This is a genomic window from Trabulsiella odontotermitis (assembly GCF_030053895.1).
GTDB lineage: Bacteria > Pseudomonadota > Gammaproteobacteria > Enterobacterales > Enterobacteriaceae > Trabulsiella > Trabulsiella odontotermitis_C.
Map to the genome: position 1 here is coordinate 2406942 of NZ_CP125781.1, position 230686 is coordinate 2637627.

Here is a 230686-nt window from a genome sequence, read left to right on the forward strand (position 1 = left end):
GGCGTGGTGAATTTGTCAAATGTCGACCGGCAGCGAAAGTTGCTGGCCAGTATTCCTGCGGATGAAGTCTGGGGCGTGGGGCGTCGGATCACGAAAAAGCTGAATCTGATGGGCATTCAGACTGCGCTGGATCTGGCAAACTGTTCGACCTGGGTGATTCGTAAGCACTTTAATGTGGTTCTGGAACGCACTGTTCGCGAACTCCGTGGCGAGCCTTGTCTGGCGCTGGAGGAGTTTGCTCCCTCAAAACAGCAGATCATCAACAGCCGCTCCTTCAGCCACCGCATTACGCAATATGAAGAGATGCATCAGGCCGTGTGCGCTTATGCAGAGCGCGCGGCGGAAAAGCTACGCGAAGAAAAACAGTATTGCTGCATCATCAGCCTGTTCATGCGTACCAGCCCTCATGCAGAGAACGAGGTGTATTACGCCAACCAGGCCTCTGGTCGTTTAAACACCCCTACCAATGACACGCGGGATATCATCCGCATCACTACGGAAAACCTGAATCGCATCTGGCGCAACGGCTGTCGCTATATGAAAGCCGGCGTGATGCTCAGCGATTTTTACAGTCAGGGTGTGGCGCAACTGAACCTGTTTGATGTGATTCAACCGCAGGCGAATAGTGCAGCGTTGATGGGAGTGATTGATTCACTGAATAAATCAGGCCGGGGCACGATCTGGTTTGCCGGTCAGGGCATCCAGCAGCCCTGGGCCATGAAGCGGGAGATGCTCTCTCCCGCCTGGACCACGCGCTATGAAAGTTTTCCGGTCGCGAAATAATCTAACGGCTACGCTTGGCGTGGCGTTCCCAGTTTTCCTGACGGGCTTCGGCTGATTTGCGCAACGCCACATAGCAGGCGCCGTTTCCGCCGTGGTGCGGCAACGCACAACAGAACGCCTGAACATCGTCGAACTCTGCCAGCCAGCGCGCGAGATAGCTGCGGACGATATTGGCATGAGAATTATCTTCGCGCCCTTTTCCATGAATAATCAGCACATTGCGCAAGCCTTTTTCACAGGACTGACGAATAAAGGCAAACAACTGCTGACGGCACTGCTCCACCGGCTGGCGCAACAGATTCAGGCTGGCCTGCTGGGGGTATTTTCCCTGCCGCAGTTTATCCAGCACGCCGGTCTGGAGCCCTTCGCGTTTAAATTCCAGCGGCGTACCTAACGGGATCACATCCAGAAAACCGGTGGTCAGAAAATTGTCGAGTTGCAGGGTATCGAGGGTTTGCGGCTTGCGCGTGTTTCGGCTCGGCTGCCAGTGCACATCGTTACATCGCTTCAGGGGCTGGACATCCTCCATGGCGTCAAGAAACAGCGATTTGTCGTCAAGGTTCATCATCAATCCTCCAGCAACGTCTGAAGAAGTACTATAGCCGCGCCACCGCGTTGCCACAATATGGCATTCATTAACAATTAAACCGCACTTAACACAATGGTATTCAGATTAATATTTATCAGTTTTGTTAATTGCGTGTGAAATAAGATAAGGAGAGGTATGGAAATATTTCCTGAAAACGCTATAACTCTTATTAGCCCGCACAGGGAAAACGCGCGGGGATAAATAAAGGAAGAATTGCTGTGTGTACTTCGGGGTCTGGCGGATGTCGGCAGGCCCTGATTTTTTATACCTGCCCGTCTCTCCGGCTATATATCCGCGGCGCTGTGTCGTTTGCTTCTCTTTTCGGGGTATGTTGTTGATGTAAAGGGCATGATATCGTGTCGGCAGCTCCTTTCTCCCTCTCGTCGATATACAGGAATGCCCATGTTGAAAATACTTGAAGATAAGATCGCAACCCCGCTGGGGCCATTGTGGATCCTGTGCGATGAGCTATTTTACCTGCGCGCCGTTGAGTGGGAAGAACACAGCGATCGCATGGAACAACTGCTCGATGTTCATTATCGCGCAGAAGGTTATCAACGCGTCGCAGCCAGTAATCCCGGCGGTCTGAGCCAGAAACTGCGCGACTATTTTGACGGCGATCTGGCAATTATTGACACACTACCCTCCGCCACTGCGGGGACGCCGTTTCAGCGTGAAGTCTGGCAAGCGTTACGCACTATTCCCTGCGGTCAGGTGATGCATTACGGCCAACTGGCCGATGTGCTGGGTCGCCCCGGCGCTGCGCGCGCCGTCGGGGCAGCGAACGGTTCTAACCCGGTAAGCGTGGTGGTTCCCTGCCATCGCGTCATTGGGCGCAACGGAACAATGACCGGCTATGCGGGCGGTGTTCAGCGCAAAGAGTGGTTGTTGCGCCACGAAGGTTACCTGCTGCTTTAGCGTTCTGTGCTTTCTGGAACTGTTTGGTAAGTTCAGGGCTCAGCGACGTTAAAATAAGTGCCAGTTTTTCAAAAAGTTGCGGTTTTGAGACTTTTTCACTTTCTAATATTGCGTGAAACGGGATCTACAGACTTACCTGGCCCATAAAAAGATGTTAAAATTGACCAATATCAATTACGGCTTGAGCAGACTTATGATCCCGGAAAAGCGAATTATACGACGCATTCAGTCTGGCGGTTGCGCAATCCACTGTCAGGATTGCAGCATTAGCCAGCTCTGTATCCCGTTCACGCTGAATGAGCACGAGCTTGATCAGCTGGATAATATCATCGAGCGTAAAAAGCCGATCCAGAAAGGACAGACCCTGTTCAAAGCGGGTGATGAGCTGAAATCGCTGTATGCCATTCGTTCAGGCACCATCAAAAGCTATACCATTACCGAGCAAGGCGACGAGCAAATCACCGGTTTCCATCTGGCGGGTGACTTAGTCGGTTTTGACGCCATTGGCACCGGGCATCACCCCAGTTTCGCGCAGGCGCTGGAAACCTCTATGGTCTGCGAAATTCCGTTTGAAACGCTGGATGACCTGTCAGGCAAAATGCCTAACCTGCGCCAGCAAATGATGCGTCTGATGAGCGGAGAGATTAAAGGCGATCAGGACATGATCCTGCTGCTCTCCAAGAAAAATGCCGAAGAGCGTCTGGCTGCTTTTATCTATAACCTGTCCCGTCGTTTTGCACAGCGCGGCTTCTCCCCTCGTGAGTTCCGCCTGACGATGACCCGTGGCGATATCGGTAACTACCTCGGCCTGACGGTCGAAACGATCAGCCGCCTGTTAGGTCGCTTCCAGAAAAGCGGCATGCTGGCGGTGAAAGGCAAGTACATCACCATTGAAAACAGTGATGCGCTGGCCTTGCTGGCAGGCCAGGCACGTAACGTCGCCTGACAGTACACCTTTCTGATGCAAAAGCCGGAACCCTCGTTCCGGCTTTTTTATTTCCACGCTACAAGATAGTAGAAGTACGTAATTAATATTATCTCTCCATTTCCTGTCGAAAAAATAACCCTGCTGTTTTATATCATTAATCAATCCTTGCGCGTAATGTCTTATGGCTCGTATATGTCAGGGATGTTAATCTCATTACGACTTGTCGATTTCCGAAGAGATGTTCTATCGTTATAAATACAGGCAGGAGGTTTATTTGAATAAAGGAGGTGAGATGCATTGGGAGATAAAAAAAATGATCGTGTGCCCGGAAAGCGGCACGGCATATGCCGTCGCCACAACGCCAGGGGATCTGGATATCATCGTCTGGTATAAAGGTTCCTACTTTTTGCGTCCCGGTAATACGTTGACCACCAGTGACTTAGGCTTATTTGTGAACGGTCGACCACGCGATATTAAACTCATCAGTTGTTTTCCCTACAGCCGCTCTTTATGGTTATATTACAAAGTCAGGTCCGCCTGCCCCGGTAATAATAACGAACTCCTTAGTCACTGCAACGATACAGATCATTGCCAGTTTGAATACTGTCCGTATGGCGTGCCTTTATGCCATCAACGTCGCGAGCTGGAATAACGTCTTCTTTCACAGACAGAGACGTGAACATCAACATTTCATCCTTTTTTCTGATTTGTTGATCTGACAGCGTCTCTTTGCTGTTTCATTTTACGCGTATGGGTTATCTTTTAGTTAAAGAATGTAGTTACAGCTGTAAGGAGACCCTGTATGGCAATGTATCAAAACATGCTGGTGGCGATTGATCCGAACCAGGACGACCAACCGGCGTTACGGCGTGCTGTTTATCTGCATCAGCGGATTGGAGGCCGTATCAAGGCCTTCTTACCGATCTACGACTTTTCGTATGAAATGACGACCCTGCTTTCCCCCGACGAACGCACCGCTATGCGTCAGGGGGTTATCAGCCAGCGCACCGCATGGATCCGCGAGCAGGCGAAGTATTACCTTGAAGCCGGTATTCCTATTGATATCAAAGTGGTTTGGCACAACCGTCCATTTGAAGCCATCATCCAGGAAGTCATCAGCGGCGGTCACGATTTGTTGCTGAAAATGACGCACCAGCATGACCGTCTGGAAGCCGTTATTTTTACCCCTACCGACTGGCACCTGCTGCGCAAGTGCCCTTGCCCGGTGTGGATGGTGAAAGATCAGCCCTGGCCGGAAGGCGGCAAAGCGCTGGTCGCGGTTAACCTTGCCAGCGAAGAAGCGTATCACGATTCGCTGAACATCAAGCTTATCAAAGAGACGCTGCAACTGGCCGAGCAGATCAACCATACCGAAGTGCATCTGGTCGGCGCCTACCCGGTTACGCCAATCAACATCGCTATCGAACTGCCGGACTTTGACCCCAGCGTTTATAACGATGCCATTCGCGGGCAACATCTGCTGGCAATGAAAGCGCTACGGCAGAAGTTTTCGATTGCTGAAGAGCAGACGCACGTGGAAAAAGGTTTGCCGGAAGAGGTGATCCCGGATCTCGCCGAGCATCTGCAGGCGGGGATTGTGGTGCTGGGCACTGTAGGGCGCACAGGACTCTCTGCGGCGTTCCTCGGTAATACTGCGGAACAGGTGATAGACCATCTGCGCTGTGACCTGCTGGCGCTCAAGCCTGAGCAGTATCAGACACCGGTCGAACTTGATGACGAAGAAGACGACTAACCACAAAAAAAGCCGCTCTCTGAGCGGCTTTCTCATCGTAAATCACATCAATGGATACCCAAACGCCAGGCAAAATAAATCTCTTCTTTCAGCTCGCTGGAAGATAACGCCATCAAATCGGCGAATTCCAGTTCCAGCTGTTTCAGCTTTTTCAGGTACTGCGCAGGCGTCAACAGGCTGGTATCGCGGCGAAGGTATTCAATGGCCAACTGCGCCGGGGTTATTTCGGTATCCATAACATCCTCATTCGTGTCTAAATCCTGACCAGTATAACACATCAGGCTGGATGTTTTTTGACCATTTGCAATTATTATGTGAATAAAAAAGCCGCCTCCTGAGAAGCGGCCTTAACAACAGGAACGGGTGATCAGAGTTCTTTCAGAATTGCATCCACGCTGGCTTTTGCATCGCCAAAGAGCATCGACGTGTTCTCTTTAAAGAACAGCGGGTTCTGCACCCCGGCATAGCCAGTGTTCATTGAGCGCTTAAAGACGATAACATTTTGCGCTTTCCACACTTCCAGTACCGGCATGCCGGCAATCGGACTCTTCGGATCATCCTGCGCCGCCGGGTTAACGGTGTCGTTAGCGCCAATCACCAGCACGGTGTCAGTATCAGCAAAGTCATCGTTGATTTCGTCCATTTCCAGTACGATGTCATACGGCACTTTCGCTTCCGCCAGCAGTACGTTCATGTGCCCTGGCAGACGTCCTGCCACCGGGTGGATACCGAAACGCACTTTAATTCCACGCGCACGCAGTTTCTCGGTGATTTCCGCCACCGGATATTGCGCCTGCGCCACCGCCATGCCGTAGCCCGGGGTGATAATGACGGAATGCGAGTTTTTCAGTAAATCCGCGGTCTCTTCGGCGCTGATTTCGCGGTGCTCGCCCGCTTCTTCATCACTACCGGTAGAAGAACCATCGGTACCAAAGCCACCGGCAATCACGCTGATAAACGAGCGGTTCATCGCCTTACACATAATGTAGGAGAGGATCGCACCTGACGAACCCACCAGTGCACCGGTCACGATCAGCAGGTCGTTGCTTAGCATAAAGCCTGCCGCCGCCGCCGCCCAACCGGAGTAGGAGTTCAGCATCGATACCACCACCGGCATATCCGCCCCGCCGATGGATGCCACCAGATGCCAGCCAAACGCCAGCGCAATAATGGTCATCACCAGCACCGCCAGCACCTGCAGCCCGACGCTTTCGGTACGGACGAACACAATCAGCAGCAGGAACGAAACGACCAGCGCCGCCAGGTTCATTTTGTGACGGTTTGGCAGCATCAGCGGTTTAGAAGAAATCTTGCCACGCAGTTTACCAAACGCCACGATGGAGCCGGTGAAGGTCACCGCACCGATGAAGATGCCGAGGAACACTTCGGTGAGATGAATGTTCACCAGAATCGGCTCGAGGCCCGGTTCGTGGTAAAGATAGCTGTTGAAGCCAACCAGCACCGCCGCCAGACCCACGAAGCTGTGCAGAATTGCCACCAGTTCCGGCATTTCCGTCATTTCGACTTTCTTCGCCAGACGAATACCGATAGCACCACCGATGATCATCGCGACGAGGATCCATGCTACGTTGCCGGTATCCGGCCCGAAAATGGTTGCGACCAGCGCAATCGCCATCCCGGCGATACCGTAGTAGTTGCCCTGCTGGGACGTCTCATGCTTAGAAAGCCCCGCCAGACTGAAAATAAACAGGATCGCGGCAACAATGTATGCAGCTGTAACTAATCCACCAGACATTTGTTACCCCTTACCCTTTGCGGAACATTTTCAGCATGCGCTGAGTGACGGTGAAACCACCAAAAATGTTAATACTGGCGATCAGTACCGCGATAAAACTGAGGAAGCTGACCCAGCCACCCTGCCCGATCTGCAACAGCGCGCCTACCACAATAATCCCCGAAATAGCGTTGGTGACGGACATCAACGGCGTATGCAGCGCATGTGACACGTTCCACACCACGTAATAACCCACCACGCAGGAAAGCGCGAAAACGGTGAAGTGACCGAGGAACTCTTTCGGCGCCACATCGGCCAGCCAGCCGAACAGGATAATCACCAGCGCCATCAGCGCGTATTTGCGCCACGGCGAAGCCGGTTTTTCCGGCGCTTTCGGCGCGGTATCGACTTTTGCCGCCTGCGGCTGAGCAGAAACCTGAATCGGCGGCGCGGGCCAGGTAATTTCGCCTTCACGCACCACGGTCACGCCGCGCACCACGACATCATCAAAATCAATGGTGACTGTGCCGTCTTTTTCTTTGCACAGCAATTTCATCAGGTTAACCAGGTTGGTGCCGTACAGCTGAGAAGACTGCGTCGGCAGGCGCCCCGGTAAATCGGTATAGCCAATCACCTTCACGCCGCCCGGCGTGGTCACCACTTCGTTGGCGACGGTGTATTCACAGTTACCGCCGTTTTGCGCCGCCAGGTCAACAATCACGCTGCCCGGCGTCATGGAATCAACCATTTCGCGGGTAATGAGCGTTGGTGCAGGTTTGCCGGGAATCAGCGCTGTGGTGACGATGATGTCCACCTCTTTCGCCTGGGCGGCGAAAAGCGCCATTTCTGCCTTAATAAAGGCTTCTGACATCACTTTGGCATAGCCGTCGCCGCTGCCCGCTTCCTCTTCGAAATCCAGCTCGAGGAATTCTGCGCCCATGCTCTGTACCTGCTCTTTAACTTCAGGGCGGGTATCGAAAGCGCGGACAATCGCGCCGAGGCTGTTTGCCGCGCCGATGGCCGCAAGCCCTGCCACCCCGGCGCCGATCACCATCACTTTGGCAGGCGGCACTTTCCCGGCAGCGGTGATCTGCCCGGTAAAGAAGCGGCCGAATTCATGGGCGGCTTCGACGATCGCACGGTAGCCCGCGATATTCGCCATCGAGCTCAGGGCATCCAGCGACTGCGCACGTGAAATACGCGGTACGGAATCCATCGCCATCACGTTAATGTTGCGCGCTGCCAGCTTTTCCATCAGTTCAGGGTTCTGCGCAGGCCAGATAAAGCTGATTAAGGTCGTGCCCGGATTGAGCAACGCGATTTCTTTGTCCGTCGGCGCATTAACCTTGAGAATGACATCCGAATGCCATACGGCATTGCCGGTCACGATCTCTGCGCCCACTGCCGCGAAGGCGCTGTCGTCGAAACTGGCCAGATGCCCCGCGCTGTTTTCAACGGCGACCTCGAAACCGAGTTTGAGTAACTGTTCCACCGTTTTTGGCGTCGCAGCAACCCGGGTTTCCTGGGCCCACCTCTCTTTTGGTACACCAATACGCATAATTTTCCCTTCCATCGGTATGTAATGATGGTTTGTTGAGTCGTCGGCTAAAGCGGGTTGCGCCGCGACGCAAGCCCTTTCTCCGCCTGAAAATAAAACAGTAACAAACTTTCTATAACCTACTGAAAATAACGGCTGCGATCTACATCCTGAAAAAAGTATTTGTGAATTTATTGCGGAAAAAGCATCGCTGCACTGCGCAGCAGCAATATTTACCTTTATTTTAAGACGAGGCCTGATAATTCGCTCTAACGAAGCGGTAAAACGTGATCAATCGCCTGCGGGGAAATGCGTTTTTAACAATACATTAACTTATAAAAGTGGTAACAATAACCTGTTTGACTGTTCAAGCGCCTGTTTTTTCAACATATCGCCAAAAGTTATCTTACTCTGCAATCGACTTCGCACTGGAAATGAAAAATGCCGCAGACAGCAAGCAGAATTAAATGCAATAATCAGCCACGTTTCTATTCAACAACACTACCAGTATCTGGTTTGCGCAAGGCGAAGGATTATTTTTATGAAGCTTAAGTATACACTCCTGGCGTCAGCACTCCTGTCTGCAACTGCCCTGTCAGCCAATGCAGCCACCGAGTTAACCCCGGAGCAAGCGGCAGCACTGAAGCCCTACGACCGCATCGTGATCACCGGCCGCTTTAACGCTATTGGCGAAGCGGTACAGGCAGTTTCCCGCAAAGCGGATAAAGAAGGCGCAGCGTCTTTTTATGTTGTAGATACCTCAGATTTTGGCAACAGCGGTAACTGGCGCGTCACTGCCGACCTTTATAAGAGCGATGCAGGCAAAGCTGACGAACCCGTAAACCGCGTCATTAACGGCGTGACTGAATTACCAAAAGACCAGGCCGTTGAGCTTGAGCCTTTTGACACCGTCACTGTTCAGGGTTTTTTCCGCAGCCAACCGGACGTGAACGATGCCATCACCAAAGCCGCGAAAGCGAAAGGTGCGGCGTCCTTCTTTATTGTTCGCCAGGTTGATGCGAACGATGGCGGCAACCAGCGCGTAACGGCGTTTATCTATAAAGCCGATGCGAAGAAACGCGTTCTGCAGAGCCCGGATGCGATCCCGGCGGATTCCGAAGCGGGCCGCGCAGCACTGGCGAAAGGCGGTGAAGAAGCGAAGAAAGTGGAAATCCCGGGCGTGGCGAGCACCGCTTCCGTCGGCATGGGAACCGGCGTAGGTCGTTTCTTCGAAACGCAATCCTCTAAAGGTGGACGTTACACTGTCACTCTGCCGGACGGCACCAAAATCGAAGAAGTGAATAAAATTACTGCGGCACAGATGGTTCCGTTCGACAGCGTTAAGTTTACCGGCAACTATGGCAACATGACCGAAATCTCCTACCAGGTCGCCAAACGGGCGGCAAAAAAAGGCGCGAAGTATTATCACATCACGCGTCAATGGCAGGAGCGCGGCGGTAACATGACTATCAGCGCCGATCTGTATAAATAAGCGAATACCCTTCACAAAAAGGCGGTTTTTACCGCCTTTTTTCATTTTTTTATGCATACGTCATTGCATGCAGCCTGGACACTTCGTAAAATCCCGCGCCTTAGCGTAATCCACCATGTTTATGCGATTACACACAATAAATATTCTTTCATCCCGATTTTCTGCCACAGGATGCCCATGGAAAAGAAACTAGGTCTAAGCGCGCTAACTGCTCTGGTATTAAGCTCAATGCTGGGCGCTGGCGTGTTCAGTCTGCCGCAAAACATGGCCGCAGTGGCCAGCCCGGCAGCGCTGCTCATCGGCTGGGTGATTACCGGCATCGGGATCCTGTTTCTCGCTTTTGCCATGCTGGTGCTGACGCGAATTCGCCCTGATCTCGATGGCGGTATTTTTACCTATGCCCGTGAAGGATTTGGTGAACTGATCGGTTTTTGCTCAGCCTGGGGGTACTGGCTGTGCGCGGTGATCGCCAATGTGTCTTATCTGGTTATCGTCTTTTCCGCACTGAGTTTCTTTACTGACACGCCGGAACTACGGCTGTTTGGCGACGGTAATACCTGGCAGTCGATCATCGGCGCGTCAGTGCTACTGTGGTTCGTGCATTTCCTTGTCTTGCGCGGCGTGCAGACGGCGGCGAGCATCAACCTGGTCGCGACGCTGGCGAAATTGCTGCCGCTCGGACTGTTTGTGGTGCTGGCGGCGATGGCGTTTCGCCTTGATGTGTTTAGTCTGGATTTCAGCGGTATTGCACTTGGCGTGCCGGTCTGGGAACAGGTGAAAAACACCATGTTGATTACGCTGTGGGTGTTCATCGGCGTGGAAGGCGCCGTAGTGGTCTCTGCCCGCGCACGTAATAAGAATGATGTCGGGCGCGCGACGCTGCTGGCAGTACTTTCTGCGCTGGCGGTTTATCTGCTGGTGACATTGCTGTCGTTGGGCGTAGTCGCCCGCCCGGAACTGGCTGGCATGCGCAATCCGTCAATGGCCGGTCTGATGGTAAACATGATGGGTTCCTGGGGTGAGGTGATTATCGCCGCCGGGCTTATCGTCTCGGTGTGCGGCGCTTATCTGAGTTGGACGATTATGGCGGCCGAAGTGCCTTATCTGGCGGCGACGCACAAAGCGTTTCCGCGCGTCTTTGCCCGTCAGAATAAAAATAGCGCGCCGTCCGCCTCGCTGTGGTTGACCAACATCAGCGTGCAGGTTTGCCTGGTGCTGATCTGGCTGACCGGTTCCGACTACAACACGCTGCTGACCATCGCCTCCGAGATGATCCTCGTGCCCTATTTCCTCGTTGGCGCATTCCTGCTGAAAATCGCCACCCGTCCGCTGCATAAAGCAGTAGGTATCGGCGCCTGCATTTATGGCTTATGGTTATTATATGCTTCCGGCCCGATGCATCTGCTGCTGTCCGTGGTGTTGTATGCGCCGGGGTTACTGGTCTTTCTTTACGCGCGCCGTACGCATCGGCACGATGGCGTGTTGAGACGCCGCGAAATGGCATTAATTGGTTTTATACTGGTTGCCGCCTTCCCGGCAACGTGGATGCTGATGGGGTAACGGTGTTTCCCCGTCGCTGAACGCTAAGGAGACACTGATGGGTACCACCCGACAGCGCCCGGTCCTTATTACTGGTGGAGGTCGACGTATCGGCCTCGCCCTTGCCCACCATTTTATCAATCAGAAACAGTCCGTTATCGTCAGCTATCGCAGCGAATACCCGGCCATTGACGGGTTACGTGAAGCCGGAGCCATCTGCATTCAGGCTGATTTTTCCACGGATGACGGCATTCTGGCGTTTGCGGATGAAGTGAAAAACCACGCGGCGCAGGGTTTACGCGCGATCCTGCACAATGCCAGCGGTTGGGCCGCTGAAAAGAGCGGCATTCCGCTGAGCGACGTGTTGAGCACAATGCTGCAAATTCACGTTCATGCCCCTTATCTGCTCAACCATGCGCTGGAAGGATTACTGCGTGGCCACGGCCACGCCGCCAGCGATATCATTCATTTCACGGATTATGTCGTGGAACGCGGCAGCGACAAGCATATCGCTTACGCCGCCAGCAAAGCGGCGCTGGATAACATGACCCGCTCGTTTGCGCGGAAAATGGCGCCGGAAGTGAAAGTGAACGCCATTGCCCCTTCGCTTATCCTGTTTAACGAAGGCGACGATGCCGACTACCGGCAGCAGGCGCTGAATAAATCGTTGATGAAAACCGCGCCGGGCGAGAAAGAGATCATCGAGCTGGTCGATTATCTGCTGGTCAGTTGCTTCGTGACCGGGCGTTCTTTCGCCGTGGATGGCGGTCGCCATCTGCGTTAGTGGAAGCGACTCCACAGAGCAATTAACACCCAGGCGCTGAGCCCCCAACAGACGACAGCGCCCGTCAGCGCCCATGGAAGCCGCCAGAAGCCAGTGAAATACCACAGCGACAACAGGTAGAGAAAGTACGGAATGATTGACCACATGCCAAAGACGATGGTCGCGCGCAGCGCTTCAATGCCCCGCTCGCTGGCGACAATGTAATGCGCGATCAATGCAAAGGTCGGGAACAGCGGGATTAGCCCGGCAATGTAATAATTTTTGGTTTTCGCCAGAATGCCAATTAGCACCACCACCAGCGCACCCAACGCTGCTTTGATCACCAGCCCCATCGTTTTGCCTTAACATTCAAATAACAAGAATCGGCAGCATAACGGAATTCACTGTGTTTATAAAAGATTAATGGAAGCCGGTTGTCAGCGGGTGTATGTTACTTTTTTTAGTTGCGCATGTAGATTATGAACAAGATTGTTTATGTCGAAGATGATCCCGACGTTGGCGCGCTGATTGCCGCCTATCTGGGCAAGCATGATATGGATGTTGTCGTTGAGCCGCGCGGGGATCGCGCAGAAGAGATTATCGCCAGCGAGAAACCCGATCTCGTGTTGCTGGACATCATGTTGCCGGGCAAAGATGGCATGACGCTATGCCGTGATCTGCGCAACCAGTGGCAAGGACCGATCGTCCTGCTGACCTCCCTCGACAGCGACATGAACCATATTCTGTCACTGGAAATGGGCGCCAGTGATTACATCCTGAAAACCACGCCACCCGCCGTTCTGCTGGCACGCCTGCGGTTGCATTTACGTCAACGCGTCACCCCTGCCGCTGTCACGACGGCATCGTCGTTAACACCGCATAAAGCCCTGCGCTTTGGTTCACTGTCGATTGACCCGGTGAACCGGCAGGTGATCCTCAGCGGAGAAAACGTCGCACTCTCGACCGCTGATTTCGATCTGCTCTGGGAACTGGCAACCCATGCCGGGCAAATTATGGATCGTGACGCATTGCTGAAAAACCTGCGCGGCGTGACCTATGACGGCATGGACCGCAGCGTTGATGTGGCGATTTCCCGTTTACGCAAGAAACTGCTCGACAGCGCGACGGAGCCGTACCGGATCAAAACCGTTCGCAACAAAGGCTATCTTTTCGCGCCCCACGCCTGGGATAACTGACCCAATGACTTTACAGGTCGCACTATGAAAAAGCTGTTTGTGCAGTTTTACCTTCTGCTGTTTGTCTGCTTTCTGGTGATGACCATGCTGGTCGGGCTGGTCTACAAATTTACCGCCGAACGGGCCGGACGCCAGTCGCTGGACGACCTGATGAAAAGCTCGCTGTACCTGATGCGCAGCGAGCTGCGTGAAATCCCGCCGCACGAGTGGAGCAAAACCCTGAAGGAGATGGATTTCAATCTCTCTTTTGATTTGCGCGTGGAGCCGCTCAATAAATTCCAGTTGAACGATGTCGCCATGAAACATCTGCGCGGCGGCGATATCGTGGCGCTGGACGATCAGTACACCTTTATTCAGCGCATCCCGCGCAGCCATTACGTGCTGGCGGTCGGCCCGGTGCCCTACCTCTATTTTCTGCATGAAATGCGTCTGCTCGACATGGCGTTAATGGCGTTGATTGCCGTTTCGCTGGCCTTCCCGGTCTTCGTCTGGATGCGTCCGCACTGGCAGGACATGCTGCGACTGGAAGCCGCCGCCCAGCGTTTCGGCGAGGGGCATCTCGCCGAACGTATTCATTTCGACAATATGTCCAGCTTTCAACGGCTCGGCGTGACCTTTAACCAGATGGCCGACAACATCAACACGCTGATCGCCAGTAAAAAACAGCTTATTGATGGCATTGCCCATGAGCTGCGCACGCCGCTGGTTCGTCTGCGCTATCGCCTTGAAATGAGTGAAAATCTCGATGAAGCCGAATCCATGGCGCTCAACCGCGATATCAGTCAGCTTGAAGGGCTGATTGAAGAGCTGCTGACCTACGCCCGCCTCGACCGCCCGCAGAATGAGCTAACACTGACTACCCCTGATTTACCACAGTGGATCAGCGCACATATCGAAGATATTCAGTCGGTGAATCCGCAGCGCGCCATCGCGCTGTCGCAACTGACTCGCGGCGATTATGGCGCGCTGGATATGCGCCTGATGGAACGCGTACTCGATAACCTGGTGAACAACGCGCTGCGCTACAGTAATCAACGCATTGAAGTGAGTCTGACGTTACAAGGTTCCCGCGCCACGCTGTACGTTGAGGATGATGGTCCTGGCATTGCGCAAAGCGAGCGCGAGCGCGTGTTCGAACCGTTTGTCCGTCTCGATCCGAGTCGTGACCGGGCGACAGGCGGCTGTGGCCTTGGACTGGCAATTGTACATTCCATCGCCCAGGCGATGTCCGGCGATGTGGCCTGCGACCCGAGCCATCTTGGTGGCGCACGATTTAGTTTCAGCTGGCCGGTTTACCATCACATCCCCCTTTCCGCCCTTGCCTGACGCAGGTTTGCACAAATGCTGACCTGTGCGTATACTCAGTGAATAATTAGTATGTTGTAACTAATGAAGGGCATGACGATGCAATACGATCTTGTTGAACGGCTGACCGACACCTTCCGCCAGTTGGAACGCGAACTGACCGCCTTCCGTGACGATCTCGTCAACTGTCGGCTGCTGGCGGCGAGGGTGTTTGTACTGCCGGAAATCAGCAAAGAGGATGAGCATGCCCCACTGTCACAGATTCAGGTGACACAACTGATTGGCCAGGAAGCGCGCGATGTGGCGCTCACCCATTTCAGCCACTTGTTCATTCAGCAACAGTCGGAGAGGCGCAGCAGCAAAGCCGCGGTTCGCCTGCCGGGTGTGCTCTGCTTTCAGACGACCGAAGAGCAGCGGGCACAACTGACGGCACGTATCACGCATATCAATACCCTGAAAGCAGCTTTTGAAAAGATCGTGACCGTGGAATCCGGTCTGCCCTCTGCCGCCCGCTTTGAGTGGGTGCACCGCTATTTGCCCGGTCTGCTTACTCTCAGCGCCTATCGCTCGCTCACGCTATTGAACGACCCGAGCACGCTGCGTTTCGGTTGGGCAAACAAGCATTTCATCAAAAATCTGACCCGTGACGAGGTGCTGAAACAGCTGGAGAAAAGCCTGAGCGCACCGCGTGCCGTGGCGCCGTGGACGCGGGAGCAATGGCAGGCGAAGCTGGAGAAAGAATATAAGGACATCGCCGCGTTGCCGCAGCGCGCGAAACTGAAAATCAAGCGCCCGGTGAAAGTGCAGCCCGTCGCCCGAGTCTGGTATGCGGGCGAGCAAAAACAGGTGCAGTACGCCTGCCCGAGTCCGATGATCGCCCTGATGACCGGCACGCGCGGTGTCAGCGTGCCGGATATTGGTGAACTGCTGAATTATGATGCGGAGAATATTCAGTACCGCTATAAACCACAGGCACAACCACTGACGCTGATGATCCCGCGGCTGCACCTGTATCTGGCTAGTGATTAATATCCATGCTGCCGACCATCTCTTCCGGGCGCACCCAACTGTCGAATTCGTCGGCGCTGAGGTAACCAAGCGCCAGCGCAGACGCTTTCAGGGTCAGCCCCTCTTTATGCGCTTTCTTGGCGATCTCCGCCGCTTTGTCGTAGCCAATGTGAGTGTTGAGCGCCGTCACCAGCATCAGTGATTCATTCAGCAACTGATTGATTCGCTCGCGGTTCGGCTCGATGCCCACCGCGCAATGCTCGTTGAAGCTCTTCATGCCGTCGGCCAGCAAACGGACAGATTGCAGGAAGTTATGGATCACCATCGGGCGGTAAACGTTAAGTTCGAAGTTACCGGACGCGCCGCCCATATTCACTGCCACGTCGTTACCCATCACCTGGCAGCACAGCATCGTCATCGCTTCACACTGCGTCGGGTTGACTTTGCCGGGCATGATCGACGAACCAGGCTCATTTTCCGGGATAGCAATTTCGCCGATGCCGCAGCGCGGGCCAGAAGCCAGCCAGCGCACGTCGTTGGCGATTTTCATCAGCGACGCCGCCAGCCCTTTCAGCGCGCCGTGGGCATGAACCAGCGCGTCGCAGGTCGCCAGCGCTTCAAACTTATTCGGCGCGGTAATGAATGGCTGCCCGCTGAGGGACGCCAGCTCTGCTGCCACACGCACCGCATATTCCGGGTGGGTGTTCAGCCCGGTGCCGACCGCTGTGCCGCCCAGCGCCAGTTCGCTCAGATGCGGCAGGCTTAATTCGATATGTTTCAGGTTGTGCTCAAGCATCGCCACCCAGCCGGAAAACTCCTGCCCGAGGGTCAGCGGCGTGGCGTCCTGCAGATGAGTACGGCCAATTTTGACGATGTCGGCAAATGCAGAGGATTTGTCGCTCAGCGTTTTTTTCAGCACTTTCAGTTGCGGCAGCAACTGCTCGTTGAGCGCAATCACCGCGGCCACGTGCATGGCCGTCGGGAAAACATCGTTAGAGCTCTGGCTTTTGTTCACGTCGTCGTTGGGGTGGATTTTCCGCTCCATACCACGAATGCCGCCGAGCAGTTCACTGGCGCGGTTCGCCAGCACCTCATTCATGTTCATGTTGCTCTGGGTGCCGGAGCCGGTCTGCCAGATAGCCAGCGGAAATTCGTCTGCATGTTTGCCTGCCAGCACTTCATCAGCGGCAGCGATAATCGCTCCGGCTTTTTCATCGGCCAGCAGGTGCAAATCCTGATTTACTTTTGCCGCCGCCCGTTTGGTCAGCGCCAACGCGTGGATCAATGCGGTCGGCATCTTCTCCGTTGAGATACGAAAATGCTCCAGCGAACGCTGAGTTTGCGCGCCCCACAGCTTATCGGCCGGGACGTCAATCGCGCCCATAGAATCTTTTTCGCGGCGTAACGTTGTCATTACTTTCTCCTTGATAACAATAAAGTCAGGGGCATTGCTCACATGCCAGCCAGGATAAAGTATTGCTTGCTTCAGAAGGACTGCATGGCGCTTTGTGCGCTCTTAAATATGCCGGGTGGCGACTATCGCCTTACCCGGCCTACCGATCACTTCACGCATCGCGTGCATTGCGATGACTGGATCTGCTGGAAGAAGTCGTTGCCTTTATCATCCACCAGAATAAACGCCGGGAAATCTTCCACTTCGATTTTCCAGATGGCTTCCATTCCCAGTTCCGGGTATTCCACACACTCCAGACTTTTGATGCTGCCCTGTGCCAGTACCGCCGCCGGGCCACCGATGCTGCCGAGGTAGAAACCGCCGTGCTTATGACACGCGTCCGTCACCTGCTGGCTGCGGTTGCCTTTGGCGAGCATGATCATGCTGCCACCTTCCGACTGGAGCTGATCAACGTAGGAGTCCATACGCCCGGCGGTGGTTGGCCCCAGCGAACCGGAGGCATACCCTTCCGGCGTTTTGGCCGGGCCGGCGTAGTAGATCGGGTGATCCTTGATATACTGCGGCAGCCCTTCGCCTTTATCCATCCGCTCTTTCAGCTTCGCGTGGGCGATATCGCGCCCGACGATGATGGTGCCGGTCAGCGACAGGCGCGTGGATACCGGGTACTGCGACAGCTGTTTGAGGATTTCGCTCATCGGGCGGTTCAGATCCACACGCACCGCTTCACCCTCGCCCGCTTTACGCAGCGCTTCCGGGATGTATTTGCCCGGGTTATCTTCCAGTTTTTCCAGCCAGATGCCGTGACGGTTGATCTTCGCCTTGATGTTGCGGTCTGCCGAGCAGGAAACGCCCATACCGACCGGGCAGGAGGCACCGTGGCGCGGCAGACGGATCACGCGGATATCATGCGCGAAATACTTACCGCCAAACTGTGCGCCGAGACCGAGGTTCTGCGCCTCTTCCAGCAACGCTTTTTCCAGCTGCACGTCACGGAACGCCTGGCCGTGCTCGTTACCTTCCGTCGGCAGCCCGTCATAGTATTTGGTTGAGGCCAGTTTGACGGTTTTCAGCGTGGATTCCGCCGAGGTGCCGCCAATGACAAACGCAATATGGTACGGCGGGCAGGCCGCGGTTCCCAGCGTGCGCATCTTTTCGACCAGATAGTCTTTCAGTTTCCCCGGCGTCAGCAGCGCCTTGGTTTCCTGATACAGATAGGTTTTGTTGGCCGAACCACCACCCTTGGCGATGCAGAGGAATTTGTACTCGTCGCCGTCAACGCTGTAGAGGTCAATCTGCGCCGGCAGGTTGGTGCCGGTGTTGACTTCTTTATACATGTCCAGCGCCGCGTTCTGCGAGTAACGCAGGTTGTCTTCGATGTAAGTGTTGTACACCCCGCGGGCAAGCGCCGCTTCATCGCCGCCGCCGGTCCAGACGCGCTGGCCTTTTTTGCCGGTGATGATGGCGGTGCCGGTGTCCTGACAGGTCGGCAGAATGCCCTTCGCGGCGATTTCAGAGTTACGCAGGAACTGCAGCGCGACATATTTGTCGTTCTCGCTGGCTTCGGGATCACTCAGGATATCAGCGACCTGCTGCTGATGCGCCGGACGCAGCATAAACGAGGCATCGTGGAAGGCGTGTTGCGCGAGCAGGGTCAGCGCCTGTGGGTCTACATTGAGGATCTCCTGCCCTTCAAATTCGGAGACGGACACATAATCGGAACTGAGGAGATAGTATTCGGTGTCATCCTTTGAAAGGGGGAAAGGTTCCTGATAATGAAAGGGTTTGTTCGACATTGTTCTCTCACTGACTACCGTGGCTATTTATGATTCAGGCAAATCGTCCATTTGCCCTGTAAAAAAGCGAGCCCCAATACTTTACACAATTTTTTAACAAAAACTGAGACTAATACGACTTTTTGTCGACGCTGGTTACTTCTGTCAGGTTTATTGCTTTAATAGAAGCAGTTTAACTCTATGAATACAGGGCTTGATAATGCAAAAACTCGTCAACTCAGTGCAGAACTATGCCTGGGGAAGTAAAACTGCGTTAACGGAACTCTACGGCATTGCCAATCCAGATCATCTGCCTATGGCAGAGCTATGGATGGGCGCACATCCGAAGAGCAGCTCGCAGGTGGAAGGCGTGGACGGTAAACTGCATTCACTGCGTGAGATTATTGATGGCGATAAAGCCGGACTGCTCGGCGAAAAAGTCGCCGCCCGCTTTGGTGAACTGCCCTTCCTGTTTAAAGTGCTGTGCGCAGCGCAGCCCCTCTCGATTCAGGTTCATCCGAACAAAAAAGCCTCTGAACTGGGTTTCGCAAAAGAGAACGCTGCCGGGATCCCCCTCGATGCCGCCGAGCGTAATTACAAAGATCCCAATCATAAGCCGGAACTGGTGTTCGCGCTGACGCCGTTCCTCGCCATGAACGCGTTTCGCGAGTTTTCTGAGATAGTCTCTCTGCTACAGCCGGTTTCCGGTGCCCATCCGGCGATCGCCCATTTCCTGCAATCCCCGAACGCTGACGGGTTGCGCCAGCTGTTCGCCAGCCTGCTGGAGATGCAAGGCGACGAAAAAGCGCGCGCGCTGGCGGTGCTGAAAGCGGCAGTGAACAGCCAGCAGGGTGAACCCTGGCAGACCATTCGTCTGATCGCTGAGTTTTACCCTGACGACAGCGGCCTCTTCTCGCCGCTGCTGCTGAACGTGGTGAAACTGAATCCTGGTGAAGCCATGTTCCTGTTTGCTGAAACACCGCATGCTTATCTGCAGGGTGTGGCGCTGGAAGTGATGGCAAATTCAGATAACGTTCTGCGCGCCGGATTAACACCGAAATACATTGATATTCCGGAGCTGGTGGCGAACGTGAAGTTCGTGGCCAAGCCCGCGGCGGAACTGCTGACGCAGCCGCAGAAAAACGGTCCGGAGCTGGACTTCCCGATCCCGGTCGACGATTTCGCTTTCTCGCTGCATGACCTGTCCGCGCAGGAAACCTCGCTGGCGCAGTCAAGTGCCGCGATTCTTTTCTGCGTTGAAGGCGAAGCCGTACTGAGCAAGGGCCTGCAGCGTCTGGTGTTAAAACCGGGAGAGTCTGCATTTGTCAGCGCCGCCGAATCGCCGGTCGCTATCAGCGGCATCGGGCGTCTGGCACGCGTATTTAACAAGCAAAACTAAATACTGAAATTTAGTGGCAGTATTGCTAAGCTGCTGACGATAGCTCATTCATACAGGCGGACGGTTCCGCCTGTTTTCATATCTTATGGACATTCATTATGAAAAAAAGTCTGATTGCGGCAGGCATCATTGTCGCTCTGGGAGTGGTATGGACAGGCGGCGCCTGGTATACCGGTAAGCAGCTCGAAACCCATATGACTGAGATGCTGGCGCAAGCAAACGCGCAAATTAAACGCACTTCGTCTGCGGCGGGTCTGGAACTGGTTCATCAGAATTACCAGCGTGGCCTGTTCTCAAGCCAGCTTGACCTGGTGATCAAACCGGTCGATGGCGCAACGCAAAGCTGGCTGAAGCCCGGCCAGACTATCGTCATGAAAGAAAGCATCGATCATGGCCCCTTCCCGCTGGCGGCGCTGAAATCCTTTAATCTGATGCCGATGATGGCCTCCGTGAAAACCGTGCTGGTGAATAACGCGGTGACCAAACCGTTGTTCGATCTGGCTAACGGCCAGTCTTTCGTTGAGTCGGATACCCGCATCAGCTACAACGGCGACACCCGTTCTCTGATCACCCTGAAGCCGCTGAAACGTGAAGCAGGTCAGGAAAAACTGTCGCTGAGCGGCGGTGAGTTTACCTTTGATGCGGACCGTGACGGCACCGCGTTTTCGCTGTCCGGCTCCGTGCCGAGCGCGTTAATCGAGACCGTCAACGAAAACGGTATGCGGGTTAAGCTGACGCTTGATAACCTCACCACCGACGGCGCCAGCAAGCGTGCCAGTTTCGACGAGTACGTGGGTAACCAGAAAATCGCCCTTGATAAGCTGGCGATCTCAATGGAAGGCGTTGACCTTGGGCAACTGGAAGGCCTGACTGTCGAAGGCCGGGCCGATCTGGCCGCTGACGGTAAAACCGTGAACAGCCAGATTGATTACACGCTCAACAGCCTGAAACTTAAAAATCAGGATATGGGCAGCGGTAAGCTGACGCTGAAAGTGGGCAACATCGACGGGGCTATCTGGCACGAGTTTAACCAGACCTATAACGCGCAAGCCCAGAAGGTGTTGCAGGAAGCTGATCTTGCGAACGATCCGGAAGCGTATCAGCAACAGGCGGCAGAAGCCCTGCTCAGCTCGTTGCCGATCCTGCTGAAAGCCGAGCCGGTGATCACCGTCGCCCCGCTGAGCTGGAAAAACAGCAAGGGTGAAGCCACCTTTAATCTGTCGCTGTTCCTGAAGGATCCGGCGAAAAACACTCAGCCACCGCAAACGCTGGCCGGTCAGGTGGATATGTTCGTCAAAAACCTCGACACCAAACTGGTGATCCCGATGGATATGGCGACCGAGTTCATGACGCAGTCTGCAAGCCTTGAAGGCTATAAGCCGGACGATGCAGCAAAGCTGGCGCAGCAACAGGTGAAAGGCCTGTCGGCGATGGGCCAGATGTTCCATCTGACTACCGAAGAAAACAACAGCATCACCTCCAGCCTGCAATACACGGCGGGACAGGTGACGCTGAACGGTCAGAAAATGTCGCTGGAAGAGTTTGTCGGCATGTTTGGCGGAGTGCTGAATTTGCAGGCACCGGATGCGCCGCAAGAGTAATCGCGTACTGCACAAGCCCCTCACTTGAGGGGCTTTTTATTTGCGGGTCACCAGTCGCGGCGGCATGATGTGATTACGCAGCGTAACCTGTCCGGTGTCGAGGCGTTGCAGAATGCGTTCCGCCAGGCTCTGCCCCATTTCTCTCGCCGGAATGGTCACCCAGGTCAACGGCAGATCGTCCAGCGCCGCTTCCGGCACTTCGGCAAATGCCGCCAGCGTGACGCGCTGCTCAAAGTAGCTTTCCACGCTGTCTTCACCGCTCTGTTTCCCTGCCCGCATTAAGCCAAACCACGCGCCCATCGCAATCACGCTGTTGTAGCACAGCACGGCGGTGATCGTCGGATACTGGCGCAGCAACCCGGTCATCACCTCGGACGCCTGTTTCTGGCTCGACTCACACTCCAGCACCCAGTCGCTGTGAAACGGTAAACCGTATTTCAGCAACGTGGCACAATAGCCCCCGACGCGTTCGGCGCGGGTCAGAGAAGAACTCTGCCCGCCAAGCCAGGCGATACGCTGGTGACCACGGCGAATCAGATGTTCAGTGATTAATTGCGCGGCCTGCATGTTGTCCGGGCGAATAAGATCGACTTCGTCGAGATAGCTGGCGCGGGAGGCAAACACCAGTGGTACGCCCGCCTCCTCGGCGCGATTGCGCAGTTCCGCGCCACGATCGACGGAACCGGCGATGATCACCCCGTCAACGCCCTGTGACACCAGCGTTTCAAAGCGATGCAGCATGTTTTCACCATCCGGGCCGCTCTGGGTAAGAAAAACCATTTTTCCCTGCGCTTCCAGCGCTTCGGTTAGCCCCGCCGTCAGTTCCGCATAAAACGGCGCCGAGAGATCGCCAACAATCAGGCCTATCACCCCCGTCTGCCCGCCGCGCAGTGACGCTGCCTGGCGGTTACGCACAAATCCCAGCTGTTCGATAGCCTGGTTAACGCGTTCCCCGGTCGCCGACGAAATTCGCCCTTTTCCGCTCAACACCAGCGATACCGTACTGACAGACACCCCTGCCGCCAGCGCAACATCGTTGATCGTGATCTTTTTTGCGATAGCCATGTCTTGCGTCTGACTCCCTTTGCCACAGCGATAAAACGTTTTATCTATGGATGGTCTTTATAAACGTTATTATCCACTGATTATGTGATTTCTCTCGCACTAAAATTTGATAAAACGTTTTATCTTGCCGCTTCGTTACACCACACAGCTTATTTTTATAACAAGGAGTCGTTTTATGACGGCAAAAGCAGCACCAAAAATCACTCTGTGGGAGTTTTTTCAGCAGCTTGGCAAAACGTTCATGTTGCCTGTGGCGCTGCTCTCCTTCTGCGGCATCATGTTAGGGATCGGTAGCTCATTAAGCAGCCACGACGTCACCACCCTGTTACCGTGGCTGGACACGCCGCTGTTACAGGCTATTTTCATCTGGATGAGCAAAGTCGGCTCTTTCGCTTTCAGCTTCCTGCCGGTGATGTTCTGTATCGCTATCCCGCTTGGGCTGGCGCGTGAAAACAAAGGCGTTGCCGCGTTTGCCGGGTTCGTCGGTTACGCGGTGATGAACCTGGCGGTTAACTTCTGGCTGACGGCGAAAGGCATTCTGCCGACCACCGACGCCGCCATTCTGAAAGCCAACAATATTCAGAACGTCCTCGGGATCCAGTCCATCGACACCGGGATCCTCGGCGCGGTGATTGCCGGGATCGTGGTCTGGATGCTGCACGAGCGTTTCCATACCATTCGCCTGCCGGATGCGCTGGCCTTCTTTGGTGGCACCCGCTTTGTGCCGATTGTCACCACGGTGGTGATGGGCCTCGTCGGTCTGGTGATCCCGCTGGTCTGGCCGGTCTTCGCCATGGGCATCAACGCCCTCGGTCATGTGATCAACAGTGCCGGTGATTTTGGCCCGATGATCTTCGGTACCGGCGAACGTCTGCTGCTGCCGTTTGGTCTGCACCATATTCTGGTGGCGTTGATCCGCTTTACCGAAGCGGGCGGCACCATGGACGTGTGCGGACATACCGTTAACGGCGCGTTGACGATTTTCCAGGCGCAACTGAGCTGCCCGGAAACCCACGGTTTTGCGGAAAGCGCCACCCGCTTCCTCTCTCAGGGGAAAATGCCGGCGTTCCTCGGCGGCCTGCCCGGTGCTGCGCTGGCGATGTACCACTGCGCCCGTCCTGAAAACCGTCATAAAATTAAAGGACTGCTGATTTCTGGCGTGATTGCCTGCGTCGTCGGCGGCACCACTGAACCGCTGGAATTCCTGTTCCTGTTCGTGGCGCCGGTGCTGTATATCATCCACGCGCTGCTGACTGGTCTGGGCTTCACCATGATGGCGATCCTCGGCGTGACCATCGGTAACACTAAAGTAAAATACACCTCATTAAGAATTGAGGCGTAAAAACAGCTATACCTGTCGCCCCAATGGATTACCAAGGAGGTGATGACCAATGTCTGCACATGTTACAATCTTAAGAAATACAGTACTTCCAGTGAAATTCAATACCATGAATCGTCCACGCTTATATTCATATATCCGTTACTCCAGCGAACGACAAGGTAAAGGTAGTTCGATTGAGCGTCAGAAGAGCTACATTGCTGAAATGGCAAAACAGATTGCTACTGAGTACGATCTGGAGATTTTCGAGGAATACCAAGATTTAGGGGTATCCGCGTACAAGGGTAAAAACGTTCAGGAAGGAGCTTTATCGGATTTCATAGACCAAGTTGAATCCGGTTTGATCCCAAAGGGGTCTTTCCTCTTGATTGAATCCCTTGATCGCTTCTCACGCCAGAACGCCATGCAAGCGGTTAACCTTTTCACCAGCTTATTACTTAATGGCATCACGGTAATTACCGGGATTGATAAACAGGTTTACAGACAGACTGAAGTAAACACCGAGACATTGCAGCAACTGATGTTTAGCGTGATGTTGTTCAGCCGTGCAAACGAAGAAAGTTCAACCAAATCACACCGCACCATTGCAAGTGCTCTGTCCAAGATCAGACGTCACCAGGAACGGAAACCAGGTGATCCTGTAGTCGCAATTAAAGAGTTAGGGTCGGATAAATGGTGGACAGATTCAAGTACTGGATATGTCAATCCGCATCCAGTCCTGTTCCCCATAGCAAAAAAAATTATCCAGTTAAAACAAGACGGTTGGTCAAATCGGATGATCCTTCAACATCTGAAAAACAACTACGATGGACCGGTTATTGGCAACAAAAAATCAAAAGGTATATGGAATATGCAGCATTGTTCCAGAATCCTTGAACCTGCCATTTATGGACGAAAAGTAATCACTGTAAACAATGCAGAATACGTTCTGGATGATTATTACCCTGCGATCATCAGCAAAGATGAATATGAAGCGTTAAAGCTCCAAGTTGGAAACAAAGGATTTGCCCCGAATCGCGAGAGTAATCCAGAAATACCATTACTTTCCGGTATTGGTATTTTGCACTGTGCGCACTGCTCATGTTACATGGTTAAGGCTAAATCAACCCTTAAAAACCATCCACATGCTTACCGTTACCAATGTGCATCCAGAGATTTACATCAAGATTGTAATAAGTGGGGATTCAGGGCAAGCACCCTTGAAAGGACGATTTTACAACTAATAGCCGATAGAATATTCTTACAGACGAAATATCAACCATCTGGTTTAGAAGGGAAAATAGCGGACATACAATCGCAAATTGAGAACTATGTATTGGCTATAGGTTCAGCTAAAAGCCCTGAGATCATTAATAGCCTCACTTCGCAAATTGATCAACTAGAACAAGAAAAACAAAGTCTGATAGTGGAAAAAAGACTATACGATGAATCAATCGTGCAAATGAACACTGAAGGTTGGGACAAGTTCAGGAAGTTTGACATTGATGACGCACTTAACCCTTTACGCACAAAAATAAGAGCAAACATTAAGACCGTTATTATGCGCGTAGATTGCTCCAGAATAGATAAGAAACACAACTTGTTTACCATCACATACCGCGATCAGCATAAACAGCGTATCGTTATCGAAAACAACTCAGGCTGGAAGAAGGGTAAGATTTATGTTGAAGCGCAGACTATCAACGATATTCAAATTCTTGAATCTGAAGGTTTGATACTGCATGACCATATTGACATATTGATCAACCGAGACAAGTTCATGACGGAAGCGAAAAAACGACTAGATCATCCCCGAACACTGATCGATGAACTGACGGAATAAAGGTAAGTGTTAGTGCCATTGTAAAATTGCCCCACAGAAATGTTAGCGTAATCCATCGCTATATAGCCATGAATCGCTCTGTATCTTGTCAGAGCGATTAAAGCAGACTTCAGGCATCGTTCAATATAAAACCCCCGTAAAACTTGATACAGAGCGTTGTAGAGCAAGGGTTCAAAATTACATCGTATTCATTCTGTCAACGAACTGTACTTATTGCACCGCTCCTTATCGAAACACCTCTATGGTTGCCGGAAACCCCGCACAAAGTAGATTGTTATGTCTTTCAATCGCAGTATTCAAGACTAACCGCTGCCCGCCGCCCGATGTTAACACCAAGCATATGAACCATTTTAAAACCCTTTAAAAACAATACCCTTCGCATCTTCCCCCTCTTCTCCCCATGTTAATCGATCGTTTTTACAGATCAATTATACGATATTGATAGATTTCATAGATCAATGTAAGATCATGATTCTTCGGTTAGTGTTTCTCGTAAACAAGACTCACGGAATGAATACTCTGTCCACGATGGAGTGCGAAAGAAAGAAGGTATCCAGAATGACAATTCTTATTAAAACGCTAAAAATCATGGCGTCAGGTGTTGTTTTCGTTTCAGGTTTAACCACCGCCTCCAGTACCGTGTATTTCTTGCCAGAGGCAAAATCAATGGGTGTCGCCAGCAGCGACAAAAACGCACTGATGTTTCTCGGGATGGACAGGGATGTAAATCTGAAGGGGATATGCTTCGCGATGACAAAGCAATCCTCATCAATCATTCCGCTGGTAGATATCACTGCTACAACTGATAACGGCAGATTCACGATGCACGGGTTACGCCCTAATGTCAGTGATACTAAAGAAGTCGCTTGTTCCTTCGGGTCCGAAGCTGGTGATTTCTTGACTGGCATTTCGAAGTCAACAGCCGTTAACGTGAAGCTGGATTTCAATGGCGAGATCCGCAATTACAGTTTCGACACCACTGAGTTCGGAAAAATGTTGACTGCCAATGGGAAAAGCGTGTGGGAAAAAGCAGCTAAAGACTACGCTCAGGGAGTACGTGCCCCCGTTTTCTATAGCAGCGGCAGCGAGGCCCCCAAAAACAATAAAGTAACCTCAAATGTCGATACACCCAGTTATGAAGCAAGCGATGAGAAACTTAATGCTGTCTGGAAAAGACTTAGTCCTGAAACACGAAAACGTTTACTCCCTTCTCAAAGAGAATGGATAAAGCAAAAATCCGCCTGCAATAATGAGCAGAAATGTCTTATCGACATGACGAACAATCGCATTCGTGAACTGGAATCTGAACATGGAAAATAATGCGCTGGCTTTGGTTTTAAAAAACGATTGGGTAGCTTTATCTTCTTCTAATGCCTATACAGGAAAATACACGGTCGGACGATTTCACCTGACAGATACGTTTATCATTGAGTATATGAAGTTGATACATGAAATCGAAATACCTGATTCATGGGTCAGTAGCAGTTTCACTAACATACCAGATACCGATACCCGTAGGGTTATGTATATGGAAGGCTGCGATATGTTATCGAAAGAAACAATGAACGAAATTCGTAATACGGTGAAGTCCCCAACAGACAATATGAAAATACACCGCAATGGCAATCATGTTACCAAAATAGAATTCATGGAAGAACGAAATGAAATCACCCTATGAACGTTATATTAAAATAGCAGTCATAACCGTCGCAATAGCCTACGGCATCAATCTCCTTTACGGGCTGACGCCCCCCCCATATCAGCCTAAAACCCCCGAAGTGAAGGCCAAGGTAAATGCTGATACCGTAACTCAGCAACAACCTGAGCAACCATCCAAACCATCGATAATCGATATACTTCCGCGAATGTATACAACAGGGGAAGTTTATGCGCGGTTTGAACAACATGAATTCAGGGCAACAAATGACTTCAAAAAATGTCAGTTAATGGTAACAGGAAAAATAACTGGTATCGGTACTGTTACTTTCAGAAAAAATCCTGTAGTAACATTGGGTATTCCCGGTTCAGATGAAGGCCTGAAGTTCATATTTGAAGATACGAATTACAATAACGATAAAGTTGCTGCATTGAATATTGGGGATCTGATTATAATCGCCGGGAAGAATGCACGACCAGGAACCTTTGGTGGTATCTTTCTTGATGACTCGAAGATAATGACTGATATGATTTCAAAGAAGAAACGACAAATTTTGGTTGTCAATGGTGGCGTTTACGACCGGGAAATTTGCCAGAAGTAGCGTTGTCCTTGCCCTTGAAATGGAGGGGGAGAATCCCCTCCATCACCCCTTCAACAGGTATTGGCGCAAGCAGGAATCGAGTTTGAAGGGAGCTGCATTGCAAATTGTTTTGCGAAGCATCGCCAGTAAGATGGTACTCGAATTGTGCTTCATAACATTAAAGCAGGGCCTGCCCTGCAAAATGACCAATCCCCATAGACAAAAGCATAGCCATGGTACTCCAGAACGTAATTCTTATGATCGCCCTGACAGGAGAGGCTTTACTCAAAACCGAAGATATATAGCCAAGGACTGCCAGTGAAAAAAGGGTGGAAAGGATTATCAACAAAAAAGCCAGTTTCAGAGGGGAGAGCCATGCCACGATTAAGGGTAACACCGCACCAGCGGAAAAACTCAGGGCAGAAAAGACAGCTGCCTGTAGGGGCTGTGCAGAATTTATATCCGTCAACCCCAGTTCTTCACGGGCATGAGCATCCAGGGCATCTTTGACCATAAGTTGCTCCGCAACCTGCCGGGCAAGCTCTGGCTCCAGTCCACGTTGCATATAAAGTGAAGTCAGTTCCCGCACCTCTCCCTGATAATCAGTTTCCAGCTCCCTTTTTTCCTGGGCAAGTGCTGCGTTTTCGGTATCCGCCTGAGATGAGACGGAAACATATTCCCCTGTAGCCATTGACATAGCTCCGGCAACCAGTCCTGCAACACCTGCAAGTAAAACACCGGAAGGACTGCTATTTGCAGATGCAACCCCAAGAACAAGGCTCGCTGTCGAAACAATTCCGTCATTTGCCCCCAGTACAGCTGCCCTCAGCCATCCCACTTTTTCGATACTATGTCGTTCAAGATGCATATATTTTTTCCTTCAAATACGCATACTCATCGGAATTACGGATAAATAGAAAATGCATTGACGGATAAATGCGCGGTTATAGTCTGTTTTAGCCAACCATTACAGGGCATCTTATCCATCATAAACCTACAGCACTATTCGGTAACGGGATTTTTCCTTTGGCTACGAACGGTGAGGAAGATATGCAGCAACCCCATCGCACCATGTGCCCAGAAATAGGTTTCAATAAATACAGTCAGAAACTTATGCACATGCAGGACGGTTTCTGTCAGCACAGGTGACGTGCCAAGAGCAGTATTGAGAGCAAACCAGAATCCACCACATAATGCAACGCCCAATAGTGCAAGTACACCAAGCCCCTGAACCAGAGCAGCAATCCCACCAGCATGAGCTTCAGGAAGACGGAATGATATCAGCATTTTGATATCTTCAACCACACCTCGAAAATCAAGGACCACCCAGGCAAAATAGTAACGAAATCCTCGTTGTGTCAGCATCCATGCAAGCATGACAAACCCAAGGACAATCAGTGATAATCCAGTGATAACATGGAACCATGTTACGAACCCAGTGAGAGTATAGTCACTAAGCGCATCGCTTTCGGTAAGGTTTGAATTAATAATCTGCAATAAAATCAATACAGCTACGATGATATGCAGCACACGTAGAAATGGTGTGTTTTTGTGAGGAAGAGCATTACGTAAATTTTCGTTCATAATTTAGCCACTTTTTTTAAGGTTGGTTGACCACTCAATATTATGCCTTTTTATTAATGATAACCTTAACTTCTCAAAACCAAGATGCACTCAGTAATATCCAAACCATGTTCAAAGGCCCAGTACTCGACAGGTAAATTCAGGTTCCTGAGTGGTTCTTATCGTCGCCAGATAGCCACGAAACAACGCAATGCTGTACAGAATGCTTATATCTGAACGCTTGAAATTCCAAAAGCGACGTGGATCGTACGGCACTTAATCCGACGACCGATGAAGAGTGCAGCCATGACAAAATCCATTCACCAAGCCACATTAGGTGACGTCGGAAATGATCTTCTTACGGCAAAGCACATGGCTTAGAATCCCTGTTCCAGCCTCGAAGAGGATACTGATGATTTATTTGCCGGAAAAAAGCATCTTCATGAGGGTCTCATACCGATGATGAAGACATTACGGGCATCAGTGTGTTAATCAACGGGGAGCAGGTCAATAACTTTTGGTATACTAACTGACTCCAAATATCAAAATTGATGATACAGGTTTTCATGAGAAAGCAACTGGCACACTTATTATGATTCCTTTATCATCATTTCAACGATAACTGCCCCACGGTTCCCATGCTTTTCTGAACGCGAAAAAAACGGAACACTATTTATGAAATATAACCACCTGTTGTCAGATATCGCGCTGTTGTGTTTCCCCCTGTTGGCATTAATGTTGAGCTTTTTCAACCAGAACGCTCAATGGGGGATCAATTCAACAATTGTGTTGATCTTATCCACTCTTCCTTCGTTATTGTTAACAAGTTATGAGATGGTTAAATCTTTGCTCAAACACCAGGTTGGGGTTGATGTCCTTGCGATTATTTCAATGTCTGGTGCACTTTGGATGGGAGAGTCGGCAACGGCAGCAGTGATTGCCGCTATGACCGCCACAGGCAGATTGCTTGAAAGCTATGCTCAGGGCCGTGCCGAACGAGAAATGACCTCTCTGCTTTCTAAAGCACCTCGTTCAGCGAATAGACTTCTTAAAAACGATATTCAGGTTATCCCCGTAGAATCTATTCAGCCCGGTGATTTGCTCTTAGTTAAGCCGGGAGAAACTATTCCTGTAGACGGTCCACTGGTGAGTGCGAGCGCTGTCTTGAACGAATCCTCAATTACCGGAGAATCATTACCCGCCCCCCGGAAGGCTGGTGCACTGATGCTTAGTGGTGCAATTAATGCGGGAGATGCCCTGAAAATGTATGCAGCCCGTTCAGCAAAAGACAGCACGCTTCAGGGTATTATCCGTGTGGTAGAGCAGGCCAGTCAGTCACGTGCGTCAACAGTACGACTGGCAGACCGTTATGCCGTCTGGTTTATCCCCTTTGCCCTTGGCATTGCTCTACTGGCATGGGCCGTGAGTAACGAACCCGTTCGCGCATTGGCTGTGCTGGTTGTCGCAACCCCCTGTCCACTTTTACTGGCTGTACCGGTGGCGTTGGTCTCCGGCATTTCCCGCTCTGCACAGAGAGGGGTACTAATTAAAGGAAGTGCCGCACTGGAGCAACTGGCTCGGGCAGATCACCTATTTTTTGACAAAACAGGGACCCTGACAGGGGGGACTGCAAAACTGACGTCGATTCAGAGCCTTAATCCACATTATACGCAGCAGGATTTACTCAGGCTGGCAGCAAGTCTGGATCAGTTTTCCTGTCACATTATCGCCAGCGCTATTTTACAGGAGGCACATGAACAAGGCTTAGGCTCTTTACCAATACCGGAATCAGTGCAGGAAGTGGCCGGAGCGGGTCTGACAGGAAAAATCAACGATCAGCAAGTATGTATTGGTACATTGGATTTTGTTCTGAGCCACGCCAGAAGTGGTAGCTGGTTTGAGTCCGCACGTCAGCGCTTGTTCATTGAAAATGTGACGGTAGTTGCGATCGCAATTGATGCGGAGTTGGTCGGCTGGCTATTGCTCTCTGATCAGTTACGGCTGGAAACACCAAGAGCTTTGCGCATGTTGCGAAAAGCCGGTGTGCGCGAGATAGTTATGCTGACAGGGGACAGGCAGGAAGTGGCGGACAGTATTGGTACAGGCCTTGGTGTCGATCGTGTTCTGGCTGAACTGACCCCGGAGATGAAACTGGCGCATATATTAGATGCCTCAGACTCTTTTTGCACGATGATGGTTGGTGACGGGGTAAATGATGCCCCGGCACTTGCAGCAGCTGGGGTCGGAGTCGCAATGGGGGCAAGGGGAACCGCTGCGGCAGCAGAAAGTGCTGATATCGTACTGCTGACAGATCAGTTAGACCGATTGGTTGATGCCAGACAAATAGCCAGACTTTCCATGCGTATCGCCACACAAAGTGTCTTGCTCGGAATGGGGTTATGTTGCATAGCTATGGTTATTGCAGCCCTTGGTATGTTACCACCGTTTGAAGGTGCACTTTTACAGGAATTCATTGATCTCCTGGCTATTCTCTCAGCTTTACGGGTGCTGACCTGTCGGGTTACACGCCCACTAGACAAGGCTATAAGTAACCAACAGCTTGAAACATTGAGAAACGAGCACAAGCATTTACAACCTGTTCTTCAATGTTTGGCTGAAGTTGCTGCACGTTTCCCCCTAGCAGATCAGGAAGAGCAACGTATGCTCCTTAAGGAGCTGCATGAACAACTGGTCCAGAAGATCCTGTCTCATGAGCAACAGGATGAACAAGATCTGTACCCTTCATTATCGACAATGCTGGTCGGCGATGACCCCCTTGCTGCTTTGTATCGTAGCCACAAGGAAATATATCAGGAAGTAAGGAAGTTAGGTCGACTCAGTGAACTCCTGCAGAACACAGATGTTTCAGCTGATATTATTCGTGATGTACAACGTTCCTTGTATGGGCTTGAGGCTATTCTGCAGCTACATTTTGCTCAGGAAGAAGAGTTATACAACAGTCTTCAGGCTTAAATCTTATCCACATATCCATGGTGATCCTGCAGATCTCACTATAGGTGTCTTTAACTCCTATTGAAGTGGCATACCGATGAAATGCCAGAATTTATATACAATAAGTAGTTTTATTACCGTTAGGTTTGTTCAACTTTTCCAGGATTCCAAACATACAGCCTAGTGTGTATAAAACGAAATAAGTACCTATGTACTTCATGACCAACAAACAAAACACAGACTGACGCGTGACCACCAAATATAATTTGGCCCCCTGAATCCACCCCGCGCAACACCAATAGGTACTTAACTTATGTTGAGGCAACAAACTAAAATATGTAGCATTGATAATGCATGTTTGTTACCCCAACATTTTTATATGTATTTTGCAGATAAGATAACGTTGTGAAATTTCCTCACCAGTGCATAGCTATCTGCTTGATTACAGGCACGTGTATCATGTCAGTTCAGGGATATCTTTCCAGCATATCTACCTTCACCGAATAATTCCCGGTCTCAGTCAACACCTAGTTTATTGTGGTATTTTCTCATCAGACTGCCTAGTTTCTGTGCTGCAATTTTCCCGGCGTCAAGACCTTCCTTCTCAGCGGTACTTTCAACGGCAGTTACCTCATCAATTAGAAGTGACATGCCTGCAACATACGTTTCCCTGTCATACCCTTCTACAGGGCTGTTCAGGATGGACTCTGCTGTTGCTTTCAGTTCCCGCATATCTTTCCTGAAGGATGTAACGTCCTCCTCCTTAAGTGCTGCGCGGTAGCTTTTATTCATCATCTTCATGGCATGTTCAACACCGTCAGAACCAGCCATTACACAGGGGGATAAAAGAAGAGTGGCTCCTATCACAACAGTACGCATAATTTTTCTCATAATAGCCTCCATATTGTTTACTCTCGTTTTCACAGTCAGAAGGGGTAATATTGCGCAAAAAAATAATCCCTTCCCAATCTTCTCAAAAAACAGCAGCATTCATATTATTTTTCAGGATTATTTGCCCCCGCAACCAGGACTATTATCACCTTTAAAATAAGGGTCAACATGTGTCATAACATTTAAAACATGATGATTATCTAAAACTGATTTCCTGGCCAAAACAGCAATGTCATGTCCTACTTTCACTGATAAATCACCATCAATTTCCAGATGAACATCAACAACAACAAGGTCCCCCATTTTTCTGGTCTTGAGGTCATGGATGCCTTCGACCCCAGGCGTGGACAATAATGTTGTTTTTATACTATTTTCAGTTTCAATATCCACGGCCCTGTCCATCAAGTCATGAAGCGAATCTGACATAAATGAATATCCCATTCTGGTCACAATCAGTCCCACAACCAGTGCAGCTACCGGATCAAGCAATTTAAACCCTGATAAACTACCAATAATACCAATAGCCACCACCAAAGATGAGGCGGCATCAGAGCGGGCATGCCAGGCATTGGCAACCAGCATAGTGGATTTTACTCGGGTTGCTACTGCCAGCATATAGCGAAAAAGAAGCTCTTTGATAACCAGTGCGGCTAAGGCCACCCACAGAGCAACAATATGTACCTGAGGAATATCATCTGGTTGTTGCATTTTATTTGCTGCTGACCATAACATCCCGATGCCAACAATGAATAAAATTGTCCCCAGAATTAATGATGCACCATTTTCATAACGATGATGCCCGTAGTGATGGTCATCATCGGGATTTTTTTTACTTTTATGATTAGCAATAAGCACCACAAAGTCTGAAACTAAATCAGACAGAGAATGGATACCATCCGCAATAAGCCCCTGAGATCCGGAAAATACGCCAGTAATCACTTGCCCGGATGTCAGAAAACAATTAACAAGCACACTAACCCATGTGCTTTTACGGGCCGCGAGGAAACGCTCATGAGAACTAATATCAATATCATCCGTAAGTTTGTTTACCTGCACCTGAAACTCCTAATAACAGCATCTACAGTTAATACTAAGCAGCCAATACTACCCGGCCAAGTTCAGTTTTGGTATATGAAATTTTGAGGTACTGTGGTGAAAATATAAAAATGGTGAGATTTATTCCTGTAAAGACCGCGCCATGGTGGCGATAACATTTATTTATCATAACGCCTGAACATTAATTTATTCTGAACAGAAGAGAGAAGAAAAGTTGACAGTTATCACAACTATACACTTACGCCCAGTGTGGATGGGTTCAACAAACTAAAATTGCAAACCCGATTAACTGAGGAATTGAGCGCTCTCGAAGAGGAGTTGCTTTCGGGTAGCTGTCAACCATTGCAAAATGGTAAACAACATCCTTTGGGTCCCCAACTGTGTGGCCACTGTAGTGACTGTGGTGGGTGATAGAACTGGTCACATTGATGCCAGACTTTTTCGTGCCGCATGTATGGCACACTGAATTTGATTAAGACCTGCTGAAATGAAACCGGAGTGCTTCAGCTACAGAAACTGACCAAATCGTATACCCCAAGCAAGATCTGAATACCATCCGAACAATATCTCTTTTAGGTATACCTGATAAAGACCATGACACACAGTATCAATAGGGTTAAATTTGACTCTATTGACAATAAAAACACGCACTGTATCATATGGGTATCAATTTAATACTCAAAAGAGAATGCATAATGAATGTCCGTATCTATTGCCGTGCATCTACCGAAGGCCAACATGCTGATCGTGCATTAGTTAGCCTGCGCGAATTTGCGCAAAGCAAAAACTGGCAAGTAGCCGGAGAATACATTGAGAATGCCAGCGGTGCGAAGCTGGAACGTGTGGAACTGATGCACCTACTTGCCGAAGCACGGCCTGGCGATTTGCTTCTAATTGAAGCGATTGACCGTCTCAGTCGTCTTCAACATGAAGAATGGGCTGAACTCAAAGCTACGCTGAACAGTAAAGGACTGGTTATTGTTTCGATGGATTTGCCAACAAGCTGGCAGATGGTTGAAATGTCTGGTAACGACCTTACTAGCGGCATTCTTCGGGCAGTCAATGCTATGCTGATCGATATCCTTGCGACAATGGCACGACAAGATTATGAAACCCGCCGTAAACGCCAGGCACAGGGGATCGAGAGAGCAAAACTGGCAGGTTTGTATACGGGGAAAGAAAAAGATATGGAAGCCCGTGAAACTGTTCGCGAAATGCTGGCGCAGAATGTTAAACCAGCCCACATCATGAAAGCGGCAGGTATCAGCCGCGCCACCTTTTACCGAATCAAGAAAGAGCTTTTGTGTTAAAAACGGACTTGATAACAGTATTTGCTGCCCATATGTCCTGACTTTGAAACGCTCATATTATAATTAAGGATATCCCATGGTAGGTAACTCATTCTTCAAAGGTGTTGATGAAAAAATAGGCAGACAAAAACAAGAGCAGATTGAAGAAAAAGAAACGTTAGCCCAGGAACGAGAACGCTTATCGGAAATTATTGAATCTCTCGTACCAGAAGTTGAAACGTACAAAAATGGTTTACTTGAAAGAGGAATCCACGCTGAAATTTCTACATCTGCACGGCATATAAGCTTCAATATGAAGTATAAAGACGGCGGGAAGCATGAACTTTTATTATCAGAAACTGAGCGATTTGATGGCCGCTATTCGATAACGACATTTTCTACAAACGATAATGGTCGTACTTTTAGTTCTACAAACGGTGCATCTTATAGTTCAACTACTTGGTCGAATGATGATTTCTTTAAAGCTTTAGAACGGCATATCAATGATTTCTTGTTCTATGCGAATCGTCATGGTGGTCTTTAAACAACGACCGTTGTATAACAAGCCTCGCTGAAGTGCGAGGCTTTATTTTATCCATACCGATGCTCGATTTCGATAACACCAACACATTCATCAAACCAGCAACAGTCAAATACTTTCATATATTCAGTCTAAACTGTTGTAAAATTTATCAATAGTCTGACTTTGACAAATTCATTTAATCTAATTCGTAATTTTACTTTTCAAATTAGGTTATGAATGCATCAAATCCAATTCAACCTGTGGCAGATCAAAAAAACAACCATACCTAAAATTATAATCAAAAATATTTTTAATGTATTTGGAAATTTATCTTTCCAAAAAGTTAAGGATAACTGTTCCTCAATCCATCGCTTCTCCAATTCACTGTAAAATTTATAGTGAGCATACCAATTACTACCACAAATTTGTTTAGTAATTGTGCTATTATCAAAATCTTGCATCAGAACTTCAAGTTCCTGAATATACTTAGCTGAATCTGGCTGGCTCTCTGATTTTGCATCGTAATACAGTCGTTCAATCTTTCTGAAGATGTCAGTTTGCCTTTTCCCCGCCTCTTCATATTTACTTTTATCACCATCATAGAAATTAATGTATAGGCTACCAATGCTCAGAATAATAAAAATTGCAGAAATATTCTTAGAACTCATTTCATCCATATAAAGACCAAGAACAGATACTGCGAGTGATATTATGCCAATCCAGCCAGGAAGCTTACTTACAATGTCAAATGTTGCAAAGGTTTTCTTTGCTCCGAACCCAACGTTGTATCCAGCAGAAGCAATATGATTCAGCAAGTCATTTTTTAGCATGTTTTTCACTCAATTGGAATGTCGATAGTAGCCTGGGCAATTACTATATGATTCTTAACGATATAACACCACACCTTATGACTACCTCTGAACTTTGTATGTTCAGTATGGGTAGTTTGACCTAAAATTATTTGACCTCGAATTTCATCACGTTCTTCAGCCTCTTTACCTCTATTCAATACTTTCCAGTATATGTCATAAGGTTCAGGAATCAGATCTAAACTTGCTTGATTGATCGAGAATGATAAAGTCTTATTAGGAGGTAACCAAGGTCGAGCTATATCCGAAAGGTAAGCTCTAATCGAGCGTTCCCTATACCCACTTTCTTTGACAATACAGTTGACTTCAAGTGGATATCTAATATCGACATCATCAAATTTTTCATCCGTAAATTCTTCCGTATTACGCCATGTGCGGGCAAAATATGATTCATTAACGAAATTATCTGACCCCAGCCCCAGAGAGTCTTGCATTTCCGTTGCTGCTTTAGGAAAAGTAAGTCCGAAAACTTCCCGCCAAAGTTCATGACATTTCTTTGTATAGCCATTCTCGTACGCGTCAATCGCTTGCGTGCATAGTTTGAAGGCACGTTTTGATTGTCGCTGGAAATTTTTGTAGACCTTAACCCTTTGTCCACTGCCTATTGCAGCATAGTGTTCATGAACGTCTTCTTTTTGCAAAAAATCAAAAAAGTCACGGCACATGAAACCATAACTAACCATTCCAGTTTCATCATAATCATCGGTTTGTTTAAGGAACCTCCATGCTAACGTGTCAATAAGAAGTCCTCCCATGTCTACTGTATTTCTGTTTTTCCAAGCTCGCAACATGCGACAAAGATTATGGAGATTACGACTTTTGTTATTTCGGAAATTCCTCATTTCGGTAATTTCCATACGAGGTTTAGTTACCCGCCACCCACCATTACCATTGTCAGCTTTCGTATCAGGGTATTTAAAATGATCTCCGTCAGCAAAGACTGGTTGCACCTCTGACCTGCCCCCACGATTAGATACAACACTCAGTTAGTAACGCCGGAATCTTCATTCTCAGAATGACCCTTTCTCCAGCCCGCTGCAAATTCAGACGGTGTCTGATAATTCAGCGTGGAGTGCGGGCGGCATTCGTTATAATCCTGCCGCCAGTCATTAATAATTTTCCTGGCATGAACGATATCGCTGAACCAGTGCTCATTCAAACATTCATCGCGAAATCGTCCGTTAAAGCTCTCAATAAATCCGTTCTGCGTTGGCTTGCCCGGCTGGATTAAGCGCAACTCAACACCATGCTCAAAGGCCCATTGATCCCAGTGCACGGCAAGTGAACTCCGGCCCCTGGTCAGTTCTTATCGTCGCCGGATAGCCTCGAAACAGTGCAATGCTGTCCAGAATACGCGTGACCTGAACGCCTGAAATCCCAAAGGCAACAGTGACCGTCAGGCATTCCTTTGTGAAATCATCGACGCAGGTAAGACACTTGATCCTGCGACCGGTGGAAAGTGCGTCCATGACGAAATCCATCGACCAGGTCAGATTGGGCGCCGCCGGACGGAGCAGCGGCAGACGTTCTGTTGCCAGCCCTTTACGACGTCTTCTGCGTTTTACGCCCAGGCCACTGAGGTGATAAAGCCGGTACACGCGCTTATGATTAACATGAAGCCCTTCACGGCGCAGCAACTGCCAAATACGACGGTAGCCAAAACGCCTGCGCTCCAGTGCCAGCTCAGTGATGCGCCCTGATAAATGCGCATCAGCAGCCGGACGGTGAGCCTCATAGCGGCAGGTCGACAGGGATAAACCTGTAAGCCTGCAGGCACGACGTTGCGACAGACCGGTCGCATCACACATCAACATCACGGCTTCCCGCTTCTGGTCTGTCGTCAGTACTTTCGCCCAAGAGCCACCTGAAGCGCCTCTTTATCCAGCATGGCTTCGGCAAGCAGCTTCTTGAGTCTGGCGTTCTCTTCCTCAAGCGACTTCAGGCGCTTAACTTCAGGCACCTCCATACCGCCATACTTCTTACGCCAGGTGTAAAACGTGGCATCGGAAATGGCATGCTTGCGGCAGAGTTCACGGGCGGGTACCCCAGCTTCGGCTTCGCGGAGAATACTGATGATCTGTTCGTCGGAAAAACGCTTCTTCATGGGGATGTCCTCATGTGGCTTATGAAGACATTACTAACATCGGGGTGTACTAATCAACGGGGAGCAGGTCACCTCTATATGGAAAGAGTCAAAAACAATCTGCACTACTAATCGATCAACCTTGACTTCTTGCTGCGAAAAGGTTTGTTTTAAAGCATCTTTTACATCACGAAGTAAACGTCGTTGAGGATTCAAACCTACTTGATAAGCCTCCCACAACCCTGAAGGCATAATGTACAGCATATCTAAATCTGACGTTTTGCTGACCGCCGTACGACGACCTGCTGAACCAACCTTCAGTCGATTATTGAAACCGTTTTCAGTTTCCCGAAACCTTATGTTAAGCCTTCTTGTGGCATTTTTATAATGTGTTGCAATTGCCGTCATTCGTTCATTAGGTATTTTCAAATTGTCCAGGAAAATACGAAACATCTCTGCTGTTTGCATCTAATTATCCTTAACTGTCCAGAGGTTACACAATGTGCTGGTACTAACGCTAGTAATCACACCTTTTCATTACTTTCGTAAAATCAAGCACTTTTGAAGCCTGCATTTTAGAAAGCTTTAGAAGGCATACGGAGGCTAATGCTAATACAAAAAGTGTGTTTTTCATCCTTTTTCACACAATTACATAATCTCGAATAAAATACTAATTATATCAATAGACTACACATTGCATAGAGAACTAAAGAAGGTCTTGACCGAGCAAGGAAGGTAGGTAAAAGTTAGGCGGTTGCAACAGATATTCGTAAGCGACTTCTGGAAGCCAATATGAAGAGGTCTCAGCCAAGCAAAAAGTGGGATTAAGTCTTCCTACGATCAAAGGGAACTGGAACATGCATCAAGAATGACGGGCACGTTCCAACAACCCAAAAACAAGACCGCGAGCGAAGCGAGTTCCGTCAAGCGAAGCGAAGACGGATAGTTAGCGTTGATTAAAAAACATACGGAAATGTACTGTTTTTTCTATATATAAAATATAAATATTATAAACAGTACATAGTACACAGACACTCACTACGTTCGTGTCCCTCGCTTCGCTCGGAATTTTGAAGGAATGTATTATTCTATAAGCAAAGCAACTATAGTTGAACTATCATGCATCTGACCGAAGCATAAAGTTAACCAGCTACAAATTATGCCTTAAAACGCTATGAGCGAGGCTGTAAGCGATTTTCATGATATGGGTAATGCGATTGCATACCTTGGAAAGAAAAACGCGCTACGGGCTTCCTGTGCGATATTTACGAATTTAGTGCTTTACAACTCAATTTTGATGTTGAGTACATGCGTGTTCCCTTCCCTGTTTGCGCTTTACCACGTTCTTTTGCCAGGTAAGAAAGCCAGAATACCGGACCTTCGAGTGATGAAGGATGTTCACGATGAATGACGTAGTGATCGGGATAGTCTTTAGTGGCTTTAGACAAGTTTACCAGCGTTGCTTTACCACCTGTCAGTTTCATCCAGATTTCCGTAATAATACCAGCGATCCCTCTTTCTGGCGTTCCAAACCATCTTACCGAACGATGTGGAAGTGCAATCCAGCAATGGTAATGGGGTTGTGAAGCCTTTTCCTGTTCGCAAACCCAACCGTAAGCAAAATCGATGATAGGTTCTGATAAACCGTTGTTTCCAGACTCCAGGCGGTCACGTAATCGTTTGAACAGGTTGCGTATGTATTTGTTACCTGCTTCAACAGAAGTGAACTCAGGGAGGTGGAGATCAAAACGGGTCAGGAACACTCGACTGTAGAGCTTCAGGATTGCGTTCAGTTCGTTGATTGTTGAAATAAGTATGTCATGACGAACACCAGAGCCGATTCTTGTGTTAATCCGGTATGCATGACCATCATGAACAAAGGAGTTGCCATTAATTGTTTTGTAACGTCCGTGTTCATGGTAGACGGTACGAAAACTTGTTGCCGATAAAACCGACGATTCGAATAGGGTTTGTGATTGTTGCATCATTGTTAAATTAACCTTTTTGTACTCAGAAAGAGATCACACCTCCTACATAGTTACTACCTAAAACCACGGTAAAACGATGGCATTTGCGATAGCGCAAAGCCGCCTTGCATCTGACGTTGGGGATGTTTTCGAGGAGAGAAATACTACGGAACAAAGTTTACGGAAATATTTATAATAACTCATTATCATATCAGAAGGAGTGAAAGGGGGCAACGGAAATCATGCCTTGATAAAAGAGGGATGATGATTGTGTGGGGTGTTGGTAACAACGGAGAAATTCAAAGGGATTTACAATCTTGTCTTTGGCTTCCTTCCGGCATACACAGTTGAGTGGGAGCTGTAATTTTCAACATTGCAGTAACCTGATTGTTCACAGTGTACATCGGCAAATATCAATTATACCTATTACACTTCAGTGAACACCGACGGCAACGTCATTGATTTCGTGGTCTTTGGTATCCTGCACGGTTTGTCGACCAAGTGGTATCTGGTGCCGGTGGTGGCCGCTATCTGGTTTGCGGTGTACTACGGTATCTTCCGTTTTGCCATCACCCGCTTTAATCTGAAAACGCCGGGTCGCGATATCGACACCAGCACGGTGGAAAAAGCCGTTGCGGGCGTGACGGGCAAATCAGGCTACAATGTGCCGGCTATCCTTGCGGCGCTGGGCGGCGCGGAAAACATCGTCACCCTGGATAACTGCATTACCCGCCTGCGTCTGTCAGTCAACGACATGTCAAAAGTGGATGCGGCGGCGTTGAAAGCCAACCGCGCAATTGGTGTGGTTCAGCTTAACCAGCACAATCTGCAGGTGGTGATTGGCCCGCAGGTCCAGTCGGTGAAAGATGAAATGACCACGCTGATGAATACGGTGCAGGCATAAAACGCCCTTTCCCCCTTCGTAAAGGAGGGGGAAACTGACGCTTGCGCACAACGATTAAGGACGCTCTGATGTTTGATTTCTCCACTCCCATCGACCGACACGGCACCTGGTGCACGCAATGGGATTACGTCGCCGACCGTTTCGGTGCCGCCGACCTGCTTCCCTTCACCATCTCCGACATGGATTTTGCCACCGCGCCGTGCATTATTGACGCCGTCAGCCAGCGTCTCGCTCACGGCGTTTTCGGCTACAGTCGCTGGAAGAACGACGAGTTTCTCGGCGCTATCGCTCACTGGTACGCCAGCCGTTTTAACAGCCAGATTGACTGTGGATCCATCGTTTACGGGCCGTCGGTGATCTACATGGTGTCGGAGATGATCCGCCAGTGGTCCGCACCGGGCGATGGCGTGGTGGTCCACACCCCGGCATACGATGCGTTCTATAAAGCGATTGAGGGAAATCAGCGCCACGTGGCCGGTGTGTCGTTAATCAAACGCGGCAACGACTGGCATTGCGACATGGATCAGCTGGAACAGACGCTGTCACAGCCGCAGAACACGCTGCTGTTATTGTGCAGCCCGCACAACCCGACCGGCAAAGTGTGGACCCGCGAGGAACTCGACGTCATCGCCGCGCTGTGTGAAAAACATCATGTGCGGGTCATCAGCGATGAGATCCATATGGATATGGTGTGGAGCGACCATCCGCATATTCCCTGGAGCGAGGTTGCCCGCGGCCCGTGGGCGCTGTTTACCTCGGGCTCAAAAAGTTTCAATATTCCGGCATTTACTGGCGCATACGGGCTGATTGGCGATGCCAACGCGCGCGAAGCGTACCTGAATGCGCTGAAGGGTCGCGACGGGCTCTCTTCCCCCTCCGTCCCGGCGATTGTCGCGCACATTGCCGCCTACTGTGATGGCGCCCCCTGGCTCGACGCCCTGCGTGCGTATCTGCAGGACAACATGCGTTACATCGCGCGTGAGCTGAATCAGGCATTCCCGGAACTTTGCTGGCAACCGCCGGAATCGACTTATCTGGCGTGGATCGACCTGCGTCCGCTGAATATTGATGACCGGGCATTACAGAAGCAGCTTATCGAAACGCAAAAAGTGGCGATCATGCCGGGCTATACCTACGGTGACGACGGCATCGGGTTTGTCCGTCTCAACGCCGGATGCCCGCGGGTGAAGCTGGAACAAGGCGTGCAACGACTCATCGCCGCCCTGCAATCCTTCCGCTGACAATTTGCGCAACAAAACTTTTTGTTGCGCAAAATAGCTTTCTCGCCGCATTTATTTTTATAATGGTCCGCACTTTAACTAAAACGGTGCGACCATGATTGATACTAACCTTCCCCTGACCGACATTCATCGCCACCTTGATGGCAACATCCGTGCGCAAACCATTCTTGATCTTGGTCGCCAGCATAATATTGCCCTGCCTGCCGATACGCTGGAAGCGCTGCGTCCGCACGTTCAGGTCACCAGCAACGAGCCCGATCTGGTGAGCTTCCTGTCCAAACTTGACTGGGGCGTAAAAGTCCTCGCCTCGCTGGAAGCCTGTCGCCGCGTCGCGTATGAAAACGTGGAAGACGCCGCGCACAATGGGCTGCATTACGTCGAGCTGCGTTTTTCGCCAGGCTATATGGCGATGACCCACCAGTTGCCGATCACCGGGGTTGTTGAAGCAGTGATTGCCGGAGTGCGTGAAGGCAGCCGTGATTTCGGCGTCGACGCGCGCCTGATTGGCATCATGAGCCGGACATTCGGCGAAACCGCCTGTCTGCAGGAACTGGACGCCCTTTTGGCGCACCGTGACGGCATTACGGCGCTGGATCTGGCAGGTGATGAGCTAGGTTTTCCGGGCAGCCTGTTCCTCAATCACTTTAACCGTGCCCGCGATGCTGGCTGGCGGATCACCGTGCATGCCGGTGAAGCAGCGGGCCCGGAAAGTATCTGGCAGGCGATCCGCGAACTGGGTGCCGAGCGTATTGGTCACGGCGTGAAAGCGGTTGAAGATCCGGCGCTGATGGATTTCCTCGCCGAACAGCGTATTGGCATTGAATCCTGTCTGACTTCGAACATTCAGACCAGCACGGTGCCGTCACTGGCCCGGCATCCGCTGAAAACATTCCTTGAACACGGCATTCTGGCGAGCATTAATACCGACGATCCGGCGGTTCAGGGTATCGATATTGTTCATGAATACAACGTTGCCGCCCCGGCAGCCGGACTGAGCCAGGCACAGATCCGTCAGGCGCAGATTAACGGGCTCGAGAGCGCGTTTCTGTCAGCGCAGGAAAAACAGGCGCTGCGGGATCGGGTGAAAAACGGCTAAGACAAAAAAGCCGCTCGGCTGAGCGGCTTTTACATTATCAGGTCAGACACAGCGTGGAGCGATGCTTCGCGGACTCAATGCCCAGTTCGATGAGCTCCATAATCTGGATCGCCTGGCTCGCCGGAACCGGATTCTCCCCGGTACCGTTCAGCGCATCGCGGATCGCCGCATAATATGCCGGATAGTTCCCCGGCTGCGTTAACCACGTTGTTTCGACGCGCTCCTCACCATCCACGCGGGTCAGCACGCCATCGCGCGTATCATGACCCCAGTCTTCCTGCGGCGGACGTTCGCCGTTTTTCAGCCGATCCTCCTGGGGATCAAGGCCGTATTTCACATAGCTTGCCCGTGAGCCATGGATGATATAACGCGCAGTTTCGGCAGCCGCCAGCAGCGTGCCGTGCAGCACGATACGGCGCTGTGGATAGGTCAGAATGGCGTGGAAATAGTCAGTAGACTGCGCGCCCGGACGCAACTGTGCCAGATCAACCGTCAGGCTGACCGGCAGGCCAAACAAGTTAACCGCCTGGTCAAGCAGATGGGGACCTAAATCATACCAGATGCCGCTGCCCGGGCCGCCCATCTCGCGCCAGCGATTACGCACCTGCGGACGATAGCGGTCAAAGTGCGATTCAAAGTACGCCACTTCCCCCAGGGAGCCGTCAGCAATCAACGCTTTCACGGTGAGAAAATCGCTGTCCCAACGGCGGTTATGAAACACCGACAACAGTCGTCCGACGCTGCGGGCCAGCGCATCCAGCTCACGCGCCTGTGACAGTGTCACGGTGAAGGGTTTGTCGACCACCACATGCTTACCCGCTTCCAGCGCGGCTTTCGCCAGCGGGAAATGGGTGTCGTTCGGGGTGGGAATGACGATCAAATCAATGCTGGGGTCGTTAAATAAATGCTTCGGCTCAGCAACCACCTGCACGTCAGGCCAGTCGGCTTTCACTTTGGCTTCATCACTGCTGGAGACGACCGCCAGCGTCATTCCCGGTGTTCCACTGATCAGCGGCGCATGGAATGTCTTACTGGCGTAGCCATAACCTATTAATCCGACACGGATGTTGTCACTCATGTTGCAGCCTCTCATTGATAGCGTCGGTCTATTTCACAACATCTGCCTGAGCCTCACAACCGAATAATTCGCATAGAAATATTTTCAGGGCTTGCATCCTTATCGCGGGTGAGTAAGATTTGCCGCCTGTATTCACTTTTTCCTTAGAAATCATGTCGTCAGTATTATCTCGTATTGTAGAACTCATGGGCTGGATCACTGTGGGTGTTTGCGTTTTATTGCTTATTATTGCTCACCATATCGATAACTATCAGGCACCGGAACCCACTGTCGCCCTGCAAAATAAATGATTGCCGTTTCAGACCGTGAGCGCGATCGCAAGGATGTAACCGGTTTCTGAAACCGGTTGCACTTATCTCATCATCCTTCCTACACTGCCCTTATCTCATCGATAAGGAGTGAATCATGTCTGCATTTCCCAAACATTTTCTATGGGGCGCCGCCACCGCCGCTTACCAGGTGGAAGGCGCGCACGACGCCGACGGCAAAGGCCCTTCCATCTGGGACCGCTTTTCGCATATTCCGGGAATGACTTACCAGAACACCAATGGCGACGTGGCGGTCGATCACTATCATCGTTTTCGCGAGGACGTCGCGCTGATGGCGGAAATGGGACTGCAAAGCTACCGCTTTTCGATCTCCTGGCCGCGCTTGCTGCCCGGCGGGCGTGGTGAAATCAATGAAGCAGGTGTTAAATTTTACAGCGACCTGATTGACGCCCTGCTGGCTCACAACATTGTACCGATGATCACGCTGTACCACTGGGATCTCCCGCAGGCGTTGCAGGACGAAGGCGGCTGGGAGGCCCGTTCCACCGCAGAAGCGTTTGAGGAGTATGCCCGGCTGTGCTACGCCCGGTTTGGCTCGCGAGTGAAGCTGTGGGCCACCTTTAATGAAACGATTGTTTTTATTGGTCACGGCTATATCACCGGCAGTCATCCGCCGTCAGTGAAAGACCCTGTCCGCGCCATTCAGGCCTGTCACCACGTCTTTATCGCTCATGCGCTGGCGGTAAAAGCATTTCGTGAGATGGCGATTGATGGCGAGATTGGTTTTGTCAACGTGCTGCAGCCGCATACGCCGTTGACCGATAAACAAGCTGATCGCGACGCGTCCGCGCTCGCTGACGCCATTCATACGCACTGGCTGTACGATCCGGTGTTGCTGGGCACTTATCCTGCCGGACTGCTGGCGCAAACGCAGGCGCTGTGGGGCGTTCCCCGCTTTGCCCCCGGCGACGATGCCCTGTTGCGTGACAATCGCTGCGATTTTATCGGGCTCAACTATTATCGCCGGGAAACGGTCGTCGCCAGTGAAGAGGAAACGCGGCAACAAAGTAATAACAGCGGCGAGCCTGGCAGCGGCGGCGAGTTTGGTTTCAAAGGGTTGTTTAAGTTTGTACGTAACCCGGACGGCGTGTATACCGACTGGGACTGGGAAATCTGGCCGCAGGGATTAACCGACGGCATAATGATGATCAAAGAAAGATACGGTGATATTCCCGTCTATATCACCGAAAATGGGTTAGGCGCAAAAGACCCAATTATTAATGGCGATATTGTCGATGATCCACGAATAGACTATCTACGAATGCATATTAACGCGCTGGAAAAAGCGATTGATCTTGGCGCCGATGTGCGGGGATATTATCCATGGTCATTTATTGATTTACTAAGTTGGTTAAACGGCTATAAGAAACAATATGGCTTCGTTTATGTCGATCATAATCAAGACCTGGTGAGAAAACGTAAAAAGAGCTTCTTCTGGTATCAGAACGTTATTGCCAGCCGTGGTGAAGAGCGTTAGTCTTCCTGAACGGGCGCCGTCCGGCGTCCGATCATCACTCAAGAAAAATCTTAAAAAACCAATAATGACAGGTCTGTCTGTTAATCCGCTTGTCTTTGGGTTATGTACCCTAAATAATAATTGAACATCGCCAGTACATCGCACCCCTGTCAGGGATGCCGCTGATATAGTTTGTTATGTCGAGACTTATTAGCGGCAAATAAACGCATTATAAAAGGGATACTTTTAATTATGACCGTCCAGGATTATTTGCTCAAATTTCGTAAAATCAACTCACTTGAAAGTCTGGAAAAGCTTTTTGATCATCTGAATTATTCTCTGGATGACAACAGCGAGATCATCAGCATGTATCGCGCTGCCGACCATCGTCGCGCTGAACTGGTCTCCGGTGGTCGCCTGTATAATATTGGCGAAGTGCCGAAATCCGTGTGGCGATACGTGCAATAAATTCTGTCCTCCCGGGTGCCAGTTGCTTTATACTTCTGCCCCTGCTTTGAAGCAGGCAACTGGCGCTGATTTTCAGGAGAGGTCATGTCCGAAAAAAATGCTCAACGTATTGGTGGATGGCTACTGGCCCCACTGGCCTGGCTATTGCTGGCGCTGCTGAGCGCATCGCTGGCAGTGGTGCTGTATGCCAATGCGCTGCTGTCTCCGCAGACGTTTACGGTGTTGCGGCAGCAAAGCACGCTCAATCTGGGGCTGTGGATCCTGTCTTGCGCCTTTGCGGCAGGAATGTGGTATTACACCCTCTGGCTGGCGATTGCGTTTTTTAAGCGTCGTCGGATTGTGCCGAAACATTATATTATCTGGTTATTGATTTCGGTCCTGCTGGCCGTTAAAGCATTTGCGTTTTCCCCTGTTTCAGACACACTGGCGCTGCGCCAGTTGCTGTTCCCGCTACTGGCGGCTGCCCTGATGGTGCCCTACTTTAAGCGCTCCATGCGGGTAAAACGCACCTTTGTTAATCCGTAATAACCGTACAGTTTCCCTGTTGTCGCCTGTTGCCGTTTAGCGGATAATAGGCGGCTTTGTATTTTTCAGGTGAATAATGGCTGACTATCTGCTGCTTTTTATTGGCACAGTCCTCGTCAATAACTTCGTACTGGTGAAGTTTCTCGGGCTGTGTCCATTCATGGGCGTTTCTAAAAAACTGGAAACGGCTATGGGGATGGGACTGGCGACCACCTTTGTGATGACGCTGGCGTCCGTGTGCGCCTGGCTTATCGATACCTGGATCCTGATCCCACTGAATCTTGTCTATTTAAGAACGCTGGCCTTTATTCTGGTCATCGCCGTGGTGGTACAATTCACGGAAATGGTGGTGCGCAAGACCAGCCCGGCGCTGTACCGTCTGCTGGGGATTTTCCTGCCGCTGATTACCACCAACTGCGCCGTGCTGGGTGTGGCGCTGCTGAATATTAACCTTGGGCATAATTTCCTGCAGTCCGCACTGTACGGATTTTCCGCCGCCGTCGGCTTCTCGCTGGTGATGGTGCTGTTTGCTGCAATCCGCGAACGCCTTGTCGCTGCGGATGTGCCCGCCCCGTTTCGCGGTAATGCCATTGCGCTGATTACCGCAGGATTAATGTCTCTGGCCTTTATGGGCTTTAGTGGTCTGGTGAAGTTGTAATGAATGCTGTCTGGATAGCCGTCGCTGCGATTAGCCTGTTAGGGCTGATTTTCGGCGTCATTCTGGGATATGCCTCGCGTCGCTTTGCGGTAGAGGACGATCCTGTTGTGGAAAAAATTGAAGAGATTTTGCCACAAAGTCAGTGTGGCCAGTGCGGATACCCGGGATGCCGCCCCTACGCCGAAGCCGTAGGGATTCAGGGAGAGAAAATCAATCGCTGTGCGCCTGGTGGCGAAGCGGTGATGCTGAAAATCGCTACCCTGCTGAACGTTGACCCCCAGCCCATTGACGGCGATGAACAGGCCCTTGAGCCTGTCCGCATGCTGGCGGTAATTGATGAAAACAATTGTATCGGGTGCACCAAGTGCATTCAGGCTTGCCCGGTTGACGCCATTATTGGCGCGACGCGAGCCATGCATACCGTGGTGAGCTCCCTTTGTACTGGCTGCAATCTCTGTGTCGATCCCTGCCCGACGCGCTGCATTGAGCTGCGTCCGGTCGAGACCACCACGGAGAGCTGGAAATGGAACCTGCAGACCATTCCGGTACAGATTATTCCAGTGGAACAACATGCTTAAGTTATTTTCCGCTTTCCGCAAAGAGCGAATCTGGGATTTCAACGGCGGTATTCATCCCCCGGAAATGAAAACCCAGTCCAACGGGACGCCACTGCGACAGGTTCCACTGGCGCAGCGTTTTGTCATTCCCCTGAAACAACATATCGGCGCTGAAGGCGAACTGTGCGTCAGCGTTGGCGATCGCGTTTTGCGCGGTCAGCCTCTGACCCGCGGCCGGGGCCGCATGTTGCCGGTGCATGCGCCGACGTCCGGTACTGTCACGGCGATTGCCCCGCACTCCACTGCACACCCGTCGGCGCTGGCCGAACTGAGCGTGATCATTGATGCCGACGGCGAAGACCGCTGGATTGAGCGCGACGGCTGGAACGACTATCAGAACCGATCCCGCAGCGAATTGATCGCACGTATTCATCAGTTTGGCGTCGCCGGATTAGGCGGCGCAGGTTTCCCGACCGGCAATAAACTGCAGGGTGGCGGCGATAAAATCGAAACGCTGATCATTAACGCGGCGGAATGCGAACCGTACATCACCGCCGATGACCGCCTGATGCAGGATTGCGCGGCGCAAATCATCGACGGCGTGCGCATTCTTGCGCATATTCTGCAACCACGCGAAATCCTGATTGGCATTGAGGACAACAAACCACAAGCCATTTCGATGATGCGGGCAGTGCTGGCGGGTTCGCACGACATTAGCCTGCGCGTGGTTCCGACCAAATACCCGTCCGGTGGCGCAAAACAGCTGACGCAGATCCTGACGGGTAAACAGGTTCCGCATGGCGGGCGTTCCTCTGACATTGGCGTACTGATGCAAAACGTCGGTACCGCCTATGCCGTGAAACGGGCCATTATTGACGGCGAACCGCTGACGGAGCGCGTGGTCACCCTCACCGGTGAAGCGGTCTCCCGACCAGGTAACGTCTGGGCGCGCCTCGGTACGCCGGTTCGTCATCTGCTGGATGACGCGGGTTTCTGCGCCGGTAGCGACCAACTGGTGATCATGGGTGGCCCGCTGATGGGCTTTACCCTGCCGTGGCTCGACGTGCCGGTGGTGAAAATCACCAACTGTCTGCTGGCCCCGTCAACAGCAGAAATGGGCGAGCCGCAGGAAGAAAAAAGCTGCATCCGTTGCAGCGCCTGTGCCGATGCCTGTCCGGCAGATTTGCTGCCGCAACAGCTGTACTGGTTCAGTAAAGGCCAGCAGCACGATAAAGCCACTGCGCATCATCTTTCTGACTGTATCGAATGTGGCGCCTGTGCGTGGGTATGCCCGAGCAACATTCCGCTGGTGCAGTACTTCCGTCAGGAAAAAGCGGAAATTCGCGCCATTGCTGATGAAGAAAAACGCGCGGCAGAAGCCAAAGCGCGCTTTGAAGCCCGCCAGGCACGCCTCGAGCGCGAAAAACTGGCACGTCAGGCACGGCATAAAGAATCTGCCGCACAGCCAGGCAAAACCGATCAGGCTGCTATTTCTGCGGCATTAGCGCGGGTGCGCGAGAAAAAGCAACAGGCGACAGAAACGCTGGTGATCAAAGCCGGAACACAGCCGGATAACAGCGACGTTATTGCCGCCCGCGAAGCACGTAAAGCGCAGGCTCGTGCACGTCAGGCGGAAAAATTGCAGGACGACAACAGCGCCACGACGCCTGCGGTTGATCCGCGCAAAGCTGCCGTTGAAGCCGCCATCGCCCGCGCCAAAGCGCGTAAAGCGGAACAGCAACAAGCGCCTGCCGCTCCGGCGGAAAGCGAAGATCCACGAAAAGCCGCTATCGCCGCCGCCATTGCGCGAGCGCAGGCAAAGAAAGCTGCTCAGAAAGTCGCGACAGAGGAATAAATGGTATTCAGAATCGCAAGCTCCCCTTATACCCATAACCAGCGTCAGACCTCACGCATCATGATGCTGGTTCTGCTGGCGACGGTTCCTGGTATTGCTGTACAGAGCTGGTTTTTCGGTTGGGGAACGCTGATACAACTCCTTATCGCCGTGGTAACGGCGCTGGTTGCCGAAGCGGCGGTACTGCGTTTACGTAAACAACCTGTTGGCGCGACGCTCTCCGATAACGCCGCGCTGTTGACTGGCGTGCTGCTGGCGATCAGTATTCCGCCTTTCGCCCCGTGGTGGATGGTGGTGCTGGGTACCGCGTTTGCCATTATTATCGCCAAGCAGTTATACGGCGGACTGGGTCATAACCCATTTAACCCGGCGATGATTGGCTACGTGGTGTTGCTGATTTCATTCCCGGTGCAAATGACCTCGTGGCTGCCGCCGCACAGTATTGCCGCCACGACGCCGGACCTGCTGGACGCCGTGCAGATTATTTTCAGCGGCGACGCATCGTCCGGGCATGATATGAACAGCCTGCGGATGGGCATTGACGGGATCAGTCAGGCCACACCGCTCGACACCTTTAAAACGTCTCTGCGTGCCGGACACAGCGTTGAGCAGGTTCTGCAAATGCCGATTTACGGCGGCGCACTGGCGGGGATTGGCTGGCAGTGGGTGAACCTCGCGTATCTGGCGGGGGGACTGCTGTTATTGTGGAAGAAAACTATTCGCTGGCACATTCCGGTCAGTTTTCTGCTGAGCCTCGCCGTCTGCTCGACGCTGGGCTGGCTGTTCTCGCCGGAGACGCTGGCTTCGCCGCAGATGCATTTGCTGTCCGGTGCCACTATGCTCGGCGCGTTCTTTATTCTGACCGATCCGGTTACCGCCTCCACCACCGATCGCGGCCGTCTGATTTTCGGCGCGCTGGCTGGTCTGCTGGTGTGGCTGATCCGCAGTTTTGGCGGCTATCCTGATGGTGTGGCCTTCGCCACCCTGCTGGCGAACATTACCGTTCCGCTGATTGATTACTACACGCGTCCGCGTGCTTACGGACACCGTTGAGGAACCCTGATGCTTAAGACAATGCAAAAACACGGTCTTATTCTGGCGCTGTTTGCCGCGGGCTCGACGGGTCTGACGGCGGCGATCAACCAGTTGACCAAAGGGACCATCGACGAGCAGGCTGCGCTACAGCAAAAGCAGTTGTTTGATCAGGTGCTTCCTGCCGAACTGTATGACAACGATTTACAAAAAAGCTGCTATCAGGTAACAGTGCCTGCGCTGGGCAAAGGCGTGCATCACCTTTATATTGCCAGTAAAGATGATCGTCCTGTCGCGGCGGTGATTGAAGCCACGGCGCCGGATGGCTATTCCGGTGCGATCCAACTGCTCGTTGGTGCAGATTTCAAAGGCACCGTATTAGGTACTCGTGTGACGGAACACCATGAAACGCCGGGCCTTGGCGACAAAATCGAACTGCGCTTGTCTGACTGGATCACCCATTTCTCTGGTAAAGCCATTCATGGGGCTGATGACAGTCACTGGGCGGTGAAGAAAGACGGCGGTGATTTCGACCAGTTTACCGGCGCGACCATCACCCCTCGCGCGGTGGTGAATGCTGTGAAACGTGCCGGTTTGTATGCGCAGACGTTGCCTGCGCAGCTGCCTGAACTGAGCGCCTGTGGAGAGTAAGACCATGAGCGAAATAAAAGACGTTATCGTCCAGGGACTGTGGAAAAACAACTCTTCCCTGGTGCAATTGCTGGGTTTGTGTCCCCTGCTGGCGGTCACCTCAACGGCGACTAACGCGCTGGGGTTAGGTCTTGCCACCACACTGGTGCTGACGCTGACCAACCTGTTCATCTCTCTGCTGCGCCACTGGACGCCGCCAGAGATCCGCATTCCCATCTACGTAATGATTATCGCCTCGGTGGTGAGTGCAGTGCAGATGCTGATCAACGCCTACGCTTTCGGTCTGTACCAGTCACTGGGGATTTTCATCCCGCTGATTGTGACCAACTGTATCGTGGTTGGCCGCGCCGAAGCGTTTGCCGCCAAAAAAGGACCGGCGCTTTCCGCGCTCGATGGTTTTTCTATCGGTATGGGCGCGACCTGCGCCATGTTCGTTCTTGGCTCGCTGCGTGAAATTATTGGTAACGGAACGCTGTTTGACGGCGCCGACGGTTTGTTAGGCAACTGGGCAAAAGTGCTGCGCATTGAAGTCTTCCATACCGATTCGCCATTCCTGCTGGCGATGCTGCCGCCCGGCGCATTTATCGGGCTCGGCATGCTACTGGCGCTGAAATACCTGATCGATGAACGTGCTAAGCAGCGCAAAGCAAAACGTGACGCAATTGTTACAGCCCCTTCAACGGATGTCACAGGGAAGATCGGATGAACAAAGCAAAACGGCTGGAGATCCTCGCCCGGCTGCGGGAAAACAATCCTCACCCGACCACCGAACTGAATTTCGGCTCGCCGTTTGAGTTGCTGATCGCGGTGCTGCTGTCTGCACAGGCGACCGACGTCAGCGTCAACAAAGCGACGGCAAAGCTTTACCCGGTGGCGAACACCCCACAGGCAATGCTTGAGCTTGGCGTAGAGGGCGTGAAGTCGTACATCAAAACCATCGGTCTGTTTAACAGTAAAGCCGAGAACGTGATAAAAACCTGCCGCATCCTGCTGGAGCAGCATGGCGGTCAGGTGCCGGAAGACCGAGCGGCGCTGGAAGCGCTGCCCGGCGTGGGTCGCAAAACCGCCAATGTGGTGTTGAACACCGCCTTCGGCTGGCCGACCATCGCTGTGGATACACATATCTTTCGCGTCTGTAACCGCACGCAGTTCGCGCCAGGCAAAAATGTGGAACAGGTCGAAGATAAACTGCTAAAAGTGGTTCCGGCAGAATATAAGGTGGATTGCCATCACTGGTTGATCCTCCACGGACGTTACACCTGTATTGCCCGTAAGCCCCGCTGTGGCTCCTGCATTATTGAAGATCTCTGTGAATACAAAGAGAAAGTGGATCTCTGACGATTCCCCCTGCGGTGCAGCGCCTGCTGCACCTGCGTTGAGTATTCCGCTTAACCCCTCTTTTCCTGCCAGGTTTTCCGAAAAACACCGACACATTCTCTGCCTGTTAAACGTGCAGTCAGGTTAATCGTTTTTTTCTAAGAAAAAATTTCTATATAAATGTGAAGTCGATCACCTGTGCAACACCGTGTTAATTTTATGTTGCGTAAAAGCCGCGAATTTGCTGGTTTAACAACTGGTTTTCATTTCACTACCGGACAATTCACCAGCATTTTTTAAGAAACCAGCCCATATCACTAACTTTTTACCTTGATAGCAGAACATATCGCCATCACCCCAATACGGGTGGCTTTACGTAGTGGAAAAAACCACCAAACCAGAAACAATGAAATTTAACGCTAAATAACATTTAGATGACCGGACGATTATACCACTCCGCTTATGTGTAACAGAGTATTACAAAGCACTTGCCTGGCGGGACAGGATAGTGAACATTACCCCGCGTTTCCCCTCCAACTATAACTATAAGGCGGGTGCGTTTTTCAGCATCACGCCCAGAACTCCCCCATTTACTATGGGACGTAAAAAAAGAGGTATATGTGTCAACTGCAAACAATAAACCAGCAGAAAGCGTTAGTCTGAATGCTTTCAAGCAACCGAAAGCGTTCTATCTCATCTTTTCTATCGAATTATGGGAACGTTTTGGTTATTACGGCCTGCAAGGGATCATGGCCGTTTACCTGGTTAAACAACTGGGTATGTCTGAAGCGGATTCAATTACATTGTTCTCTTCCTTTAGCGCACTGGTTTACGGTCTTGTAGCGATCGGCGGCTGGCTGGGCGATAAAGTTCTGGGTACAAAACGCGTTATCATGCTGGGCGCTATCGTTCTGGCGATTGGTTATGCGCTGGTCGCGTGGTCGGGTCACAACGCCGCGATCGTCTATATGGGGATGGCGACCATCGCCGTCGGTAATGGTCTGTTCAAAGCCAACCCGTCTTCCCTGCTCTCTACCTGCTACGAGAAAAATGACCCACGTCTGGACGGTGCATTCACGATGTATTACATGTCCGTGAACATCGGTTCCTTCTTCTCTATGCTGGCAACGCCCTGGCTGGCCGTTAAATTCGGCTGGAGCGTCGCGTTCGCACTGAGCGTGGTCGGTATGCTGATCACCGTCGTGAACTTCGCGTTCTGCCAGAAGTGGGTGAAGCAGTACGGTTCTAAACCAGATTTTGCGCCGGTTCACATGGGTAAACTGCTGGCGACACTCGCGGGTGTGGTCGTTCTGGTGGCAATTGCGACCTGGCTGCTGCACAACCAGGGTATCGCACGTATCGCGCTGGGCGTGATTGCGCTGGGTATCGTGTGCATCTTCGCGAAAGAAGCATTCGCCATGCAGGGCGCAGCGCGTCGTAAGATGATCGTTGCCTTCATCCTGATGCTTGAAGCAGTTGTCTTCTTCGTTCTGTACAGCCAGATGCCGACTTCACTGAACTTCTTCGCGATTCGTAACGTTGAGCACTCAATCCTGGGTATTGCGTTCGAGCCGGAACAGTATCAGGCGCTGAACCCGTTCTGGATCATGATTGGCAGCCCGATTCTGGCGGCAATCTATAACAAGATGGGTGACCGTCTGCCGATGCCGCACAAATTTGCGATCGGGATGATGCTGTGCTCTGGCGCATTCCTGGTGCTGCCACTGGGTGCCAGATTCGCAACCGATGCCGGTATCGTCTCCGTGAACTGGCTGATTCTGAGCTACGCGCTGCAGTCCATCGGTGAACTGATGATCTCCGGTCTGGGTCTGGCGATGGTGGCACAACTGGTGCCGCAGCGTCTGATGGGCTTCATTATGGGTAGCTGGTTCCTGACCACCGCTGGCGCCGCGATTATCGCGGGTAAAATCGCCAACCTGATGGCCGTACCGGAAAACGTGACTGATCCGCTGATGTCGCTGGAAGTGTATGGTCGCGTCTTCCTGCAGATCGGTATTGCAACCGCAGTGATTACTGTGCTGATGATGCTCACCGCGCCGAAGCTTAACCGCATGACGCAGGATGATGACAACGCAGAAAAAGCGAACGAAACCGCCACCGCATAACGTCATCGGGAAACGAATAAAATTAAGCCGCTAACTTCGTGTTGGCGGCTTTTTTTTTATTCCAGGGGGCACTAACATAATGCAAACCGCTGCCAAAAGGAGTTACCCATGAAATTGTTTTATAAACCCGGTGCATGTTCGCTCGCATCACACATTGTGTTGCGTGAGAGTGGCCTGGACTTCACGCTGGAAGGTGTGGATCTGGCAAAAAAACGACTGGAAAACGGCGATGATTATCTGCTGGTAAATCCCAAGGGTCAGGTGCCGGCTCTGCTGCTTGATGACGAGACGATCCTGACAGAAGGCGTGGCGATCATGCAGTACATTGCCGACCGCGTGCCGGACCGGCAGTTGCTGGCAGCAACGGACACCCTCAAACGTTACAAAACACTGGAATGGCTGAATTACGTCGCGACCGAACTGCATAAAAGCTTTACCCCACTGTTCCGCCCGGACACGCCAGAAGAATACAAACCCACTGTCCGCGCGTTACTGGAGAAAAAGCTGCAATACATTAACGAAGCACTGAAAGATGAGCAATGGATTTGCGGCTCGCGTTTCTCCATCGCCGATGCTTACCTGTTTACCGTGCTGCGCTGGGCGCGTGCGGTGAAGCTGAATCTGGAAGGCTTAAGCCACGTGGCTTCGTATATGGAACGTGTCGCAGCGCGCCCTGCGGTGGCGGCGGCAATGAAAGCGGAAGGGTTGAACTAAAACTGTCTGTTTTGGCTTTGCCCGGCGGCGCTGCGCTTGCACGGGCCTACGCGTTTTGTAAGCCGGGTAAGCACAGCGCCACCCGGCGTGATTTACATAACCCGATTACTTCCAGCAGATCAGGCAGTAATTCTTTTTACCGCGGCGCAGTAAGGTGTAGCGCCCGAACAGACGATCGCTGTCGGTAAAGGTGTATTCCGGATTAGCCTGTTTTTCACCGTTAATAGTGACGGCATTAGACGCAACCGTTTTGCGCGCCTGACCGCGTGACGGCTGCAGTTCGGAATCTACCAGCGCCTGCAACAAGTCTGCGTCTTTCGTCATTTCAACCATCGGTACGCCATCCTGTGCCAGCTGTTCAAAATCCGCTTCACTGAGATCACTCAGCGTACCGTTGAACAGACTTTCAGTGATGCGTTTCGCCGCAGCCAGACCTTCTTCACCATGTACCAGACGCGTCACTTCATCCGCCAGTACGTACTGAGCGCGCGGCGCTCTACCGCTGTTTTTGTCCTCTTCTTCCAGGGCATTGATAGCTTCAATATCCATAAAAGTGAAGAATTTGAGGAAGCGGTAAACATCCGCATCAGCGGTGTTGATCCAGAACTGGTAGAACTTGTATGGACTGGTTTTCTTCGGATCCAGCCACACCGCGCCACCTTCGGTTTTACCAAATTTGGTGCCGTCCGCTTTGGTGATCAGCGGAACCGTCAGACCAAACGCCTGGTTCTGATGCAGACGACGTGTCAGATCGATACCCGACGTAATGTTGCCCCACTGGTCGGAACCGCCGATTTGCAGCACGACGCCATGCAACTTGTTCAGGCAGGCAAAGTCATACCCCTGCAACAGGTTGTAGGAGAATTCGGTGAAGGAAATCCCGACATCGTCACGGTTCAGACGCTGTTTCACCGCTTCTTTGTTGATCATCTGGTTAACAGAGAAGTGCTTACCGATATCGCGCAGGAAGGTCAGCACGTTCATGTTGCCGAACCAGTCATAGTTGTTCGCCGCGATGGCGGAGTTGCTGCCACAATCGAAATCGAGGAACGGCGACACCTGCTTGCGGATTTTGTCTACCCACTCCTGCACGGTCTCTTCGGTATTCAGCTTACGCTCGGTCGCTTTAAAACTGGGATCGCCAATCAGCCCCGTCGCACCGCCCACCAGCGCAACCGGTTTGTGACCCGCCAGCTGGAAGCGTTTCAGGCATAACAAAGGAACAAGATGCCCCAAATGCAAGCTGTCAGCGGTGGGATCGAAGCCGCAATAGAGCGCGATCGGGCCTTGCGCCAGTCGCTCTGCTAACGCTTCCTCGTCCGTCACCTGAGCCACCAGGCCCCGCTCTTGCAATTGTTTAATCAAGTTACTGCTTGCCATCAAATTCTCCATGTATAAACGGACTGCACCTCTGCCGGTACACGACTTTTCGTCAGATACGAAAGTTTCATAGAATAAAGCGCCAGCCCTTCTTGTGCCAGCGCTTAACGCAACATTTTTAGGGTTTATGGTGCCAGGCGATCGATTTTCCAGGCGTCGCTATCACGCTGATATAAAAAACGGTCATGCAGACGATGTTCGCCACCCTGCCAGAATTCCATTTGCTCGATACTGACGCGGAAACCGCCCCAGAAACTCGGCAGTGGAATTTCGCCCTGCTGAAACTTTTGCTTCAGTTCGAGGAATTTGCTTTCGAGGATCCCGCGCGCGGAAATGCGGCTCGACTGTTTTGAAACCCAGGCGCCGATCTGGCTGTCGCGCGGGCGGCTGTGGAAGTATTTCACGACTTCCAGCGTGGAAAGTTTTTCGGCTTTGCCGATGACCATCACCTGACGTTCCAGCATGTGCCAGGGAAACAGCAGGCTGATCCGTGGATTCTGTTCAATCTGATGCGCCTTGCGGCTGCCGAGGTTGGTGTAGAACACCAGCCCTTTTTCATCATAGTGTTTGAGCAACACAATGCGCTGATAGGGCTGACCGTGTTCATCAACAGTTGCCACTACCATTGCCGTCGGATCGGCAAGTTTCGCATCGCAGGCCTGGCGTAACCAGCGTTCGAAAAGGGTTAACGGTTCTTCGGGAAGATCGCGGCGGCGAAGGCCGCCACGGGTGTATTCTCTGCGCAGATGCGCGATTTGTTGCAGTTCATCATTATCAGGCATGGCGTTCGAAATCATCATCGTTGGGAGGCGTTATTGTGCGCTCCCTGCCTGAAAATCTCAACGTTGCGGATTTTGTAACTGACAGTTATTCAGGACGATGCGGTCACGTTTGTAGACGGTTGCTGAGTCCCCTTTCGACCAGAAAACGTATACGCCATCGGTATAACGGGCACCGGAAGCGGAAAGCCCCTGTTTCAGCGTACGCAATTGGTTGTCATAAATGAAACTGACTTCCTCGCGGGAGTTATTGAGGTTAACGGTGAGCGGTTTTTCCTCGCACTGGTATTCCAGTTTGTCCGTCTGCATGCGTTCCACGAACTGGTTATAGTAGCTACAGCCCGCGAGCATAAAGGGAATAACGGCAATCAGTAGATTTTTCATGATCGATCCTGATGACTTTCCTGGTCCTGGAGGGCAATGCCCTACGTGAATCATTCCATTTTAACGACAGCCCTGTCATCAGGATTTCAGTTAACTCTGATTCTTACGTGGGTTCGCCGGGTAAATCGCCCCCAGCACAGACGCCTCCGCCGCGCCGGTGACCGACGGCAGATTGCCCGGCAATCCGGCGAGGGTACGCCACGCAAGCCAGGCGAACGCCAGCGCTTCCATATCATCGCCACTGATGCCCGCTTCGTCGGTGGTCGTGACTTCCGTCCCCGGCAACATGCCTGCCAGCCTTGCCATCAACAGCGGATTACGGCTGCCGCCGCCACACACTAACAGCCGCTCGCAGCCGCCGCTCAGCAACACTTGTTCGCTGATGGTAATCGCAGTCAGTTCCGCCAGCGTCGCCTGCACATCCTGCGGTTGCAGCGCCGGATGACGCAGCAGATGCCGCTCCAGCCAGCTCAGATTAAAATACTCGCGGCCCGTGCTTTTCGGCGCAGGTAAAGCAAACCACGGATCGCTGAGCATATCCTGCAACAGCGACAGGATCACTTTCCCGCTTCCCGCCCATTCCGCGTCTTTATCATAAGGTTTGCCGCGCTGACGCCAGATCCACGCGTCCATTAGCATATTTCCCGGCCCGGTGTCGTAGCCACGCACCGGCTGACCAGGAATCAATAAGGAAAGGTTGGCGATACCGCCAATATTCAGCACCATGCGGCGCTCAACTGGATGGGCCAGCAACGCGTTATGGAATGCCGGAACCAGCGGCGCCCCCTGCCCGCCAAGCGCCATATCGCGGCGGCGAAAATCACCCACCACAGTGACACCGGTACGTGCCACAATCTGATTGTTATCACCAATCTGCATAGTATGCGCGGCGGAGCCGGTTGGCTCATGCCAGACCGTCTGACCGTGGCAACCGATGGCAACGATATCCTCTGCCAGTAACCGCTCCTGGCTCATCAGCGCCAGTACGGCATCCGCGAACAACCGTCCTAACTGCACGTCAAGCCGCCCCAGTTGCGAGAGCGTCAATTGCTGTCCCTGGCAAATGCCCAACACGGCTTCTTTCAGCGGCGCGGGGATCGGATAAGTCAGACTGGCCTGCTGGGCGACCATCGTTTCATCAATGGCGGCAAGCACGACATCCACTCCATCAAGGCTGGTACCTGACATTACGCCAATATAGCGACCCGATTTCATATGCCTTCCTTAGTAAGGTTTTAAGAATTAACACTCCACCATAAAGCGTTTCGCATTGCTACGATGCAATAATAGATTTTAACAATCCCTCGCAGAATAACACGAAGGTGCTGTATTCAATTTTTACACAGCGGTGGTATCCGCCCTCGTTTATCTTTGGTTAAATGTCGTTTTGCTATTATTTTTGGAATCTGCAGACAGATCAGATGCCCTGCTGCGTGCAAATACCATATAATTGCATGATGACGGATGCTCGACCGAGCGTTACATGTGAACAGGAGATTCATAAATGATGTTACGTATTTTAGCCGTTTCTATGGTGGGTTTATCACTGGCTGGCTGTGTCAGCAGCAGTGGCCTGTCCGGAGACGTTTATACCGCATCCGAGGCAAAACAGGTTCAGAACGTGACCTACGGAACCATTGTCCACGTGCGTCCGGTCCAGATTCAGGGCGGTAATGATACCAACGCCATTGGTGCCATTGGCGGTGCTGTACTGGGTGGTTTCCTCGGGAATACCATCGGCGGCGGTACGGGTCGCTCGCTGGCAACGGCCGCAGGTGCCGTTGCAGGTGGCGTTGCAGGCCAGGGCGTTCAGGGTGCGATGAACAAAACCCAGGGGGTTGAGCTGGAAATCCGCAAAGATGACGGCAACACCATTATGGTTGTGCAGAAACAGGGTGATACCCGCTTCTCTGCCGGGCAGCGTGTTGCAATGGCCAGCAATGGTAGCCAGGTGACCGTTTCTCCACGTTAATCTCTTCCTGCGTGGCGCGCTCTGCGCCACGCTTTTTCTGTTTTACCTGCGCTGACACTTTTTTATTCTTGCTTAATCTTTCAAACAAATGATTACCATAAAAATGGCATTCAGAATTTTCGCGAATGCTTTATTTGTTCAGACGCAATATTTTCTGATAAATAAAAAGATACACTCTCTGTAACGCGGGAAGGATACCTGCACAATTTGGGCTGCATATTGCAGTCCGCTTACATTGAGATGTCTATTATGCTTAACGCTACGCGACGCTATTCACGCCACGCCTTTCTGTTTATTACTATTTGTATTACCGCTGTTTTTATCTTCTTTTACCTGTCAATGTTAACCATCAGGCATACACCGGGGATCAGCACCGTCATATTTCCGACGATGACGATATTTCTGTTAGTGTTTCATGCAATGGTCGCAGGCTTCATGCTTATGAAGTATATCTGCGAAAGACGACGCTTGTATCTGATGCCCATCGCCTGTGCCTTCGCCGGTTCCGCACTGCTGATGTTGGGCACGCTCAGCAGCTATCCGCAGTGGTATTTGTGTAACGCAGGGCGCTTAATTAATTACAATGATGCGATTATTTTCTACTTTTTCCGTAACATTATGATGGCAACATTATTTGTCGCCTCTGTCATATTATTCAAATTTCGTAGCCGTGATATGCATGCACGACATATTCATGCATGGATATTATTTGCCATTATCACATTCACAGCATCAATGATTGCGCTCTCCTGGTTTTACTCCAGCAAATCCTCATTACTCAATGTGAGTTTCATTGATAATTTAACCTATACTTTTACGCCACTGTGGCGAAATATTATTGGCTGGGGTCTGGTGGCGATGTGGTGCGTAACCCTCGCAATTCTGGTTTATATTTCGCGGTTGCGGAATATATTCTGGTACAGCGGCGGTTTCTTTTGCGTCTGTTTTATCGTGACGCTCGCGGTTTTACTGTCATCTGATCACAGCGCCGGTTACACCTGGTATCAGGCCCGCTTTATTGAAACTGTCACGACGCTGTTCCTGATTTTTGTCCTGCTGTGCGACGTGTTCAATCTCTACCGCAAATCTCACGACAAGTATCTCGATTCTTATCAGAATTCGATTCGCGACCCGCTGACCCGGCTTTACAACCGCAGCTACTTTTACGATACGTTAACTCAGCAGTTGCCTGGCACAACCCCTGCCCGTCAACTATCGGTCATCGTCAGCGATCTTGACCGTTTTAAACGCATTAACGACCAGTACGGTCATCTGCAGGGCGATAAGGTGATCCAGTTTGTCTCCGGCGTGTTGCAGAACGCTGTACGCGACGAGGATGTTGCTGCGAGGATCGGCGGCGAGGAATTTGCTCTGCTGCTGACCAACACGTCTGCCGACGAGGCGCTGAACGTGGCGGAACGTATCCGCCAGACTATTTGCCAGCAGGATCCGCAAAACAGCGGCGGCCAGTTGCCTGAACCGGTCACCATCAGCATGGGGGTCTTTACCGCGGCGGAGTATGATTTATCAGCTGAAGAGTGCGTGCAGCGCGCCGATCAGGCGATGTACGCCGCCAAAGAAGCTGGACGCAACCGTGTGGTCGTCTGGCAGTAAATCAGAAAAAGAAAGGCCCTGCGATTGCAAGGCCTTTGATTTATTCAGAGGACGGCGTTGCTCAGTCTCTTGCCTGTAGCTCGAGAATGTTTTGCTCAATGCGTGAAATCAGATTGAGCAGCATGTTCAGTTCATCTGCGGTGATGCCGGAAAGAATTTCACCGCGCGTTTTCCTGATCACCGCTTCCATCTCTTCAATCAGCGGCTCAGCTTTCTCAGTGAGCTTAATGCGCTTAGCACGACGATCGCTTGCACATGTCTGGCGAGAGATGAGTCCTTTCTCCTCCAGTTGGTCAAGCGTTCTCACCAGTGACGGTTGCTCGATGCCAATCGCTTTAGCCAGTTGAATTTGCGACTGCTCCGGGGGAAGCTGATGAATGTTGTGCAGCGTCACCCAATGCGTTTGCGTCAATTCCAGAGGTTTCAGGCGATGGTCGATCAGAGCACGCCAGATGCGCACTAACCGGGCCAGATCAGAACCTAATGGCGATTCCAATTTCATCTCCTTATAATTAGCTTGCTAAGTTATTATACTGATTTTAAGATAGTGTGCAGCATTTAACATACCAAAACAATGTATTGCCTTCTTAACGCAAACCAAAGCAATGATTTATACTCTCAATAGTTATAAATGCGTTTTGCCGATGTGGATCCCACAATTGGCCTGTTACGACGCCCAGGCAAAGGATTTCTGCTCGTGATGTTAACATTCACTGCATCAGGACTGCCCCTTCAGGATCTGGTGGTCGGCGCTTCAATCTATTTTCCCCCGCTGTTCAAAGCCGTCCTGTTGGGCTTTCTGATCTGGCTTATCGCCCATCGCCAGTTACGCGACTGGATGTACGCGGGCGATATCTGGCATCCCCTGTTGATGGATCTCTCTATATTCGCGCTGTCCGTGTGTCTGGCGTTGATGCTTATTGTGTCATGGTGATGCCTGATGATAAAAAAACTCAAATATTTCTCGACCTTACTCATTGCCGCCATCGCTCTGGTGATCGTCTGGCTGGTGTGGAATTACTACATGCAATCGCCGTGGACGCGCGACGGCAAAGTACGCGCCGAACAGGTCAGCATCACGCCGCAGGTTTCAGGCAGTATTCAGGCGATCAATGTAAAAGATAACCAGCGGGTAAAAGCCGGTGACGTACTGTTTCGCATTGATGACACGCCGTATAACATTGCGGTGCTGAATGCGCAGGCGGAGCTGGCAAAAGCGCAGACCGATTTCGTCAAGGCCACCCACGAAGCCACCCGCCGTCGTAATCTGCCGCAAAACTACATTTCCGCTGAAGATCTCGATACCGCGAACGTTACAGTGAAAGCGGCTAAAGCGTCTGTTGATGCGGCGCAGGCCTCGCTGGAACACGCCCGCTGGCAACTGGCGCAGACCGTCGTCAAAGCGCCGGTTGACGGCTGGGTGACAAACCTGTCCACCCGCGTCGGCAGCTATGCCACTGAAGGCCAACCGGTTTTTGCGCTGGTCGACAGCCACTCGTTTTATGTCATCGGCTATTTTGAAGAGACAAAACTGCGTCATATCCGCGCCGGTGACAGCGCTGAAATTATCCTCTACAGTAACAATCAAAAGTTACGCGGTCACGTTTCCAGTATCGGGCGCGCCATTTATGATCAGAGCGTAGAGAGCGACAGCGGCCTGGTCGCCGATATTAAACCTAACATTCCCTGGGTACGTCTGGCGCAGCGCGTTCCGGTGCGTATCGAGTTTGATAACCTGCCGCCGGAGATCACCCTGGTCTCAGGTACCACCTGCACCGTTGCGGTCGGCAGGAACGAATGACCTTTCCTGCCCTGACGTGGCGGTCGCTGCCGTGGATTAAAGCCTCGCGGCCGCAATGGCGCTACGCGTTGCGTAACGGCATCGCCATGTGTCTTGCGCTCAGCATCGCGTATTACCTGAATCTCGATGAACCCTACTGGGCGATGACCTCGGCGGCGGTTGTCAGTTTTCCCACCGTTGGTGGGGTAATCAGTAAAAGTTTTGGTCGTATCGCCGGAAGTCTGTTCGGCGCGACCGCTGCGCTGATCATTGCCGGTCATACGCTGACGGATCCCTGGCTTTTTCTCTTCAGCATGTCGGCATGGATTGCGCTCTGCACCTGGGCCTGCGCGATGTTCACCAACAATGTTGCCTATGCCTTCCAGCTCGCCGGTTATACCTGCGCGATTATCGCCTTTCCGGTGATTAACGTGGTGGATCCGACCGAGCTGTGGGACATCGCCCAGGCGCGCGTCTGCGAGGTAATTGTCGGGATCCTGTGCGGCGGTACGATGATGATGATCATGCCCAGCACCTCTGACGGTACCGCTTTGCTGACCGCGCTAAAAAACATGCACACCCGGCTGCTGGAGCACGCCAGCCTGCTCTGGCAACCCGACACCACTGATGCCATTCGTATCGCCCATCAGAGCATCATCAGCCAGATCCTGACCGCCAACCTGCTGCGCATCCAGGCGTTCTGGAGCCATTATCGTTTCCGTCGCCAGAACCCTCTGCTCAATTACCTGCTGCACCAGCAGTTGCGTTTAATCAGCGTCATTTCCAGCCTGCGACGCCTGCTGCTTAACTGGCCGGTACCGCCGGACAATGTACGCCCGGTGATCGAAGCGTTATTGCTTGAACTTGCCCGGCCCGGTAGCGATTTTTACAGCGTTTCCCGCATCATCGCGCCGCTGGCGCCGACCGATCCGCAGGATTATCGTCACCACGCGTTCTGGCACCGGCTGCGCTACTTCTGCCGTCTGTATCTGAAAAACAGCGACTGGCTGAACCGGCTGGAAAATGCCACTGCCGTTACCGAGTTTGACGTGCCGCGGGAACCCGCGCTGGCGCGGCATACCGATCATGCCGAAGCGCTGTGGAACGGGATCCGCACCTTCTGCGCACTGGTGGCTGTTGGCGCGTGGAGCATCAATACTCAGTGGGATTCCGGCGCTTCCGCCCTGACGCTGGCGTCGATCTGTTGCGTGCTTTATTCCGCCTCACCGTCACCGTTTAATTCACTGACTCTGCTGATGCGCACGCTCATCCTCCTGTCGCTGTTCAGCTTTATCGTCAAGTTTGGTCTGATGGTGCAGATCACCGAGCTGTGGCAGTTTTTGCTGTTTCTCTTTCCGCTGCTCACCACCATGCAGTTGCTCAAACTGCAGATGCCGAAACTGGCTGGTTTATGGGGGCAGTTGATTGTTTTTATGGGGTCGTTCATCGCCGTGACGAACCCGCCGGTGTACGATTTCGGCGATTTTCTCAATGACAATCTGGCGAAAATTCTCGGCGTGGGGCTGGCGTGGACGGCCTTTGCGATTCTGCGACCCGGTTCGGACGCGCGGAAAAGTCGCCGCCATATCCACGCGTTACGGCGTCACTTTGTTGACCAGCTTAGCCGTCGCCCTGCCCACTCAGAGCATGAATTTGAATCACGGGTTTATCATCACATCAGCCAGTTGAGTAACAGTAAGGATGCGCTGGCGCGCCGGTGGCTGTTGCGCTGGGGCGTGGTTTTGCTCAACTGCTCACATGTGGTCTGGCAGTTACGCGAATGGGAAGCGCGGTCTGACCCGTTGTCGCAGGTGCGCGACCTCTGTATTACGTTGCTGCGGGATGTCATGAGCGAGCGCGGCGTGCAGCACCGGCCGCTGGCATCATCGTTGCAGGAGTTACAACGGATTTGCGATACGCTGGCGAAACATCATCAGCCTGCGGCGCGGGAACTGGCCTCGCTGATCTGGCGACTGTACTGTTCCCTTTCACAACTCGAACAGGCGCCGCCGGACGGTGCCATTGCGGAGTGAAAAACGGTCACTCCGCAAGGGTAAACCATTACGGAACGTCGTAGCCTAACGCGGCCTTGCGGATGCGGAACCATTGCTGGCGGGTCATCTTCAGGTCGGCAGCCACAATCGCTGAACGTACACGTTCAATCTTCCCGGAACCAATGATCGGCAGCGGCTGTGACGGCAGACGCATCACCCAGGCATAAACCACCTGTTCGATACTTCCGGCGTTCAGTTCCTGCGCGATAGTCGTCAGTTCGTCACGCAATGGCTGGAACGCCATATCGTTAAACAAACGACCGCCGCCGAGACAGGACCATGCCATCGGACGGATACGCAACTGTTGCAGTTGATCCAGTGTACCGTCAAGCAGTAGCGGCTGATGAACCGGAGAAATCTCCACCTGGTTGGTCGCCAGCGTAAACGGCAGACGGGACTGTAACAGCGTGAACTGTGCAGGAGTAAAGTTTGATACGCCGAAATGGCGCACTTTGCCGCTCTGATGCAGTGTCAGGAACGCTTCTGCGACCTCGTCGGCATCCATCAGCGGATCGGGGCGGTGGATCAGCAGCAGATCGAGCGCATCAGTCGCCAGATTCTTCAGCGACTGCTCAGCGCTGCGCACGATGTGATCGCGATCGGTAATGTAGTGACCGATGACGTTTTCCGCTCGCGCGGTGGTGGCGATACCGCATTTGCTGACGATTTCCATCCGCTGGCGCAGCTGCGGCGCCAGCTTCAGCGCTTCACCAAAGGCCGCTTCACACTGGTAGCCACCGTAGATATCGGCGTGATCGACCGTAGTAATGCCGAGATCCAGATGCTCCTCAATAAAACTGACCAGCTGACGTGGGGACATGTTCCAGTCCATCAGCCGCCAGTATCCCATCACGAAACGGGAAAATTCCGGCCCTTGCGGTGCCAGGGTAATTCGCTGAACCATAACAGCTTCCTCAATAAAGACCTGGGAAGAGTATACGCAAAATTGTCGCTAAAACAGTGAAGGCTGCTCAGGATCTTCAGGAGGAACCGCTTTGGATGCGCGTAATTTGCGCAGCAGACGCTGACGACAGAGGCGGATCACCTCCTGCTTTTGGGTATCGCTCAGTGTTTGCCAGTGGAAACGCTCATCACGGCTGCGCATGCAACCGCGGCAATAACCGCGCTCATCTGACTGACAAATTCCCCGGCACGGACTTTGTACCGGAAAGAATTCCAGCTGTTCAGCCACATCCCGCCCTCTGTTGGTTGATCATTCTTCTCATTGAAGACGCTTCACCCGCCTTGCGCAACCTTTATTCCAAAAAAGCGCGTGCAAATTCGGCTTGCATTAGACCGATCGGTCTACTACATTAGCCACCATGAACAGACATACTGATTGTGATACGCGTGAACACATCCTTGCCACCGGTGAGCAGCTTTGCATGCACCGGGGTTTTACCGGCATGGGGCTCAGCGAACTGCTAAAAACCGCCGAAGTCCCGAAGGGATCGTTTTATCATTACTTTCGCTCAAAAGAGACCTTTGGCGTTGCCATGCTGGAGCGCTACTTTGAGGAGTATTACCAGCGTCTGACTGTGCATTTCACCCAGGGCGAAGGTAATTATCGCGATCGTTTGCTGGCGTATTATCAGCACACCCTGACGCAGTTCACCGAGCAAGGGGTGATCAGCGGCTGCCTGACGGTCAAACTGAGCGCTGAAGTGTGCGACCTGTCAGAAGTGATGCGCGCCGAAATGAATAAGGGCGCGCAGAGGATCACCGCCCTGCTCGCGCAGGCGCTGGAAAACGGCCGCAACGAAGGAAGCCTGATGTTTAACGGCGATGCCGCCGAACTGGCTCAGGTACTTTACTCGCTGTGGTTGGGCGCTAATTTGCAGGCCAAAATGTCTCGCTGTGCCTCGGCGCTGGAAAGCGCGCTGGCGCACGTAAGAACACTAATTACCGCACCCGTTGTTTAACAGGTGCTTAAATTTACAACATCACTAGACGACCGGTCTACTCAGGAGTCACCATGTCACAACAAAAAGTGTTTACCCCGCTGAAAGTGGGTGCGATTACCGTTCCGAACCGTGTCTTTATGGCGCCGTTAACGCGTCTGCGCAGCATCGAGCCGGGCGATATTCCGACGCCGCTGATGGGCGAATACTACCGCCAGCGCGCCAGCGCCGGGTTAATCATTTCCGAAGCCACGCAGATTTCTGCTCAGGCGAAAGGTTATGCGGGCGCACCGGGGCTGCACAGCCCGGAGCAGATCGCTGCATGGAAAAAAATCACCGCCGGCGTGCATGCCGAAAACGGTCACATGGCGGTTCAACTGTGGCACACCGGTCGTATTTCCCACGCCAGCATTCAGCCAGGCGGGAAAGCGCCAGTCGCGCCTTCTGCCATCAGCGGCGGTACGCGCACCTCGTTGCGTGACGAAAACGGTAATACTTACCGCGAGGATACCTCAATGCCGCGCGCGCTGACGCTGGAAGAGATCCCGGGGATTGTGAACGATTTCCGTCAGGCGATCGCCAACGCCCGCGAAGCCGGGTTTGACATGGTTGAGCTGCACTCCGCGCACGGTTATTTGCTGCACCAGTTCCTGTCGCCGACCTCGAACCATCGCACCGACCAGTACGGCGGCAGCGTGGAAAATCGCGCGCGTCTGGTGCTGGAAGTGGTGGATGCGGGGATTAAAGAATGGGGTGCCGATCGCATCGGGATCCGCGTCTCCCCGATCGGCACGTTCCAGAACCTTGATAACGGCCCGAACGAAGAAGCCGATGCGCTGTATCTGATTGAACAGCTTGGCAAGCGTGGCATTGCTTATCTGCACATGTCTGAGCCTGACTGGGCCGGTGGTCAGCCCTACAGCGAAGCATTCCGCCGCCAGGTGCGTGAACGTTTCCATGGCCCGATTGTGGGCGCAGGCGCATACACGATGGAAAAAACCGACGAACTGCTCAATAAGGGGCTGATTGACGCCGTGGCGTTTGGCCGTGACTGGATAGCCAACCCGGATCTGGTCACCCGCCTGCAGCGCAAAGCGGAACTGAACCCGCAGCGCCCGGAAAGTTTCTACGGTGGCGGCGCCGAAGGCTATACTGATTACCCTACGCTGTAATCCCTTCATTGATAGCGGCGGTCATCCGCCGCTATACTAAAACATCGTTCTGAATGCATTGATATCAAAGATAAGGGGATTTTATGCGCTTACTTCACACCATGCTCCGTGTAGGCGACCTGCAGCGTTCCATCGACTTCTACACCAACGTCCTTGGCATGCAACTGCTGCGTACCAGCGAAAACCCGGAGTACAAATACTCTCTTGCCTTCGTTGGCTACGGCCCGGAAAGCGATGAAGCGGTTATTGAGCTGACCTACAACTGGGGCGTGGATAGCTACGATCTGGGCACCGCGTATGGTCATATCGCGCTGAGCGTTGAAAACGCGGCGGAAGCCTGTGCGCGCATCCGTACGAATGGCGGCAACGTCACGCGCGAAGCGGGCCCGGTAAAAGGCGGCACCACGGTGATCGCCTTTGTTGAAGATCCGGACGGCTACAAAATTGAGCTTATCGAAGAGAAAGATGCCGGCAAAGGCCTCGGCAACTGACCCGCGTCTCCACGGGTGCTGCGGCGCCCGTTGTTTTATCCCCCGCTACAAAGATCAGGCAAAATTTGCCATAATGCGCGCTACTTTTTTTACGTCTAAGAGATTCTGATGTCCGACAACGCTCAACTTAATGGTCTGTGCGACCGTTTCCGTGGTTTTTATCCCGTCGTGATTGATGTTGAAACGGCCGGTTTTAACGCCAGTACGGATGCGCTGCTTGAAATCGCCGCCGTGACGTTAAAAATGGATGAGCATGGTTGGCTGATGCCGGATACCACACTGCATTTCCACGTCGAGCCGTTCGAAGGCGCCAATCTTCAGCCGGAAGCGCTGGCGTTTAATGGCATTGACCCGAGCAACCCGCTGCGCGGCGCGGTGAGCGAACATGATGCGTTGCATGCGATTTTCAAAGCGGTGCGCAAGGGCATCAAAGAGAGCGGTTGCAACCGGGCGATCATGGTGGCGCACAACGCGACCTTCGACCACAGCTTTATGATGGCAGCCGCCGGGCGCGCCTCGCTCAAGCGTAACCCGTTCCACCCGTTCGTGACCTTCGATACCGCCGCACTGAGCGGACTGGCGCTCGGGCAGACGGTCCTGTCAAAAGCCTGTGCCGCTGCTGGTATGGAATTTGACAGCGCTCAGGCGCACTCAGCCCTGTATGACACTGAACAGACCGCCATCCTGTTTTGCGAAATCGTCAACCGCTGGAAACGTCTTGGCGGCTGGCCGCCGGCGGAACCGGCGGAATAACAGACATAAAAAAAGCGAACATCTCAGTTCGCTTTTTTATTGCCAGAAAGATTATTCCGCTTTCGGCTCATCTTCTTTGTACTTCGCTGCGGTCTCTTTGATCAGCTGCTGCAGTTCGCCGCGCTGATACATTTCAATGACGATATCGCAGCCGCCAACCAGCTCGCCATCAACCCACAGTTGCGGGAAGGTCGGCCAGTTTGCGTACTTCGGCAGCTCAGCGCGGATATCCGGGTTTTGCAGGATATCGACATAGGCGAAACGTTCGCCGCAGGCAGAGAGCGCCTGTACGGCCTGGGCGGAAAAGCCGCAGCTTGGCAGTTTCGGCGAACCTTTCATGTAGAGAAGGATCGGGTTTTCAGCGATCTGGCGTTGGATTTTTTCAACAGTAGTGCTCATTGTCTTTGCTTCCTTTAACTTCTTTTACGGCCGTAGTCAGACAGTGTATCGTTTCTGGCTGACGACAGAAAATAACATTTTGTTCACTCTTCATCATTTTATCGTCTGTCGCGATAAGTTGCCTTAAAAATATCCCTTTATCGGCATCTGTGACGAAAAGTTGAGCGTTATGTTTCCAGATGTCACTGCGCTGATGATTTTTTTTGCACTCGCTTACGAAACGTTATTTTAGATGCAAAAAGGCTATTAACATTTTGTGATTTTATGCATTAGAATCGAGGCGTTTTGAAAATCATACGCAGGCATGATTGCAGGCCTGCCATAATCAGAGGACTGCTCAGTGGCGCGGATAAATAAAATCTCGATCACGCTCTGTGCTTTACTGTTTACATCGCTCTCATTTACACCATTGTCGCATGCGTCTCAGCAGGCGCGCGCCTCGGCGACGCAAAAAACACAACTGGCGAAAACCACTGAACCGAAGAAAAAAACCACCAGCCAGAAAAACAAAAGTAAAACCACCGCAAAGAAAACCAGCAAAAAAACCACCGCGTCCACCAGCAAGAAGAAAAATTCCGCCTCAACCGCCCTTTCACGTAAAACCACCGCTTCCGCTGGCAAACGCACTGCCGCCACGAAAGTGACGCAGAAATGCACCACCACGCGCAACGGTAAGAAAAAGAAATGCATCAGTGTGGGTGATAAAAAGCCCATGAAACTGGCGGATGTACATAAAGCCCGCGTGCAAAAAGCGCAAAAAACGGCAATGAACAAACTGATGGGCCAGATTGGTAAACCGTATCGCTGGGGCGGCACGTCTCCACGCACCGGTTTTGATTGCAGCGGCCTGGTGTATTACGCGTATAAAGATCTGGTCAACATCCGCATTCCGCGCACCGCTAACGAAATGTACCATCTGCGCGATGCCCGCCCGGTAAACCGTAGTGAGCTGGAAAGCGGCGATCTGGTATTTTTCCGCACCCGTGGTCGCGGCACCGCCGATCATGTCGGCGTATACCTTGGTAATGGTAAGTTTATCCAGTCACCGCGCTCCGGTCGTGACATCCAGGTCACCTCGCTGAGTGAAGATTACTGGACTCGCCACTATGTCGGCGCCCGCCGAGTGATGACACCTAAGACGATCCGCTGATCCTTACCCTGACGCAAACACGTCGGGGTAAGTTCCTCTTTTGTCACCCCTTTCAATTTGTTACCCTACCCTTACCCACTACAGGGTTATTCCTGGTTGCTGGGACAATTAACTATAAAAAGGAGAGTAGCAATGTCGTTCGAATTACCTGCATTACCGTATGCAAAAGACGCCCTGGCGCCGCATATTTCCGCTGAAACGCTGGAATATCATTACGGAAAACACCACCAGACCTACGTCACCAATCTCAACAACCTGATCAAAGGGACGGCGTTTGAAGGCAAAACGCTGGAAGAGATTGTACGTTCCTCTGAAGGTGGCGTGTTCAACAACGCCGCTCAGGTCTGGAACCACACGTTCTACTGGCACTGCCTGGCACCGAACGCGGGCGGCGAACCGACCGGCGACGTCGCTGCCGCCATCAACAAGGCCTTTGGCAGCTTCGCCGAGTTTAAAGCGAAGTTTACCGACGCAGCGGTGAAAAACTTTGGCTCTGGCTGGACCTGGCTTGTTAAAAATGCCGACGGCAGCCTGGCGATTGTCTCCACTTCTAACGCCGGTACGCCGCTGACGACAAACGCGACGCCGTTGCTGACTGTCGATGTGTGGGAACATGCGTATTATATTGACTACCGTAACGCCCGCCCGAATTATCTTGAGCACTTCTGGGCGCTGGTAAACTGGGGATTTGTTGCGAAGAATCTGGCAGCATAAACCAGAACGCAGAAGGGGCAATCCCTTCTGCGTATTTTACTCAATCAGTTACTGGCACACACTTCTTCAGTCTGGCGGGTGCCGCTAAACAGCACCACAAACAGCGCCAGCGCAGCAATGATGGCACCCATCACCGGCACAAAGCTGTAGCCCAGACCGCCTGAAATCACCGCACCACCTGCTGCCGCCCCCAGGGCATTCCCCAGGTTAAACGCACCGATGTTCACTGAAGAAGACAGACCCGGCGCTTCACTGGCGACACGCATCACACGCATCTGCAGCGGCGGCACGACCGCGAATGTTGCCGCACCCCAGACCACCATACTGATTGCCGCACCGATCTGGCTCTGAGCAAGGAACGGAATGGCCAGCATGATCGCCATCAGCAACAGCAGGAAGCCTTTCAGCGTCGCACTTACCGAACGGTCAGCAAACTTACCACCGAGGTAGTTACCAATGGAGAAGCCCACGCCAATCAGCACCAGCATCGCCGTCACGAACAGCGGCGTGGCGTTGGTAATGCTGTGCAGCACCGGTGCGATGTAGGTATAAAGCGTGAACATCGCCCCTGCGCCCAGCACCGTCGTCAGTAGCGCAGACAGCACCTGCGGACGAACCAGCACGGAAAGCTCGCGCTTCACGTCAGGGCGCGCCCCGGCACTGCCTTTCGGCAGTGAGAACCACAGGCCCAGCATGGCGATAACGCCAAGCCCGGCGGTGGCGAGGAACGACATACGCCAGCCGATGGTTTCACCAAGCCAGGTTGCCGCCGGCACACCACCGATATTGGCGATGGTCAGCCCCATAAACATGGTCGCAACGGCGCTGGCCTGTTTATGTTTCGGCACGACGCTTGCCGCCACCACCGAACCCAGCCCAAAGAATGCGCCGTGGTTAAGGCTGGTAATAATGCGGGACAGCATCAGCGTGGTGTAATCCGGGGCGATAGCCGACAGCACGTTGCCGAGCGTAAAAATCGCCATCAGGAATATCAGCGCACTGCGACGAGCGCGGTGCGACAGCAGCAGCGTCATCAGCGGCGCGCCGATCATCACACCGACAGCGTAGGCGCTGATCAGCATGCCAGCGGCGGGGATGGAGACATCCACCCCTTCGGCGATGACGGGCAGCAGGCCCATCGGTGAGAATTCGGTGGTCCCGATGCCAAATGCCCCAATGGCAAGGGCAACTAATGGATAATTCACTTTCATTTAGCAGCTCCGGTTGGCCGCGACATCAGCGCGGTACCCTGTAAGATGCAGAAAGTATGACAGCAATCACAAAAAACTGAAGTAACAAAAAAGACAAAAGATTATTGCAGAAATGATAATAATGCGGGGAGGACGCGAGGGAGAAGGTTCTCCCCCGACAAACTTAGTTCAGGACGGCGATCAGGCCAGTGATGACGATCAGGCCCAGGGTAACAACTGTGGTGGTTAACGAAAGCTTTAATTCGGCACTCATCAATTTTCTCTCCTTGTTATTCCCACACCGATAGTGAGCTTGATCATTTTACACATAATTACGCGAAAATCTTCACGCTTTTGTCGCGTTATTGAATTTTCTCTTCCCCTTTTCGCGCGGATAGGACAAAATCCCACGCTAAATTAAAAGCGTACCGGCCACTGACCCCCTCCTGACGTCCTGTGTCGTTTACCCGGCGTACCGCAATCAACGTTGATTGCTACAGGGTGTTTTAAGGCAAACGTTTACGTGCCTGTTATTCAGGAGTAGAGAATATGGTCTGGAGTGAGATCTATGGCAACGATTAAAGATGTAGCGAAACGCGCAAACGTTTCCACTACAACCGTATCACACGTAATTAACAAAACCCGTTTCGTCGCTGAAGAGACGCGTAATGCCGTGTGGGCAGCGATCAAAGAGCTGCACTACTCGCCCAGCGCCGTGGCTCGCAGCCTGAAGGTTAACCACACCAAATCCATCGGTCTGCTGGCCACCAGTAGCGAAGCCGCCTACTTTGCGGAAATTATCGAAGCTGTTGAGAAAAACTGCTTCCAGAAAGGCTATACCCTGATCCTGGGTAACGCCTGGAACAGCCTGGAAAAACAGCAGGCATATCTGTCGATGATGGCGCAAAAGCGCGTGGATGGCCTGCTGGTGATGTGTTCTGAATATCCGGACTCGTTACTTTCGATGCTGGAAGAGTACCGCCATATTCCGATGGTAGTCATGGACTGGGGCGAAGCGCGCGCCGATTTTACCGATGCGGTAATTGATAACGCTTTTGAAGGCGGTTATATGGCGGGGCGTTATCTGCTGGATCGCGGTCATCGCGAAATTGGCGTGATCCCGGGGCCACTGGAACGCAACACCGGCGCGGGTCGTCTCGCAGGCTTTATGAAATCCATGCAGGAAGCGCAGGTCAACATCCCGGAAAACTGGATCGTGCAGGGAGATTTTGAACCGGAATCCGGCTATCGCGCCATGCAGCAGATCCTCTCCCAGTCCCCTCGCCCGACAGCAATTTTCTGCGGCGGCGACATCATGGCGATGGGCGCGATTTGCGCCGCTGATGAGATGGGACTGCGTGTGCCGCAGGACATTTCCATTATTGGTTACGATAACGTGCGCAACGCCCGCTTCTTCTCGCCGGCGCTGACCACCATTCACCAGCCGAAAGATTCGCTGGGCGAAACGGCGTTCAATATGTTGCTCGATCGCATCGTCAACAAGCGTGAAGAGTCACAGTCGATTGAAGTGCATCCGCGCCTTATTGAACGCCGCTCCGTGGCGGACGGTCCGTTCCGCGACTACCGTCGTTAATCCTCTCCCGGGTGCTGGTTATTCCGGCACCCGCAGCCACTCCCGGTTCAGCGTTTCGCTGTCACCCAGATACTCCAGCAACCACGCCAGCGCCGGTGATACATCCTGCTGTTGCCACGTCAGGCAACAGGCCGCATCCGGAAACGGATTTTCCAGTTCCAGTGCCACCCAGTCGCCGCGGTCTGTCCACGGACGCGCAAAATGGGCGGGAACCATGCCGACGCACAGCCCCGCAGAAAGACAGGTCGCTGACGATTCCCAGTCCGGTACCACCACGCGTTTCTGGTTATCCAGCAACCAGGTGGTACGTTTGGGCAGTGATCGTGAAGTATCCTCGCGCACCAGCGATGGCCAGTTGCGCAACGTGTCGTCGCTGAGCGGCCCCGGCATTTTCGCCAGCGGATGATTCGCCGCCACCACACATTGCCAGCTCAGCATGCCCATATCGCGAAAGGCGTAGCGTCCGCCGACCGGGATCGCCCGCGTGGCGCCAATGGCGAGTTCAACACGCCCGTCGGCAAGCGCATCCCAAACGCCGTTAAACACTTCCTCGAAGACGATCAGTTCGACGTCCGGGAAATGGCGGTAAAAATCAACGATCAGCTCCCGGGTCCGTTCCGGTCTGACAATAATATCGACGGCAATGGACAACTGCCCGCGCCAGCCATTGGCGATCTGCTGACACTGTTGACGGGTGATCTGCATTTTTTTGATAACAGACCGCCCTTCTTTGAGAAACCAGACACCAGCAGGCGTCAGTTCGACGTCGCGGTGACGGCGCTCAAACAGCGGCACTGCCAGCCACTCTTCCAGCTGGCGTACGGTATAGCTCACCGCCGATGGCACCCGGTGTAGCTCCTGCGCCGCCGCGCTGAAACTGCCATTTCTTGCCACCGCGTCAACGACTTCGAGAGAATATTCCGACCACATTTTCTGCCTGCAAAAATTTTGAATTCACCAGACAAATATTAGCGTTTCACAAGCGCCTTTGCACTCCCTACACTTTGCGCCTGTGGTACACCTGCATTCATAAAGAGAAAGAGATATGCAACCTGGAAAATTATTTCTTGCCTGGCTGGCCGGATTGAGCGTGCTCGGCTTTCTGGCAACTGACATGTATCTGCCTGCGTTCGCGGCCATTCAGAGTGACTTACAAACCCCGGCGTCCACGGTCAGCGCCAGCCTGAGCCTGTTTCTGGCGGGCTTCGCAGTGGCGCAACTGTTATGGGGACCGCTTTCCGATCGCTACGGCCGCAAAGGCGTCCTGCTCAGCGGTCTGACGATTTTTGCCCTCGGTTGCCTCGGCATGCTGTGGGTGCGTGATGGCATGTTGCTGCTGGTCCTGCGTTTTGTGCAGGCAGTCGGCGTCTGTGCGGCAACCGTGACCTGGCAGGCGATGGTGACGGATTACTATCCGACGCACCGCACTAACCGTATTTTTGCCACCATTATGCCGCTGGTGGCGCTCTCACCGGCGCTGGCGCCGTTGCTGGGTAGCTGGATCCTGGTGCATCTGGAATGGCAGGCGATTTTCGCCGTACTGTTTGCCATCACGCTGGTGCTGATGATCCCGGCGCTGCGCCTGAAACCGGCGCCAAAACCGCAGCAACAGAGCGGCAAATCGTTGACCTTTTTCATCCTGCTGCGTTCGCGCGCCTATTGCGGTAACGTGCTGGTGTATGCCGCCTGCTCCGCCTGTTTTTTTGCCTGGTTAACCGGTTCGCCGTTCCTGTTGCATGAGATGGGTTACGGCCCTGGCGCTATCGGCCTGAGCTATGTGCCGCAGACGATCGCCTTTCTGATTGGTGGCTACGGGTGCCGCGCCGCGCTGCAAAAATGGGAAGGAAAACAACTGCTGCCGTGGGCGATGATCGTTTTCGCGCTGAGCACCATCTCCACCTGGGCGGTGGGCCTGTTTGCCGGCGTCACGCTGACGGCGCTGCTGATTCCGTTCTGCATTATGGCGATGGCTAACGGCATGATTTACCCGATTGTCGTGGCACAGGCGCTGCGGCCGTTCCCACAGGCGACCGGTCGCGCCGCCGCGATGCAGAACACCTTGCAACTGGGGCTGTGCTTCCTGGCAAGCCTGGTGGTATCGACGTTTATCGCCGCACCACTGCTGGCAACCACCAGCGTGATGCTGGCGACAGTGGTGCTTGCCGCCATCGGCTATTTCATGCAGCTTCAGGCCAGCCGCGCCGCGCATCATACCGCGGAGAATTATGTAACAGAACAGTAATTAGTCTGCTAACATTTTTTTATTGAATCGCCTGATTGAGCGGCCTATACTGAGTCAGGCATCACATAATTACGATTAATATTATGCATTAACGGGCGCAGGACGTTGCCCGTTTCACCACGGAAGGCCTTTCGGCAAGGGTTATCTCCCTTCCTCTTTTTCTACGTCGGATAGCAGACTCACGGAATGTTCCGTGAGATTTCTCACAAACCCAAAAAAGCGACTACGCTGTTTTAAGGTTCTGGTCACATGCGCGTGATGGAGAAGCTATGAGTTCATCGTGTATAGAAGAAGTTAGCGTACCCAATGATGAGTGGTATCGCATAGCCAGTGAGCTGTTGAGTCGTGCAGGCATTGAAGTTAACGGGTCTGCCCCTTCTGATGTGCAGGTCAAAAACCCGCTCTTCTTTAAGCGCGTTCTTCAGGAAGGCTCGCTCGGATTAGGCGAGAGTTATATGGACGGCTGGTGGGATTGCGAGCGTCTGGATATTTTCTTCCAGAAAGTGCTGCGCGCCGGGCTGGAAAATCAACTCCCCCATCATTTCAAAGATACGCTGCGTATTGCCGGCGCTCGCCTGTTTAATCTGCAAAGTAAAAAAAGAGCCTGGATAGTCGGCAAAGAACATTACGATCTCGGTAATGATCTGTTCAGCCGGATGCTCGATCCGCTGATGCAGTACTCCTGTGCATACTGGAAAAAAGCCACCACGCTTGAAGAAGCCCAGCAGGACAAACTGGATTTGATCTGCCAGAAACTGCAACTGAAACCGGGCATGCGTGTGCTGGATATCGGCTGCGGCTGGGGTGGTCTGGCGTATTACATGGCGAAAAATTACGGCGTCAGCGTCGTGGGCGTGACGATTTCTGCGGAACAGCAAAAAATGGCGCAACAGCGCTGCGAAGGGCTGGACGTTGATATTCGTCTCCAGGACTATCGAGACCTGAACGATCAGTTTGACCGCATTGTTTCCGTCGGCATGTTTGAGCACGTGGGTCCCAAAAACTACCACACCTACTTCGAGGTGGCCGACCGTAATCTTAAGCCTGACGGTATTTTCCTGCTGCACACCATCGGTTCGAAGAAAACTGATCATAACGTTGACCCGTGGATCAACAAATACATCTTCCCGAACGGCTGCCTGCCATCTGTTCGCCAGATTGCCGACGCCAGCGAGCGGCATTTCATTATGGAAGACTGGCACAATTTTGGCGCCGACTATGACACCACGCTGATGGCCTGGCACGAGCGTTTTCTTGCCAGTTGGCCAGAAATTGCAGATAACTACTCTGACCGCTTCAAACGGATGTTCAGTTATTATCTGAATGCCTGCGCCGGTGCGTTCCGCGCCCGTGACATTCACCTCTGGCAGGTGGTGTTCTCACGCGGTATCGATCACGGCCTTCGCGTCGCCCGTTAAAGAAAAATCCCCGGCGTGCCGGGGATTTTTTTATTCATCTGCCGCTATCTGTAGCGCCGCCTCTTTTGCCGCGAGGACGCGTTCGACGGTATCCACCACTGCCTGCGTCTGCGGGTCGATTTCAATGTTAACCCGCGCACCGAGCTTTTTCTTGCCAAGCGTGGTGCGTTGCAGCGTTTCCGGAATTAAATGCACGCAAAAACGCGTGGCGGTCACTTCACCTACCGTCAGGCTGATACCATCAATGCCGATGAATCCTTTGTAGAGGATATATTTCATCAGCGCCGGATCCTGCGGCTTAAACCAAATCTGGCGGTTATTTTCCGAGGTAAGGATTTTGGTGATGTCGGCGGTGGTCATAATATGGCCGGACATCAAATGACCGCCAATCTCGTCACTGAATTTAGCAGCACGCTCAACATTCACCACATCGCCTTCTTTCACCTGCCCCAGGTTGGTGATGCGCAGCGTCTCTTTCATTAAGTCGAAACTGATGCGATTGCCGTCGATTTCGGTAACGGTCAGGCAGCAGCCGTTGTGCGCGACTGATGCCCCGGTTTCGAGCCCCTCAAGCATATGCTCAGGCATTTCAACCACGTGGGTACGAAAATTCGGTTTTTCATCAACAGACACAACTTTCGCCGTGCCCTGCACAATACCAGTAAACATGCAGTAAGCTCCTGTATTACATCGTGGCGCTTCGGTTTTCGCGCAATATACCACGCACAATAACAGGTGAAAAAACAGGTTGCCACTCCCGGTGCACTCCCTGCTATATTTTGGCTGGCTTAATAGCGATTCCCCGCTACAATAGACTGACTATTTCCCCAGTATTTCTTCTTGCTGCCAGTAAGGCGGCCTTTTTTAGTTCCTCAAATAACAACAATATATAGGTGTTCACGTGCAGAAGTATGTTAGTGAAGCGCGTCAGTTATTAGCACTGGCAATACCGGTGATCCTTGCGCAGATCGCCCAGACCGCAATGGGGTTTGTTGATACCGTGATGGCCGGTGGATACAGCGCAACCGACATGGCCGCCGTCGCCATCGGTACCTCCATCTGGTTACCGGCTATTCTGTTCGGCCACGGGTTGCTGCTGGCTCTGACGCCGGTCATCGCGCAGCTCAACGGTTCTGGTCGCCGCGATCGCATCGCGCATCAGGTTCGACAGGGTTTCTGGCTGGCGGGCGGCGTATCCATTTTGATTATGATCGTGCTGTGGAACGCGGGCTATATCATCCGTTCCATGCATAACATCGATCCGGCGCTGGCGGACAAAGCCGTCGGCTATCTGCGCGCCCTGCTGTGGGGTGCGCCGGGTTATCTGTGCTTTCAGGTGGCGCGTAACCAGTGCGAAGGGCTGGCAAAAACCAAACCCGGCATGGTGATGGGTTTTATTGGTTTGCTGGTTAACATTCCGGTCAACTACATCTTTATTTATGGTCATTTCGGCATGCCGGAACTGGGCGGCGTGGGCTGTGGCGTCGCGACGGCAGCGGTGTACTGGGTGATGTTCTTCTGTATGCTGACCTTCGTCAGAAACGCCCGCTCCCTACGCGATATTCGCCTTGTGGAAGGTAGCGCGAAACCGGACAGCGAAGTGCTGAAACGGCTGATCCAACTGGGTCTGCCGATTGCGCTGGCGCTGTTCTTTGAAGTAACGCTGTTTGCCGTGGTGGCGCTGCTGGTCTCGCCGCTGGGGATCATTGACGTCGCCGGGCACCAGATCGCGCTGAACTTCAGTTCGCTGATGTTCGTATTGCCGATGTCGCTCGCCGCGGCAGTGACCATTCGTGTGGGCTTTCGTCTCGGACAGGGTTCGACGCTGGATGCACAGGTTTCGGCGTGGACGGGCCTCGGCGTTGGGGTGTGTATGGCGGTGCTGACGGCGATTTTCACCGTCACCCTGCGTACGCACATCGCCCTGCTCTATAACGATAATCCGGCGGTTGTCCTGCTTGCCTCTCAGTTGATGATGCTGGCGGCGCTGTATCAGATATCCGATTCTATCCAGGTGATCGGCAGCGGTATTCTGCGTGGTTATAAAGATACCCGCTCCATTTTCTTTATTACTTTTACCGCTTACTGGGTACTTGGGCTGCCGAGCGGCTATATTCTCGGGCTGACCGACCTGGTGGTACCGCGTATGGGACCGGCAGGATTCTGGTGGGGCTTTATCATCGGCCTGACCTCAGCGGCCATTATGATCATGCTGCGGATGCGCTTCCTGCAGCACCAGCCGTCGAGCGCGATTTTGCACCGCGCGGCGCGGTAATAACGAAGCAACCGCCCGCAGGCGGTTGCTTTCTCTCCATTTTGCACAGTTATTCCGCAATCGCGTGATAACAGAACGAAATGTGCGACTTTCTTCTTGCAACCGCCCATCCCTGCCGCTAATATTCGTCCCCGTTGTGCGTTCATAGCTCAGTTGGTTAGAGCACCACCTTGACATGGTGGGGGTCGTTGGTTCGAGTCCAATTGAACGCACCATTCTGCGTCCGTAGCTCAGTTGGTTAGAGCACCACCTTGACATGGTGGGGGTCGGTGGTTCGAGTCCACTCGGACGCACCATATTCTCAATGAGATAGGGTGCCCCTCTTCGTTTTCACGCCCGTTCCTGTTTCAGACAATCGATATATTTTTGCCCTGACCGAATGACTTTGTCATGCGCCTGCCCGATCATATTCTGCCCTTCAAATGCGCCATACAGCCGTTCAAATTTAACATCGTCCAGTCGATGCAGGATGTTTTCAACCGTCACTGCCGGCAGCGGCAACATGTTCGGGTAGCTCCACATAAACGAGACTGCAGCTCTGCCGGGCGTCACCTGCAAAATATCCCCGGCGAGCAGTACACCGTCACCTTCCGTCCAGTGCAGCACGGTCCCTCCGGCAAAATGACCGCCCAGACGCAACAACCGGACAGACGGCAACAACTCCATACTGTCGCCTTCCCATAACCGAATCGCCGTACTGTCGCGCATAATCCATTCCCTGTCGCTGGCGTGCAGCCAGATGGGCGCACTAAACGTCTCTGCCCAGTCCTGCATGGTGGTGTAATAGTGAGGATGCGAAATCGCGATCGCGCGGATACCGCCCAGCGCGTTAATCAGCAACTCCGTTGCCGTATCGAGGTTGGCAATGCAGTCCCACAGCACATTGCCGTGCGGCGTTCGCAGCACAAATGCTCGCTGATTGATAGCAAACGCAGGTACCGTTTTGATGCTTAACAGATTTTCTTCATGCTGTTGCCATTTATTACTGTGCGTGGCAGTGACCGCCTCCGGGGTTATCCACGCCTGTCCGCTGGCGGGTACAAACTGCCGTTCATCTTCACAGGCTTTGCAATGTGCGATGATCTCGTCACTGTCGTCATACGAGGTACCGCAGGTTTTACACAAAATAGTCATTGTGACTCCTTCAGAAAACGAGGGATAACAGTAACGCTAGCACAGACGGGTAATACCTCCAGGCGCCGTTTTGCCCTATACTGATGCAACGCAATTCTGAACTGAAATGGGTGAATAATGGAAATTGATCTCGATAAACTGGTATTTAGCGGGCTGGAAGAAGCTGAAGAGCGCAACGCTGAACGACTGGAAGATGCCGATAAAAAGGCTCAGGAGATTATCGCCGACGACGACTGCGGCGATGCCTGCAAAATCTGATGAAACAACAAACCGGCATTACTGCCGGTTTGTTGTTTTTGCCACGCTTATGGCGTGACGATGTTGAACCAGAACTCAAACTTGTCCATATAGCTCAGCATTTCATTTAGCTTCGCGCTGTCACCGGTGATTTTCACGTCGCCCTTATCCTCCGCTTGTTTCAGCGTCTCTTCCTGCAGGATAATCTTGTTCAGCGTCGCACGATTGAGGGTAATCGTCGCATCGGCATTTTTCGACTCCGCATTCGCCGTGTGATTCAGCACGCCGTTTTCCAGCTCCAGCAGATATTTCCCGCCATCGTTGCCTAAATCGACGTTAAAGACCGATTTCGCCTCCGCCGCTTTTTCGCCATTGATGTGCACCGCGAGATAGTCGAAGAACATTTCCGGCGACATTGCCCGCACGGTATCACCGCTGGCGGTGTTTGGCGTCGGCAACTTCTGCACGCCGTTACGCAGTTCCTGCGCGCCGGTCAGGTAGAAGTTGCGCCACGGGCCGGATTCCGCCTGATAACCCAGTTGTTCCAGCGCATCCGCTTCCAGATCCCGCGCAGCTTTGTTGTCCGGACTGGCGAAGACCACTTTGCTCATTACCTGCGCCACCCAGCGGTAGTTCCCCTGTGCGAAGTCCTCTTTCGCCTTCGTCATGATGGCATCCGCGCCGCCCATGTAATCGACATATTTTTTCGCGGCCTCGACAGGTGGTAGTTCGTCGAGCGTGGCCGGATTGCCATCAAACCAGCCGAGATAGAGCACGTAGGTCGCTTTTACGTCGTGGCTTACGGAGCCGTAATAGCCGCGGTTAGCCCAGGTGTTCGCCAGTGTCGGTGGCAGCTTAAAGTCAGCAGCGATTTCATCACGCGTTTGCCCCTGGTTCGCCTTCCGCAGCGTCTGATCGTTGATATAACGATAGAGATCGCGCTGGCTCTTCATCAGCTTAACCACGTTTTCGTTGCCCCAGGTTGGCCAGTGGTGCTGCGCCATAATAATCTCGGCTTTATCACCCCAGCGCTGTACGGCTTCGTTGATGTATTTCGACCATGCCAGCGGATCACGGATCTTCGCCCCACGCAGCGAGTAGGTGTTATGCAGTGTATGCGTCACGTCTTCAGACGCCTCGATCATCTTCTTCTCTTCGACATACCAGAGCATTTCTGACGGTGCTTCAGAACCTGGCGCCATTAAGAAATCGTAAGTCAGACCGTCAATGGTCTCTTTCTGCCCGGTTTTGGTGATGTAGTCCGTCGGTGCAATCAGGGTGACGGTGCCTGCGGATGTCGTAGTGCCCAGTCCTGCGCCCACCTGCCCTTTAACATCCGGTTTCAGCAGGTTGCCGTACATATAGCTGGCGCGACGGCTCATCACATTCCCCGCCATAATATTCTCGGATACCGCCTCTTCCATAAACCCGGCGGGTGCGTAGATTTTCACTTTCCCGGCTTTGACGTCGGCTTCATCCGCCACGCCGCGCACGCCGCCATAGTGATCGACATGGCTGTGGGTGTAGATCACCGCCACCACCGGTTTTTTACCACGATGTTTGAAATAGAGATCCATACCGACTTTGGCAGTTTCCGCCGAGACCAGCGGATCGACCACGGTCACCCCCGCTTTACCCTCAATAATCGTCATATTCGACAGGTCGAGGTTGCGGATCTGGTAAACACCGTCGGTAATTTCAAATAAGCCGCTGATATTGATGAGTTGCGCCTGGCGCCAGAGGCTGGGGTTAACCGAGTCCGGCGCTTTTTCGCCCTCTTTAATGAAAGCATATTTTTGCGGATCCCAGACCAGTTTGCCCTGCGCATCGTTAATCACTTCCGGCGGCAGTGCAGCAATAAAGCCCTTATGAGCGTTGGTGAAATCGGTATTGTCGTTGAAAGGAAGTTGATTGAGTAAGGCATCATTTGCCGTTTTGGTTGCAGAGGTGGCGTCTTTCGGTTCCGTTTGAGCGATTGAAGGAAAGACGATGCTGGTGAATAACCCAGCAAAAAGAAAAGCGCTGACTATTTTATTTAATTTCATTCTTGCCTCATCAGGTTAGCATGATTACGCATGATAACTATCGGGTACGAATGATTACTCTGCCAGTTTATGAAAAGGATATATTCTTCAGTAAGGTGCCCCGACAGAGACTCCTGAGAAACACATCACCGTTTGACGTCATCAATCGCTTGTTGCGCGCAGACTCCATTCAGATTCCCCCGGCGTTATGTCAGCGATAAGAAACCACCAGCAGTTGTAATTCCGGGTGTTTATTCACCGGCAGCGACTGCACCGTCGCAATATCCTTCGGCAAATGCGTTACGTCGCTGCGGCTGATATTGACTGCCCGGACATGATTGACACCCACCCGCAAACAGGAAAACGTCGCTTGCACGTCACCATCACGCGCTACGCTGCAGGCACCTTCAACAATTTTACCGCGGAAATGGATAACGCCTGACGGACCATTGCCCGCCGCAAAAACGGCGCCGGAGAGAGAAATAGCGGCAACTGCCGCAACAAACATGCGTAATTTTTTCATTTTTGACCCCACATCCTGTGAGAAACGTCTGCGGCTCCCGTTCACAACGGTAACAGCCCTTAGTCTGTGTCAGGGAGATCCGCCCCTGGCGCGTCTTTCCATATAAGATAATTCTTACGACGCACTAAAACATTACGTAAAAAGGGAGGAAACAGAAAGGATCCAGCGCCATTTTTGTGCGGTGACAACGGCGTTGCTCAGCTTTTACCCCCCAACGGATGATATTTTCACCACCCGCGGGGAGAATGTGACTACAGCACTTTACTGAGGAAGCTGGCGGTACGGGGGTTCGACGGCGAGGTAAAAATGTGCTCAGGGGTGCCCTGCTCCTGAATAATGCCGTTATCGATGAAAATCACCCGATCGGCCACTTCACGGGCGAAACCCATTTCATGCGTCACGATCACCATCGTCATGCCATCATTGGCAAGGTTTTTCATGACTTCGAGTACATCGCCGACCAGTTCGGGATCCAGTGCGGAAGTCGGTTCATCGAACAGCATGATGGATGGCTCCATCGCCAGCGCACGGGCAATCGCCACCCGCTGTTGCTGCCCGCCGGACAGGCTGGAAGGCCAGGCGTCACGCTTATCGCTCAGCCCGACTTTTTGCAGCAACGCTTCCGCGCGCCCGACTGCCGCATCACGCGTCATGCCTTGCAACATCATCGGCGCCATGGTCAGGTTTTCCAGCACCGTCATGTGCGGGAACAGATTGAAGCGCTGAAAGACCATGCCGACGCTTTCACGCATCTTGTTGAGATCGGTTTTACGATCGTGTACGGCAAAACCGTTCACCATCACCTCGCCTTCTGTCACCGATTCCAGCGCATTCATACAACGCAGAAAAGTGCTTTTCCCGGAGCCTGACGGGCCGATAATACACACCACTTCCTGCGGTTTGATCTCGCAGTCGATCCCGCGCAGAACGTGGGCGTCGCCAAAGTGTTTGTGCAGATTCTTAATGTTAATCACTTTTGCCAAACCTCATTTCCAGACGGTTAACCAGCTGCGCCAGCAGGAAGGTGATCACCCAGTAGACCAGTGAGATGGTCAGGTAGGGTTCCCAGTAGGTCGCGTACGCGCCAGAAACAGTACGTGCCGCGTAGGCCAGATCAGCAAGACCAATGGCCGACGCAAGAGATGAATCCTTAACGATAGCAATCGCGTTATTGCCCAGCGGCGGCAGAATACGGCGAAACGCCTGCGGCAGGATCACTTTGCGCATGGTTTTCCACCACGGCATGCCCAGCGCGCGCGAGGCTTCCATCTGACCTTTATCAATTGACTGGATCCCGGCGCGGAAGATTTCGGAGACGTACGCCCCCGCGTTAAGGGTGATTGCCACAATACATGACAGGAAGGCGCCATAGCTGGAGCGCAATTCACGTGCCAGATCAGCGCTCATGATGCCGCTGGTGACCAGCAGACCATCACGCGGATTAATAAACAGCGGCACCAGTGCAAAGTGCACCACCATGATCTGAACAAACAATGGCGTACCACGAAAGGCACTGACGTAAAAGCGCACCGGGAACTGCACCAGGTAGCGCAGGATATATTTCCACGGACCGTGCTCGGCTTTCGCCATCCGCCCGAGACCGAGAGTAAGCCCCCACAGCGTCCCGAGGATCACGCAGATGATGGTACATTTGATGGTCATCCAGGCGCCTTCCATAAACAGCGGCGCGTATTCCTGAATGATTTCCCAACGGAATCCCGTCATAAAATTTCCCTGTAAAAAGCGGCTGGCGCATCACCTGCGACAGCCGCACGAAAAAAAAGCAAAACTTACTCAGCCGGCAGCGTCGGTACGTTATCGTCAAACCAGGTTTTATAGATTTTAGCGTAGGTACCATCGGCGACGATTTTCTTCAGACCGTCGTTGATTTTCGCCTGCAGCGCGGTGTTCCCTTTCGCCACTGCAATGCCAAAATACTGGCGCTCAAATTTGGCGTCCGGCACCAGTTTGAACTGTTTTTCCGGGTGCTGTTTGATGTAGTACTTGACCACCCCAACGTCACCCACCGCCGCGCTGACGCCGTCTTCAAACAGCTCCTGCAACATTAACGGGGTGTTGTCGAAACGCTTGATCGCTGTACTGTTTTTACCCAGCACATCAGAAACCACGATGTCGCCAGTACTGGAGTTCACCACACCGACCTTCTCGGTTTTCAGCGAATCAAGCGAGGTGACTTTTGAATCTGCTGGCACCACGATGGACTGTTCCGCCGGGAAATACGGTGCCGAGAAATCGACCATCTGCTTACGTTTGTCGGTGATCGTAATACCGGAAATGATGATGTCGCGATCGCCAGAACCTAAGGTGGCGAAAATGCCTTCCCACGGGGTGTTGATCAGTTTGATGTCAAAATTTTCCGCTTTGGCGATGGCTTTAATGATATCGATATCAAAGCCTTCCAGCTGTTTCTGGCTATTTTCGAACTCGAAAGGACGATAAGTACCGCCCGCCCCAACGACATAGGTTTCCTGTGCGGCATAAGCACTCCCGGCGAGAGTAACCATCAGGCAGCACGCTTTCATCCACTTATTTATCATACCCAACCCCTTTTTATGCATGTTGTTTGCATAAAAATACAATTATCCAGCCATCCATGCAATATTTATTGCCGGGAAAACGGCGTAATTATTGGCTTTCCACGCTGTTTTTGCGTCAGATTTTATTGCATAACCCGAGAAGTGTGACGCGAGGTCACTTAAATCGATTGCGTGCATAGTCGTTGTATATTCTAATACATAGCGATTTATCCTCTCTTCTGACAGAGCTAATCCTATGAAAAAAATACAACAACTTTTGCTGAGCCTGCTGTTGGTCAGCACGGCTCTCTTTGTGACAACACCCGCCCAGGCCGACCAGACCGTCACCGACCAGTTAGGTCGTCAGGTCACGCTTCCTGATCACGTCACCCGCGTGGTGGTATTGCAGCATCAGACGCTTAACCTGCTGGTACAGCTTGATGCTTCGAAAACGGTCGTTGGCGTTCTCAGCAGTTGGAAAAAACAGCTCGCCCCGGAATTTGCCCGCTTTATGCCGACGATTGAGGCAATGCCAATGCCGGGCGATCTCACCCAGGTTAATATCGAAAGCCTGCTGGCGCTGCACCCACAGGTGGTTTTCGTAGCGAACTACGCGCCGGAAGCGATGATCAAACAGATTGAAGACGCCGGTATTCCGGTAGTGGCTATTTCGCTGCGCGCCGATGCGCAGGGTGAAAAGAACAAAATGAACCCGACGATGGCCAACGAAGAACAGGCCTATAACGACGGATTAAAAGAAGGTATTCGCCTGATTGGTCAGATCGTTGATCGCAAATCTCAGGCCGAGGCGCTGATCAACTATACCTTCGCTGCCCGTGCGAAGTTCAATGCGCCGGTCGCCGATATTCCGGCAGATAAAAAAGTGCGTGTCTACATGGCTAACCCGGACCTCAATACCTACGGCTCCGGCAAATATACCGGGCTGATGATGGAACATGCTGGCGCGATGAACGTCGCGGCGACCACCATTAAAGGTGCGCGTCAGGTGTCGCTGGAGCAGGTGCTGCAGTGGAACCCGCAGGTGATTTTTGTTCAGGATCGCTACCCGGAAGTGGTGAAAGAAATTGAGAACGACCCGAACTGGCAAGCAATTGATGCGGTTAAAAACCACCGCGTGTGGCTGATGCCGGAATATACCAAAGCCTGGGGTTATCCGATGCCGGAAGCACTGGCGATTGGCGAATTGTGGATGGCGAAAAAACTCTACCCGGAACGCTATAAAAACGTCGATGTCGACGCGGAAGCGCAGGCGTATTATCAGCATTTCTACCGTACCGACTGGCAGCCTCGTGGCGGAAAATAAGCGTTTTCTCTGGCTGCACGGAAGTCTGATCCTGCTGACGCTGGTGCTGGCAATGGGCTCACTATGCCTCGGCCAGTACCGACTCTCTATCGGTGACGTTGTCACGCAACTATTACCCCCGGACAACGCGGGCGGGATAGCTTCGCAAATCGTCTGGTCTGTGCGCCTGCCGCGCGTGGTGATGGCTTTGCTGGCGGGTGGCGCGCTTGGTTTATGCGGCGCGACGCTACAGGGCGTGTTCCAGAACCCACTGGTGGACCCGCACATCATCGGCGTCACCTCCGGCTCCGCCTTTGGCGGGACGTTGGCCATTTTGCTGGGGTTAAGTCCCCTGCTGATGATGAGTTCGACGTTCGGTTTCGGACTGGCTGCGCTGGTGCTGGTTTACGCGATTGCCGCGTTGCAGGGGCGCGAAAGCACGCTGGTGCTGATCCTGTCCGGTATTATTCTGAGCGGCTTCTTTTCCGCACTGGTGAGCCTGATGCAGTATCTGGCGGATACCGAAGAGACGCTGCCCAACATCGTGTTCTGGCTGCTTGGCAGTTTTGCCACCGCCAACTGGCATAAGGTATTGATTCTGGCGATCCCGGTCATGCTGGCAGCCGCCATTCTGCTGAAACTGCGCTGGCGCATTAATCTGCTGGCGCTCGACGAAAAAGATGCCCGGGCGCTGGGCGTGTCGGTGAAGCCGTTGCGGCGTGCGGTGCTGGTGTGCTGCGCGCTGCTGGTGGCCGCTCAGGTCGCCGTCAGCGGCAGCATCGCCTGGGTTGGTCTGGTGATCCCGCATCTGGCGCGGCTGCTGGTCGGGCCGGATCACCGTCGGCTGTTGCCCGTGGCATTCTGGCTCGGCGGTAGCTTTATGATTGTGGTTGATGATCTGGCTCGCACCCTCATTCAGGCAGAAATCCCCATCGGCATTATCACCGCTCTGCTGGGGGCACCGGTATTCACTTTTCTGCTGGTGCGCAGTAACCGCCGGAGACGCATATGAAGAGCCCCTCTGTGGAAGTTTGCGGGTTGATGTACGGTCATCGCCAGCCGTTGTTTGAGCCGCTCAGTTTCAGCTGTCAGCCGGGTGAGATCTGGGCGATTCTGGGGGCCAACGGTCGCGGGAAAAGCTCACTGCTCGACACCCTCACGCAGGTACTACCTGCGCTGGGCGGCAGGTTTACTGTCAGCGAAGGTGTGAGCATTGTGCCGCAATCCTTCCGCCCGGCGTTTGCCTGGCAGGTGCGGGATGTGGTGCTGATGGGACGCGCCCGCCATGTGGCGCTGTTTTCCGTTCCAACAACCGAAGATGACGCGCAGGTCGCTACCGCGCTGGCACAACTCAATATTACGCATCTGGCGCACGAGCCATTCACCAGCCTGTCCGGCGGGCAACAACAACTGGTGATGATTGCCCGCGCCCTGGTCAGCGGTAGTCAGAATATTTTGCTGGATGAGCCCTGCTCTGCACTGGATCTGGCGAATCAGCAGGTCGTGCTGCAGTTACTCAGCAATCTCGCGCATCGTCAGGGACGGAGTGTGCTGTTTACCACCCACGATCCCACCCAGGCATTACAGGTTGCCAGCCATACCCTGTTGCTGCTGCCTGAGAAACAGTGGCTGGCCGGGGAAAGCCATCAGATATTAACGGAGACCAATCTGCAACTGGCTTACGGCCTGCCGGTACGCAGGATCACGCTCGAACATTACACCAGCCCGGTGCTGGCACCGTTATTTACCATCAAGCGTTAAGAATCCGGCCTCGCGCAAAAAATGCTGCCCCTGTGCAGACAAGATAAAGTGCATCAACTGACGGGCTACCGGTTGCGCATCCAGCAACGCCATCTGGTATTCGCAGCGCACGTTATAAGGCTGTGGGATCGCCAGTGTACGGATGTCCGTGTGCCCCACCAGCACCTGCGAATAGTGCGCATAGCCAATAAACAGATCTGCCAGCCGCTGGCGAATCAGCCACGCACTGGCGATTTCACCCTCCGGCACTGTCAGCGTCTGCCGCCCACCCACCAGCATTCTTGCCCGCTGTTTAATGGCCGCGCCAGTGCCCGGATACTGCGCATCAATATTATCGAAAAGCTGCCAGGTATAATCCCCGGACGGGTCGCAGCCCGGTGTCGAGGTACCGAGCGTCAGTGCCGGATCACGGAGCAGACTCAGCCAGTCAGCGCTGTCGGTTGCAGGCATTACCCTGGCCGTCAGGTTGAGCTGATTAGCTGCAAAGGAGTGAACCTCCAGCGCGCGTCCCGCAGCCAGCAGCGCCTGCGGATGCTGCGTATTCGCCGAGGCGAACAACGAGCATGATTCCCCCGCCTCGATCCGCTCACGCAGCAGTCCGGCCGGGCCAAACTGCACGACAACGTCGATACCGCTATCCTGACGGAAGCGTTCCAGCAGCGGCAGAAACGCGCTTTTCAGGCTTCCGGCGGCAAAAAGGGTCAACATCATTATTCTCCTGCCTGTACTTTCATTTCACTCTATATATATCAAATAACTACTAAATGATGGCGCGGTTCAGTTCCGTTTTTCCGCATGATCTGCCGTTACCTTGTTGCAGTTGCACAAACGAAACGTTTTTTATTTGTTATGCGGCAGGAAAAGGTTTTGAAACAGCGTTTTCATTTTTCTTTTGCTGCGTAACATCGTATAATGCCAGCCGTTTCTTGATTGAAAGGTTTCAGCAACTTGGACTGCCTGATTCAACAACTAAAAAAACGCCTCCGGCATCGGGCTGAAACACTAGCACACTTTCCTCAGCACGCTTTTTTGATGTCACCTATCCTTACAGCGTGGCATTACAACTTTCGTAATACAGGTTTGTCTCCCTGGCAAAGCGCCCGGAGAGCGAGATTTCCCCATTCTTCTCAACTTAAAGACTAAGACTGTCATGAAAAAGACCAAAATTGTTTGCACCATCGGTCCGAAAACCGAATCCGAAGAGATGTTGACCAAAATGCTGGACGCAGGCATGAACGTTATGCGTCTTAACTTCTCTCACGGTGACTATGCTGAACACGGCCAGCGCATCCAGAATCTGCGTAACGTGATGAGCAAAACCGGTAAAAAAGCGGCGATTCTGCTGGACACCAAAGGTCCGGAAATCCGCACCATTAAGCTGGAAGGCGGTAATGACGTTTCTCTGAAAGCCGGCCAGACCTTCACCTTCACCACTGATCGTTCTGTCGTCGGTAACAGCGACATCGTGGCAGTGACCTACGAAGGCCTCACCAGCGACCTGAAAGTCGGTAACACGGTTCTGGTCGATGATGGTTTGATCGGTATGGAAGTGACCGCCATCGACGGTAACAAAGTCGTTTGTAAAGTGCTGAACAACGGCGACCTGGGCGAGAACAAAGGCGTTAACCTGCCTGGCGTCTCCATTGCCCTGCCGGCACTGGCTGAAAAAGATAAGCAGGATCTGATTTTTGGTTGCGAGCAAGGCGTTGACTTTGTCGCGGCTTCTTTTATTCGTAAACGTGCTGATGTCATCGAAATTCGTGAGCATCTGAAAACCCACGGTGGCGAAAACATCCAGATCATCTCCAAAATCGAAAACCAGGAAGGCCTGAACAACTTCGACGAAATCCTCGAAGCATCTGACGGCATCATGGTAGCGCGTGGCGACCTGGGCGTTGAAATCCCGGTTGAAGAAGTCATTTTCGCGCAGAAGATGATGATCGAAAAATGTATCCGTGCCCGTAAAGTGGTCATCACCGCCACCCAGATGCTGGATTCCATGATCAAAAACCCGCGTCCGACCCGCGCAGAAGCTGGCGATGTGGCGAACGCCATCCTTGACGGTACCGATGCTGTAATGCTGTCTGGTGAATCCGCGAAAGGGAAATACCCACTGGAAGCGGTTGGCATCATGGCAACCATCTGCGAACGTACTGACCGCGTGATGACCAGCCGTCTCGACTTCAACAACGACAGCCGTAAACTGCGCATCACCGAAGCGGTTTGCCGTGGCGCCGTTGAAACTGCAGAGAAACTGGAAGCGCCGCTGATCGTGGTCGCCACCCAGGGCGGTAAATCAGCTCGCGCCGTGCGTAAATACTTCCCGGATGCGACCATCCTCGCGCTGACCACCAACGAAGTGACTGCCCGCCAGCTGGTGCTGAGCAAAGGCGTTACCGCGCAACTGGTCAAAGAAATTTCTTCTACGGATGATTTCTACCGTCTGGGCAAAGAAGTGGCATTGCAGAGCGGCCTGGCACAGAAAGGCGACGTGGTGGTTATGGTTTCCGGCGCACTGGTACCGAGCGGTACAACCAATACTGCCTCTGTTCACGTACTGTAATAATTCACAGACGAATTAATTCGTTTAAAAAGCGCTCCCCGGAGCGCTTTTTTTATTCCCTTCGATAGCCACATTCAATAAAAAATCAAATCGGATTTTACTATTTAAGATAAGATTATCTAAGACGAATCCGATGGAACGCGCCTGTTTTGACACGGTTTTTTTAGTGCTTATCGCAAAGTCGATGCTTCTTTGAGCGAACGATCAAAAATAAGTGCATTCCCATAAAAAAAATATTCTCAACATAAAAAAGTTTGTGTAATACTTGTAACGCTACATGGAGATTAACTCAATCTAGAGGGTATTAATAATGAATCGTACTAAACTGGTACTGGGCGCGGTAATCCTGGGTTCTACTCTGCTGGCTGGTTGCTCCAGCAATGCTAAAATCGATCAGCTGTCTTCTGACGTTCAGACTCTGAACGCTAAAGTTGACCAGCTGAGCAACGACGTGAACGCAATGCGTTCCGACGTTCAGGCTGCTAAAGATGACGCAGCGCGCGCTAACCAGCGTCTGGACAACCAGGCTACTAAATACCGTAAGTAATAGTGCCTGTGTAATAGAATGGCGCACATTGTGCGCCATTTTTTTTGCCCTTCGTTTCCCTTCCTGATTATTGCGTCATGCTTGACGCCTCTTCATTTACCGGCGAACCATTCTGAGCTGATTCCACCGCTGGCGCTTTTGCCGCGACAGGGGTCTGCCCTGCGGTCACTTTGATCGGATACCCGGCACGACGATACAGCGCCTGTTGTACCGTATCGCTGTTTACGGCTTTGTTCTCGCGGAATGGCGTAAAGCCAGCAGGCAGCACGTACGGCATCGTCTGCACATTTTGTTCCTCTTCCTGTGACAGCGGTCGGTGCACTTCCACGTAACGTTCACCGTTCGGCTCTACGCTGTATTTGACCGGCTCGTTGATGATCCGCACCGGCGTTCCACTTTTCACGCGGGCAAACAACGCCTGAATATCCGGCGCATTCATACGGATACACCCCGAACTGACACGCAGACCAACGCTGTCAGGCGCGTTGGTGCCGTGAATGAGATATTCACCATGTCCATACGCTAAACGCAGTGCAAAACGTCCCAGCGGGTTATTTGGCCCGGCTGGCACTACCGGTGGCAACGTGATACCACGTTCAAGGGAGCGCTTACGGATACCCACCGTCGGCGTCCAGGTCGGATTGGGGATTTTCTGCCCGACGCGCGTTTCCATCACCGGCGTTTCCAGCCCCTGCAAACCAATGCCGATAGGATAAACCTGAACGATGTTTACGCCCGGTGGGAAGTAGTAGAGTCGCAGCTCTGCGAGGTTGACCACGATGCCCTCACGAGGGACATCCGGTAGCAGCAGTTGCGTCGGGATGGTAATGCGTGTTCCGGCTTTCGGTACCGGCGCGATGGTGTGATTTGCTTCCAGAATCAGCATCGCAGCGGTATCAAAACGCCTGGCGATTGCCTGTAAATTACGGTCGCCCTCCTGCACCGTATAAGTCTGGTTTTGACCAATAAGACGACTGCCCTGCGGCGGTAACGGATAATCCAACGCACGAGCAGTCTGTATGGCGCCCAGAACGCCAGTCAGAATAAATGTAATTAAAAACGCGCGCTTCATACTTTTTTTCCTGTAGTCACGAGTAAAGGGTCAACGTCAGAAATGACCCATGAGGATAAAAAACGACCTCATAAAACAGGATAATAGGTATGATTTAGTTTAGCTGCAATCACCGGCTTTCGTGCGAATTGCCCGGATCATGGCCTCAAGTCCTTGCGAGCGGGATGGCGTAAGGTGTTGGGTCAGTGCCATTTTTTCAAACCACGGCCGTACATCAAACGCGACGATATCCTGCGCGGTCATTTGCTGGTACAGAATGAAAACTATCGCGATGAGCCCTTTGACAATTGCCGCGTCGCTGTCGCCCTGTAGCTCGATAACGCCGCTGGCGTTTCGGTTCATCACAATCCATACCTGACTCTGGCAGCCCTGAATGATGTTCTGCGGGTTGTGATCCTCAGCACTGAGCGCCGGTAATCTCTGCCCCAGCTCAATAATGTAGAGATACTTTTCTTCCCAGTTCGCACAGCGCGAAAAATTGCGCAAGAGCTTATCTCTGTCGGGTAACGCTGCCATTGTTCCTCCCTGTCAGCCTAATAAACGATGAATGCGCTGCAGTCCTGTCACCAGACGATCCACCTCTTCATGCGTGTTGTACATCGCCAGCGACGCCCGGCACATAGCGGGAACCTGATAAAAGTTCATTAACGGCATGGCGCAATGATGCCCGGTTCGAACGGCAATGCCATAGTTATCAAGGAAACTACCGACATCATAGGCGTGGTGTTTGCCGAGGTTAAAGGCAATCACGCCACGACGATCGGCGGGGCCATACACGGTGAGATCCGGCACCTTCGCCAGTTCCGTTAAGGCGTAGTGCATCAGCGTTTGTTCGTAGTCGGCAATCTGCTCCAGTCCCAGTTCGCTGATGTAGTCGAGCGCCGCGCCGAAGCCAATGATCCCGCCAGTATTCGGCGTACCCGCTTCGAAACGCCACGGGGCTTTTGCCCATGTGGTGCCTTCCGTCAGGCTGACGGTGGCGATCATCGAACCGCCCCCTTCCCACGGCGGCATCGCCTGCAGAATGGTTTCTTTCGCATAAAGGATGCCAATGCCGGTCGGACCGTACAGTTTATGGCCGGAGAAAACGTAAAAATCGCAGTCCAGCGCCTGCACATCAACCGCATGGTGCATGACCGCCTGGGCGCCATCCACCAGCACTTTCGCGCCGTGCTGGTGCGCCAGCGCCGCCATTTCCTGTACCGGGTTTTCCGTACCCAGCACATTGGAAACCTGGGTGATCGCCAGCAGACGGGTACGATCGTCCAGCAACGATGGCAGCACATCCAGTTTCAGCGTGCCGTCTTCATTCAGCGGGATGACCCGCAGTTCCGCGCCGGTACGCGTGCAAAGCATCTGCCACGGCACAATATTCGCATGGTGCTCCATCTGGCTGATAACAATATTATCGCCGACGGCAACGTTGCGCGTACCCCAACTGTTGGCCACCAGGTTGATGCCTTCCGTGGTGCCGCGAACAAACACCAGTTCTTCGGCAGAACGGGCATGAATGAAGGTTGCCGCCTGCTGGCGGACCTGTTCCATGCGCGTCGTCGCTTCAGCGCTGAGGGTGTGGATCCCGCGATGCACCGCCGCATAACCGTGGCGATAAAACTCCGCTTCAGCGGCAATCACCCGCTCCGGTTTCTGCGCGCTGGCCGCGCTGTCAAGATAGGCCAGCGGTTGTCCGTTCACCTCGCGAGTCAACACCGGGAAATCAGCCCGGACCCGCTCAACGGAGAATGTCATGCTTCACCTCCCGGCAAACGCTGACCGATGCGGGCCAGCACCTGCTGCTTCAGCGCCTCATCGCGCAGGGTTTCGGTCAGTTCCGCCGCAAACGCGTAGATGATCATCTGCTGCGCTGCCTGCTGTTCGATCCCACGCGAACGCAGGTAGAACAGCTGTTCATCATCAATTCGCCCTACCGTGGCGCCGTGGCTGCACTTCACGTCGTCGGCGTAAATTTCCAGCTGCGGTTTGGTGTCCACTTCCGCCAGCCGTCCGAGCAGCAGATTATTGTTGGTCATCTGGCCGTCGGTTTTAATCGCGTGCTGTGCGACGTTAATCAGACCGTTAAACACCGCGCGCCCTTTATCGCTGACGATGGTTTTATGTAACTGACGGCTGTTGCAGTAGCCTTTGTTATGCTCCAGCCACGTCCGGGTATCGCACACTTCCGATTTCACCGGCATCGCCAGGCTGTTCATCCGCAGCGTGGTGTTTTCGCCGTTGAGTTGCGTGCTGGTGTTATGGCGCAGTACCGCACTGCCGAGCAGGAAGCTGTTGCTCCAGGCGGCGGCGTCCTGACCGAGCGCGATGTCGTTGTGGGCGAAGTGGTAGCTGAGCGGATTTTCAAACGCCAGTTTGATGTGATGCAACTGCGCATTGTCTGCCACCTGCATTGTCAGGCGCGATCCGGTGAAATGCCGGTGGTTGTCGAGACTCGCGTAGTGCTCAATCACCGTTGCTTCCGCCCCTTCCGCCAGTTCGAGATGATGGCGATAGTGCGCCGTATTCATCCCTTCACCGTCCAGCCCCTGCGTCAGGTGCATTAACAGCAATGGCTTCGGCGGGCGCTGGTTTCGCGCCACATTGATATGCGTCACCGTCGCCGCCAGGCTTTCGGTCAGATGCAGAAAGACTTCAGGCTGAACCGCTGCCGGCAGCGTCTGACGCTCATCATTGACGGAAACGCTAAAACCGCTGTCAGTGAGATTGTCGCTTAGTTGCGCGTCAAAGCGCCCGTCGACAAACACCAGGCGGAAAGCATCGACCGCCAGCGCCAGCGCATCACGGGTTGCGGCATCCGCCTTCGCGGTATGTGCCACAAACTGGCTATTCAGCAGACCGTCCAGCGGCGTGTATTTCCAGTTCTCATGCTTGCGCGTCGGCAGACCGAGACGCAGCATCTGCTGTAAATGCTGTTGCGCCTGCGGGGAACGCGCGTCGCCTTCGGCTTCAAAAAGATGATGCCATTGTTGCAGCGCGTTACTGTTGTTCTGTAAGCCAGCCATAGCCCTGCTCCTCCAGTTGTTTGACCAGAGTGAAATCGCCCGATTTTACGATGCGGCCCTGATATAACACGTGGACGTAATCCGGCTTGATGTAATCCAGGATGCGTTGGTAGTGCGTCACAATGACAAACGCGCGTTTGCCATCCCGCAGAGCATTGACGCCGTCGGCGACAATTTTCAGCGCATCGATATCCAGCCCGGAGTCGGATTCATCCAGTATGCACAGCTCAGGCTCCAGCACCGCCATCTGCAGAATGTCGTTGCGCTTTTTCTCGCCGCCGGAGAACCCGACGTTAACCGAGCGGGTCAGCAAATCTTCCGGCATCTTCAGCAGCTTGATTTTCTCTTCCATCAGATCCTGAAAATCAAAGCGATCCAGCGCTTCCTGGCCGCGATAGCCGCGTACGGCATTGAGCGCGGTTTGCAGGAAAAATTGATTGCTGACACCAGGGATTTCCACCGGGTACTGGAAGGCCATGAAGATGCCCTCACCCGCCCGATCTTCCGGCGACAGTTCGAGCAGATCTTTACCTTTAAACTGCACGGCGCCGCCAGTCACTTCATAATCTTCACGTCCGGCGAGCGTGGCGGAGAGTGTACTTTTCCCTGAGCCGTTCGGCCCCATAATGGCGTGCACTTCGCCCGGGCGCACGTCAAGGCTCAACCCGCGCAGGATCTCTTTATCTTCAACCGCAACCTGTAAATCTTTGATGCTTAACATGTGTGTTCCTTTGTGCTTAGCCGACGCTATGTTCAAGGCTAATCGCCAGTAATTTCTGTGCTTCGACGGCAAACTCCAGCGGCAGCTCCGAGAAGACGTCCTTACAGAAACCATTCACAATCATCGAGATGGCGTCGTCTTCTGAGATCCCGCGTTGCAGGCAGTAAAACAGCTGATCTTCACCGATACGCGAGGTGGTTGCTTCATGCTCCAGTTGCGCGCTGTTATTCCGGCACTCGACGTACGGGAAGGTATGCGCGCCGCTGTCCGGCCCGATCAACATCGAGTCGCACTGGGTGTAGTTGCGCGCGTTAGTGGCGGTAGGCATGATTTTGACCAACCCGCGGTAGCTGTTCTGGCTGTGTCCGGCGGAGATCCCTTTCGAGATGATGGTCGATTTAGTGTTCTTGCCGATGTGGATCATTTTGGTGCCGGTATCGGCCTGCTGATGACCGCTGGTCAGCGCCACAGAGAAGAACTCACCGATGGAGTTGTCGCCGCGCAGAATGCAGCTCGGGTATTTCCAGGTGATCGCTGAACCGGTTTCCGACTGCGTCCACGACATTTTGCTGTTGTCGCCTTCGCACAGCGCGCGTTTGGTGACGAAGTTGAGGATCCCGCCGGTGTTGTTGTCGCCAGGAAACCAGTTCTGCACCGTCGAGTATTTCACTTCGGCGTCTTTGTGGATGATCACTTCCACCACTGCGGCATGCAACTGGTAGCTGTCGCGAACCGGCGCGGAACAACCTTCAATGTAGCTGACGTAGCTGCCTTCATCAGCGATTAAAATTGTGCGTTCAAACTGCCCGGTTTTTTCTGCGTTGATACGGAAATAGGTGGAGAGTTCCATCGGGCAGCGCACGCCTTTCGGTACATAAATGAACGTACCGTCAGAGGCCACCGCCGCATTCAGCGCGGCGAAGAAGTTATCGTTACCGGGGACGACGGTACCGAGATATTTTTTCACCAGTTCCGGGTGATCATGGATAGCTTCACCGAATGAACAGAAGATAATCCCCTGCTCTGACAGTTTTTCGCGGTAAGTCGTGGCAACCGAAACAGAGTCAAAAATGGCATCCACCGCCACCTCTTTGCCTTCACGCACCGGAACACCAAGCTGGTTAAAAGCCTCCTCCACTTCCTGGGTCAGAAAAGCGCTGGAGCCGGTCTGCTGGACTGCGCCTGGCTGCGAAACGCAGTTATCATCGCAATTACCGCACGACGGCGCAGAATAGTAGCTGTAATCCTGATAATTGAGCGGGTTGTAGTGCGCTTTCAGCCAGTGCGGCTCTTCCATCTCAAGCCAGGCGCGAAACGCGTTCAGGCGAAATTCGAGCATCCAGTCGGGCTCGTTACGGCGGGCAGAGATAGCGCGCACCACATCTTCGTTGATGCCTTTCGCCAGCTCATCGGTCTGGAGCAGAGTGTAGAAGCCCTCTTTATAATTGAGCTGCCCCCCTGTCCAGGTTTTGACATCGTCAGTTGCTTCAGTATTACGAGACATAATTACTCCGCCTGGACCCCAAAACTTTCGCCGCAACCACATTCATGCTGCGCCTTTGGGTTATGAAACTTGAAGATTTGATTTAACCCGTCGCGAACATAATCCACGACCGTGCCATCAATGAACGGCATTGCCTTTCGCGAGACATAGAGCTTTGCGCCATCCGTTTCAAACAGCAGATCCTCTTTCTCCGGCTGCGTGACGGTATCAAGCACGTAACCAAAACCCGCACAACCGGTCTGTTTAACGCCCAGCCGCAGTCCCTGCATTTCGGGCTGTTTACTCACCAGTTCGCGGATATGCGCCGCCGCCGTTGGGGTTAACGTCAGCCCCTGCCAGCTCACCTCGTTTGGGTCAAAGGTTCCAGAATGCACATCCATAGATCCCCCTCATGTTGTCGATCGCCTGCGTATTATCCTATGGTAGTGATAACGATTCTCACTTCAACCCATGTTCCGCAGGGACTTTCGTGCATTTATTAAGCATAGACCCTGTTGAATGGCTTATCAGGCAAGGAAGATATTGTTCAATCTATTGATAATTAATAACTTTGATGGGATTTATCGTTATGGCAGGTCATCATGAAAAGATGTATAGGTAATGCCTATTTATAAAATAGCCAGCGTAAATGGCACAAATTCATAAAGTTGCTTTTTAAAACAAGGCGTTAAAAAACAGTCTTACTCTTCAGACTCGGCTGTTTTTGCGGGCAATGTTCGCGTCCGGAAAGCATATTCACGCTGCGCGTAAAGCGAGTTTACTGGCACTTTCAAAAAATCTAACAGAACTCTCATTCTCATTGTAATGTTACAGATTTTGTTGCCGATAACTGCTAAATCAATCCAACAAAGGGAAACCGTGATGACTGAGAATGAATTTCAGTTTAATGAAGAGGACTACATTAAGAAGGCTGTAATCACCTTACCATCTATTCCTGATGATGTATTGCAGTCCTTGTCCTTACAAGACAATCAGACGGGGTTGTTCTATCGAATTGACAAAGCGAAACAAGGCGCCAGAACGCAGCGACTCATACATATATGGCGGAAAAACAGAGGGATTGGCGTTTCGTGGAATGTAGAAGACGCAAGACAAGGCAAAGTAAATTTCAATGACAACTTTAAGCATCTCAACGCGGCGAAGGATCTTGCGGCCAGGATGCTAAAAACGGACCCGGCGCTGAATTTCGACCTGTTAACCCGCCCCCTGTATACACGCTCACCTCACCGTCGCCTCCTGAATTTGCTCCTCCTTGAGGTTATCATTGAAATACTGCTGTCTCCGGATGATGCCCCGCGCATTACTGTCGACTTTTCTAATCTCTGACCAAAAAATAAGCCCGCTGAGCGGGCTTGCTATTTGTCACATCATTTGAGAGATGTGATTTAACTTTTGATTTTTCTGTAAATGAACAGTACGACCAACGCACCAATAACAGCGACAACAAAGCTGCCAAAGTTGAACCCGTCTACTTTACCAAAGCCGAAGAGTGTGCTAATCCAGCCGCCGACGACTGCACCGATGATGCCGAGAATAACCGTGACGATGAATCCGCCGCCGTCTTTACCCGGCATGATCCACTTCGCCAGAATCCCTGCAATTAGCCCAAAAATGATCCATGAAATAATACCCATGTGTTTTATATCCTCAGTTAGTACGTGACTTCATTTACCGAGATAAAGCGTAGCACATCACTCAAAAATATCTAAAGCGCTTTTCCCTCTGAATTATCAGTCATTTTTTCGTCACAGTAGCCCTGTATTGTGTGTGCCCACTGTACAAATTGATCGCAACGAGATTTTGCGCATTTTTTGCTGGCGCCCCGGATTTGCTGGCGTATTATCGTCACTCCCTTCCCCGTTCGGGGCGTTACAACCTTCTTGAGTTCAAGAGGCAAACATTCATGACCTGGCAACACTTCAAACAGGCTTACCTGATAAAATTCTGGGCGCCTGCCCCTGCGGTCATCGCTGCAGGCATTCTCTCCACTTATTATTTCGGCATCACCGGCACCTTCTGGGCTGTCACCGGCGAATTCACGCGCTGGGGTGGGCAATTGTTGCAACTGGCTGGCGTTCATGCGGAAACCTGGGGCTACTATAAACTCATCCATCTTGACGGCACGCCGTTAAGCCGCATCGACGGCATGATGATTATCGGCATGTTCGGTGGTTGCTTCGCTGCCGCGCTGTGGGCAAATAACGTCAAATTACGCTTTCCGCGCAGCCGTATTCGCATCGCGCAGGCTATCGCTGGCGGCATCATCGCCGGCTTTGGCGCTCGTCTGGCGATGGGTTGTAACCTTGCCGCGTTCTTCACCGGCATTCCGCAGTTTTCCCTTCACGCCTGGTTTTTCGCCATTGCCACCGCCATCGGCTCCTGGTTCGGGGCGCGTTTCACACTGCTGCCCCTGTTCCGTATTCCGGTGAAAATGCAGAAAGTCTCCGCCGCATCGCCACTAACGCAAAAACCGGAGCAGGCACGCCGTCGTTTCCGTCTGGGGATGCTGGTATTCATCGGTATGATTGGCTGGGCTTTACTTACTGCCATGAATCAACCCAAACTCGGGCTGGCGATGCTGTTTGGTGTTGGCTTCGGGCTATTGATTGAACGTGCACAAATCTGCTTTACCTCCGCGTTCCGCGATCTGTGGATCACCGGGCGCACCCATATGGCAAAAGCCATCGTGTTCGGGATGGCAGCCAGCGCGATCGGTATTTTCAGTTATGTGCAACTCGGCGTGGAGCCGAAAATCATGTGGGCTGGCCCGAACGCCGTGCTGGGCGGCCTGCTGTTCGGCTTTGGCATCGTGCTGGCGGGCGGTTGCGAAACCGGCTGGATGTACCGCGCGGTCGAAGGTCAGGTGCATTACTGGTGGGTTGGTCTCGGCAACGTTATTGGCTCAACGCTGCTGGCTTATTACTGGGACGATTTATCCCCCTCTCTCGCCACCCGTTGGGATAAAGTCAACCTGCTCAATACCTTTGGCCCGCTCGGCGGCCTGCTGGTCACCTATGCGCTGCTGTTTATCGCATTGATGCTGATGATAGGTTGGGAAAAACACTTTTTCCGTCACGCTCGTGGTGCGTCGGTTGCCGCTAAGGAGGCAGCATGAAGACGATCGTTCCTGATTATCGCCTGGATATGGTGGGCGAGCCGTGCCCGTATCCGGCGGTCGCCACGCTGGAGGCGATGCCGCAACTGCAGAAGGGAGAAATCCTTGAAGTGGTCAGCGACTGCCCGCAGTCAATCAACAACATTCCACTGGATGCGAAGAACCACGGTTACACTGTTCTGGACATCCAGCAGGACGGGCCAACTATCCGATATTTAATTCAAAAATAGTCCGTCGCAGAATCATATGTACGACTTGCTGGTTCGTTAAATCTGGCGTAAATAATAAGTGTCCATTATGGATGAATAAGGAGATTGAGATGGGCTATTACGTCATTAAGAAATCGGAAAAAAACATTCCTCAGCCGTACTATTTTCAGTTAAAAGCAGATAATCACGAAACGATTGCTGTTAGCGAGATGTATTCTTCGAAAGACGCAGCGAAGAAAGGAATTGCATCAGTGCAGAAAAACGGCCCGACCACCACGATAAAGGACGAGACCGTATAGCAGTCATCCCTCTCCCGGATCCGGGAGAGGGACGCTTTCAGACGACCGCCGTGGTCAGCCGCGATGAGCAACACAGCCTTCCCTGCTCATCAAAAATCTCAATCTGCCAGACCTGATGACGACTGCCCGCATGGAGCGCCGAACAGACGCCGCGAACGCGCCCGCTGCGCACCGAGCGGATATGGTTGGCGTTAACTTCCAGTCCAACCACCCGTTGTTCGCCCTCAGTGCACAAATAACCGGCCACCGACCCCAGCGTTTCCGCCAGTACCACAGATGCGCCGCCATGCAGCAAACCAAACGGCTGGTGGGTACGACTGTCTACCGGCATCGTCGCTTCGATGGTGTTGTCGGTAAAGCGTTCAAACTGAATATCCAGCAGCCCCACCATGTTGTTTTTACCCATGGCGTTGAGGTCATCAAGCGTAGCGGTGCGTTTCCAGATCATCCCAGGATCTCCAGTAATGCCTGTAGCGGATGGCGAACGCCATTCCCTTCAATACGTTTCACCTGACTCCGGCACGAATAGCCCGTTGCCAGACAGCGGTTTTTCGGCAGCGTCTGCATGGATGGCTGCCAGGAGAGCGCGTAAATCCCCAGCGAATTTGCGTGATTATTGACTTCATGACCATACGTGCCCGCCATTCCGCAGCAACCCACGTTGATATTTTCCAGCCGGGCACCAAGGTGTGCAAACAGCGCGACCCACTGTTGCGGCGCGGCGGGAAGCGCAGTGACCTCCGTGCAGTGACCAAAGAGATACCACGGTTCACCACTCACTTCCCGCGCGGCGAGATTTTCCAGCGCCAGCGGCAGCCACTCATGCACCAGCATGACGTGGAAGTCGCCGCGTTGCGTACCAAGCACCTGCTTGTACTCGTCGCGATAACAGAGCACCAGCGCCGGATCGACCCCCACCATCGGCATACCAAGCTGCGCAATGCGGCTGAGGAAATCCGAGGTTTTTTTCGCGGTTTTGGCAAAGCGAGTGAGAAACCCTTTGATATGCTGCGCTTTGCCGTTTGGCGAGAACGGCAGCAGTACCGGCTGGTAACCGACTTTTTCCACCAGACGGACAAAATCCGCCACCACCTGCGCATCGTAATAACTGGTAAATGGATCCTGTACCACCAGTACCGTTTTCGCTTTTTGCTCAGCACTCAGGGCTTCGAGCTGTTCCAGGGTCATGTTCGCCGAGCGGTGACCCACCATCCGCTGTTGCAGCGACGGTGCGGAGAGCAGTGGCAGGTCAATCATGCCGATATGTTTTTCAGACAGACGGCGCACCCAGGGCTGGTTGATAAAGAAGTTAAACGTTTTGGGCGCGCGCGCCATCAGCGGCGCATAGCTTTCGACAGTGGCGACCAGATGATCGCGCACCGGGCGTAAATAGCGGGAATGATAAAGTTGCAGGAAGCGCGAACGAAACTCCGGCACGTCGATTTTTATCGGACATTGCGTGGTACAGGCTTTACAGGCCAGACAGCCTGACATCGCCTCTTTCACTTCGTGGGAAAAATCATACTCGCCTTTGCGCGCATGCCAGCTATTACGCGTGCGTTCAATGAGCGAGCGCAGGCTGACACGTTTTTCCGGCAGCTCTTTCTCCAGTTTCAGCGGATCAACGCCCCGGTCGGCCAGCAGGCGCAGCCACTCACGCACCAGTGTCGCACGCCCCTTCGGCGAATGAATGCGATTACTAGTGATTTTCATTGACGGGCACATCGGGCTTCTGACATCGAAGTTAAAGCACAGCCCGTTACCGTTACACTCCATCGCGCCACGCCATGCGGTACGCACGATGCCAGGGATCTGCCGGTCATAAGTGCCACGCTTCACCGCATCGACTTTCATCATTGGCGCGTCGATACCTTCAGGCGGGCAAATCTTGCCGGGGTTAAGCCGGTTGGCCGGGTCGAACGCCGCTTTAACTTTGCGCAGCTCGCCATACAGTTTGTCGCCAAAGAACGCCGGACTGTATTCCGCGCGGAAGCCTTTTCCGTGTTCGCCCCATAGCAGACCGCCATATTTTGCGGTCAGCGCCACCACCTCATCGGAGATCTGTTTCATCAGGATCTCCTGCTGCGGATCGCACATATCCAGCGCCGGGCGCACATGCAAAACACCAGCGTCGACATGGCCAAACATACCGTAGCTCAGGCCATGGCCGTCCAGCAGCGCACGAAACTCGGTGATATAGTCCGCAAGATGTTCGGGTGGCACGCAGGTGTCTTCGGCAAAAGGAATGGGTTTCGCCGCCCCTTTCGCATTTCCCAGCAGCCCTACTGCTTTTTTGCGCATCGCATAGATGCGCTCAATACCTGCCAGTTCTTCACATACCTGCCAGCCGATAACACCGCCGGCATTTTGCGCTATCAACGCATCAAGGCGCTGGCACAGCATCTGAACCCGATCGTCAATTAACTGCTGGTCGTCGCCCGCAAATTCGACGATATTCAGCCCCAGCATGACTTTATCCGCCACGTCCGTAATTAACTCACTAACGGAATGCCAGACGATATCTTCCCGCGCCAGATCCAGTACCTTCGAATCCACCGTTTCCACTGACAGGGCCCTGGCTTCCACCATAAACGGCGCATTGCGGAGCGCGGAGTCAAACGAATCGTACTTGACGTTGACCAGTCGCCGTACCTTCGGCAGACGGGTGATATCCAGACGTGCCTCGGTGATAAACGCCAGCGTGCCTTCAGAGCCGGTGAGTACGCGGGTTAAGTCAAACTCCGTCATCTCATCATTAAAGACATGACGCAGATCGTAGCCGGTGAGAAAACGGTTCAGTTTGGGGAATTTGTCGATAATCAGTTGCCGGTTGTCGCGGCAGCGCTGATACACGGTGCGGTAAATACGACCAATGGCCGACTGCTCTTTTGCCAGCGTTTCAGCCAGTTGCACCGGCATTGGCTGAGTATCAAGAATATCGCCGCCCATTAACACCGCTCTGACGCCGAGCACATGGTCCGAAGTTTTGCCATACACCAGCGATCCCTGACCTGATGCATCGGTGTTGATCATCCCCCCCAGGGTGGCGCGGTTACTGGTGGAAAGTTCCGGGGCGAAAAAATAGCCATAGGGCTTGAGAAACTGATTTAACTGATCTTTGATGACACCCGCCTCCACCCGCACCCAACCCTCTTCCGGATTGATTTCAATGATGCGGTTCATGTAACGGGACAGATCGATAATAATGCCCTGGTTGAGCGCCTGCCCGTTGGTGCCTGTGCCGCCGCCGCGCGGGGTAAATGTCAGCGACGTAAACCGTTCTTCAGCAGCCAGACGCGCCAGCAAAGCGACATCGGCGGTGGAGCGGGGAAATACCACGGCATCCGGCAACAGTTGATAGATGCTGTTATCGGTGGACATCGTCAGTCTGTCGGCATAGCCGGTGGCGGTGTCGCCGGTGAAACCTTGCTGTTCCAGTACCTGCAAAAAAGTCAGCACCAGTTGGACGACACCTGGCGCCTGAGAAATCTGTGGGATCATTACGCTTGACCCTGCCTGATAAGGTTGTGTTGTGAGTAATTTAATCGGTTGCGTTGCGCATTTATCGTTGTATCACATTTTTTTCTTATGCGCCCATCAGAATTATGTGCTCAAATTTATTGATATTATTATCTGTCAGACACGATTGTTTAAGGGAAAAACATCTATGGTAAGTCTTCGTCAGCCAAGAGACATTCCGCAAATACTGTTGTCGGTGCTGTTCCTGGCCCTCATCATTGCCGCCTGTTTATGGATAATCCAGCCGTTTATTCTCGGCTTTGCCTGGGCGGGGACTATTGTTATCGCCACCTGGCCGGTGCTGCTTCGTCTGCAACGCCTCCTTTTTGGCCGCCGTTCACTGGCGGTACTGGTAATGACCCTGCTGCTGTTTTTGCTGTTTGTCATTCCGGTTGCATTACTGGTTAACAGCCTGGTGGATGGCAGCGGCCCGCTGATTCATGACATTACCACCGGCAGTTTCACGTTGCCGGATTTCGCCTGGCTGAACAGTATTCCTTTTATTGGTGCAAAGCTCTATGGCGCCTGGCACAGTCTGCTCGACATGGGCGGCACGGCGATCATGGCGAAAGTACGACCCTATATCGGGGCGACCACCACCTGGTTTGTCGGCCAGGCGGCACACATAGGGCGCTTCCTGTTGCACTGCGGTCTGATGCTGCTCTTCAGCGCGTTACTCTACTGGCGTGGCGAAAAAGTGGCCTACGGCATTCGCTATTTCGCTACACGTCTGGCCGGACGCCGGGGTGATGCCGCCGTTCTGCTGGCAGGACAGGCCATCCGCGCCGTTGCGCTGGGTGTGGTAGTGACGGCGCTGGTGCAGGCGGTACTCGGCGGATTCGGACTGGCGATTTCAGGCGTCCCTTATGCGACGCTGCTGACCGTGGTGATGGTCTTTACCTGTCTGGTACAGCTCGGACCATTGCCGGTTTTGATCCCGTCGATTATCTGGTTGTACTGGAGCGGTGATACCACCTGGGGTACCGTGCTACTGGTCTGGAGTTGTGTGGTCGGAACGATGGATAACGTCATTCGCCCGGTGCTGATTCGCATGGGCGCTGACCTGCCAATGATTTTGATCCTCTCAGGTGTTATCGGCGGTCTGGTCGCATTCGGGATGATCGGCCTGTTTATTGGTCCGGTGCTGCTTGCCGTTTCCTGGCGCCTGTACGATGCCTGGGTGCACGAAGTTCCTCCGCCGCCCGACAACCCGGATCAGGTGCTTGCGGAACTGGAAGAGATTGAAGACGACAGCGAGCAGGCAGCAAAACAATAAGCAATTAAGGCGGGGCAACCCGCCTTATCTATAAGGTTTACTAATCATTTATTCTACTTATTCCACTGACTGGACTTATTACAATCCCTGCTGCTGGTATTTATTTTGCAAATTATTCACTTCTCTTTAACTATTGAGACGAATCTGATCGACGCAAAAATCCCCTGCGCCTACTATTAGGGCACGGTTATAAATCAACATCTTGATTTATAAATCATGGAAATCCCCTGAGTGAAACAACGAATTGCTGTGTGTAGTCTTTGCCCATCTCCCACGATGGGCTTTTTTTTTAGGTGTGAAACATTGAACACAGCCCAAATAAAAAATCCCCGGTCTCTCAACCAGGGATTTTTGCATTTCAGCAAGAACGTTACTTATTGAGTTCTGCCAGACTCAGCCAGGTCTGTACGACGGTGTCCGGGTTGAGCGACAGACTGTCGATCCCCTCTTCCATCAGCCAGGCGGCGAAGTCTTCATGGTCGGACGGGCCCTGACCGCAGATACCGACGTATTTTCCCTGCTGCTTCGCTGTGCGGATCGCCATTGACAGCAACGCTTTCACCGCATCGTTACGCTCATCGAACAACTCTGAGACCACGCCGGAATCACGATCCAGACCCAGCGTCAGCTGTGTCATGTCGTTAGAGCCGATGGAGAAGCCATCAAAGTGTTCGAGGAACTGTTCCGCCAGCAGTGCGTTGGACGGGATTTCGCACATCATAATGACTTTCAGCCCGTTCTCGCCACGCTTCAGGCCCTGACGCGCCAACTCATCTACTACCGCTTTTGCCTGCGCCACGGTGCGCACGAACGGGATCATGATTTCAACGTTGGTTAACCCCATGTCGTTGCGAACGCGTTTCACCGCCTCGCACTCCAGCGCAAAGCAATCGCGGAAGCTGTCGGAGACATAACGTCCGGCGCCGCGGAAGCCCAGCATCGGGTTTTCTTCGTCTGGCTCGTAACGCTCACCGCCCACCAGGTTGGCGTATTCGTTAGATTTAAAGTCAGAGAGGCGAACGATAACGCGCTTCGGATAAAACGCCGCGCCAAGCGTAGCGATCCCTTCGGTCAGACGACCGACGTAAAACTCTTTCGGCGAATCGTAGCCTTTCATCATCTCGCGGATTTCGTTCTGCAGCGCAGGCTCCTGGTCATCAAACTCCAGCAACGCGCGCGGGTGAACGCCAATCATCCGGTTGATGATGAATTCGAGACGCGCCAGCCCTACGCCTTCATTCGGCAGGCAGGCGAAATCAAATGCGCGATCCGGGTTACCGACGTTCATCATAATCTTCAGCGGCAGATCCGGCATGGTATCCACGCTGGAGCTTTTCACGCTGAAGTCGAGCAGTTCAGCGTAGACGTAACCGGTGTCACCTTCCGCGCAGGAAACCGTGACCTTCTCGCCATCTTTCATGCGCTCGGTGGCGTCGCCGCAGCCGACGACGGCCGGAATACCCAGTTCACGGGCGATAATCGCCGCGTGGCAGGTACGACCGCCGCGGTTGGTGACAATCGCCGCTGCTTTTTTCATGATCGGCTCCCAGTCCGGGTCGGTCATGTCAGTCACCAGGACGTCGCCGGGCTGGATGCGGTTCATTTCGCTGATATCGTGGATCACCTTCACTTCGCCAGCACCAATGCGGTGCCCGATAGCGCGACCTTCAGCGATAATTTTACCCTGTGCGTGAAGCGTGTAGCGCTCCATTACCTGACCGCGTGAGCGCACCGTTTCAGGACGCGCCTGAACGATAAACAGCTTGCCGGTATGCCCATCTTTTGCCCACTCGATATCCATCGGGCGACCATAATGTTTTTCAATCTGTACCGCTTGTTTCGCCAGCGCCTGCACTTCCTCGTTGGTCAGCGAGAAAACATCGCGCTGCTCCTGCGGAACATCTTCAATACGGACCTGTTTGCCGTGCTCCTGCGTCGGGGCATAGACCATGCGGATCTTTTTCGAACCCATGGTGCGGCGCACGATAGCCGGGCGATTGGCCGCCAGCGTCGGTTTATGGACGTAAAACTCATCCGGGTTCACTGCGCCCTGCACCACCATTTCGCCGAGACCCCAGGCGGAGGTGATGAACACGACCTGATCGAAACCAGATTCGGTATCAATGGAGAACATCACGCCGGACGACGCGAGATCAGAACGCACCATGCGCTGTACGCCCGCCGAGAGCGCGACACCGCGGTGATCGTAGCCCTGATGCACACGATAAGAGATAGCGCGGTCATTGAACAGCGAGGCAAAAACGTGCTTCACCGCCACCAGCACGGCGTCAAAGCCCTGGACGTTGAGGAACGTTTCTTGCTGGCCGGCGAAAGAGGCATCCGGCATATCTTCTGCGGTAGCAGAAGAGCGTACGGCGAAAGAGGCGTCTGCGTCGTCGGCAGAGAGTTGCTCGTAGGCTTCGCGGATGGCGGTTTCCAGTTCGCTCTGGAAAGGTGTGTCGATGATCCACTGGCGGATCTGCGCTCCGGCTTTCGCCAGCGCGGTTACGTCATCAATATCGGTCTCATCCAGCAGCTGATAAATGCGCTGGTTGACACCGCTCTGGTCGAGAAACTGATTAAAAGCATCTGCAGTGGTCGCAAATCCGTTGGGAACTGAAACGCCCAGACCGGACAGATTTGTAATCATTTCACCCAGGGAGGCATTTTTGCCCCCAACTCTGTCTACATCATTCATGCCGAGTTGGTTGTACCAAAGCACCAGCGGTGACGAGCCATTGTTGGACATCGAAACAATCCTTTTGTGATTTAAGAACGGGTGCCAGTCATGCACTGGCGACGCGAATTATCCTCGCATAATTACGCCGCTGATAAAAACGGTGAATCGTTCAAGCAATTTAATTTTTTTGATTTTCAGACAACTCCGCGAAATGATGTAACACCATGATTTATCAGCATTCACCTACAAAACCACGGTATAAGAAAAATTATTTTGAAAATGAACCGGTCTTTTCATTAAAAATAAAAATAGCGTTTCACTCTTAAATGAGACAAATGGCCCTGCGTTATGATTAAATTTAATTTACTCTTTCAGATAATTAAGCAGATTAAACCGGATGGTCAAAATGGAAAATGCTGTAGATCGCCACGTATTTTATATTTCTGATGGAACGGCCATTACGGCGGAAGTGCTTGGTCATGCGGTGATGTCCCAGTTCCCGGTAACAATCAATAGCATCACCCTGCCGTTTGTCGAGAGCGAAAGCCGCGCCAAAGCGGTCAGAGAGCAGATTGACGCCATTTATCAACAAACCGGCGTCCGGCCGTTGGTCTTTTATTCCATCGTTATTCCGGAAATCCGCCACATTATTCTGCAAAGCGAAGGATTCTGTCAGGATATTGTTCAGGCGTTAGTCGCTCCGCTGCAGGAAGAGATGAAGCTGGATCCGACCCCGGTTGCCCACCGAACCCACGGGCTGACACCGGGTAACCTGACCAAATATGATGCGCGTATCGCCGCCATTGACTACACACTGGCGCATGATGACGGCATTTCGCTACGTAATCTCGATCAGGCGCAGGTGATCCTGTTAGGCGTGTCGCGCTGTGGGAAAACCCCGACCAGCCTCTATCTGGCGATGCAGTTTGGGATTCGCGCGGCAAACTACCCGTTTATCGCCGACGATATGGACAATCTGGTTCTGCCCGCCACGCTGAAACCCTTACAACACAAAATGTTTGGCCTGACGATCAACCCGGAACGCCTGGCGGCTATCCGTGAAGAACGGCGGGAAAACAGCCGCTACGCCTCACTGCGTCAGTGTCGCATGGAGGTGTCAGAAGTGGAGGCGCTCTACCGTAAAAATCAGATCCCTTACCTCAACAGTACCAACTACTCGGTGGAAGAGATTGCCACCAAAATAATGGATCTGATGGGACTCAGTCGCAGAATGTACTAATAAACTAGTACAATGTAGCATCATCGTGTAAGATACCTACCGTGATTGCATGCACCTCACGGCCAGGCTTGAATTCAGTCAGGATTGGTTTATCGTGATGGGCATCACTTCCGGTATTTCTGCCGATGAAGCAAACAATTTCTGAGACACCCAATGAATAAAACTGATGAATTGCGTACTGCGCGGATGGACAGTCTGGTCACACCCGCGCAACTGGCGCAGCAATACCCCGTTTCGCCTGCCGTTGCGGATCACGTGATCCAGTCACGCCGTCGTATTGAGAAAATCCTTAATGGTGAAGACAGCCGTCTGCTGGTGGTAATTGGCCCCTGTTCCATTCACGATCTGGATGCGGCAATGGATTATGCGCGTCGCCTTGCGGCGCTGCGCAGTAAACATCAGGCGCATCTTGAGATCGTCATGCGCACCTATTTTGAAAAACCGCGCACCGTTGTTGGCTGGAAAGGACTGATTTCCGATCCAGACCTTAACGGCAGTTATCGCGTGAATCACGGCATCGAACTGGCGCGTAAGCTGCTGTTGCAGGTGAATGAACTGGGCGTGCCGACAGCCACTGAATTTCTCGACATGGTAACCGGGCAGTTTATCGCCGATCTCATCAGCTGGGGAGCGATTGGCGCGCGCACCACGGAAAGCCAGATCCACCGGGAAATGGCTTCAGCGCTCTCCTGCCCGGTGGGTTTTAAAAACGGAACGGACGGTAATACCCGCATTGCGGTGGATGCTATTCGCGCTTCGCGCGCCAGCCATATGTTCCTGTCGCCGGATAAAAATGGCCAGATGACGATTTACCAGACCAGCGGCAACCCCTACGGGCATATCATTATGCGTGGCGGGAAAAAGCCGAACTACTCTGCCGCTGATATTGCCGCGGCCTGCGATACGTTGCATGAGTTTGATCTGCCGGAGCATCTGGTTGTCGATTTCAGCCACGGAAACTGCCAGAAACAGCACCGGCGCCAACTGGATGTCTGCGATGATGTCTGCGCGCAAATTCGCAATGGTTCAACGGCGATTGCGGGTGTCATGGCGGAGAGTTTCCTGCGCGAGGGCACCCAGAAGATCGTTGCCGGCCAGCCTCTGGCGTATGGTCAGTCGATCACCGACCCCTGCCTGAACTGGGAAGACAGCGAAGTGCTGCTGGAAAAACTGGCCGCCGCTGTCGCCACCCGTTTCTAATAAAACGCTCGCCGCTGTCACTGCGGTGGGCGTCTTCCCCTTTTTTTCATAAATAACGCTTGCTGCGGGCTGATGTATTATTGATAATGATTATCATTGTTACGTTGATAGTTGTTTAAAAACAGTACGATGCCTATGGACAGCTCCACCGAACAGGACAAACCGAAAGAGAACAGCCCCTATCCCGTTCCCACCGATCGCCGCATCAGCAGCCAGGCGCTGTTAGGTCAGGAAGGCCGCGTGCTGATCGAACACAACGGCCATGTATACCTGCTTCGTCAGACCCTCGCCGGAAAACTGATCCTGACCAAATAACCGCTTAGCTGGAACAGCTCACCTCCAGCCGTTTCCCCCAGTCCGGTGGACGGCTGACATAATCATCATCCCTGTCAACAAACGGGTTCCGCAGCGCCTCCTGCAGACGCGACAGCTCCTGCATATCGCCGCGTTGTGCCTGTTCAATGGCTCGCTGCGCCAGCCAGTTACGCAATACCATTGCCGGATTAACCCCCTTCATCCACCGCTGGCGTTCGTCATCAGCAATCTGTTCCTGCTGAAGACGCTCACGATAGGTCTGGAACCAGCGGTCAAACGCACCACGATCGATAAACTCATCACGCAGCGGTGACGCCGCACTGCGCTGCTCCGTCTGACTAAGCATCCGGAAGGTTCGGGTAAAATCACTGCCTTCCCGCGCCATTAGTGCAAACAGCGCATTCAGAAGGTCATTGTCACCCTGCTGCTCAGTATAAAAACCGAGCTTGCTGCGCATCTGCAATCCATATTCGCGAAACAGCGCCAGCTGATAGATGTCCAGCGCCTCGTTGAGGGCTTCGGCGGTGATGAACGGTGACAGCGTCTGCGCCAGCCGTTGCAGATTCCACAACCCGACAGCCGGCTGATTATCAAAACTGTAACGTCCCTGATGATCTGAATGGTTACAGATAAAGCCCGGTTGATAGTCATCCAGAAAGCCATACGGGCCATAATCCAGCGTTAGCCCGAGGATCGACATATTGTCGGTATTCATCACCCCATGCGCAAAACCGACCGTCTGCCAGCGCGCAATCAGGGTTGCCGTTCGCGTGACAACGTCACGAAACCAGATAATATATTTGTCACTCTCATTTTCCAGTTGCGGCCAGTGGTGGCGGATCACATAGTCTGCCAGCTGGCGCACCTTTTCCGGTTCCCGGCGGTAGTAAAAGTGCTCAAAGTGACCGAATCGCACGTGACTTTCCGCAATCCGCATCAACATCGCGCCCTGTTCCATCGTCTCGCGACGGACAGGCGTATCGCTGGTCACTATCGCCAGCGCACGCGTCGTGGGAATACCGAGCCCGTGCATGGCTTCAGACGCCAGACTTTCGCGAATTGTAGAACGCAGCACCGCGCGACCATCACCCATACGGGAGTACGGCGTCAGTCCTGCGCCTTTCAGATGCCAGTCATAACGCTGGCCGTCAGGCAGTTGTTGCTCGCTCAGCAGAATGCCGCGCCCGTCGCCGAGTTGCCCCGCCCAGACGCCAAACTGATGTCCGCTGTAAACCTGCGCCAACGGTGACATGCCGGGCAGCAACGTTTCGCCCCCCCAGACGCCAGCGCCCTGTTCTGGCTGGAACAAAGACGCCTCAACACCCAGCTTTTCAGCCAGCGGCACGTTGTGCCAGATTAGCCGGGCATTCTCTAACGGTGTGGGTTGCAATGCGGTGTAAAATCCCGGCAGCTCATCGCGCCAGTGAGATGTAAAAGACAGGGTCATGGTTCCTCCTGTCTCTAGTGTAGTGCCTTCTTCGCAGGACAAACACGGGAGGTTTGCAGGGTTATCCCTGTACCAGCGTGGTAATGCGACTCGCGGTAACGGCGGGCCACAACGCCCCTTGCATAGCGCTGAAACCAAACGGTTCCACCCGCCGCCGCGTCTCTTCGTTGTCAACGCCCGCAATCATCAACGTGGCACAATGCGGCAGTACCTGAGCCACGATAGCGCGCATAAAGGGTTCAAATGAAGAAGACAGTATGCGACGCTGAACGAAGGTTTTATCGATAGCAATACGCGAAAAAACGCCAGCAAAAATGGCTTTTGTGGACGCATCGCCCGCGCCAAAATTCGCGAGCACCAGATTAAACCGCTTTGCGAGTATCATTAATGCATGATGTTCATTCAGCGTATTTAAACCAGGGTAATTTTCATTAATGGTAAATTCGAGAAACGGGAATCGTTTAACGCTTTCGATTAACGCGGTTTGTGTTAACAACGCCTGCACAATGACCGGGGATATATTTATCCAGGCCAGTAAATGATGTTGAATAAAAAAGAGCTGGCAGGTTTCCAGCAACGCGAGTTTTTCATTAAATAATGATAACTCTTCATCGGGAGTCATGTACCTGGTGATGAGTTCCGTTGGCGTACGGACACCCGTGCCCACACCGACAAAGTTGGCAATGATTTCCAGACCGATGAGTTTGTCGGTATTGTTTCTGGCCGGGAGAAATAAACATTCCGGGCGATAGGCGTTATCCAGTGAGACAATCATTGCATCTGCCCCTCAACAAGGACGATTCCCGGCAACCTGATGTAACGACGAAAGCAACGCGAGCTAATTGATTTTATTATAGATAATTTCATCCGTTCCTTTTTAGAATAACGGTATCCCTGAGACAAAACATTTATTATATTGTAATGCATACCTGCATGTTTAGACAATCAACCGTTTTACCTAATGCAAATCATTGCAAAAGAGAATAGAGCGAAAATGTTATATTAATGTTTTCTACCGATAACAAAAAAGGGACGCAAAGTCCCTTTTCTGACATGATCAAATTCGTCTCGCCTGCCAGAAATTTTTCCGCCAGTAGACGTTATCCAGTGAGGAACGAGTGACGCCCTGACTCGTTGATGCATGAATAAAGGTGTTGTCGGTATCATAAATGCCGACATGCAAACCATTGGCGCCAGAGCCAGTTTTGAAGAATACCAGATCGCCGGGTAACAGCTGATCTTTGTCTATTTCTGTACCCACATTCGCTTGTTGGCGAGTTTCACGCGGCAATTGCATCTCAAATTGATCGCGGAACGTCATGACCACAAATCCGGAGCAATCAACGCCCCGACGGTTCATGCCGCCATAGCGATAAGGGGTTCCCCGCCAGTTCTGCAACTGATCATTCAGACCGGCGATGACGGCAATCGAGTCAGAAAGCCGTGGATTAGGCGGTGGCGCGCGATGGCTGCTGCATCCTGCAAGAATGAATGCCACCAGCAAAATAAACCAGAAACGCATGTCCGCGGTTCCTCTGTCTTTTATTTTAATAATAATTTAGCGTGGTTAATGATTAACTGGCAAGAGACCTTTCGTGTGGCAGCGTTGAAATCAGAATCTGATGTCCGGATATATCCAGCCGCTGAAAATACATTTGCCAGGCCTGATAAAGATGTTCCGGCGTTAATACCTCTTCTTTTTTCCCGCTGGCGATCAGTTTGCCGTCACGCATTAACCAGACGCGATGGGCAGTGCGCAGCGAATAATTGAGATCGTGACTGCTCATCACCACCGTAATACCCGCCTCGCAAAGCTGATTCAGCAAGCCATCCAGCGCCGCCTGCTGCGCCACATCAAGGCTGTTCATCGGCTCATCAAGCAGTAAAAGCTGCCCTTGCGGGTTGCCTTCAGGATGGATTTGCAGCATCACCGCCGCCAGACGTACGCGTTGCCATTCGCCACCGGAAAGCTGGTTGGTCTGGCGCCCCAGTTTTGAGGTCAGCCCCAGCGCATTGGCCATTTTATTCAGCAGAACGCTCTGCGATTTATCGTGCTGATGGAGCATCAGATACTGCCAGACCGGAATCGCAAATGGCGGTGTCTGCTGCTGCGTGAGATACGCACGATGGTGCGCCAGTTCGGTTTCGGACCAGCTTACGAGATCTCTGCCATTGAAGGCTACCTGGCCTTTGCCTGCACTCAGCCCCGCCATTCGTGTTAACAGCGTGCTTTTCCCTGCACCGTTTGGACCAACGAGATGCAGGATCTCCCCACCCTGCACGTCAGCAGAAAACGGCCCAAGGCGAGCCGTTTCCTCGACATGATGCAGCTGCATCAGGAGCGTCATTAGTTCGCCAGCGCCTGTTTGATGGCGTTTGTGACAGTGGGATCGTCCGGGGTCATATCCGGTGAGAAGCGCTGAATCACCTGCCCGTCACGACCCACGAGGAATTTCTCGAAATTCCACAGGATATCGTCCGGGTAGAGCGGTGTGCGCCCTTTGCTGGCCATACGTTCGTAAAAACCGCTACCTTCCGGGGCAATTGCCACGGGTGCGGCTTTGACCAGTTTCTGATACAGCGGATGGCGGTGTTCACCGTTGACGTCGCCTTTGCTCAGCATCGGGAACGTCACGCCGTAGGTGGTCGAACAGAAAGTTTTGATCTCCTCTTCACTGCCTGGCTCCTGACCCATAAACTGATTGCAGGGAAAGCCCAGCACGCTGAATCCCTCTTCCTGCCATTTCTTCTGGATAGCCTCCAGTTGCTCATACTGCGGCGTTAAGCCACATTTTGATGCGACGTTGACGATCAGCAGAACCTTTCCGCGCCAGGTTTCCAGCGTAGTTTTCTCGCCGTCGATGGTGGTAACTTCGGTGTTCAGAATATCGTTTTGCATAGCATCCTCATTGTCTGTGGTTCTTAACGACCCGATTTTAAGAGTAACCAGATAAAGACCGGAGCGCCCAGTGTGGCGGTGACCACGCCGATGGGCAGTTCAGCGGCAGAAAGCGCCAGACGCGCAATCACATCCGCCATCAGTAACGCGCTTCCCCCGGCCAGTACGCAAGCCGGCAGCAGCACCCGGTGATCAGTCAGGCCGCACAGCCGCAGGATGTGAGGAATGACCAGACCGATAAATCCAATAGCTCCCGCCAGCGCAACGCTGACGCCTACCAACCAGCCTGTAGCGATGACCAGCAATTTGCGCCACAGCCACAGCGGCAAACCAAGTTGACGCGCGGAGACTTCCCCCAGTGCCAGTAAATTCAACGGCTGTGATTGGCCGCTGACCCATACCATGACCGGGATCAGCGCAATCATCAACCATAGCTGTTGCCAGTCCACACCGCCAAAGCCGCCCATCATCCAGTACATTAACTGGCGCAGATCGAAGGAAGTCGAGAAATAGACCGCCCAGGTCATAATGGCGCTGCAGATGATCCCGAGTGCAACCCCGGCCAGCAACAGGCGGCTGGTTGAGAGATGGCGACGGGCAAAGCGCAGCAAAATAAAGGTGATGAGCAGCGCGCCAGCGATGGCGCACAGGCCCAGTACCCAGCCAGGCAACAGACCGTGCCCGAGCAGCACAGCGGCAATCAGGCCGACGCCAGCCCCATTGGATACACCCAACAGGCCGGGTTCGGCAAGCGGGTTTTCAAACAGCGCCTGCATAATGGCGCCGGAAAGCGCCAGCGCCGCCCCGACCAGCAATACCGCCAGCGTACGCGGCAGGCGGATCTGCCAGATAAACAGTTGCCCTTTCGCGCTGAACCAGTCTGCCGGCGCGATCCACTGATCGCCCGCGCAAAGACTGAGCATCGTCGCAACCGCCAGTATCAGCAGCAACGCGAGAAGCCAGCGTCGGTTTCGTTGTTGTTGAAGTCGAACCCAGGAGAGCATAATTTCCATTAACCAGGCAGCAAGGTGTTTGATTTTACGGTGACTGTCTGCCGCAGAAAAGAAAAAAGGCCGCGAAGCGGCCTTTTTAGTTAGTTCAGATCACTCTGCCTTGGGCGAAGCGTTTTCGACTCGGCTCTTTAACTTCTGTCCGGGTCTGAAGGTCACCACACGCCGGGCTGTAATGGGAATATCTTCGCCCGTCTTCGGGTTGCGCCCCGGGCGTTGATTTTTATCACGCAAGTCAAAGTTACCAAAACCGGAGAGTTTCACCTGCTCACCATTTTCCAGAGCACGACGAATCTCTTCGAAAAACAGCTCTACCAGTTCTTTGGCATCCCGCTTGCTAAGCCCAAGCTTATCAAACAGATATTCTGACATTTCAGCTTTTGTAAGCGCCATAGGTTCAATCCCTCAATGATGCCTGGAATCGCTCTTTTAATGCCTCTACACATCTGGCAACGGTAGCGGCAATCTCCTCTTCTTCGAGTGTACGGCTGGTATCCTGAAGGATCAGGCTGATAGCAAGGCTCTTATAACCCTCCGCTACACCCTTACCACGGTACACGTCAAATAAGTTTACGCCAACTACCTGATTTGCGCCAACTTTCTTACACTCGGTGAGAATATCCGCTGCCGCAACGTTTTCAGCGACCACAACAGCGATGTCGCGACGGTTCGCCGGGAAGCGAGAAATCTCCTGAGCCTGAGGCACCACGCGGTCTGCGAGCTTGTTCCACTCCAGTTCGAACACCAGAGTGCGACCGTTCAGATCCAGTTTACGTTCGAGTTCCGGATGAACAACCCCAATGAAACCAATACGTTCGCCTTTCAGATAAATCGCCGCAGACTGTCCCGGATGCAGTGCCGGATTGGCTTCCGCTTTGAACTGAACGTCAGCCAGTTTACCGGTCAAATCCAGCACGGATTCGAGATCGCCTTTTACATCATAGAAATCAACGGTCTCTTTTGCCAGGTTCCAGTGCTCTTCATAACGGTTGCCACAAATCACCCCCGCCAGCATCACATCCTGACGAATGCCGAGGTTTGCCTGGGTATCCGGTACAAAACGCAGGCCAGTTTCGAAGATACGCACACGGCTCTGCTGGCGGTTCTGGTTATAGACCACGGTGCCCAGCAGGCCGGTCCACAGCGACAGGCGCATGGCGGACATTTCGCTGGAGATAGGGCTTGGCAGGATCAGCGCCTCTTCACCCGGGTGGATCAACTGCTGAATTTTCGGGTCAACGAAGCTGTAGGTGATCACTTCCTGGTAGCCTTTATCGTTCAGCAACGTTTTCACGCGCTTGAGCGACAAATTCGCTTCTTTGTGGCTTCCCATGATCAAACCAGCCTGAACCGGCTCATCCGGGATATTGTTGTAGCCGTAAATACGCGCCACTTCTTCCACCAGATCTTCTTCGATTGAAATATCGAAGCGCCAGCTCGGCGCCACCGCCTGCCACTGGTCCTGGCCTTCGGTCACGTCGCAGCCCAGACGGCGCAGGATATCGCTAACCTGCGCATCGGCAATATGATGGCCGATAAGGCGATCCAGTTTGCTGCGACGCAGCAGGATAGTCGCTGGTTTCGGCAGTGTGGCAGCATCGGTAACATCAATTACCGGACCCGCTTCGCCGCCGCAAATGTCGATCAGCAGACGGGTGGCGCGCTCCATTGCTTTGTATTGTAGCGCCGGATCAACGCCACGCTCATAGCGATGAGACGCATCGGTGTGCAGGCCATGACGGCGCGCGCGACCGGTGATCGACAGCGGGCTGAAGAACGCACATTCCAGCAGGACGTTCTGCGTGTCGCCGTTTACGCCGGAATGTTCGCCGCCAAAGATGCCGCCCATCGCCAGCGCTTTACCGTGATCGGCAATCACCAGCGTGTCGGTATCCAGTTTTGCTTCGCTGCCATCCAGCAGTACCAGGGTTTCGCCCGGCTTCGCCATACGCACTACGATCCCGCCGTCGATACGGTCACGGTCGAAGGCGTGCATCGGCTGGCCCAGTTCAAGCAGTACATAGTTCGTGACATCAACCACCGCATCAATGGAACGAATACCGCAGCGACGCAGCTTTTCTTTCATCCACAGCGGTGTTGGCGCTTTAACGTTGATACCTTTGACGACACGGCCCAGATAGCGCGGGCAGGCATCGGTCGCTTCTACCCTGATGGGCAGCGTATCGCTGATGGTTGCCGCTACCGGCGCCATTTCCGGTTCAACCAGCGGTTGCTGGTTCAGTACCGCGACGTCACGGGCGACACCGATAATGCCGAGGCAGTCTGCACGGTTCGGCGTCACGCTGATTTCGATGGTGGTATCGTTGAGCTTCAGGTATTCGCGAATATCGATGCCAATCGGCGCATCTGCCGGCAGTTCGATAATGCCGCTGTGATCGTCGGAAATCCCCAGTTCGGAGAAGGAGCACAGCATCCCTTCAGACGGTTCACCCCGCAGTTTCGCGGCTTTGATTTTAAAATCGCCCGGCAGTACGGCACCGATGGTCGCCACCGCCACTTTCAGCCCCTGACGGCAATTTGGCGCACCGCAGACGATGTCCAGCAGGCGTTCGCCGCCGACGTTTACTTTCGTCACGCGCAGTTTGTCAGCGTTCGGATGCTGGCCGCACTCAACCACTTCACCCACCACCACGCCGTTAAATGCGCCCGCGACCGGCTCAACGCCATCTACTTCCAGACCCGCCATGGTGATCTGGTCGGAGAGTGCGACGCTGTCGATGGCCGGATTGACCCATTCGCGTAACCACAGTTCACTGAATTTCATTGTTATATCCTGCCCTTATTTAAACTGTTTGAGGAAACGCAGATCGTTTTCGAAGAATGCACGTAAGTCGGTGACACCGTAACGCAACATGGTCAGGCGCTCCATGCCCATCCCGAAGGCGAAACCGGAGTAAATTTCCGGATCGATACCGACGTTACGCAGTACGTTCGGATGCACCATGCCGCAACCCAGCACTTCCAGCCATTTGCCATTTTTACCCATCACATCAACTTCGGCAGACGGTTCGGTGAAAGGGAAATAAGACGGACGGAAACGAATCTGCAAATCTTCTTCAAAGAAGTTACGCAGGAAGTCGTGCAGCGTGCCTTTCAGGTTGGTAAAGCTGATGTTCTTATCAACGATCAGCCCTTCCATCTGATGGAACATCGGGGTGTGCGTCTGATCGTAGTCGTTACGATAGACGCGGCCCGGCGCGATGATGCGAATAGGCGGTTGCTGGTGTTCCATGGTGCGGATCTGCACGCCAGAGGTCTGGGTACGCAGCAGACGCGTCGCGTCAAACCAGAAAGTATCGTGGTCGGCGCGGGCCGGATGGTGGCCAGGAATGTTCAGCGCATCGAAATTATGGTAATCGTCTTCGATTTCCGGGCCAGTCGCGACGGTAAAACCGAGCTCGCCGAAGAAACTTTCAATACGGTCAATAGTACGGGTGACCGGGTGCAGGCCCCCGTTTTCAATACGGCGGCCCGGCAGCGAAACGTCGATCGTTTCTGCAGCCAGACGGGCATTCAGCGCAGCGCCTTCCAGATCCGCTTTACGCGCGTTCAGCGCCTGCTGAACCTGCTCTTTCGCTTCGTTGATGACCGCACCTGCCGCTGGACGTTCCTCAGGCGGCAGTTCGCGCAGGGTTGTCATCTGGAGGGTCAGATGCCCTTTCTTGCCCAGATATTCGACGCGTACGTTATCTAACGCGGCAACATCTGAAGCCTGATTAATGGCTGCCTTCGCACTGGCAACCAGCTCTGCGAGATGTGACATGGGTTTCCTCGTTGTGTCGGTGCAGACACCGTCTATGGTAATTATTTCGCTCTATCCAAAAGCAAAAAAGCCTCCATAGTGGAGGCTTTCTGGCGCTGTTTTTCGTTTCTTCTTTCACGCGCTAGCCCCCTGGATTCAGGTGCTAAAGTAAAAAAAGAAGCGGAAAATAGCAGCATTCATGCTTGCGTTACCTTAGTGGTAATGGGGTAAACCTTATTGAAAAGTCTTACCAGTCAAATGTCAATGGGCTATGCCGTTGAAATGAAAAGAGGGAGACAAGCTCCCTCTTTCAACTGGCTTATGCCAGTGCTGATTTCGCTTTTTCAACCAGGGCAGTGAATGCCACTTTGTCGAATACAGCGATGTCAGCCAGGATCTTACGGTCGATTTCAACAGAGGCTTTTTTCAGGCCATTGATGAATTTGCTGTAAGAAATACCGTTCTGACGTGCTGCTGCGTTGATACGCGCAATCCACAGTTGACGGAACTGACGCTTTTTCTGACGACGGTCACGATAAGCGTACTGACCTGCTTTGATAACAGCCTGGAAGGCAACGCGGTATACGCGTGAACGCGCACCGTAGTAGCCTTTAGCTTGTTTCAAAATTTTCTTGTGACGTGCACGTGCAATTACACCACGTTTTACGCGAGCCATGATGCTCTCCTGTCTCTATTCAAGTTAAAAAAGTTAATAAACGTTAACGGCTTATGCGTACGGCAGGCACGCGATGACCAGACCCAGATCGCCTTTGGAAACCATGGCTTTCGGGCGCAGGTGACGTTTACGCTTGGTAGCTTTTTTGGTCAGAATATGACGCAGGTTAGCGTGCTTGTGCTTAAAACCACCTTTACCGGTTTTTTTGAAGCGCTTAGCAGCACCGCGTACGGTCTTAATTTTTGGCATTTTAATAACTTCCACTTCGCATTGTTAATAAACGAAACCCAGGCGAACAAAAGCTGTGGGGCCCGAAAGCCTCACAGCCGTTGCTACTTGAAGGCCTACTGTTTCTTCTTAGGAGCGAGCACCATGATCATCTGGCGGCCTTCGATCTTCGTTGGGAAGGATTCGACCACTGCCAGTTCTGTCAGATCGTCTTTCACGCGATTAAGCACTTCCATACCGATCTGCTGGTGCGCCATCTCACGACCGCGGAAACGCAGTGTGATCTTGGCTTTATCACCCTCTTCCAGAAAGCGAATCAGGCTGCGGAGTTTTACCTGATAGTCGCCTTCATCTGTACCAGGACGGAATTTAATTTCCTTAACCTGGATAACTTTTTGCTTTTTCTTCTGTTCCTTAGAAGATTTACTCTTTTCATAAAGGAACTTGCCGTAGTCCATGATACGACAAACTGGCGGTTCGGCGTTAGGGCTGATTTCAACTAAATCTACTCCAGCTTCCTCAGCCTTTTCGATTGCTTCTCTCAGACTCACAATCCCCAGTTGCTCACCTTCCAGACCTGTTAAGCGAACTTCCTGGGCGCGAATCTCGCCATTAATACGATTCGGACGTGCCGTTTGAACTCGTTTTCCGCCTTTAATACCTTATTCCTCCAGTTGTTGAAGACTGCGGCTGCGAATCTCTTGTTGCAGCTTCTCAATCACTTCCTCTACGCCCATGACGCCAAGGTCTTTACCGCGGCGGGTGCGAACGGCCACAGTGCCAGCTTCCACCTCTTTATCACCACAGACCAGCATATACGGGACACGACGTAAAGTGTGCTCGCGGATTTTAAAGCCAATCTTCTCATTTCTCAAGTCTGCTTTTACCCGAATACCCGCATTTTGCAGTTTACGGGTCAATTCGTTAACGTAATCAGACTGTGAATCGGTGATGTTCATGACCACGACCTGCACTGGCGCAAGCCAGGTTGGGAAGAAGCCAGCGAACTCTTCGGTCAGAATGCCGATGAAGCGTTCAATCGACCCAAGAATCGCGCGGTGAATCATGACCGGAACCTGACGCTCGTTGTTTTCGCCCACATAAGAGGCGCTCAGACGAGACGGCAGAGAGAAGTCCAGCTGTACCGTACCGCACTGCCATGCACGATCGAGGCAGTCATACAGGGTAAACTCAATTTTCGGACCGTAGAACGCGCCCTCACCCAGTTGATACTCAAACGGGATGTTGTTTTCTTCGAGCGCGACGGCTAAGTCCGCCTCAGCACGATCCCACATTTCATCGCTACCGATACGTTTTTCGGGGCGAGTGGAAAGCTTGACGACGATTTTGTCGAAGCCAAAGGTGCTGTACATATCGTAGACCATACGAATGCAGGCGTTCACTTCATCGCGGATCTGGTCTTCTGTACAGAAGATGTGCGCATCGTCCTGCGTGAAGCCACGGACACGCATCAGACCATGCAGCGCGCCTGACGGTTCGTTACGGTGGCAGCTACCAAACTCCGCCATACGCAGCGGTAGATCACGGTAGGATTTCAGACCCTGATTGAAGATCTGAACATGCCCCGGGCAGTTCATCGGCTTGATGCAGTATTCACGGTTCTCAGACGAGGTGGTGAACATCGCATCTTTGTAGTTGTCCCAGTGGCCGGTTTTTTCCCACAGCACACGGTCCATCATGAACGGACCTTTGACTTCCTGATACTGGTACTCTTTCAGTTTGCTGCGAACAAACGTTTCCAGTTCACGGAAGATGGTCCAGCCGTCGTTGTGCCAGAACACCATGCCCGGCGCTTCTTCCTGCATATGGTACAGGTCGAGTTGCTTCCCGATTTTACGATGGTCGCGCTTCGCGGCTTCTTCCAGGCGTTGCAGATACGCATTCAGCGCTTTTTTATCTGCCCACGCGGTGCCGTAAATACGCTGCAGCATTTTGTTGTCGCTGTCGCCACGCCAGTAAGCGCCTGCGGTTTTCATCAGTTTAAAGTGATGACAGAAACGCATATTAGGTACGTGCGGGCCGCGGCACATGTCGACATATTCTTCATGATGATATAAGCCAGGCTTGTCATCATGGGCAATGTTTTCATCAAGAATAGAGACTTTATATGGCTCATTGCGCTTCACAAACATTTCACGCGCGTCGTGCCAGCTGACTTTCTTCTTAATGACGTCGTAGTTTTTCTCGGCAAGCTCATGCATACGTTTTTCGAGCACGTCGAGATCTTCCTGGGTCAGGGTTCGGTCAATATCCACATCGTAATAAAAACCGTTGTCCACTACCGGACCAATCGCCATTTTGGTGTTCGGCCACAGTTGCTTAATGGCATGACCAAGCAGGTGCGCGCAGGAGTGACGAATGATTTCCAGACCGTCATCGTCTTTCGCGGTGATGATTGCCAGTTGGGCATCGGTATCGATGAGATCGGAAGCATCAACCAGTTCGCCATTAACACGACCCGCGATACAGGCTTTCGCCAGTCCCGGTCCGATATCAAGAGCAACATCCATTGGGCTTACTGCGTGGTCGTAATGGCGTTGGCTGCCATCAGGAAGAGTAATTACAGGCATGATATATCCTTATTTGCAGTGGTGCCCCACACGAAAGAGCACATACAAAATAATATGATGAACATTATCAAAAGGGGGTGGATTGATTCCCGCTTCACTCTGCGAAATATGAGAAATGACGTTTGCCGCGTCATGCCTCCTACATCCGTCTTTTGATAAAACCAGCCCCTAGTCTACACATGATTTCTATGGGATAAAACCCTGATTCCGGTTCATCTCTCATTGATGTCGTCTGCGATAAGCTATTTTAAAGGAAACAACTGCGAGGGGAGCCGATGTCAACAAAACGATTTGCCAGCAAACACTGGAAAATGGTGGTGGTGCTAATCGCAATTTGCGGCGCCATGCTTCTGCTGCGCTGGGCCGCAATGATTTGGGGATAAACAGCAATCAGGCCGGGAGCCGGCCCGATATATTACATTCTGTATCCCAAAGATACCGTGGTACGGCGATCGGTATGGCTTGGCGCGGTTGATGGCGGCTCGGAATTCCAGCTCAGGTTATAAGCGACTTTCAGACCGAAGTGATCGTTAATCGCCACATTGAGCGCAGTTTCAGAGTTTATCGTCGTGTCATCAGCACCAAAAACGGAAACACCCTGCGTGAATTTGGTGGTATCTGTCATCTGCCAGGCATACGTGCCGGACGCATAACCCAACGGCTGGGTTTCACTATCGCCGTCAGTATATTCGTCGTAACGCACACCCGGACCAAATTCAAAACGCAGGCTGTGAACCGGGCCATTCATAAACTGACGACCATAACCAGCGGTCAGGACATCGCGTTCGTGATAGCCGTTGTAACGGTCAGTCAACCAGCTCGCCTGACCAAACAGGTAATCTGTATCGGTCATGTTGTAACGCGAACGGCCGCCTACCGCATATTTCTCAGAAGAGCGTTCATCATTGGACGAGGTATTGCTCGCATTCCCCCATAATGACCAGGCGGTGGATTCGCCATACCAGGTCATTGTGGAATCTGCAGTCAGGGAAGAACTTTTGGTATTGCCAGACTGAGCGAGATAACCGCCGTTGACGTTACCTTCAAAAGGTTTCTTTGCAGTAGAAGGGTCATCCATGACAGTAAAAACGGTATCATCTGCTGTCGCGTGCATCGACGCAAACAAGCCCCCCGCCAGCAAGGCTGCCACGGGTACTGTCTTTAAAAGCTTCATTTATTAAGAGTCCGTACAACAAAAAAAGAGACCAATACGGTCCCGGAAACTTTCATGAGGATCAACGCGGGAAGTTCCAGAGAAAGGTAAGAAATTATAAAAAGGCCCGAATAACATAGCAATGACTTCTTATTTCATTTTTTGAATAAGAACGATCTCAAAACTCGTTTTATTTCATAAAGATAAAAACCCTGCTTTGCGTTTAAATACTTGTAAATCAGGCTATTATTTCTTCCTTTCCTGGATATTCAGTGCCAGGCTTAAAAAGATTTCACTTATGGGTCATCTCAGGAGGTAATAATAATGGCGAATATTTATACACTCACCCTGGCCCCGTCTCTCGATTGCGCAACGCTCACCCCGCAGATTTATCCCGAAGGGAAACTCCGCTGCAGCGCGCCGGTATTTGAACCCGGTGGTGGCGGCATTAACGTCGCTCGGGCTATTACTTTTCTGGGCGGCAGAGCCACTGCCATCTTCCCGGCAGGCGGCGCGACCGGCGAACACCTGGTCTCCCTGTTAGCCGATGAAAATGTCCCGGTTGATACAGTTGACGCTCGCGACTGGACGCGACAGAACCTGCATGTGCATGTGGAGTCCAGCGGTGAGCAATACCGTTTTGTGATGCCCGGCGCCGCCTTAAACGAAGATGAGTTTCGTCAGCTCGAAGAAAAAGTGCTGCAAATAGAAGAAGGCGCCATTCTGGTGATCAGCGGCAGTCTGCCGCCTGGCGTCAAAACAGAACGGTTGGTGCAGTTAATCAAAGCCGCGCAGCATAACGGCATTCGTTGCGTAGTGGACAGCTCCGGCGATGCCCTCGTCGCGGCGCTGGACATTGGTCATATTGAGCTGGTTAAACCAAACCAGAAAGAGCTCAGCGCACTGGTGCAGCGCGAACTGACGCAGCCTGACGATGTCCGCAAAGCCGCACAAGAGATAGTCCACTCCGGAAAAGCACTGCGGGTGATCGTCTCACTGGGGCCGCAGGGTGCGCTCGGCGTTGATGCCAGCGACTGCGTACAGGTGGTTCCGCCACCAGTAAAAAGCCAGAGCACCGTCGGGGCGGGCGACAGCATGGTGGGCGCCATGACGCTTAAACTTGCCGAAAATGCCAGCCTGGAAGATATGGTTCGCTTTGGCGTCGCGGCAGGTAGCGCGGCCACTATCAATCAGGGCACGCGTCTGTGCTCGCTGGAGAACACCCGCAAAATTTATGATTATCTCCGGCAGTGATGAGGTCAGCCCGGCACTTTGGACTATGCTAGATAAATCCATGAATTACAAAGAGGTGAATCGTGAGTGGAGAAATTACCCGTTACGTGGTGACGTTCAGCTTTAAAGAGGACGCGCTAACCCAGATCAACGAGCTTAATAATCATCTGTCACGCGGTGGTTTTTTGCTCACGCTGACCGATGACGACGGCAAAGTTCACGATCTTGGCACCAACACCTTTGGTTTTATCAGCCCGCTCAGCGAAGAAGAGGTTCGCGAACTCGCCGCCGGGCTTGCCGAAGCCGCGCTCAATCGCAAACCCGATATCGACATCACCACCTTTGAAGCATGGCAGGCAAGCACAAAATAATAACATTTGCCGCTTAAAAGTGCTCAGTTGTGCGTTAGTTCGAGTTTTTTCACCGCATTTATGCGCTAACCTTCTGAAATGGCAGTAAACATGGGAGAGGCATCATGTGGCAAGCTATCAGTGGCCTGTTAAGCGAGCAATTTGGAAGCGGCGATATTGAGTTGCGTAATGAATTACCAGGAGGAGAAATTCACGCTGCATGGCATCTGCGCTATCGCGGTAAGGATTTTTTCGTCAAATGCGATGAGCGGGAGCTTCTGCCCATTTTCACGGCGGAAGCCGATCAACTTGAGCTGCTTTCACGCAGCAAAACAGTGCGTGTCCCGGAAGTGTATGCCGTCGGCAGCGATCGCGACTACAGCTTTCTGGTGATGGAATTTCTCCCTCCCCGCCCACTCGATGCCCATAGTGCGTTCCTGCTGGGCCAACAGCTTGCCCATCTTCACGAATGGAGTGACCAGCCGCAGTTTGGTCTCGACTTCGACAACGATCTCTCCACCACGCCGCAGCCCAACGCCTGGCAGCGCCGCTGGTCAACGTTCTTCGCTGAACAGCGTATTGGCTGGCAACTGGAACTGGCGGCGGAAAAAGGCATGGCGTTTGGCAATATCGATGCCATTGTCGGCCATATTCAGCAACGCCTGAGTAACCACCAGCCACAGCCTTCGCTTCTGCACGGCGATTTGTGGTCCGGCAATTGCGCGCTGGGGCCTGATGGCCCGTATATCTTCGACCCGGCCTGTTACTGGGGCGACAGAGAGTGTGACCTGGCGATGCTGCCATTGCACCCTGATCAACCGCCACAGATTTACGATGGTTATCAGTCGATCTCGCCGTTGCCCAACGGTTTTCTCGATCGCCAGCCGGTTTATCAACTTTACACCTTACTGAACAGAGCGATTCTGTTTGGCGGGGAACACCTCGTGACAGCGCAGAAAGCGCTGGAACGGGTGCTGGCGGCCTGAGCCTTTCGCTCAGGCCCACCGGTTAGTTCATTGAAACGCCTTTGAGGCGAAATTCGATGTTCATGATAAGCCCGGTACCTGGCTTGCCACTCTCATAGCGCCATTTCCGCATGGCGCTTTTGACTTCACGTTCAAACATATTGCTCGGCTGCGCAGAAAGGATTTCGACGTTGTCCACGCGACCATCAGCTGTGACATCAAACCGGACGCGTACTTTCCCTTCAATACGCAGCGCCTGCGCACGCGTCGGGTAACCGGGCTGGTTGCGGCTCAGCGCACGGGGGCCACTGGGCGCGCTCACCGTCGGTTTGCTGGTGGCGGCAGGCGTCGTACGGGTGACCGGACGCGCTGGCGTGTCGTTTTCAAACGGTGACGCCGGACGTGGCTCCGCGGGTTTCACTTCCCGTTTCGGTTGCTCAACCTTTTTCTCCGGTTTGGGTTTCGGCTTTGGCTTAGGTTTCGGTTCCGGTTTGTGGATCACCACCGGCGCCTCTTTTGGCGGCTCGGGAACAGGCTCCGGTTCTGGCTCCACGACCGGTTGCGGTGGTGGCTGAACCGCCTGCGGCGGCTCCAGATCGGCAGGCGTCACCATGGTAACCGTAATCGGCTGACCCGGCGCCGGCAGTTCAATAACCTGATGATGTACCGAGGTATAGAGCAATCCCGCCACCACTGCGCCGTGGATAGCCACCGAGAGCAGTGTCGGCCACGGAAAGCGGCGAGGCATATCAAGGGTCATTGAAGTCATAATCGTGTCAGTTGCCAAATGAAGCCCCGATTTTAAATGCAAATAGCAATCATATTCAATAAGACATCTTATTCTGAATCAATTTTTGTCCGTTGTTGCCCAAAAATCCCGCGTGTCGAGCAAACTGTCGCACAGGCCACACATCTTTACATTGCAGTTAATGACACTTTCACTTAACGTAAAACGCAAATTTCATCAGGAAGGAGTTCTGCCCGTGCTTTACGTGATTTACGCCGAAGATGTCGCTGACTCACTCGAAAAACGCTTGTCGGTTCGCCCTGCTCACCTCGCCCGCCTGCAATTGCTGCAGGATGATGGTCGTCTGCTGACCGCGGGTCCACTCCCTGCGGTAGACAGCAACGATCCTGGCGCTGCGGGTTTTACCGGCTCCATTATTATTGCTGAATTTGAATCGCTGGAAACAGCGCAGGCATGGGCGAACGATGATCCGTACGTCGCTGCCGGTGTGTATGGCAACGTTGCGGTTAAGCCGTACAAAAAAACCTTTTAACACAACGCAAAAAAACGATGGGCACCGCAAGCGGTGCCCTTTTTGTGCTCAGATGTCGTAGAAGGCGAAGACCAGTGCCTGGTGTTGCCGTTTGACAAGACATTTTCTGATGGAGTGGATGCGCATATTGCGACGCGACTGAGCTTCCAGCCAGCGGGTTTTACGGCGACTTGCCTGCCTCTGCATGCGCCAGCGCCCCACTTCCGTTCTGCTATGCTTCATTTCTACAGCTCTCAGAATGAAAGAGCCTTTATTATATCCGCTCACCCCCGACTGACCAGCGGTTTTACTGCGCATTTTATTTGCCAGATCAGTGCTTATGCGTAAACTCTTAACATCTGGCATACAAAAGGATTTTTTTCGATATGACAACCTTCTACACCGTGGTGAGTTGGCTGGTGGTTCTGGGTTACTGGTTGCTCATTGCCGGTGTGACGTTACGTATTTTAATGAAGCGACGCGCGGTGCCTTCTGCGATGGCATGGCTGCTGATTATCTATATTCTTCCCCTCGTTGGGATCATCGCCTATTTGTCGGTCGGAGAGCTGCATTTAGGGAAACGCCGGGCCGAGCGCGCCAGAGCCATGTGGCCCTCCACGGCAAAATGGTTGCATGATCTTAAAGCTTTTAAACATATCTTTGCCGAAGAAAACAGTCCGGTAGCCTCGTCGCTGTTTAAGCTGTGTGAGCGCCGCCAGGGCATCGCCGGGGTGAAAGGTAATCAGTTGCAACTGATGACCGAAACGGATGATGTCATGCAGGCGCTGATCCGCGATATTCAGCTTGCCCGTCATAATATCGAGATTGTCTTTTATATCTGGCAGCCTGGTGGAATGGCCGATCAGGTAGCGGAGTCGTTGATGGCCGCCGCGCGACGCGGCGTTCACTGCCGTCTGATGCTGGATTCCGCAGGCAGCGTGGCATTTTTCCGCAGCCCGTGGGCGACGATGATGCGAAACGCTGGTATAGAAGTTGTCGAGGCGCTGAAAGTCAATTTGATGCGTGTTTTCCTGCGGCGTATGGATCTGCGACAGCACCGCAAAATGGTGCTGATCGACAACTATATTGCCTACACCGGCAGTATGAATATGGTTGATCCGCGCTTCTTTAAGCAGGATGCCGGAGTGGGCCAGTGGATAGATCTGATGGCACGCATGGAAGGCCCGGTCGCTACGGCAATGGGCATTATCTTCTCCTGCGACTGGGAAATTGAAACCGGTAAGCGCATTCTCCCACCGCCGCCGGACGCCAATATTATGCCGTTTGAAGCTGCCAGCGGGCACACCATCCATACCATTGCCTCGGGCCCGGGCTTCCCGGAAGATCTGATCCACCAGGCATTACTGACGGCGGCGTATTCCGCCCGCGAATATCTGATAATGACCACGCCCTACTTCGTGCCGAGCGACGACCTGTTGCATGCCATCTGCACCGCCGCTCAGCGCGGGGTGGATGTGAGTATTATTCTGCCGCTGAAAAACGATTCGATGCTGGTGGGCTGGGCGAGTCGGGCTTTTTTCACTGAATTGCTGGCTGCCGGCGTCAAAATCTATCAGTTTGAGGGCGGCCTGCTGCATACCAAGAGCGTGCTGGTCGATGGCGAGTTAAGTCTGGTCGGCACTGTAAACCTCGACATGCGCAGCCTGTGGCTGAACTTTGAAATTACGCTGGCGATCGATGACGTTGGCTTTGGCGGCGATCTGGCGGCTGTGCAGGATGACTACATCTCACGTTCGCGCCTGCTCGACGCCCGTGAATGGGTAAAACGCCCCCTCTGGCAGCGAATGGCCGAGCGACTGTTTTACTTCTTCAGCCCGTTGCTGTAAAACGTGCCCATTAGATGTTTAACAGGGTGCCATCATGGATATGGATTTAAACAATCGCCTGACCGAAGACGAAACGCTCGAGCAGGCTTACGATATTTTTCTCGAACTGGCGGTCGATAACCTCGATCCCGCAGATATCATTCTGTTTAATTTACAGTTTGAGGAACGTGGCGGCGCAGAGTTATTCGACCCTTCAGAAGACTGGCTGGAGCATGTCGATTTCGACCTCGATCCAGACTTCTTCGCCGAAGTGGTGATTGGCCTCGCAGATACCGATGGCGGCGAGCTCAATGATATTTTCGCCCGTGTGCTGCTCTGTCGCGAAAAAGACCATAAATTCTGCCACATCCTGTGGCGTGAGTAATAAAAAGGCCGACATTATGTCGGCCTTTTTATTATAACGGGTCTACCTTCAGACAGGAGACCGCGTGGCGGAAACTCCCTTCGAGTACCGGTCGCGTTTTAGCACACTCCGGCCCGGCAATCGGGCAGCGCGTGCGGAATACGCACCCGGAAGGCGGGTTAATCGGCGACGGAAGTTCCCCTTCCAGCAACTGGATCTCTTTCGCTTTTTCCAGGTCGGGATCAGGGATCGGCACCGCTGACATCAGTGCCCGGGTGTAGGGATGCAGCGGGTTGTGATACACCTCATCGTAAGTGCCAAGCTCAACGGCATGGCCCAGATACATCACCAGCACGCGATCAGAGATATGCTTCACCACCGCCAGGTCGTGGGCGATGAAAATCAGCGACAGTCCCATCTCACGCTGCAGCTGTTGCAGCAGGTTAACCACCTGCGCCTGAATCGACACATCCAGCGCGGAAACCGGCTCGTCACAAATAATCAGTTTTGGCTCAAGGATCAGCGCGCGGGCGATGCCGATACGCTGACATTGTCCGCCTGAGAATTCATGCGGATAGCGGTTAATCAGATTCGGCAGCAAACCCACTTTCATCATCATCGTTTTGACGCGATCACGGACTTCCTGACGCGGCATTTTAGGATGATAGGTGCGCAGCGGCTCCGCGATAATTTCGCCGATGGTCATGCGCGGGTTCAGTGAGGCCAGCGGATCCTGGAAAATCATCTGGATGTCACTGCGTACGGCACGCCACTCATCCGGTTTCATGCCCAGCAGATCTTTCCCCAGCCACGCCACCTTTCCGTCTGTCGCTTTCACCAGACCAATGATCGCGCGCGCAAAGGTAGACTTACCGCAGCCCGACTCGCCCACCACGCCCAGCGTTTCCCCTTCGTACAGACGCAGGGTGACGCCATCCACGGCTTTCAGCGTTTTCGCCGGCTGCCAGAACCACTGTTTGCCGTCTTTGATATCGAAATGCACTTTCAGATCAGCAATTTCGAGCAGCACTTTACGATTTTCAGTTACGGCGTTCATAACAGATCCCCCACCGGTTTAAAGCAGGCGCGTAAACGCCCTGGCGCAAACTCCTCCAGCGGCGGAGCACTATGGCAGATTTCCATCGCGTGCGGGCAGCGCGGCTGGAACGGACAACCTTTCGGCAGACGCAGCAGGTTTGGCGGGTTACCCGGAATCGTCAGCAGTGATTCGCCTTCCGCATCCAGACGCGGCACAGCATTCAGCAGTCCAATAGAATACGGATGCGCAGGATGGTAAAACACGTCGCGCGCCTGACCATATTCCATGGTGCGTCCGGCATACATCACCAGCACTTTGTCACAGATACCGGCAACGACGCCGAGATCGTGGGTGATCATAATGATGGCGGTATTGAACTCGCGCTTGAGTTCATTGAGCAGAGTCATGATTTGCGCCTGCACGGTAACGTCGAGCGCGGTGGTTGGCTCATCAGCAATCAGCAGTTTCGGACGGCACATCAACGCCATCGCAATCATCACGCGCTGGCGCATACCACCGGAAAACTCGTGCGGGAACATGCGCATGCGCTTGCGCGCTTCCGGCATTTTGACCGCATCCAGCATTTTGACCGACTCTTCGAACGCTTCCGCTTTACCCATGTTTTTATGCAGCATCAGCACTTCCATTAGCTGCTCGCCGACACGCATATACGGGTTCAGGGAGGTCATCGGATCCTGGAAAATCATCGAGATCTGCTCTGCGCGTAGTTTGTTCAGCTCGCGCTCGGGCAGATTCAGGATTTGCCGTCCATTGAACGTTGCGGAGCCGCCGATGGTGCCGTTCTGTGCCAGCAAGCCCATCAGCGCAAAGGCGGTCTGGGATTTACCGGAACCGGACTCACCCACGATGCCCAGCGTCTCGCCCGCTTTCAGGCTGAAATTAAGATCATTGACCGCCGTGACGTCGCCATCCGGCGTTTTAAACGTCACACGTAAATCTTTCACGTCCAGCAGCAGCGATGACTGTTGCTGTTGCGGGGTTTTTACCATGTCAATCGTACTCATGGCGGGGCTCCTTAGCGGTCTTTCGGATCGAGGGCATCACGCAGGCCATCGCCGATAAAGTTAAAACAAAACAGGGTAACCACCAGGAAACCTGCCGGGAACAGCAGCAGCCACGGAGAAACTTCCATGGAGTTGGCGCCATCACTCAGTAATGCCCCCCAACTGCTGAGCGGCTCCTGCGTACCCAGACCAAGGAAGCTCAGGAACGATTCAAACAAAATCATGCTGGGAACCAGCAGCGATGCATACACCACCACCACGCCCAGCACGTTCGGTACGATATGACGCACCACGATGCTGCCGGTCGAGACCCCGCCGACCTGCGCCGCTTCGATGAACTCTTTGCGCTTCAGACTCAGCGTCTGGCCGCGAACGATACGCGCCATATCCAGCCAGGAGACCATCCCGATGGCAACGAAGATCAGCAGGATGTTTTGCCCAAAGAAGGTGACCAGCAGGATTACGAAGAACATGAACGGGAAGGAGTTGAGGATTTCCAGCACACGCATCATGAAGGAGTCGATTTTACCGCCGAGATAGCCAGACAGAGACCCGTACAGGGTGCCGACAATCACCGCCACCAGCGCTGCGGCAATACCCACCATCAGCGAAATGCGCCCGCCAATCGCCACACGCACCAGCAGATCGCGCCCGGAGGAGTCCGTGCCGAAATAGTGCCCGGATTCGGTATCCGGCGCGTTAGACATCATGCCCCAGTCAGTATCGAAATAGGTAAACTGAGACAGCATTGGCGCCAGGGTCACAAAAAGCGCAATCAGGATCAGCACCACCAGGCTCGCGACGGCGGCACGGTTATGCACAAAGCGTCGACGGGCGTCCTGCCACAAGCTGCGTCCTTCAACGTCCAGTTTTTCACTGAAGTGTTCCAGCGCCTCGCTGTTTTTCTTACTTAACATCATGGCGTACTCCAGTGTCAGTAACGGATTTTCGGATCGATGACGGCATACAGCACGTCAACTACCGCGTTGAACAGGATCGTCAGCGCGCCGACCAGAATCGTAAGGCTCAGCACCAGCGAGTAGTCACGGTTAAGCGCACCGTTAACGAACAGCTGGCCGATGCCCGGCAAACCATAAATAGTTTCGATGACCATTGAACCGGTGATAATACCGACGAAAGCCGGCCCCATATAGGAAAGTACCGGCAGCAACGCAGGTTTCAGCGCATGGCGGAAGATAATCCGCCGCATCGGTAGTCCTTTGGCGCGCGCGGTACGAATAAAATTAGAGTGCAGCACTTCAATCATCGAGCCGCGGGTAATACGCGCGATACTGGCGATATACGCGAGCGACAACGCCACCATCGGCAGGATCATAAATTTCAGCGCCCCGCCGTTCCAGCCGCCGCCGGGCAACCAGTGCAGCGTAATAGCAAAAACCATCACCAGCAGCGGCGCGACAACAAAGCTCGGGATAACCACCCCGGTCATCGCAAACCCCATGACGGTGTAATCCCACGCGGTGTTTTGCCTGAGGGCGGCAATCACCCCCGCACTAACGCCAACGATCACAGCGAACAAAAAAGCCGCTGCCCCCAGCTTCGCAGAAACCGGGAAACTGGCCGCCACCAGATCATTGACCGAGTAATCCTTATATTTAAATGACGGTCCGAAATCGCCATGCGCCAGCTGCTTCAGGTAGCTGAAATATTGCGTGGAGATTGGATCGTTAAGATGGTATTTCGCCTCAATGTTGGCCATGACTTCTGGCGGCAACGTACGTTCACCAGTGAATGGACTTCCCGGTGCGAGGCGCATCATGAAGAAGGAAATAGTAATAAGAACAAAGAGTGTCGGAATCGCTTCCAGACAACGACGAAATATAAATTTTAACATTGCCCGTACCTTCTGGCGTGTGCCTTTGCACTGCTCTCAAATAAGACACAGTGGAGCGAGGAAAAATCCCTCGCTCCACGCATTGCCATTAATGCTTGATAATATACAAGTTCTTGACGTGGATATTATCCATCGGATCTTTACCGGTATAACCACCAACCCATGGTTTCACGAGGCGGGCGTTAACGTAGTAATAAACCGGGGCAATTGCAGAATCTTTATCCAGCTGCATTTCTGCTTTGTCGTACAGCGCGGTACGCTGCGCTTCATCCGTCACTTTCAGCGCATCCGCCAGGATAGTATCAAAGGCTTCGCTCTTATAGTGCGCGGTATTGTTGGAGCTGTTCGACAGCAGCATGTTCAGGAAGGATGTCGGTTCGTTATAATCCGCACACCAGGCCGCACGCGCCACATCAAAGTTGCCCTGATGACGGGTGTCGAGGAAGGTTTTCCACTCCTGGTTTTCCAGCTTCACGTTAACGCCCAGATTTTTCTTCCAGATGGACGCCACGGCAATAGCCAGTTTTTTGTGCAGATCAGAGGTGTTATAGAGCAGATTGAAGGTCAGCGGTTTGTCCGCCGTATAGCCTGCTTCAGCCAGCAGTTTTTTCGCTTCTGCGTTACGTTTTTCCTGTGACCACTTAAACCATTCCGGCTCGGTCAGTTTTGCGCCATCGGTATATGGCGGGGTGAAACCGTAAGCAGGCAGGTCGCCCTGGTTTTTCACTTTATTGACGATAATGTCGCGATCCAGACCCAGTTTCAGTGCGGTACGGACACGCACATCCGTGAACGGGGCTTTCTGGTTGTTAATTTCGTAATAATAAGTGCAGAGATAGGGATCAACATGCACTTCATTCGGGATCTCTTTTTTCAGCTTCTGGAATAACTCGATCGGCATGTTGTTATAGGTCATGTCGATTTCGCCGCTACGATAGCGGTTAACGTCGGTCACTTCAGAGGAAATTGGCAGGTAGGTGACCTGGTTAATCACCGTCTTGGCGTTATCCCAGTAATTAGGGTTACGCTCCAGAACAATACGTTCGTTGACCACCCACTCTTTCAGTTTATACGCGCCGTTAGAAACAATATTCGCCGGCTGGGTCCACTTCTCACCATATTTTTCAATAGCGGCTTTAGGAACTGGCGTCATGGAGGAGTGAACAAGCAGTTTATAGAAATAAGGAACAGGTTCAGATAAGGTCACTTCCAGCGTATGGTCATCAACAGCTTTCACGCCGAGATCGGTCGCCGGCTTTTTCCCGGCAATAATGTCATCAATATTAGCGATATGACCATACTGCAAATAACTTTCATAAGGAGAAGCGGTTTTCGGATCAGCCAGGCGCTGCCAGCTGTAGACGAAATCCTGCGCCGTTACCGGCGAACCGTCTGACCATTTTGCGTCTTTACGCAGATGGAATGTCCAGACTTTAAAATCTTTGTTATCCCACGATTCTGCCACGCCAGGCACTGGCTGGCCATCAACGCCGGTTTCCACTAAGCCTTCGAACAGATCGCGGTTGATGTTCGATTCCGGTACACCTTCAATTTTGTGCGCATCGAGCGACTGTACTTCAGTACCGTTATTACGCACCAGCGTTTGCTTTTCCGCCAACTGAACACCCGCTGGTACATCGGCAGCCATGGCCGCATTGCCAGCGATTAGTGCAGTGAAGACACCTGCTGCAATTAGACTTTTTTTTGTAATGATGGACATTGTGTTGTGACTCCTCTCTTTATAATGGCTGGTTTACCAGCTTGTATGTTCCCGTTCGGGTTCCTGTACAGCGCAGGAGCTTTTGCAACTGCCAGGTCGTTTTCTACTGCTTGCTATCACCGACTTTTTCATTACGGTCGCTCGGACGGCAACCTTACGTCGATTCGTTATACGCCCCCCCTGTCGGGACGCGTCTGGTCTATTTATTCGTAATGAGCGGTTATATGAAAACTGTTCTCATCTACGTACAAATTAATCCGTACATCAGGCCGGAAAGTAGCAAATGGCTTACTGCGCCGCCAATACAATTTGCAAATTTGTTAACCAATTCTCTTTTACTGAATAAGTCGCCCTGTCACAACCCGGCCAGGCTTTTTCATAAAACCTGCTAATGACTGCGTTATCAGCCAGTTAGATTAAATCCGGAAAGATGACTTTCAGGTGAAACCGTGCCTGAGTGTTTTTTGCACAAAAACTTAACAATTGATTATTATTTAGCACATTCAACTGCCCGTTAACTGAAATTACTAATATCATTTCAATTATCCGACAGCAAGCCCAAGAGTATCATGTGAAAGAAATAACATTATCGCGGGGTTTTTTGCGGGTATCGCAACACAGAATATCGCCCTAACCTTTTGATATATCGTGTTTTAAACAATCATCAGGAAAGATTATGCTAAATGCGTTTTTCAAATAAATTGATATGATTTGCGAATATTGAAGCGGAAACGGAGCACATCGCCCCGTTTCGCAGTCTGCAGGCTTAATTCAGAAGGCCCGGGAAAATCGCTTTGATCCCGGTAACGATAAACTCGATACCCAGCGCCATCAGCAGCAGGCCCATAATACGGGTGACGACGTTAATACCGGTTTGCCCCAGCAAACGTACCAGCCAGGGTGCGAGACGGAAAACGCCCCAACAGCAGAAAGCAAAAAGCGCGATGGCGATGGAAAACCCGATCAGGTGCGCCAGACTATGATAGCGAGTTCCCCAGACGATGGTAGAACTGATGGCCCCCGGCCCCGCCATGAGCGGCAACGCCAGTGGCACAACGCCGACATTCTCACGGATCGCCGTTTCTGATTTTTCCTGCTTGTTCTGTTTATCTTCACCCAGTTTGCCGCTAATCATCGACATCGCAATGGTGACGACAAGGATGCCGCCGGCGATGCGGAATGAATCGATGGAAATACCAAATAACTGCAGAATGCCGTCGCCTAAAAACAGTGACGTCCAGAGAATGATAGCAACGGACAGCGTGGCGGTAAGGTTCGTTTTGTTTCTGACCGGCGCCGACTGGTAGCTGGTCATACTAATAAAGACAGGAATAATCCCGACCGGGTTAACCAGAGCAAATAGCCCGATGAAAAATTTGGTGTACGTGGGAAAATCAAACAAGGTTTGAATCACGCTTAGCTCCGCAGGCTCATCAAAATAGGTCGTTGACGTAATATAAAGCAAGGCTGTGACCCGTTAACGATCACAATCGCGATGCTGAGCCTCTCGCCTGTAGAGCGGGACACAGCCTGTTATCCGCGCTGAAGATACGCTTTTTATGAGTATAGTTCACCTCAATTCTTCTTAAAAAATGGCTTCATTACAGAGTGTTATATATTCATTTGGATTATGTTAATGTCATCCTGCCATTGAAAACGATTCCGTCACAATTGCTACAAATGCCGTGAAATGGGGTGCTGAAAGGTGTCAGCTTGGGTTTATCTTGATCCAGATCACGTAATTTGTACTCAGAAGTGAGTAATCTTGCTTACGCCACCAGGGAGTACAGCGTCATTCGTTAGTGGTGCCTGAGGTGAGGCTCTTTTAGTAAATCTGTGAATCGGGATCGTAAGTAATCAGTTGTTTTATTGGCTCTTACGCAAGCAGCAAACGTGCTGTCTATACTGATTTAGCGTGCAGCTGATTTACTAAAAAAGTTTAACATTATCAGGAGAGCATTATGGCTGTTACTAATGTCGCTGAACTTAACGCGCTCGTTGAGCGTGTCAAAAAAGCCCAGCGTGAATATGCCAGTTTCACTCAAGAACAAGTAGACAAAATCTTCCGCGCTGCCGCTCTGGCCGCTGCAGATGCTCGAATCCCTCTCGCTAAGATGGCCGTTGCCGAATCCGGCATGGGTATCATCGAAGATAAAGTGATTAAAAACCACTTCGCTTCTGAATACATCTATAACGCATACAAAGATGAAAAAACCTGTGGCGTGCTGTCTGAAGACGACACCTTCGGGACTATCACCATTGCTGAGCCTATCGGCATCATCTGCGGTATCGTTCCGACCACTAACCCGACCTCTACGGCTATCTTCAAATCACTGATCAGCCTGAAGACCCGTAACGCCATCATCTTCTCTCCGCACCCGCGTGCTAAAGATGCCACCAACAAAGCGGCTGACATTGTTCTGCAGGCTGCTATCGCGGCTGGTGCACCAAAAGATCTGATCGGCTGGATTGATCAACCTTCAGTTGAACTCTCTAACGCGCTGATGCATCACCCGGACATCAACCTGATCCTCGCGACCGGTGGTCCGGGCATGGTTAAGGCCGCTTACAGCTCCGGTAAACCAGCAATCGGCGTAGGCGCGGGCAACACGCCTGTGGTTATCGACGAAACCGCTGATATCAAACGTGCTGTGGCTTCCGTTCTGATGTCTAAAACCTTCGATAACGGTGTTATCTGTGCTTCTGAGCAGTCCGTTGTGGTGGTTGACTCTGTTTATGATGCGGTTCGCGAACGCTTCGCCAGCCACGGCGGCTATCTGCTGCAGGGCAAAGAGCTGAAAGCTGTTCAGGACATCATTCTGAAAAATGGCGCGCTGAACGCGGCTATCGTAGGTCAGCCAGCGTACAAAATCGCTGAACTGGCAGGCTTCACCGTACCGGCTACCACCAAGATCCTGATTGGTGAAGTAAAAGTTGTCGACGAAAGCGAGCCGTTCGCTCACGAAAAACTGTCTCCGACACTGGCGATGTATCGTGCGAAAGACTTCGAAGACGCGGTTGATAAAGCTGAGAAACTGGTAGCAATGGGCGGTATCGGTCATACCTCCTGTCTGTACACTGACCAGGACAACCAGCCAGAACGCGTGAACTACTTCGGTCAGATGATGAAAACCGCGCGTATCCTGATCAACACCCCGGCTTCTCAGGGTGGTATCGGCGACCTGTACAACTTCAAACTCGCACCTTCCCTGACTCTGGGTTGTGGTTCCTGGGGTGGTAACTCCATCTCTGAAAACGTTGGTCCGAAACACCTGATCAACAAGAAAACCGTTGCTAAGCGAGCTGAAAACATGTTGTGGCACAAACTTCCGAAATCTATCTACTTCCGTCGTGGCTCACTGCCGATCGCACTGGATGAAGTGATTACTGATGGTCACAAACGCGCGCTGATCGTGACTGACCGCTTCCTGTTCAATAACGGTTACGCTGACCAGATCACCTCTGTTCTGAAAGCGGCTGGCGTTGAAACCGAAGTGTTCTTCGAAGTTGAAGCTGACCCGACGCTGACCATCGTGCGTAAAGGTGCAGAACTGGCGAACTCCTTCAAACCAGACGTGATCATCGCGCTGGGTGGTGGTTCCCCGATGGACGCCGCGAAAATCATGTGGGTTATGTACGAACATCCGGAAACTCACTTCGAAGAACTGGCGCTGCGCTTTATGGATATCCGTAAACGTATCTACAAGTTCCCGAAAATGGGCGTGAAAGCGAAAATGATCGCCGTCACCACCACCTCCGGTACCGGTTCTGAAGTGACGCCGTTTGCAGTAGTTACTGACGACTCTACCGGTCAGAAATATCCGCTGGCTGACTATGCGCTGACACCGGATATGGCGATTGTTGACGCCAACCTCGTGATGGATATGCCGAAATCACTGTGTGCCTTCGGTGGTCTGGATGCGGTGACCCACGCGCTGGAAGCTTACGTTTCCGTGCTGGCCTCCGAGTTCTCTGATGGTCAGGCTCTGCAGGCACTGAAACTGCTGAAAGAGAACCTGCCAGCGTCCTATAACGAAGGTTCCAAAAACCCGGTTGCCCGTGAACGCGTTCACAGTGCAGCGACTATCGCCGGTATCGCGTTTGCGAACGCCTTCCTCGGTGTATGTCACTCCATGGCGCACAAACTGGGCTCACAGTTCCATATTCCGCACGGTCTGGCCAACGCCCTGCTGATCAGCAACGTTATCCGTTACAACGCGAATGATAACCCGACCAAGCAGACCGCATTCAGCCAGTATGACCGTCCGCAGGCTCGCCGTCGTTACGCTGAAATCGCCGACCACCTGGGTCTGAGCGCACCGGGCGACCGTACTGCTGCGAAAATCGAGAAACTGCTGGCATGGCTGGAAAGCATGAAAGCTGAACTGGGTATTCCGAAGTCAATCCGCGAAGCGGGTGTTCAGGAAGCTGACTTCCTGGCGCACGTTGACAAGCTGTCTGAAGATGCGTTCGATGACCAGTGTACTGGCGCAAACCCGCGCTACCCGCTGATCTCCGAGCTGAAACAGATCCTGCTGGATACCTACTACGGACGTGCTTACACTGAAGGTGAAGCGGTAGCAGAGAAGAAAGAAGCGGCTCCGGTTAAAGCAGATAAGAAAGCGAAAAAAACCGCTTAATTAAACGCAATCGGTAAGTCATAAATGCCCCGTCATGTGACGGGGCATTTTTTATTACACTGATCCGTCCTGAATACGAGTCAGAGAGCCTTCTGCGAGCGCTTCTTTATAATGTTTGCGGCAAACAGAAACATAACGTTCATTCCCGCCTATCACCACCTGCTCGCCCTCATTAAATGGGCGCCCTGCCTGATCGAGGCGTAATACCATGCTGGCCTTCCGGCCACAGAAACAGATAGTTTTCAGTTCAACCAGCTTATCTGACCAGGCGAGCAGATACTGGCTACCGGTGAACAGCTCGCCACGGAAGTCCGTACGCAGGCCATAGCACAGTACAGGGATATCCAGTGTGTCTACCACTTCGGAGAGCTCATAGACCTGCTGGCGCGTCAGAAACTGGCATTCATCGACTAATACGCAGTTGATCCGCTCACGCGCGTGTTGTTCGCTAATCTCGGTAAACAGTGCGGATTGCTGATTAAAGAGCTTTGCCGGAGACGACAGCCCTATTCTCGAACTGACTTTGCCCGCGCCAAAACGGTCATCAATTTCCGCTGTATATACCAGCGTCCGCATCCCACGTTCCTGGTAATTGTAGGAAGACTGTAGCAAAGCGGTCGATTTACCGGCATTCATTGCCGAATAGTAAAAATAAAGTTGTGCCATTGACGCCGTAACCCCGATCAAAGTGTTATATCACGCTGCGGATTGTATCATATTCCCCTCTGGTCATAGCGCCAACGCTTAAAACGGTTTCTTTACCGGGGTAAGTGACTGGTTTTTACAAACATTCGGTAACACTAATCACTAATAACACTCTATCTACAAGGGATTTAACCTGGCGTTATAGTCGATAGCATCCCACTACAATCCAGAAAAGCATTTAACGCTGGTTTCATACAGTGATGATTCAGATTCTAATAAGCATAAGCGGGTAACCGATAAGTCATTTCCCTAATACTTAAGGCTGATATTTATCCACACCCCGCTAATTCCGCCGGGTTTCAGTGCGCAAACATCAGAGTTAGCCTGATGAATCCTCGCCTTTCCCTTGATAGCAATAACAGCGAATGATGTGAGCCAACGCGTAAATTTAACTTCCGTTAATTAATAATGGAGACAAATATCAGGTAATTTTGAATTCCTTACATTGTCCCCTATTGCACATCTGAATTTATCGCTCTATTATTAGCTCAACAAACCACCCCACAATATAAGTTTGAGATTACTACAATGAGCGAAGCACTTAAAATTCTGAACAACATCCGTACTCTTCGTGCGCAGGCAAGAGAATGCACCCTTGAAACGCTGGAAGAGATGCTGGAAAAATTAGAAGTTGTCGTTAATGAGCGCCGTGAAGAAGAAAGCGCTGCTGCGGCAGAAATCGAAGAGCGCACTCGTAAGTTGCAACAATATCGTGAAATGCTGATTGCTGACGGTATTGATCCAAACGAACTGCTGAACAGCATGGCAGCAGCTAAATCTGGAACTAAAGCAAAACGCGCAGCTCGTCCGGCTAAATATAGCTACGTTGACGAAAACGGCGAAACCAAAACATGGACTGGCCAGGGTCGTACCCCGGCAGTTATCAAAAAAGCCATGGATGAAAAAGGTAAATCTCTGGACGATTTCCTGATCAAAGACTGATTTTCTCATTCTTAATAAATCCCGCCCCGGCGGGATTTTTTTTGTCTGAACCTTTTCCAGGCTGGAAAAAAACCGTCGTATAGATGACTCACAGGCAATAAAAAAACCGGGGATAACCGCGCAGTCACTGGCGTTTATCCCCGGTTTTAGCGGGCGAGGCTAGCGCTCAGTTAGCTAATAGCTTTGCCCAGCCATTGTTTAAACTCGTCACCGAGATCGTGGTGGCGAACGCCATATTCCACGAAAGCCTGCATATATCCGAGTTTATTACCACAGTCGTGGCTTTTACCTTTCATATGATAGGCTTCAACGGTTTCTTTCTCGATAAGCATATCAATGGCATCAGTCAGCTGAATTTCATCACCTGCTCCCGGCGGGGTTTTTGCCAGCAGCGGCCAAATCTCTGCGCTCAGGACGTAACGGCCAACGACAGCAAGGTTAGACGGCGCGACATCGGCTTTTGGCTTTTCAACCACGCCAACCATCGGCACGCTCTCACCTGGCGCCAGAGCCTGCCCTTTGCAGTCCACAACGCCATACGCGGTAACATCGTCAACCGGCTCCACCATGATCTGGCTGGCCCCCGTGTCGTTGAAGCGGGCAATCATCTCAGCGAGGTTATCGCGGGAAAGATCGGATTCGTATTCATCGAGAATAACGTCCGGCAAAATAACGGCGACAGGCTCATCACCGACAACCGGATGTGCGCACAATACCGCGTGCCCCAGACCTTTCGCCAGGCCCTGACGAACCTGCATAATAGTCACGTGTGGCGGGCAAATAGACTGGACTTCTTCAAGCAGCTGGCGTTTAACGCGTTTTTCCAGCATCGCTTCAAGTTCAAAACTGGTATCAAAATGGTTTTCGATAGAGTTTTTAGACGAGTGCGTAACCAGCACAATTTCAGTAATACCAGCTGCAATGCATTCGTTAACAACGTACTGAATTAATGGTTTATCCACCAGTGGCAGCATTTCCTTCGGAATAGCCTTGGTCGCTGGTAGCATCCTGGTACCTAACCCCGCAACCGGGATGACGGCTTTTCTGACTTTTGAATTTAGGGCAGCCATTGAAATCTCCTGAACTGTTCAAACTTTGAACGTGCTCGTTATTAATAACGCGTTGAGTATATCAGTACCGTCATGCAAGCCGGGTCTGAAAAGGACGCGCTAACCTTGAATTAGGATTTATACGCATAACTGCACGGATAGTATCACCACGCCAGATAAGCGAGAAAAGCTATCTGTCGTTTACGCGCTGATTGCTCATTCCGCAGACAACATTAAGCGTAATCGACCACCGGCTCCCCAAATTTGACATTGCCACGAAACACAGCGCTGACTAATTTGGTTAAGGTAAGCATTACCTAAAGTGCCAAGCGGAACACCGTTGCTGATCTGTATTTGATGCTCGCCGGTATTCAATGTTCCATTCAGTCCGGCTGACACGAGGATCAAATTTTTCAGTCCACTATGATAATAGCCTACCAGCAAAGGAAACTGGCCGGGTAAATTGGCCTGACGGAGCAACTGGTTGACCTGTTTTAGTAAACTTCCCATTTCAGGCAAACGCTGTCGCTGATGTGATAGCTGCTCCTGCAACAATCCATTAAAAAGCGCGCGTAATAATAAAGCGGCAAGTACGCCATTATCACCCGCTCGCGTAACGTCAAGACAATAAAAGGCGAGATCGTGATCAGATAAAGGAGCAATATCCAGCACCAGTCCTGGTTTATCCACCGAAACGAGCTGGCGGTAATTTATACGACAATGCGATATTTCCTGCTGAACCGGCGGCTGCAATTCCTGCAGCAATTTCGCGGCCGCCTGTGGATTACTGGTTAATGCGTCCCAGTCATCAAAAAGCCGCTCTTCCTCTTCGACTCTGGAGTTGAACATATTCGGATAAAGACAGGCAAAGACAGTCTCTTTTAACCGGTCAAAGTCTTTAACCGGTTTGAGCAGAACGTCCTGAACACCCAGTCGTAACGCTCTGGCGATATCCGCCATGTTTTCGGTCGCCGAGATAACCAGAATGGGCATCTGGTCGCCTGCGTTGCGCAGATGCTCGATCAATGACAGACCATTCATACGTGGCATCGCGATATCACAGATCATCAGGTCAGACTTATGGTGTGCCATCTTCTCCAGTGCATCCACGCCATCCTCTGCCAGGACCGTCGAAGCGCCCAGAGACGAAAGCCATGAATTTAATAGAGTGCGGAAAACGGGTTCGTCTTCGACAATCAGAATCTGTTTTCCCGCCAATGGCTGCGTCATGGTATCTCCCCTGGCTGACGATACGTAAATAGTGGCATGCTATCCGCAGTATCGCCTGTCAGATTTTGCTGAAGTAGTCAAAAAATTCGTTGTTGCAGGTCCGTGCGCACAAGCGGCAGCAGTTCATCCATCTTTTTCTCGACTGCGAGCTGTCCGGCGGCAATAGCCGACGCCGCCCGATGAAAATCGAGTGTGGAGATTTGCGGACAAAGAGGTTGCAACAAGATATCTGGCGGATCGCCCGCCATTCGATTTCGTTTTAACCGGTTTTCCAGTACTTGTATCGAGGTCGTCATGATTTCCATCGCGGTCGGTGTCGGAACCGAACGTCGGGAGCTCATCCGCCCCATTCGCGCCCGGAGGCGCCCGTGCCACGTGAGATCTTCGTCATCATTGATGTCATCCGGCGCGCTGACGGACAGCAAATCCTGTTGCATCAGATGCGCGTCGTGTTGAAGGTCGACCGCAATCACGATATCCGCCCCCAGCGCTCGCGTCAGCGACACCGGTACCGGATTAACCACGCCGCCGTCCACCAGCCAGTAGCCGTTATGCATCACTGGCGACATCAGCCCAGGAATACTACAGGATGCACGAACAGCAAGGTGAAGATCGCCTTCGGTAAACCAGAGCTCGCGCCCGGTACTCAGGTTGGTCGCCACTGCCGCAAAACGACGCTCGCAATCGTCAATTTGTTCACAGGGCATCACTTGACGGTACTGGGAAAATACGCGCTCGCCACGGAGCAGACCGCCGCGTCGCCAGGAGAGATCCATCAGACGCAGCACATCCCAGTAGCTGAATGAACAGACCCACTTTTCCAGCGAGTCCAGGCGGTTACAGGCAAAGGCTGCTCCCACCAGCGAACCAATAGAGCAGCCTGCAACAATGTCTATTTCAATGCCCATTTTTTGCAGGGCTTTAATCACACCGATATGCGACCAACCTCGTGCAGCGCCCGATCCCAGCGCCAGACCAATTTTCACCTTTCTCATTATTACCGGTGGACATCCTCCCGTCTCAATCGTAGCCACATCGCCACTGCTCAGTTAACATAGTGCTACCTGGCGCAACTGCGCCGTTATTTTTTGGTGTTCCAGGGAGGCAACTTTGTCACCACTATGCCCCTGCGGCAGCGCTCTCGAGTATAGCCTATGTTGCCAGCGTTATCTGTCTGGCGCTCAGCTTGCGCCGGATCCGTCACAACTTATGCGATCCCGTTACACCGCTTTTGTGATGAAAGATGCCGATTATTTACTAAAAACCTGGCACGCCTCCTGTCAGGCTACCCTTTTTCGCGGCGATATCGAACGCGGATTCGCCGATACCGAATGGCTGGGTCTTACCGTTTTTGCGACAGAGCCGGGAAGCCATGAAAATGAAGGCTTTGTTAGTTTCGTCGCCCGCTTTCGTGAACACAATAAGACGGGAGCCATTATCGAGCGTTCAAGATTCTTAAAAGAAAACGGCCAATGGTATTATATTGATGGTACTCGTCCATTGATTGGCCGTAACGATCCCTGCCCTTGCGGTTCGGGTAAAAAATTTAAAAAGTGCTGCGGCCAGTAACGCAGCCGTCAACATACAGCAAACACCGTCAACAGGATTTCCCCGGCAATGCATTCATTACAACGTAAAGTTCTCCGTACTATTTGCCCCGATCAGAAAGGGCTCATCGCCCGCATCACCAACATTTGCTACAAGCACGAACTGAACATCGTGCAGAACAATGAGTTTGTTGATCATCGTACGGGGCGCTTTTTCATGCGTACCGAGCTGGAAGGCATTTTTAACGATGTCACGTTACTCGCCGATCTCGACAGTGCCTTACCGGAAGGCTCCGTGCGCGAGCTGAACCCGGCCGGCCGCCGTCGCATCGTGATTCTGGTGACCAAAGAGGCTCACTGTCTTGGCGATCTGTTAATGAAAGCCAATTATGGCGGTCTGGACGTGGACATCGCTGCCGTCATCGGTAACCACGACACGCTGCGTCCGCTGGCAGAACGTTTTGATGTTCCATTTGAGCTGGTCAGCCATGAAGGACTGTCGCGTGAAGATCACGACAACCTGATGGCGACCGCCATCGAAGCGCATCAACCTGACTACGTGGTGCTGGCGAAATATATGCGCGTCCTGACGCCTGATTTCGTGTCGCGCTTCCCAAACAAAATCATCAATATTCACCACTCGTTCCTGCCCGCCTTTATCGGTGCGCGTCCGTATCATCAGGCTTACGAGCGTGGTGTTAAGATTATCGGCGCGACGGCCCATTACGTTAACGATAATCTGGATGAAGGCCCGATCATTATGCAGGATGTGATTCATGTGGATCACACCTACACCGGCGACGATATGATGCGTGCCGGACGCGACGTGGAGAAGAACGTTCTCAGCCGCGCGCTGTATCAGGTACTGGCGCAACGCGTATTCGTTTACGGTAACCGGACAATCATTCTGTAATCCCCTTCGAAATGAACTGATTAGCTTTGCATCGTTACGCATAAAAAGCAGGCAAACAGTTCGTTTTTAGCGAAGGAATGCTTTACAGCGGCGCATCATTTGGTATGATGCGCCCCGCTTCCCGAAACGGGAGCAGGCCAGTATTAAGCAATACCCCGTGGTGGGGTTCCCGAGCGATCATAAGGGAGCTGACGGTAAATCTGCCGTCATCGACTTCAAGGTTCGACTCGAGCGATAGCGAGAGAACGTTGCCGCAGGCAACGGCCCGAAGGGTGAGGAGCTTTAGCTCCGAATAATCCTTCCCGATATCGAAATACCATACAATGAATTACCCCGTGGTGGGGTTCCCGAGCGGCCAAAGGGAGCAGACTGTAAATCTGCCGTCATCGACTTCGAAGGTTCGAATCCTTCCCCCACCACCATTATTCACTACAGCGATGTAGTTACCCCTGAGAGGCGTTATTGATGTTTGCGCTTATCAGGGAAGGGTGAAAACCTTCGATTAAGGTTCGACTCGAGCGATAGCGAGAGAACGTTGCCGCAGGCAACGGCCCGAAGGGTGAGGAGCGAAGCGACGAATAATCCTTCCCCCACCACCATCTCCAATTTGTTTCTACCCCTGGTGGGGTTCCCGAGCGGCCAAAGGGAGCAGACTGTAAATCTGCCGTCATCGACTTCGAAGGTTCGAATCCTTCCCCCACCACCATCACTTCTCAATAAATTCTTATCTGGCTTTTGCGCCCCTGCTTTCCCCGGTAGCGCTACGCTTACCAGGGTTACAAAAACACCGCCGCGAGTCGTAGGCCGGGTAAGGCGTAGCCGCCACCCGGCAAACAGCCATAAAAAAACCCTGCCGGAGCAGGGTTTAATGGCATTCACGCGTGGTTAGCGCCGTGCGCGGACAATCTGGTATTTGCGCGTCAGATATTCCACTGGCGCGCTCCAGATATGCACCAGACGCGAGAACGGGAACAGCACAAACAGCGTCATCCCCAGCACCAGATGCACGCGGAACACCAACGCCACGCCCTCGAGATGTGCCGACGCACCGCCGTGGAACGTCACCACGGATTGCGCCCAGCCGACCAGCTTCATCATCTCGCTGCCATCCATATGCTGCGCCGAGAACGGGATCGTCAGCAGACCCAGTGCGCACTGCACCATCAGCAGGGAGAGGATCAGGATATCTGCCGTCGTGGTGGTGGCGCGAACACGTGGGCTGAACAGACGGCGCTTCAGCAGCATCAGGCCGCCAACCAGCGTCATCACACCGCAGGCGCCGCCCGCGATCATCGCCATTTTCTGTTTTACCTCAATGGGTAAGAACGCTTCGTACATCCAGTGCGGCGTCAGCATTCCCAGGAAGTGTCCGGCGAAAATCCCCAGTATCCCGAAGTGAAACAGGTTGGAGGCCATGTTCATGCCCTTGCGATCCAGCATCTGGCTGGAGGAGGCGCGCCAGCTGTACTGCCCGTAGTCATAGCGCAACCAGCTACCCACCAGGAAAACCGTGCCCGCGATGTAGGGATAAATGTCGAAGAAGAACATATTAAGGAATGACATTAGTGCTGCCCTCCGTTAGAGATTTCCAGATATTGCGGGGCGACGGCGCCAGCAAAGCGACGCTGATGCGCAGAGATTTCAGACTCGCCACAGCCCTGATCGGCGAAGAATTTCACCTGCTCTTCTTCCCAGACGGCATCCAACGCCTGTGGGGTATCGTCACGCGCTTCCGTAGCAATTTTCTCGGCCACTTTGTCGCTGTCGATATCGGTACTGGCGAGTGTCAACAGCACGTCAAACAGCACCGCATAACGACTGTCACGCTGGCTCAGACGTGCGCTCAGCAGCGCCAGAATCGGCGCAATATCCTGCAGGCCGCCGATTGCCTCACGTTCAGGCAACTGCCCCAGATATTCCAGATAGAGCGGCAAATGGTCCGGCAACTCGCGGCTGTCAAGCTGAAGGCCGTGCTGCTCGTACTGCGCCATCAGGTCAACCATCGCCTGTCCCCGGTCGCGGGATTCGCCGTGCACATGTTCAAACAGCAGCAACGACGTGGCACGACCACGGTCGAACAGCTCGCTGTAGGTCGCCTGCGCATCCAGTAAATCCTGAGTCGTCAGATCGCGCAGGAAAACGGCCAGTTTTTGGGATTCCGCTTTTTCCAGTTTTTCTGATGTCGCGAGTGCTTCGAAAAGCTCCTGTTGATGCTGCCACAGGGCAGCATCCGGGTATTCGAGCAGACGCGCGACAATGACGAGTTCAATCATGGATGCGGCTCCGTTTTGCTGGTCACATCAATAGCATCAATGCGGCGGCTGTTGAACAGGTTGAATTGAGTATCAGAGCCATGGCAACCATCGCCAAAGCTGAACCCACAACCGCTTTTTTCCGGGAAAGCGTCACGCGCCAGTTCACGATGGCTACTCGGTACCACAAAGCGGTCTTCGTAATTGGCGATCGCCAGATAGCGGTACATCTCCTGCGCCTGTGTTTCGGTCAGGCCGACCGCCTCCAGCGCACGGGTATCGTTAACACCGTCAACGGTTTCTGCGCGTTTGAAATGACGCATCGCCAGCATACGCTTCAGTGCCCGCAGTACGGGTTCGGTGTCACCCGCGGTCAGCAGATTCGCCAGGTATTGCACCGGTATACGCAGGCTTTCAACGTCCGGCAGTATGCCATTACTGCCCAGTTCGCCCGCATCGGCAGCGGACTGAATCGGTGACAATGGCGGCACATACCAGACCATCGGCAACGTGCGGTATTCCGGGTGCAGCGGTAACGCCAGCTTCCAGTCCATCGCCATTTTCCAGACAGGAGACTGCTGCGCTGCGTCGATCACGCTCTGCGGAATGCCGTCTTCCAGTGCCTGGGCAATCACCAGCGGATCGTTCGGGTCGAGGAACACTTCCAGTTGACGCTGATACAGATCTTTTTCGTTTTCGGTGCTGGCCGCGTTTTCAATCGCGTCCGCGTCGTACAGCAGCACGCCGAGGTAACGGATACGCCCGACGCAGCTTTCCGAGCACACGGTCGGCATACCGGCTTCAATACGCGGATAGCAGAAAATGCACTTCTCAGATTTGCCGCTCTTCCAGTTGAAGTAGATTTTTTTGTACGGACAGCCGGTGATGCACATGCGCCAGCCGCGGCACTTGTCCTGGTCGATCAGCACAATGCCATCTTCTTCGCGCTTGTAGATCGCACCGCTCGGGCAGGTGGCGACACAGGCCGGGTTAAGGCAGTGTTCGCACAAACGCGGCAGATACATCATGAAGGTGTTTTCGAACTGACCATACATCGCCTTCTGCATGTTTTCGAAATTCTGGTCTTTGGCGCGTTTTTCGAACTCGCCACCCAGAATCTCTTCCCAGTTCGGGCCGCTGGTGATCTTATCCATCCGCTGACCGGTGATCAGCGAGCGAGGACGGGCGATCGGCTGGTGTTTGCTTTCCGGCGCGGTATGCAGGTTCTGATAGTCGTAATCGAACGGCTCATAATAATCTTCAATACCTGGCAGATGCGGGTTGGCGAAGATTTTACCCAGCAGCATGGCGCGGTTCCCCATGCGTGGCTGCAGCTTGCCGTTGATTTTACGGATCCAGCCGCCCTTCCATTTCTCCTGGTTTTCCCAATCGTTCGGGAAGCCGACGCCCGGCTTACTTTCAACGTTATTGAACCAGGCATACTCCATACCTTCGCGGCTGGTCCAGACGTTTTTACAGGTGACTGAACAGGTGTGGCAGCCGATGCACTTGTCGAGATTCAGCACCATGCCGACTTGTGAACGAATTTTCATTTTACGCTCTCCTGTACCTGGTCATTACCTTCGCCGTCTAACCAGTTAATGTTCTTCATCTTGCGTACCACCACGAATTCATCGCGGTTCGATCCTACGGTGCCGTAGTAGTTAAAACCGTAGGCCAGTTGGGCATAACCGCCGATCATGTGGGTCGGTTTCGGGCTGATGCGGGTGACCGAGTTGTGGATCCCACCGCGCTGACCAGTGATTTCCGATCCCGGCAGGTTCACGATGCGTTCCTGCGCGTGATACATCATGGTCATCCCGGCCGGAACACGCTGGCTGACCACCGCTCGGGCGGTTAAGGCGCCGTTGCTGTTGAATACTTCGATCCAGTCGTTATCTTCAATCCCCAGATCTTTCGCATCGGCTTCGCTCATCCAGACGATTGGGCCGCCGCGTGACAGCGTCAGCATCAGCAGGTTGTCGCTGTAGGTGGAGTGGATCCCCCATTTCTGGTGCGGCGTCAGGAAGTTCAGCGCCTTCTCCGGGTTGCCGTTGGATTTCTGCCCCATCACCACTTTTACCGAACGGGTGTCGATCGGCGGACGATACACCAGCAGGCTTTCGCCAAAGTCACGCATCCACTGGTGATCCTGATACAACTGCTGGCGACCAGACAGCGTACGCCACGGGATCAGCTCGTGAACATTGGTGTAACCGGCGTTATAGGAGACATGTTCGTCTTCCAGTCCTGACCAGGTCGGGCTGGAGATGATTTTGCGCGGCTGTGCCTGAATATCGCGGAAGCGAATTTTCTCTTCTTCTTTATTCGTCGCCAGATGGGTATGGTCGCGACCGGTAAATTCGCTCAACGCCGCCCAGGCTTTCACCGCCACATGACCGTTGGTTTCCGGCGCCAGGGTGAGGATCATTTCCGCCGCATCAATCGCCGTGTTGAGCATTGGCTGACCTTTGGCCGGACCGTCGGTTTTGGTGTAATTGAGCTTACGCAGCAGATCCATTTCGCTCTGGGTATTCCACGCAATGCCTTTACCGCCGTTGCCGATCTTCTCCATCAGCGGGCCGATAGAGGTAAAGCGCTCCCAGGTTGCCGGATAATCACGCTCGACGGTCATGATATGCGGTGCGGTTTTGCCCGGGATCAGGTCGCATTCGCCCTTCTTCCAGTCTTTCACATCCAGCGGCTGTGCCAGTTCGGCGGCAGAGTCATGCTGAATCGGCAGTGTTACCACGTCCGTTTCTTTACCCAGATGGCCAACACAAACTTCCGAGAATGTCTTCGCGATGTCTTTGTAGATATCCCAGTCACTCTTCGACTCCCATGCCGGATCGACCGCCGCAGATAACGGATGAATAAACGGATGCATATCCGAAGTATTCATGTCGTCTTTTTCATACCAGGTGGCAGTCGGCAGCACGATGTCGGAGTACAGGCAGGTGCTGGACAGACGGAAGTCGAGGGTCACCACCAGATCCAGTTTGCCGTCGAGTCCGTTATCCACCCACTCCACCTCTTCCGGCTTCGCGACCCCCTGCTGACCAAGATCGACACCCTGAATACCGTTCTCGGTACCGAGCAGATATTTCAGGATGTACTCGTGGCCTTTACCGGACGAGCCCAGCAGATTCGAGCGCCAGATAAACAGATTCCGCGGGTGGTTTTTACCGTTTTCCGGTTGCTCAGCAGCAAAACGGATAGACCCCTCTTTCAGGGATTTCACGGTGTAATCCACCGGCGTCATGCCCACTTTCTCCGCCTCAGCGGCGATGCGTAACGGGTTAGTCCCGAGTTGCGGCGCTGACGGCAACCAGCCCATGCGTTCCGCACGCACGTTGAAGTCGATCAGGTTACCGCTGTAGCGGGATTTATCCGCCAGCGGTGACAGCAGCTCCTGGGCAGTTAACGTCTCATAACGCCACTGACTTGAGTGGTTATAAAAGTAAGAGGTGCTGTTCATGTGACGTGCCGGACGCTGCCAGTCAAGAGCAAACGCCAGCGGTTGCCAGCCCGTCTGCGGACGCAGTTTTTCCTGACCGACATAGTGCGCCCAGCCGCCACCACTCTGACCGACGCAGCCGCAGAAGATCAACATATTGATAAGCCCGCGATAGTTCATATCGAGGTGATACCAGTGGTTCAGACCGGCACCCACGATGATCATTGAACGACCATGCGTCTTATCGGCGTTATCAGCAAATTCACGGGCGGTACGGATAATCTGTGCGCGCGGCACGCCGGTGATTTGTTCAGCCCACGCTGGTGTATACGCTTTGATATCGTCATAACCGGTGGCGCAGTTTTCGTCATCCAGACCGCGGTCAAGGCCGTAGTTAGCCATCGTCAGATCGTAAACGGTGGTCACCAGCGCGGTAGAGCCGTCGGCTAATGGCACGCGTTTCACCGGCAGTTTGTGCAGAAGAATGTTTTCCAGCTCGACGTTGTTGAAGTGTTCAGTGCCGTCGCCGCCGAAATACGGAAAGCCAACGTTCGCAATATCGTCATGGCTGCCGAGCAGGCTGAGGCGCAACTGAATGTCTTCGCCGGTGCTGCCGTCGCGCTGCTCGAGGTTCCATTTACCTTTATCGCCCCAACGGAAACCGATGGAGCCGTTTGGCGCGGTCAGGCGACCAGATTCATCAACGGCGACCGTTTTCCACTGCGGATTTTTCTCCTGACCCAGCGCATCAACGAGGTCAGCAGCACGCAGCGTGCGGCCCGGCGCATAGTAGCCGTCACGCGCTTCCAGCATCACCAGCATCGGCATGTCGGTGTAGCGACGAACGTAGTCGGTGAAATACTGGCTGGGTTTATCGAGATGGAATTCGCGCAGCATAACGTGGCCCATCGCCATCGCCATTGCCGCATCGGTACCCTGCTTTGGTGCCAGCCACAGATCACAGAGCTTGGCGATTTCCGCGTAGTCTGGCGTAATCGCCACGGTTTTGGTGCCTTTGTAGCGAACTTCGGTGAAGAAGTGCGCATCCGGAGTACGGGTTTGTGGGACGTTAGAGCCCCAGGCAATGATATAGCTTGAGTTGTACCAGTCGGCCGATTCCGGCACGTCAGTTTGTTCGCCCCAGGTCTGTGGCGACGCGGGCGGCAGGTCACAGTACCAGTCGTAGAAACTCAGGCAGGTACCACCAATCAGCGACAGGTAACGCGCGCCGGAGGCGTAAGAGACCATCGACATCGCCGGGATTGGCGAGAAACCCGCGACACGGTCCGGACCGTAGGTTTTTACGGTGTAGACGTTTGACGCGGCAATCAGCTCGTTCACTTCCTGCCAGGAGGAGCGCACAAAACCACCGCGACCACGCGCCTGTTTGAAACTTTTGGCTTTGTCGGCGTCTTCAATAATTGAAGCCCAGGCATTCACCGGATCGCTGTGCTGCGCTTTTGCTTCACGCCACATCTTCATCAGACGTTTCCGCATCAACGGATATTTCAGGCGGTTTGCGCTGTACAGATACCACGAGTAGCTGGCGCCACGCGGGCAGCCACGCGGCTCGTGGTTTGGCATATCCGGACGGGTACGTGGATAGTCAGTCTGCTGCATTTCCCACGTCACCAGACCGTTTTTCACGAAAATCTTCCAGCTGCAGGAGCCAGTGCAGTTTACGCCGTGAGTGGAACGAACCACCTTGTCGTGCTGCCAGCGTTGACGGTATCCATCCTCCCAGTCCCGGTTGGTATTAAGAAGCTGGCCGTGCCCATCGGCAAAGGTTTCGCCCTTCTGCTTGAAGTAGCGAAACCGGTCCAGGAATTTACTCATCGGGTTTCTCCTGTAAGGAGCCTGACGGCTCTCTGATAAATCGACATTGCCTGAATTGCAGCGAAAGTAACGTTCTGAAAGATGGGCGGAATTGATAACGATCAAGGCGGTTTGCGTTAACAAATGAACCAAAAATGAAAGATACTCCCTGAGTGGTATGCCATTTTATTTTTTAATAGACTGATTTATAAAACATTTATTCATAAAACACTGATGGTTTGCTTTGGTTAACTTTCGCCCGGGTATTAAGGGGTAGATCACTTAGTATGTTGTAACTAAATGAGGTGCAAAAAAAGGCGCGGTCGCCCGCGCCAGGATAATCAAGAAGTCACTTTATTTTTTTGTTTTACGCCCGTATACCGCCCAGGTGATCACCACGCAGGCAATATAGAACACGAGAAATACTTTCATGGCACCCGCCGGAGAGCCGGTGAGATCCAGTGAGGCACCGAAGGCTTTCGGAATAAAGAAGCCACCGATAGCGCCAATGGCCGAGATAAAACCCAGTGCGGCCGCGGTATCAGTTGCCGCTTCACGCATCGCTCTCTCTTCGGTACCGCCCTGCGCTTTCACGCGTTCCATGGTGATTTTACGGAAAATCAGCGAAATCATCTGAAACGTGGACGCACTTCCCAGACCGGCGGTCAGGAACAGCACCATAAAGACCGCGAAGAAGGCGAAGAAGTTACCGCCCTCCCCGTGCGTTGGCAGCGTCAGGAACAACAGTGCGCAGAAGATGGCCATTACGACAAAATTCACCAGCGTCACGCGGGTACCGCCGAGACGGTCAGAGATGGCACCGCCGGTGGAACGCGCCAGCGCGCCGATGAACGGGCCGAAGAACGCGTAATGCAGGATCTGCACGTCCGGGAACTGCGTTTTCGCCAGCATCGCAAAACCCGCAGAGAAACCGATGAACGAGCCGAAGGTTGCCAGATACAACAGGCTCATGATCCACAGATGACCCCGTTTAAGCACCGGCAATTGTTCGCTCAGCGACGCTTTCGACGCCGCCAGGTCGTTCATGCCAAACCAGGCCGCGAGGGTGAAAATTACCAACAGCGGCACCCAGATCCAGGCAGCGTTTTCGAGATACAACATGGAGCCGTCCGGTTGTGCCACGCCGCTGCTGCCAAAGAAGGCAAACACTGACAGCGAGACCACCAGCGGCGCAACCAACTGCATGACGCTCACGCCCATGTTGCCGAGCCCGCCGTTAATCCCCAGCGCACCGCCCTGTTTCTGTTTTGGAAAGAAGAAGCTGATGTTTGCCATGCTGGAGGCGAAGTTGGCGCCTGCAAAACCACACAACAACGAGATGATGACAAAGATGCTGAACGGCGTTGAGGGATCCTGCACCGCAAAACCTAACCACACGCAGGGAACGATCATGATGCCGGTACTGAATGCCGTCCAGCGGCGGCCGCCAAACACCGGAACCATAAATGCGTACGGAACCCGCAGCAGCGCACCGGAGAGCGCCGGCAACGCAGTCAGCATGAACAGCTGATCGGTCGTAAACTGAAAGCCGACTTTATTGAGATTAACTGCCACGGCGCTGAACAACATCCATACGCAAAACGCCAGTAGCAGGCACGGTACGGAAATCCACAAATTTCGACGCGCAATGCGATGGCCGTTCTGCTGCCAGAATGCAGGATCTTCAGGACGCCAGTCAGTAATGACGGCACTGCTTGCCTTCTCCTCAACGGAAGAGTGACTCATAGACACCTCTGATTATGAATATCAACGGTGCAACAGTGAGTTTTTCCAGCGGCAGGTAAGTTGATATAAATCAAAGGAAAAGTTGACGCTGCGGGGCACAAAAAATGCCTGTTATCCTTAATGAGTAGTCAATTACTCTTAAAAAAGTGTGGTTTTTCACGCGGCTGATGCTATCGAATACGCTTCTCCCTCTGAATCACCTGCTGACGGCAATTAAGAGGTAATCCTTTTGGGGTATGGGTATACTCCGGGGGATACCGGACAATAGCACAAGTCCGGGATAAAACCCCGGCTCAGGAGCCAGATTGCCCAATGCATAAACGTCGTTTTACACCGCTCACGCTGGTGAATCAACTGGTGCTTATCGTCCTGCTCTCCACTCTGATTGGCGTGACGGGCATGACAATCTCTGCCCGTCTGGTTCACGGCGTCCAGGGCAGCGCACATGCCATTAACAAAGCGGGATCGCTGCGCATGCAGAGCTATCGCCTGCTGGCATCCATTCCGCTGACCGCCGAAGATCAGATCTTACTGGATAACATGGAAGCCACCGTTTTTAGCCCTGAGCTGGAACAGGCCGCCATCCGCGATGGTCAGGTGCCGCAGTTGACTGCCCTGCAAAAATACTGGCAGGGCGAACTGGCGCCCGGCATGAAAAAAGCGCACAGCCAGGCGACTGTCGCCGACGATGTTGCCAGCTTTGTAAATCGCATCGACCAGCTGGTGTATGCGTTTGACCATACCACCGAAGAGCGGATCACCAGCGTGGTATCGACCATGCGCTGGATGGTGCTGGTCATGGCGCTGCTGCTGATTTTCACCATCGTCTGGCTGCGCGCCCGGCTGATGCATCCCTGGCAACAATTGCTGCGCATGGCGCGGGCTGTGAGTCAGCGCGATTTTACCCAGCGCGCGCGTATCAGCGGGCGTAACGAAATGGCGACGCTCGGCATGGCGCTGAACAACATGTCCGAAGAGCTGGCGGAAAGTTATGCGGTACTCGAACAGCGCGTGCAGGAAAAAACCGCGCGACTCGAGCAGAAAAACGAAATTCTGGCATTTCTCTGGCAGTCCAACCGCCGTCTTCATTCCGGCATTCCGCTCTGTGAACGTATTTCGCCGGTACTGAATGATTTGCAGGGGTTAACGCTGCTGCGGGATATCGAAGTTCGCGTGTACGATACCGAAGACGAAGAGAACCATCAGGAATTTACCTGCCATTCTGAAACCAGTTGCGATGAAAAAGGCTGCCATCTCTGCCCTCGCGATCTGCCTTCTGTCTCCAGAGGCGGCAGTACACTGAAATGGCGACTGGCGGATGCCCATAATCAGTACGGTATTTTGCTGGCGACGCTGCCGACAGGCTGCCACATGAGTCACGACCAGCAGCAACTGGTGGATACGCTGGTCGAACAGCTGACCTCGACGCTGGCGCTGGACTGGCATCAGGAGAAACAGCAACAGCTGATCGTCATGGAAGAGCGCGCCACCATCGCCCGCGAACTGCATGACTCGATCGCCCAGTCGTTGTCCTGTATGAAGATGCAGGTGAGCTGTCTGCAGATGCGGGGCGAAGCACTGCCGCCAGAGAGCCGCGACCTGCTGGCGCAGATCCGCAATGAACTGAACACCTCCTGGGCGCAGTTGCGTGAACTACTGACCACCTTCCGCCTGCAGTTGACCGAACCGGGGCTGCGCCCAGCGCTGGAAGCCAGCTGCATCGAATACAGTGCGCATTTTGGTTTTAACGTGCAACTGGATTACCAGCTACCGCCGCGTTATGTGCCGTCGCATCAGGCGATCCACGTACTGCAAATCGTGCGCGAAGCGTTGAGCAACGCCCTTAAACATGCGCAGGCAACCAAAGTAAAAGTGACCGTCTATCAACAAGAACATCAGGTAAAACTGGTCGTGGAAGATAACGGCTGCGGCGTACCGGATCACGCCGAGCGCAGCAACCATTACGGTTTAATCATCATGCGGGACCGCGCGCAAAGCCTGCGTGGCGATTGCCAGGTGCGCCGGCGCGACAACGGTGGAACAGAAGTTGTCGTGACCTTTATTCCCGAAAAATCTCTCTCGTTACAACAAGGAGATATCTATGAGTAATCAGGAACGGGCAACCATCCTGTTAATAGACGATCACCCGATGCTGCGCACCGGCGTAAAACAGCTCATCAGCATGGCGCCTGATATTCAGGTCGTTGGCGAAGCCAGTAACGGCGACCAGGGCATTGAGCTTGCTGAGTCGCTGGATCCTGACCTGATCCTGCTTGACCTGAACATGCCGGGCATGAACGGTCTGGAAACCCTCGACAAACTGCGCGAAAGAACGTTATCCGGCCGCGTGGTGGTGTTCAGCGTGTCAAATCATGAAGAAGATGTGGTGACCGCCCTGAAACGCGGCGCTGATGGCTACCTGCTGAAAGATATGGAGCCGGAAGACCTGCTCAAAGCGCTGCAACAGGCCGCCGCCGGTGAGATGGTGTTAAGCGAAGCGCTGACGCCGGTTCTGGCCGCCAGCCTGCGCGCCAATCGGGCGACCTCTGACCGCGACGTCAGCCAGTTGACCCCGCGCGAGCGCGATATCCTTAAGCTCATCGCCCAGGGGCTGCCAAACAAAATGATCGCCCGCCGCCTCGATATCACCGAAAGCACCGTCAAAGTCCATGTGAAGCACATGCTGAAAAAAATGAAACTGAAATCACGTGTGGAAGCGGCAGTCTGGGTTCACCAGGAGCGCATCTTCTAATCATTCCAGCGGCTGTGATTGCCATGCAGGCGGACTGCTGCTGTCAGGGAATACCGTCAGCGGTTCGGTCGACGACAGCGTGATCTCATTGGATGAGACTCGCTGGCCTTTCTGGTCTTCCACCACCACCGATAAATGCCATTCGTGGTTTGCCCCTTCGCTATAATCCCAGGCAGGAATAATCACCGTCCAGCCGTCGGTACTCCCGCTGTCAATCGGCGGTGTCAGGCTTAATGCCTGCGTATCGCCCTGCCAGTGCAGCGCCCTGATGCCGTGTCGACTGCGTACCTGGAGTTTCAACTGAACCGCTTCCCCCGGCTGCAAATCCCACGGCGGCGTCGCCAGAAAGACTGACAACGTTTTGCGTTGACGATACTCCATCACGGGCAGAGCACTGCGCTCCGGGCTGTCATACCGGCTGCCGCGCAGCGATTTCGCCGCCGCCACTTCGCTGGCCTGGAGCTGTTTTTTGAGTGGCACGCCGAAGCGATAATTGAGCTTCATACCCAGGTTGTTCTGACTGACGCCGCTCTCGCCCTGCTTGTGCAGCGCGCTGATGGTCACCAGCGGCACTGGCGTGTAATTGACGCCCAGCGATACAGCCATCGGGTTATGGTACCCGGTACCGTTATGAAAGAGATCGACGCTGTCGCCGTAATATTGCTCCAGACTGACGCTGGTGTTGATATGCTGATAAAACGGCAGACGCGCCTGAGCAGTAAGATCGTACCCGCGCGCCATCCGTTCCGACTGGGTGTCGCTACGCACGCTCCAGTCATTGAAAGGTTGATAATAGTTGGCCGACAGTCGTAAGTATTCGCCCCACGCCTCAGCGCCAAAACCGCCCCGCGCCAGGTTTTCATCAAGCTGACGGTCATAAAAGGTGTTGTAGCCCAGCAGCCAGTTGCCCGCAATCCAGCGCTGACCGATTCCCGCATTGCTGACCAGACCGTCATCCTGTTGTGTGACGCCGACCTGGCTCCAGGTCAGATACCGGTTGTTATCCTGCAACGGCACAAACCAGTTACCGTGGCTGCCGCTAAAGCCGCCGTTGTCATCCACCGTCAGGGCAACGCTGGCATTGCCCCACGGCGAAAGCAGCGTTTCCAGTTGCTGATTCACCTGGCCGCTCACTTCCGTGCGCAGTTTATCGAGGGCAAACAGTTTCGCCTGCTCGTCGGTGGTCAGGCCGTTATCTTCCATGCTGGCCTCGCCAAAGGCTTTGGCCATTTCCGCCAGGTGTCGGGCGCTGTCATCCTGCACGGGAGCAAGACCGAGATCGGGGAGGTTATCCTGGTTATTATCGAACGGATTTTCCGCCTGCTGCATAAAGGACGACTGCGCACCCTCAACGCCGCCTGCCAGCAGCAAGAGTAATAACATCAGCGGGGTGGAACGGCGGAACAGAAGATACATTACGTTAGTTAATAAAAAACAATGAGACGGTGTTATCGGACAAAACTAAAAGGTTAGTTTAGCGTGATCTGCACCCGGATTCGACCACAGACCAAATTCCAGGATTTTCTCTCACTCTCTGGCGATGCGGCAACTACAGTTAATCCATCTCCTTCGTAATGAGAATTCATGATGAAACCCATCCTTTACACCGCGTTTGCAAGTACGTTGCTGTGGAGCGTTGCCTTACAGGCCAGCGAACTCTTTCAGTTGCAATCCCCCGCCTTTGCCGATAACGGCCTGATGGACAAAAAGTTCGCCGGGAACAACAGCCAGAACCCCAACTGCACCGGAGAAAATCTCTCTCCCGCGCTGGTGTGGAGTAATACGCCTGCGCAAACGCAAAGCCTGGTGTTAGTGGTTCACGATCCCGAAGGCGCGAAAGGCCTCGGCGTGACCCATCTGGTGGCTTATAACATCGCCCCTTCCGCTGCCGGTTTTGCTGAAAACGCCCTGCGCGACGGCAAAGAGTTTACGGGCGGTAAAAACACCCCCGGCACCGATCGCTGGTATGGCCCCTGCCCGCCGCCGGGCAGCGGCGCGCATCATTATACCTTTACGCTTATCGCCACTTCGCTGCCGCCTTCTCTTCCTGCGGGGCTAACACGCGAGCAACTGTTTGACAAAGTGCAGGGGCATGCACTGGCCGCGACCGGGCTGATTGGCCGCTTCGGGCAATAGTCTCTGTCGCAGATCATGCTGCGGCGTCTTACCGTTTGGCATCACCCGGACGGCGCTGTAGCATGGCATGACCATACACCACGTTAACCAGGAGTCATTATGCAACGCATTGTGATTATCGCTAACGGCGCCGCCTACGGTAGCGAATCGCTTTTTAACAGCCTGCGTCTGGCTATCGCGTTATGCGAGCAGCAAGAGCTGGATCTGAAACTGTTTCTGATGTCAGATGCCGTCACCGCCGGGCTGCGCGGTCAGAAACCCGCCGAAGGCTATAACATCCAGCAAATGCTGGAGATCCTCACCGCACAGAACGTACCGGTAAAACTGTGCAAAACCTGCACCGACGGGCGCGGCATCACCACGCTGCCGCTGATTGATGGCGTTGCAATCGGCACGCTGGTGGAACTGGCGCAATGGACGCTGGCCGCTGACAAGGTGCTGACATTTTAATTTTTGCTGCGTGCCGCTCCATTTTCCGCATTATATTTTCAGCTGACGCCCTTTTTTCGACGAAAGCAGACGTCAGCTGAATGCTTTCAGGCAGAATGTCATTAATGTTTAATCTTTGCGGCATTATTTGATCAAAATCATCATCTCACCCCTCCCCCTTTGGTGTTATGCAGAGAGCGAAATGTGAACAACATCACGCTCAGGAGTCGGTGGCAGGGAGCACTTAGCTTCATTCAACGGGGTAGAATAATGGCGCTGGTAAAAGCAAGTTTGACGTTATTTGGTGGGGATACGGTGGTGGTACGCTGCTCGGAGCGTTGCCATATTCATTTGATGAGCGCAAAGAACCGCGCCAGTGAAACACAGACAGACATTCTTAGCGTGCAAAATCGCGAGAATGCTTTCATGACCGTACCCTACAGTGGTACGTGGAACGTGCTGATCGACAGCCACAGCCAGTCGCTGGAACACTCCATTAGCTACGTTCCGGCATAAGGGTCGGGGCGGGTTTGCTGCCCGCCCTGCTACACCCTTCAGACAAACTGCGGCAGCGTTTCGCCACCCAATAAGTTCCGCACTCTCTCCACCAGCTCATCCAGGCTGTTATCACACATACCGAGTTTCCGCAGTTCCTGATCGAGTGAGAAAAGATACTGGGCGTTGGTACCAAGCGGACCGCTGGCGGCGGCGATCAGCGGCGCAATCACCTGCACACTGGTGTCGGATTCATACAGCGGATGCCGGGGATCCATAATAAACACCAGCGCATTAACGGTACGACCATCGTCGAGCGCCAGCTTACACCAGCTGGGCAAATAGCAGCCGGTGATCATCTCACGCTTCCAGAGCAACGTGAGTTCGTCTTCGAGGGTGGCTTCAGGCAGGCAATAAGCCACACCGGTGGTGCGTCCGCCCTCTTTCAGCGCCAGCATCCGACCAGGCTGACAGGCCGTTCCCCGCCCAGCAGTCAGACGCAGACAAAATGCACGGTGCCAGCCCACCAGTGTGCCGGTACAGGATTCCGTAAAATCCAGCGCCGGGTTCCACATTAATGAACCGTAACCAAAAATCCATACCGGGCCATCATCTGGTCGACAGGCCAGCGTCGCCGCTAATGACGCAGCGCGTTGTTCCGATGACCAGAGTAGCGATTCCTCAATAGAACCAAAAGCCGTTTTACAATCGGCTTTCATTAAGAAATCACGCGTTAACAATTTTAACCTCCACCACTGCTTACTTCCCTGCAACATCTTTATTTCGCCATCCCGGCGTATTGCTGAATTATTATCCAGCATGTAGTGAAGATAAACAATTAACGGTACGGTGGCAAGGCAATAAAACTTAAAATAAGCGTTTGTGATATTTATTTCTTTTTATGCCACTTATCATCATCGCCTTTTTGATAGTCATGCTTCACCGCGGCCCACGCCACCTTGTGCGCAGTCTCCTCGCGGCTGGCGTCGTCCCGGCGCTCGGACTTGTCTTTGTACTGGTCCCAGGCGCTATTGAACGCTTCTTTATAAATATCCTGCGCATGAGACGGCAGAACATGTTTTACGCTGTCTGGCAAATCGCTTTTACTTTTATATGGCATGGTCATCTCCACATGAAGTCAGGGAATATTAAGCCTGGGACAAATTCCCTTTCATTTCCAGGGAGAAGGGTTGTTAAATTTAAGATTGAGATAATTCTCTGTAATCTAAACCTAAATTAAACGGAATGAGAAAATATCCCGTACGGTAAGTTTAATAAACGCTGACGGGTAAATTTGAGTAAAATCGCAACGTATTTGAAAGAAAGTCTGTTATTTTAGCAGCTTACGTCATCTATAATTAGATCAATTTAGCAAAACACCTGCATTAATGGAGATGGTTCATGACCCATGCACATGAGGCGGTAAAGACCCGCCACAAGGAGACGTCGCTCATTTTCCCGGTGCTGGCGCTGGCAGTGCTGCTGTTCCTCGGAAGCAGCCAGTCACTGCCAGTGATCATCGGGATTAACCTTCTGGCGCTGGTCGGCATTTTAAGCAGCGCATTCAGCGTTGTGCGACACGCCGACGTTCTGGCACACCGCCTTGGCGAACCTTATGGTTCACTAATTTTAAGCCTTTCTGTCGTTATTCTCGAAGTCAGCCTGATTTCCGCATTAATGGCAACCGGCGATGCCGCGCCAACGCTGATGCGCGACACACTCTATTCCATCATTATGATCGTCACTGGCGGCCTGGTCGGCTTCTCATTGCTGCTCGGCGGACGTAAATTCGCCACCCAGTATATGAATCTGTTTGGCATCAAACAGTACCTGATTGCCCTTTTCCCGCTGGCGATTATTGTGCTGGTGTTCCCGATGGCGCTGCCGGGCGGCGATTTCAGCATCGGTCAGTCCCTGCTGGTCGCCGCGATTTCTGCCGCGATGTATGGCGTTTTTCTGCTGATTCAGACCAAAACGCACCAGAGCCTGTTTGTCTATGAACATGAAGATGACAGCGACGACGACGATCCACATCATGGCAAGCCGTCGGCCCACGGTAATCTGTGGCATACCGCCTGGCTGATTATCCATCTGATTGCGGTTATTGCGGTCACCAAAATGAATGCAAGTCCACTGGAAGCGCTGCTGACCTCCATGAACGCGCCAGTGGCCTTTACCGGTTTTCTGGTGGCGCTGCTGATCCTCTCCCCGGAAGGGCTGGGAGCATTGAAAGCGGTGCTGAATAATCAAGTGCAGCGGGCAATGAATCTCTTCTTCGGTTCCGTACTGGCGACCATTTCGCTGACGGTGCCGGTAGTGACGATCATCGCCTTTATGACCGGCAACGACCTCCACTTTGCGCTGGGCGCGCCGGAAATGATTGTGATGGTGGCGTCGCTGCTGCTGTGTCAGATATCGTTCTCCACCGGCCGCACGAATGTGCTGAATGGTGCGGCGCATCTGGCATTGTTCATCGCCTACCTGATGACGATATTTGCGTAACGGACGCAGAGGCTAAAAACCCCGCCGAAGCGGGGTTTTTTATTAGTGGCTGGTATCCAGCTCGTCGAAACTCTTCACCAGATCGTCAATCGCTTTGATCTGCTTCAGGAACGGTTCGAGCTTAGCGAGCGGCAGCGCGGACGGGCCGTCGCATTTCGCGTGATCCGGGTCCGGATGCGCTTCAATAAACAAACCGGCCAGACCGGTCGCCATCCCGGCGCGAGCCAGTTCAGTCACCTGCGCACGACGGCCGCTCGACGCAGCGCCAAACGGATCACGGCATTGCAGCGCATGAGTAACGTCAAAAATCACCGGCGCGTTGCCAGAGACTTTCTTCATCACGCTGAAGCCCAGCATATCCACCACCAGGTTGTCGTAACCGAAGTTAGCACCGCGATCACAGAGGATAACCTGCTCGTTACCGCCTTCACGGAATTTATCCACGATATTGCCCATCTGCCCCGGGCTGACGAACTGCGGTTTTTTCACGTTGATGACGGCACCGGTTTTCGCCATCGCTTCAACCAGATCAGTCTGGCGAGCGAGAAACGCCGGCAACTGAATCACATCGACAACGTCCGCCACCGGCTGCGCCTGTGACGCTTCATGAACGTCAGTAATAACTTTCACGCCGAAGGTCTGTTTCAGTTCCTGGAAGATCTTCATCCCTTCTTCGAGGCCAGGGCCGCGGTATGAGTGAATAGAGGAGCGGTTAGCCTTATCAAAAGAGGCTTTAAACACGTACGGGATGCCCAGCTTCTGGGTGACGGTCACATAGTGCTCGCAAATACGCATAGCGAGATCGCGGGATTCCAGCACGTTCATACCGCCAAACAGCACGAACGGCAGGTCATTTGCTACGTTGATATCACCAATGCTTACCACTTTTTGTTTCATAGGATCGCCTTATCAGGGTTTAACCGGATTCATTCCAGATTAATGCAATGTAATTTGTTTATGCGAAATCGTGTTGATTTGTGCGCGGATCATCTCGCTAATCGGATCTTCCGGGCACTGTTCCACAAAATAGCTTAAGTCCAGCAGCGCGACGTGCTCACACTCCAGCTGGGCGTAAATCAGACCACGGTCGCGGATTTCATACGGATCTTCAGGATTAAACTGCAACAGCACTTCGCTGGCCCGCAACGCCAGCTCCATCTGCTGCTCTTCCATCAGCGCGGATTTTAAGGTGTCGAGCAATTTGCGGATCACCTCGGCGTTATCCGCTTCATCAAGATCTTCGTTGTACAGCTCCGCCACCGGGCCAATGTTGCCTTTCAGCCACACTTCCAGAGTGTGTTCGTCCAGCGTGTCGCCATTGAACGGGTTAATCAGCCACATTTCGTCGGGATCAGTGTCGGCACGCAGAATAAGCTGCGTCGGGAAAATCACCGGCACGACAGGTAGCGACAGACGCTGCGCGACCCACAGGAAAATCGCGCCCAGCGATACCGCGCTGCCCTGGCGGTTCTTCAGCACCTGATCCAGCCATAAGGCATCGGAAAGCCGGTAGACGCCACGGGAATCGCTGAATCCCCAGTCGCCGTAAAACAGTTCCAGCAACCGTTCCATCTGCCGGTCTGGCGTCCAGGCGGGGCTGATTTCTTCCTGTGCAAGGCTGAGCAGTTGCTCCAGCTCGCGGCTGACATGCGGCGCGTGAAAATCATCGCGGATCAGTTCAGAAATGAGGATCATCCCATCGCATAAGGGCGCGTTGTTAAATTCAAAATCGGCTAATGACCTCATGACCTACCCCAGTAACGGTACTTTAGTGATGGCGAGTTTAATGATGATGAACAGCACCACCAGCCCCAACAGGAAAGTGATAAAACCCACCTGCTGGCTGCGCTGAAACCGACGTCCCAGCGAGACAAAACCCAAAACAATGTAAATGATAACGCCAAACAGCTTTTCAGTCAGCCATGCCCCGTCTTCCGTGAAGGGCAGATAGTGCGTTATAGCAATAAGCCCGGCGCCGCTGAGCAGCAGTAGCGTGTCGACGGCATGAGGCAATACTTTCACCCAACGCGCCGCCAGCCGCGGGCTGCGCTGATACCGCCACCAGTAACGCAACACAAACAGGCTGACGGACAGCCCCGCGGTCAGAATATGAATGGCCAGCACTATGGTGAAAATATTCACGCTTTTCTCCCCAGCGTCAGACGTTCATTGCCGCCGTAATCACGGCAAGTTTCAACCGCCACATACCCGGCGTCGGTGAACAACGCCCGCACCGCCGCGCCCTGCGTCCAGCCATGCTCAAGCAGCATCACGCCATCGCTCAGCAGAAAGTTACGCCCTTCGCGGATGATATGCGCCAGGTCGGCCAGACCGTGATCGGCGGCCACCAGCGCACTTCTCGGCTCAAAACGCACGTCGCCCTGCGCCAGATGAGGATCCTGCTCATCAATGTACGGCGGGTTACTGACGATCATCGCAAATTGCTGATCGGTCAGCGCATCAAACCAGTTACTCTGCAACAGCGTGACGTTGGTGATGCCGAGGTTATCCGCATTGCGTTGCGCCAGTGCGACGGCTTCCGGGATCACATCCACCGCCGTCACCTGGCAATCGGGTCGTTCGCTCGCCAGCGCCAGCGCAATCGCGCCGGTCCCGGTGCCTGAATCGAGGATGCGGCAACCAGCCGCAGGAAGCCGTGCCAGTGCCTGTTCGACCAGGCATTCGGTGTCCGGGCGCGGGATCAGTGTGACGGGTGAGACAAAGAGCGGCAGTGACCAGAACTCGCGCTGCCCGGTCAGATGCGCCACCGGCTCACCACGTTCGCGGCGGGCCAGTAACACGTCCAGCGCGTCGAGCTGCTCCGCGCTAAGCGTGGTTTCATCAAACGCCAGGATAAAGGTTCGTGCCTTGCCGGTCACATGACCAAGGAGAATTTCTGCGTCGCGGCGTGGGCTTTCGCTGGCGGCCAGACGCACTATCGCCCGGGCCAGCCACTGTTGATACGTCATCATTCCTGCTCTGAAAGCGCCGCCAACTGATCGGCCTGATATTCCTGCACAATCGGCTCGATCAGCATGTCCAGTTTACCTTCCATCACTTCATCCAGACGGTATAACGTCAGGTTGATGCGATGGTCGGTCACGCGGCCTTGCGGGAAATTATAGGTACGGTTGCGATCGCTGCGATCACCGCTGCCGAGCAGATTACGACGCTCAGAGGCTTCGGCCTGATGGCGTTTGGCGGCTTCTGCCGCGCGAATACGTGAACCGAGCACTGACAGCGCTTTGGCTTTGTTTTTATGCTGAGAACGTTCGTCCTGACATTCCACCACAATGCCGGTCGGCAGGTGCGTGATACGAATGGCTGAATCGGTGGTGTTAACGTGCTGACCGCCCGCGCCAGAGGAGCGGAAGGTATCGATACGCAGATCCGCCGGGTTAATGTCCGGCATTTCCGCTTCCGGCAGCTCCGGCATCACCGCGACCGTACAGGCTGAAGTATGAATACGCCCCTGCGATTCCGTCGCCGGAACGCGCTGCACGCGATGGCCGCCGGACTCGAATTTCAGACGACCATAGACACCGTCGCCGCTAATTTTAGCGATCACCTCTTTGTAACCGCCGTGTTCGCCCTCGCTGGCGCTCATGATTTCCACCCGCCAGCGCCGAGATTCGGCGTAGCGTGAATACATACGGAACAAATCACCGGCAAACAGCGCGGCTTCATCACCGCCAGTACCGGCGCGCACTTCGAGATACGCATTACGTTCATCATCAGGATCTTTCGGCAACAGCAGCACCTGCAACTGTTGCTCCAGCGCTTCGCTTTTCTCTTTCGCGTCGCGCAACTCGTCCTGTGCCATTTCGCGCATTTCCGGGTCGTCGAGCATCATCTGCGCCGCGTCAATGTCATCCTGAACCTGACGCCAGTCGGTAAAACAACGTGAAACATCGCTAAGCTGCGCGTACTCACGCGACAGCGCCCGGAACCGCTCCTGGTCGGCGATGGTATCCGCATCGCCCAGCAGCGCCTGAACTTCTTCATGGCGCTCATGCAGAGCTTCCAGTTTAGCAACGATAGAAGGCTTCATAGGCGTAAATGCACCTTGTCATCAAATTTAAAGTGAGGTGCGCTATTCCAGCCCGAGGCTGTTGCGCAGAATATGCAGGCGTTCGTCATCGCCGTCGCGGGCGGCCTGCTGAAGAGATTTGGTCGGGGTGTGAATCAAGCGGTTGGTCAGTTTTCTCGACAGATCCTGAATGATGGCTTGCGGATCGCCGCCCTGCTCCAGCGCACTCAGCGCTTTCGCGGTCAGCTCATCACGAACCTGATCGGCCTGGCTGCGGAAATCACGGATGGTCTCACTGGCGCTTTGCGCGCGCAGCCAGGCCATAAACTCGCTGGTTTCCTGCGCAACAATGCTTTCTGCCTGCACGGCGGCAGCCTGTCGTTGTGCCAGGTTATGCTGAATAATATTCTGTAAATCATCCACGCTGTAGAGATAGGCGTTGGCAAGCTTGCCGACTTCAGGCTCTACGTCACGCGGGACGGCGATATCCACCAGCAGCATGGGCTGATTGCGGCGCGCTTTCAGAGCGCGTTCAACCATCCCTTTACCGATGATCGGCAGCGGGCTGGCGGTGGAACTGATAATAATATCGGCATCTTTCAGACGCTCATCGACGTCGCTCAGCGCTATCACTTCGGCGCCGACTTCATCTGCCAGCACCTGTGCGCGTTCCCGCGTCCGGTTGGCGATGATCATCTTCTGCACCCGGTGTTCGCGCAGATGTCGCGCCACCAGTTCGATGGTTTCCCCGGCACCGACCAGCAGTACGGTCACGGTGGAAAGCGATTCGAAGATTTGCCGTGCCAGCGTACAGGCCGCAAACGCCACCGATACCGCGCTGGCGCCGATATCCGTTTCCGTGCGAACGCGTTTGGCGACGGAGAACGATTTCTGGAACATGCGCTCCAGGTCGCTGGCATTCAGATGCCCGCGACTGGAATCCGCGAACGCCTTCTTTACCTGGCCGAGGATTTGCGGCTCGCCAAGCACCAGTGAATCCAGGCCGCTGGCCACGCGCATGAGATGGCGAACGGCATCGTTATCCTGATGCCAGTAGAGGCTGGTACGCAGATCGGTTTCATTGAGGTTGTGGTAATCACACAGCCAGCGGATCAACGCTTCCTGCAAATCTCCCTGCTCTTCCACGCTGAGATAAAGCTCAGTGCGGTTACAGGTCGAGAGCACAACGCCGCCCTGCACCATCGGTTGTGCCAGCAGGCTCTCCAGCGCCTGGTCGAGCGTATCCGGCGAAAACGAAACACGTTCTCGCAACGCGACCGGAGCTGTTTTGTGGTTGATGCCGAGAGCTAACAGGGTCATATGAGCGGGAGTAGTACCAGCGTTGATAAGGTTAGTCTGTATGCATCATACAGGATGCACGGTTCCAATAAAAGAGACTGCCCCTTTTGGCGTACCGGCCCGGGTCGCTAATTTTATGAATTAAGACAACATGAACGTAGACGCTATTCATACACAACGCTAGCATAAAGGGTTAACAACGTTATGCAACGCACCTCAAGGATTTGTCACAATGATGCGCACGCCCCGACTGATTCGCCTGCTGCCGCTGGCAGCTCTGGTTCTCACCGCCTGCACCATCAATGCGCCGAAAGGCCCAGGCAAAAGCCCTGACTCGCCGCAGTGGCGTCAGCATGAACAGCAAGTCCGCCAGCTTAACCAGTACCAGACGCGCGGCGCGTTTGCTTATCTTTCCGACGAACAAAAAGTGTATGCCCGTTTTTTCTGGCAGCAGACCGGCCAGGAACGTTATCGCCTGTTGCTGACCAACCCGCTCGGCAGCACCGAACTTGAGCTGAACGCACAGCCCGGCAGCGTGGAGTTAGTGGATAATAAAGGTCAGCATTACACCGACACCAACGCCGAAGAGATGATTGCGAAACTGACCGGAATGCCGATTCCGCTCAATAGCTTGCGCCAGTGGATCCTCGGCCTGCCCGGCGACGCCACCGACTACACGCTGGATGAGCAGTACCGTCTGAGCACGCTCAACTATCGTCAGAACGGCAAAAACTGGAAGGTGACCTACAGCAGCTACGACAGCAAAACACAGCCCGCGCTGCCTTCCAATATGGAACTGACTGACGGCAGCCAGCGCATCAAGCTGAAAATGGATAACTGGATCGTCAAATGATGAGCCGCTGGCCTTCCCCCGCAAAACTGAACCTGTTTTTGTACATCACCGGTCAACGCCCGGATGGTTACCATAACCTGCAGACGCTGTTTCAGTTTCTTGATTACGGCGACACCCTCACCATCGAACCGCGTCAGGACGGCCAGCTTCGGCTGCTGACGCCTGTTGACGGGGTGCCGGAAGCGGAGAATCTGATTATTCGCGCGGCACGTCTGCTGATTGATGCGGCGCCCGCGGGTAGCGGCGCAGACATCAGTATCGACAAACGTCTGCCGATGGGCGGCGGACTTGGCGGCGGGTCGTCCAACGCAGCCACGGTACTGGTCGCCCTGAATCACCTCTGGGGCTGCGGGCTTTCTGTTGATGCGCTGGCGGCGCTTGGCCTGACGCTCGGCGCAGATGTCCCGGTGTTTGTGCGCGGGCATGCGGCCTTCGCGGAAGGCGTCGGCGAGTTGCTCACTCCGGTGGAGGTGCCTGAAAAATGGTATCTTGTCGCGCACCCTGGCGTAAGCATTCCTACGCCGATGATTTTTAACGATCCGGCGCTACCGCGAAATACTCCGGTACGGTCAATAGAAACGTTATTAAAATGTGAATTTGCCAACGATTGCGAGGTTATCGCAAGAAAACGTTTTCGCGAGGTTGATGCGGCGCTTTCCTGGCTGTTAGAATACGCGCCGTCGCGCCTGACTGGCACAGGAGCCTGTGTCTTTGCTGAATTTGACACCGAATCCGCCGCACGTCAGGTGCTAGAGCAAGCCCCGGAATGGCTGCACGGCTTTGTGGCGCGAGGGATGAACACCTCTCCGCTACAATACGCCATTTTGGAGCAAACTGAGTCACGGTGACAACGTCACTCTTGTTCCAGACGTTGCATCGCGCTCTTTAAATACACCGCCTGGATGAAATGGCGCCCGGCCCGCACCGTTTTTTGGCCCCTTTTATCCACCACTGGACGCATGCCTGAGGTTCTTCTCGTGCCTGATATGAAGCTTTTTGCTGGTAACGCTACCCCGGAACTAGCACAACGTATTGCCAACCGCCTGTACACTTCTCTTGGCGACGCCGCTGTAGGTCGTTTTAGCGACGGCGAAGTCAGCGTACAAATTAACGAAAACGTACGCGGTGGTGATATTTTCATCATCCAGTCCACTTGTGCTCCTACCAACGACAACCTGATGGAACTGGTTGTTATGGTCGATGCCCTGCGTCGTGCTTCCGCAGGCCGTATCACCGCCGTAATCCCTTACTTTGGTTATGCTCGTCAGGATCGCCGCGTGCGTTCCGCGCGTGTGCCGATCACCGCGAAAGTTGTCGCTGACTTCCTGTCAAGCGTTGGCGTTGACCGCGTACTGACCGTTGACCTGCATGCTGAACAGATCCAGGGCTTCTTTGATGTCCCGGTTGATAACGTATTTGGTAGCCCGATCCTGCTCGAAGACATGCTGCAACTGAATCTGGATAACCCGATTGTGGTTTCCCCGGATATCGGCGGTGTGGTTCGTGCGCGTGCTATCGCGAAGCTGCTGAACGATACCGACATGGCGATCATCGACAAACGCCGTCCGCGCGCTAACGTTTCTCAGGTGATGCATATCATCGGTGACGTTGCCGGTCGCGACTGCGTGCTGGTTGACGATATGATCGACACCGGCGGTACGCTGTGTAAAGCGGCGGAAGCTCTGAAAGAGCGAGGTGCAAAACGCGTGTTCGCCTACGCTACACACCCCATCTTCTCTGGCAATGCGGTAAATAACCTGCGTAACTCGGTCATCGACGAAGTGGTGGTTTGTGATACCATCCCGCTAACGGATGAAATCAAAGCCCTGCCGAACGTGCGTACCCTGACGCTGTCCGGCATGCTGGCCGAAGCGATTCGTCGTATCAGCAACGAAGAATCGATTTCTGCCATGTTCGAGCATTAATCGAACCCGGCCTGATAAAACCCGCTGCGGCGGGTTTTTTTGTCCGTGTTGAACATTTGTATGACTTATTAACTAACTGTTATTGCCTCCTTCACCTGCCATTGACATGACAGATGATGCGCTCACGGATGAAACAAATAGTGAACAAACTGAATTCACATGTAATGCCTTTCCAGGCCCTCATCGATGCGTGCTGGAAAGAGAAATATACCCTGCCGCGCTTTACACGCGATCTGATCGCCGGGGTCACTGTCGGGATCATCGCGATCCCGCTGGCAATGGCGCTGGCGATTGGTAGCGGCGTGGCACCGCAATACGGTCTGTATACCTCTGCAGTGGCCGGGATTGTCATCGCCCTTGCGGGCGGTTCCCGCTTCAGCGTCTCCGGGCCGACGGCGGCGTTTGTGGTGATCCTCTATCCGGTTTCTCAGCAGTTTGGCCTCGCTGGCCTGCTGGTGGCGACGCTGATGTCAGGGGTGTTTCTCATTCTCTTTGGCCTCGCCCGTTTCGGCCGGTTGATCGAATACATTCCGCTGTCGGTAACACTGGGCTTTACGGCGGGGATTGGTATCACCATCGGGACCATGCAAATCAAAGATTTTCTCGGTTTGCAGATCTCGCAGATGCCGGAACACTATTTACAAAAACTCGGTGCGCTGGTGATGGCGCTGCCGAGTATCAATGTAGGTGATGCGGCAATTGGCGTTGTCACGCTCGGTACGCTCATTTTCTGGCCGCGACTGGGTATTCGTCTGCCGGGACATCTTCCGGCGCTGCTGGCAGGCTGTGCGGTGATGGCGCTGGTCAATATGCTGGGCGGCCAGGTGGCGACCATCGGCTCCCAGTTCCACTACGTTCTCGCCGATGGCTCGCAGGGCAACGGTATCCCGCAACTGCTGCCGCAACTGGTGTTGCCGTGGAATTTACCCGGTTCTGAATTTACGCTGAGCTGGAACTCATTACAGGCGTTGCTGCCCGCTGCCTTCTCGATGGCGATGCTGGGCGCCATCGAATCGCTGCTGTGCGCCGTGGTGCTTGATGGCATGACCGGCACCAAACACAAGGCCAACAGCGAACTTATCGGTCAGGGGATGGGTAACATTGTCGCGCCGTTCTTTGGCGGGATCACCGCTACCGCGGCGATTGCCCGTTCTGCCGCGAACGTGCGTGCTGGTGCGACGTCTCCGATTGCCGCCGTCATCCATGCAGTGCTGGTTATTCTCGCGCTGCTGGCGCTCGCCCCGCTGCTCTCCTGGTTGCCGCTTTCCGCGATGGCCGCGCTGCTGCTGATGGTGGCATGGAACATGAGCGAGGCGCACAAGGTCGTCAACCTGCTGCGTCGGGCGCCCAAAGACGACATCATCGTCATGCTGATCTGTATGTCGCTGACGGTACTGTTTGATATGGTCATCGCGATTAGCGTTGGTATCGTGCTCGCCTCACTGCTGTTCATGCGCCGTATTGCCCGTATGACACGCCTGGCACCGGTCAACGTCACCGTGCCGGACGATGTGCTGGTGCTGCGCGTGATTGGCCCGCTGTTCTTTGCGGCGGCGGAAGGGTTATTTAACGATCTGGAATCGCGGATTGCTGGCAAACGCATTGTGGTACTGAAGTGGGATGCGGTACCGGTACTGGATGCCGGTGGTCTGAACGCTTTCCAGCGTTTTGTCGATAAACTGCCTGAAGGGTGTGAGTTGAGGGTTTCTAACGTGGAATTCCAGCCACTGCGCACCATGGCGCGCGCGGGGATCCAACCGATTCCTGGTCGCCTGAGTTTCTACCCGAACCGGGACGCGGCGCTCGCGGATATCGTATAAACACAACGGCTCCCTCGGGAGCCGTTGTTCAATTCGTTAGCTGTGTGGGTGCTGATCGCGACGGCAGCGTTTATCGTAGTGCCGTACCCACCAGTATTTGTCGGTGACCCTTTCATGCCCGCCGACACGTGCGCCCGCCAGCCAGAGAATTGCGCCGAGGAAGATGCTCAGCACGGCACCATGGGCAAAAAACTGTGGCAAATTAAGTTGCGGAAGCTGGTTTAAAATGGAGTACCCTACTCCCACTACCATGACCACTAACCCCAGACCCATGAGCACGTTACCGAGCAGCGAAGCGTTTTTGCGTTTCATATGTCACCTCCGGAACTTTGGGCTGAGAGGGAAAGTCCCTCTTATCCTTGTGTCTAAAGTATAGGCAACCTGCGAAACAGGGATTGCGTTAAGGATCACAATAACGAAGATATAGTCAACAAATCTTTACAATTAACTTGCTGAACTAATTGAAATTCTAATGGTTCAGTCGCGCAATTATCTCTTCATTTTGCGCTTCGTTTTGTCAACCGGCGCCACAACCAGTAAACTACGCGCCAGATTTCGACCCATTCAGGAAAAGAGACGTGACCATTAAGCTGATTGTCGGCCTGGCAAACCCCGGTGCCGAATACGCGGCAACGCGCCATAACGCAGGCGCCTGGTATGTAGACTTGCTGGCGGAGCGCTGTCGTGCCCCGCTGCGTGAAGAGCCGAAATTCTTTGGCTACACCTCACGCATCAACCTTGCCGGTGAAGATGTGCGTCTGCTGGTACCGACCACGTTTATGAATCTGAGCGGCAAAGCCGTTGCCGCACTGGCGACGTTTTATCGCATCAACCCGGACGAAATCCTGGTGGCGCATGATGAACTGGATCTGCCTCCCGGCGTGGCAAAATTTAAACTTGGCGGCGGTCACGGCGGTCATAATGGCCTGAAAGACATCATCAGCAAGCTCGGCAATAACCCGAACTTTTATCGCTTACGCGTCGGAATCGGCCATCCGGGCGATAAAAATAAAGTTGTCGGTTTTGTACTGGGTAAACCTCAGGTGGCAGAGCAGAAGCTGATTGATGATGCGGTTGACGAAGCGGCTCGTTGCACCGAGATCTGGCTGAAAGAAGGCCTGACTAAAGCCACCAACCGATTGCATGCCTTTAAGGCGCAATAAGTGTCTCAGGGGCGGCAATTTGCCCGGCTGCCGTGTATAATACGCGAAGTTATTTATTTTTCTGCAATCTGTTAGTTGTAACAGGTTGATTACCCAAAGATTAAGGTGATTTAAACATGGGATTCAAATGCGGTATCGTCGGTTTGCCAAACGTGGGCAAATCCACCCTGTTCAATGCGCTCACAAAAGCAGGTATTGAAGCGGCAAACTTCCCCTTCTGTACTATTGAGCCGAACACCGGTGTCGTGCCGATGCCCGATCCGCGTCTGGACAAGCTGGCTGAAATCGTCAAACCCCAGCGCATCCTGCCGACCACCATGGAATTCGTCGACATCGCCGGTCTGGTGAAAGGCGCTTCCAAAGGTGAAGGTCTGGGCAACCAGTTCCTGACCAACATCCGTGAAACCGAAGCGATCGGTCACGTGGTGCGTTGCTTTGAGAACGACAACATCATCCACGTTTCCGGTAAAGTGGATCCCGCAGAAGATATCGACATCATCAACACCGAACTGGCGCTCTCCGATCTCGAAGCCTGTGAACGCGCGATTCACCGCATCTCCAAAAAAGCCAAAGGCGGCGATAAAGACGCCAAAGCCGAGCTGACCGTGCTGGAAAAATGTCTGCCGCAGCTGGAAAATGCCGGAATGCTGCGTGCGCTGGATCTGAGCAAAGAAGAGAAAGAAACTATTCGCTACCTGAGCTTCCTGACGCTGAAGCCGACCATGTACATCGCGAACGTCAACGAAGATGGTTTCGAAAACAACCCGTATCTGGACAAAGTGCGCGAAATCGCTGAGAAAGAAGGTTCTGTCGTGGTGCCGGTTTGTGCGGCCGTTGAATCAGACATCGCTGAACTCGACGACGAAGAGCGTGACGAATTTATGGCGGAGCTGGGTCTTGAAGAGCCGGGCCTGAACCGCGTGATCCGCGCCGGTTATGCCCTGTTGAATCTGCAAACTTACTTCACCGCAGGCGTAAAAGAAGTCCGCGCCTGGACCATCCCGGTTGGCGCCACGGCACCGCAGGCGGCCGGTAAAATCCACACCGACTTCGAAAAAGGCTTTATCCGCGCGCAGACCATCTCCTACGAAGATTTCGTGACCTATAAGGGTGAACAAGGCGCGAAAGAAGCCGGTAAGATGCGTGCAGAAGGTAAAGACTATATCGTCAAAGATGGCGATGTGATGAACTTCCTGTTTAACGTCTAACCACTACGCTTGCCGTCAACCCCGACGGCAAGCAATAGCGTTCCCTGGAAAGCTGGCGACAGCAGGCCGGTTAACGTCTTTTCTTGCGCCCTTGCACGGCCTTAAAGCGGGGGTTGCTCTTACAGATGACGTACAAACGCCCTTTCCGTTTGACGATCTGGCAGTCCGGGTGGCGCTGTTTCGCGCTCTTAAGAGAATTCAGTACCTGCATCTTCAGCCCCGTTTCGCATTCAGGAAACCGTTAAAGCGCGCTTTAAACCGCGCGGCGCTGCCTTCCGTTGCGAAGGACTTCTGTTTCCCGGTGTAATACGGGTGAGATTTAGCCGAAACGTCAAGGGTAACATAAGGGTATTTCACGCCCTCCAGTTCAATTTCCCGTTCAGTTTTAATGGTCGATCCTACTTTGAAGTATTCGTCCACGCTGGTGTCGTGAAAGACAACGGTACGATAATGCGGATGGATATCGGGTTTCATGGCTTACCTTTATTTGTTACGTTATAACATATCAATAATGTAAGCCTGAATGCGACAAAGATCAACACTGCAAATACCAGGGGTAAATACAACCCATAAAAAAAGCGGCCGAAGCCGCTTGATATCCGTCAGTTTTATCAGAACGACGCTTTAATACCGATCATCGCCGAGGTATCACTGTAGCCTTTGTCACCGATCTGCTGACCGACGTTACCCCACAGGGCGACGTTCTTCGTCAACTGACCTTCAACACCGGCCTTCAGTTCACCGATATTGCGGGCACCTGCCAGCGCTACCTGCTCGCCGTTCAGCGACACACCAAAGTCTTTGCTGTTGTGGATCCAGTTGGCTTCCACGAACGGCTGGAAGGTGCGGCCTTTACCGTCATCCAGTTGGTTGTGGCCGTGACCGTACAGACGCACGCCGACGCGGGTCTGAATGTTGCCGTCGCCGTTGCCTTCCACGCGGGTGCCGTTGGCTTCTTTGTGCGGATCCGCTTTCACACCCATCCAGGTGACCTGGGCTTTCGGCTGGATGTACAGCGAATTGCGTTCGCTGATATCGGCCAGTTTCCAGGTGTAGCCCGATTCAACAGAGGCGGTGAAGCCATCAGAATCATACGCTTCAGACTCAACACCATGACCGGAAACGGTATTGTCGAACCAGTTGTACTGCGCCCAGCTGTCAACGTATGCGCCTTCCAGCGTGTCGTTATCCTGCAGCCAGGTGCCGTAGACACCGACGCTGTAACCGCTGATGCTGCCGTCAGCACGGTTGCCGTTACGGTGGTTGACCGCGCGGCTCTTCTGGTTGGCATAACCGGCCATCACACCGAGGTGATAACGGTCAGCATTGTCCGAACTCCACTGCGCGATATCGCCGCCCAGCTGCATCACATAGCGGTTGCTCTGCATGTTCAGCTGACCGCTGCTGTCTTTCTGACGGGTATGCCCGCCAACGTTACGCAGCCACATGCTGGTGACGGCGGTTTCGCCGGTCAGCGCGTCAACGTAATGCGTTTCACCCAGACGGTCATGCAGACGGGTGGTAAACAGGTTGTTGGCTGCCTGCAGGTTCATCGCATACAGACCGGCTTCCGGACGCACGGCGTGCTCTTTCGGCTGAGTCGGTTTCTGCGGCGTCACCGGTTTTTGTGGTACGACAGGGTCAGCCGGGTCCTGTGGATCAAGCGGGTCAACAGGGTCAACCGGATCTACCGGGTCAACAGGATCTTCCGGAGACAGCGCGCTGCTCAGGTACCAGTTCGCCGCGTCCTGACCTGCGCCACGCTGCAGGGTGTAGTCATAGGCACCGGCAACGATACGCCCGCGCTGTTTGAATTCACCTGCGGAATTGCCGTTAACGGTGATCAGTTCGATACCATCAGTGGTGAGCCCTCCCGCGCCACCTGCGTTCAGCACCGTCACGTTGGTCGTTCCGCTGGTGTTGCCGTTAACGATCAGGCGGTCAGTTGCGGAGTTGTCATCACCAAGCTGCGTGTTCATCACCAGATTACCGTTGTTACCCGTGTAATCATTGTCCACCGTAAGCGTCCTGAACGTTGCCGCATCACGCGTCATTTTCCGGCTCTGCGCCGCGGTATGCATGAAATTCAGCGTTGAGTCATTCAACGTCAGGTTGGTCAGTTGAGAATCTTTCGTCATGTCCCAGACAGAGCCCTCCGCCAGCGCCAGATTGTTTATGGCATCGGTGCTGGTCAGAAAGCCGCCGATAAAACGGGAGCTGTTGTTAGCATTCAAATCAATCAGCGCGGAATCTTTCGCTTCAATGGTACCGACAACCTGCATTTTCTGCCCCGTCGTCGTGACGCGTGAATCTGCGTTTTCCGCCAGGATCGCAGTGGCATCCGGGTCGTTGTTGTTGGTGCCCAGTTGAATTTCACCCTTCAGCGCAATGTCGCCACCTTTATCCGCCTGGATGTAGTGCCAGGTGCCATTGTGAGTGGTATCCACGGCATCAATGTTCAGTTTGCCATTGATCACAACACGACCTGCGGTCTGAGCGTCATCTTTTGTGGCCAGCAAGCCCACACCTTCAGTTTGCTGGTGTCCCTGACTGTCCATCACAATGGCCAGATCGTTGGTGGTTAATTCCGATGAACCAATCGACTCAGCCCCATGGAGGACCGTACCATCAGCGCCGGCGTTTAATGCCAGCGACGTTTTACCTTTCGCCGTGAAGTGTGAATCTAAATCGATACCGGCCTGTCCATCGGAGACCCAGATCCCGGACGTCACCCCACCCGTCTGATTGACGGTGACAGTTACCTGCGTATCGCCCAGCGCTTCAATGTGACCACCGCTAGTGTTAATACCATCGGCATACTCATCAGCAGTCGAGTTAACCACGGCATTATTATAAACGATGAGAGAACGGGCATTATCCTGCGAGGAATCTGAAGACATTCCCACTGAATATTCCCGACCTTTGGTGGTCAGCTTTAAATCTTCAGCAGTAACCTGCGTACCGTCTTTTGCATAAATACCAAACGCTTTGCCTTTTTCGCCGAGCGCGGTGGAATTAACCGTGGTTAAACCGGTAAAATCCATCGTCGCCGTCGCTTTTTCGCCATGAATACCGACGACAAATTTATCAGCACGCTGGTGGCTAATATTCACCGTCAGGTCATCTGCGGTAATATTCCCCGCTTTCGCAAGGTAAGCATCACTACTTCCACCAACCTTAATGATGCCCACACCAAAGACAAATTCATAATCCTGATCCAGCGCCAGGTCCGGTCGCGAAGGGAAAGTACCTTCGATCAGGTCACCATAAACCGTATTCACAGTAGAGCCAGAGCCCAGGTCAATCTTGCCGCTATTGGCGACCACAACGGAGCCGCTGGTGAGCAGAAAATCACCCTCATCAAACTCACCCCAGCCCGAGATCATCGGCGAGCCACCATTATGATTTACGGTGACACTGCCATTATTCGCAACAGAAATCGTATTATCTTCACCCGCTGTACCGATAACTTTATAAACACCACCAGCGTCTATAACACCATTCCCGGTAATAACACCATCATCATCATGAAAGTCTGCAATTGCATTAGCATTACCTGCAACCAGAATGCTACTCATTAACAATGCTGTGGTACTTAATTTAAAATATTTCATACTCATATTTTTCACAATAAAGTAAGCCGTCGATTAGGAATTAATTCTCCATTTTTAAGCAGTTGAGACAAATGAAATGACCTTAATCACTTGACTGGATTAATACTTCGAATATAAGAATTATACAGAATAAAATACCTTAAATGATGATATTCACGTAATTTAACGCCAAAACAGATCAGCATTAACTTCTGAATACAGTTGTAATTCAGAAAAAAGGAAATATTTAAGATACCTTTTGTCCGGCGAAAAGATTATTTCACAAAAAAGTTAAGAATATGGGCATGGCTGACGCAGATAACGTTTCTGGTTGACTTATTCTGTCAAAGGTTTACTTTTCAGGACATGAAGAAAATCCTTATTATCGTCCCCGATGGCGGGATGCTGTTCGAATCCGCCGGGATCGCCGACATTCTGATGCAGGCTAATCAGCTGCAAACGGAAGGGTTAACGCGTCCGCGCTATCAGGTGAGTGTCGCCACCACGCAGTCGCACCAGGTGATCCATGGTCAGTCCGGATTAAACCTGCTTGCGGATCACCGTCTCCATGATCTCGATCCGCGGGAAGCGCTCGACACTATTATCATCACCGGCAGAGGCCAGAATGAACTGGAAGGCACAGCGGTTGTCGACTGGCTGCGCCTCGCCGCGCCCCATGCCCGTCGCATCGCGTCAGTCTGCGGCGGCGCGTTATTGCTGGCGGAAACCGGTCTGCTGAATGGCAGGCGCGCCACCACCCACTGGCGACTGTTGGACACTCTGCAAACAGCCTTTCCTGAAGTGAATGTTGAAGGCGGGCCGCTGTACATTCAGGACGGCAATATCTGGACTTCCGGCGGGGTCAGCTCCGGTTTTGACCTGACGCTGGCGCTGGTGGAAGAGGATTATGGTTTCAGCCTTGCCCGCGACATCGCGCAGGATTTTGTGATGTACCTGCGCCGCCCTGGCGGGCAACTGCAGTTCAGCCGTTTCAACCTTACGCAGACCAGCGGTTCCGGGCCAATAAATGCGTTGCTGGCGTGGATCCTCGAAAACATTACCGCTGACCTTTGCGTGGAGAAACTGGCGGAAAAAGTCGCCATGAGCCCGCGCAATTTCACCCGCGTTTTTACCCGCGAAACCGGTGTCTCACCGGCGCGTTATGTCGCCGAAGCACGTCTTGCCGCCGCACGACAACAGCTTGAGCAAACCACCGACACGCTGGACCGTATCGCCGAACAGACCGGTTTTGGCAGCAGCATCAACCTGCGTCGTCTCTTCGAAAAGCAGCTCAACCTGACGCCAGGCGAATACCGCCAGCGCTTTCATATCCGCAAAATGGCGTAAAGTGATCCTTTTTTGTCATTTACGCCAAAACAGCCGCCACCTACAGTAACACCAGAGACAACAATTAAGGAGTTGATCATGGTTAAGGTCGGTATTAATGGTTTCGGCAGGATCGGACGTAACGTACTGCGCGCGGCGTTGGGTAATGACAATCTGCAAATCGTCGCGATTAATGATCTGACAGACAGCAAAACGCTGGCTCATTTGCTGAAATACGACTCCCTGCTCGGTACGCTGAAGGAAGACGTTTCCGCCGCTGAAGGGCACTTGCGCGTAGGCGGTCAGCCGATCACCGTGTTCAGCGAACGCGACCCGGCAAATATTCCATGGCGGGATGCCGGTGTGGATATCGTTATCGAAGCGACCGGTTTTTTCACTGATCGCGCTAAAGCCGCCGTGCATATTGAGCATGGTGGTGCTAAACGCGTCATCATCTCCGCACCGGGCAAAAACGACGATTTGACCATTGTGATGGGCGTCAATGACGGGTTGTACGATCCGCATAAACACTATGTCCTCAGCAACGGCAGTTGTACAACCAACGGTCTGGCGCCTGCCGCACAAGTTCTCCATCAGAATTTCGGTATTAAACACGGTCTGATGAATACCACCCACGCGTATACCAACAGCCAGGCGCTGCACGACCAGCCGGAAAAAGATTTACGTGGCGCACGCGCCGCTGCGCTGTCGATTGTGCCCTACTCCAGCGGTGCCGCGAAAGCGCTGGGGAAAGTGATCCCTGAGCTGGATGGCAAAATGACGGGTTACTCGTTGCGCGTGCCGGTGCCGGTGGTATCGATCGTCGACCTTACCGTAACGCTGGAGCGTGATGTGACGGCAGAAGAAGTGAACAACGCTTTCCGCAACGCTGCCGCGTCCGGACCGCTGAAAGGGATACTGGGCTACAGCGACGAACCGCTAGTCTCCAGCGATTACCAGGGCGACCCGCGTTCCTCCATCATTGATGGTCTGTCGACACTGGTGATTGGCGGCAATATGGTCAAAATCCTCGCCTGGTATGACAACGAATGGGGATTTTCAAACAGGCTGGTGGATCTGGCGCTGTTGATGGCCCGGCGTGAACGCTAAGTGATGTAAAACCACGCCCCGGCGTGGTTTTTTTTCGCTGCATGCTAAACATACTCTGCCAGCAGCAGTATCAGCGCCGCCATAGCATAACTGGTCGCCTGCGCGAGCACCGATTCACTGTCGCCATCAAACCGCTTTACGCTGGTATGGATCTCATCATCAGCCAGTTGCCAGGCAAACCACACCGTGCCCGCTGGCGTTCCGTCCTCTCCGCCGTCCGGCCCGGCATAACCACTCACGGCCAGGCTGACGTCCGCCTCTGAGCGCTGTTTTGCGCCCGCCGCCATCTCTTTGACTGTCTGTTCGCTTACGGCGGTAAACGTCTGGATCGTCTCGCGTCTGACGCCCAGCATGGTGATTTTGGCGCCATCCGTGTAAGTAATAAACCCGCTACCGTAAAACGACGGGGTATCGTCAGCGGCGCATAACGCCGACGCAATGAGCCCGCCAGTACAGGACTCCGCCGTTGCCAGTTGCAACTGTTTTTCAACCAGTACGCGCCCCAACTCACTGGCAACCGATAACGAAGGTGTTGTCATAAATAACCTCAGTGAATGAAATGAAAGGACGGCGGTCACCTTGGCTCAACCGCCGCCACGCGGTTCAAATCGTCGCTTTTTCTCCGGACATCCCCGGAACCAGTATCACCTTGCGGCACTCCTCCTGACGTTTTTCGAAAATTTCATAGCCGCGCGCGGCATCTTCAAGCGGCATATGGTGCGTGACAATCTCTTCCGGCGTGAGATGGCCCTGCTCAATAAGTTTCAGTAAATCCGGCAGCCAGGCATGGACGTGCGTCTGGCCCATCTTAAACGTCAGCCCTTTATCAAAGGCGTCTCCGAACATAAATCCGTGGATAAACCCGGCGTAAACCCCCGGAACGCTGACGATCCCTCCCCGCCGCACGGCGGCGATACACTGGCGAATCGCCTTCCCGCTGCTGCCTTCAATTTTGAGCGTGCTTAGCACCGTTTCGGTGAGGCTGCCTTTTGCTTCAAACCCGACCGCATCAATGACTGCATCCACTCCGCGGTTGCCCGGCGTGTTTTCGATGATCCACGCCGCCGGGTCGTCGTTCTTATCGAAGTTAATCGGGATGGCGCCATAACGCTGCTGAGCGAACGCCAGCCGGTAATCATTATGGTCGATGATGAAAATCTGTTCCGCGCCGTTATACCGCGCGCAGGCCGCCGACAGCAGCCCCACCGGCCCGGCACCGTAAATCGCCACGCTGGAGCCCGGTTTAATTTCGGCGTTTTTCACCGCCTGCCAGGCGGTGGGGAGAATATCGGAAAGAAACAGCACTTTTTCATCGGGCAGGCTGTCCGGCACTTTAAACGGGCCGGTATTGGCTTTCGGCACACGGACATATTCCGCCTGTCCGCCAGGCACGCCGCCGTAGAGGTTGCTGTAGCCAAACAGCGCGGCAGGCGGCGTAATGCTTTTGCGGTTCAGCGCCGCGCCCTTGCCGCTGTTGGTGTTTTCGCAGGCTGAGTATTGCTGCAAACGGCAGAAAAAACAGTCGCCACAGGCGATAACAAACGGGATCACCACGCGATCGCCTTTGCTGACCGCTTTCACGTCCGGACCGGCCTCAACGACCTCGCCCATAAACTCGTGGCCAAAAATATCACCGTGACTGGTGCCGGGTATTTTCCCACGATAGAGATGCAAATCAGAGCCACAAATGGCGGTGGCAGTGACCCGAAGAATAATATCGTCAGTGGCTTCTAATCCCGGATCAGGGGTGGTATCGACGCTGACATTATGCGGACCGTGATAAGTCAGTGCTTTCATAAGCTATTCTCCCGTTAATGGCGTAAGCGAGACCTGGTATGGAGACAGCAATTACGTTGCGTTCTGCGGTTTACGGCAAAAATGAGGTAATGATGAAAAGCACTATTACTCCGATTTGTTGAACGCTTTCCGATAATTATGCTACCCATGAACCTGAACTCGTAAAAATAAAAAAGCAGGAACTGAAAGGATAGAACAATAATCGGACTTCAAGAGAACCCGTGCCGTTGAGATATAAAAAAAGAGCCTTAAGCGAAACGGTGAAATATCTCCCGCGTCGCTTAAGGCTCTCTCTTTTATATTTACTCTTCTGCTGTCAGATGCTTCAGCACCAGCGAACAGGTATAGCGCCCGGCGGGATGCACGGAAACCGTCGTTTCGAAGGTCTCGCCCTGGCGGTCGATATAACGCCGGACGATACGCAGCGCCGGGGAACCCGTCTCCACACCCAGCACTTTCGCCATTTTCGCTGGCACGCCGACCGCGGTGATGGTCTGGTGTACTTCCTGGCTGCGAATCCCGTAGTGTTCTTCGATCAGATCGCTTATCAGCGCATGAGGGTCGCTGCGCACCAGCTGGCGCAGTTTGCTGTAGGTCGTGCTGGCGTAGCTGTCGGTCCAGCAAATCGGCGCATCGCGTTTCTGGCTGTCTTCACGAATGCTGGCGATATGCAGCCAGCGCGATCCTGGCGGGCAGCCGATGACCTGTGCCAGTTCGATGTCCGCCACAATCTCATCAACCTTTTTTACCACCCGCAGATTATTGCGGGCCAGCACCAGCAAATCTTCCAGATAGGCCAGCGGGTGGTCCTGCGAATTCGCATCAGGGCTGTCAGTGACGTGCGTCCCCGCCCCCTTGCGTCGCGAAATCAGACCCTGCTCCGTCAGGCTTCGCAGCGCTTCACGCACGGTATGGCGGCTGACAAGATAGGATTCGCACAGCTCTTTTTCCGTCGGAAACTGCGAGCCCGCAGGATATTTGCCGGAGGCAATATCCGCCGCCAGCTCACGGGCAATACGTTGGTACAGAGACTCTTTCATCGCCATTGTTCTTCTAAATTACCGATCGTTATCACAAAAGCAGGAATGAGAACTTCCCTTCCAAATGTACGGTCATTATAAAATGTACGTACATTCTAAATGTACGTACATTATAGCAATGTCCAGACATTTAGCGTGCCGCAAGGAGCATGCCGGAATGTCGTCTGGATATCGGCTGACCGGCAGTCTATCACTATCCCACTCAAAAGGGGGTTTTATGGCTTCCACTGTATTAGATTCCGTCCTGTTCAGGGATTCTTTTGGTACGCCGGCCATGCGCGCCATCTTTGATGATCACGAACTTATCCGCAAATACGTTGAGGTAGAAGTGGCACTGGCGAAGGCCGAAGCGCGCTGCGGCGTCATCCCGCAAGATGCGGCCAAAGAGATCGCCGAAAAATGTAATGCCGATACCCTGGATTTCGACCTGCTGCGTCATGAGACCGAAATTGTCGGTTACCCGATTCTGCCGCTGGTGCATCAGATCTCTAAACAGGCGGGCGCATCGGGCGGCTACGTCCACTGGGGCGCCACCACCCAGGACATCATGGACACGGCTGTCGTCCTGCAAATCCGCGACGCATTTGACCTTATCGACGCCGACATTCGCGAGCTGCGCGTCATTCTCGCCGGTCTTGCGCAACGCTATCGTGACACGCCAATGGCAGGCCGCACCCATCTGCAACAGGCACTTCCGATCACCTTCGGCTATAAAGCCGCTATCTGGCTGGATATGTTTGACCGTCACGCCGAACGTCTGGAACAGGCGCGCCCTCGCGTACTGGTGGGTGAATTCGCCGGTGCGGCAGGCACCCTGGCGTCGCTGGGCGATAAAGGTCTCGCCGTGCAAAAAGCGATGATGGAAGAGCTTGGCCTTGGCGTTCCCGCCTCCACCTGGCACGTCGCGCGCGATGGTTTTGCCGAAGCGGTGAACCTGCTCGGGGTGATCACCGGGTCGCTCGGCAAAATCGCCTATGACGTGATGCTGCTTGCCGCCAACGAATTTGGCGAACTGTACGAGCCGTTTGTGAAGGGCCGCGGTGCCAGCAGCACCATGCCGCAGAAACGCAACCCGATCTCCAGCGAACTGATGCTGGCCTGCGCCAAAGGGGTTCGCCAGCACGCCGGGCTGATGCTCGACGCGATGGTTCAGGATCTCGAACGCGCGACCGGCCCGTGGCATGCCGAATGGATCGCCATCCCGGAAAGCTTTGTGCTGGCCGCCGGGGCGCTGCATCAGGCGAAGTTCATGCTCGATGGCTTAATCGTTGATGAGAACGCGATGGCCAGAAACCTTGATATGACCAAAGGACTTATCGTGGCCGAAGCCGTCATGATGGGACTGGCCCCTTACATTGGTCGTCAGGATGCGCATGACGTGGTGTACGACGCCTGTCGCGTAGTGAACGAAAAAGGCGGTCGCCTGGCGGACGTACTCAACGCGATGCCTGGCGTCTCAAGCCGTCTGGATCCGCAACTGATTGAACGCCTGACTGACCCGGCGAATTATCTGGGCATGGCGCCGCAGATGGTGGACCAGGTGCTCGCGAAATCTGCCGGACGCCACTAATCCAGGTCAATGACCATTAGCATGAGGAGATGATCATGTCATCTGTTTCATCCAGGGGAAAATCCATTATTGCTTTCGGTGTGCCGTTGGCCATCGGCGCCATTATCTGGTTCTGGCCGGCCCCGGAAGGTTTAACACCGCAGGCGTGGCATATGTTTGCCATTTTTGCCGCCACCATAGCGGCCATTCTGACCCAGCCGCTCCCGTCCGGGGCGGTGATGCTTATCTCGATTTGCGTGGTAATTTTCAGCAAAACCCTGCCGGAGGCGAAAGCGCTGTCGGGGTTTGCCAGCGGGACGGTGTGGTTGATTTTCTGCGCCTATGTGCTGTCGCTGGGGTTCGTCACCTCCGGTCTCGGTAAGCGCATCGCGTATAAAATGCTGTCGCTGTTTGGCGGAAGCAGTCTGGGGATCGCCTATTCGCTCGGCGTGTCGGATTTAATTATGGCACCTGCCATGCCATCGGTGACGGCGCGTTCCGGGGGAATTATCTTCCCGATCGCCCGCTCGATTAACGATGTGCTCGGCTCAGCGCCCGGTGAAACCGGCAAACGCATCGGCAACTTTTTGACCATGGTCTGTTTCCAGTTCACGCCAATCACTGGCGCCATCTTCCTGACCGGGATGGCGGCGAACCCGCTGGTTGGCAGTCTGGCGAAATCAACACTGGGCATTGAGATCTCATGGGGCGGCTGGTTTGTTGCGGCCGTGGTTCCGGCGATGGTCTGCTTCATGTTAGCGCCGCTGCTCATTTATAAGCTGCTGAATCCGGAGCTGAAAAGGACGCCGGAAGCCAAAGAGATGGGCAAGCGTTCGTTGCAGGCGCTGGGAGCGATGAGCAGCGCAGAGAAGAAAGTGGCTATTGGCTTTATTCTCGCTCTGATTGGCTGGGGAACCAGTTTGATCACTGGCCTGTCGGCAACCGCTGTCGGGCTCGGTCTGGCGGCCTATCTGTTCGCCACCCGCGCTGTGGAATGGAAAGCTCTGCTCAGCGATCACGCGGCCTGGGATACCGTCATCTGGTTCAGCGTGATCATCAGTCTCGCCAGCGGGCTTGAAGGGCTCGGCTTTATCAAATGGATGACGCAGCAGTTAGACGGTGCGATTCAGGGTTTCGGTCCAATGACCGCGTTTGTGGTACTCGGATTGCTGTATATCTACGTTCACTATCTGTTTGCCACCGCTTCCGGGCATGTGGCCGCGCTGTACGCCCCGTTCGTCGCGACGGCTATCGCCGCCGGTGCGCCGCCGATGATGGTCGCTATCTGCTTCGGTATTTTCAGTAACCTGATGTGGGGGAATACGGAATATGGTGGTGGTCCGGGTCCGATTTACTTCGGACAGGGTTATTTCGACCGGGCAACGTTCTACAAAATCAACCTGGTGGTAGTCACCTTTAACGTCGCGCTGACCTTTATTATCGGCATGATGTGGTGGAAATTGCTGGGCTATTACTGAGTAAGCAAGACCCTGCAGACACAATCACTTTTACCGGTGATTGTGTCTGTGATGATTAAAACAGCGATCCCTGAAATAGGGTTGGCAGCAGCAGTTTAGCCTCCACCCCTTCAGTTCCGCCTACCAGAAATGGACTTTCCGGATCGTGTTTTTTCTTATTGTTAGCGATCGCCTGTTTATTAAAGGTAGCGTAGCAGTAGGAGCAGTCGTGCAGACAAGTGTTATACGTGCCGATATCAATACTGCGAATGCAACCACAGGCTTCGCGCTGACCGGGATCTTTCATCGCGTCCAACGGCAGGCCAAAAACCGCATTAATCAGTCGATCATCAATGCATTTTCCGTGTCCGATGCCGGCCTCATAAAGATCGATATCCTCGGAGCAGGTTTCGACAACCATATGATTGTCCCGCGCTATTGTTGCCATCCACTGCGCTAAATCCAGCAAGCGCAGGCGATCATTAACAATATCCTCGTATTGCAGCCCCGGAACAGCCGCCAGATTCGATTCCGTTTTTTTGTACAGATCGGCAAAACTAATGACCACCCGTTTTGTTTTTCCGCGCAACAGGGTGGCGATTTTACTGAACAGTCGCTTGTGCTCGTCGATATCAACAATGTTCGACACCAGAATGGGATCATAGCGCCAGATGACTTTGTCCGCGCCAATGTTGTCACTGAGCTGAATAAAGGTGTCAATGGCATGATGCGGGCGCGGTACGGAGCCTTCGAGAATTTTGGGGTAGCCTGTGATGGTGTACTGGAAATAGTAATGAAACCCGCGCTCATCCAGTTCGCCCAGATGACGCATCAGCATTTTAGGGTTTCGCGTCCAGAAGACAATAACGTCGACATCCGCCGGATTCAGCGAGACCCGCCTGACCTGGTTGAAGTTATAAGGGTTACGGGTCAACAGAAACCCTTCCCGGATGCGGTTCATAAACCAGGGCGTATAGAAAGCAGGGATATCCGTTCGCCGGCTCGCACTGATTATCATTCTTTCTCCCGGGTGTATTTGAGCAGGCTATAGGCCAGATATTTGTTACTAAAAACTGGCCAAAAATTGATATTACAGGCCATACATTGTGGACTATTGTTGTGGTTATTGCACGAATCTTTAAGTTCAGAGACAAAAGGCAGAACATCATCCGGTAATTTAAAAAAAGTAAAATCAAGCCCTAACCAACGTTGCTTAATAAAATAAGTATAATAGTTAGGCTCCTGATCACACTGCCAGCCGTCATCTGTCAGAATTTTAGAAATAGTCTGAAATTCATCAATCCCATTTATACTATTATTGTCATGTGCATTATACGTTGCATAGGTATTAATAAAATAGATTGGATTTTTCTTACTATTCTTTACTATTAAATCGGCAATATGCTTTCTTATATCCAGACTTAACTCTGTCAGCGACTTAGGGAAGACAAATAAATCAACATCCTCAACATCTGCAGCCTGGAGTGTGCTGGCACACCTGGTTTTAAACTGCGCCCATGGGAAGTTCGGACGGTAGTGCCAGTCGATAAGATCGATCCCAACATACTTGATTGTCACTGTTTTATTTTCATCAATGACAACGCGGTTTAATGCTTCGCAATCAACGCCGGAACCGCAACCGATAGATAAAATCGTTAACTCGTCACCGTTAAATGATTGCAGGAGCTTTTTATACATACCATAAAGCTCACAAAAATAAGCACCATAATATTTCAGGATATACTGCTGTTGATTAACCTTTGACGAATAACCGTTCGAATTAAAACCAAAATTATTAAGAGAGCACCATCTCTCATTTTCAAAATCATTAAATACAGCTTGTACTTTGCCTTCCAGAAAATTCCTTGTCATTGCTCACTCACCTTTTCTGTCATCCAATGACACTATCGGCAGCATGCGCCAAAACTTAAATTTCCTGTGTCCCCCGCCTGTATCCGCGGGGGATTTGCATTGCGGCGCTATTTCAGCAACCGCACCTTCACAGATTTACCTTTAATTTTGCCCTGTTGTAACTGTTTCCAGGCATGATGCGCGACCGAACGTTTCACAGCCACAAACGCGTGGATCGGGTGGATATCGATTTTGCCGATGTCTGCGCCATCAAGCCCCATATCGCCGGTCAGCGCGCCAAGAATATCGCCAGGACGCATTTTGGCTTTTTTGCCACCATCAATGCACAGCGTCTCCATTGCCGCCTCCAGCGGTGCGATGCTGATGCCTGTCGGCACCGGCTGCCAGCGCAGTGTGATATTTAGCATCTCTTCCAGCACGTTAGCGCGTTGCGCCTCTTCGGGGGCGCAGAAGCTGATCGCCATCCCGCTTTCCCCTGCCCGCGCGGTACGGCCGATGCGGTGGACGTGCACTTCCGGATCCCAGGACAGCTCATAGTTGATCACCATCTCAAGGGCTTTGATATCCAGACCGCGTGCGGCAACGTCAGTCGCCACCAGTACCCGGCAACTGCCGTTGGCAAAACGAACCAGCGTCTGATCGCGGTCGCGCTGCTCCATGTCGCCATGCAGCGCCAGCACGCTCTGCTGACTCGCAGTCAGCGCGTCGTACACGGCCTGACAATCTTTTTTGGTATTGCAGAACACCACGCAGGAAGCGGGCTGATACTGGCTCAGTAGTTTCTGTAACAGGCTGATCTTACCGCCACGCGACACTTCAAAAAACAGCTGCTCAACCGCAGGCAATTCATCGACAGTATCGATTTCGACTGTCAGCGGCTCGCGCTGAATACGCCCGCTGATGGCAGCGATTGCTGCGGGCCAGGTGGCGGAAAAGAGCAGTGTCTGGCGCTTCGCTGGGGCATACGCAATCACTTCATCAATGGCCTCGGCAAAGCCCATGTCGAGCATCCGATCAGCTTCGTCCAGCACCAGCGTCTGCAATGCTTCCAGGTTCACCGTCTCTTTTTTCAGGTGATCCAACAGTCGCCCTGGCGTTGCCACAATAATGTGCGGCGCATGGGTCAGCGAATCGCGCTGCACGCTGAACGGCAGCCCGCCGCATAACGTCAGCACTTTAATATTGGGCATATAGCGCGCCAGACGACGCAGTTCTTTCGCCACCTGATCGGCCAGTTCGCGGGTCGGGCACAGCACCAGCGACTGGGTGAGAAACTGGCTGGCATCAATGTGCTGAAGCAGGCCCAGTCCGAATGCGGCGGTTTTGCCGCTGCCGGTTTTCGCCTGCGCCCGGACATCTTTCCCCGCGAGGATCGCCGGAAGCGACGCCGCCTGCACCGGGGTCATGGTCTGGTAACCCAGTTCGTTAAGGTTGGCAAGTTGTTCCGCAGGGAGGGCGTTTAATTCAGCAAAAGAGGTCACGGCATTATTCTCAAAATGGGAAAAGGAGTCCCCGGCGTGTTCCGCCAGCGGGCTGGCGGCAATGATAACATCCAGATCCCCCCTATCCGCAGCGGTTTTGCTTTTTTACCACGGTAAAGTGTCCGGAAATCCGCAAAATGATAATTAAGCCCGACGCGAAGGCGGAAATTCGTCTAAGGTTTTCAGATGGTTGATCCCAGCGGTCAGACTATTCAGCCTATGACAGGAGACTAACGATGACGATATCTGCACTGCGCCGCCCGGAGGCTATCGCATTCGCGCTGCGGATGGCGCTCGGTGGTGCGCTTTTGAGCATGACAACCTTTTCAGCACTGGCGGAAGACGCGCCAGCCGCAGCACCGACGCAACCGCCGGATATCCTGCTGGGGCCGCTGTTTAACGACATCCAGAGCGCCAAATTATTCCCCGATCAAAAAACCTTTGCCGATGCGATACCCAGGAGCGATCCGCTGATGATCCTCGCGGATTACCGGATGCAAAAAAACCAGACCAGTTTTGACCTGCGCCATTTTGTCGAGGTGAACTTCACCCTGCCGCAAGAGAAAGAGAAGTATGTGCCGCCGAAGGATCAGACCCTGCGCCAGCACATTGACGGATTATGGCCGGTGCTAACGCGAACCACCGACAGCGCCGAAAAATGGGATTCCCTGCTGCCGTTGCCGAAGCCGTATGTGGTGCCCGGCGGGCGTTTTCGTGAAGTTTATTACTGGGACAGCTACTTCACCATGCTCGGCCTCGCGGAAAGCGATCACTGGGACAAGATCGAAGATATGGTCGACAACTTCGCCTATGAGCTGGATTCATGGGGCCATATTCCGAACGGCAACCGCAGTTACTATCTGAGCCGCTCACAACCGCCCTTCTTCTCTCTGATGGTGGAACTGCTGGCAACGCATGACGGTGACGATGCGCTGAAGAAATACCTGCCGCAGATGGAAAAAGAGCATGCCTACTGGATGGAAGGCGCCGATGCGCTGCAAGCGGGTCAGGCCAGCAAGCGCGTCGTCAAACTACAGGATGGATCGTTGCTCAACCGTTACTGGGACGATCGCGATACCCCACGCCCGGAGTCGTGGCTGGATGATGTCAACACGGCGAAAAGCAATCCGAATCGCCCGGCCACCGATATCTACCGTGATCTGCGTTCGGCAGCCGCCTCTGGCTGGGATTTCAGCTCCCGCTGGATGGACAACCCACAACAGCTCGGCACCATTCGCACCACCAGCATCGTGCCTGTCGATCTCAACGCGCTGATGTTCAAAATGGAGAAAATGATCGCCGCTGCCAGCAAAGCCGCAGGTGATAACGACAAAGCCGCGCGTTATGAATCCCTCGCCAGCGCCCGCCAGAACGCGATGGAAAAAAACCTGTGGAATGAAAAAGAGGGCTGGTATGCCGATTACGATCTGAAAAGCCATAAGGTGCGTAATCAACTGACCGCCGCGGCCCTGTACCCGTTATTCGTTAATGCTGCGTCCCGCGAACGCGCCGCTAAAGTCGCCACTGCCGCCGAGCGCAATCTGCTGAAAGCGGGCGGTATCAGCACCACCACGGTGAACAGTGGCCAGCAATGGGATGCGCCAAACGGCTGGGCGCCGCTGCAGTGGGTGGCGACAGAAGGTTTGCAGAATTACGGACAGGATAAAATCGCCATGGACGTCACCTGGCGCTTTCTGACCAACGTTCAGCATACGTATGATCGCGAGCAGAAGCTGGTTGAAAAATACGACATCACCACAACCGGAACCGGTGGTGGCGGCGGTGAATATCCGTTGCAGGACGGTTTCGGCTGGACCAATGGCGTAACGCTGAAAATGCTGGATCTGGTCTGTCCGAAAGCAAACCCGTGCGACAGCGTTCCGCAAACGCGCCCTGCGGCGCCAGCGGAAAAACAGGCTGCCGCCGCAACACAATAACCCTATAAAACGGGCAGCCACTGGCTGCCCGTTCGCCTTCATTCTGATTATTCCCGCCGTAGCAGCCGGAACACCAGCAAAACGACAATGGAGCCAACGACGGCCACCAGGAAGCTTTGCAGATTAAAGCCTGTGATGCTGCCTCCGATACCGAACATGGTCGCTAACCAGCCACCCACCACCGCACCGACGATCCCGAGAATGCAGGTGAGAATGAATCCCCCTCCATCCCGCCCCGGCATAATCAGTTTAGCGATGACCCCCGCGATGAGTCCGAACACGATCCAGGTAATAATGCCCATGATAACCACCTCCAGGAAAAAACCGTCCAGATGCAGGTCAAAATCCCCTGCCTCAATGGTTCAAGTATAGGTAATTGCACTGGAATATCCCGCCAGCGGCGTTTTTTTTATTGAATTTCACTTTTTTCACTTATTTGCCTTAAGTTCTTCCGGCGGGTGCCGATAACGATGCGAGAATCTGTCATCTGGAGCGATTTGGTGTGAGTCATTACAACGAGCAATTCCTGAAAGTGAGTCCGCTGGCAGTATTAAATGTCCTTCGCGATCTGCATAAAGATCAGGTCCCGCTCCGCGTCTCCTGGGCCTCCGGTCAGTTCATCAGCCGCATTCTGTCGGTCACCGCGGAACAGCTGATTATTGACTTCGGCAGTCAGGAACAGGAAAACCTGGCGGCACAGCACGCGGAAAATTTCCTGATTGATGCGGAAACCAAAGGGGCGAAAGTCGAATTTACCCTGCCAAAACTTGAGGCCATCGATTACCTGTCACTCCCGGCGTTCGCCGCCCCCGTACCGCCATCGTTGTGGTTTGTGCAGCGCAGAGAATTCTTTCGTATTGCGGCGCCTCTGCAGCCGGTTTATCTCTGCACGGCACGACTCCCGGATAACAGCGAATTTCGCTGCCGTCTGTGCGACCTGTCGCTCGGCGGAATGGGGGCATTACTGGAAGGCAAAACCACAACCGGTCTGCAGGTTGGCATGCAGATCCCGCAACTGGCGCTGGATATGGGGGACTGGGGGAAATTTCAGTTTGATGCGCAGTTGATTGCCATCACCGAGCGTAAAGTGGTCGACGGCAAAAACGAAACCATCACCACCCCGCGCCTGAGTTTTCGCTTTCTGAACGTCAACCCGGCGGCGGAGCGCACGCTCCAGCGCATTATCTTCGCCCTGGAGCGCGAGGCGCGCGAACGCGCCAGCAAAGTGCTTTAACTACATTGCATCCATCGCCTGCTGGACTTTCCAGATATAGCGAGGCGCCTGCGGCGCGGGGTGATTTTTGACAACGTGTTCAAAAAACTCATCCGCGTCGAGATCGTTAATCTCATCAATCGCGTCTTTGCGATCGGACGAGAATGTCCGCAGCAGCGCGCCCGCGCCATTAACATACGACACCACCAGCGCGTACTGCATCACTTCCGGGTCTTTAATGCCCGCCAGCACGCCATGTTCCAGAATGCTCAGGTAAGCGGTACCCATTGAGATATTACGTTCCGGGTTTTTCAGCTCACTGGTCGACGGTTGCCCTTTCCAGCCCATATAGCGGTAGACTTCACGCCCGGCGGTGGAGGCTTTTAATTGCATCAGCCCCACGGCGTTGGATTTACTCACCAGTTCCGGGTTGCCGCCCGACTCCACAGCAATAATCGCCGTAATAAGACGCGGGCTGACGCCCCAGGCCGCACCAGCTTTTTCGCTGATCGGCATCCATTGCATCGCCCGTTTTACCGGCGCTTCAGCGTTCCACGGGGGATTGCGGTAATCCTGCTTTGAGCTACATCCGGCAAGCAAGACAAATAAAAAAACGACCCATCTCAATTTCACGCATCTATCCTTTTAGCTGAAGTGTGCCGCTGAAGGTGACAACGACCGGTTCAGGCGGCATGATACCTTTTTCATTGTATGCAAGGAATTAGCATGAGTCTGTTTCATCTGATCGCCCCTTCCGGTTACTGCATTAACCAGACGGCTGCCGCGCGTGGCGTAACGCGCCTGGAGCAGGCCGGACATCGGGTGGAGCATCAGCAGGTTATTCCTCGCCGCGACCAGCGTTTTGCCGGTACTGACGCTGAGCGTCTCAATGATATCAACGCCCTCGCCACGCTGGCGGGCAAAAACCGTATTGTGCTGGCGGTACGTGGCGGCTATGGCGCGAGCCGCCTGCTGGAAGCAATCGACTGGCCCGCGCTTATCGCGCGTCAGCAACGGGATCCGCTGCTTATCTGCGGTCACAGCGATTTCACTGTGATACAGATGGGACTGCTGGCGCTCGGCAACGTCATAACCTTCAGCGGGCCGATGCTGGCGGGCAATTTTGGTGCGGAATCGGTCAATGACTTTACCGAACACCATTTCTGGCAGGCGCTGAAAAATCCGTCGTTCACCCTTGAATGGGCCGGTGACGGGCCGCAGTGCCGGGTGGAAGGCACCGTGTGGGGCGGCAATCTGGCGATGTTTAATACGCTTCTCGGTACGCCGTGGATGCCGGACATTCGCGACGGCATTCTGGTGCTGGAAGATATCAACGAGCATCCGTTCCGCGTCGAGCGTCTGCTGTTGCAGTTACTGCATGCGGGGATCCTGTCCTGCCAGCGCGCGCTGATCCTCGGCAGTTTTAGCGGTGCAGAGCCCAATGATTACGACAACGGCTACAGCCTGGAAACCATGTTCCATTATCTTCGTTCGCGGCTGGATATCCCGGTGATTACCGGTCTGGACTTTGGCCATGAAGCGCGGACGGTGACGTTACCGCTTGGGGCGCAGGGCAAACTGGTCAATACCGCTGCGTCCACCACGCTGACGCTCTCCGGTCATCCGGTGCTGTCAGAAGAAAAATAAATTCATAGCTCTTATTAGACCATTGTTCATGCATAAATATGATAACGTTTTGTAACGCACATCATGCTGTAGAGGAGATCGTGAACATTGGACGCTGGGGCGGTTATTAGTCTGTTTATTCTGGGTTCTGTTTTAGTAACCTGTAGTATTTTATTAAGTTCATTTTCTTCACGTCTCGGTATCCCGATTCTGGTTATCTTTCTGGCGATTGGCATGCTGGCCGGTGTTGATGGCATCGGCGGCATCCCTTTCGACAACTACCCCTTCTCGTACATGATCAGTAACCTCGCGCTGGCAGTGATCCTGCTGGACGGCGGGATGCGCACCCAGGCCAGTTCGTTTCGCGTCGCCCTTGGCCCGGCGCTGTCGCTGGCGACGGTAGGCGTACTGATCACCTCCGGGCTGACCGGCATGATGGCGGCATGGCTGTTCCACCTGAATCTGATTGAAGGGTTGCTGATTGGCGCGATCGTTGGCTCCACTGATGCTGCGGCAGTATTTTCCCTGCTCGGCGGCAAAGGGCTTAACGAACGTGTGGGTTCGACGCTGGAGATTGAATCCGGCAGTAACGACCCGATGGCGGTGTTTCTGACCATCACGCTGATTGAGATGATCCAGCAGCATGAGGCCGGGCTGAGCTGGCTGTTTGTCGCGCATCTGCTGCAGCAATTCGGGCTGGGTATTCTGATTGGTCTGGCTGGCGGTTATCTGCTATTGCAGATGATTAACCGCATCGCCCTGCCCGCCGGGCTCTATCCGCTGCTGGCGCTGAGCGGCGGGATCATGATTTTCGCCATCACCACCTCAATTAATGGCAGCGGCATTCTGGCGATTTATCTGTGCGGTTTCCTGCTGGGCAACCGGCCCATTCGTAACCGCCACGCTATCCTGCAAAACTTCGACGGACTGGCCTGGCTGGCGCAAATCGGCATGTTCCTGGTGCTGGGTCTGCTGGTGAACCCGTCTGATCTGCTGCCGATTGCTGTTCCGGCGTTGATCCTCTCCGCATGGATGATTTTCTTCGCCCGCCCGCTGTCAGTGTTTGCCGGGCTATTGCCGTTCCGTGGTTTTAACCTGCGCGAACGTATTTTTATCAGTTGGGTTGGCCTGCGCGGCGCGGTGCCGATTATTCTGGCGGTATTCCCGATGATGGCGGGGCTGGATAACGCCCGTCTGTTCTTCAATGTGGCGTTCTTCGTGGTGCTGGTGTCGCTGTTGCTGCAGGGCACATCGCTCTCCTGGGCGGCGAAAAAAGCCAAAGTGGTGGTGCCGCCAGTGGGCTGGCCTATCTCCCGCGTCGGGCTGGATATTCACCCGAACAATCCGTGGGAGCAGTTTGTTTACCAGCTCAGCGCAGACAAATGGTGCGTGGGCGCGGCGCTCCGCGACCTGCATATGCCGCCGGAAACCCGCATTGCAGCACTGTTTCGCGACAATGTTCTGCTGCACCCGACCGGCAGCACGCGGTTGCGGGAAAACGATATTCTCTGCGTGATTGGCCGGGAGCATGATTTACCCGCGCTCGGCAAACTGTTCAGCCAGGCGCCGCCGGTGGCGCTGGACCAGCGTTTCTTCGGTGATTTCATCCTCGAAGCGACGGCAAAATTTGCCGATGTGGCACTGATTTACGGTCTGGATGGCGGTGAAGAGTTTCGCGACAACCAGCAGTCGCTGGGTGATCTGATCCAGCATCTGCTCGGCGCGGCACCGGTTGTCGGTGACCAGGTGGAGTTCGCCGGGATGATCTGGACGGTGGCGGAGAAAGAAGATAACGCGGTACGCAAAGTGGGTGTCCGCGTCGCGAATGAAGAAACTGAGTGAGTCGCAGGCCGGGTAGGCGTAGCGCCACCCGGCACAACGTTACACCGTCACAACTGGCACTCTCGGTGCCAGCGCGCACATCAGTTCATAGCCAACCGTTCCGCAGGCCGCGGCTACATCATCAATCTTAATCTCTTTGCCCCACAGCTCGACCGACGTACCGATCCCCGCCTGCGGACATGGCGTTAAATCGACCGCCAGCATATCCATCGACACAGTGCCGACAATACCCGTGCGCACGCCGTCCACCAGCACCGGTGTACCGTCCGGGGCATGGCGCGGATAACCATCCGCATAGCCACAGGCGACGATGCCAATACGCTGCTCCTGCGCTGCCTGGTAACGCTGGCCGTAACCGACGCCCTCGCCCGGTTTCAGGTTCTGCACGGCGATGATTTCGCTGCTGAGCGTCATTACCGGCTTCAGGCCGCTGTTGGCGATGTCCTGCCACTGGCCCGACGGCGAGGCGCCGTACAGCACGATCCCCGGGCGCACCCAGTCATAATGCGCTTCCGGGTGCCACATCGTGGCGGCAGAGTTTGACAGTGAACGGGCGCATTCCAGCCCTTCTGCCGCCTGCTCCACACGCGCCATGGCCTCCACAATGCCGTCCGGGCGTTCAGCTACCGCAAAGTGCGACATCAGTGTCATTTCACCGACGCCAGGCAATGCGCGTAGTTGCTGCCAGACGGTGTGAAGACGATCCGGCGCAAAGCCCAGCCGGTTCATGCCGCTGTTCACTTTGACGTAAACGTCCAGCGGCGCATTGAGACGGGCATTCTGAATGGCTTTGATTTGCCAGTTACTGTGAATACTGGTGGTCAGCCGGTACTTGTCGAACAGTTCCAGTTCATCGGCATGGAAGAAGCCTTCCAGCAACAGGATCGGTCCTTTCCAGCCGCGCTCACGCAGCATGATCGCCTCTTCGAGATTCAGTAAGGCAAAACCATCTGTGCTGTTTAATGCGCTCCAGATACGTTCCAGACCGTGACCATAGGCATTGGCTTTTACCACCGACCACACCCGCGACTGAGGGGCGGCACGGCGGATAATGTTCAGGTTCTGACGCAGTGCCTGCAAATCAATGCTGGCCTGTACAGGACGAGACATGACGGCTCCTTATTGATGTGCACCATGCAAATGTTGCGCGCGGGACGGCGTAAAGCCAGCCTGATAACGGGCCACGCTCAGGTCATCAAACGGGATCGCTGGCGTACGCCCGGAGATCAAATCGCTGATGAGCTGGCCAGAGCCGCAGGCCATCGTCCAGCCCAGCGTGCCGTGTCCGGTATTCAGCCACAGGTTTTTGTACGGCGTGCGACCGACGACTGGCGTACCGTCCGGGGTCATCGGACGTAATCCGGTCCAGAACGTCGCTTCTTCCACCACGCCGCCGCGCGGGAACAGGTCACGCACCACCATTTCCAGCGTTTCACGGCGTTGCTGCAACAGATCAGTATTAAAGCCGACAATCTCCGCCATCCCGCCGACACGAATGCGCTGGTCAAAACGAGTGATGGCGATTTTGTAGGTTTCATCAAGGATAGTCGACACCGGCGCGCCGTCGTCATCTTTGACCGGAATGGTCAGCGAATACCCCTTCAGCGGATAAACCGGAATATCCACCACGCCTTTCAGCATCGAGGTGGAGTACGAACCAAGCGCCAGCACAAACGCGTCCGCTTTGAACAGCTCGTCACCGCACTGCACGCCGTGGATCTGGTCGCCGTCGTACAGTAAGCGGTCAATCGGCGTATTAAAGCGGAATTTCACTCCCGCCTGCTCCGCTAGTTTCGCCAGTCGCTGTGTAAAGAGCTGGCAGTCGCCGGTTTCATCGTTCGGCAGACGCAGACCGCCGGTCAGTTTATGCGCCACTTCTGCCAGCGCAGGCTCAACCTCCGCCAGACGGTTCGCCTCCAGCAACTGATACGGCACGCCAGCGTCTTCCAGTACCGCGATATCGCGGGTGGCGTTTTCAAACTGTTGTTCGGTACGGAAAAGCTGTAGCGTGCCGCCCTGGCGACCTTCGTACTCGATCCCGGTGGATTCACGCAGGGCTTTCAGGCAGTCACGGCTGTACTCTGCCAGCCGCACCATCCGGCCTTTGTTCTCCATGTAATGGCGCGTGTCGCAGTTACGCAGCATCTGCCACATCCACTTGAGCTGGAATTGCGTTCCATCGAGGCTAATCGCCAGCGGCGCATGACGCTGGAACATCCATTTGATCGCCTTCAGCGGCACGCCCGGCGCCGCCCAGGGCGCAGCATAGCCCGGGGAAATTTGCCCGGCGTTTGCGGCGCTGGTTTCCAGCGCCGGCCCGGCTTCACGGTCAATGACCGTCACATCATGTCCTGCCTGGCTCAAATACCAGGCGCTGGTCACGCCGACAACGCCACTTCCCAGTATGACAACACGCATAGCCACTCCATCTGTGCAAAAGAACAATCATCTAATTACAAATTGATAACGCAGATGAAAATATTATTCAACATATGCTTTTTTTATGGTGACTTGTCTCACACTGCGCCCCGCCAGCCGGGTGATACGAGATTTAGAATCTCCTGCTGTGCGCTAAATTTACTCAGCGAAAAATTCTGTGCAATCCCTTTTTCCTCGCCATTGTCATGGAAAAATCGCAAAGAAAAAATTTCCCTTGCCCTGTGGTTTATGACGCGGTGTTCTATGCTTGAAAAGAGGCTCTCCAGACAGAGAGGGCCGCCAACAATGAGGGCGCGCTAATGGCTACGATTGACTCCATAAATAAGGACAGCACACGTCTGAGCGATGGACCCGACTGGACCTTCGACCTGCTGGATGTTTATCTGGCGGAGATCGACCGGGTGGCGAAACTCTACCGACTGGAAACTTATCCGCATCAAATCGAAGTCATTACGTCTGAACAGATGATGGACGCCTACTCAAGCGTCGGGATGCCGATCAACTACCCGCACTGGTCGTTCGGCAAAAAGTTCATCGAAACGGAACGGGCCTATAAGCACGGTCAGCAGGGGCTGGCCTATGAAATTGTGATTAACTCCAATCCCTGTATCGCTTATCTGATGGAAGAGAACACCATTACCATGCAGGCGCTGGTGATGGCGCATGCCTGCTACGGGCATAACTCGTTCTTCAAAAACAACTACCTGTTCCGCAGCTGGACGGACGCCAGCTCCATCGTCGACTACCTGATTTTCGCCCGCAAATACATCACCGATTGCGAAGAGCGTTACGGAGTGGATGAGGTCGAAAAACTGCTCGATTCCTGCCACGCGCTGATGAACTACGGCGTGGACCGCTACAAACGCCCGCAAAAAATCTCCCTGCAGGAGGAGAAAGCGCGGCAGAAAAGCCGGGAAGAATATCTGCAAAGCCAGGTGAATATGCTGTGGCGTACCCTGCCGAAGAAAGAGGAAGAGAAGACCGTGGAATCTGCGCGTCGCTACCCCTCTGAGCCGCAGGAAAACCTGCTCTACTTTATGGAGAAAAACGCGCCGTTGCTGGAGTCATGGCAGCGGGAAATCCTGCGCATCGTGCGTAAAGTGAGCCAGTATTTTTACCCGCAAAAACAGACGCAGGTGATGAACGAAGGCTGGGCGACCTTCTGGCACTACACCATCCTCAACCATCTGTATGATGAGGGCAAAGTGACCGAACGCTTTATGCTGGAGTTTTTGCACAGCCACACCAACGTGGTGTTTCAGCCGCCCTATAACAGCCCGTGGTACAGCGGCATTAACCCGTATGCGCTGGGCTTCGCGATGTTCCAGGACATCAAGCGCATTTGTCAGTCGCCAACCGACGAAGACAAATACTGGTTCCCGGATATCGCCGGCTCCGACTGGCTGGAGACAGTGCATTTCGCGATGCGCGACTTTAAAGACGAGAGCTTCATCAGCCAGTTCCTGTCGCCGAAAGTGATGCGCGATTTCCGCCTGTTCACTGTGCTGGATGACGATCGCAATAACTACCTGGAAATTGCCGCCATTCATAACGAAGAGGGCTACCGGGAGATCCGCAATAAGCTGTCCGCCCAGTACAACCTCAGCAATCTCGAGCCGAACATTCAGGTGTGGAACGTGGATCTGCGCGGCGACCGCTCGCTAACGCTGCGCTACGTGCCACACAACCGCGCGCCGCTTGATTTAGGGCGTCGGGAAGTGCTGAAGCATGTGCACCGGTTGTGGGGGTTTGATGTGATGCTGGAGCAGCAGAACGCTGACGGCAGCATCGAGCTACTTGACCGCTGCCCGCCGCGGCAGAATCTGGTGTAAATAAAAACCCGGCCTTGTGTGCCGGGTTTCTTTTTTGCAAAGGCGGATCAGCGGCTGTGAATGGCGAGGTCGCCGGGCAATGTTTTCTGCATCCGATGCCAGATCTCACCGCTGTCATGACCGTAGCGGCGCACAATGTCGTACACCTGCTCGTATAACCCCTCTTCACACACTTTCACCAGACGATGATAGAACCCCATCGCCAGGCTGCGCGCTTCCGGGTTGGCAAAGTAGTGACGACCGATGCGGGTATATAACCCTTTCATGCCGTTAATGATAAGCCCGTAGATAGGGTTGCCGGAGGCGAACGCCAGGCCGCGGAAAATGTTGTAATCCAGCTCGGCGAACGCGTCGGCGTGATCTTCAATTTCCCGCGCGCTGGCCAGCACTTCGAGCGCTTTTTCAGGGTGCTGACGAAACGCGGTGCGGATAAAGATCGTCGAAATGTTGGTGCGCACGGACAGCAGGTTGTCGATCAACTGCGGAACGCTTTCGTGATCGAGGCGCGCCAGCGTCTCCAGAATATTGAGACCGGACGTTTCCCAGAAGTTATTCACTTTCGTCGGTTTACCATGCTGAATGGTCAACCAGCCGTCACGGGCTAAACGTTGCAACACTTCGCGTAAGGTGGTGCGCGTCACGCCGATTAATTCAGAGAGTTCACGTTCAGCAGGGAGAATAGAACCTGGTGGAAAGCGGTTATTCCAGATGCTTTCGATGATGTACTCTTCCGCGAAACCCGCCGGGCTCTGCGCCTTAATGACCATAGAGAGATTTCCATTACACAGCGTTGCAAAAAATTGGACTCATCATACCAGAGCAAAACAGGGGCAGATAGCACGCACGGTGAATTAAAAAGGGATCGTGGTTTTATTTTTTTACATTCCTTCAGCCATGCCGGAACAGGACTTCGCACTTTTGCGCCCATCGCCTCTGTTTCGTTTACACTATACTTTTGTTTTTTTTGGCGGGATGGATGTTCGTCGTGGAAATCTCTTATGGTCGCGCGCTGTGGCGCAACTTTCTTGGTCAGTCCCCGGACTGGTACAAACTCACTCTGGTACTTTGCTTAATCATCAACCCGATTGTCTTTTACCTCAGCCCCTTTGTGGCGGGCTGGATGCTGGTGATTGAGTTCATCTTTACACTCGCGATGGCGCTGAAGTGTTACCCGCTGCTGCCCGGCGGCCTGCTGGCTATTGAAGCAGTGGCCATCGGCATGACCAGCGCGGAACATGTGCGCGAAGAGATCAGTAATAATCTCGAAGTGTTGCTGCTGCTGATCTTCATGGTCGCGGGCATTTATTTTATGAAGCAACTGCTGCTCTCTATCTTCACGCGCCTGCTGCTGAGCATTCGCAGTAAAACGGTCCTTTCCCTCGCCTTCTGCCTGGCGGCGGCGTTTCTCTCCGCCTTCCTCGACGCGCTGACTGTCGTCGCGGTGATCATCAGCGTCGCTGTCGGTTTTTATGGCATTTACCATCGCGCTGCCTCCAGTCGTACGGATGACAACGACATGCGCGACGATCGCGACATCGACAAAAACGACCGCCAGGTGCTGGAGCAGTTTCGCAGTTTCCTGCGCAGCCTGATGATGCATGCGGGCGTCGGCACCGCGCTCGGCGGCGTGATGACCATGGTCGGCGAGCCGCAGAATCTGATCATCGCCAAAGCGGCGGGCTGGGATTTTGGCGCGTTCGTCATTCGCATGTCGCCGGTAACGCTGCCGGTGCTGGTGTGCGGGCTGCTCACTTGCGCACTGCTGGAGAAATTCCGCTGGTTTGGCTATGGCGAAACGCTGCCGGAGTCCGTGCGCAAAGTGCTGCACAACTATGACGAGCGCAGTCGTCAGCAACGGACCCGTCAGGAAACGATGCGCCTTATTGTACAGGGCATTATTGGCGTCTGGCTGGTGGTGGCGCTGGCACTGCATCTGGCGGAAGTCGGGCTGATTGGTCTGACGGTAATCATTCTCGCCTCGTCGCTCTCCGGCGTGACGGATGAACACGCCATCGGCAAGGCGTTTACTGAAGCGTTACCGTTCGCTGCGCTGCTGACTGTCTTTTTCGCTGTGGTTGCGGTGATTATCGAGCAGCATCTTTTTGCGCCGATCATTGCCTTTGTTCTCAAAGCCTCGCCCCATGCGCAACTGTCGCTCTTTTATCTTTTCAACGGCTTGCTGTCGTCCATTTCCGATAACGTGTTCGTCGGAACGGTGTATATCAACGAAGCGAAAGCCGCATTTGAACAAGGTATTATCAGCCTCAAGCAGTTTGAACTGCTGGCGGTGGCAATCAACACCGGCACCAACCTGCCCTCCGTCGCCACGCCAAACGGCCAGGCGGCGTTTCTGTTCCTGTTGACCTCGGCGCTGGCACCGTTGATTCGTCTCTCGTACGGGCGAATGGTCTGGATGGCGCTGCCCTACACGGTGGTACTGACCCTGGTCGGGTTGTTGTGCATCGAATTTACGCTGATGCCAGTCACTGAATGGTTATCCACTCAGGGACTCATAACCATGCCGAATGTATCCCCGTAGCATCAATAATTTATAAGCCCGAAAGGCGATTTTGGGCTTTTAAGATTCATTTACGCAATAATGTGTTCCCTGCTAGTGGCTAAGCGACTAAATTCGTTTAAACTGCGGTGTCTTTGCTCGTTCCAGGGAAATAATTATGTTGCGATATTTAAACCAGTGCTCGCGAGGTCGTGGTGCATGGTTATTGCTGGCGTTGACTGCATTTGCGCTTGAATTGGTTGCGCTCTGGTTCCAGCACGTCATGCTGCTGAAACCCTGCGTACTTTGTATTTATGAACGTTGCGCCCTGTTCGGCGTAATGGGTGCGGGGATCGTGGGAGCCATCGCGCCAAAATCACCGTTGCGTTATGTGGCGTTGATTATCTGGATTTACAGTGCATTCAGAGGGTTACAGCTTGCCTGGGAACATACGATGTTGCAGTTGCATCCTTCTCCGTTTTTGACCTGTGACTTTGCTGCCCGTTTCCCGACCTGGCTACCGCTCGATAAATGGCTGCCGCAGGTATTTGTGGCGTCTGGCGACTGCGCTGAACGTCAGTGGCAATTCCTGTCACTCGAAATGCCGCAATGGCTGCTGTTTATCTTTGCCGCCTATCTGCTGATGGCATTGCTGGTGCTGATTGGCCAACCGTTCAAACCGAAAAGACGAGATCTTTTTGGTCGTCTGTAAGAAAAACGCTCCTTCGGGAGCGTTTTTTTATCGCGCTTTCCGCCAGCACACTCCACCGCTCAGTGCCAGAAAACCCGCCGCCAGAGCCAGCGCCACGCCGATTAACGCCTGCTCACCATACAGTCCCGACACCAGCGGCACCAGTAGCGCACTCAGACCATAACCGAGCGTATGGCTGGTGGCGATCACCCCGGCGCCTTTGCCTGTCGATAAGCGATCGTTTAACAGCAACTGATAACCCGGCGTCGCCATCGCGGATCCCAGTGAAGTCACCACGATACCGATGTAAAACGTGACAAGCCCCGGCAGACTCATCAGCGCCAGTCCGCACACCAGTAACACCGCCGCAACAGCCAGCAACCCACCCGCACTGAGACGCTGCGGACGCACCACCAGAAACTGCGCCAGCAGGGTGCTGACCGCCGCGAGACTTAGCAACCAGGCGACATGATGGCTGATCTGCGTGGTGTTCTCCGGGAACAGCGGTTTCAGGTGCGGCGACAGCCCCAGTTGCATCAGGCTGATGCAGGCGGCCAATAACAGCGCCAGCAGCAAATAAGGCAGCATGTTGAGCTGTAACCGCGTGGACTGGTGCGCCACGGGCGGCAATGGCGGATCATTTGGCTGCCGGACAACAGTCATCAGCGCCAGCAACGGCGCGAGTGCCATCAGCCACAGCGGTGCCTGCGGGTGCAGACTCAGCGCGGCGGCTGCCAGCGGTGGCCCGAGCAACCTGCCGCAACTTAAGCCAGAGCTGATCGACGCCAGCGCCGCCATGCGGTTTTCCGTTCCGGCGCGCTGCATAGCCCAGGTTTGCGCGGCAGGCACCATGCCGGAAACCGTCAGACCGTACAACGTACGTGACACAATCAGCCCCGCCATACCGCCAGCCACGCCCAGCTTCCCGCTCGCCATACTCCACACCACCAGCGCCAGCACCGCAAAGCTGGCGAGATAACCCAGCAGCGCCGCCAGCACCACAAACTTACAGCCGCGGATCTCCGCCTGGCGTCCCCACCACGGTGACGCGGGCAAAAACAACATAGAGCCGAACATCAACAGCCCCGCCCAGGCAGACAGAGACAGACCTGTCATCGACACCAGTTGCGGTAACACCACCAGCAATCCGTTCTGGCCGATACCCAGCAAACCGGCACACAACGCCAGCGGCCACGTTGATTTGAAGGGAGTTTGTTGCGTTACTGCGTCAGGGGTTGTGCTCATAGAATTGTGAAAATAGTGTCAATAAATGTGAGGAAATGATGGAGTTAATGCAAATAAATATTACAAAAATGGTTGTCAGTGTAAATAGAATGAATATCATAACGAGAATTATTATCAATTCATGGAGTGAGTTCTGTTATGCGTTCCCTGACCCGCCATGACGGTACAGACGTTGCGGCCCAGTGTTTTCTCAATGCGCTTCTGCGCGAGACCGATGACTGGCACTATTCCCCGGCCTCCGCGCCTGGCGAAACCGCCTTCATTCACCTGCCGCTGAACGACCACGAGGCGATTCGCCTGCCATTGCGCTACTTCTCACCCACCCAACATCATCAGTATATTTTCCCCGCCACCGTTGTGCGCAGCGACAGCGACCACGGCGATGCTATCGATTTCAATCAGCTGGTGGATCGGGTACTGGCAAAACCGGCCGTGCGCCGCGATCTCAGCGATGAAACGCTGGCACGCTTTGCCGGTCGTGTGCGCGAAAGCCATACCCACACCTGGCAGGCTATCGACTTACGTCATAACTGGGGCGATCTGCGGGCGAAGCCGCTCAATTTTGCGGAAGCGGAACAGGCGCTGCTGGTCGGTCACGCATTCCACCCGGCGCCAAAATCCCACGAGCCGTTTAATGAACAGGAAGCCCGCCGCTATCTGCCGGATTTCGCTTCCCGCTTTCCGCTGCGCTGGTTCGCGGTCGACAGTACGTTCGTGACGGGCGACAGCCTCAGCCATACATTGCGCGACCGCCTGCTGCGTTTTGCCGCCGAAAGCGCGCCTGAGCTGCTGCACCATTTCACCGATACCTGCTGGCTGGTACCGATGCACCCGTGGCAGGCGGAGCACCTGCTCAGCCAGCCCTGGTGCCAGCGACTCGCCACGCAAGGCGCGCTGCGGGATCTGGGTGAAGCCGGTGCCCGCTGGCTGCCGACCAGCTCTTCCCGCTCGCTGTACAGCGAAAGCAATAGCGACATGATTAAGTTTTCGCTCAGCGTGCGCCTCACCAACTCGGTGCGCACGCTGTCGGTGAAAGAAGTGAAGCGCGGCATGCGCCTTGCGCGGCTGGCGCAAACCCCGCGCTGGCAGGCGTTGCAGGCGCGTTATCCGGCGATGCGTGTGATGCAGGAAGACGGCTGGGTCGGATTGCGCGACAGCGACGGCACCATTCAGGAAGAGAGCCTGATGGCGCTGCGCGTCAACCTGCTGTTCGGCACGCCGCAGACGCAAACCAACGTGCTGGTGAGCCTCACCCAGGCCGCGCCGGACGGCGGCGACAGTCTGCTGGCTGCCGCAGTGCGCCGTCTGGGTCAACGCCTCAATCTGCCGCTGGATACCGCTGCCCGTTGCTGGGTTCAGGCCTACTGCGACCGCGTGCTGCTGCCGCTGTTCAGCGCCGAAGCTGATTACGGTCTGGTGCTGCTCGCCCACCAGCAAAACATCCTCGTGGAGATGCAGGAAGATTTGCCGGTCGGGCTGCTGTACCGCGATTGCCAGGGCAGCGCCTTCACCGTCGGCGCTACTGACTGGCTGGCAGAAGAAAATGAGCTGGAGGCGGAAAACCGCTTCAACGAAGCGCAACTGCTGCGCTATTTCCCGTATTACCTGCTGGTGAATTCGACCCTCGCCGTCACGGCGGCACTGGGGGCTGCCGGATTTGCCAGAGAAGAGAGCCTGATGGCGCTGGTACGCGAGGCGCTGGCGCAGTTGCGTGCGACGGCGAAAAACTCCCGTTGCCTTGATTACGTCCTCGACAGCGCGCACTGGAACTGCAAAGGCAATTTCTTCTGCTATCTCCACGATCACAACGAAAACACCATCGTCGATCCGGCGGTGATCTACTTCGATTTCAGTAATCCGTTCTACAAGGAGCCAGCCTGATGCCGCACGCAAAAATTGTTCATGACGGCTACGGATTCCGCTGCACCGAACGCGACATCGCGCTGCCACTGACGCTCGGGCTGGACGGCAGCGCCGTTCTCCAGGCGCTGGATAACCTGCCCGAGGGCTGGCTGGTTGAGGCGCTGGATCAGTTGTTCGTCGCCGCACCGCAACTCACCGGCATTACACTGCCGTGGGCGCAGTGGCGTCATCACGACGAGGCGCAGCGCCTGTTCGCACAAGTACAAAGCGATTACCTGGCGCGGGAAACCTTCTGGCAGTTGCCGTTGTGGCTGTGCGGCGAGCGCCCGCAACCTCGCGCGGAGATGCAGTTTGATGAGTCGCGCCAGCTCTGTTTCCCGGTGCGCCCGTCGCGCCCCTCCGGCGAGGTATATCGCCGCTATGATGCGCAAATCAAACGCACGCTGAGCTTCCGTGTGGCCGATGTCGAACGCGACGCCAACGTTTTCACCCGCTGGATGAACGCTCCGCGCGTAAACGCCTTCTGGGAAATGGCTGGCCCGCAGACTGAACAGGAAAACTACCTGCGCAAGCAACTCGACTCGTCATATTGTTATCCGCTGATCGGCTGCTTTGACGATCAGCCGTTTGGTTATTTTGAAATCTACTGGGCTGCCGAAGATCGCATTGGCCGCCACTATCGCTGGCAGTCGTTTGACCGCGGTCTGCATATGCTGGTGGGTGAAGAACAGTGGCGCGGCGCGCAGTATATCCGCAGTTGGCTGCGTGGCCTGAGCCACTATCTGTGGCTCGACGAACCGCGCACTTCGCGCATCGTTGCTGAACCGCGTTTTGATAATCAGCGCCTGTTCCGTCATTTGCCGGTCGCCGGGTTCAGCACCGTCAAAGAGTTCGACTTCCCACATAAACGTTCCCGGCTGGTGATGAGCCAGCGCGACCACTTTTTCCGTGAGGTGGGGCTATGATGGCGGCGTGGGAACAGGTCAACCGCGGGATGGTGGCGAAGATCCTCGCCGAGCTGGAATATGAACGCGCACTGACCGCCGAAGAAATTGCTCCGCAGCGCTGGGCAATCCCCCTCGGCGATGAGCGCTGGCAGTTTACCGCCACGCGTGGCATCTGGGGCTGGCTGCATATTGACCCCACGACGCTCAGCAACCGCAGCGGCGAACCGATTGAAGCCGAAAGCGCGCTGCGTCAGCTGGCGAAGGTGCTGGCGATGAGCGATGCACAGACCGCCGAACACCTGGAAGATCTCTACGCCACCCTGCGCGGCGACCTGCAGTTGCTCAGTGCCCGGGCGCATCTCGATGCCGACGCGCTGATCGATCTCGATCCGGACGCGTTGCAGTGTCTGCTCTCTGGTCATCCGAAGTTTATCTTTAACAAAGGTCGCCGCGGCTGGGGGCTGGACGCCCTTCGTCAGTATGCGCCGGAGTATTGCGGGCGTTTTCGTCTGCACTGGATTGCCGTGCGCCGCGACCATCTGGTATGGAGCAGCGACGCTGACTGTGATATCCGCACCCTGCTGGCAAGCGCGATGGACGACAGCGAACGCCGGCGTTTTGACGCCCACTGGCAGGCGCAAGGGCTGGACGATAACTGGTTACCGGTGCCACTGCATCCGTGGCAGTGGCAGCAGAAAATCGCCCTGCACTTTTTACCGCAACTGGCGCGTGGCGAAATCACCGAACTGGGCGAGTTTGGCGATGAGTATCTGGCGCAGCAGTCTCTGCGCACGCTGACTAACGTCAGCCGTCGTGCGCCGTTTGATATCAAACTGCCGCTGACCATTTATAACACCTCCTGCTATCGCGGCATTCCGGGCAAGTATATTGCCGCCGGTCCGCTGGCCTCGCGCTGGCTGCAACAGCAGTTTTCACAGGATGCGACGCTGACCGCGCTGGGCGCTCAAGCGCTGGGTGAACCGGCTGCGGGGTATCTTTCGCACACCGGCTATGCCGCGTTGCCGAAAGCGCCCTACCGTTTCCAGGAAATGCTCGGCGTGATCTGGCGCGAAAACCCCTCCTGCTATCTGCAGGACGGCGAGCAGGCGGTGCTGATGGCGGCGCTGATGGAGACCGATAACGCCGGTCGCCCGTTGATTGACGCGTGGATCGCCCGTTCCGGTCTTTCCGCTGACGTCTGGCTGGAGAAGCTGTTCACCGCCGTGGTGCTGCCGTTCTACCACCTGCTGTGCCGTTACGGCGTGGCACTGATTGCTCACGGCCAGAACGTGACGTTGGTGATGAAAGACCATGTGCCGCAGCGCATTTTGCTGAAAGATTTTCAGGGCGATATGCGACTGGTGGATGTTGATTTCCCCGAAGCCGCCACGTTGCCGGAGGCAGTAAAAACCGTCACCGCACGCCTCAGTGCGGATTACATCATTCACGACCTGCAGACCGGTCATTTTGTTACCGTGCTGCGCTTTATTTCCCGCCTGACGCTTCAGTGCGGCGTCAGCGAAACGCGTTTTTATCAGATTCTGGCGGGCGTCCTTCAGCGCTATATGGCGCAGCACCCGCAGATGGCCGAACGCTTCGCGTTGTTCGACCTGTTCAAACCGCAAATCATTCGCGTGGTGCTGAACCCCGTGAAACTCACGTTCTCCGAACACGATGGCGGCAGCCGCATGCTGCCGGACTATTTAACCGATCTCAACAACCCACTTTATCTGGTCACCAGGGAGTCCGCAGAATGAAAACGTATGATTTCATTGGCATAGGTATTGGCCCGTTCAATTTAAGCATCGCCGCGCTGGCAGAAGGTCTCGAGGGCTTCAGTACGCTGTTTCTGGAAAGCAAACCACAGTTTTCGTGGCATCCGGGAATGATGGTGCCGGATTGCTACATGCAGACCAGTTTTCTGAAAGATCTGGTGAGCGCCGTCGAACCGACCAATCGCCACAGCTTCCTCAACTATCTGGTGCAGCGCAAGAAGTTCTACCGTTTTCTGACCACCGAACAGCGCACCGTTTCCCGCGAAGAATTTGCGGATTACCTGTGCTGGGCGGCGGCGAGTCTCAATAACCTCGCGTTCAGCCAGCAGGTGCAGGAAGTGAGTTATGACGAGCAGGCCGGAGTTTTCAACGTGGTGACGCAACGCGATCATTTCCGCGCGCGCCACGTCTGCCTTGGCATCGGGAAGGCGATCAACCTGCCCGCCTGCGTGAACGAGCAGAGTGATCGTTGCTTCCATGCCAGCGAAATGATGATGCGTACGCCATCGCTGGCCAGTAAGCGCGTGACCGTGGTCGGCGGCGGCCAGAGCGGCGCGGATCTGTTCCTCAACATTTTCCGGGGCGAATGGGGCCAGCCGTCGGCACTGAACTGGATTTCGCGGCGCAACAACTACAATGCCCTTGATGAAGCGGCGTTCGCTAACGAATATTTCACCCCGGAGTATCTCGACAGCTTTGCCACGCTGAAAGAAGAGGTACGCGAAAAGATGCTTGCCGAGCAGAAGATGACGTCCGATGGCATCACGACAGAATCGCTGCTGGCGATTTACCGCGCCATGTATCACCGCTTCGAAGTATTGCGCGAACCACAATGGGCGCACCTGCTCCCTTCCCGTTCCGTCACCCGCGTCACCACACAAGACAACAGCCAGCGCCTGACGTTGCGTCATCACCTTGATGATGGCGAAGAGACGCTCGATACCGACATCGTGATTTTTGCCACTGGTTATCGTCCGGCGCAACCGACATTTCTCGCCCCACTGGCGCACCGCCTGCACCTGACCCGTGATGAGGAATTTCAGGTCAATACCGATTTCTCTGTGCAATGGGATGGCCCGCAGAGCAATCAGCTTTTTGCCGTCAATGCCGGAATGCACAGTCTTGGTATTGCCGAACCGCAGCTCAGCCTGATGGCCTGGCGTGCGGCGCGAATTATCAATCGCGCTCACCCGAAGGCGCCGTTTGAGCTGTCCACCACCCCTGGCGTGATCCACTGGCGCAGCGAGCCCAGCCGCGATCTTCACCAGGTTTTTCAACCGTTAAAAACTACTGAGTTCTGACAGGAACACAATAACAATGAAACGTTCTTATCTTTGGGTTTTGAATCCTTGCCTGTTGGCTATGCTTTCCGCGTCTGCATGGGCGGAAGATCAAAAGGAAGAATCTCTGGTCGTCACAGCCAGCCGCGCGAATCACAGCGTGGCGGATATGGCGCAAACCACCTGGGTCATTGAACAGGCTGAAATCGAACAGCAGGTTCAGGGCGGTAAAGAGCTGAAAGAGGTACTGGCGCAGCTGATCCCCGGCATGGATGTCAGCAGCCAGGGCCGTACCAACTACGGCATGAACATGCGCGGACGTTCAATGATGGTGATGGTTGACGGCGTGCGTCTCAACTCCTCCCGCAGCGACAGCCGCCAGCTGGATTCTATTGACCCGTTCAATATTGAGCGCATTGAGGTTATCTCCGGCGCAACCTCGTTGTATGGCGGCGGGAGTACCGGCGGTCTGATTAACGTGGTGACTAAAAAAGGCCAGCCGGAAACCGAAGTGGAGTTCCAGACCGGCGCGAAAAGCGGATTTAACAGCCATAACGATCACGATGAAAACGTGGCGGCAGCGGTCAGCGGCGGCAATGATAACGCCTCCGGGCGTCTCTCCGTGGCATACCAGCGTTACGGCGGCTGGTACGATGGCAACGGCGACGAAGTGATCATCGATAACACCCAGACCGGTCTGCAATATTCTGACCGTCTGGATGTTATGGGCACCGGCACGCTGAACATCGACGACCACCAGCAGTTACAGCTCACCACCCAGTACTATAAAAGCCAGTCTGACGGCAAGCACGGCCTGTTCCTCGGCGACAACTTCTCGGCTGTCACTGGCGATGCGAAAGCCTACAACAAAGGCAATCTCGATTCCGACCGCCTGCCGGGCACCGAGCGTCATCTGATTAACCTGCAATACTCCAATACTGATTTCTGGGGGCAGGATCTGGCGGCGCAGATTTACTATCGCGATGAGAGCCTGACCTTCTATCCGTTCCCGACACTCTCCAAAGGCGCGGTCACCAGCATTGGTGCGTCGCAGCAGAAAACTGACTTTTACGGCGGCAAGCTGACCCTTAACAGCAAGCCGGTCGATGACCTGTCGCTGACCTGGGGTATCGATGCCGATCACGAAACCTTCAACGCCAACCAGCAGTTCTTTGATCTCAGCAAAGCGGCGGCGAGCGGCGGCATGACGCTGGATAACGCCTATAACGTCGGGCGCTATCCGGGTTACAGCATCACCAACCTCGCGCCGTTCCTGCAGGCCAGTTATGACATCGACGCTATCACCCTGAGCGGCGGCGTGCGCTATCAGTACACCGAAAACAAGGTGGATGATTTTGTTGGCTATGCGCAGCAGCAGGCGATCGCCACCGGCAAAGCGACCTCAGCCGACGCGGTACCGGGCGGGAAAACCGACTACAACAACTTCCTGTTCAACGCCGGCATCCTCGGTCACATCACTGACCGCCAGCAGGTATGGTTCAACTTCTCGCAGGGCTTTGAAATCCCGGATCTGGCGAAATATTACGGTTCCGGCAACTACACGCTGGTCAACGGTCATTACCGCCTGAACAACAGCGTCAACGTGAATGATTCGAAGCTCGACGGCATTAAAGTCAACGCTTACGAGCTGGGCTGGCGTCTGACCGGCGACAACCTGCGCACGCAGGTGGCGGCGTACTACTCGCTGTCGGACAAAACCATCAACATCAACAAGACCGACATGACCATCACTATGGATGACGACAAACGTCGCATTTACGGGGTGGAAGGCCAGGTGGATTACTTCTTCAGCGACAGCGACTGGAGCCTCGGTTCGAACTTCAACGCCATCAAATCCGAAACCCGCGAAAACGGGAAATGGGAGAAACTGACCGTTGACAGCGCCAGCCCGTCAAAAGTCAGCGCATGGGTCAACTGGGCACCGGGCGACTGGGCACTCCGCGTGCAGAGCACCCAGACGTTTGATGTTTCCGATGCGGACGGCAACAAAATTGACGGCTACAACACCGTTGATTTCCTCGGCAGCTACACTCTGCCGGTGGGCAAAGTCAGCTTCAGCATCGAAAACCTGCTCGACGAAGATTACACCACCGTCTGGGGCCAGCGCGCACCGGGTCTCTACAGCCCGACTTACGGCGCGCCAGGTCTGTACACCTATAAAGGCCGCGGCCGCACCTTTGGCCTGAACTATTCCGTGTTGTTCTGATAAAAAAACGCCACCGGCAATGGCGGGTGGCGTTTTTTATTATCTCTCTGTTTTTAATCCGCCCATTCAGGCTTATTTAAAATATGATCCTGCCAGTCCCTGACCTGGGATTCCTCCACCGCAATATGGCGGACGGAAATTCGCTCACCGTGCATGGCGGCTTTTGAACCGGTAAGCAACGGGTGCCATTTTGGCAGCGGTTTGCCTTCGGCCAGCAGGCGATAGGCGCAGGTGTGCGGCAGCCATTCGAACGTCGGCAGGTTTTCGCGGGTGAGTTTGATGCAGTCCGGCTCATAGTCGAAACGTTTTTCGTAGTTCCGGCACTGACAGGTTTTGATATTGAGCTGTTTGCAGGCGACGTTGGTGAAGTAAATTTCGTCGGTATCTTCATCCATTAGCTTGTGCAGGCAGCACTGCCCGCAGCCATCGCACAGCGACTCCCACTCGGCGTCTGTCATTTCGTCGAGAGTTTTACGTTGCCAGAAGGGTGTTTCGCTCATCAGGATGTCCGCCATTGAAAACCAGGGTGCACCTTATAACCAGTCTGGCACGTTGATGCAAGTTTTGCCGCCCGAAAGGGCGGCACAGAAAGGTTACAGCACGCGGGTGGAAAGCGACAGGCCATTCAGACTCACGTCAAGTTCGTCGCCACTGGCGAGCGGGCCGACGCCATCCGGGGTGCCAGTCAGAATGACGTCACCGGGCTTGAGGGTGAAATAGCGGCTCATGTAGGCAATCAGCGGTACGATTTTGTGGATCATATCCGCCGTGCTGCCCTGCTGGCGCACCGCGCCATTCACTTTCAGACCGAGCGTGGTATTTTGCGCGTCGCCGTTAAATTCTCCCGCCGGAATAAAACCGGAGATCGGGCAGGAATTATCAAAGCCTTTGGCTTTTTCCCACGGCTGACCGGCTTTTTTCATTTTGCCCTGCACATCGCGCAGCGTCAGATCCAGCGCCACACCATAACCGGCAATCGCTTTCTGGACGTGCTCTTCGGTGGCCTGCCGCAGCGTCGCGCCAATCAGCACCGCCAGCTCCACTTCGTGGTGCACCGAACCCAGACCTTGCGGGATCACCAGCGGCTGGTGAATATCACACAGCGCGGTTTCCGGTTTAATAAACAGCACTGGTTCATCCGGCGTTTCGCTGCCCATTTCTTTAATATGTTTGGCATAATTACTGCCAACGCAGACAACTTTACTGACCGGGTAATCCAGCAGAGCGCCCTGCCAGTTATGATGTTGATACATTATATTCCCCTGATTATTTTTTCGCGGCCGCGCTCAGGTGTTGCTTGAGGAGATTTTCTGGCGGCGGCGGGAGTTGTAAATAATAGCCTTGATCGATCAGCGCCTGTTTTACTTTATCAAGATCAGCATTGACCAGTTTCTTACGGCCGTCCAGCGGCAGGATCATCGCCAGCTGTGGCTGACCGAACCCGCGCATTAGTTCTTCCGGTACGCGCGAGAAATCGTCCTTTTTTTCGACATATAAATAGGTCTGGTCACGTTTTGAACTTCGGTAGATCACACAAAACATACTTTTACTCTGAATTAATCTGGTGGTTACTTGCCTCAATATATGACTGACTATAACATGCCTGATAGTCTTCGGAATATCACCGCACTTCGGCGGTTGATAATGTGAAAATTGAGTAAGGCCAGGATGTCACAGACGCCACTAGAATTGAAAGGCAGTAGCTTCACCTTATCAGTCCTCCATTTGCATGAAGCAAAACCCGAGGTTATTCGTCAGGCGTTAGAAGACAAAATCGCCCAGGCGCCGGCTTTTCTTCGCCATGCGCCGGTAGTGGTGAATATCAGCAATCTCGACGACGCTGTCTCCTGGCACCCCCTTCAACAGGTCATCAGCGAAACCGGCCTGCGTATTATGGGCGTCAGCGGCTGCAAAAACGTCAAGCTGAAAGCAGAAATTGACAGCGCCGGCATTCCCTTACTGACTGAAGGGAAAGAGAAAGTTTCTCGTGCCGCCACGGCAAAAACGCCCCCCGCTCCGGCAAAAGATGTTGCTCCCGTCACAAAAACACGATTGATTGACGCTCCGGTTCGTTCCGGTCAGCGAATTTATGCACCACAATGTGATCTGATTGTGACGAACCACGTGAGTGCTGGCGCGGAACTTATTGCCGATGGCAACATCCATGTTTATGGCATGATGCGTGGGCGCGCGCTGGCAGGCGCTGGCGGCGACAGAGAAGCACAAATATTTTGTACGCACCTTGCGGCGGAACTGGTTTCCATTGCCGGGCAATACTGGCTGAGCGATAACATCCCGGCCGAATTTTATGGCAAAGCGGCGCGACTGCAACTGGCAGACGACGCTTTGACTGTTCAACCGTTGAATTGATCCCTTTTTAACAAGGAATTTCTATGGCACGCATTATTGTTGTTACTTCGGGTAAAGGAGGCGTTGGCAAGACCACCTCCAGCGCGGCCATCGCTACTGGTTTGGCCCAGAAGGGAAAGAAAACTGTCGTTATCGATTTCGATATCGGGCTGCGTAACCTCGACCTGATTATGGGTTGCGAGCGTCGCGTGGTCTATGACTTCGTTAACGTCATCCAGGGCGATGCAACGCTGAATCAGGCGCTGATTAAGGACAAGCGCACTGAGAACCTCTTCATTTTGCCCGCCTCTCAGACGCGTGACAAAGACGCCCTCACCCGTGACGGTGTGGCGAAAGTGCTTGAAGAGCTGAAGAAGATGGAATTCGATTTCATCGTCTGCGACTCCCCGGCCGGTATCGAAACCGGCGCGCTGATGGCGCTCTATTTCGCTGATGAAGCGATTATCACCACCAACCCGGAAGTCTCTTCCGTGCGTGACTCAGACCGTATTCTTGGCATTCTGGCATCGAAATCCCGCCGCGCCGAAAACGGTGAAGATCCTATCAAAGAGCACCTGTTGTTGACCCGCTACAATCCGGGTCGTGTAAACCGTGGCGATATGCTGAGCATGGAAGATGTGCTGGAAATTCTGCGCATTAAACTCGTCGGCGTCATCCCGGAAGACCAGTCCGTACTGCGTGCTTCTAACCAGGGTGAGCCGGTTATTCTGGATGATACGTCGGATGCAGGGAAAGCCTATGCCGACGCAGTGGAACGTCTTCTGGGAGAAGAACGTCCTTTCCGCTTCGTAGAAGAAGAGAAGAAAGGTTTCCTCAAACGCCTGTTCGGAGGATAAATTATGGCATTACTCGACTTTTTTCTCTCACGAAAAAAGAACACCGCTAACATCGCGAAAGAGCGGTTACAGATTATCGTGGCGGAACGCCGTCGCAGCGACGCAGAGCCGCATTACCTGCCACAGCTGAGAAAAGACATTCTGGAAGTGATTTGCAAGTACGTGCAGATTGACCCGGAAATGGTCACCGTGCAGCTGGAGCAAAAAGATGGGGATATTTCGATTCTGGAGCTCAACGTTACATTGCCAGAAACGGAAGAGTCAAAGTCCTGAACACGTAGCCCCGGCAAGCGCAACGCCGCCGGGGAATTCGCCGGGCGGCATGCTGTTTGCCCGGCCTACATTAGCTACGTTAACGCGGATACGCGTCCAGTAGCGTTTTCAGACGATCGGCCATCAATTCTCCCCGCCAGCCAGACACCATCTCCGGTAAACCGTTTTGCGGTCTCAGTGCCCAGTGCCAGTTCAGCAACTGGTTGATCTGCCGACGCGACGCCAGCATTTCGGCACTGACGCCCTTCTCGCTACTGATCACCTGCACCAGCGCTTTGATCTCTTTAAAGATTTTGCGGTAACCCGGCATATCAACCAGATTCTGTAACGCCTCCGGCAACAGATCGTCCGTCAGCGCAGCGGCTTTCGCTACCAGGCTCAGCAGCGTCTTGCCGTGGAAACGGATTTCGCTGCCGGAAAGACCGAGGCTGTCGAGCTCACCCATTGATGACGGCATATAGCGCGCCACGGCCCACAGATGCTCTTCACGCACGACAAAATTGACCGCCAGATTGCGCTCGCGCGCTTTACGCAGACGCCACTCCGCCAGCAGTTGCAGACAGGCGAGCTGACGCGTGCGTAACTGCCAGGCGTTGCCAATGTCACGCCAGGCTTCAGCCGGATCGAGCACTTCCTGACGGCGCTGCATCATCAACTGGCATTCATTGAGCGCGGCGGGCAACCAGCCTGCGCTGTCGGTTTCCGCCATCAACTTTTTCGCGATCGGCAGTAAATACCAGACGTCTGCCGCGGCGTAATCGCACTGACGCTCCGTCAGCGGACGCGCCAGCCAGTCGGTGCGCGACTCGCTCTTGTCGAGCGTTAAGCCGGTGTACTCTTCCACCATCGCTGCAAACCCCCACGACATCGGACGACCGCAAAACGCCGCCAGGATCTGCGTATCGATCAGCGGTTGCGGCAACAGGCCAAAGGCGTTAAGGAACACTTCCAGGTCTTCGCTACCGGCATGGAGAAATTTCGTTACGTTTTTGTCCAGCAGCAGTTCGCGCATCGGCGACCATTCGGTGATGGTCAGGGGGTCGATCAGCGCCACCTGTTCACCGTCGAACAACTGGATCAGACCCAGTTGCGGGTAATAGGTGCGGGTGCGTACGAACTCGGTATCGAGGGCAATGGCCGACGCGGTGCGCGCGGTCTCGCACAGGCGCAGGAGCGCGTCGTTGGTGGTGATCATCTGATAGTTCAAATCATACTCTCTGTCTGTTGCGCCAAAAAAAACGCCGGTAGAACCGGCGTCTGGGGCGACTGTCTCGAAGCTCAGCCTTTATTGTCTACTTTGGCGCGCGCTTCGTCACGTAGTTCTCGTCGCAAAATTTTTCCGACGTTGGATTTCGGCAGCTCTTCACGGAACTCCACCAGTTTCGGCACTTTATAGCCCGTGAGCTGACGGCGGCAGAAAGTCACCAGCGACTCTTCGGTCAGCGACGCGTCCTTTTTGACCACGAAAATTTTGACCGTTTCCCCGCTGGAGCCAGACGGCACACCGACGGCAGCCACTTCCTGTACCCCAGGATGCTGCATGACCACATCCTCGATCTCATTCGGATAGACATTAAAGCCGGAGACCAGAATCATGTCTTTCTTGCGATCAACGATACGCAGGAAACCTTCGTCATCCATCACCGCGATATCACCGGTATGCAGCCAGCCGTCTTGCATGATTTCATCGGTGGCATCCGGGCGTTGCCAGTAGCCGAGCATCACCTGCGGCCCTTTGACACACAGTTCGCCCGGCTCGCCGTGTGGCACTTCGTTGTTATCTTCATCCACCAGTTTCGCTTCGGTGGAGGGCACCGGCAAACCAATGCTGCCGCTGTGATAGTCGATGTCATGCGGGTTTACGCTCACCAGCGGCGCACATTCAGTCAGCCCGTACCCTTCCAGCAGATACTGTCCGGTGAGTTTCAGCCAGCGTTCCGCTACTACCTGCTGCACCGGCATGCCGCCGCCCGCAGAAAGATGCAGCGACGAAAAGTCCAGTTGATGGAATTCTTTGTTGTTCAGCAGCGCGTTAAACAGCGTGTTCACGCCAGTCATGGCGGTGAACGGGTATTTCGCCAGTTCTTTCACCAGCCCCGGAATGTCGCGCGGGTTGGTGATCAATAAGTTTTGCCCACCGAGCTCAATAAACAGCAGGCAGTTAATGGTTAACGCAAAGATGTGATACAACGGCAGCGGTGTGACCACCAGCTCTTTGCCGCGATGCAGCAGCGGGCCGTAAGTGGCATTCACCTGTTCAATGTTTGCCAGCATGTTGCGGTGCGTCAGCATCGCGCCTTTGGCGACGCCCGTCGTGCCCCCGGTATACTGCAGGAAAGCCAGATCGTCAGAGACGATTTCCGGCTTCACGTACTGCATGCGGTAACCCTGTTGCAGCGCACGGCGAAAGGAGATTGCGTCCGGCAGATGATACTTCGGCACCAGACGCTTCACATACTTGACCACAAAGTTCACGATGGTGCCTTTGGTGGCAGAAAGCTGGTCGCCCATGCGCGTCAGGATCACGTGCTTCACCTGGGTTTTATCGACCACTTTTTCCAGCGTGTGGGCAAAGTTAGAGACGATAACAATGGCGGCGGCGCCGCTGTCGTTCAGTTGATGTTCAAGCTCACGCGGGGTGTACAGCGGGTTGACATTCACCACGATCATCCCGGCACGCAAAATGCCAAACAGCGCCACCGGATACTGCAACAGGTTTGGCATCATTAATGCCACCCGGTCGCCTTTCTGTAAGCCCAGGCCCTGCTGGAGATAGGCGGCAAACGCGCGGCTGCGCTCTTCCAGCTTACGGAAGGTCATGACTTCGCCCATGTTGATGAACGCAGGCTGGTCCGCATAGCGTGTGGTTGAATGTTCGAACAGCTCCACCAGGGATTGATAACGATCAGGATTGATTTCCGCCGGAACATCCGCGGGATAACGGTTAAGCCAAACCTTCTTCAATGCATCACCTCTAACTTTTCGAATCGTCGTCATCGCAACCCCAATTAATAAACAACGCGTTAACATAATATTAACTCAGCGTACCAGTTTAGAAATTGTGCAGAATGCAGGTTGCGAAGCGCGTCACTATTTATTTTTCTTATGACTCCGGGAACAAAGAAACAGCGGACGGGCCGCTGTTTCTTTTACTACAAAATACAACAGGTTATTCCGTTACAATGGTCTGCACACTGGCGGGCCCCGGGTTATACCAACCCCAACCGCCATAACCGTATCGTCCGTGGCGCGGATACGGTCCCCACATCCACGGATCAATAGGTTGCGGCGGCATAACCACCTGCTGTACGACGCGCCAGCGTTTATAGCCAGTCACATTCATCATCATATATTTGTATGGGGTATCGCCGATTTTTCCGTCTACCGTGCCGGCGATTGGCCCGACAACGGTCACCAGCTGGTCGCGGAAATCGACCGGATCAAGGAAGCCGTTCACATCGGCATAGATGCGCCCGCGCGACGCGGCGCCTAATAACGGACGCGCACCGCTGTCCAGCGGAACAGTGGCAATCTCCAGCCGGGTTTTCCCCTGCTCGTTGCGCACGTTGACCACCTTGCCACCAAATCGCGCTTCCTGCCCTATGTACAACGACGGGGCGGCCATCACACGCGTCAAATCCTGCTGTGGCGTCGGGCTGGTTCCCTGGATGGCATCAGGGACGGTAACACAGCCGCTTAAGGCAATGGCGACCAGTCCGACCAGCAGCCCACGTGAAAAACGCTGTTGACCCACCATGGTGAAGCTCCTTAATCATGACAGCCATAAAATCTCTTATTACTCAGATTCATTCACGGCCCGGAAGTTTCTTCCACGCGACTTCATTACGTAAATATTTCGGTTCGGCATTTTCCACCGCCACCGTTTTTTGTTCGCTATAAAGCTGACAGGCCAGCGGCAGCATATCTTCGGCGGATGGCAGCAGCACGTCGCCATCGGTGAGCGTGAGTTCAGCGCCCTGCGCCATGTCAGGATATGCCTGCCAGCCGGTGCCGACGGTCGCCCAGTTACCGTCGAGCTGTTTCAGTCGCGCGTTGACGGCCTCCGGTTTCAACACCGCTTCACTCGCTTCGCCGTGCCAGACGCCCTGCTCGTCACGCTGATATTCCGCCCAGTAGACTTCGCCCATCCGCGCATCAATCGCCGCCAGCACGCGGGTCGCACCGGTTTTACGCCAGGCGCCCTGCGCCATGGTCGCCAGCGTAGAGACACCAATCATCGGCAACGCAGCGCCGAGCGCCAGCCCCTGCGCGATACCAATGCCGATGCGCACGCCGGTAAAACTGCCCGGTCCGCGGCCAAAGGCCAGCGCGTCGAGGTCACTCAGCGCAATAGCGTTTTCGTCGAGCAGCGCCTGTACCAGCGGCAGGATGCGTTGCGTATGTTCGCGGGGGCACAGCTCAAAGTGTGCGGAGAGAGCACCGTCATTCCACAGGGCGGCAGAACAGGCCTCTGTGGCGGTATCAATAGCCAGAATTCGCATGGGTTTTCGCGCTCTTGCAATAGCAGGTCTTCAAAATGGCGCGCATCTTACCACAGTCCGTAGCAAATTACCGTGTTGATGACAGCGCGAGGAAGCGCACCGCCCGGCCGAGGTCGCGCGTGCGCGGCGCCGGAGGGAGACTGGCGAGGAACACCGCGCCGTAGGGACGCATTACCAGCCGGTTGTCGCAGATCACCAACACGCCGCGATCGTCCACGTCGCGGATCAGGCGCCCGACACCCTGCTTGAGGGTAATGACCGCATCCGGCAACTGGACGTCGTCGAACGGATCGCCGCCGCGCAGACGGCAGTCATCCATACGCGCTTTGAGGAGCGGGTCGTCCGGGGAGGTAAACGGCAGCTTGTCGATGATGACCAGCGACAGCGCATCGCCGCGCACGTCCACCCCTTCCCAGAAACTGCTGGTCGCCACCAGCAGGGCGTTGCCGGCGCTGACAAATTGCTGCAACAACTGCGCCTTACTGGTTTCGCCCTGCAACAACACCGGCAACGTCATGGTGGCGCGGAATTGTTCGGCGAGATCGCGCATCATGGCGTGTGAGGTACACAACATAAAGCAGCGCCCGTCGTTGGCTTCAATCAGTGGCCGCAGCATCGCCGCCAGTTGCCGCGCGGCACCAGGCTGGTTGGGCGACGGCAGATTGCGCGGTACGCACAGTAACGCCTGTTTTTCGTAGTCGAACGGGCTTGGCAGCAGCAGTGATTCCGCCGCTTCAATGCCGAGACGAGCGGTAAAATGGTGCAGATCGTCGTTCACCGACAGCGTAGCGGAGGTGAAAATCCAGCTGCCGGGCTTCTGCGCCATCACTTCTTTGAATTTGTCGGCGACGGTCAGCGGCGTCAGCGCGAGGGTGAAATGGCGCGACGTGCATTCATACCAGTAGCTGTAACCGGGCTGGTTGATCTCTTTCAGCCTCTTGAGACGGCCGCGATACAGCGTGGCGCGCTCAAAAGCCGCATCCAGCAACGCCGAGCGCCCCAGCGACAGTTTCGCCACGTCGTAGCAAAGTTCGAGCGCATCGTCGAGCAGCAACAATGCACGCTGAATATTGCTGTCCGCCAGCAGCTCGCGCAGATTGCCGCGATAGCCGGGTTCGCCCAGTTGCAGGCGAAAATCCTGCGCGCTTTGCGCCAGACGATCGGCGCATTTCTGTAACTGCTGGGTATCTTTCAGTTCTGTGCGGTAAGCGATAGTGATGTCTTTCGCCAGATCCTGCAACTGGCGGCTGGAGAGTGACTGACCAAAATACTGACTGGCAATATCCGGCAACTGATGCGCTTCGTCGAAGATCATCACGTCGGCTTCCGGGATCAGCTCCGCGAAACCGCTCTCTTTGACCACCATGTCCGCGAGAAACAAGTGATGGTTCACCACCACCACATCGGCGTCCATTGCTTTTTTTCGCGCCTTGACCACAAAACAGTCTTTGTAGAGCGGGCAGTCGCTGCCGAGACAGTTATCGTTGGTGCTGGTGACCAGTGGCCAGGCGGCAGAGTCTTCCGCCACGCTGATGCAGGTGCTGATGTCACCGTCGATGGTTTGATTAGACCAGGAGCGAAGGAGGATCACGTCGCTCAGCGTCTGTACCGGTAAATCGCCTCCCGCCAGCGCCTGCTGTTCGAGACGTTCCAGACACAGGTAGTTCGAGCGCCCTTTCAGCAACGCGGTTTTGCCGGTGAAGCCCAGCGCTTTCGCTACAGTCGGCAGATCACGGCTGTAGAGCTGATCCTGCAACGCTTTGGAGCCGGTAGAGATGATGACTTTTTTATTTGCCCGCAGCGCTGGCGCCAGGTAGGCGTACGTTTTGCCGGTTCCGGTGCCTGCTTCTACGACCAGCGGTTGCGTCTCTTTGATAGCCTTCGCCACCGCCATCGCCATCTGACGCTGCGGTTCACGCGGCTTAAAGCCGGGTATCGCGTTAGCTAACTGACCGTCTGTTGCAAAATCGTCCGTCACACTACCCCCTGTATATCTGGACAGGGATTATGTCAGGCCGCAGCGCGTTGCGCCAGTCGAAGTGATGACTCCGGCGGCACATTGTGGCAGTCTTGCGGCACACCGATGGAATATCACAGAGGAACCTGACTATGACGATTACCCGTATCGACGCCGAAGCCCGCTGGTCTGACGTTGTGATCCACAACCAGACGATTTACTACACCGGCGTCCCGGAAAATCTTGATGCCGATGCCTTTGAGCAGACCGCCAACACGCTGGCGCAGATTGACGCCATTTTGCAAAAACAGGGTAGCGATAAATCCCGCATTCTGGATGCAACGA

219 protein-coding genes, 4 tRNA genes, 3 other RNA genes, 6 pseudogenes and 1 other annotated feature (2 of these 233 only partly in view) are annotated in these 230686 nt (G+C 53.6%); of the genes and pseudogenes, 117 read left to right on the forward strand and 115 right to left on the reverse strand.

What is annotated here, in order from left to right:
* Positions 1-783 carry the 3' portion of a translesion error-prone DNA polymerase V subunit UmuC gene (gene umuC, locus QMG90_RS11490; protein WP_283279758.1) on the forward strand. The gene continues 483 nt to the left of window position 1, outside the view, so only the last 783 of its 1266 coding nucleotides appear in the window; its start codon lies off the left edge, out of view; it ends in the stop codon at positions 781-783.
* Between the two features lies 1 nt (position 784).
* On the opposite strand, the gene smrA is transcribed toward umuC, so the two are convergent.
* Positions 785-1348, reverse strand: a complete 564-nt coding sequence (gene smrA, locus QMG90_RS11495; RefSeq protein WP_283283946.1) for a DNA endonuclease SmrA — start codon at positions 1346-1348, stop codon at positions 785-787.
* Positions 1349-1774: 426 nt separating this feature from the next.
* Here smrA and ogt point away from each other — a divergent pair, with 426 nt between their 5' ends.
* From ogt to uspE, 4 genes are all read left to right on the forward strand, one after another.
* Complete coding sequence (gene ogt / locus QMG90_RS11500; protein ID WP_283279759.1) at positions 1775-2290, forward strand: methylated-DNA--[protein]-cysteine S-methyltransferase; 516 nt, start codon at positions 1775-1777, stop codon at positions 2288-2290.
* A 193-nt stretch (positions 2291-2483) separates the two neighbouring features.
* Positions 2484-3236 carry a fumarate/nitrate reduction transcriptional regulator Fnr gene (gene fnr, locus QMG90_RS11505; protein WP_124965872.1) on the forward strand — a complete coding sequence of 251 codons (753 nt, stop codon included), beginning with the start codon at positions 2484-2486 and terminating at the stop codon, positions 3234-3236.
* A 256-nt stretch (positions 3237-3492) separates the two neighbouring features.
* Entirely contained in the window at positions 3493-3870 is a 378-nt protein-coding gene (locus tag QMG90_RS11510; RefSeq protein WP_283279760.1) for an anti-adapter protein iraM, read from the forward strand.
* 150 nt (positions 3871-4020) lie between these two features.
* Complete coding sequence (gene uspE, locus QMG90_RS11515) at positions 4021-4971, forward strand: universal stress protein UspE (protein WP_283279761.1); 951 nt, start codon at positions 4021-4023, stop codon at positions 4969-4971.
* Between the two features lie 47 nt (positions 4972-5018).
* Here uspE and QMG90_RS11520 read toward each other — a convergent pair whose 3' ends face one another.
* The 3 genes from QMG90_RS11520 to pntA form a co-directional block, all read right to left on the reverse strand.
* Positions 5019-5207 (reverse strand): YdiH family protein, encoded by a 189-nt coding sequence (locus QMG90_RS11520; protein WP_038154034.1) that lies wholly within the window; start codon positions 5205-5207, stop codon positions 5019-5021.
* A gap of 131 nt (positions 5208-5338) precedes the next feature.
* A complete protein-coding gene (gene pntB / locus QMG90_RS11525) occupies positions 5339-6727 on the reverse strand; it encodes a Re/Si-specific NAD(P)(+) transhydrogenase subunit beta (protein WP_283279762.1) in 1389 nt (462 codons plus the stop codon).
* 10 nt (positions 6728-6737) lie between these two features.
* Complete coding sequence (gene pntA, locus QMG90_RS11530) at positions 6738-8264, reverse strand: Re/Si-specific NAD(P)(+) transhydrogenase subunit alpha (protein WP_283279763.1); 1527 nt, start codon at positions 8262-8264, stop codon at positions 6738-6740.
* A 520-nt stretch (positions 8265-8784) separates the two neighbouring features.
* On the opposite strand from pntA, the gene ydgH reads away from it, so the two are divergent.
* The 3 genes from ydgH to folM all read left to right on the forward strand — a co-directional run bounded on the left by ydgH (position 8785) and on the right by folM (position 12058).
* Positions 8785-9735, forward strand: a complete 951-nt coding sequence (gene ydgH / locus QMG90_RS11535) for a DUF1471 family protein YdgH (RefSeq protein ID WP_283279764.1) — start codon at positions 8785-8787, stop codon at positions 9733-9735.
* A gap of 177 nt (positions 9736-9912) precedes the next feature.
* Positions 9913-11295 carry an amino acid permease gene (locus tag QMG90_RS11540; RefSeq protein ID WP_283279766.1) on the forward strand — a complete coding sequence of 461 codons (1383 nt, stop codon included), beginning with the start codon at positions 9913-9915 and terminating at the stop codon, positions 11293-11295.
* A 37-nt stretch (positions 11296-11332) separates the two neighbouring features.
* Positions 11333-12058, forward strand: coding sequence for a dihydromonapterin reductase (gene folM / locus QMG90_RS11545; RefSeq protein ID WP_283279767.1), 726 nt, complete (start codon positions 11333-11335; stop codon positions 12056-12058).
* On the opposite strand, the gene QMG90_RS11550 is transcribed toward folM, so the two are convergent.
* On the reverse strand, positions 12055-12390 hold the full coding sequence (locus QMG90_RS11550) for a GlpM family protein (protein ID WP_283279769.1): 336 nt from the start codon (positions 12388-12390) through the stop codon (positions 12055-12057). The genes folM and QMG90_RS11550 overlap by 4 nt on opposite strands.
* Before the next feature lie 126 nt (positions 12391-12516).
* Between QMG90_RS11550 and rstA the strand changes: the two genes are divergently transcribed.
* The 3 genes from rstA to tus all read left to right on the forward strand — a co-directional run bounded on the left by rstA (position 12517) and on the right by tus (position 15567).
* The gene (rstA, locus tag QMG90_RS11555) at positions 12517-13233 is read left to right on the forward strand and encodes a two-component system response regulator RstA (protein ID WP_283279770.1); all 717 of its coding nucleotides are present in this window, start codon (positions 12517-12519) and stop codon (positions 13231-13233) included.
* Between the two features lie 24 nt (positions 13234-13257).
* Complete coding sequence (gene rstB / locus QMG90_RS11560; RefSeq protein ID WP_283279771.1) at positions 13258-14559, forward strand: two-component system sensor histidine kinase RstB; 1302 nt, start codon at positions 13258-13260, stop codon at positions 14557-14559.
* Between the two features lie 78 nt (positions 14560-14637).
* A complete protein-coding gene (tus, locus tag QMG90_RS11565; protein WP_283279772.1) occupies positions 14638-15567 on the forward strand; it encodes a DNA replication terminus site-binding protein in 930 nt (309 codons plus the stop codon).
* Here the strand turns inward: tus and fumC are convergent.
* Positions 15557-16960, reverse strand: a complete 1404-nt coding sequence (gene fumC / locus QMG90_RS11570; protein ID WP_283279773.1) for a class II fumarate hydratase — start codon at positions 16958-16960, stop codon at positions 15557-15559. The two genes, tus and fumC, sit on opposite strands and share 11 nt — an antisense overlap.
* Positions 16961-17106: 146 nt before the next feature.
* Positions 17107-18753 (reverse strand): class I fumarate hydratase FumA, encoded by a 1647-nt coding sequence (gene fumA, locus QMG90_RS11575; protein ID WP_283279774.1) that lies wholly within the window; start codon positions 18751-18753, stop codon positions 17107-17109.
* Positions 18754-18952: 199 nt separating this feature from the next.
* On the opposite strand from fumA, the gene manA reads away from it, so the two are divergent.
* Positions 18953-20131, forward strand: coding sequence for a mannose-6-phosphate isomerase (manA, locus tag QMG90_RS11580; protein WP_283279775.1), 1179 nt, complete (start codon positions 18953-18955; stop codon positions 20129-20131).
* A 98-nt stretch (positions 20132-20229) separates the two neighbouring features.
* On the forward strand, positions 20230-21732 hold the full coding sequence (locus QMG90_RS11585; protein WP_283279777.1) for a YdgA family protein: 1503 nt from the start codon (positions 20230-20232) through the stop codon (positions 21730-21732).
* Positions 21733-21768: 36 nt separating this feature from the next.
* Here QMG90_RS11585 and QMG90_RS11590 read toward each other — a convergent pair whose 3' ends face one another.
* On the reverse strand, positions 21769-22797 hold the full coding sequence (locus QMG90_RS11590; RefSeq protein WP_283279779.1) for a Mal regulon transcriptional regulator MalI: 1029 nt from the start codon (positions 22795-22797) through the stop codon (positions 21769-21771).
* Positions 22798-22972: 175 nt separating this feature from the next.
* Here QMG90_RS11590 and malX point away from each other — a divergent pair.
* From malX to QMG90_RS11615, 5 genes and pseudogenes are all read left to right on the forward strand, one after another.
* Positions 22973-24103 (forward strand): annotated as a pseudogene (malX, locus tag QMG90_RS11595) (PTS maltose transporter subunit IICB); the annotation flags it as partial.
* A gap of 85 nt (positions 24104-24188) precedes the next feature.
* Complete coding sequence (locus QMG90_RS11600) at positions 24189-25958, forward strand: recombinase family protein (protein WP_013096884.1); 1770 nt, start codon at positions 24189-24191, stop codon at positions 25956-25958.
* A gap of 558 nt (positions 25959-26516) precedes the next feature.
* The gene (locus QMG90_RS11605) at positions 26517-27278 is read left to right on the forward strand and encodes a lysozyme inhibitor LprI family protein (RefSeq protein ID WP_176450293.1); all 762 of its coding nucleotides are present in this window, start codon (positions 26517-26519) and stop codon (positions 27276-27278) included.
* Positions 27268-27636, forward strand: a complete 369-nt coding sequence (locus QMG90_RS11610; RefSeq protein ID WP_000429602.1) for a hypothetical protein — start codon at positions 27268-27270, stop codon at positions 27634-27636. Before QMG90_RS11605 ends, QMG90_RS11610 begins: the two co-directional genes overlap by 11 nt.
* Positions 27620-28216 carry a hypothetical protein gene (locus QMG90_RS11615; protein ID WP_016537359.1) on the forward strand — a complete coding sequence of 199 codons (597 nt, stop codon included), beginning with the start codon at positions 27620-27622 and terminating at the stop codon, positions 28214-28216. Before QMG90_RS11610 ends, QMG90_RS11615 begins: the two co-directional genes overlap by 17 nt.
* A gap of 157 nt (positions 28217-28373) precedes the next feature.
* On the opposite strand, the gene QMG90_RS11620 is transcribed toward QMG90_RS11615, so the two are convergent.
* The 3 genes and pseudogenes from QMG90_RS11620 to QMG90_RS11630 all read right to left on the reverse strand — a co-directional run.
* Positions 28374-29063 carry a VIT1/CCC1 transporter family protein gene (locus QMG90_RS11620; RefSeq protein ID WP_000549951.1) on the reverse strand — a complete coding sequence of 230 codons (690 nt, stop codon included), beginning with the start codon at positions 29061-29063 and terminating at the stop codon, positions 28374-28376.
* A 134-nt stretch (positions 29064-29197) separates the two neighbouring features.
* Entirely contained in the window at positions 29198-29779 is a 582-nt protein-coding gene (locus QMG90_RS11625; protein WP_001004932.1) for a cytochrome b/b6 domain-containing protein, read from the reverse strand.
* Positions 29780-29874: 95 nt separating this feature from the next.
* Positions 29875-30105, reverse strand: a pseudogene (locus tag QMG90_RS11630) (IS3 family transposase); the annotation flags it as partial.
* A 328-nt stretch (positions 30106-30433) separates the two neighbouring features.
* On the opposite strand from QMG90_RS11630, the gene QMG90_RS11635 reads away from it, so the two are divergent.
* Positions 30434-32731 carry a heavy metal translocating P-type ATPase gene (locus tag QMG90_RS11635; RefSeq protein WP_016537360.1) on the forward strand — a complete coding sequence of 766 codons (2298 nt, stop codon included), beginning with the start codon at positions 30434-30436 and terminating at the stop codon, positions 32729-32731.
* 495 nt (positions 32732-33226) lie between these two features.
* On the opposite strand, the gene QMG90_RS11640 is transcribed toward QMG90_RS11635, so the two are convergent.
* Both QMG90_RS11640 and QMG90_RS11645 read right to left on the reverse strand, forming a co-directional pair.
* Entirely contained in the window at positions 33227-33700 is a 474-nt protein-coding gene (locus tag QMG90_RS11640; protein WP_000923859.1) for a cytochrome b562, read from the reverse strand.
* Positions 33701-33718: 18 nt separating this feature from the next.
* The gene (locus tag QMG90_RS11645) at positions 33719-34657 is read right to left on the reverse strand and encodes a cation diffusion facilitator family transporter (protein WP_001198019.1); all 939 of its coding nucleotides are present in this window, start codon (positions 34655-34657) and stop codon (positions 33719-33721) included.
* 695 nt (positions 34658-35352) lie between these two features.
* Here QMG90_RS11645 and QMG90_RS11655 point away from each other — a divergent pair.
* Both QMG90_RS11655 and QMG90_RS11660 read left to right on the forward strand, forming a co-directional pair.
* The gene (locus QMG90_RS11655) at positions 35353-35967 is read left to right on the forward strand and encodes a recombinase family protein (protein ID WP_007890845.1); all 615 of its coding nucleotides are present in this window, start codon (positions 35353-35355) and stop codon (positions 35965-35967) included.
* A 76-nt stretch (positions 35968-36043) separates the two neighbouring features.
* On the forward strand, positions 36044-36490 hold the full coding sequence (locus QMG90_RS11660; protein ID WP_049025767.1) for a hypothetical protein: 447 nt from the start codon (positions 36044-36046) through the stop codon (positions 36488-36490).
* A gap of 221 nt (positions 36491-36711) precedes the next feature.
* Here the strand turns inward: QMG90_RS11660 and QMG90_RS11665 are convergent, their stop codons facing one another.
* The 5 genes and pseudogenes from QMG90_RS11665 to QMG90_RS11685 form a co-directional block, all read right to left on the reverse strand.
* Positions 36712-37299, reverse strand: coding sequence for an SLATT domain-containing protein (locus tag QMG90_RS11665; protein ID WP_007890843.1), 588 nt, complete (start codon positions 37297-37299; stop codon positions 36712-36714).
* A 5-nt stretch (positions 37300-37304) separates the two neighbouring features.
* Positions 37305-38288 (reverse strand): nucleotide-binding domain-containing protein, encoded by a 984-nt coding sequence (locus QMG90_RS11670; protein ID WP_283279783.1) that lies wholly within the window; start codon positions 38286-38288, stop codon positions 37305-37307.
* Between the two features lie 32 nt (positions 38289-38320).
* Positions 38321-39442 (reverse strand): annotated as a pseudogene (locus tag QMG90_RS11675) (IS3-like element ISSen4 family transposase).
* 33 nt (positions 39443-39475) lie between these two features.
* Positions 39476-39889 carry an SMODS domain-containing nucleotidyltransferase gene (locus QMG90_RS11680; RefSeq protein ID WP_283279785.1) on the reverse strand — a complete coding sequence of 138 codons (414 nt, stop codon included), beginning with the start codon at positions 39887-39889 and terminating at the stop codon, positions 39476-39478.
* Positions 39890-40686: 797 nt separating this feature from the next.
* Complete coding sequence (locus QMG90_RS11685; RefSeq protein WP_049025764.1) at positions 40687-41409, reverse strand: YagK/YfjJ domain-containing protein; 723 nt, start codon at positions 41407-41409, stop codon at positions 40687-40689.
* A 418-nt stretch (positions 41410-41827) separates the two neighbouring features.
* On the opposite strand from QMG90_RS11685, the pseudogene QMG90_RS11690 reads away from it, so the two are divergent.
* The 3 genes and pseudogenes from QMG90_RS11690 to add all read left to right on the forward strand — a co-directional run.
* Positions 41828-42292: pseudogene (locus QMG90_RS11690) on the forward strand (glucose PTS transporter subunit EIIB); the annotation flags it as partial.
* A 68-nt stretch (positions 42293-42360) separates the two neighbouring features.
* A complete protein-coding gene (locus QMG90_RS11695) occupies positions 42361-43533 on the forward strand; it encodes a MalY/PatB family protein (RefSeq protein ID WP_283279787.1) in 1173 nt (390 codons plus the stop codon).
* 94 nt (positions 43534-43627) lie between these two features.
* The gene (gene add, locus QMG90_RS11700) at positions 43628-44629 is read left to right on the forward strand and encodes an adenosine deaminase (protein WP_283279788.1); all 1002 of its coding nucleotides are present in this window, start codon (positions 43628-43630) and stop codon (positions 44627-44629) included.
* A 37-nt stretch (positions 44630-44666) separates the two neighbouring features.
* Here the strand turns inward: add and QMG90_RS11705 are convergent, their stop codons facing one another.
* Positions 44667-45707, reverse strand: a complete 1041-nt coding sequence (locus tag QMG90_RS11705; RefSeq protein ID WP_283279789.1) for an oxidoreductase — start codon at positions 45705-45707, stop codon at positions 44667-44669.
* A gap of 152 nt (positions 45708-45859) precedes the next feature.
* Between QMG90_RS11705 and blr the strand changes: the two genes are divergently transcribed.
* The 13 genes from blr to gstA all read left to right on the forward strand — a co-directional run bounded on the left by blr (position 45860) and on the right by gstA (position 57395).
* A complete protein-coding gene (gene blr / locus QMG90_RS11710; RefSeq protein ID WP_283283947.1) occupies positions 45860-45997 on the forward strand; it encodes a division septum protein Blr in 138 nt (45 codons plus the stop codon).
* Between the two features lie 115 nt (positions 45998-46112).
* Positions 46113-47513, forward strand: coding sequence for a glycoside hydrolase family 1 protein (locus QMG90_RS11715; protein WP_283279790.1), 1401 nt, complete (start codon positions 46113-46115; stop codon positions 47511-47513).
* Between the two features lie 231 nt (positions 47514-47744).
* The gene (ydgT, locus tag QMG90_RS11720; RefSeq protein ID WP_283279791.1) at positions 47745-47960 is read left to right on the forward strand and encodes a transcription modulator YdgT; all 216 of its coding nucleotides are present in this window, start codon (positions 47745-47747) and stop codon (positions 47958-47960) included.
* A gap of 84 nt (positions 47961-48044) precedes the next feature.
* Positions 48045-48485 carry a DUF2569 domain-containing protein gene (locus QMG90_RS11725; RefSeq protein ID WP_283279793.1) on the forward strand — a complete coding sequence of 147 codons (441 nt, stop codon included), beginning with the start codon at positions 48045-48047 and terminating at the stop codon, positions 48483-48485.
* 76 nt (positions 48486-48561) lie between these two features.
* On the forward strand, positions 48562-49143 hold the full coding sequence (gene rsxA / locus QMG90_RS11730; protein ID WP_054180759.1) for an electron transport complex subunit RsxA: 582 nt from the start codon (positions 48562-48564) through the stop codon (positions 49141-49143).
* Positions 49143-49721: an electron transport complex subunit RsxB gene (gene rsxB, locus QMG90_RS11735; RefSeq protein ID WP_283279795.1), complete on the forward strand. Its 579-nt coding sequence runs from the start codon at positions 49143-49145 to the stop codon at positions 49719-49721. Before rsxA ends, rsxB begins: the two co-directional genes overlap by 1 nt.
* On the forward strand, positions 49714-51555 hold the full coding sequence (gene rsxC, locus QMG90_RS11740) for an electron transport complex subunit RsxC (RefSeq protein ID WP_283279797.1): 1842 nt from the start codon (positions 49714-49716) through the stop codon (positions 51553-51555). The genes rsxB and rsxC overlap by 8 nt, the downstream gene beginning before the upstream one ends.
* Positions 51556-52608 carry an electron transport complex subunit RsxD gene (gene rsxD / locus QMG90_RS11745; RefSeq protein ID WP_283279798.1) on the forward strand — a complete coding sequence of 351 codons (1053 nt, stop codon included), beginning with the start codon at positions 51556-51558 and terminating at the stop codon, positions 52606-52608. It abuts the gene before it with no gap.
* A 9-nt stretch (positions 52609-52617) separates the two neighbouring features.
* Positions 52618-53238 (forward strand): electron transport complex subunit RsxG, encoded by a 621-nt coding sequence (gene rsxG / locus QMG90_RS11750; RefSeq protein WP_283279799.1) that lies wholly within the window; start codon positions 52618-52620, stop codon positions 53236-53238.
* 4 nt (positions 53239-53242) lie between these two features.
* On the forward strand, positions 53243-53944 hold the full coding sequence (locus QMG90_RS11755) for an electron transport complex subunit E (RefSeq protein WP_283279800.1): 702 nt from the start codon (positions 53243-53245) through the stop codon (positions 53942-53944).
* Positions 53941-54576 carry an endonuclease III gene (gene nth, locus QMG90_RS11760; RefSeq protein WP_283279801.1) on the forward strand — a complete coding sequence of 212 codons (636 nt, stop codon included), beginning with the start codon at positions 53941-53943 and terminating at the stop codon, positions 54574-54576. The genes QMG90_RS11755 and nth overlap by 4 nt, the downstream gene beginning before the upstream one ends.
* Before the next feature lie 599 nt (positions 54577-55175).
* Positions 55176-56681 (forward strand): dipeptide/tripeptide permease DtpA, encoded by a 1506-nt coding sequence (gene dtpA, locus QMG90_RS11765; protein WP_283279802.1) that lies wholly within the window; start codon positions 55176-55178, stop codon positions 56679-56681.
* 108 nt (positions 56682-56789) lie between these two features.
* Entirely contained in the window at positions 56790-57395 is a 606-nt protein-coding gene (gene gstA, locus QMG90_RS11770; RefSeq protein ID WP_283279803.1) for a glutathione transferase GstA, read from the forward strand.
* A gap of 105 nt (positions 57396-57500) precedes the next feature.
* Here the strand turns inward: gstA and tyrS are convergent, their stop codons facing one another.
* From tyrS to anmK, 4 genes are all read right to left on the reverse strand, one after another.
* Positions 57501-58775, reverse strand: a complete 1275-nt coding sequence (gene tyrS / locus QMG90_RS11775; protein ID WP_283279804.1) for a tyrosine--tRNA ligase — start codon at positions 58773-58775, stop codon at positions 57501-57503.
* 125 nt (positions 58776-58900) lie between these two features.
* Positions 58901-59557 carry a pyridoxamine 5'-phosphate oxidase gene (gene pdxH / locus QMG90_RS11780; protein WP_054180891.1) on the reverse strand — a complete coding sequence of 219 codons (657 nt, stop codon included), beginning with the start codon at positions 59555-59557 and terminating at the stop codon, positions 58901-58903.
* Between the two features lie 57 nt (positions 59558-59614).
* Complete coding sequence (gene mliC, locus QMG90_RS11785; protein WP_283279805.1) at positions 59615-59938, reverse strand: C-type lysozyme inhibitor; 324 nt, start codon at positions 59936-59938, stop codon at positions 59615-59617.
* Between the two features lie 90 nt (positions 59939-60028).
* Positions 60029-61153: an anhydro-N-acetylmuramic acid kinase gene (gene anmK / locus QMG90_RS11790; protein WP_283279806.1), complete on the reverse strand. Its 1125-nt coding sequence runs from the start codon at positions 61151-61153 to the stop codon at positions 60029-60031.
* Positions 61154-61442: 289 nt separating this feature from the next.
* On the opposite strand from anmK, the gene slyB reads away from it, so the two are divergent.
* Both slyB and QMG90_RS11800 read left to right on the forward strand, forming a co-directional pair.
* Positions 61443-61910: an outer membrane lipoprotein SlyB gene (gene slyB / locus QMG90_RS11795; RefSeq protein WP_038153976.1), complete on the forward strand. Its 468-nt coding sequence runs from the start codon at positions 61443-61445 to the stop codon at positions 61908-61910.
* 249 nt (positions 61911-62159) lie between these two features.
* Positions 62160-63524, forward strand: coding sequence for a sensor domain-containing diguanylate cyclase (locus QMG90_RS11800; RefSeq protein WP_283279807.1), 1365 nt, complete (start codon positions 62160-62162; stop codon positions 63522-63524).
* Between the two features lie 61 nt (positions 63525-63585).
* Here the strand turns inward: QMG90_RS11800 and slyA are convergent, their stop codons facing one another.
* Positions 63586-64026 carry a transcriptional regulator SlyA gene (gene slyA, locus QMG90_RS11805; protein ID WP_054180771.1) on the reverse strand — a complete coding sequence of 147 codons (441 nt, stop codon included), beginning with the start codon at positions 64024-64026 and terminating at the stop codon, positions 63586-63588.
* Between the two features lie 198 nt (positions 64027-64224).
* Between slyA and QMG90_RS11810 the strand changes: the two genes are divergently transcribed.
* The 3 genes from QMG90_RS11810 to QMG90_RS11820 are packed head-to-tail and all read left to right on the forward strand — an operon-like array spanning position 64225 to position 67337.
* The gene (locus tag QMG90_RS11810; RefSeq protein WP_283279808.1) at positions 64225-64458 is read left to right on the forward strand and encodes a DUF1656 domain-containing protein; all 234 of its coding nucleotides are present in this window, start codon (positions 64225-64227) and stop codon (positions 64456-64458) included.
* A 6-nt stretch (positions 64459-64464) separates the two neighbouring features.
* A complete protein-coding gene (locus tag QMG90_RS11815; RefSeq protein ID WP_430381661.1) occupies positions 64465-65325 on the forward strand; it encodes an efflux RND transporter periplasmic adaptor subunit in 861 nt (286 codons plus the stop codon).
* Positions 65322-67337, forward strand: a complete 2016-nt coding sequence (locus tag QMG90_RS11820; protein ID WP_283279809.1) for an FUSC family protein — start codon at positions 65322-65324, stop codon at positions 67335-67337. Before QMG90_RS11815 ends, QMG90_RS11820 begins: the two co-directional genes overlap by 4 nt.
* A 28-nt stretch (positions 67338-67365) precedes the next feature.
* Here the strand turns inward: QMG90_RS11820 and QMG90_RS11825 are convergent, their stop codons facing one another.
* Together QMG90_RS11825 and QMG90_RS11830 are read right to left on the reverse strand one after the other, a co-directional pair.
* Positions 67366-68262: an aldo/keto reductase gene (locus QMG90_RS11825; protein ID WP_283279811.1), complete on the reverse strand. Its 897-nt coding sequence runs from the start codon at positions 68260-68262 to the stop codon at positions 67366-67368.
* Positions 68263-68310: 48 nt separating this feature from the next.
* Positions 68311-68550: a DUF1289 domain-containing protein gene (locus QMG90_RS11830; protein ID WP_283279812.1), complete on the reverse strand. Its 240-nt coding sequence runs from the start codon at positions 68548-68550 to the stop codon at positions 68311-68313.
* A gap of 130 nt (positions 68551-68680) precedes the next feature.
* Here QMG90_RS11830 and QMG90_RS11835 point away from each other — a divergent pair, with 130 nt between their 5' ends.
* From QMG90_RS11835 to rnt, 4 genes are all read left to right on the forward strand, one after another.
* Entirely contained in the window at positions 68681-69280 is a 600-nt protein-coding gene (locus tag QMG90_RS11835; RefSeq protein ID WP_283279814.1) for a TetR/AcrR family transcriptional regulator, read from the forward strand.
* A gap of 53 nt (positions 69281-69333) precedes the next feature.
* On the forward strand, positions 69334-70431 hold the full coding sequence (gene nemA, locus QMG90_RS11840) for an alkene reductase (protein WP_283279815.1): 1098 nt from the start codon (positions 69334-69336) through the stop codon (positions 70429-70431).
* A gap of 83 nt (positions 70432-70514) precedes the next feature.
* Positions 70515-70922, forward strand: coding sequence for a lactoylglutathione lyase (gloA, locus tag QMG90_RS11845; protein ID WP_283279816.1), 408 nt, complete (start codon positions 70515-70517; stop codon positions 70920-70922).
* 108 nt (positions 70923-71030) lie between these two features.
* Positions 71031-71675, forward strand: coding sequence for a ribonuclease T (gene rnt, locus QMG90_RS11850; protein ID WP_283279817.1), 645 nt, complete (start codon positions 71031-71033; stop codon positions 71673-71675).
* Between the two features lie 51 nt (positions 71676-71726).
* Here rnt and grxD read toward each other — a convergent pair whose 3' ends face one another.
* Complete coding sequence (gene grxD, locus QMG90_RS11855) at positions 71727-72074, reverse strand: monothiol glutaredoxin 4 (protein ID WP_038153964.1); 348 nt, start codon at positions 72072-72074, stop codon at positions 71727-71729.
* 340 nt (positions 72075-72414) lie between these two features.
* Between grxD and QMG90_RS11860 the strand changes: the two genes are divergently transcribed.
* Together QMG90_RS11860 and sodB are read left to right on the forward strand one after the other, a co-directional pair.
* Positions 72415-73224, forward strand: coding sequence for a C40 family peptidase (locus QMG90_RS11860; protein ID WP_283279819.1), 810 nt, complete (start codon positions 72415-72417; stop codon positions 73222-73224).
* A 132-nt stretch (positions 73225-73356) separates the two neighbouring features.
* Entirely contained in the window at positions 73357-73938 is a 582-nt protein-coding gene (gene sodB / locus QMG90_RS11865; protein WP_283279820.1) for a superoxide dismutase [Fe], read from the forward strand.
* Between the two features lie 44 nt (positions 73939-73982).
* Here the strand turns inward: sodB and QMG90_RS11870 are convergent, their stop codons facing one another.
* Complete coding sequence (locus QMG90_RS11870) at positions 73983-75149, reverse strand: MFS transporter (RefSeq protein WP_283279822.1); 1167 nt, start codon at positions 75147-75149, stop codon at positions 73983-73985.
* 163 nt (positions 75150-75312) lie between these two features.
* Positions 75313-75402, reverse strand: a complete 90-nt coding sequence (cydH, locus tag QMG90_RS11875) for a cytochrome bd-I oxidase subunit CydH (RefSeq protein WP_283279823.1) — start codon at positions 75400-75402, stop codon at positions 75313-75315.
* Between the two features lie 294 nt (positions 75403-75696).
* On the opposite strand from cydH, the gene purR reads away from it, so the two are divergent.
* The gene (purR, locus tag QMG90_RS11880) at positions 75697-76722 is read left to right on the forward strand and encodes an HTH-type transcriptional repressor PurR (RefSeq protein ID WP_283279824.1); all 1026 of its coding nucleotides are present in this window, start codon (positions 75697-75699) and stop codon (positions 76720-76722) included.
* A gap of 18 nt (positions 76723-76740) precedes the next feature.
* On the opposite strand, the gene punR is transcribed toward purR, so the two are convergent.
* The gene (punR, locus tag QMG90_RS11885; protein ID WP_283279825.1) at positions 76741-77652 is read right to left on the reverse strand and encodes a DNA-binding transcriptional activator PunR; all 912 of its coding nucleotides are present in this window, start codon (positions 77650-77652) and stop codon (positions 76741-76743) included.
* Between the two features lie 115 nt (positions 77653-77767).
* Between punR and punC the strand changes: the two genes are divergently transcribed.
* Positions 77768-78964: a purine nucleoside transporter PunC gene (gene punC / locus QMG90_RS11890; protein WP_283279827.1), complete on the forward strand. Its 1197-nt coding sequence runs from the start codon at positions 77768-77770 to the stop codon at positions 78962-78964.
* Positions 78965-79233: 269 nt separating this feature from the next.
* Positions 79234-80382 (forward strand): cyclopropane fatty acyl phospholipid synthase, encoded by a 1149-nt coding sequence (cfa, locus tag QMG90_RS11895; protein WP_283279829.1) that lies wholly within the window; start codon positions 79234-79236, stop codon positions 80380-80382.
* 30 nt (positions 80383-80412) lie between these two features.
* Here the strand turns inward: cfa and QMG90_RS11900 are convergent, their stop codons facing one another.
* Entirely contained in the window at positions 80413-81051 is a 639-nt protein-coding gene (locus tag QMG90_RS11900) for a riboflavin synthase subunit alpha (RefSeq protein ID WP_283279830.1), read from the reverse strand.
* A gap of 232 nt (positions 81052-81283) precedes the next feature.
* Here QMG90_RS11900 and mdtK point away from each other — a divergent pair, with 232 nt between their 5' ends.
* From mdtK to QMG90_RS11915, 3 genes are all read left to right on the forward strand, one after another.
* Positions 81284-82657 (forward strand): MdtK family multidrug efflux MATE transporter, encoded by a 1374-nt coding sequence (gene mdtK, locus QMG90_RS11905; protein ID WP_283279831.1) that lies wholly within the window; start codon positions 81284-81286, stop codon positions 82655-82657.
* A gap of 138 nt (positions 82658-82795) precedes the next feature.
* Positions 82796-82872, forward strand: a tRNA-Val gene (locus QMG90_RS11910).
* 4 nt (positions 82873-82876) lie between these two features.
* A tRNA-Val gene (locus QMG90_RS11915) sits at positions 82877-82953 on the forward strand.
* 34 nt (positions 82954-82987) lie between these two features.
* Here the strand turns inward: QMG90_RS11915 and QMG90_RS11920 are convergent.
* Positions 82988-83791 carry an MBL fold metallo-hydrolase gene (locus tag QMG90_RS11920; protein ID WP_283279832.1) on the reverse strand — a complete coding sequence of 268 codons (804 nt, stop codon included), beginning with the start codon at positions 83789-83791 and terminating at the stop codon, positions 82988-82990.
* Positions 83792-83908: 117 nt separating this feature from the next.
* Between QMG90_RS11920 and QMG90_RS11925 the strand changes: the two genes are divergently transcribed.
* The gene (locus QMG90_RS11925) at positions 83909-84049 is read left to right on the forward strand and encodes a hypothetical protein (protein WP_152958639.1); all 141 of its coding nucleotides are present in this window, start codon (positions 83909-83911) and stop codon (positions 84047-84049) included.
* Between the two features lie 47 nt (positions 84050-84096).
* Here the strand turns inward: QMG90_RS11925 and QMG90_RS11930 are convergent, their stop codons facing one another.
* The 5 genes from QMG90_RS11930 to QMG90_RS11950 all read right to left on the reverse strand — a co-directional run bounded on the left by QMG90_RS11930 (position 84097) and on the right by QMG90_RS11950 (position 89133).
* On the reverse strand, positions 84097-86073 hold the full coding sequence (locus QMG90_RS11930) for an alkyl/aryl-sulfatase (RefSeq protein WP_283279833.1): 1977 nt from the start codon (positions 86071-86073) through the stop codon (positions 84097-84099).
* Between the two features lie 190 nt (positions 86074-86263).
* Positions 86264-86575, reverse strand: a complete 312-nt coding sequence (locus tag QMG90_RS11935; protein WP_283279834.1) for a hypothetical protein — start codon at positions 86573-86575, stop codon at positions 86264-86266.
* Between the two features lie 251 nt (positions 86576-86826).
* A complete protein-coding gene (locus QMG90_RS11940; RefSeq protein WP_283283949.1) occupies positions 86827-87549 on the reverse strand; it encodes an amino acid ABC transporter ATP-binding protein in 723 nt (240 codons plus the stop codon).
* Positions 87542-88300 carry an amino acid ABC transporter permease gene (locus QMG90_RS11945; RefSeq protein WP_054180795.1) on the reverse strand — a complete coding sequence of 253 codons (759 nt, stop codon included), beginning with the start codon at positions 88298-88300 and terminating at the stop codon, positions 87542-87544. Before QMG90_RS11945 ends, QMG90_RS11940 begins: the two co-directional genes overlap by 8 nt.
* 65 nt (positions 88301-88365) lie before the next feature.
* On the reverse strand, positions 88366-89133 hold the full coding sequence (locus tag QMG90_RS11950; RefSeq protein WP_283279835.1) for a basic amino acid ABC transporter substrate-binding protein: 768 nt from the start codon (positions 89131-89133) through the stop codon (positions 88366-88368).
* A 235-nt stretch (positions 89134-89368) separates the two neighbouring features.
* On the opposite strand from QMG90_RS11950, the gene QMG90_RS11955 reads away from it, so the two are divergent.
* Genes QMG90_RS11955 through QMG90_RS11965 form a run of 3 tightly spaced genes read left to right on the forward strand, consistent with a single transcriptional unit; the run spans position 89369 to position 92176 of the window.
* Complete coding sequence (locus QMG90_RS11955) at positions 89369-90436, forward strand: ABC transporter substrate-binding protein (protein ID WP_283279837.1); 1068 nt, start codon at positions 89369-89371, stop codon at positions 90434-90436.
* Positions 90423-91427 (forward strand): FecCD family ABC transporter permease, encoded by a 1005-nt coding sequence (locus QMG90_RS11960; RefSeq protein ID WP_283279838.1) that lies wholly within the window; start codon positions 90423-90425, stop codon positions 91425-91427. The genes QMG90_RS11955 and QMG90_RS11960 overlap by 14 nt, the downstream gene beginning before the upstream one ends.
* Complete coding sequence (locus QMG90_RS11965; protein ID WP_283279839.1) at positions 91424-92176, forward strand: ABC transporter ATP-binding protein; 753 nt, start codon at positions 91424-91426, stop codon at positions 92174-92176. The genes QMG90_RS11960 and QMG90_RS11965 overlap by 4 nt, the downstream gene beginning before the upstream one ends.
* Here the strand turns inward: QMG90_RS11965 and QMG90_RS11970 are convergent.
* Positions 92156-92887, reverse strand: coding sequence for a substrate-binding domain-containing protein (locus QMG90_RS11970; protein ID WP_283279840.1), 732 nt, complete (start codon positions 92885-92887; stop codon positions 92156-92158). The two genes, QMG90_RS11965 and QMG90_RS11970, sit on opposite strands and share 21 nt — an antisense overlap.
* A gap of 237 nt (positions 92888-93124) precedes the next feature.
* On the opposite strand from QMG90_RS11970, the gene ynhH reads away from it, so the two are divergent.
* From ynhH to lpp, 3 genes are all read left to right on the forward strand, one after another.
* Entirely contained in the window at positions 93125-93319 is a 195-nt protein-coding gene (gene ynhH, locus QMG90_RS22540; protein WP_419098522.1) for a protein YnhH, read from the forward strand.
* Positions 93320-93326: 7 nt separating this feature from the next.
* A complete protein-coding gene (gene pykF / locus QMG90_RS11975) occupies positions 93327-94739 on the forward strand; it encodes a pyruvate kinase PykF (protein WP_283279841.1) in 1413 nt (470 codons plus the stop codon).
* 310 nt (positions 94740-95049) lie between these two features.
* Positions 95050-95286, forward strand: coding sequence for a murein lipoprotein Lpp (lpp, locus tag QMG90_RS11980; RefSeq protein ID WP_001082307.1), 237 nt, complete (start codon positions 95050-95052; stop codon positions 95284-95286).
* 67 nt (positions 95287-95353) lie between these two features.
* Here lpp and ldtE read toward each other — a convergent pair whose 3' ends face one another.
* From ldtE to sufA, 7 genes are all read right to left on the reverse strand, one after another.
* A complete protein-coding gene (gene ldtE, locus QMG90_RS11985) occupies positions 95354-96358 on the reverse strand; it encodes a L,D-transpeptidase LdtE (RefSeq protein WP_283279842.1) in 1005 nt (334 codons plus the stop codon).
* Between the two features lie 99 nt (positions 96359-96457).
* Positions 96458-96874 (reverse strand): cysteine desulfuration protein SufE, encoded by a 417-nt coding sequence (gene sufE, locus QMG90_RS11990; RefSeq protein ID WP_283279843.1) that lies wholly within the window; start codon positions 96872-96874, stop codon positions 96458-96460.
* Positions 96875-96886: 12 nt separating this feature from the next.
* Complete coding sequence (sufS, locus tag QMG90_RS11995; protein WP_283279844.1) at positions 96887-98107, reverse strand: cysteine desulfurase SufS; 1221 nt, start codon at positions 98105-98107, stop codon at positions 96887-96889.
* Positions 98104-99375 (reverse strand): Fe-S cluster assembly protein SufD, encoded by a 1272-nt coding sequence (gene sufD / locus QMG90_RS12000; protein WP_283279845.1) that lies wholly within the window; start codon positions 99373-99375, stop codon positions 98104-98106. Before sufD ends, sufS begins: the two co-directional genes overlap by 4 nt.
* Positions 99350-100096 (reverse strand): Fe-S cluster assembly ATPase SufC, encoded by a 747-nt coding sequence (gene sufC, locus QMG90_RS12005; RefSeq protein ID WP_283279846.1) that lies wholly within the window; start codon positions 100094-100096, stop codon positions 99350-99352. The genes sufD and sufC overlap by 26 nt, the downstream gene beginning before the upstream one ends.
* A 16-nt stretch (positions 100097-100112) precedes the next feature.
* Positions 100113-101600 carry a Fe-S cluster assembly protein SufB gene (sufB, locus tag QMG90_RS12010; RefSeq protein WP_283279847.1) on the reverse strand — a complete coding sequence of 496 codons (1488 nt, stop codon included), beginning with the start codon at positions 101598-101600 and terminating at the stop codon, positions 100113-100115.
* A 2-nt stretch (positions 101601-101602) separates the two neighbouring features.
* Positions 101603-101980 carry a Fe-S cluster assembly scaffold SufA gene (gene sufA / locus QMG90_RS12015; protein ID WP_283279848.1) on the reverse strand — a complete coding sequence of 126 codons (378 nt, stop codon included), beginning with the start codon at positions 101978-101980 and terminating at the stop codon, positions 101603-101605.
* Positions 101981-102461: 481 nt separating this feature from the next.
* On the opposite strand from sufA, the gene QMG90_RS12020 reads away from it, so the two are divergent.
* The gene (locus tag QMG90_RS12020; RefSeq protein WP_152958630.1) at positions 102462-102926 is read left to right on the forward strand and encodes a DUF6367 family protein; all 465 of its coding nucleotides are present in this window, start codon (positions 102462-102464) and stop codon (positions 102924-102926) included.
* 59 nt (positions 102927-102985) lie between these two features.
* Here the strand turns inward: QMG90_RS12020 and QMG90_RS12025 are convergent, their stop codons facing one another.
* Positions 102986-103234, reverse strand: coding sequence for a GlsB/YeaQ/YmgE family stress response membrane protein (locus QMG90_RS12025; RefSeq protein ID WP_283279849.1), 249 nt, complete (start codon positions 103232-103234; stop codon positions 102986-102988).
* A 269-nt stretch (positions 103235-103503) separates the two neighbouring features.
* On the opposite strand from QMG90_RS12025, the gene yedE reads away from it, so the two are divergent.
* The 3 genes from yedE (at position 103504) to QMG90_RS12040 (ending at position 105223) form a co-directional block, all read left to right on the forward strand.
* Positions 103504-104715: a selenium metabolism membrane protein YedE/FdhT gene (yedE, locus tag QMG90_RS12030; protein ID WP_283279850.1), complete on the forward strand. Its 1212-nt coding sequence runs from the start codon at positions 103504-103506 to the stop codon at positions 104713-104715.
* The gene (gene yedF / locus QMG90_RS12035; protein WP_054180809.1) at positions 104712-104945 is read left to right on the forward strand and encodes a sulfurtransferase-like selenium metabolism protein YedF; all 234 of its coding nucleotides are present in this window, start codon (positions 104712-104714) and stop codon (positions 104943-104945) included. Before yedE ends, yedF begins: the two co-directional genes overlap by 4 nt.
* A gap of 89 nt (positions 104946-105034) precedes the next feature.
* Entirely contained in the window at positions 105035-105223 is a 189-nt protein-coding gene (locus QMG90_RS12040; RefSeq protein ID WP_283279851.1) for a YegP family protein, read from the forward strand.
* A 37-nt stretch (positions 105224-105260) separates the two neighbouring features.
* Here the strand turns inward: QMG90_RS12040 and menI are convergent, their stop codons facing one another.
* Together menI and ydiJ are read right to left on the reverse strand one after the other, a co-directional pair.
* A complete protein-coding gene (gene menI / locus QMG90_RS12045; RefSeq protein WP_283279853.1) occupies positions 105261-105671 on the reverse strand; it encodes a 1,4-dihydroxy-2-naphthoyl-CoA hydrolase in 411 nt (136 codons plus the stop codon).
* Positions 105668-108724 carry a D-2-hydroxyglutarate dehydrogenase YdiJ gene (gene ydiJ, locus QMG90_RS12050; protein WP_283279854.1) on the reverse strand — a complete coding sequence of 1019 codons (3057 nt, stop codon included), beginning with the start codon at positions 108722-108724 and terminating at the stop codon, positions 105668-105670. Before ydiJ ends, menI begins: the two co-directional genes overlap by 4 nt.
* Before the next feature lie 166 nt (positions 108725-108890).
* On the opposite strand from ydiJ, the gene ydiK reads away from it, so the two are divergent.
* Positions 108891-110018 carry an AI-2E family transporter YdiK gene (gene ydiK / locus QMG90_RS12055; protein ID WP_283279856.1) on the forward strand — a complete coding sequence of 376 codons (1128 nt, stop codon included), beginning with the start codon at positions 108891-108893 and terminating at the stop codon, positions 110016-110018.
* Between the two features lie 183 nt (positions 110019-110201).
* Positions 110202-110310, forward strand: an RNA gene (gene rprA, locus QMG90_RS12060) — antisense sRNA RprA.
* A 78-nt stretch (positions 110311-110388) separates the two neighbouring features.
* Here rprA and ppsA read toward each other — a convergent pair.
* Complete coding sequence (ppsA, locus tag QMG90_RS12065; RefSeq protein WP_283279859.1) at positions 110389-112767, reverse strand: phosphoenolpyruvate synthase; 2379 nt, start codon at positions 112765-112767, stop codon at positions 110389-110391.
* Positions 112768-113104: 337 nt separating this feature from the next.
* Here ppsA and ppsR point away from each other — a divergent pair, with 337 nt between their 5' ends.
* The 3 genes from ppsR (at position 113105) to hemP (ending at position 115453) form a co-directional block, all read left to right on the forward strand.
* Positions 113105-113938: a posphoenolpyruvate synthetase regulatory kinase/phosphorylase PpsR gene (gene ppsR / locus QMG90_RS12070; protein WP_283279860.1), complete on the forward strand. Its 834-nt coding sequence runs from the start codon at positions 113105-113107 to the stop codon at positions 113936-113938.
* 153 nt (positions 113939-114091) lie between these two features.
* Positions 114092-115138 carry a 3-deoxy-7-phosphoheptulonate synthase AroH gene (gene aroH / locus QMG90_RS12075; protein WP_283279862.1) on the forward strand — a complete coding sequence of 349 codons (1047 nt, stop codon included), beginning with the start codon at positions 114092-114094 and terminating at the stop codon, positions 115136-115138.
* A gap of 135 nt (positions 115139-115273) precedes the next feature.
* On the forward strand, positions 115274-115453 hold the full coding sequence (gene hemP, locus QMG90_RS12080) for a hemin uptake protein HemP (RefSeq protein WP_283279863.1): 180 nt from the start codon (positions 115274-115276) through the stop codon (positions 115451-115453).
* A 4-nt stretch (positions 115454-115457) separates the two neighbouring features.
* On the opposite strand, the gene selO is transcribed toward hemP, so the two are convergent.
* The 14 genes from selO to thrS form a co-directional block, all read right to left on the reverse strand.
* Entirely contained in the window at positions 115458-116900 is a 1443-nt protein-coding gene (gene selO, locus QMG90_RS12085; RefSeq protein ID WP_283279865.1) for a protein adenylyltransferase SelO, read from the reverse strand.
* 61 nt (positions 116901-116961) lie between these two features.
* Positions 116962-117675, reverse strand: a complete 714-nt coding sequence (locus QMG90_RS12090) for an EAL domain-containing protein (RefSeq protein ID WP_283279866.1) — start codon at positions 117673-117675, stop codon at positions 116962-116964.
* A gap of 282 nt (positions 117676-117957) precedes the next feature.
* A complete protein-coding gene (locus QMG90_RS12095; protein ID WP_054180820.1) occupies positions 117958-118422 on the reverse strand; it encodes a C40 family peptidase in 465 nt (154 codons plus the stop codon).
* Positions 118423-118474: 52 nt separating this feature from the next.
* Positions 118475-119248, reverse strand: coding sequence for a vitamin B12 ABC transporter ATP-binding protein BtuD (btuD, locus tag QMG90_RS12100; RefSeq protein WP_283279867.1), 774 nt, complete (start codon positions 119246-119248; stop codon positions 118475-118477).
* A complete protein-coding gene (locus QMG90_RS12105; RefSeq protein ID WP_283279868.1) occupies positions 119248-119799 on the reverse strand; it encodes a glutathione peroxidase in 552 nt (183 codons plus the stop codon). The genes btuD and QMG90_RS12105 overlap by 1 nt, the downstream gene beginning before the upstream one ends.
* 23 nt (positions 119800-119822) lie before the next feature.
* Complete coding sequence (gene btuC / locus QMG90_RS12110) at positions 119823-120803, reverse strand: vitamin B12 ABC transporter permease BtuC (RefSeq protein WP_283279870.1); 981 nt, start codon at positions 120801-120803, stop codon at positions 119823-119825.
* A 99-nt stretch (positions 120804-120902) separates the two neighbouring features.
* Positions 120903-121202 (reverse strand): integration host factor subunit alpha, encoded by a 300-nt coding sequence (gene ihfA, locus QMG90_RS12115; RefSeq protein ID WP_006820203.1) that lies wholly within the window; start codon positions 121200-121202, stop codon positions 120903-120905.
* Between the two features lie 4 nt (positions 121203-121206).
* Positions 121207-123594 carry a phenylalanine--tRNA ligase subunit beta gene (gene pheT / locus QMG90_RS12120; RefSeq protein ID WP_283279871.1) on the reverse strand — a complete coding sequence of 796 codons (2388 nt, stop codon included), beginning with the start codon at positions 123592-123594 and terminating at the stop codon, positions 121207-121209.
* A 15-nt stretch (positions 123595-123609) separates the two neighbouring features.
* Positions 123610-124593 carry a phenylalanine--tRNA ligase subunit alpha gene (gene pheS / locus QMG90_RS12125; protein ID WP_283279872.1) on the reverse strand — a complete coding sequence of 328 codons (984 nt, stop codon included), beginning with the start codon at positions 124591-124593 and terminating at the stop codon, positions 123610-123612.
* Positions 124594-124653: 60 nt separating this feature from the next.
* Positions 124654-124778: a sequence feature (Phe leader region), on the reverse strand.
* Positions 124729-124773, reverse strand: a complete 45-nt coding sequence (gene pheM, locus QMG90_RS12130) for a pheST operon leader peptide PheM (protein ID WP_001386830.1) — start codon at positions 124771-124773, stop codon at positions 124729-124731. It overlaps the preceding feature by 45 nt.
* A gap of 113 nt (positions 124779-124891) precedes the next feature.
* On the reverse strand, positions 124892-125248 hold the full coding sequence (gene rplT, locus QMG90_RS12135) for a 50S ribosomal protein L20 (protein ID WP_006820206.1): 357 nt from the start codon (positions 125246-125248) through the stop codon (positions 124892-124894).
* Positions 125249-125299: 51 nt separating this feature from the next.
* A complete protein-coding gene (rpmI, locus tag QMG90_RS12140) occupies positions 125300-125497 on the reverse strand; it encodes a 50S ribosomal protein L35 (protein ID WP_001124225.1) in 198 nt (65 codons plus the stop codon).
* Positions 125498-125592: 95 nt separating this feature from the next.
* Positions 125593-126135, reverse strand: a complete 543-nt coding sequence (gene infC / locus QMG90_RS12145) for a translation initiation factor IF-3 (protein WP_072011887.1) — start codon at positions 126133-126135, stop codon at positions 125593-125595.
* A 3-nt stretch (positions 126136-126138) separates the two neighbouring features.
* On the reverse strand, positions 126139-128067 hold the full coding sequence (thrS, locus tag QMG90_RS12150) for a threonine--tRNA ligase (RefSeq protein ID WP_283279873.1): 1929 nt from the start codon (positions 128065-128067) through the stop codon (positions 126139-126141).
* A 275-nt stretch (positions 128068-128342) separates the two neighbouring features.
* Here thrS and yniD point away from each other — a divergent pair, with 275 nt between their 5' ends.
* Positions 128343-128450: a small membrane protein YniD gene (gene yniD / locus QMG90_RS12155; protein WP_156964005.1), complete on the forward strand. Its 108-nt coding sequence runs from the start codon at positions 128343-128345 to the stop codon at positions 128448-128450.
* A gap of 32 nt (positions 128451-128482) precedes the next feature.
* Here the strand turns inward: yniD and QMG90_RS12160 are convergent, their stop codons facing one another.
* Entirely contained in the window at positions 128483-129241 is a 759-nt protein-coding gene (locus tag QMG90_RS12160; protein ID WP_049850070.1) for a DUF481 domain-containing protein, read from the reverse strand.
* A gap of 303 nt (positions 129242-129544) precedes the next feature.
* Between QMG90_RS12160 and pfkB the strand changes: the two genes are divergently transcribed.
* From pfkB to QMG90_RS12175, 3 genes are all read left to right on the forward strand, one after another.
* Positions 129545-130474 (forward strand): 6-phosphofructokinase II, encoded by a 930-nt coding sequence (gene pfkB / locus QMG90_RS12165; protein ID WP_283279877.1) that lies wholly within the window; start codon positions 129545-129547, stop codon positions 130472-130474.
* A gap of 59 nt (positions 130475-130533) precedes the next feature.
* On the forward strand, positions 130534-130824 hold the full coding sequence (gene ghoS, locus QMG90_RS12170; RefSeq protein ID WP_283283950.1) for a type V toxin-antitoxin system endoribonuclease antitoxin GhoS: 291 nt from the start codon (positions 130534-130536) through the stop codon (positions 130822-130824).
* Between the two features lie 104 nt (positions 130825-130928).
* Complete coding sequence (locus tag QMG90_RS12175; RefSeq protein ID WP_283279878.1) at positions 130929-131789, forward strand: fructosamine kinase family protein; 861 nt, start codon at positions 130929-130931, stop codon at positions 131787-131789.
* Between the two features lie 22 nt (positions 131790-131811).
* Here the strand turns inward: QMG90_RS12175 and tonB are convergent, their stop codons facing one another.
* The gene (gene tonB / locus QMG90_RS12180; RefSeq protein WP_283283951.1) at positions 131812-132528 is read right to left on the reverse strand and encodes a TonB system transport protein TonB; all 717 of its coding nucleotides are present in this window, start codon (positions 132526-132528) and stop codon (positions 131812-131814) included.
* Positions 132529-132751: 223 nt separating this feature from the next.
* Here tonB and QMG90_RS12185 point away from each other — a divergent pair, with 223 nt between their 5' ends.
* Complete coding sequence (locus QMG90_RS12185; RefSeq protein ID WP_049850074.1) at positions 132752-133048, forward strand: YciI family protein; 297 nt, start codon at positions 132752-132754, stop codon at positions 133046-133048.
* Between the two features lie 48 nt (positions 133049-133096).
* On the opposite strand, the gene QMG90_RS12190 is transcribed toward QMG90_RS12185, so the two are convergent.
* Positions 133097-133270 carry a YciY family protein gene (locus QMG90_RS12190; protein WP_283279879.1) on the reverse strand — a complete coding sequence of 58 codons (174 nt, stop codon included), beginning with the start codon at positions 133268-133270 and terminating at the stop codon, positions 133097-133099.
* Between the two features lie 143 nt (positions 133271-133413).
* On the opposite strand from QMG90_RS12190, the gene cls reads away from it, so the two are divergent.
* Together cls and QMG90_RS12200 are read left to right on the forward strand one after the other, a co-directional pair.
* On the forward strand, positions 133414-134874 hold the full coding sequence (gene cls, locus QMG90_RS12195; RefSeq protein WP_283279880.1) for a cardiolipin synthase: 1461 nt from the start codon (positions 133414-133416) through the stop codon (positions 134872-134874).
* Positions 134875-134908: 34 nt separating this feature from the next.
* The gene (locus tag QMG90_RS12200; protein ID WP_283279881.1) at positions 134909-135238 is read left to right on the forward strand and encodes an HI1450 family dsDNA-mimic protein; all 330 of its coding nucleotides are present in this window, start codon (positions 134909-134911) and stop codon (positions 135236-135238) included.
* Positions 135239-135269: 31 nt separating this feature from the next.
* Here QMG90_RS12200 and oppF read toward each other — a convergent pair whose 3' ends face one another.
* From oppF to QMG90_RS12230, 6 genes are all read right to left on the reverse strand, one after another.
* Positions 135270-136274: a murein tripeptide/oligopeptide ABC transporter ATP-binding protein OppF gene (gene oppF, locus QMG90_RS12205; protein WP_283279883.1), complete on the reverse strand. Its 1005-nt coding sequence runs from the start codon at positions 136272-136274 to the stop codon at positions 135270-135272.
* Positions 136271-137281 carry an ABC transporter ATP-binding protein gene (gene oppD / locus QMG90_RS12210; RefSeq protein ID WP_283279885.1) on the reverse strand — a complete coding sequence of 337 codons (1011 nt, stop codon included), beginning with the start codon at positions 137279-137281 and terminating at the stop codon, positions 136271-136273. Before oppD ends, oppF begins: the two co-directional genes overlap by 4 nt.
* A gap of 11 nt (positions 137282-137292) precedes the next feature.
* The gene (gene oppC, locus QMG90_RS12215) at positions 137293-138201 is read right to left on the reverse strand and encodes an oligopeptide ABC transporter permease OppC (RefSeq protein WP_283279887.1); all 909 of its coding nucleotides are present in this window, start codon (positions 138199-138201) and stop codon (positions 137293-137295) included.
* Between the two features lie 14 nt (positions 138202-138215).
* Positions 138216-139136 carry an oligopeptide ABC transporter permease OppB gene (oppB, locus tag QMG90_RS12220; protein WP_283279888.1) on the reverse strand — a complete coding sequence of 307 codons (921 nt, stop codon included), beginning with the start codon at positions 139134-139136 and terminating at the stop codon, positions 138216-138218.
* Between the two features lie 88 nt (positions 139137-139224).
* Positions 139225-140856, reverse strand: a complete 1632-nt coding sequence (gene oppA / locus QMG90_RS12225) for an oligopeptide ABC transporter substrate-binding protein OppA (protein ID WP_283279890.1) — start codon at positions 140854-140856, stop codon at positions 139225-139227.
* Between the two features lie 766 nt (positions 140857-141622).
* Positions 141623-142270, reverse strand: coding sequence for a YchE family NAAT transporter (locus QMG90_RS12230; protein WP_283279892.1), 648 nt, complete (start codon positions 142268-142270; stop codon positions 141623-141625).
* Positions 142271-142817: 547 nt separating this feature from the next.
* On the opposite strand from QMG90_RS12230, the gene adhE reads away from it, so the two are divergent.
* The gene (adhE, locus tag QMG90_RS12235) at positions 142818-145496 is read left to right on the forward strand and encodes a bifunctional acetaldehyde-CoA/alcohol dehydrogenase (protein ID WP_283279894.1); all 2679 of its coding nucleotides are present in this window, start codon (positions 142818-142820) and stop codon (positions 145494-145496) included.
* 54 nt (positions 145497-145550) lie between these two features.
* Here the strand turns inward: adhE and tdk are convergent, their stop codons facing one another.
* Positions 145551-146162: a thymidine kinase gene (tdk, locus tag QMG90_RS12240; protein ID WP_283279895.1), complete on the reverse strand. Its 612-nt coding sequence runs from the start codon at positions 146160-146162 to the stop codon at positions 145551-145553.
* Positions 146163-146729: 567 nt separating this feature from the next.
* Here tdk and hns point away from each other — a divergent pair.
* Positions 146730-147143 (forward strand): histone-like nucleoid-structuring protein H-NS, encoded by a 414-nt coding sequence (hns, locus tag QMG90_RS12245; RefSeq protein ID WP_283279897.1) that lies wholly within the window; start codon positions 146730-146732, stop codon positions 147141-147143.
* Between the two features lie 170 nt (positions 147144-147313).
* Here hns and galU read toward each other — a convergent pair whose 3' ends face one another.
* From galU to rssA, 3 genes are all read right to left on the reverse strand, one after another.
* Positions 147314-148213, reverse strand: coding sequence for a UTP--glucose-1-phosphate uridylyltransferase GalU (gene galU / locus QMG90_RS12250; RefSeq protein ID WP_283279899.1), 900 nt, complete (start codon positions 148211-148213; stop codon positions 147314-147316).
* A gap of 195 nt (positions 148214-148408) precedes the next feature.
* Positions 148409-149422, reverse strand: coding sequence for a two-component system response regulator RssB (gene rssB, locus QMG90_RS12255; protein ID WP_283279900.1), 1014 nt, complete (start codon positions 149420-149422; stop codon positions 148409-148411).
* Between the two features lie 77 nt (positions 149423-149499).
* The gene (gene rssA, locus QMG90_RS12260) at positions 149500-150417 is read right to left on the reverse strand and encodes a patatin-like phospholipase RssA (protein ID WP_283279902.1); all 918 of its coding nucleotides are present in this window, start codon (positions 150415-150417) and stop codon (positions 149500-149502) included.
* 115 nt (positions 150418-150532) lie between these two features.
* Here rssA and QMG90_RS12265 point away from each other — a divergent pair, with 115 nt between their 5' ends.
* The 6 genes from QMG90_RS12265 (at position 150533) to QMG90_RS12290 (ending at position 152588) form a co-directional block, all read left to right on the forward strand.
* Complete coding sequence (locus QMG90_RS12265; RefSeq protein WP_283279903.1) at positions 150533-150991, forward strand: YchJ family protein; 459 nt, start codon at positions 150533-150535, stop codon at positions 150989-150991.
* Between the two features lie 48 nt (positions 150992-151039).
* Complete coding sequence (gene purU / locus QMG90_RS12270) at positions 151040-151882, forward strand: formyltetrahydrofolate deformylase (protein WP_283279905.1); 843 nt, start codon at positions 151040-151042, stop codon at positions 151880-151882.
* Between the two features lie 170 nt (positions 151883-152052).
* A non-coding RNA gene (locus QMG90_RS12275) (RtT sRNA) lies at positions 152053-152193 on the forward strand.
* Between the two features lie 26 nt (positions 152194-152219).
* Positions 152220-152304: transfer RNA gene (locus QMG90_RS12280), tRNA-Tyr, on the forward strand.
* Between the two features lie 45 nt (positions 152305-152349).
* Positions 152350-152481, forward strand: a non-coding RNA gene (locus QMG90_RS12285) — RtT sRNA.
* A 22-nt stretch (positions 152482-152503) separates the two neighbouring features.
* Positions 152504-152588, forward strand: a tRNA-Tyr gene (locus QMG90_RS12290).
* Positions 152589-152767: 179 nt separating this feature from the next.
* Here the strand turns inward: QMG90_RS12290 and narI are convergent.
* The 5 genes from narI to narU all read right to left on the reverse strand — a co-directional run bounded on the left by narI (position 152768) and on the right by narU (position 161152).
* Positions 152768-153445: a respiratory nitrate reductase subunit gamma gene (gene narI / locus QMG90_RS12295; protein WP_283279908.1), complete on the reverse strand. Its 678-nt coding sequence runs from the start codon at positions 153443-153445 to the stop codon at positions 152768-152770.
* On the reverse strand, positions 153445-154155 hold the full coding sequence (narJ, locus tag QMG90_RS12300) for a nitrate reductase molybdenum cofactor assembly chaperone (RefSeq protein ID WP_283279910.1): 711 nt from the start codon (positions 154153-154155) through the stop codon (positions 153445-153447). The genes narI and narJ overlap by 1 nt, the downstream gene beginning before the upstream one ends.
* Positions 154152-155687, reverse strand: coding sequence for a nitrate reductase subunit beta (narH, locus tag QMG90_RS12305; RefSeq protein ID WP_283279912.1), 1536 nt, complete (start codon positions 155685-155687; stop codon positions 154152-154154). The genes narJ and narH overlap by 4 nt, the downstream gene beginning before the upstream one ends.
* The gene (locus tag QMG90_RS12310) at positions 155684-159427 is read right to left on the reverse strand and encodes a nitrate reductase subunit alpha (RefSeq protein ID WP_283279913.1); all 3744 of its coding nucleotides are present in this window, start codon (positions 159425-159427) and stop codon (positions 155684-155686) included. Before QMG90_RS12310 ends, narH begins: the two co-directional genes overlap by 4 nt.
* 333 nt (positions 159428-159760) lie before the next feature.
* The gene (narU, locus tag QMG90_RS12315) at positions 159761-161152 is read right to left on the reverse strand and encodes a nitrate/nitrite transporter NarU (protein WP_283279914.1); all 1392 of its coding nucleotides are present in this window, start codon (positions 161150-161152) and stop codon (positions 159761-159763) included.
* Between the two features lie 312 nt (positions 161153-161464).
* Here narU and narX point away from each other — a divergent pair, with 312 nt between their 5' ends.
* Together narX and narL are read left to right on the forward strand one after the other, a co-directional pair.
* Positions 161465-163261, forward strand: a complete 1797-nt coding sequence (gene narX / locus QMG90_RS12320; RefSeq protein ID WP_283279915.1) for a nitrate/nitrite two-component system sensor histidine kinase NarX — start codon at positions 161465-161467, stop codon at positions 163259-163261.
* A complete protein-coding gene (gene narL, locus QMG90_RS12325) occupies positions 163254-163904 on the forward strand; it encodes a two-component system response regulator NarL (RefSeq protein WP_049850091.1) in 651 nt (216 codons plus the stop codon). The genes narX and narL overlap by 8 nt, the downstream gene beginning before the upstream one ends.
* Here narL and QMG90_RS12330 read toward each other — a convergent pair whose 3' ends face one another.
* Positions 163905-165320, reverse strand: a complete 1416-nt coding sequence (locus tag QMG90_RS12330) for a YchO/YchP family invasin (RefSeq protein ID WP_283279917.1) — start codon at positions 165318-165320, stop codon at positions 163905-163907.
* 171 nt (positions 165321-165491) lie between these two features.
* On the opposite strand from QMG90_RS12330, the gene QMG90_RS12335 reads away from it, so the two are divergent.
* The 3 genes from QMG90_RS12335 to QMG90_RS12345 all read left to right on the forward strand — a co-directional run bounded on the left by QMG90_RS12335 (position 165492) and on the right by QMG90_RS12345 (position 166985).
* Complete coding sequence (locus QMG90_RS12335) at positions 165492-166040, forward strand: YbhB/YbcL family Raf kinase inhibitor-like protein (RefSeq protein WP_283283952.1); 549 nt, start codon at positions 165492-165494, stop codon at positions 166038-166040.
* Between the two features lie 99 nt (positions 166041-166139).
* Positions 166140-166490, forward strand: coding sequence for a DsrE/DsrF/TusD sulfur relay family protein (locus tag QMG90_RS12340; protein WP_283279918.1), 351 nt, complete (start codon positions 166140-166142; stop codon positions 166488-166490).
* A 249-nt stretch (positions 166491-166739) separates the two neighbouring features.
* On the forward strand, positions 166740-166985 hold the full coding sequence (locus QMG90_RS12345) for a DUF1883 domain-containing protein (protein ID WP_283279920.1): 246 nt from the start codon (positions 166740-166742) through the stop codon (positions 166983-166985).
* Between the two features lie 38 nt (positions 166986-167023).
* Here QMG90_RS12345 and QMG90_RS12350 read toward each other — a convergent pair whose 3' ends face one another.
* Together QMG90_RS12350 and chaB are read right to left on the reverse strand one after the other, a co-directional pair.
* Positions 167024-167704: a gamma-glutamylcyclotransferase gene (locus tag QMG90_RS12350; protein ID WP_283279921.1), complete on the reverse strand. Its 681-nt coding sequence runs from the start codon at positions 167702-167704 to the stop codon at positions 167024-167026.
* Between the two features lie 149 nt (positions 167705-167853).
* On the reverse strand, positions 167854-168084 hold the full coding sequence (gene chaB, locus QMG90_RS12355) for a putative cation transport regulator ChaB (RefSeq protein WP_283279922.1): 231 nt from the start codon (positions 168082-168084) through the stop codon (positions 167854-167856).
* A 281-nt stretch (positions 168085-168365) separates the two neighbouring features.
* On the opposite strand from chaB, the gene chaA reads away from it, so the two are divergent.
* Positions 168366-169466 carry a sodium-potassium/proton antiporter ChaA gene (gene chaA, locus QMG90_RS12360; RefSeq protein ID WP_283279923.1) on the forward strand — a complete coding sequence of 367 codons (1101 nt, stop codon included), beginning with the start codon at positions 168366-168368 and terminating at the stop codon, positions 169464-169466.
* 42 nt (positions 169467-169508) lie between these two features.
* Here the strand turns inward: chaA and kdsA are convergent, their stop codons facing one another.
* Genes kdsA through hemA form a run of 6 tightly spaced genes read right to left on the reverse strand, consistent with a single transcriptional unit; the run spans position 169509 to position 174816 of the window.
* Positions 169509-170363 (reverse strand): 3-deoxy-8-phosphooctulonate synthase, encoded by an 855-nt coding sequence (gene kdsA, locus QMG90_RS12365; protein WP_283279924.1) that lies wholly within the window; start codon positions 170361-170363, stop codon positions 169509-169511.
* 39 nt (positions 170364-170402) lie between these two features.
* Complete coding sequence (gene sirB1, locus QMG90_RS12370; protein WP_283279925.1) at positions 170403-171212, reverse strand: invasion regulator SirB1; 810 nt, start codon at positions 171210-171212, stop codon at positions 170403-170405.
* Positions 171213-171215: 3 nt separating this feature from the next.
* On the reverse strand, positions 171216-171608 hold the full coding sequence (sirB2, locus tag QMG90_RS12375; protein WP_283279926.1) for an invasion regulator SirB2: 393 nt from the start codon (positions 171606-171608) through the stop codon (positions 171216-171218).
* Positions 171605-172435, reverse strand: a complete 831-nt coding sequence (prmC, locus tag QMG90_RS12380; RefSeq protein WP_283283953.1) for a peptide chain release factor N(5)-glutamine methyltransferase — start codon at positions 172433-172435, stop codon at positions 171605-171607. Before prmC ends, sirB2 begins: the two co-directional genes overlap by 4 nt.
* The gene (gene prfA / locus QMG90_RS12385; protein ID WP_283279927.1) at positions 172435-173517 is read right to left on the reverse strand and encodes a peptide chain release factor 1; all 1083 of its coding nucleotides are present in this window, start codon (positions 173515-173517) and stop codon (positions 172435-172437) included. The genes prmC and prfA overlap by 1 nt, the downstream gene beginning before the upstream one ends.
* Positions 173518-173559: 42 nt before the next feature.
* Positions 173560-174816, reverse strand: a complete 1257-nt coding sequence (hemA, locus tag QMG90_RS12390) for a glutamyl-tRNA reductase (protein ID WP_283279928.1) — start codon at positions 174814-174816, stop codon at positions 173560-173562.
* 211 nt (positions 174817-175027) lie between these two features.
* Between hemA and lolB the strand changes: the two genes are divergently transcribed.
* The 4 genes from lolB to dauA all read left to right on the forward strand — a co-directional run bounded on the left by lolB (position 175028) and on the right by dauA (position 179393).
* On the forward strand, positions 175028-175648 hold the full coding sequence (gene lolB / locus QMG90_RS12395; RefSeq protein WP_283279929.1) for a lipoprotein insertase outer membrane protein LolB: 621 nt from the start codon (positions 175028-175030) through the stop codon (positions 175646-175648).
* Positions 175645-176496, forward strand: coding sequence for a 4-(cytidine 5'-diphospho)-2-C-methyl-D-erythritol kinase (gene ispE, locus QMG90_RS12400; RefSeq protein ID WP_283279930.1), 852 nt, complete (start codon positions 175645-175647; stop codon positions 176494-176496). Before lolB ends, ispE begins: the two co-directional genes overlap by 4 nt.
* Before the next feature lie 129 nt (positions 176497-176625).
* A complete protein-coding gene (prs, locus tag QMG90_RS12405) occupies positions 176626-177573 on the forward strand; it encodes a ribose-phosphate diphosphokinase (protein WP_058648973.1) in 948 nt (315 codons plus the stop codon).
* A gap of 164 nt (positions 177574-177737) precedes the next feature.
* Positions 177738-179393, forward strand: coding sequence for a C4-dicarboxylic acid transporter DauA (dauA, locus tag QMG90_RS12410; protein ID WP_283279931.1), 1656 nt, complete (start codon positions 177738-177740; stop codon positions 179391-179393).
* A gap of 36 nt (positions 179394-179429) precedes the next feature.
* Here dauA and ychH read toward each other — a convergent pair whose 3' ends face one another.
* Positions 179430-179705 (reverse strand): stress-induced protein YchH, encoded by a 276-nt coding sequence (gene ychH, locus QMG90_RS12415; protein WP_038153779.1) that lies wholly within the window; start codon positions 179703-179705, stop codon positions 179430-179432.
* Between the two features lie 266 nt (positions 179706-179971).
* Here ychH and pth point away from each other — a divergent pair, with 266 nt between their 5' ends.
* Together pth and ychF are read left to right on the forward strand one after the other, a co-directional pair.
* Complete coding sequence (pth, locus tag QMG90_RS12420) at positions 179972-180556, forward strand: aminoacyl-tRNA hydrolase (protein ID WP_283279933.1); 585 nt, start codon at positions 179972-179974, stop codon at positions 180554-180556.
* Between the two features lie 116 nt (positions 180557-180672).
* Complete coding sequence (gene ychF / locus QMG90_RS12425) at positions 180673-181764, forward strand: redox-regulated ATPase YchF (protein ID WP_283279934.1); 1092 nt, start codon at positions 180673-180675, stop codon at positions 181762-181764.
* Positions 181765-181834: 70 nt separating this feature from the next.
* Here the strand turns inward: ychF and ykgO are convergent, their stop codons facing one another.
* The 3 genes from ykgO to QMG90_RS12440 form a co-directional block, all read right to left on the reverse strand.
* Complete coding sequence (ykgO, locus tag QMG90_RS12430; RefSeq protein WP_049847774.1) at positions 181835-181975, reverse strand: type B 50S ribosomal protein L36; 141 nt, start codon at positions 181973-181975, stop codon at positions 181835-181837.
* Between the two features lie 2 nt (positions 181976-181977).
* Positions 181978-182238: a type B 50S ribosomal protein L31 gene (locus QMG90_RS12435; protein ID WP_283279936.1), complete on the reverse strand. Its 261-nt coding sequence runs from the start codon at positions 182236-182238 to the stop codon at positions 181978-181980.
* 137 nt (positions 182239-182375) lie between these two features.
* Positions 182376-185342, reverse strand: coding sequence for an autotransporter outer membrane beta-barrel domain-containing protein (locus QMG90_RS12440; RefSeq protein WP_283279937.1), 2967 nt, complete (start codon positions 185340-185342; stop codon positions 182376-182378).
* A 381-nt stretch (positions 185343-185723) separates the two neighbouring features.
* On the opposite strand from QMG90_RS12440, the gene QMG90_RS12445 reads away from it, so the two are divergent.
* Together QMG90_RS12445 and gap are read left to right on the forward strand one after the other, a co-directional pair.
* A complete protein-coding gene (locus QMG90_RS12445) occupies positions 185724-186704 on the forward strand; it encodes a GlxA family transcriptional regulator (protein ID WP_283279938.1) in 981 nt (326 codons plus the stop codon).
* 78 nt (positions 186705-186782) lie between these two features.
* Entirely contained in the window at positions 186783-187793 is a 1011-nt protein-coding gene (gap, locus tag QMG90_RS12450) for a type I glyceraldehyde-3-phosphate dehydrogenase (protein ID WP_283279939.1), read from the forward strand.
* 44 nt (positions 187794-187837) lie between these two features.
* Here gap and QMG90_RS12455 read toward each other — a convergent pair whose 3' ends face one another.
* The 3 genes from QMG90_RS12455 to QMG90_RS12465 form a co-directional block, all read right to left on the reverse strand.
* Positions 187838-188332, reverse strand: a complete 495-nt coding sequence (locus tag QMG90_RS12455) for a 2-oxo-tetronate isomerase (protein ID WP_283279941.1) — start codon at positions 188330-188332, stop codon at positions 187838-187840.
* A gap of 64 nt (positions 188333-188396) precedes the next feature.
* Positions 188397-189590: a zinc-dependent alcohol dehydrogenase gene (locus QMG90_RS12460; RefSeq protein ID WP_283279942.1), complete on the reverse strand. Its 1194-nt coding sequence runs from the start codon at positions 189588-189590 to the stop codon at positions 188397-188399.
* A 302-nt stretch (positions 189591-189892) separates the two neighbouring features.
* Complete coding sequence (locus tag QMG90_RS12465; RefSeq protein WP_283279944.1) at positions 189893-190630, reverse strand: GntR family transcriptional regulator; 738 nt, start codon at positions 190628-190630, stop codon at positions 189893-189895.
* A 217-nt stretch (positions 190631-190847) separates the two neighbouring features.
* Between QMG90_RS12465 and QMG90_RS12470 the strand changes: the two genes are divergently transcribed.
* Together QMG90_RS12470 and QMG90_RS12475 are read left to right on the forward strand one after the other, a co-directional pair.
* Positions 190848-192200: a class-II fumarase/aspartase family protein gene (locus QMG90_RS12470; protein WP_283279946.1), complete on the forward strand. Its 1353-nt coding sequence runs from the start codon at positions 190848-190850 to the stop codon at positions 192198-192200.
* Between the two features lie 35 nt (positions 192201-192235).
* Positions 192236-193657, forward strand: coding sequence for a DASS family sodium-coupled anion symporter (locus QMG90_RS12475; protein WP_283279948.1), 1422 nt, complete (start codon positions 192236-192238; stop codon positions 193655-193657).
* A 55-nt stretch (positions 193658-193712) separates the two neighbouring features.
* Here QMG90_RS12475 and QMG90_RS12480 read toward each other — a convergent pair whose 3' ends face one another.
* The 3 genes from QMG90_RS12480 to dbpA form a co-directional block, all read right to left on the reverse strand.
* Positions 193713-194654, reverse strand: a complete 942-nt coding sequence (locus QMG90_RS12480; RefSeq protein WP_283279950.1) for a DUF1848 domain-containing protein — start codon at positions 194652-194654, stop codon at positions 193713-193715.
* Positions 194651-195508, reverse strand: a complete 858-nt coding sequence (locus QMG90_RS12485; protein ID WP_283279952.1) for a hypothetical protein — start codon at positions 195506-195508, stop codon at positions 194651-194653. The genes QMG90_RS12480 and QMG90_RS12485 overlap by 4 nt, the downstream gene beginning before the upstream one ends.
* 107 nt (positions 195509-195615) lie before the next feature.
* A complete protein-coding gene (gene dbpA / locus QMG90_RS12490; RefSeq protein WP_283279954.1) occupies positions 195616-196989 on the reverse strand; it encodes an ATP-dependent RNA helicase DbpA in 1374 nt (457 codons plus the stop codon).
* A gap of 236 nt (positions 196990-197225) precedes the next feature.
* Here dbpA and QMG90_RS12495 point away from each other — a divergent pair, with 236 nt between their 5' ends.
* Complete coding sequence (locus QMG90_RS12495) at positions 197226-198926, forward strand: alpha,alpha-trehalase (RefSeq protein ID WP_283279956.1); 1701 nt, start codon at positions 197226-197228, stop codon at positions 198924-198926.
* Between the two features lie 47 nt (positions 198927-198973).
* On the opposite strand, the gene QMG90_RS12500 is transcribed toward QMG90_RS12495, so the two are convergent.
* Complete coding sequence (locus QMG90_RS12500; RefSeq protein ID WP_038153748.1) at positions 198974-199228, reverse strand: GlsB/YeaQ/YmgE family stress response membrane protein; 255 nt, start codon at positions 199226-199228, stop codon at positions 198974-198976.
* Between the two features lie 200 nt (positions 199229-199428).
* On the opposite strand from QMG90_RS12500, the gene ycgR reads away from it, so the two are divergent.
* Positions 199429-200160: a flagellar brake protein YcgR gene (ycgR, locus tag QMG90_RS12505; protein ID WP_283279959.1), complete on the forward strand. Its 732-nt coding sequence runs from the start codon at positions 199429-199431 to the stop codon at positions 200158-200160.
* On the opposite strand, the gene emtA is transcribed toward ycgR, so the two are convergent.
* The gene (gene emtA, locus QMG90_RS12510) at positions 200161-200772 is read right to left on the reverse strand and encodes a membrane-bound lytic murein transglycosylase EmtA (RefSeq protein WP_054180585.1); all 612 of its coding nucleotides are present in this window, start codon (positions 200770-200772) and stop codon (positions 200161-200163) included. It lies immediately after the preceding gene.
* 93 nt (positions 200773-200865) lie between these two features.
* On the opposite strand from emtA, the gene ldcA reads away from it, so the two are divergent.
* Positions 200866-201786 carry a muramoyltetrapeptide carboxypeptidase gene (ldcA, locus tag QMG90_RS12515; RefSeq protein WP_283279961.1) on the forward strand — a complete coding sequence of 307 codons (921 nt, stop codon included), beginning with the start codon at positions 200866-200868 and terminating at the stop codon, positions 201784-201786.
* Between the two features lie 87 nt (positions 201787-201873).
* Positions 201874-203541 (forward strand): annotated as a pseudogene (locus tag QMG90_RS12520) (potassium/proton antiporter); the annotation flags it as partial.
* A 3-nt stretch (positions 203542-203544) separates the two neighbouring features.
* On the opposite strand, the pseudogene QMG90_RS22545 reads toward QMG90_RS12520, so the two are convergent.
* From QMG90_RS22545 to QMG90_RS12530, 3 genes and pseudogenes are all read right to left on the reverse strand, one after another.
* Positions 203545-203592, reverse strand: a pseudogene (locus QMG90_RS22545) (hypothetical protein); the annotation flags it as partial.
* A gap of 54 nt (positions 203593-203646) precedes the next feature.
* Entirely contained in the window at positions 203647-204717 is a 1071-nt protein-coding gene (gene dadX, locus QMG90_RS12525; protein WP_283279963.1) for a catabolic alanine racemase DadX, read from the reverse strand.
* Between the two features lie 9 nt (positions 204718-204726).
* Complete coding sequence (locus QMG90_RS12530; protein WP_283279964.1) at positions 204727-206025, reverse strand: D-amino acid dehydrogenase; 1299 nt, start codon at positions 206023-206025, stop codon at positions 204727-204729.
* 320 nt (positions 206026-206345) lie between these two features.
* Between QMG90_RS12530 and QMG90_RS12535 the strand changes: the two genes are divergently transcribed.
* The gene (locus tag QMG90_RS12535; protein ID WP_283279965.1) at positions 206346-207878 is read left to right on the forward strand and encodes a SpoVR family protein; all 1533 of its coding nucleotides are present in this window, start codon (positions 206346-206348) and stop codon (positions 207876-207878) included.
* Between the two features lie 47 nt (positions 207879-207925).
* Here QMG90_RS12535 and fadR read toward each other — a convergent pair whose 3' ends face one another.
* A complete protein-coding gene (gene fadR, locus QMG90_RS12540; RefSeq protein WP_049857668.1) occupies positions 207926-208645 on the reverse strand; it encodes a fatty acid metabolism transcriptional regulator FadR in 720 nt (239 codons plus the stop codon).
* Positions 208646-208863: 218 nt separating this feature from the next.
* Between fadR and nhaB the strand changes: the two genes are divergently transcribed.
* Positions 208864-210417, forward strand: coding sequence for a Na(+)/H(+) antiporter NhaB (gene nhaB, locus QMG90_RS12545; RefSeq protein ID WP_283279966.1), 1554 nt, complete (start codon positions 208864-208866; stop codon positions 210415-210417).
* 136 nt (positions 210418-210553) lie between these two features.
* Positions 210554-211087 (forward strand): disulfide bond formation protein DsbB, encoded by a 534-nt coding sequence (dsbB, locus tag QMG90_RS12550; protein ID WP_283279967.1) that lies wholly within the window; start codon positions 210554-210556, stop codon positions 211085-211087.
* Positions 211088-211114: 27 nt separating this feature from the next.
* On the opposite strand, the gene QMG90_RS12555 is transcribed toward dsbB, so the two are convergent.
* On the reverse strand, positions 211115-212311 hold the full coding sequence (locus tag QMG90_RS12555; RefSeq protein ID WP_283279968.1) for an MFS transporter: 1197 nt from the start codon (positions 212309-212311) through the stop codon (positions 211115-211117).
* A 138-nt stretch (positions 212312-212449) separates the two neighbouring features.
* Between QMG90_RS12555 and QMG90_RS12560 the strand changes: the two genes are divergently transcribed.
* From QMG90_RS12560 to QMG90_RS12580, 5 genes are read left to right on the forward strand one after another with little or no spacing between them, the layout of a single operon-like run.
* Complete coding sequence (locus tag QMG90_RS12560) at positions 212450-214192, forward strand: IucA/IucC family protein (protein ID WP_283279969.1); 1743 nt, start codon at positions 212450-212452, stop codon at positions 214190-214192.
* Entirely contained in the window at positions 214192-215139 is a 948-nt protein-coding gene (locus tag QMG90_RS12565) for a GNAT family N-acetyltransferase (RefSeq protein ID WP_283279970.1), read from the forward strand. The genes QMG90_RS12560 and QMG90_RS12565 overlap by 1 nt, the downstream gene beginning before the upstream one ends.
* Positions 215136-216878: an aerobactin synthase IucC gene (gene iucC / locus QMG90_RS12570; protein ID WP_283279972.1), complete on the forward strand. Its 1743-nt coding sequence runs from the start codon at positions 215136-215138 to the stop codon at positions 216876-216878. Before QMG90_RS12565 ends, iucC begins: the two co-directional genes overlap by 4 nt.
* Positions 216875-218197, forward strand: coding sequence for a lysine N(6)-hydroxylase/L-ornithine N(5)-oxygenase family protein (locus QMG90_RS12575; protein WP_283279973.1), 1323 nt, complete (start codon positions 216875-216877; stop codon positions 218195-218197). The genes iucC and QMG90_RS12575 overlap by 4 nt, the downstream gene beginning before the upstream one ends.
* 16 nt (positions 218198-218213) lie before the next feature.
* On the forward strand, positions 218214-220403 hold the full coding sequence (locus QMG90_RS12580) for a TonB-dependent siderophore receptor (protein WP_283279974.1): 2190 nt from the start codon (positions 218214-218216) through the stop codon (positions 220401-220403).
* 53 nt (positions 220404-220456) lie between these two features.
* Here the strand turns inward: QMG90_RS12580 and ycgN are convergent, their stop codons facing one another.
* From ycgN to QMG90_RS12595, 3 genes are all read right to left on the reverse strand, one after another.
* Positions 220457-220903 (reverse strand): cysteine cluster protein YcgN, encoded by a 447-nt coding sequence (gene ycgN / locus QMG90_RS12585; RefSeq protein ID WP_283279975.1) that lies wholly within the window; start codon positions 220901-220903, stop codon positions 220457-220459.
* A gap of 93 nt (positions 220904-220996) precedes the next feature.
* The gene (locus tag QMG90_RS12590) at positions 220997-221656 is read right to left on the reverse strand and encodes a fumarylacetoacetate hydrolase family protein (RefSeq protein ID WP_283279976.1); all 660 of its coding nucleotides are present in this window, start codon (positions 221654-221656) and stop codon (positions 220997-220999) included.
* A gap of 13 nt (positions 221657-221669) precedes the next feature.
* Entirely contained in the window at positions 221670-221945 is a 276-nt protein-coding gene (locus QMG90_RS12595; RefSeq protein WP_283279977.1) for a YcgL domain-containing protein, read from the reverse strand.
* Between the two features lie 126 nt (positions 221946-222071).
* Between QMG90_RS12595 and minC the strand changes: the two genes are divergently transcribed.
* The 3 genes from minC to minE are packed head-to-tail and all read left to right on the forward strand — an operon-like array spanning position 222072 to position 223882.
* Positions 222072-222773, forward strand: a complete 702-nt coding sequence (gene minC / locus QMG90_RS12600) for a septum site-determining protein MinC (protein WP_283279978.1) — start codon at positions 222072-222074, stop codon at positions 222771-222773.
* Positions 222774-222796: 23 nt separating this feature from the next.
* Positions 222797-223609 carry a septum site-determining protein MinD gene (minD, locus tag QMG90_RS12605; protein WP_283279979.1) on the forward strand — a complete coding sequence of 271 codons (813 nt, stop codon included), beginning with the start codon at positions 222797-222799 and terminating at the stop codon, positions 223607-223609.
* 3 nt (positions 223610-223612) lie between these two features.
* Complete coding sequence (minE, locus tag QMG90_RS12610; protein ID WP_038153586.1) at positions 223613-223882, forward strand: cell division topological specificity factor MinE; 270 nt, start codon at positions 223613-223615, stop codon at positions 223880-223882.
* 79 nt (positions 223883-223961) lie between these two features.
* Here the strand turns inward: minE and rnd are convergent, their stop codons facing one another.
* The 5 genes from rnd to yoaA form a co-directional block, all read right to left on the reverse strand.
* Positions 223962-225077, reverse strand: coding sequence for a ribonuclease D (gene rnd, locus QMG90_RS12615; RefSeq protein WP_283283954.1), 1116 nt, complete (start codon positions 225075-225077; stop codon positions 223962-223964).
* Positions 225078-225160: 83 nt separating this feature from the next.
* Positions 225161-226846: a long-chain-fatty-acid--CoA ligase FadD gene (gene fadD, locus QMG90_RS12620; protein WP_283279981.1), complete on the reverse strand. Its 1686-nt coding sequence runs from the start codon at positions 226844-226846 to the stop codon at positions 225161-225163.
* Between the two features lie 205 nt (positions 226847-227051).
* Entirely contained in the window at positions 227052-227639 is a 588-nt protein-coding gene (locus QMG90_RS12625; RefSeq protein ID WP_283279983.1) for a Slp family lipoprotein, read from the reverse strand.
* Between the two features lie 49 nt (positions 227640-227688).
* Positions 227689-228384: a tRNA (adenosine(37)-N6)-threonylcarbamoyltransferase complex dimerization subunit type 1 TsaB gene (gene tsaB / locus QMG90_RS12630; RefSeq protein WP_283279984.1), complete on the reverse strand. Its 696-nt coding sequence runs from the start codon at positions 228382-228384 to the stop codon at positions 227689-227691.
* A 67-nt stretch (positions 228385-228451) separates the two neighbouring features.
* On the reverse strand, positions 228452-230362 hold the full coding sequence (gene yoaA, locus QMG90_RS12635; RefSeq protein WP_283279985.1) for a DNA repair helicase YoaA: 1911 nt from the start codon (positions 230360-230362) through the stop codon (positions 228452-228454).
* Between the two features lie 131 nt (positions 230363-230493).
* On the opposite strand from yoaA, the gene QMG90_RS12640 reads away from it, so the two are divergent.
* A protein-coding gene (locus tag QMG90_RS12640) for a RidA family protein (protein ID WP_049847790.1) crosses the window boundary here: on the forward strand, positions 230494-230686 show its 5' portion. Its footprint extends 152 nt past the window's final position; the window shows 193 of its 345 coding nt (coding positions 1-193); its start codon is at positions 230494-230496; the stop codon falls past the right edge of the window.

Excerpts from the sequence above, each read along its gene's own strand:
- QMG90_RS11815 (WP_430381661.1), top strand. The coding sequence starts at position 64,465 with ATGATAAAAAAACTCAAATATTTCTCGACCTTACTCATTGCCGCCATC.
- hemP (WP_283279863.1), top strand. The coding sequence starts at position 115,274 with ATGGACAGCTCCACCGAACAGGACAAACCGAAAGAGAACAGCCCCTAT.
- rnd (WP_283283954.1), bottom strand. The coding sequence starts at position 225,077 with ATGATCACCACCAACGACGCGCTCCTGCGCCTGTGCGAGACCGCGCGC.
- QMG90_RS12435 (WP_283279936.1), bottom strand. The coding sequence starts at position 182,238 with ATGAAACCCGATATCCATCCGCATTATCGTACCGTTGTCTTTCACGAC.
- aroH (WP_283279862.1), top strand. The coding sequence starts at position 114,092 with ATGAATAAAACTGATGAATTGCGTACTGCGCGGATGGACAGTCTGGTC.
- rssB (WP_283279900.1), bottom strand. The coding sequence starts at position 149,422 with ATGACGCAGCCATTGGCGGGAAAACAGATTCTGATTGTCGAAGACGAA.
- tsaB (WP_283279984.1), bottom strand. The coding sequence starts at position 228,384 with ATGCGAATTCTGGCTATTGATACCGCCACAGAGGCCTGTTCTGCCGCC.
- QMG90_RS11950 (WP_283279835.1), bottom strand. The coding sequence starts at position 89,133 with ATGATAAATAAGTGGATGAAAGCGTGCTGCCTGATGGTTACTCTCGCC.
- QMG90_RS12565 (WP_283279970.1), top strand. The coding sequence starts at position 214,192 with ATGCCGCACGCAAAAATTGTTCATGACGGCTACGGATTCCGCTGCACC.
- rstA (WP_283279770.1), top strand. The coding sequence starts at position 12,517 with ATGAACAAGATTGTTTATGTCGAAGATGATCCCGACGTTGGCGCGCTG.
- ychH (WP_038153779.1), bottom strand. The coding sequence starts at position 179,705 with ATGAAACGCAAAAACGCTTCGCTGCTCGGTAACGTGCTCATGGGTCTG.
- QMG90_RS12455 (WP_283279941.1), bottom strand. The coding sequence starts at position 188,332 with ATGACAACACCTTCGTTATCGGTTGCCAGTGAGTTGGGGCGCGTACTG.
- QMG90_RS12625 (WP_283279983.1), bottom strand. The coding sequence starts at position 227,639 with ATGGTGGGTCAACAGCGTTTTTCACGTGGGCTGCTGGTCGGACTGGTC.
- minE (WP_038153586.1), top strand. The coding sequence starts at position 223,613 with ATGGCATTACTCGACTTTTTTCTCTCACGAAAAAAGAACACCGCTAAC.
- QMG90_RS12105 (WP_283279868.1), bottom strand. The coding sequence starts at position 119,799 with ATGCAAAACGATATTCTGAACACCGAAGTTACCACCATCGACGGCGAG.
- uspE (WP_283279761.1), top strand. The coding sequence starts at position 4,021 with ATGGCAATGTATCAAAACATGCTGGTGGCGATTGATCCGAACCAGGAC.
- mliC (WP_283279805.1), bottom strand. The coding sequence starts at position 59,938 with ATGAAAAATCTACTGATTGCCGTTATTCCCTTTATGCTCGCGGGCTGT.
- oppF (WP_283279883.1), bottom strand. The coding sequence starts at position 136,274 with ATGAACGCCGTAACTGAAAATCGTAAAGTGCTGCTCGAAATTGCTGAT.
- slyA (WP_054180771.1), bottom strand. The coding sequence starts at position 64,026 with ATGAAATTGGAATCGCCATTAGGTTCTGATCTGGCCCGGTTAGTGCGC.
- dauA (WP_283279931.1), top strand. The coding sequence starts at position 177,738 with ATGCCTTTCCAGGCCCTCATCGATGCGTGCTGGAAAGAGAAATATACC.
- QMG90_RS11620 (WP_000549951.1), bottom strand. The coding sequence starts at position 29,063 with ATGCATCTTGAACGACATAGTATCGAAAAAGTGGGATGGCTGAGGGCA.
- ihfA (WP_006820203.1), bottom strand. The coding sequence starts at position 121,202 with ATGGCGCTTACAAAAGCTGAAATGTCAGAATATCTGTTTGATAAGCTT.
- narU (WP_283279914.1), bottom strand. The coding sequence starts at position 161,152 with ATGAGTCACTCTTCCGTTGAGGAGAAGGCAAGCAGTGCCGTCATTACT.
- QMG90_RS11870 (WP_283279822.1), bottom strand. The coding sequence starts at position 75,149 with ATGAAAGTGAATTATCCATTAGTTGCCCTTGCCATTGGGGCATTTGGC.
- pdxH (WP_054180891.1), bottom strand. The coding sequence starts at position 59,557 with ATGCCTGATAATGATGAACTGCAACAAATCGCGCATCTGCGCAGAGAA.
- QMG90_RS12590 (WP_283279976.1), bottom strand. The coding sequence starts at position 221,656 with ATGTATCAACATCATAACTGGCAGGGCGCTCTGCTGGATTACCCGGTC.
- ppsA (WP_283279859.1), bottom strand. The coding sequence starts at position 112,767 with ATGTCCAACAATGGCTCGTCACCGCTGGTGCTTTGGTACAACCAACTC.
- tdk (WP_283279895.1), bottom strand. The coding sequence starts at position 146,162 with ATGGCACAACTTTATTTTTACTATTCGGCAATGAATGCCGGTAAATCG.
- QMG90_RS11640 (WP_000923859.1), bottom strand. The coding sequence starts at position 33,700 with ATGCTGCTGTTTTTTGAGAAGATTGGGAAGGGATTATTTTTTTGCGCA.
- QMG90_RS11925 (WP_152958639.1), top strand. The coding sequence starts at position 83,909 with ATGGAAATTGATCTCGATAAACTGGTATTTAGCGGGCTGGAAGAAGCT.
- slyB (WP_038153976.1), top strand. The coding sequence starts at position 61,443 with ATGATGTTACGTATTTTAGCCGTTTCTATGGTGGGTTTATCACTGGCT.
- iucC (WP_283279972.1), top strand. The coding sequence starts at position 215,136 with ATGATGGCGGCGTGGGAACAGGTCAACCGCGGGATGGTGGCGAAGATC.
- QMG90_RS12555 (WP_283279968.1), bottom strand. The coding sequence starts at position 212,311 with ATGAGCACAACCCCTGACGCAGTAACGCAACAAACTCCCTTCAAATCA.
- nth (WP_283279801.1), top strand. The coding sequence starts at position 53,941 with ATGAACAAAGCAAAACGGCTGGAGATCCTCGCCCGGCTGCGGGAAAAC.
- add (WP_283279788.1), top strand. The coding sequence starts at position 43,628 with ATGATTGATACTAACCTTCCCCTGACCGACATTCATCGCCACCTTGAT.
- ydiK (WP_283279856.1), top strand. The coding sequence starts at position 108,891 with ATGGTAAGTCTTCGTCAGCCAAGAGACATTCCGCAAATACTGTTGTCG.
- ldcA (WP_283279961.1), top strand. The coding sequence starts at position 200,866 with ATGAGTCTGTTTCATCTGATCGCCCCTTCCGGTTACTGCATTAACCAG.
- dsbB (WP_283279967.1), top strand. The coding sequence starts at position 210,554 with ATGTTGCGATATTTAAACCAGTGCTCGCGAGGTCGTGGTGCATGGTTA.
- grxD (WP_038153964.1), bottom strand. The coding sequence starts at position 72,074 with ATGAGCACTACTGTTGAAAAAATCCAACGCCAGATCGCTGAAAACCCG.
- fnr (WP_124965872.1), top strand. The coding sequence starts at position 2,484 with ATGATCCCGGAAAAGCGAATTATACGACGCATTCAGTCTGGCGGTTGC.
- narJ (WP_283279910.1), bottom strand. The coding sequence starts at position 154,155 with ATGATTGAACTCGTCATTGTCGCGCGTCTGCTCGAATACCCGGATGCT.
- sufS (WP_283279844.1), bottom strand. The coding sequence starts at position 98,107 with ATGACATTCTCCGTTGAGCGGGTCCGGGCTGATTTCCCGGTGTTGACT.
- QMG90_RS12025 (WP_283279849.1), bottom strand. The coding sequence starts at position 103,234 with ATGGGTATTATTTCATGGATCATTTTTGGGCTAATTGCAGGGATTCTG.
- QMG90_RS11520 (WP_038154034.1), bottom strand. The coding sequence starts at position 5,207 with ATGGATACCGAAATAACCCCGGCGCAGTTGGCCATTGAATACCTTCGC.
- QMG90_RS11605 (WP_176450293.1), top strand. The coding sequence starts at position 26,517 with ATGACAATTCTTATTAAAACGCTAAAAATCATGGCGTCAGGTGTTGTT.
- oppD (WP_283279885.1), bottom strand. The coding sequence starts at position 137,281 with ATGAGTACGATTGACATGGTAAAAACCCCGCAACAGCAACAGTCATCG.
- QMG90_RS12095 (WP_054180820.1), bottom strand. The coding sequence starts at position 118,422 with ATGCGTTTCTGGTTTATTTTGCTGGTGGCATTCATTCTTGCAGGATGC.
- tyrS (WP_283279804.1), bottom strand. The coding sequence starts at position 58,775 with ATGGCAAGCAGTAACTTGATTAAACAATTGCAAGAGCGGGGCCTGGTG.
- QMG90_RS11695 (WP_283279787.1), top strand. The coding sequence starts at position 42,361 with ATGTTTGATTTCTCCACTCCCATCGACCGACACGGCACCTGGTGCACG.
- pntA (WP_283279763.1), bottom strand. The coding sequence starts at position 8,264 with ATGCGTATTGGTGTACCAAAAGAGAGGTGGGCCCAGGAAACCCGGGTT.
- fumC (WP_283279773.1), bottom strand. The coding sequence starts at position 16,960 with ATGACAACGTTACGCCGCGAAAAAGATTCTATGGGCGCGATTGACGTC.
- QMG90_RS12530 (WP_283279964.1), bottom strand. The coding sequence starts at position 206,025 with ATGCGTGTTGTCATACTGGGAAGTGGCGTTGTCGGCGTGACCAGCGCC.
- ldtE (WP_283279842.1), bottom strand. The coding sequence starts at position 96,358 with ATGAAGCGCGCGTTTTTAATTACATTTATTCTGACTGGCGTTCTGGGC.
- QMG90_RS12575 (WP_283279973.1), top strand. The coding sequence starts at position 216,875 with ATGAAAACGTATGATTTCATTGGCATAGGTATTGGCCCGTTCAATTTA.
- QMG90_RS11660 (WP_049025767.1), top strand. The coding sequence starts at position 36,044 with ATGGTAGGTAACTCATTCTTCAAAGGTGTTGATGAAAAAATAGGCAGA.
- QMG90_RS12040 (WP_283279851.1), top strand. The coding sequence starts at position 105,035 with ATGGGCTATTACGTCATTAAGAAATCGGAAAAAAACATTCCTCAGCCG.
- nemA (WP_283279815.1), top strand. The coding sequence starts at position 69,334 with ATGTCACAACAAAAAGTGTTTACCCCGCTGAAAGTGGGTGCGATTACC.
- hns (WP_283279897.1), top strand. The coding sequence starts at position 146,730 with ATGAGCGAAGCACTTAAAATTCTGAACAACATCCGTACTCTTCGTGCG.
- chaB (WP_283279922.1), bottom strand. The coding sequence starts at position 168,084 with ATGCCATATAAAAGTAAAAGCGATTTGCCAGACAGCGTAAAACATGTT.
- sufE (WP_283279843.1), bottom strand. The coding sequence starts at position 96,874 with ATGGCAGCGTTACCCGACAGAGATAAGCTCTTGCGCAATTTTTCGCGC.
- anmK (WP_283279806.1), bottom strand. The coding sequence starts at position 61,153 with ATGAAATCGGGTCGCTATATTGGCGTAATGTCAGGTACCAGCCTTGAT.
- sodB (WP_283279820.1), top strand. The coding sequence starts at position 73,357 with ATGTCGTTCGAATTACCTGCATTACCGTATGCAAAAGACGCCCTGGCG.
- QMG90_RS11955 (WP_283279837.1), top strand. The coding sequence starts at position 89,369 with ATGAAAAAAATACAACAACTTTTGCTGAGCCTGCTGTTGGTCAGCACG.
- kdsA (WP_283279924.1), bottom strand. The coding sequence starts at position 170,363 with ATGAAACAAAAAGTGGTAAGCATTGGTGATATCAACGTAGCAAATGAC.
- btuD (WP_283279867.1), bottom strand. The coding sequence starts at position 119,248 with ATGACGCTCCTGATGCAGCTGCATCATGTCGAGGAAACGGCTCGCCTT.
- QMG90_RS11935 (WP_283279834.1), bottom strand. The coding sequence starts at position 86,575 with ATGAAAAAATTACGCATGTTTGTTGCGGCAGTTGCCGCTATTTCTCTC.
- menI (WP_283279853.1), bottom strand. The coding sequence starts at position 105,671 with ATGATCTGGAAACGCACCGCTACGCTTGATGACCTCAACGCCATGGGT.
- QMG90_RS11800 (WP_283279807.1), top strand. The coding sequence starts at position 62,160 with ATGCTTAACGCTACGCGACGCTATTCACGCCACGCCTTTCTGTTTATT.
- QMG90_RS11625 (WP_001004932.1), bottom strand. The coding sequence starts at position 29,779 with ATGAACGAAAATTTACGTAATGCTCTTCCTCACAAAAACACACCATTT.
- QMG90_RS12485 (WP_283279952.1), bottom strand. The coding sequence starts at position 195,508 with ATGACAAGGAATTTTCTGGAAGGCAAAGTACAAGCTGTATTTAATGAT.
- QMG90_RS12445 (WP_283279938.1), top strand. The coding sequence starts at position 185,724 with ATGAAGAAAATCCTTATTATCGTCCCCGATGGCGGGATGCTGTTCGAA.
- rplT (WP_006820206.1), bottom strand. The coding sequence starts at position 125,248 with ATGGCTCGCGTAAAACGTGGTGTAATTGCACGTGCACGTCACAAGAAA.
- sirB1 (WP_283279925.1), bottom strand. The coding sequence starts at position 171,212 with ATGAGGTCATTAGCCGATTTTGAATTTAACAACGCGCCCTTATGCGAT.
- QMG90_RS11680 (WP_283279785.1), bottom strand. The coding sequence starts at position 39,889 with ATGCAAACAGCAGAGATGTTTCGTATTTTCCTGGACAATTTGAAAATA.
- rstB (WP_283279771.1), top strand. The coding sequence starts at position 13,258 with ATGAAAAAGCTGTTTGTGCAGTTTTACCTTCTGCTGTTTGTCTGCTTT.
- cydH (WP_283279823.1), bottom strand. The coding sequence starts at position 75,402 with ATGAGTGCCGAATTAAAGCTTTCGTTAACCACCACAGTTGTTACCCTG.
- selO (WP_283279865.1), bottom strand. The coding sequence starts at position 116,900 with ATGACCCTGTCTTTTACATCTCACTGGCGCGATGAGCTGCCGGGATTT.
- QMG90_RS11615 (WP_016537359.1), top strand. The coding sequence starts at position 27,620 with ATGAAATCACCCTATGAACGTTATATTAAAATAGCAGTCATAACCGTC.
- minC (WP_283279978.1), top strand. The coding sequence starts at position 222,072 with ATGTCACAGACGCCACTAGAATTGAAAGGCAGTAGCTTCACCTTATCA.
- ydgT (WP_283279791.1), top strand. The coding sequence starts at position 47,745 with ATGACCGTCCAGGATTATTTGCTCAAATTTCGTAAAATCAACTCACTT.
- QMG90_RS12345 (WP_283279920.1), top strand. The coding sequence starts at position 166,740 with ATGGCGCTGGTAAAAGCAAGTTTGACGTTATTTGGTGGGGATACGGTG.
- QMG90_RS11965 (WP_283279839.1), top strand. The coding sequence starts at position 91,424 with ATGAAGAGCCCCTCTGTGGAAGTTTGCGGGTTGATGTACGGTCATCGC.
- QMG90_RS11590 (WP_283279779.1), bottom strand. The coding sequence starts at position 22,797 with ATGGCTATCGCAAAAAAGATCACGATCAACGATGTTGCGCTGGCGGCA.
- QMG90_RS12580 (WP_283279974.1), top strand. The coding sequence starts at position 218,214 with ATGAAACGTTCTTATCTTTGGGTTTTGAATCCTTGCCTGTTGGCTATG.
- QMG90_RS12500 (WP_038153748.1), bottom strand. The coding sequence starts at position 199,228 with ATGGGCATTATTACCTGGATCGTGTTCGGACTCATCGCGGGGGTCATC.
- prmC (WP_283283953.1), bottom strand. The coding sequence starts at position 172,435 with ATGACGTATCAACAGTGGCTGGCCCGGGCGATAGTGCGTCTGGCCGCC.
- pfkB (WP_283279877.1), top strand. The coding sequence starts at position 129,545 with ATGGCGAATATTTATACACTCACCCTGGCCCCGTCTCTCGATTGCGCA.
- pheS (WP_283279872.1), bottom strand. The coding sequence starts at position 124,593 with ATGTCACATCTCGCAGAGCTGGTTGCCAGTGCGAAGGCAGCCATTAAT.
- QMG90_RS11825 (WP_283279811.1), bottom strand. The coding sequence starts at position 68,262 with ATGGTTCAGCGAATTACCCTGGCACCGCAAGGGCCGGAATTTTCCCGT.
- hemA (WP_283279928.1), bottom strand. The coding sequence starts at position 174,816 with ATGACCCTGTTAGCTCTCGGCATCAACCACAAAACAGCTCCGGTCGCG.
- QMG90_RS11920 (WP_283279832.1), bottom strand. The coding sequence starts at position 83,791 with ATGACTATTTTGTGTAAAACCTGCGGTACCTCGTATGACGACAGTGAC.
- QMG90_RS12440 (WP_283279937.1), bottom strand. The coding sequence starts at position 185,342 with ATGAGTAGCATTCTGGTTGCAGGTAATGCTAATGCAATTGCAGACTTT.
- tonB (WP_283283951.1), bottom strand. The coding sequence starts at position 132,528 with ATGACCCTTGATATGCCTCGCCGCTTTCCGTGGCCGACACTGCTCTCG.
- QMG90_RS12470 (WP_283279946.1), top strand. The coding sequence starts at position 190,848 with ATGGCTTCCACTGTATTAGATTCCGTCCTGTTCAGGGATTCTTTTGGT.
- QMG90_RS12310 (WP_283279913.1), bottom strand. The coding sequence starts at position 159,427 with ATGAGTAAATTCCTGGACCGGTTTCGCTACTTCAAGCAGAAGGGCGAA.
- yedE (WP_283279850.1), top strand. The coding sequence starts at position 103,504 with ATGACCTGGCAACACTTCAAACAGGCTTACCTGATAAAATTCTGGGCG.
- narI (WP_283279908.1), bottom strand. The coding sequence starts at position 153,445 with ATGTCATTCCTTAATATGTTCTTCTTCGACATTTATCCCTACATCGCG.
- QMG90_RS11835 (WP_283279814.1), top strand. The coding sequence starts at position 68,681 with ATGAACAGACATACTGATTGTGATACGCGTGAACACATCCTTGCCACC.
- rpmI (WP_001124225.1), bottom strand. The coding sequence starts at position 125,497 with ATGCCAAAAATTAAGACCGTACGCGGTGCTGCTAAGCGCTTCAAAAAA.
- purU (WP_283279905.1), top strand. The coding sequence starts at position 151,040 with ATGCATTCATTACAACGTAAAGTTCTCCGTACTATTTGCCCCGATCAG.
- sufB (WP_283279847.1), bottom strand. The coding sequence starts at position 101,600 with ATGTCTCGTAATACTGAAGCAACTGACGATGTCAAAACCTGGACAGGG.
- cfa (WP_283279829.1), top strand. The coding sequence starts at position 79,234 with ATGAGTTCATCGTGTATAGAAGAAGTTAGCGTACCCAATGATGAGTGG.
- QMG90_RS11610 (WP_000429602.1), top strand. The coding sequence starts at position 27,268 with ATGGAAAATAATGCGCTGGCTTTGGTTTTAAAAAACGATTGGGTAGCT.
- rsxG (WP_283279799.1), top strand. The coding sequence starts at position 52,618 with ATGCTTAAGACAATGCAAAAACACGGTCTTATTCTGGCGCTGTTTGCC.
- QMG90_RS11550 (WP_283279769.1), bottom strand. The coding sequence starts at position 12,390 with ATGGGGCTGGTGATCAAAGCAGCGTTGGGTGCGCTGGTGGTGGTGCTA.
- smrA (WP_283283946.1), bottom strand. The coding sequence starts at position 1,348 with ATGAACCTTGACGACAAATCGCTGTTTCTTGACGCCATGGAGGATGTC.
- rsxD (WP_283279798.1), top strand. The coding sequence starts at position 51,556 with ATGGTATTCAGAATCGCAAGCTCCCCTTATACCCATAACCAGCGTCAG.
- thrS (WP_283279873.1), bottom strand. The coding sequence starts at position 128,067 with ATGCCTGTAATTACTCTTCCTGATGGCAGCCAACGCCATTACGACCAC.
- blr (WP_283283947.1), top strand. The coding sequence starts at position 45,860 with ATGTCGTCAGTATTATCTCGTATTGTAGAACTCATGGGCTGGATCACT.
- adhE (WP_283279894.1), top strand. The coding sequence starts at position 142,818 with ATGGCTGTTACTAATGTCGCTGAACTTAACGCGCTCGTTGAGCGTGTC.
- QMG90_RS11665 (WP_007890843.1), bottom strand. The coding sequence starts at position 37,299 with ATGCTAAAAAATGACTTGCTGAATCATATTGCTTCTGCTGGATACAAC.
- narX (WP_283279915.1), top strand. The coding sequence starts at position 161,465 with ATGCATAAACGTCGTTTTACACCGCTCACGCTGGTGAATCAACTGGTG.
- QMG90_RS12595 (WP_283279977.1), bottom strand. The coding sequence starts at position 221,945 with ATGTTTTGTGTGATCTACCGAAGTTCAAAACGTGACCAGACCTATTTA.
- cls (WP_283279880.1), top strand. The coding sequence starts at position 133,414 with ATGACAACCTTCTACACCGTGGTGAGTTGGCTGGTGGTTCTGGGTTAC.
- prfA (WP_283279927.1), bottom strand. The coding sequence starts at position 173,517 with ATGAAGCCTTCTATCGTTGCTAAACTGGAAGCTCTGCATGAGCGCCAT.
- QMG90_RS12340 (WP_283279918.1), top strand. The coding sequence starts at position 166,140 with ATGCAACGCATTGTGATTATCGCTAACGGCGCCGCCTACGGTAGCGAA.
- QMG90_RS11685 (WP_049025764.1), bottom strand. The coding sequence starts at position 41,409 with ATGATGCAACAATCACAAACCCTATTCGAATCGTCGGTTTTATCGGCA.
- fadR (WP_049857668.1), bottom strand. The coding sequence starts at position 208,645 with ATGGTCATTAAGGCGCAGAGCCCGGCGGGTTTCGCGGAAGAGTACATC.
- rssA (WP_283279902.1), bottom strand. The coding sequence starts at position 150,417 with ATGAGAAAGGTGAAAATTGGTCTGGCGCTGGGATCGGGCGCTGCACGA.
- ychF (WP_283279934.1), top strand. The coding sequence starts at position 180,673 with ATGGGATTCAAATGCGGTATCGTCGGTTTGCCAAACGTGGGCAAATCC.
- QMG90_RS11900 (WP_283279830.1), bottom strand. The coding sequence starts at position 81,051 with ATGTTTACTGGTATTGTGCAGGGCACGGCGAAAGTTGTGTCTGTTGAT.
- QMG90_RS11655 (WP_007890845.1), top strand. The coding sequence starts at position 35,353 with ATGAATGTCCGTATCTATTGCCGTGCATCTACCGAAGGCCAACATGCT.
- rsxA (WP_054180759.1), top strand. The coding sequence starts at position 48,562 with ATGGCTGACTATCTGCTGCTTTTTATTGGCACAGTCCTCGTCAATAAC.
- QMG90_RS11820 (WP_283279809.1), top strand. The coding sequence starts at position 65,322 with ATGACCTTTCCTGCCCTGACGTGGCGGTCGCTGCCGTGGATTAAAGCC.
- oppB (WP_283279888.1), bottom strand. The coding sequence starts at position 139,136 with ATGTTAAAATTTATATTTCGTCGTTGTCTGGAAGCGATTCCGACACTC.
- gloA (WP_283279816.1), top strand. The coding sequence starts at position 70,515 with ATGCGCTTACTTCACACCATGCTCCGTGTAGGCGACCTGCAGCGTTCC.
- fumA (WP_283279774.1), bottom strand. The coding sequence starts at position 18,753 with ATGTCGAACAAACCCTTTCATTATCAGGAACCTTTCCCCCTTTCAAAG.
- narL (WP_049850091.1), top strand. The coding sequence starts at position 163,254 with ATGAGTAATCAGGAACGGGCAACCATCCTGTTAATAGACGATCACCCG.
- ogt (WP_283279759.1), top strand. The coding sequence starts at position 1,775 with ATGTTGAAAATACTTGAAGATAAGATCGCAACCCCGCTGGGGCCATTG.
- minD (WP_283279979.1), top strand. The coding sequence starts at position 222,797 with ATGGCACGCATTATTGTTGTTACTTCGGGTAAAGGAGGCGTTGGCAAG.
- QMG90_RS11715 (WP_283279790.1), top strand. The coding sequence starts at position 46,113 with ATGTCTGCATTTCCCAAACATTTTCTATGGGGCGCCGCCACCGCCGCT.
- QMG90_RS12335 (WP_283283952.1), top strand. The coding sequence starts at position 165,492 with ATGAAACCCATCCTTTACACCGCGTTTGCAAGTACGTTGCTGTGGAGC.
- QMG90_RS11585 (WP_283279777.1), top strand. The coding sequence starts at position 20,230 with ATGAAAAAAAGTCTGATTGCGGCAGGCATCATTGTCGCTCTGGGAGTG.
- QMG90_RS11725 (WP_283279793.1), top strand. The coding sequence starts at position 48,045 with ATGTCCGAAAAAAATGCTCAACGTATTGGTGGATGGCTACTGGCCCCA.
- sufC (WP_283279846.1), bottom strand. The coding sequence starts at position 100,096 with ATGTTAAGCATCAAAGATTTACAGGTTGCGGTTGAAGATAAAGAGATC.
- QMG90_RS11930 (WP_283279833.1), bottom strand. The coding sequence starts at position 86,073 with ATGAAATTAAATAAAATAGTCAGCGCTTTTCTTTTTGCTGGGTTATTC.
- QMG90_RS12190 (WP_283279879.1), bottom strand. The coding sequence starts at position 133,270 with ATGAAGCATAGCAGAACGGAAGTGGGGCGCTGGCGCATGCAGAGGCAG.
- galU (WP_283279899.1), bottom strand. The coding sequence starts at position 148,213 with ATGGCTGCCCTAAATTCAAAAGTCAGAAAAGCCGTCATCCCGGTTGCG.
- manA (WP_283279775.1), top strand. The coding sequence starts at position 18,953 with ATGCAAAAACTCGTCAACTCAGTGCAGAACTATGCCTGGGGAAGTAAA.
- ispE (WP_283279930.1), top strand. The coding sequence starts at position 175,645 with ATGATGAGCCGCTGGCCTTCCCCCGCAAAACTGAACCTGTTTTTGTAC.
- QMG90_RS11540 (WP_283279766.1), top strand. The coding sequence starts at position 9,913 with ATGGAAAAGAAACTAGGTCTAAGCGCGCTAACTGCTCTGGTATTAAGC.
- QMG90_RS12495 (WP_283279956.1), top strand. The coding sequence starts at position 197,226 with ATGACGATATCTGCACTGCGCCGCCCGGAGGCTATCGCATTCGCGCTG.
- narH (WP_283279912.1), bottom strand. The coding sequence starts at position 155,687 with ATGAAAATTCGTTCACAAGTCGGCATGGTGCTGAATCTCGACAAGTGC.
- QMG90_RS12465 (WP_283279944.1), bottom strand. The coding sequence starts at position 190,630 with ATGAAAGAGTCTCTGTACCAACGTATTGCCCGTGAGCTGGCGGCGGAT.
- QMG90_RS11970 (WP_283279840.1), bottom strand. The coding sequence starts at position 92,887 with ATGATGTTGACCCTTTTTGCCGCCGGAAGCCTGAAAAGCGCGTTTCTG.
- pykF (WP_283279841.1), top strand. The coding sequence starts at position 93,327 with ATGAAAAAGACCAAAATTGTTTGCACCATCGGTCCGAAAACCGAATCC.
- QMG90_RS12090 (WP_283279866.1), bottom strand. The coding sequence starts at position 117,675 with ATGATTGTCTCACTGGATAACGCCTATCGCCCGGAATGTTTATTTCTC.
- btuC (WP_283279870.1), bottom strand. The coding sequence starts at position 120,803 with ATGCTCTCCTGGGTTCGACTTCAACAACAACGAAACCGACGCTGGCTT.
- QMG90_RS12160 (WP_049850070.1), bottom strand. The coding sequence starts at position 129,241 with ATGAAGCTTTTAAAGACAGTACCCGTGGCAGCCTTGCTGGCGGGGGGC.
- yedF (WP_054180809.1), top strand. The coding sequence starts at position 104,712 with ATGAAGACGATCGTTCCTGATTATCGCCTGGATATGGTGGGCGAGCCG.
- oppC (WP_283279887.1), bottom strand. The coding sequence starts at position 138,201 with ATGATGTTAAGTAAGAAAAACAGCGAGGCGCTGGAACACTTCAGTGAA.
- QMG90_RS11755 (WP_283279800.1), top strand. The coding sequence starts at position 53,243 with ATGAGCGAAATAAAAGACGTTATCGTCCAGGGACTGTGGAAAAACAAC.
- punR (WP_283279825.1), bottom strand. The coding sequence starts at position 77,652 with ATGTGGTCGGAATATTCTCTCGAAGTCGTTGACGCGGTGGCAAGAAAT.
- oppA (WP_283279890.1), bottom strand. The coding sequence starts at position 140,856 with ATGTCCATCATTACAAAAAAAAGTCTAATTGCAGCAGGTGTCTTCACT.
- chaA (WP_283279923.1), top strand. The coding sequence starts at position 168,366 with ATGACCCATGCACATGAGGCGGTAAAGACCCGCCACAAGGAGACGTCG.
- QMG90_RS12460 (WP_283279942.1), bottom strand. The coding sequence starts at position 189,590 with ATGAAAGCACTGACTTATCACGGTCCGCATAATGTCAGCGTCGATACC.
- QMG90_RS12475 (WP_283279948.1), top strand. The coding sequence starts at position 192,236 with ATGTCATCTGTTTCATCCAGGGGAAAATCCATTATTGCTTTCGGTGTG.
- QMG90_RS12330 (WP_283279917.1), bottom strand. The coding sequence starts at position 165,320 with ATGTATCTTCTGTTCCGCCGTTCCACCCCGCTGATGTTATTACTCTTG.
- pheT (WP_283279871.1), bottom strand. The coding sequence starts at position 123,594 with ATGAAATTCAGTGAACTGTGGTTACGCGAATGGGTCAATCCGGCCATC.
- rsxC (WP_283279797.1), top strand. The coding sequence starts at position 49,714 with ATGCTTAAGTTATTTTCCGCTTTCCGCAAAGAGCGAATCTGGGATTTC.
- ppsR (WP_283279860.1), top strand. The coding sequence starts at position 113,105 with ATGGAAAATGCTGTAGATCGCCACGTATTTTATATTTCTGATGGAACG.
- rnt (WP_283279817.1), top strand. The coding sequence starts at position 71,031 with ATGTCCGACAACGCTCAACTTAATGGTCTGTGCGACCGTTTCCGTGGT.
- punC (WP_283279827.1), top strand. The coding sequence starts at position 77,768 with ATGCAACCTGGAAAATTATTTCTTGCCTGGCTGGCCGGATTGAGCGTG.
- QMG90_RS11810 (WP_283279808.1), top strand. The coding sequence starts at position 64,225 with ATGTTAACATTCACTGCATCAGGACTGCCCCTTCAGGATCTGGTGGTC.
- ydiJ (WP_283279854.1), bottom strand. The coding sequence starts at position 108,724 with ATGATCCCACAGATTTCTCAGGCGCCAGGTGTCGTCCAACTGGTGCTG.
- QMG90_RS12480 (WP_283279950.1), bottom strand. The coding sequence starts at position 194,654 with ATGATAATCAGTGCGAGCCGGCGAACGGATATCCCTGCTTTCTATACG.
- ykgO (WP_049847774.1), bottom strand. The coding sequence starts at position 181,975 with ATGCAGGTACTGAATTCTCTTAAGAGCGCGAAACAGCGCCACCCGGAC.
- sufD (WP_283279845.1), bottom strand. The coding sequence starts at position 99,375 with ATGGCTGGCTTACAGAACAACAGTAACGCGCTGCAACAATGGCATCAT.
- ycgN (WP_283279975.1), bottom strand. The coding sequence starts at position 220,903 with ATGAGCGAAACACCCTTCTGGCAACGTAAAACTCTCGACGAAATGACA.
- gstA (WP_283279803.1), top strand. The coding sequence starts at position 56,790 with ATGAAATTGTTTTATAAACCCGGTGCATGTTCGCTCGCATCACACATT.
- pntB (WP_283279762.1), bottom strand. The coding sequence starts at position 6,727 with ATGTCTGGTGGATTAGTTACAGCTGCATACATTGTTGCCGCGATCCTG.
- QMG90_RS12020 (WP_152958630.1), top strand. The coding sequence starts at position 102,462 with ATGACTGAGAATGAATTTCAGTTTAATGAAGAGGACTACATTAAGAAG.
- QMG90_RS12200 (WP_283279881.1), top strand. The coding sequence starts at position 134,909 with ATGGATATGGATTTAAACAATCGCCTGACCGAAGACGAAACGCTCGAG.
- sufA (WP_283279848.1), bottom strand. The coding sequence starts at position 101,980 with ATGGATGTGCATTCTGGAACCTTTGACCCAAACGAGGTGAGCTGGCAG.
- lpp (WP_001082307.1), top strand. The coding sequence starts at position 95,050 with ATGAATCGTACTAAACTGGTACTGGGCGCGGTAATCCTGGGTTCTACT.
- rsxB (WP_283279795.1), top strand. The coding sequence starts at position 49,143 with ATGAATGCTGTCTGGATAGCCGTCGCTGCGATTAGCCTGTTAGGGCTG.
- QMG90_RS11635 (WP_016537360.1), top strand. The coding sequence starts at position 30,434 with ATGAAATATAACCACCTGTTGTCAGATATCGCGCTGTTGTGTTTCCCC.
- tus (WP_283279772.1), top strand. The coding sequence starts at position 14,638 with ATGCAATACGATCTTGTTGAACGGCTGACCGACACCTTCCGCCAGTTG.
- QMG90_RS12175 (WP_283279878.1), top strand. The coding sequence starts at position 130,929 with ATGTGGCAAGCTATCAGTGGCCTGTTAAGCGAGCAATTTGGAAGCGGC.
- purR (WP_283279824.1), top strand. The coding sequence starts at position 75,697 with ATGGCAACGATTAAAGATGTAGCGAAACGCGCAAACGTTTCCACTACA.
- QMG90_RS12535 (WP_283279965.1), top strand. The coding sequence starts at position 206,346 with ATGGCTACGATTGACTCCATAAATAAGGACAGCACACGTCTGAGCGAT.
- folM (WP_283279767.1), top strand. The coding sequence starts at position 11,333 with ATGGGTACCACCCGACAGCGCCCGGTCCTTATTACTGGTGGAGGTCGA.
- gap (WP_283279939.1), top strand. The coding sequence starts at position 186,783 with ATGGTTAAGGTCGGTATTAATGGTTTCGGCAGGATCGGACGTAACGTA.
- QMG90_RS11945 (WP_054180795.1), bottom strand. The coding sequence starts at position 88,300 with ATGACGGGATTCCGTTGGGAAATCATTCAGGAATACGCGCCGCTGTTT.
- QMG90_RS11705 (WP_283279789.1), bottom strand. The coding sequence starts at position 45,707 with ATGAGTGACAACATCCGTGTCGGATTAATAGGTTATGGCTACGCCAGT.
- ydgH (WP_283279764.1), top strand. The coding sequence starts at position 8,785 with ATGAAGCTTAAGTATACACTCCTGGCGTCAGCACTCCTGTCTGCAACT.
- QMG90_RS11600 (WP_013096884.1), top strand. The coding sequence starts at position 24,189 with ATGTCTGCACATGTTACAATCTTAAGAAATACAGTACTTCCAGTGAAA.
- yniD (WP_156964005.1), top strand. The coding sequence starts at position 128,343 with ATGTCAACAAAACGATTTGCCAGCAAACACTGGAAAATGGTGGTGGTG.
- QMG90_RS12560 (WP_283279969.1), top strand. The coding sequence starts at position 212,450 with ATGCGTTCCCTGACCCGCCATGACGGTACAGACGTTGCGGCCCAGTGT.
- lolB (WP_283279929.1), top strand. The coding sequence starts at position 175,028 with ATGATGCGCACGCCCCGACTGATTCGCCTGCTGCCGCTGGCAGCTCTG.
- dadX (WP_283279963.1), bottom strand. The coding sequence starts at position 204,717 with ATGTCTCGTCCTGTACAGGCCAGCATTGATTTGCAGGCACTGCGTCAG.